Source organism: uncultured Limosilactobacillus sp. (genome assembly GCF_934202705.1).
In the GTDB taxonomy this organism is placed as follows: Bacteria; Bacillota; Bacilli; order Lactobacillales; family Lactobacillaceae; genus Limosilactobacillus.
This window is the reverse complement of the sequence record NZ_CAKPYE010000002.1, coordinates 1-230686: the sequence shown is the minus strand read 5'-3', so window position 1 is coordinate 230686 and position 230686 is coordinate 1. Positions and strand designations below refer to the sequence as shown.

200 protein-coding genes, 4 tRNA genes, 1 pseudogene, 1 riboswitch and 1 other annotated feature (1 of these 207 cut by a window edge) are annotated in these 230686 nt (G+C 41.2%); of the genes and pseudogenes, 101 read left to right on the top strand and 104 right to left on the bottom strand.

The features are described from left to right. The 4 genes from purK to Q0C76_RS02310 form a co-directional block, all read right to left on the bottom strand. On the bottom strand, positions 1-649 hold the 5' portion of the coding sequence (gene purK, locus Q0C76_RS02325) for a 5-(carboxyamino)imidazole ribonucleotide synthase (RefSeq protein ID WP_295729218.1). The gene continues 506 nt to the left of window position 1, outside the view; the window shows 649 of its 1155 coding nt (coding positions 1-649); its start codon is at positions 647-649; the stop codon falls past the left edge of the window. Next, positions 612-1097 (bottom strand): 5-(carboxyamino)imidazole ribonucleotide mutase, encoded by a 486-nt coding sequence (purE, locus tag Q0C76_RS02320; RefSeq protein WP_295729216.1) that lies wholly within the window; start codon positions 1095-1097, stop codon positions 612-614. Before purE ends, purK begins: the two co-directional genes overlap by 38 nt. Before the next feature lie 168 nt (positions 1098-1265). Next, positions 1266-2927 (bottom strand): formate--tetrahydrofolate ligase, encoded by a 1662-nt coding sequence (locus Q0C76_RS02315; RefSeq protein ID WP_295729213.1) that lies wholly within the window; start codon positions 2925-2927, stop codon positions 1266-1268. A 114-nt stretch (positions 2928-3041) separates the two neighbouring features. Next, positions 3042-4079, bottom strand: coding sequence for an AI-2E family transporter (locus Q0C76_RS02310; protein ID WP_295729211.1), 1038 nt, complete (start codon positions 4077-4079; stop codon positions 3042-3044). A 126-nt stretch (positions 4080-4205) separates the two neighbouring features. Here Q0C76_RS02310 and Q0C76_RS02305 point away from each other — a divergent pair, with 126 nt between their 5' ends. Both Q0C76_RS02305 and Q0C76_RS02300 read left to right on the top strand, forming a co-directional pair. After that, positions 4206-5291 (top strand): AI-2E family transporter, encoded by a 1086-nt coding sequence (locus tag Q0C76_RS02305; protein WP_295729209.1) that lies wholly within the window; start codon positions 4206-4208, stop codon positions 5289-5291. 92 nt (positions 5292-5383) lie between these two features. Continuing rightward, positions 5384-6565: a cyclopropane-fatty-acyl-phospholipid synthase family protein gene (locus Q0C76_RS02300; RefSeq protein ID WP_295729207.1), complete on the top strand. Its 1182-nt coding sequence runs from the start codon at positions 5384-5386 to the stop codon at positions 6563-6565. Positions 6566-6610: 45 nt separating this feature from the next. Here Q0C76_RS02300 and Q0C76_RS02295 read toward each other — a convergent pair whose 3' ends face one another. The 17 genes from Q0C76_RS02295 to Q0C76_RS02215 form a co-directional block, all read right to left on the bottom strand. Further along, the gene (locus tag Q0C76_RS02295; RefSeq protein WP_295729204.1) at positions 6611-7156 is read right to left on the bottom strand and encodes an alpha/beta hydrolase; all 546 of its coding nucleotides are present in this window, start codon (positions 7154-7156) and stop codon (positions 6611-6613) included. 52 nt (positions 7157-7208) lie between these two features. Beyond that, complete coding sequence (locus Q0C76_RS02290; RefSeq protein WP_295729203.1) at positions 7209-7628, bottom strand: AzlD domain-containing protein; 420 nt, start codon at positions 7626-7628, stop codon at positions 7209-7211. Next, on the bottom strand, positions 7628-8416 hold the full coding sequence (locus Q0C76_RS02285; protein ID WP_295729273.1) for an AzlC family ABC transporter permease: 789 nt from the start codon (positions 8414-8416) through the stop codon (positions 7628-7630). Before Q0C76_RS02285 ends, Q0C76_RS02290 begins: the two co-directional genes overlap by 1 nt. Before the next feature lie 216 nt (positions 8417-8632). Beyond that, positions 8633-9835 carry a D-alanyl-D-alanine carboxypeptidase family protein gene (locus Q0C76_RS02280; RefSeq protein WP_295729201.1) on the bottom strand — a complete coding sequence of 401 codons (1203 nt, stop codon included), beginning with the start codon at positions 9833-9835 and terminating at the stop codon, positions 8633-8635. Further along, positions 9822-10976: a cell wall metabolism sensor histidine kinase WalK gene (locus Q0C76_RS02275; protein ID WP_295729198.1), complete on the bottom strand. Its 1155-nt coding sequence runs from the start codon at positions 10974-10976 to the stop codon at positions 9822-9824. Before Q0C76_RS02275 ends, Q0C76_RS02280 begins: the two co-directional genes overlap by 14 nt. A gap of 156 nt (positions 10977-11132) precedes the next feature. Continuing rightward, positions 11133-11822 (bottom strand): response regulator transcription factor, encoded by a 690-nt coding sequence (locus Q0C76_RS02270; protein WP_295729196.1) that lies wholly within the window; start codon positions 11820-11822, stop codon positions 11133-11135. A 163-nt stretch (positions 11823-11985) separates the two neighbouring features. Continuing rightward, the gene (locus Q0C76_RS02265; protein WP_295729194.1) at positions 11986-13128 is read right to left on the bottom strand and encodes an IMP dehydrogenase; all 1143 of its coding nucleotides are present in this window, start codon (positions 13126-13128) and stop codon (positions 11986-11988) included. A 79-nt stretch (positions 13129-13207) separates the two neighbouring features. Further along, positions 13208-13987, bottom strand: coding sequence for a DUF1129 domain-containing protein (locus Q0C76_RS02260; protein ID WP_295729270.1), 780 nt, complete (start codon positions 13985-13987; stop codon positions 13208-13210). Positions 13988-14024: 37 nt separating this feature from the next. Continuing rightward, complete coding sequence (gene ychF, locus Q0C76_RS02255; protein ID WP_295729191.1) at positions 14025-15122, bottom strand: redox-regulated ATPase YchF; 1098 nt, start codon at positions 15120-15122, stop codon at positions 14025-14027. Between the two features lie 20 nt (positions 15123-15142). Further along, positions 15143-15340 (bottom strand): DUF951 domain-containing protein, encoded by a 198-nt coding sequence (locus Q0C76_RS02250; protein ID WP_295729189.1) that lies wholly within the window; start codon positions 15338-15340, stop codon positions 15143-15145. Positions 15341-15357: 17 nt separating this feature from the next. Next, the gene (locus tag Q0C76_RS02245) at positions 15358-16251 is read right to left on the bottom strand and encodes a ParB/RepB/Spo0J family partition protein (RefSeq protein WP_295729187.1); all 894 of its coding nucleotides are present in this window, start codon (positions 16249-16251) and stop codon (positions 15358-15360) included. Continuing rightward, positions 16238-17008 (bottom strand): ParA family protein, encoded by a 771-nt coding sequence (locus Q0C76_RS02240; protein WP_295729183.1) that lies wholly within the window; start codon positions 17006-17008, stop codon positions 16238-16240. The genes Q0C76_RS02245 and Q0C76_RS02240 overlap by 14 nt, the downstream gene beginning before the upstream one ends. A gap of 17 nt (positions 17009-17025) precedes the next feature. Continuing rightward, entirely contained in the window at positions 17026-17943 is a 918-nt protein-coding gene (locus tag Q0C76_RS02235) for a nucleoid occlusion protein (RefSeq protein ID WP_295729180.1), read from the bottom strand. A gap of 25 nt (positions 17944-17968) precedes the next feature. After that, positions 17969-18697 (bottom strand): 16S rRNA (guanine(527)-N(7))-methyltransferase RsmG, encoded by a 729-nt coding sequence (rsmG, locus tag Q0C76_RS02230; RefSeq protein WP_295729177.1) that lies wholly within the window; start codon positions 18695-18697, stop codon positions 17969-17971. A 102-nt stretch (positions 18698-18799) separates the two neighbouring features. Further along, entirely contained in the window at positions 18800-19720 is a 921-nt protein-coding gene (gene rihC, locus Q0C76_RS02225) for a ribonucleoside hydrolase RihC (RefSeq protein ID WP_295729174.1), read from the bottom strand. Between the two features lie 77 nt (positions 19721-19797). Then, complete coding sequence (locus tag Q0C76_RS02220; protein WP_295729171.1) at positions 19798-20997, bottom strand: NupC/NupG family nucleoside CNT transporter; 1200 nt, start codon at positions 20995-20997, stop codon at positions 19798-19800. Between the two features lie 502 nt (positions 20998-21499). Then, positions 21500-22864 (bottom strand): amino acid permease, encoded by a 1365-nt coding sequence (locus Q0C76_RS02215; protein WP_295729168.1) that lies wholly within the window; start codon positions 22862-22864, stop codon positions 21500-21502. Between the two features lie 578 nt (positions 22865-23442). On the opposite strand from Q0C76_RS02215, the gene tyrS reads away from it, so the two are divergent. Continuing rightward, positions 23443-24696: a tyrosine--tRNA ligase gene (tyrS, locus tag Q0C76_RS02210; RefSeq protein ID WP_295729165.1), complete on the top strand. Its 1254-nt coding sequence runs from the start codon at positions 23443-23445 to the stop codon at positions 24694-24696. A gap of 268 nt (positions 24697-24964) precedes the next feature. After that, positions 24965-25981, top strand: a complete 1017-nt coding sequence (gene trpS, locus Q0C76_RS02205) for a tryptophan--tRNA ligase (RefSeq protein ID WP_295729162.1) — start codon at positions 24965-24967, stop codon at positions 25979-25981. 153 nt (positions 25982-26134) lie between these two features. Here trpS and gltX read toward each other — a convergent pair whose 3' ends face one another. Both gltX and Q0C76_RS02195 read right to left on the bottom strand, forming a co-directional pair. Further along, positions 26135-27643 (bottom strand): glutamate--tRNA ligase, encoded by a 1509-nt coding sequence (gene gltX, locus Q0C76_RS02200; RefSeq protein ID WP_295729159.1) that lies wholly within the window; start codon positions 27641-27643, stop codon positions 26135-26137. 141 nt (positions 27644-27784) lie between these two features. Next, a complete protein-coding gene (locus Q0C76_RS02195) occupies positions 27785-29155 on the bottom strand; it encodes a glutamate decarboxylase (protein WP_295729156.1) in 1371 nt (456 codons plus the stop codon). A gap of 292 nt (positions 29156-29447) precedes the next feature. On the opposite strand from Q0C76_RS02195, the gene gadC reads away from it, so the two are divergent. Further along, positions 29448-30917, top strand: a complete 1470-nt coding sequence (gadC, locus tag Q0C76_RS02190) for a glutamate:gamma-aminobutyrate antiporter (protein ID WP_295729153.1) — start codon at positions 29448-29450, stop codon at positions 30915-30917. A 261-nt stretch (positions 30918-31178) separates the two neighbouring features. Here gadC and Q0C76_RS02185 read toward each other — a convergent pair whose 3' ends face one another. Continuing rightward, positions 31179-31595, bottom strand: coding sequence for a Spx/MgsR family RNA polymerase-binding regulatory protein (locus tag Q0C76_RS02185; protein WP_295729150.1), 417 nt, complete (start codon positions 31593-31595; stop codon positions 31179-31181). 838 nt (positions 31596-32433) lie between these two features. Here Q0C76_RS02185 and Q0C76_RS08925 point away from each other — a divergent pair. Continuing rightward, entirely contained in the window at positions 32434-32631 is a 198-nt protein-coding gene (locus Q0C76_RS08925; RefSeq protein ID WP_367268460.1) for a transposase, read from the top strand. A 103-nt stretch (positions 32632-32734) separates the two neighbouring features. Here Q0C76_RS08925 and Q0C76_RS02180 read toward each other — a convergent pair whose 3' ends face one another. The 8 genes from Q0C76_RS02180 to Q0C76_RS02145 form a co-directional block, all read right to left on the bottom strand. Next, a complete protein-coding gene (locus tag Q0C76_RS02180) occupies positions 32735-34111 on the bottom strand; it encodes a glutamate decarboxylase (RefSeq protein WP_295729149.1) in 1377 nt (458 codons plus the stop codon). 170 nt (positions 34112-34281) lie between these two features. Continuing rightward, positions 34282-35748 carry an amino acid permease gene (locus tag Q0C76_RS02175; RefSeq protein WP_295729146.1) on the bottom strand — a complete coding sequence of 489 codons (1467 nt, stop codon included), beginning with the start codon at positions 35746-35748 and terminating at the stop codon, positions 34282-34284. 158 nt (positions 35749-35906) lie between these two features. Continuing rightward, entirely contained in the window at positions 35907-36434 is a 528-nt protein-coding gene (locus Q0C76_RS02170; RefSeq protein WP_295729143.1) for a TetR/AcrR family transcriptional regulator C-terminal domain-containing protein, read from the bottom strand. An 88-nt stretch (positions 36435-36522) separates the two neighbouring features. Further along, positions 36523-36595, bottom strand: a tRNA-Glu gene (locus Q0C76_RS02165). Between the two features lie 73 nt (positions 36596-36668). After that, positions 36669-37820: an MFS transporter gene (locus Q0C76_RS02160; protein WP_295729141.1), complete on the bottom strand. Its 1152-nt coding sequence runs from the start codon at positions 37818-37820 to the stop codon at positions 36669-36671. Positions 37821-37932: 112 nt separating this feature from the next. Further along, a complete protein-coding gene (gene serS / locus Q0C76_RS02155; RefSeq protein ID WP_295729138.1) occupies positions 37933-39240 on the bottom strand; it encodes a serine--tRNA ligase in 1308 nt (435 codons plus the stop codon). Positions 39241-39521: 281 nt separating this feature from the next. Next, positions 39522-42638, bottom strand: coding sequence for an SMC family ATPase (locus Q0C76_RS02150; RefSeq protein ID WP_295729135.1), 3117 nt, complete (start codon positions 42636-42638; stop codon positions 39522-39524). Between the two features lie 3 nt (positions 42639-42641). Further along, positions 42642-43763: an exonuclease SbcCD subunit D gene (locus Q0C76_RS02145; RefSeq protein WP_295729132.1), complete on the bottom strand. Its 1122-nt coding sequence runs from the start codon at positions 43761-43763 to the stop codon at positions 42642-42644. A 272-nt stretch (positions 43764-44035) separates the two neighbouring features. On the opposite strand from Q0C76_RS02145, the gene Q0C76_RS02140 reads away from it, so the two are divergent. The 5 genes from Q0C76_RS02140 to dltD are packed head-to-tail and all read left to right on the top strand — an operon-like array spanning position 44036 to position 48510. Further along, complete coding sequence (locus tag Q0C76_RS02140; protein WP_295729129.1) at positions 44036-44176, top strand: teichoic acid D-Ala incorporation-associated protein DltX; 141 nt, start codon at positions 44036-44038, stop codon at positions 44174-44176. Positions 44177-44190: 14 nt separating this feature from the next. After that, positions 44191-45720, top strand: a complete 1530-nt coding sequence (gene dltA, locus Q0C76_RS02135; RefSeq protein WP_295729126.1) for a D-alanine--poly(phosphoribitol) ligase subunit DltA — start codon at positions 44191-44193, stop codon at positions 45718-45720. Continuing rightward, positions 45720-46952: a D-alanyl-lipoteichoic acid biosynthesis protein DltB gene (gene dltB, locus Q0C76_RS02130; protein ID WP_295729123.1), complete on the top strand. Its 1233-nt coding sequence runs from the start codon at positions 45720-45722 to the stop codon at positions 46950-46952. Before dltA ends, dltB begins: the two co-directional genes overlap by 1 nt. Positions 46953-46982: 30 nt before the next feature. Beyond that, positions 46983-47222, top strand: a complete 240-nt coding sequence (dltC, locus tag Q0C76_RS02125; protein ID WP_295729120.1) for a D-alanine--poly(phosphoribitol) ligase subunit DltC — start codon at positions 46983-46985, stop codon at positions 47220-47222. Next, positions 47215-48510, top strand: a complete 1296-nt coding sequence (gene dltD / locus Q0C76_RS02120; RefSeq protein ID WP_295729117.1) for a D-alanyl-lipoteichoic acid biosynthesis protein DltD — start codon at positions 47215-47217, stop codon at positions 48508-48510. The genes dltC and dltD overlap by 8 nt, the downstream gene beginning before the upstream one ends. Positions 48511-48625: 115 nt before the next feature. Here the strand turns inward: dltD and brnQ are convergent, their stop codons facing one another. After that, complete coding sequence (gene brnQ, locus Q0C76_RS02115; RefSeq protein WP_295729114.1) at positions 48626-50002, bottom strand: branched-chain amino acid transport system II carrier protein; 1377 nt, start codon at positions 50000-50002, stop codon at positions 48626-48628. A gap of 504 nt (positions 50003-50506) precedes the next feature. Here brnQ and rlmD point away from each other — a divergent pair. Then, entirely contained in the window at positions 50507-51901 is a 1395-nt protein-coding gene (gene rlmD, locus Q0C76_RS02110) for a 23S rRNA (uracil(1939)-C(5))-methyltransferase RlmD (RefSeq protein WP_295729268.1), read from the top strand. 61 nt (positions 51902-51962) lie between these two features. On the opposite strand, the gene Q0C76_RS02105 is transcribed toward rlmD, so the two are convergent. Genes Q0C76_RS02105 through Q0C76_RS02090 form a run of 4 tightly spaced genes read right to left on the bottom strand, consistent with a single transcriptional unit; the run spans position 51963 to position 55762 of the window. After that, on the bottom strand, positions 51963-53114 hold the full coding sequence (locus tag Q0C76_RS02105; protein ID WP_295729111.1) for an ArgE/DapE family deacylase: 1152 nt from the start codon (positions 53112-53114) through the stop codon (positions 51963-51965). A gap of 17 nt (positions 53115-53131) precedes the next feature. After that, positions 53132-53833, bottom strand: coding sequence for a methionine ABC transporter permease (locus tag Q0C76_RS02100; protein ID WP_295729108.1), 702 nt, complete (start codon positions 53831-53833; stop codon positions 53132-53134). Beyond that, positions 53826-54890 (bottom strand): methionine ABC transporter ATP-binding protein, encoded by a 1065-nt coding sequence (locus Q0C76_RS02095; protein ID WP_295729105.1) that lies wholly within the window; start codon positions 54888-54890, stop codon positions 53826-53828. Before Q0C76_RS02095 ends, Q0C76_RS02100 begins: the two co-directional genes overlap by 8 nt. A 20-nt stretch (positions 54891-54910) precedes the next feature. After that, complete coding sequence (locus Q0C76_RS02090; RefSeq protein WP_295729102.1) at positions 54911-55762, bottom strand: MetQ/NlpA family ABC transporter substrate-binding protein; 852 nt, start codon at positions 55760-55762, stop codon at positions 54911-54913. 86 nt (positions 55763-55848) lie between these two features. Further along, positions 55849-56094, bottom strand: a binding site (T-box leader). 165 nt (positions 56095-56259) lie between these two features. Here Q0C76_RS02090 and Q0C76_RS02085 point away from each other — a divergent pair. Continuing rightward, the gene (locus Q0C76_RS02085; protein ID WP_295729098.1) at positions 56260-56658 is read left to right on the top strand and encodes a hypothetical protein; all 399 of its coding nucleotides are present in this window, start codon (positions 56260-56262) and stop codon (positions 56656-56658) included. Between the two features lie 55 nt (positions 56659-56713). On the opposite strand, the gene pyrE is transcribed toward Q0C76_RS02085, so the two are convergent. The 3 genes from pyrE to pyrR all read right to left on the bottom strand — a co-directional run bounded on the left by pyrE (position 56714) and on the right by pyrR (position 58743). Beyond that, a complete protein-coding gene (gene pyrE, locus Q0C76_RS02080) occupies positions 56714-57358 on the bottom strand; it encodes an orotate phosphoribosyltransferase (RefSeq protein WP_295729096.1) in 645 nt (214 codons plus the stop codon). A gap of 2 nt (positions 57359-57360) precedes the next feature. Beyond that, entirely contained in the window at positions 57361-58089 is a 729-nt protein-coding gene (gene pyrF / locus Q0C76_RS02075) for an orotidine-5'-phosphate decarboxylase (protein WP_295729094.1), read from the bottom strand. A gap of 117 nt (positions 58090-58206) precedes the next feature. Then, entirely contained in the window at positions 58207-58743 is a 537-nt protein-coding gene (gene pyrR, locus Q0C76_RS02070; protein WP_295729092.1) for a bifunctional pyr operon transcriptional regulator/uracil phosphoribosyltransferase PyrR, read from the bottom strand. Between the two features lie 208 nt (positions 58744-58951). Between pyrR and Q0C76_RS02065 the strand changes: the two genes are divergently transcribed. From Q0C76_RS02065 to Q0C76_RS02055, 3 genes are all read left to right on the top strand, one after another. After that, a complete protein-coding gene (locus Q0C76_RS02065) occupies positions 58952-59587 on the top strand; it encodes an HAD family hydrolase (protein ID WP_295729091.1) in 636 nt (211 codons plus the stop codon). 71 nt (positions 59588-59658) lie between these two features. Next, on the top strand, positions 59659-60690 hold the full coding sequence (locus Q0C76_RS02060; RefSeq protein ID WP_295729089.1) for a hypothetical protein: 1032 nt from the start codon (positions 59659-59661) through the stop codon (positions 60688-60690). 139 nt (positions 60691-60829) lie between these two features. Continuing rightward, positions 60830-62200 carry an MFS transporter gene (locus Q0C76_RS02055; RefSeq protein ID WP_295729085.1) on the top strand — a complete coding sequence of 457 codons (1371 nt, stop codon included), beginning with the start codon at positions 60830-60832 and terminating at the stop codon, positions 62198-62200. Between the two features lie 51 nt (positions 62201-62251). On the opposite strand, the gene recQ is transcribed toward Q0C76_RS02055, so the two are convergent. The 3 genes from recQ to Q0C76_RS02040 form a co-directional block, all read right to left on the bottom strand. Next, a complete protein-coding gene (gene recQ, locus Q0C76_RS02050; protein ID WP_295729082.1) occupies positions 62252-64033 on the bottom strand; it encodes a DNA helicase RecQ in 1782 nt (593 codons plus the stop codon). A gap of 130 nt (positions 64034-64163) precedes the next feature. Then, a complete protein-coding gene (locus Q0C76_RS02045) occupies positions 64164-65537 on the bottom strand; it encodes an NAD-dependent succinate-semialdehyde dehydrogenase (RefSeq protein WP_295729079.1) in 1374 nt (457 codons plus the stop codon). Between the two features lie 218 nt (positions 65538-65755). Next, positions 65756-67045 (bottom strand): adenylosuccinate synthase, encoded by a 1290-nt coding sequence (locus Q0C76_RS02040; protein ID WP_295729076.1) that lies wholly within the window; start codon positions 67043-67045, stop codon positions 65756-65758. A 215-nt stretch (positions 67046-67260) separates the two neighbouring features. Here Q0C76_RS02040 and Q0C76_RS02035 point away from each other — a divergent pair, with 215 nt between their 5' ends. The 3 genes from Q0C76_RS02035 (at position 67261) to Q0C76_RS02025 (ending at position 69617) form a co-directional block, all read left to right on the top strand. Beyond that, a complete protein-coding gene (locus Q0C76_RS02035; protein ID WP_295729073.1) occupies positions 67261-68235 on the top strand; it encodes a GMP reductase in 975 nt (324 codons plus the stop codon). 84 nt (positions 68236-68319) lie between these two features. Continuing rightward, entirely contained in the window at positions 68320-68637 is a 318-nt protein-coding gene (locus Q0C76_RS02030; RefSeq protein WP_295729070.1) for a SemiSWEET family transporter, read from the top strand. 68 nt (positions 68638-68705) lie between these two features. Next, on the top strand, positions 68706-69617 hold the full coding sequence (locus Q0C76_RS02025) for a DMT family transporter (RefSeq protein WP_295729067.1): 912 nt from the start codon (positions 68706-68708) through the stop codon (positions 69615-69617). 77 nt (positions 69618-69694) lie between these two features. Here Q0C76_RS02025 and Q0C76_RS02020 read toward each other — a convergent pair whose 3' ends face one another. The 11 genes from Q0C76_RS02020 to rpmH all read right to left on the bottom strand — a co-directional run bounded on the left by Q0C76_RS02020 (position 69695) and on the right by rpmH (position 86463). After that, positions 69695-71377: a glycerophosphodiester phosphodiesterase gene (locus tag Q0C76_RS02020; RefSeq protein WP_295729064.1), complete on the bottom strand. Its 1683-nt coding sequence runs from the start codon at positions 71375-71377 to the stop codon at positions 69695-69697. Further along, positions 71377-72240 carry an aldo/keto reductase gene (locus tag Q0C76_RS02015; protein WP_295729061.1) on the bottom strand — a complete coding sequence of 288 codons (864 nt, stop codon included), beginning with the start codon at positions 72238-72240 and terminating at the stop codon, positions 71377-71379. Before Q0C76_RS02015 ends, Q0C76_RS02020 begins: the two co-directional genes overlap by 1 nt. An 18-nt stretch (positions 72241-72258) precedes the next feature. Then, the gene (addA, locus tag Q0C76_RS02010; protein WP_295729058.1) at positions 72259-76104 is read right to left on the bottom strand and encodes a helicase-exonuclease AddAB subunit AddA; all 3846 of its coding nucleotides are present in this window, start codon (positions 76102-76104) and stop codon (positions 72259-72261) included. Continuing rightward, positions 76097-79867, bottom strand: coding sequence for a PD-(D/E)XK nuclease family protein (locus Q0C76_RS02005; RefSeq protein WP_295729055.1), 3771 nt, complete (start codon positions 79865-79867; stop codon positions 76097-76099). The genes addA and Q0C76_RS02005 overlap by 8 nt, the downstream gene beginning before the upstream one ends. A 128-nt stretch (positions 79868-79995) precedes the next feature. After that, positions 79996-80601 carry a signal peptidase I gene (gene lepB, locus Q0C76_RS02000; RefSeq protein ID WP_295729053.1) on the bottom strand — a complete coding sequence of 202 codons (606 nt, stop codon included), beginning with the start codon at positions 80599-80601 and terminating at the stop codon, positions 79996-79998. An 86-nt stretch (positions 80602-80687) separates the two neighbouring features. Then, positions 80688-82625, bottom strand: coding sequence for a tRNA uridine-5-carboxymethylaminomethyl(34) synthesis enzyme MnmG (mnmG, locus tag Q0C76_RS01995; RefSeq protein ID WP_295729050.1), 1938 nt, complete (start codon positions 82623-82625; stop codon positions 80688-80690). A 14-nt stretch (positions 82626-82639) separates the two neighbouring features. Continuing rightward, positions 82640-84028, bottom strand: coding sequence for a tRNA uridine-5-carboxymethylaminomethyl(34) synthesis GTPase MnmE (gene mnmE / locus Q0C76_RS01990; protein ID WP_295729047.1), 1389 nt, complete (start codon positions 84026-84028; stop codon positions 82640-82642). Between the two features lie 155 nt (positions 84029-84183). Beyond that, on the bottom strand, positions 84184-84957 hold the full coding sequence (jag, locus tag Q0C76_RS01985) for an RNA-binding cell elongation regulator Jag/EloR (RefSeq protein ID WP_295729045.1): 774 nt from the start codon (positions 84955-84957) through the stop codon (positions 84184-84186). A 65-nt stretch (positions 84958-85022) separates the two neighbouring features. Next, positions 85023-85856, bottom strand: coding sequence for a YidC/Oxa1 family membrane protein insertase (locus Q0C76_RS01980; protein WP_295729042.1), 834 nt, complete (start codon positions 85854-85856; stop codon positions 85023-85025). 2 nt (positions 85857-85858) lie between these two features. Beyond that, positions 85859-86203, bottom strand: coding sequence for a ribonuclease P protein component (rnpA, locus tag Q0C76_RS01975; protein ID WP_295729040.1), 345 nt, complete (start codon positions 86201-86203; stop codon positions 85859-85861). A gap of 125 nt (positions 86204-86328) precedes the next feature. Further along, complete coding sequence (rpmH, locus tag Q0C76_RS01970; protein WP_006917488.1) at positions 86329-86463, bottom strand: 50S ribosomal protein L34; 135 nt, start codon at positions 86461-86463, stop codon at positions 86329-86331. Positions 86464-86978: 515 nt separating this feature from the next. On the opposite strand from rpmH, the gene dnaA reads away from it, so the two are divergent. From dnaA to Q0C76_RS01905, 13 genes are all read left to right on the top strand, one after another. Beyond that, positions 86979-88298: a chromosomal replication initiator protein DnaA gene (gene dnaA, locus Q0C76_RS01965; protein ID WP_295729037.1), complete on the top strand. Its 1320-nt coding sequence runs from the start codon at positions 86979-86981 to the stop codon at positions 88296-88298. Between the two features lie 168 nt (positions 88299-88466). Beyond that, complete coding sequence (dnaN, locus tag Q0C76_RS01960) at positions 88467-89603, top strand: DNA polymerase III subunit beta (protein ID WP_295729035.1); 1137 nt, start codon at positions 88467-88469, stop codon at positions 89601-89603. 227 nt (positions 89604-89830) lie between these two features. After that, positions 89831-90058, top strand: a complete 228-nt coding sequence (gene yaaA, locus Q0C76_RS01955) for a S4 domain-containing protein YaaA (protein WP_295729033.1) — start codon at positions 89831-89833, stop codon at positions 90056-90058. A 6-nt stretch (positions 90059-90064) separates the two neighbouring features. After that, complete coding sequence (gene recF, locus Q0C76_RS01950; RefSeq protein ID WP_295729031.1) at positions 90065-91189, top strand: DNA replication/repair protein RecF; 1125 nt, start codon at positions 90065-90067, stop codon at positions 91187-91189. Next, a complete protein-coding gene (gene gyrB, locus Q0C76_RS01945) occupies positions 91186-93156 on the top strand; it encodes a DNA topoisomerase (ATP-hydrolyzing) subunit B (protein ID WP_295729028.1) in 1971 nt (656 codons plus the stop codon). The genes recF and gyrB overlap by 4 nt, the downstream gene beginning before the upstream one ends. Before the next feature lie 20 nt (positions 93157-93176). Beyond that, complete coding sequence (gene gyrA, locus Q0C76_RS01940; RefSeq protein ID WP_295729025.1) at positions 93177-95687, top strand: DNA gyrase subunit A; 2511 nt, start codon at positions 93177-93179, stop codon at positions 95685-95687. A gap of 191 nt (positions 95688-95878) precedes the next feature. Next, positions 95879-96172: a 30S ribosomal protein S6 gene (gene rpsF / locus Q0C76_RS01935; RefSeq protein ID WP_006917481.1), complete on the top strand. Its 294-nt coding sequence runs from the start codon at positions 95879-95881 to the stop codon at positions 96170-96172. A 34-nt stretch (positions 96173-96206) separates the two neighbouring features. Then, on the top strand, positions 96207-96872 hold the full coding sequence (ssb, locus tag Q0C76_RS01930; protein ID WP_295729021.1) for a single-stranded DNA-binding protein: 666 nt from the start codon (positions 96207-96209) through the stop codon (positions 96870-96872). Positions 96873-96896: 24 nt separating this feature from the next. Continuing rightward, positions 96897-97133, top strand: a complete 237-nt coding sequence (gene rpsR / locus Q0C76_RS01925; protein ID WP_003682305.1) for a 30S ribosomal protein S18 — start codon at positions 96897-96899, stop codon at positions 97131-97133. A 112-nt stretch (positions 97134-97245) separates the two neighbouring features. Further along, on the top strand, positions 97246-99264 hold the full coding sequence (locus Q0C76_RS01920; RefSeq protein ID WP_295728987.1) for a DHH family phosphoesterase: 2019 nt from the start codon (positions 97246-97248) through the stop codon (positions 99262-99264). Positions 99265-99269: 5 nt separating this feature from the next. Continuing rightward, positions 99270-99722 (top strand): 50S ribosomal protein L9, encoded by a 453-nt coding sequence (rplI, locus tag Q0C76_RS01915; protein ID WP_295728985.1) that lies wholly within the window; start codon positions 99270-99272, stop codon positions 99720-99722. A 38-nt stretch (positions 99723-99760) separates the two neighbouring features. Next, positions 99761-101161: a replicative DNA helicase gene (gene dnaB, locus Q0C76_RS01910; protein WP_295728982.1), complete on the top strand. Its 1401-nt coding sequence runs from the start codon at positions 99761-99763 to the stop codon at positions 101159-101161. Between the two features lie 53 nt (positions 101162-101214). Then, complete coding sequence (locus Q0C76_RS01905) at positions 101215-102414, top strand: MFS transporter (RefSeq protein WP_295728979.1); 1200 nt, start codon at positions 101215-101217, stop codon at positions 102412-102414. Between the two features lie 63 nt (positions 102415-102477). Here the strand turns inward: Q0C76_RS01905 and Q0C76_RS01900 are convergent. From Q0C76_RS01900 to Q0C76_RS01890, 3 genes are all read right to left on the bottom strand, one after another. Continuing rightward, positions 102478-102550: transfer RNA gene (locus Q0C76_RS01900), tRNA-Lys, on the bottom strand. 146 nt (positions 102551-102696) lie between these two features. Then, positions 102697-103404 carry a MerR family transcriptional regulator gene (locus Q0C76_RS01895; protein WP_295728976.1) on the bottom strand — a complete coding sequence of 236 codons (708 nt, stop codon included), beginning with the start codon at positions 103402-103404 and terminating at the stop codon, positions 102697-102699. Between the two features lie 360 nt (positions 103405-103764). Next, a tRNA-Lys gene (locus Q0C76_RS01890) sits at positions 103765-103837 on the bottom strand. A 182-nt stretch (positions 103838-104019) separates the two neighbouring features. Here Q0C76_RS01890 and yycF point away from each other — a divergent pair. The 8 genes from yycF to Q0C76_RS01850 all read left to right on the top strand — a co-directional run bounded on the left by yycF (position 104020) and on the right by Q0C76_RS01850 (position 113488). Beyond that, positions 104020-104727 carry a response regulator YycF gene (yycF, locus tag Q0C76_RS01885; protein ID WP_295728973.1) on the top strand — a complete coding sequence of 236 codons (708 nt, stop codon included), beginning with the start codon at positions 104020-104022 and terminating at the stop codon, positions 104725-104727. A gap of 13 nt (positions 104728-104740) precedes the next feature. Continuing rightward, positions 104741-106597: a cell wall metabolism sensor histidine kinase WalK gene (gene walK / locus Q0C76_RS01880; RefSeq protein ID WP_295728971.1), complete on the top strand. Its 1857-nt coding sequence runs from the start codon at positions 104741-104743 to the stop codon at positions 106595-106597. After that, on the top strand, positions 106587-107897 hold the full coding sequence (gene yycH / locus Q0C76_RS01875) for a two-component system activity regulator YycH (RefSeq protein ID WP_295728969.1): 1311 nt from the start codon (positions 106587-106589) through the stop codon (positions 107895-107897). The genes walK and yycH overlap by 11 nt, the downstream gene beginning before the upstream one ends. An 11-nt stretch (positions 107898-107908) precedes the next feature. Next, positions 107909-108715 carry a two-component system regulatory protein YycI gene (locus tag Q0C76_RS01870; RefSeq protein WP_295728967.1) on the top strand — a complete coding sequence of 269 codons (807 nt, stop codon included), beginning with the start codon at positions 107909-107911 and terminating at the stop codon, positions 108713-108715. Positions 108716-108729: 14 nt separating this feature from the next. Beyond that, on the top strand, positions 108730-109539 hold the full coding sequence (locus tag Q0C76_RS01865; protein WP_295728964.1) for an MBL fold metallo-hydrolase: 810 nt from the start codon (positions 108730-108732) through the stop codon (positions 109537-109539). Between the two features lie 72 nt (positions 109540-109611). Continuing rightward, positions 109612-110919: a S1C family serine protease gene (locus Q0C76_RS01860; RefSeq protein WP_295728962.1), complete on the top strand. Its 1308-nt coding sequence runs from the start codon at positions 109612-109614 to the stop codon at positions 110917-110919. A 575-nt stretch (positions 110920-111494) separates the two neighbouring features. Further along, the gene (gene rlmH, locus Q0C76_RS01855) at positions 111495-111974 is read left to right on the top strand and encodes a 23S rRNA (pseudouridine(1915)-N(3))-methyltransferase RlmH (RefSeq protein ID WP_295728959.1); all 480 of its coding nucleotides are present in this window, start codon (positions 111495-111497) and stop codon (positions 111972-111974) included. 341 nt (positions 111975-112315) lie between these two features. Further along, entirely contained in the window at positions 112316-113488 is a 1173-nt protein-coding gene (locus Q0C76_RS01850; RefSeq protein ID WP_295728956.1) for an iron-containing alcohol dehydrogenase, read from the top strand. 77 nt (positions 113489-113565) lie between these two features. On the opposite strand, the gene Q0C76_RS01845 is transcribed toward Q0C76_RS01850, so the two are convergent. Genes Q0C76_RS01845 through Q0C76_RS01835 form a run of 3 tightly spaced genes read right to left on the bottom strand, consistent with a single transcriptional unit; the run spans position 113566 to position 116807 of the window. Next, positions 113566-114597, bottom strand: coding sequence for a PTS sugar transporter subunit IIC (locus Q0C76_RS01845; RefSeq protein WP_295728953.1), 1032 nt, complete (start codon positions 114595-114597; stop codon positions 113566-113568). Positions 114598-114616: 19 nt separating this feature from the next. Further along, entirely contained in the window at positions 114617-115612 is a 996-nt protein-coding gene (locus Q0C76_RS01840) for a D-2-hydroxyacid dehydrogenase (protein ID WP_295728951.1), read from the bottom strand. Positions 115613-115625: 13 nt separating this feature from the next. Then, positions 115626-116807, bottom strand: a complete 1182-nt coding sequence (locus Q0C76_RS01835; RefSeq protein ID WP_295728948.1) for an aminotransferase class I/II-fold pyridoxal phosphate-dependent enzyme — start codon at positions 116805-116807, stop codon at positions 115626-115628. 403 nt (positions 116808-117210) lie between these two features. On the opposite strand from Q0C76_RS01835, the gene Q0C76_RS01830 reads away from it, so the two are divergent. From Q0C76_RS01830 to Q0C76_RS01810, 5 genes are all read left to right on the top strand, one after another. Next, a complete protein-coding gene (locus tag Q0C76_RS01830; protein ID WP_295728947.1) occupies positions 117211-117438 on the top strand; it encodes a transcriptional regulator in 228 nt (75 codons plus the stop codon). A gap of 75 nt (positions 117439-117513) precedes the next feature. After that, positions 117514-119688 (top strand): ATP-dependent Clp protease ATP-binding subunit, encoded by a 2175-nt coding sequence (locus Q0C76_RS01825; RefSeq protein ID WP_295728945.1) that lies wholly within the window; start codon positions 117514-117516, stop codon positions 119686-119688. Positions 119689-120149: 461 nt separating this feature from the next. Then, positions 120150-121310 (top strand): hypothetical protein, encoded by a 1161-nt coding sequence (locus Q0C76_RS01820; RefSeq protein ID WP_295728942.1) that lies wholly within the window; start codon positions 120150-120152, stop codon positions 121308-121310. 82 nt (positions 121311-121392) lie between these two features. Beyond that, positions 121393-121485, top strand: a riboswitch (TPP riboswitch). 89 nt (positions 121486-121574) lie between these two features. Further along, entirely contained in the window at positions 121575-122153 is a 579-nt protein-coding gene (locus tag Q0C76_RS01815; RefSeq protein WP_295728939.1) for an ECF transporter S component, read from the top strand. Next, complete coding sequence (locus Q0C76_RS01810; protein ID WP_295728936.1) at positions 122153-122863, top strand: TatD family hydrolase; 711 nt, start codon at positions 122153-122155, stop codon at positions 122861-122863. The genes Q0C76_RS01815 and Q0C76_RS01810 overlap by 1 nt, the downstream gene beginning before the upstream one ends. A gap of 63 nt (positions 122864-122926) precedes the next feature. Here the strand turns inward: Q0C76_RS01810 and Q0C76_RS01805 are convergent, their stop codons facing one another. Continuing rightward, positions 122927-123052, bottom strand: coding sequence for a hypothetical protein (locus Q0C76_RS01805; RefSeq protein ID WP_295728933.1), 126 nt, complete (start codon positions 123050-123052; stop codon positions 122927-122929). 117 nt (positions 123053-123169) lie between these two features. Here Q0C76_RS01805 and cls point away from each other — a divergent pair, with 117 nt between their 5' ends. Next, entirely contained in the window at positions 123170-124636 is a 1467-nt protein-coding gene (cls, locus tag Q0C76_RS01800; RefSeq protein ID WP_295729265.1) for a cardiolipin synthase, read from the top strand. A 97-nt stretch (positions 124637-124733) separates the two neighbouring features. After that, on the top strand, positions 124734-126056 hold the full coding sequence (locus tag Q0C76_RS01795) for a C1 family peptidase (protein WP_295728930.1): 1323 nt from the start codon (positions 124734-124736) through the stop codon (positions 126054-126056). 120 nt (positions 126057-126176) lie between these two features. Here Q0C76_RS01795 and Q0C76_RS01790 read toward each other — a convergent pair whose 3' ends face one another. Genes Q0C76_RS01790 through Q0C76_RS01775 form a run of 4 tightly spaced genes read right to left on the bottom strand, consistent with a single transcriptional unit; the run spans position 126177 to position 132286 of the window. Beyond that, positions 126177-128129: an alpha-rhamnosidase gene (locus Q0C76_RS01790; protein WP_295728927.1), complete on the bottom strand. Its 1953-nt coding sequence runs from the start codon at positions 128127-128129 to the stop codon at positions 126177-126179. Positions 128130-128154: 25 nt separating this feature from the next. Beyond that, entirely contained in the window at positions 128155-129408 is a 1254-nt protein-coding gene (locus Q0C76_RS01785; protein ID WP_295728925.1) for an MFS transporter, read from the bottom strand. A 10-nt stretch (positions 129409-129418) separates the two neighbouring features. Then, a complete protein-coding gene (locus Q0C76_RS01780) occupies positions 129419-130993 on the bottom strand; it encodes an alpha-rhamnosidase (RefSeq protein WP_295728922.1) in 1575 nt (524 codons plus the stop codon). Between the two features lie 6 nt (positions 130994-130999). After that, positions 131000-132286, bottom strand: coding sequence for an MFS transporter (locus Q0C76_RS01775; protein WP_295728919.1), 1287 nt, complete (start codon positions 132284-132286; stop codon positions 131000-131002). 180 nt (positions 132287-132466) lie between these two features. Here Q0C76_RS01775 and Q0C76_RS01770 point away from each other — a divergent pair, with 180 nt between their 5' ends. Then, positions 132467-133438, top strand: coding sequence for an AraC family transcriptional regulator (locus Q0C76_RS01770; RefSeq protein ID WP_295728916.1), 972 nt, complete (start codon positions 132467-132469; stop codon positions 133436-133438). A 46-nt stretch (positions 133439-133484) separates the two neighbouring features. On the opposite strand, the gene Q0C76_RS01765 is transcribed toward Q0C76_RS01770, so the two are convergent. The 6 genes from Q0C76_RS01765 to Q0C76_RS01740 all read right to left on the bottom strand — a co-directional run bounded on the left by Q0C76_RS01765 (position 133485) and on the right by Q0C76_RS01740 (position 137923). Next, positions 133485-134228 (bottom strand): hydrolase, encoded by a 744-nt coding sequence (locus Q0C76_RS01765; RefSeq protein ID WP_295728914.1) that lies wholly within the window; start codon positions 134226-134228, stop codon positions 133485-133487. A 75-nt stretch (positions 134229-134303) separates the two neighbouring features. Then, a tRNA-Ala gene (locus tag Q0C76_RS01760) sits at positions 134304-134376 on the bottom strand. 91 nt (positions 134377-134467) lie between these two features. Further along, on the bottom strand, positions 134468-135136 hold the full coding sequence (locus Q0C76_RS01755; RefSeq protein ID WP_295728912.1) for a hypothetical protein: 669 nt from the start codon (positions 135134-135136) through the stop codon (positions 134468-134470). 1 nt (position 135137) lies between these two features. Then, positions 135138-136001 (bottom strand): ABC transporter ATP-binding protein, encoded by an 864-nt coding sequence (locus Q0C76_RS01750; RefSeq protein WP_295728909.1) that lies wholly within the window; start codon positions 135999-136001, stop codon positions 135138-135140. Further along, positions 135982-136365, bottom strand: a complete 384-nt coding sequence (locus Q0C76_RS01745; protein WP_295728906.1) for a GntR family transcriptional regulator — start codon at positions 136363-136365, stop codon at positions 135982-135984. Before Q0C76_RS01745 ends, Q0C76_RS01750 begins: the two co-directional genes overlap by 20 nt. Positions 136366-136504: 139 nt before the next feature. Further along, on the bottom strand, positions 136505-137923 hold the full coding sequence (locus Q0C76_RS01740; RefSeq protein ID WP_295728903.1) for a C69 family dipeptidase: 1419 nt from the start codon (positions 137921-137923) through the stop codon (positions 136505-136507). Between the two features lie 106 nt (positions 137924-138029). Between Q0C76_RS01740 and Q0C76_RS01735 the strand changes: the two genes are divergently transcribed. Beyond that, positions 138030-138641, top strand: coding sequence for a LysE/ArgO family amino acid transporter (locus Q0C76_RS01735; protein WP_295728901.1), 612 nt, complete (start codon positions 138030-138032; stop codon positions 138639-138641). A gap of 72 nt (positions 138642-138713) precedes the next feature. Here the strand turns inward: Q0C76_RS01735 and thrS are convergent, their stop codons facing one another. From thrS to Q0C76_RS01715, 4 genes are all read right to left on the bottom strand, one after another. After that, a complete protein-coding gene (gene thrS / locus Q0C76_RS01730; RefSeq protein WP_295728898.1) occupies positions 138714-140519 on the bottom strand; it encodes a threonine--tRNA ligase in 1806 nt (601 codons plus the stop codon). Between the two features lie 328 nt (positions 140520-140847). Then, positions 140848-141495: a hypothetical protein gene (locus tag Q0C76_RS01725; protein ID WP_295728895.1), complete on the bottom strand. Its 648-nt coding sequence runs from the start codon at positions 141493-141495 to the stop codon at positions 140848-140850. 163 nt (positions 141496-141658) lie between these two features. Then, positions 141659-142222 (bottom strand): peroxiredoxin, encoded by a 564-nt coding sequence (locus Q0C76_RS01720; RefSeq protein ID WP_295728892.1) that lies wholly within the window; start codon positions 142220-142222, stop codon positions 141659-141661. Between the two features lie 157 nt (positions 142223-142379). After that, positions 142380-143957, bottom strand: a complete 1578-nt coding sequence (locus Q0C76_RS01715; RefSeq protein WP_295728891.1) for an Nramp family divalent metal transporter — start codon at positions 143955-143957, stop codon at positions 142380-142382. Between the two features lie 301 nt (positions 143958-144258). Here Q0C76_RS01715 and Q0C76_RS01710 point away from each other — a divergent pair, with 301 nt between their 5' ends. From Q0C76_RS01710 to Q0C76_RS01680, 7 genes are all read left to right on the top strand, one after another. Continuing rightward, the gene (locus Q0C76_RS01710; protein WP_295728889.1) at positions 144259-145269 is read left to right on the top strand and encodes a zinc-dependent alcohol dehydrogenase family protein; all 1011 of its coding nucleotides are present in this window, start codon (positions 144259-144261) and stop codon (positions 145267-145269) included. A 146-nt stretch (positions 145270-145415) separates the two neighbouring features. Further along, positions 145416-145943: a helix-turn-helix domain-containing protein gene (locus Q0C76_RS01705; RefSeq protein WP_295728886.1), complete on the top strand. Its 528-nt coding sequence runs from the start codon at positions 145416-145418 to the stop codon at positions 145941-145943. Between the two features lies 1 nt (position 145944). Then, entirely contained in the window at positions 145945-147006 is a 1062-nt protein-coding gene (locus Q0C76_RS01700; RefSeq protein WP_295728883.1) for an ABC transporter permease, read from the top strand. A gap of 10 nt (positions 147007-147016) precedes the next feature. Then, complete coding sequence (locus Q0C76_RS01695) at positions 147017-147691, top strand: ABC transporter ATP-binding protein (protein ID WP_295728880.1); 675 nt, start codon at positions 147017-147019, stop codon at positions 147689-147691. A 24-nt stretch (positions 147692-147715) separates the two neighbouring features. After that, positions 147716-149701 carry an ABC transporter ATP-binding protein/permease gene (locus Q0C76_RS01690; protein WP_295728878.1) on the top strand — a complete coding sequence of 662 codons (1986 nt, stop codon included), beginning with the start codon at positions 147716-147718 and terminating at the stop codon, positions 149699-149701. Positions 149702-149853: 152 nt separating this feature from the next. Continuing rightward, complete coding sequence (locus Q0C76_RS01685) at positions 149854-151284, top strand: APC family permease (protein WP_295728876.1); 1431 nt, start codon at positions 149854-149856, stop codon at positions 151282-151284. 114 nt (positions 151285-151398) lie between these two features. Continuing rightward, a complete protein-coding gene (locus Q0C76_RS01680; protein ID WP_295728874.1) occupies positions 151399-151863 on the top strand; it encodes an arginine repressor in 465 nt (154 codons plus the stop codon). 137 nt (positions 151864-152000) lie between these two features. Here the strand turns inward: Q0C76_RS01680 and Q0C76_RS01675 are convergent, their stop codons facing one another. Both Q0C76_RS01675 and Q0C76_RS01670 read right to left on the bottom strand, forming a co-directional pair. Continuing rightward, the gene (locus Q0C76_RS01675; protein WP_295728872.1) at positions 152001-152303 is read right to left on the bottom strand and encodes a metalloregulator ArsR/SmtB family transcription factor; all 303 of its coding nucleotides are present in this window, start codon (positions 152301-152303) and stop codon (positions 152001-152003) included. A 139-nt stretch (positions 152304-152442) separates the two neighbouring features. After that, positions 152443-154314 carry a LysM peptidoglycan-binding domain-containing protein gene (locus Q0C76_RS01670; RefSeq protein WP_295728870.1) on the bottom strand — a complete coding sequence of 624 codons (1872 nt, stop codon included), beginning with the start codon at positions 154312-154314 and terminating at the stop codon, positions 152443-152445. Positions 154315-154673: 359 nt separating this feature from the next. Here Q0C76_RS01670 and Q0C76_RS01665 point away from each other — a divergent pair, with 359 nt between their 5' ends. From Q0C76_RS01665 to Q0C76_RS01650, 4 genes are all read left to right on the top strand, one after another. Then, entirely contained in the window at positions 154674-155897 is a 1224-nt protein-coding gene (locus Q0C76_RS01665; protein WP_295728867.1) for an MFS transporter, read from the top strand. Positions 155898-155916: 19 nt separating this feature from the next. Then, entirely contained in the window at positions 155917-157374 is a 1458-nt protein-coding gene (gene gtfA, locus Q0C76_RS01660) for a sucrose phosphorylase (RefSeq protein WP_295728864.1), read from the top strand. A gap of 185 nt (positions 157375-157559) precedes the next feature. Beyond that, positions 157560-158588: a YeiH family protein gene (locus Q0C76_RS01655; protein ID WP_295728861.1), complete on the top strand. Its 1029-nt coding sequence runs from the start codon at positions 157560-157562 to the stop codon at positions 158586-158588. A 122-nt stretch (positions 158589-158710) separates the two neighbouring features. Continuing rightward, positions 158711-159655, top strand: coding sequence for a LacI family DNA-binding transcriptional regulator (locus tag Q0C76_RS01650; RefSeq protein ID WP_295728858.1), 945 nt, complete (start codon positions 158711-158713; stop codon positions 159653-159655). A gap of 43 nt (positions 159656-159698) precedes the next feature. Here Q0C76_RS01650 and Q0C76_RS01645 read toward each other — a convergent pair whose 3' ends face one another. Beyond that, complete coding sequence (locus Q0C76_RS01645) at positions 159699-159887, bottom strand: LBP_cg2779 family protein (protein ID WP_006917425.1); 189 nt, start codon at positions 159885-159887, stop codon at positions 159699-159701. A 162-nt stretch (positions 159888-160049) separates the two neighbouring features. Here Q0C76_RS01645 and Q0C76_RS01640 point away from each other — a divergent pair, with 162 nt between their 5' ends. From Q0C76_RS01640 to Q0C76_RS01630, 3 genes and pseudogenes are all read left to right on the top strand, one after another. Continuing rightward, on the top strand, positions 160050-160670 hold the full coding sequence (locus Q0C76_RS01640; protein ID WP_295728854.1) for an LVIS_2131 family protein: 621 nt from the start codon (positions 160050-160052) through the stop codon (positions 160668-160670). A gap of 109 nt (positions 160671-160779) precedes the next feature. Next, complete coding sequence (gene efp / locus Q0C76_RS01635) at positions 160780-161337, top strand: elongation factor P (RefSeq protein ID WP_295728852.1); 558 nt, start codon at positions 160780-160782, stop codon at positions 161335-161337. A 173-nt stretch (positions 161338-161510) separates the two neighbouring features. Continuing rightward, positions 161511-162374 (top strand): annotated as a pseudogene (locus Q0C76_RS01630) (NAD(P)-dependent oxidoreductase). A gap of 7 nt (positions 162375-162381) precedes the next feature. On the opposite strand, the gene Q0C76_RS01625 reads toward Q0C76_RS01630, so the two are convergent. Beyond that, entirely contained in the window at positions 162382-163008 is a 627-nt protein-coding gene (locus Q0C76_RS01625; protein ID WP_295728850.1) for an NAD(P)H-hydrate epimerase, read from the bottom strand. Positions 163009-163122: 114 nt separating this feature from the next. Between Q0C76_RS01625 and Q0C76_RS01620 the strand changes: the two genes are divergently transcribed. The 3 genes from Q0C76_RS01620 to murI all read left to right on the top strand — a co-directional run bounded on the left by Q0C76_RS01620 (position 163123) and on the right by murI (position 164749). Then, positions 163123-163497, top strand: a complete 375-nt coding sequence (locus Q0C76_RS01620; RefSeq protein WP_295728847.1) for a hypothetical protein — start codon at positions 163123-163125, stop codon at positions 163495-163497. After that, positions 163494-163826, top strand: a complete 333-nt coding sequence (locus tag Q0C76_RS01615) for a hypothetical protein (protein WP_295728846.1) — start codon at positions 163494-163496, stop codon at positions 163824-163826. The genes Q0C76_RS01620 and Q0C76_RS01615 overlap by 4 nt, the downstream gene beginning before the upstream one ends. Positions 163827-163942: 116 nt before the next feature. Then, on the top strand, positions 163943-164749 hold the full coding sequence (murI, locus tag Q0C76_RS01610) for a glutamate racemase (protein ID WP_295728843.1): 807 nt from the start codon (positions 163943-163945) through the stop codon (positions 164747-164749). Between the two features lie 146 nt (positions 164750-164895). Here the strand turns inward: murI and Q0C76_RS01605 are convergent, their stop codons facing one another. Then, on the bottom strand, positions 164896-165255 hold the full coding sequence (locus Q0C76_RS01605) for a DUF488 domain-containing protein (protein ID WP_295728841.1): 360 nt from the start codon (positions 165253-165255) through the stop codon (positions 164896-164898). 54 nt (positions 165256-165309) lie between these two features. On the opposite strand from Q0C76_RS01605, the gene Q0C76_RS01600 reads away from it, so the two are divergent. The 6 genes from Q0C76_RS01600 to Q0C76_RS01575 are packed head-to-tail and all read left to right on the top strand — an operon-like array spanning position 165310 to position 171062. Beyond that, positions 165310-165939, top strand: coding sequence for a DNA-3-methyladenine glycosylase (locus tag Q0C76_RS01600; protein ID WP_295728838.1), 630 nt, complete (start codon positions 165310-165312; stop codon positions 165937-165939). A gap of 2 nt (positions 165940-165941) precedes the next feature. Continuing rightward, positions 165942-167099 (top strand): AAA family ATPase, encoded by a 1158-nt coding sequence (locus Q0C76_RS01595; RefSeq protein ID WP_295728835.1) that lies wholly within the window; start codon positions 165942-165944, stop codon positions 167097-167099. A gap of 1 nt (position 167100) precedes the next feature. Next, the gene (locus tag Q0C76_RS01590; RefSeq protein ID WP_295728832.1) at positions 167101-168294 is read left to right on the top strand and encodes a DUF2201 family putative metallopeptidase; all 1194 of its coding nucleotides are present in this window, start codon (positions 167101-167103) and stop codon (positions 168292-168294) included. Continuing rightward, a complete protein-coding gene (locus Q0C76_RS01585) occupies positions 168295-168582 on the top strand; it encodes a hypothetical protein (protein WP_295728829.1) in 288 nt (95 codons plus the stop codon). 38 nt (positions 168583-168620) lie between these two features. After that, positions 168621-170519, top strand: coding sequence for a M13 family metallopeptidase (locus tag Q0C76_RS01580; protein WP_295728826.1), 1899 nt, complete (start codon positions 168621-168623; stop codon positions 170517-170519). Positions 170520-170549: 30 nt separating this feature from the next. Beyond that, the gene (locus Q0C76_RS01575; RefSeq protein WP_295728823.1) at positions 170550-171062 is read left to right on the top strand and encodes an O-acetyl-ADP-ribose deacetylase; all 513 of its coding nucleotides are present in this window, start codon (positions 170550-170552) and stop codon (positions 171060-171062) included. Positions 171063-171121: 59 nt separating this feature from the next. Here the strand turns inward: Q0C76_RS01575 and Q0C76_RS01570 are convergent, their stop codons facing one another. From Q0C76_RS01570 to Q0C76_RS01560, 3 genes are all read right to left on the bottom strand, one after another. Continuing rightward, positions 171122-172357, bottom strand: a complete 1236-nt coding sequence (locus Q0C76_RS01570) for an OFA family MFS transporter (RefSeq protein ID WP_295729262.1) — start codon at positions 172355-172357, stop codon at positions 171122-171124. Between the two features lie 160 nt (positions 172358-172517). Beyond that, on the bottom strand, positions 172518-172985 hold the full coding sequence (gene greA / locus Q0C76_RS01565) for a transcription elongation factor GreA (RefSeq protein ID WP_295728820.1): 468 nt from the start codon (positions 172983-172985) through the stop codon (positions 172518-172520). Positions 172986-172997: 12 nt separating this feature from the next. After that, positions 172998-173939 carry a phosphoglycerate dehydrogenase gene (locus tag Q0C76_RS01560; protein WP_295728818.1) on the bottom strand — a complete coding sequence of 314 codons (942 nt, stop codon included), beginning with the start codon at positions 173937-173939 and terminating at the stop codon, positions 172998-173000. 81 nt (positions 173940-174020) lie between these two features. Between Q0C76_RS01560 and Q0C76_RS01555 the strand changes: the two genes are divergently transcribed. The 4 genes from Q0C76_RS01555 to Q0C76_RS01540 all read left to right on the top strand — a co-directional run bounded on the left by Q0C76_RS01555 (position 174021) and on the right by Q0C76_RS01540 (position 176731). Then, positions 174021-174350 (top strand): hypothetical protein, encoded by a 330-nt coding sequence (locus Q0C76_RS01555; protein ID WP_295728815.1) that lies wholly within the window; start codon positions 174021-174023, stop codon positions 174348-174350. Positions 174351-174439: 89 nt separating this feature from the next. After that, positions 174440-175237: a transporter substrate-binding domain-containing protein gene (locus tag Q0C76_RS01550; protein ID WP_295728813.1), complete on the top strand. Its 798-nt coding sequence runs from the start codon at positions 174440-174442 to the stop codon at positions 175235-175237. A 60-nt stretch (positions 175238-175297) separates the two neighbouring features. Next, positions 175298-175993: an amino acid ABC transporter permease gene (locus Q0C76_RS01545; RefSeq protein WP_295728811.1), complete on the top strand. Its 696-nt coding sequence runs from the start codon at positions 175298-175300 to the stop codon at positions 175991-175993. A gap of 3 nt (positions 175994-175996) precedes the next feature. Continuing rightward, a complete protein-coding gene (locus Q0C76_RS01540) occupies positions 175997-176731 on the top strand; it encodes an amino acid ABC transporter ATP-binding protein (RefSeq protein WP_295728808.1) in 735 nt (244 codons plus the stop codon). Positions 176732-176778: 47 nt separating this feature from the next. Here the strand turns inward: Q0C76_RS01540 and Q0C76_RS01535 are convergent, their stop codons facing one another. Genes Q0C76_RS01535 through Q0C76_RS01520 form a run of 4 tightly spaced genes read right to left on the bottom strand, consistent with a single transcriptional unit; the run spans position 176779 to position 179294 of the window. Continuing rightward, entirely contained in the window at positions 176779-177003 is a 225-nt protein-coding gene (locus tag Q0C76_RS01535; RefSeq protein WP_295728806.1) for a hypothetical protein, read from the bottom strand. An 18-nt stretch (positions 177004-177021) separates the two neighbouring features. Next, positions 177022-177525 (bottom strand): YbhB/YbcL family Raf kinase inhibitor-like protein, encoded by a 504-nt coding sequence (locus tag Q0C76_RS01530; protein ID WP_295728803.1) that lies wholly within the window; start codon positions 177523-177525, stop codon positions 177022-177024. Positions 177526-177541: 16 nt separating this feature from the next. Next, on the bottom strand, positions 177542-178330 hold the full coding sequence (locus tag Q0C76_RS01525; protein ID WP_295728800.1) for a tyrosine-protein phosphatase: 789 nt from the start codon (positions 178328-178330) through the stop codon (positions 177542-177544). Positions 178331-178352: 22 nt separating this feature from the next. Beyond that, positions 178353-179294: a GDSL-type esterase/lipase family protein gene (locus tag Q0C76_RS01520; protein WP_295728798.1), complete on the bottom strand. Its 942-nt coding sequence runs from the start codon at positions 179292-179294 to the stop codon at positions 178353-178355. Between the two features lie 164 nt (positions 179295-179458). Between Q0C76_RS01520 and Q0C76_RS01515 the strand changes: the two genes are divergently transcribed. From Q0C76_RS01515 to Q0C76_RS01495, 5 genes are all read left to right on the top strand, one after another. Then, positions 179459-180628, top strand: a complete 1170-nt coding sequence (locus Q0C76_RS01515) for a galactokinase (RefSeq protein ID WP_295728795.1) — start codon at positions 179459-179461, stop codon at positions 180626-180628. 14 nt (positions 180629-180642) lie between these two features. Further along, complete coding sequence (locus Q0C76_RS01510) at positions 180643-182091, top strand: UDP-glucose--hexose-1-phosphate uridylyltransferase (RefSeq protein ID WP_295728793.1); 1449 nt, start codon at positions 180643-180645, stop codon at positions 182089-182091. An 18-nt stretch (positions 182092-182109) separates the two neighbouring features. After that, on the top strand, positions 182110-183108 hold the full coding sequence (locus Q0C76_RS01505; protein WP_295728790.1) for a LacI family DNA-binding transcriptional regulator: 999 nt from the start codon (positions 182110-182112) through the stop codon (positions 183106-183108). 61 nt (positions 183109-183169) lie between these two features. Further along, the gene (locus Q0C76_RS01500; RefSeq protein WP_295728788.1) at positions 183170-185053 is read left to right on the top strand and encodes a glycoside hydrolase family 2 TIM barrel-domain containing protein; all 1884 of its coding nucleotides are present in this window, start codon (positions 183170-183172) and stop codon (positions 185051-185053) included. Beyond that, positions 185037-185999 (top strand): beta-galactosidase small subunit, encoded by a 963-nt coding sequence (locus tag Q0C76_RS01495; protein WP_295728785.1) that lies wholly within the window; start codon positions 185037-185039, stop codon positions 185997-185999. The genes Q0C76_RS01500 and Q0C76_RS01495 overlap by 17 nt, the downstream gene beginning before the upstream one ends. 124 nt (positions 186000-186123) lie before the next feature. Here the strand turns inward: Q0C76_RS01495 and Q0C76_RS01490 are convergent, their stop codons facing one another. Beyond that, positions 186124-186795: a hypothetical protein gene (locus tag Q0C76_RS01490; protein ID WP_295728782.1), complete on the bottom strand. Its 672-nt coding sequence runs from the start codon at positions 186793-186795 to the stop codon at positions 186124-186126. Positions 186796-186919: 124 nt separating this feature from the next. Here Q0C76_RS01490 and Q0C76_RS01485 point away from each other — a divergent pair, with 124 nt between their 5' ends. Together Q0C76_RS01485 and pepF are read left to right on the top strand one after the other, a co-directional pair. Then, positions 186920-188209 (top strand): dicarboxylate/amino acid:cation symporter, encoded by a 1290-nt coding sequence (locus tag Q0C76_RS01485; protein WP_295728780.1) that lies wholly within the window; start codon positions 186920-186922, stop codon positions 188207-188209. Beyond that, entirely contained in the window at positions 188209-190026 is a 1818-nt protein-coding gene (gene pepF / locus Q0C76_RS01480; protein WP_295728778.1) for an oligoendopeptidase F, read from the top strand. The genes Q0C76_RS01485 and pepF overlap by 1 nt, the downstream gene beginning before the upstream one ends. 55 nt (positions 190027-190081) lie before the next feature. Here the strand turns inward: pepF and Q0C76_RS01475 are convergent, their stop codons facing one another. Continuing rightward, entirely contained in the window at positions 190082-190525 is a 444-nt protein-coding gene (locus Q0C76_RS01475) for an Lrp/AsnC family transcriptional regulator (RefSeq protein ID WP_295728776.1), read from the bottom strand. A 203-nt stretch (positions 190526-190728) separates the two neighbouring features. Between Q0C76_RS01475 and Q0C76_RS01470 the strand changes: the two genes are divergently transcribed. Further along, positions 190729-191205 (top strand): universal stress protein, encoded by a 477-nt coding sequence (locus Q0C76_RS01470; RefSeq protein WP_295728774.1) that lies wholly within the window; start codon positions 190729-190731, stop codon positions 191203-191205. Positions 191206-191533: 328 nt separating this feature from the next. On the opposite strand, the gene Q0C76_RS01465 is transcribed toward Q0C76_RS01470, so the two are convergent. The 4 genes from Q0C76_RS01465 to Q0C76_RS01450 all read right to left on the bottom strand — a co-directional run bounded on the left by Q0C76_RS01465 (position 191534) and on the right by Q0C76_RS01450 (position 196787). Then, a complete protein-coding gene (locus Q0C76_RS01465) occupies positions 191534-193102 on the bottom strand; it encodes a glycoside hydrolase family 30 beta sandwich domain-containing protein (RefSeq protein ID WP_295728772.1) in 1569 nt (522 codons plus the stop codon). Positions 193103-193179: 77 nt separating this feature from the next. Next, complete coding sequence (locus tag Q0C76_RS01460) at positions 193180-193851, bottom strand: GntR family transcriptional regulator (RefSeq protein ID WP_295728769.1); 672 nt, start codon at positions 193849-193851, stop codon at positions 193180-193182. 45 nt (positions 193852-193896) lie between these two features. Continuing rightward, on the bottom strand, positions 193897-195258 hold the full coding sequence (locus Q0C76_RS01455; RefSeq protein ID WP_295728766.1) for an MATE family efflux transporter: 1362 nt from the start codon (positions 195256-195258) through the stop codon (positions 193897-193899). A gap of 101 nt (positions 195259-195359) precedes the next feature. Further along, positions 195360-196787, bottom strand: a complete 1428-nt coding sequence (locus Q0C76_RS01450; protein WP_295728763.1) for an MFS transporter — start codon at positions 196785-196787, stop codon at positions 195360-195362. 446 nt (positions 196788-197233) lie between these two features. Between Q0C76_RS01450 and Q0C76_RS01445 the strand changes: the two genes are divergently transcribed. The 6 genes from Q0C76_RS01445 to uidA all read left to right on the top strand — a co-directional run bounded on the left by Q0C76_RS01445 (position 197234) and on the right by uidA (position 206551). Continuing rightward, positions 197234-199741 (top strand): TIM-barrel domain-containing protein, encoded by a 2508-nt coding sequence (locus Q0C76_RS01445; RefSeq protein WP_295728761.1) that lies wholly within the window; start codon positions 197234-197236, stop codon positions 199739-199741. Positions 199742-199758: 17 nt separating this feature from the next. After that, the gene (uxaC, locus tag Q0C76_RS01440) at positions 199759-201198 is read left to right on the top strand and encodes a glucuronate isomerase (RefSeq protein ID WP_295728760.1); all 1440 of its coding nucleotides are present in this window, start codon (positions 199759-199761) and stop codon (positions 201196-201198) included. Positions 201199-201243: 45 nt separating this feature from the next. Beyond that, positions 201244-202128, top strand: coding sequence for an aldose 1-epimerase family protein (locus Q0C76_RS01435; protein ID WP_295728757.1), 885 nt, complete (start codon positions 201244-201246; stop codon positions 202126-202128). 67 nt (positions 202129-202195) lie between these two features. Next, complete coding sequence (locus Q0C76_RS01430) at positions 202196-203413, top strand: glycoside hydrolase family 28 protein (protein ID WP_295728754.1); 1218 nt, start codon at positions 202196-202198, stop codon at positions 203411-203413. 12 nt (positions 203414-203425) lie between these two features. Next, a complete protein-coding gene (locus Q0C76_RS01425; protein WP_295728751.1) occupies positions 203426-204754 on the top strand; it encodes an enolase C-terminal domain-like protein in 1329 nt (442 codons plus the stop codon). An 18-nt stretch (positions 204755-204772) separates the two neighbouring features. After that, positions 204773-206551: a beta-glucuronidase gene (gene uidA, locus Q0C76_RS01420; RefSeq protein ID WP_295728749.1), complete on the top strand. Its 1779-nt coding sequence runs from the start codon at positions 204773-204775 to the stop codon at positions 206549-206551. A gap of 183 nt (positions 206552-206734) precedes the next feature. On the opposite strand, the gene Q0C76_RS01415 is transcribed toward uidA, so the two are convergent. Then, positions 206735-208282 (bottom strand): gluconokinase, encoded by a 1548-nt coding sequence (locus Q0C76_RS01415; RefSeq protein WP_295728746.1) that lies wholly within the window; start codon positions 208280-208282, stop codon positions 206735-206737. Positions 208283-208565: 283 nt separating this feature from the next. Here Q0C76_RS01415 and Q0C76_RS01410 point away from each other — a divergent pair, with 283 nt between their 5' ends. The 3 genes from Q0C76_RS01410 (at position 208566) to Q0C76_RS01400 (ending at position 212513) form a co-directional block, all read left to right on the top strand. Continuing rightward, positions 208566-210212 (top strand): mannitol dehydrogenase family protein, encoded by a 1647-nt coding sequence (locus Q0C76_RS01410; protein WP_295728743.1) that lies wholly within the window; start codon positions 208566-208568, stop codon positions 210210-210212. Between the two features lie 30 nt (positions 210213-210242). Beyond that, on the top strand, positions 210243-211235 hold the full coding sequence (locus Q0C76_RS01405) for a D-isomer specific 2-hydroxyacid dehydrogenase family protein (protein WP_295728740.1): 993 nt from the start codon (positions 210243-210245) through the stop codon (positions 211233-211235). A gap of 84 nt (positions 211236-211319) precedes the next feature. Further along, complete coding sequence (locus Q0C76_RS01400; RefSeq protein ID WP_295728738.1) at positions 211320-212513, top strand: hypothetical protein; 1194 nt, start codon at positions 211320-211322, stop codon at positions 212511-212513. A 102-nt stretch (positions 212514-212615) separates the two neighbouring features. Here Q0C76_RS01400 and Q0C76_RS01395 read toward each other — a convergent pair whose 3' ends face one another. The 3 genes from Q0C76_RS01395 to Q0C76_RS01385 form a co-directional block, all read right to left on the bottom strand. Continuing rightward, entirely contained in the window at positions 212616-213932 is a 1317-nt protein-coding gene (locus Q0C76_RS01395; protein ID WP_295728736.1) for an APC family permease, read from the bottom strand. A 217-nt stretch (positions 213933-214149) separates the two neighbouring features. Next, entirely contained in the window at positions 214150-215631 is a 1482-nt protein-coding gene (gene zwf / locus Q0C76_RS01390) for a glucose-6-phosphate dehydrogenase (protein WP_295728733.1), read from the bottom strand. A 199-nt stretch (positions 215632-215830) separates the two neighbouring features. Further along, the gene (locus tag Q0C76_RS01385) at positions 215831-217009 is read right to left on the bottom strand and encodes an MFS transporter (RefSeq protein WP_295728730.1); all 1179 of its coding nucleotides are present in this window, start codon (positions 217007-217009) and stop codon (positions 215831-215833) included. Positions 217010-217123: 114 nt separating this feature from the next. Here Q0C76_RS01385 and Q0C76_RS01380 point away from each other — a divergent pair, with 114 nt between their 5' ends. Then, entirely contained in the window at positions 217124-217558 is a 435-nt protein-coding gene (locus Q0C76_RS01380) for a VOC family protein (RefSeq protein WP_295728728.1), read from the top strand. A 106-nt stretch (positions 217559-217664) separates the two neighbouring features. On the opposite strand, the gene Q0C76_RS01375 is transcribed toward Q0C76_RS01380, so the two are convergent. From Q0C76_RS01375 to Q0C76_RS01360, 4 genes are all read right to left on the bottom strand, one after another. After that, positions 217665-218096 carry a hypothetical protein gene (locus Q0C76_RS01375; RefSeq protein ID WP_295728726.1) on the bottom strand — a complete coding sequence of 144 codons (432 nt, stop codon included), beginning with the start codon at positions 218094-218096 and terminating at the stop codon, positions 217665-217667. A gap of 31 nt (positions 218097-218127) precedes the next feature. Beyond that, positions 218128-218556 carry a hypothetical protein gene (locus tag Q0C76_RS01370; RefSeq protein WP_295728723.1) on the bottom strand — a complete coding sequence of 143 codons (429 nt, stop codon included), beginning with the start codon at positions 218554-218556 and terminating at the stop codon, positions 218128-218130. A gap of 139 nt (positions 218557-218695) precedes the next feature. Further along, positions 218696-219163 carry a class Ib ribonucleoside-diphosphate reductase assembly flavoprotein NrdI gene (gene nrdI, locus Q0C76_RS01365; protein ID WP_295728720.1) on the bottom strand — a complete coding sequence of 156 codons (468 nt, stop codon included), beginning with the start codon at positions 219161-219163 and terminating at the stop codon, positions 218696-218698. 18 nt (positions 219164-219181) lie between these two features. After that, positions 219182-220543 (bottom strand): hemolysin family protein, encoded by a 1362-nt coding sequence (locus Q0C76_RS01360; RefSeq protein ID WP_295728717.1) that lies wholly within the window; start codon positions 220541-220543, stop codon positions 219182-219184. 159 nt (positions 220544-220702) lie between these two features. Between Q0C76_RS01360 and Q0C76_RS01355 the strand changes: the two genes are divergently transcribed. Together Q0C76_RS01355 and Q0C76_RS01350 are read left to right on the top strand one after the other, a co-directional pair. Continuing rightward, a complete protein-coding gene (locus Q0C76_RS01355; RefSeq protein ID WP_295728714.1) occupies positions 220703-221221 on the top strand; it encodes a saccharopine dehydrogenase related protein in 519 nt (172 codons plus the stop codon). A 60-nt stretch (positions 221222-221281) separates the two neighbouring features. Then, positions 221282-221806 carry a DUF1836 domain-containing protein gene (locus Q0C76_RS01350; RefSeq protein WP_295728712.1) on the top strand — a complete coding sequence of 175 codons (525 nt, stop codon included), beginning with the start codon at positions 221282-221284 and terminating at the stop codon, positions 221804-221806. Here the strand turns inward: Q0C76_RS01350 and Q0C76_RS01345 are convergent, their stop codons facing one another. The 3 genes from Q0C76_RS01345 to Q0C76_RS01335 are packed head-to-tail and all read right to left on the bottom strand — an operon-like array spanning position 221807 to position 224192. Then, entirely contained in the window at positions 221807-222628 is an 822-nt protein-coding gene (locus Q0C76_RS01345; protein ID WP_295728711.1) for a TIM barrel protein, read from the bottom strand. A gap of 32 nt (positions 222629-222660) precedes the next feature. Further along, complete coding sequence (locus Q0C76_RS01340; RefSeq protein ID WP_295728709.1) at positions 222661-223461, bottom strand: Cof-type HAD-IIB family hydrolase; 801 nt, start codon at positions 223459-223461, stop codon at positions 222661-222663. 2 nt (positions 223462-223463) lie between these two features. After that, positions 223464-224192, bottom strand: coding sequence for a GntR family transcriptional regulator (locus Q0C76_RS01335; RefSeq protein WP_295728706.1), 729 nt, complete (start codon positions 224190-224192; stop codon positions 223464-223466). 154 nt (positions 224193-224346) lie between these two features. On the opposite strand from Q0C76_RS01335, the gene ybaK reads away from it, so the two are divergent. The 5 genes from ybaK to Q0C76_RS01310 all read left to right on the top strand — a co-directional run bounded on the left by ybaK (position 224347) and on the right by Q0C76_RS01310 (position 230579). Continuing rightward, positions 224347-224853, top strand: a complete 507-nt coding sequence (gene ybaK / locus Q0C76_RS01330) for a Cys-tRNA(Pro) deacylase (RefSeq protein WP_295728704.1) — start codon at positions 224347-224349, stop codon at positions 224851-224853. After that, positions 224853-225602 (top strand): hypothetical protein, encoded by a 750-nt coding sequence (locus Q0C76_RS01325; protein ID WP_295728702.1) that lies wholly within the window; start codon positions 224853-224855, stop codon positions 225600-225602. The genes ybaK and Q0C76_RS01325 overlap by 1 nt, the downstream gene beginning before the upstream one ends. 80 nt (positions 225603-225682) lie before the next feature. Continuing rightward, complete coding sequence (locus Q0C76_RS01320) at positions 225683-227122, top strand: C69 family dipeptidase (RefSeq protein WP_295728699.1); 1440 nt, start codon at positions 225683-225685, stop codon at positions 227120-227122. Positions 227123-227273: 151 nt separating this feature from the next. Beyond that, complete coding sequence (locus Q0C76_RS01315) at positions 227274-227924, top strand: HAD family hydrolase (RefSeq protein WP_295728697.1); 651 nt, start codon at positions 227274-227276, stop codon at positions 227922-227924. A gap of 255 nt (positions 227925-228179) precedes the next feature. Continuing rightward, the gene (locus tag Q0C76_RS01310; protein WP_295728694.1) at positions 228180-230579 is read left to right on the top strand and encodes a phosphoketolase family protein; all 2400 of its coding nucleotides are present in this window, start codon (positions 228180-228182) and stop codon (positions 230577-230579) included. Positions 230580-230686 lie beyond the last annotated feature (107 nt).

The following is a 230686-nucleotide window of genomic DNA, read 5'->3' as shown; positions in this document are numbered from 1 at the left end:
GAAAAGTCGTAATCTCACCACGTTCATTCCGCGCCACCATCACTGAACACTCCATCTTAAATGGCACCCAGCCTTCTAAAATACAATTGTGGGTTTTTAAAATTTTCGTACACTTTGCTAAATCAGCTGACTGATGTAAAACAACCTGACCATGTCCATCATATCCGCCTTCACAGGTTTTCAAAACACTTGGATAGCCAATTATCTCCACTGCATTAGCTAATTCTTGACGATTATGCACTGCACGGAATGGTGCCGTTTGCAATCCCGCATGGTTCAAAAACATCTTCTCACGGACCCGATCTTTCGTGATATAAAGCAGCTGAGTTCCTTGAGGAATGTACGAACAGTCCGTAACATCTTCTAACGCCTGTAAATCAACATTTTCAAATTCATAAGTTAACACATCCGCCCGTTGTGCTAACTCTTGAATTGCCGAAAGATCTTCATATGGTGCAACAATTTGTTCATCAGCCACCTGACCAGCCGGACAATGCGGCGTTGGATCCAAAATCACAACCTTCATCCCCGTTTGCTTAGCGTCCAAAGCCAGCATTTGACCTAATTGACCACCACCAATAATCCCAATCGTTGATCCTGGTTGAATAAAGTTAGTCAAGATGATTCCCGCTTTCTTTTGCTTCATCATGCATCCGTTGTCGATAATTAATAATTTGTTGTTGAATCTGTGGATTGGTAATCCCCAAAATCTGGAGAGCGAGCAGAGCTGCGTTTTTAGCCCCCGCTTTGCCAATCGCCGTGGTGGCCACTGGAATTCCCGCGGGCATCTGGACAATCGATAACAGTGAGTCCATGCCACCTAACGCTTTCGTTTGACCCGGAATTCCAATTACTGGCAGTGGCGTATTGGCAGCAATCATCCCCGGCAAGTGAGCCGCTCCTCCTGCACAAGCAATGATCACCTTCGTACCATTTTTAACTGTATTTTGTGCAAAGTCGAACATTTCATTAGGCATTCGATGTGCTGAAATAACTTGTTTATCATAGTCAACCCAGAATTGATCCAAGATTAAACATGCTTCTTTAACCGTTGGCCAGTCTGATTTACTACCCATCACAACGCTAACTTTATCCATTGCTCCATTCCTCCTTAAATCCCCCTTAGAGTACCAAACTTTTTTTAATAAAACAAGAACTATTTTATATGATTATTAAATTTTGTTCGTGTATGCTTCAAAAAAACGCGGAATGTTAAAACTAACATTCCGCATTGCTTAATTATTAAACTAGTTAATGACTGCCCATTAAAACAGGCCAGTAATTGTCCCCTGTTCATCAATCGTCATATTCACCGCAGCTGGCGTTTTCGCTAAGCCTGGCATCGTCATCATGTTGCCGGATAGTGCCACAATAAATCCGGCACCTAACTTTGGTACAAGTTCCCGAATGTGGAAAATAAAGTCAGTGGGTGCCCCTAATTGCGTTTGATCATCAGTAAAAGAGTACTGGGTCTTGGCGATGCAGACTGGCAAATCATTCCAACCTAGCTCTGCAAATTGGCGAAGCTGTTTTTGGGCTTTTTTACTAAAGACGACATCCTTCGCCCCATAAACTTTGGTGACAATCGTCCGAATTTTTTCTTCAGGGGTTTGGTCTAGTGTATATAGTTCGTGAAAATCACTTGGTTGCTCCGTGAGTTTAACAACTTCCTTTGCCAGATCAAGTGCACCATCACCGCCCTTAGCCCAAGCATCTGTAACGACCACATTGACACCCAGGGCTCGACAGTTATCTTCAATCGCTTTGATTTCGGCTTCAGTATCAGTCACAAAGTGGTTAATGGCCACGACCAATGGAATTCCAAATCGTTGCATATTCTTAATGTGTCGGTTAAGGTTGACCATCCCCTTCTTTAGTTCAGGGAGATTCTCATCCTTGAGCGCCGCTAATTTGGCGCCACCATTATATTCAAGTGCTCGAACGGTGGCTACAATTACCATTGCATCCGGAGTTTTACCAAGCACCCGTCGCTTAATATCTAAGAACTTTTCTGCTCCCAGATCAGCGCCGAATCCTGACTCCGTAACCGTATAATCTGCCAGATTCATCGCCGCTTGCGTCGCCAGAACCGAATTACAGCCATGGGCAATGTTAGCAAATGGTCCCCCATGAATAATAGTTGGTGTATGAGCTAAAGTTTGCACTAAGTTTGGTTTGAGCGCATCTTTCAATAAAATCGTAATCGCATCTTCAAAGCCAAGTTGACTCACAGTCACTGGTTCCTTGTCCCGCGTATAGCCAACGACGATTCGGCCAACTCGTCGTTTGAGGTCCATTAAGTCAGTCGATAGGCAAAGAATCGCCATTAATTCGGAAGCCGCAGTAATATCGAACCCGGTTTCCCGCGGAATTCCTTGCATAACGCCACCCAGTCCAGTGACCACATTTCTCAATGCCCGATCGTTAACATCTTCGACCCGTTTCCAAATAATCCGTCGTGGATCCAAGTTTAGTTCATTATCACGCATAATATAGTTATCAATCAAAGCGGCTAAAGTGTTATTCGCACTGGTTAAAGCATGGAGGTCACCAGTAAAGTGCAAGTTGATATCTTCCATCGGAATGACCTGACTATATCCACCACCGGTGGCTCCACCCTTAATACCAAAGACGGGACCCATTGATGGTTCACGCATTGCAATAATTGTTTGATGATTGAGCTGATTCATTGCATCGCCCAAACCAACCAGCACCGTTGATTTACCTTCTCCGGCCGGCGTTGGATTGATCGAGGTTACGAGGACCAACCGATGTTTTTTATTGGGCGCTTTTTTTAACGGTAATTGGAGTTTTGCTTTATATTTCCCGTATTGTTCAATGTCATCTTCATCTAAACCGATTTTCGCGGCAATTTTCGTAATCGGTTCCATTTTAGTCCGATCAGCAATTTCAATGTCTGTTAACATTCATTGGCCCTCCTTAAAGTTAAACAGTAAAAACAGGAACTATTATTTTTAAATAGCTTAAATAGTTCGTGAATACATTCATAGGATAATCGTTTCTTATTCAAATGTAAATACTTATTCCTGAATTGATTGTGGTCTGCGCCGATGAACTGATTTGACCCCAAAAACATCGAGTAAGAAGGTAAAGACAGGAACACCAACAATTAGCCCCCATGTTCCCCATAAATGTTCAGCAACTAGCAATACCACAAAGGTATAAAAAATCGGTAGTTCAGTTCGACTCGACATAAATTTCGGGTTTAAAACATATGCCTCCAACGCATGGATCACTAAAATCATGATCACAATATAAACAACATCACGAATGCCGCCAGATTGATAACCAACTAGACAAAGGGGAACTAACGAAATAATTACCCCAGCAACCGGAACTAAACTTAAGACAAACACCATCAGCCCTAAGGCAAAAATCTGTGGCATCTTCATAAAAGATAAGCAAATCATTGTCAGTGCCGTATTACAGATGGCAATAAAAAATTGGGCCTCAAGCACAACACCGAAAGTATTAACAAAGGTCTTGCCAAAATAATAGATATCACCAAAGAGCCAGTTTAAATACTTGGTTTCCAAAAATTGGTGCGAAAATTCATTCATTTGTTTCAGTTCAATCGTATAGAAAAAGCTCAAAATCAAGGACATAAAGAGTGAAATCGTCAACGTGCCAATTTTAGTGAGCGTGTTAACCGCAAACGTCATACCATGCTTGGCTTGTTCAATAATCGTTGACATGCTGACGTACCGATTGACATAGCGCATCAGCCATTTCATATCATCCCCTTGATAAAACTTAATTAGTGAATCGACCATTTTAACAATTTCATTAATAATCATTGGTAAATAATCGGTAATTACATAGTAAATTCCCCAAATTAACAGAACATAGGTGACAATTACGGTTATAATAATCGGGATTTTCGGTAACCAGCGTTGAACCAAACGGACCCAATGGACAATTAAATAAGTAAAAATAAATGTTAGTAAAATTGTGTTCATCATCCCACGCGCTTCATACAAAACCGCAATGAGCAATAATAAAACCACTGTGCGGTGTAAGTGAACATTCGCGGTAAACTTTGTCCACGCATTTTCCATTTTTTCACGACCTTTTTATCAGACTACTATCATTCTACCAAACGATCCCTCGTTGGAGAAACTATTCACATCGTTGCCGAATTCCGTGTAGAATGAAAGTATGAATTATTTGGGGAGGAAATCATTGTGAAAAAAACGTTGGCTGAAAAACGTTACCTTGCGATTTTTATAACTCTATTTGCCCTCTACTTAGCAATCACGTATTGGCCAAACATCGCTAAGTTCATCGGTAACATTGGCCATGCAACCGTACCATTATTAGCCGGCGCCGTATTAGCCTACATCATTAACATCTTACTAAATCAATGGGAACGATTATATACTAAGTTACTTCCCAGTCAGAATGCTCAAAAATTCAAACGAGGTGTCTGTATTACCTTATCTTATATCTCGATTATTGTCATTTTAGCTGCTGTTCTCTGGCTGGTCATCCCGGAAGTCATTGCTTGTATTAAGTTGTTGCTCGCCCACCATAGTCGACTGATTCAACGAACCATTACTTACCTATCTAACCATTCATTTCAATATCTTGACCCGCGTAAAATTAACTGGTCAACATTCTTTAAGCAAGCCTCAGTGGGGGTTGGCGGTACTCTCAAGATCGTTCGCCACACAGCGTCACGAATTATTTCGTTTGGAACAACTACAGTGATTGCCCTCTTCTTCTCTGTCTATCTTTTGATTTTTAAGGAAATGCTCCGTCGCCAGTTTAATAAACTGATGGATCTTTGGCTCCCACGCGCGAAAGAACAGGTCATGTATGTAATTCGCGTTTTTGATACAAGCTTTAGTAGTTATATTAGCGGGCAATGCAAAGATGCCGTGATTCTCGGTATTTGCTGTTTTATTGGCATGACCATCCTTCGACTGCCATATGCCTACATGATGGGGGCTGTCACAACTGTGACCGCATTGATTCCCATTATTGGAGCCATTCTCGGCGCTTCTGTCGGGGTGGTAATTATCTTTGCGGTTTCACCAGTCAAGGCATTAATCTTCTTAATTTTCATTGTTATTTTGCAACAACTAGATAATCGAATTACCTACCCCATTGTTGTTGGAAAAGCCATCGATCTCCCCAGTGTCTGGGTTTTTGTTGCCGTCATGGTTGGTGGAGGTGTTTCTGGAATTATCGGAATGATGTTTACAGTTCCGCTCTTTTCGGCCTTCTATCGGCTGATCCGTGACCAGGCTGATCGTCGTGCGCAGTAATCAGACCATTTAGAATAAGTGATCATTCGCCATTTGATAGTAAGGGTGTATAATAATTATTTGTGTAATATAAGAAAGAAGGAAACCCACATATGTTAGAAAAGACGTTCTACAAGCAATTGTTAAGTCGTTCCTTTACCATCCCAGTGAAAATCGTTTTCTGGGATGGAAAGAGCGTAACTTATGGCAACGGTGAACCACAAGTTACGATTACCTTCAAAGAAAAAATTCCCATTCGTGACATTACCAGGAACGCCTCAATCGCCCTTGGCGAAGCTTACATGGATCACAAAATTGAGATTGATGGCAGCATTCAAAAACTGATTGAATCAGCTTATGAAAGTGCTGATAGTTTCATGCGGAGTTCCAAATTCCGTAAGTTTTTGCCGAAACAAGGTCACAGCGAAAAACAAAGTGAAGACGACGTGCAAAGCCATTATGACGTTGGTAATGATTTCTATCGCCTTTGGTTAGATGAGACTTTGACTTACTCATGTGCTTACTTTACCAATGGTAATCATGATGATCTTAAAGCTGCCCAAATCGCTAAAGTCCATCATATTCTACAAAAGCTAGATCCTAAACCTGGTAAGACTTTACTTGACATTGGTTGCGGTTGGGGAACCCTGATGCTGACTGCTGCTAAGGAATATAGTTTGAAAGTTACTGGGGTCACGTTAAGTGAAGAACAATATCAATTAGTTCAAAAGAAGATTAATGATGAAGGTCTCAGTAACGTCGCTGAAGTCAAGCTCATGGATTACCGTGAACTTGGTGATCGTCAATGGGATTACATTACTTCTGTCGGTATGTTTGAACACGTTGGCAAGGAAAACCTTGGGATTTACTTTAAGGATGTTGCCAAATACTTGGCCAACGACGGTGTGGCTTTAATTCACGGTATTACCCGTCAACAAGGTGGTGCTTATAACGGCTGGATCAACAAGTATATTTTCCCTGGTGGCTACGTTCCTGGTCTTGCCGAAATGATTGATCATATTGAAGAAAACCATCTGCAAATTGCGGATATTGAAATGCTTCGCTGCCATTACCAACGGACCCTCGAAATTTGGGACCAAAGCTTTAATGCCCACCGTGACCAAATCACTCAAATGATGGGTGATCGCTTCACTCGAATGTGGGACCTGTACTTACAAGCTTGTGCAGCATCATTTGAATCGGGCAATATTGATGTTATTCAATACTTAATTACGAAGGGTGCTTCTGGAAAGAATTTACCAATGACTCGTGATTATATGCTAAATAACAAGTAATATTATAAAAAATGAGCTTCTGCTGAAAATGCAGAAGCTCATTTTTTATTCCATCAAATTTATTAATTCCGTTTTAACTAACGGAAACTTTTGAAAACCATCACTGCTCAGAAAATGGCCACCGGTTGGCCGCACAATCAGCTTCGCGTTTAACTGATTAGCAACTGCCACGCTATCTTGATACGGTGCAATTGGATCATTTTGAGCGGTAATCACGACCGCACGACTAACTTTCGCACGAATTTTTTGAAAGTCCAACGCCGGTTCCATAAAATGATTTAATTCTGGATAATGTGGTAATGGTTGGGCGAAGGCACCCACTAATAGTAAGCGAACATCATGTAATGAGTGACGATTAACATAGCGGAGTGCGGCCAAACATCCTAAGCTGTGCGCAACCATCGTCAGTCCAGCATAGGTAGGCTGAATTTGCTCGTCAATGGCTGCATCCCAAGCCTTAACATCTGGGCTAAACGGCTCCGGAAGCCATAATCGTTCCAAGCTAATTGTCGGGACAACGGCTTCTGCGAGCCATGGAAACCAGTCGTCATCACGCGTAGACGTTCCATGAATTAAATAAGCTGTTTTCATTGCAAATCATCCCTTTTTGATAAAAAAACTGAAGGTCTCCCTCCAGCTAGGATTACACACCAATCGTAATGGAAAGTAGCCAGACGACCCCTAAGCCAACAATGACTGATGAAAGCATCGACCGGGTAAAGTAGGCGACTAGCCCTACACAAACAGCCGCCACCAAATAACTTGCTAATCCATAAACGGTCAGGTGATTACCAAATAATTGAACATGATCAATAATGACTCGGTATTTTGAATCTACAAAAATTCCCTTAACTACTAATGCCGTAAATAAACTAACCGGGACATATTTCATCCACTCATTAAACCATTCCGGAATCTTCCGATTGGTAAAAAACCGCATTGGAAAATACCGAGGGATAAAAGCTGCTAATGCTGACAGCAAAATGACGATCAGGTGGTACGTTAAATTATGATGACTTGGCACCAATGAAGCTAATACTAGACTATTGCTTAAACTAACCATTACTTATCTCCATCATGTAATTCCGAATTGAGTTGTTGCTCTTCATTAGGGGAATTCTCCCCCTCCAGATCTTCCACCGTGGTTTTGGTAATCCGTGGTCGCTTGATTTTGCCTAAAATCCAGGTCTTATCTGGATGCTTAGCATATTTACGGACCCGATTTTCAATTGCAAAACCAATTAAGGAAGTGACCACCGTTGACAAAATAATACCAACTGTATGCCGAGTCAGGAGTAAAAAGAAGAACGACGTCACAATCGACAATAGGCAGATTAAAAAGGTAATGTTATTTTGAATTTGCATGATAATCATATAGATAAAAAGCGCCGTTAATGCAAAATCAACGATTGTTAAGTCAATGGAGACCGCACTACCAATTAATCCGCCGATTAAATTCCCGCTCGCCCACGAAATTAAAGAATAATGTTCCACCATTAACGCATCGCGCGTCGTCCAATTTTTGTCGGTCGCAAATTTTAAATAATTAACTGCATAGTTTTCATCATTCATTGATGCCGAAAATAGCAATACCATCCGTTGAGATTCATTACGGAAATATTTTGATAAACTCGATCCCAAAAGGGCATACCGTAATTCAAGGAAAAAGAGTGTCATGAAAATACTTGATACTGGAGCATCCAACACCAATAAGGACGCTAAAATAAATTGAGCACCCCCGGAAAACACCATAACAGAAACCAGTAGGGTCAGCATGAAGTTCATCCCGGCAGCATGCAGTAAAATTCCGCAAGCAACCCCTATTGGTAAATAACTTAAACAAAGCGGCATGGCAATTCCAAGGTTCTCTAGCCATGGTTGCCTTTCTGGATTAATTTGATGGGCTTTTTGTTGCAATGAACAATCCTCCAAAATAATGAAGTCAATATTTTACGTCATAATTGACCATGTACGTTCCACGCACATATTCTATATTAGTTTATCATATTTAAATTTAACTTAATATCAGTGCAACCACTTACATTTAATTAATTATTTAAGAAATTGTTAAAACAGGCTTCCTAGCCAACCAAGCAAACCGCTCCGTTTGACGTCGTTAACTGGATAAACGCCGAATTGAAGTGGCTGATTATTAACAGTCTTCAATTGTGAGTAACGTAATTTTCCAACTCGGGTATCTCGTTTCAATGGTGCTTTGAGCTTTTGACCAGCTTTCTTATGTGCGTCGGCAATAAACTGTGGTTTGATTGTGGCCTGCTGAGGGTGCCAGATTGTCACTCGGTGTTTCGTTGTCACCTGCACGTTTTTTTGCTGTCCATGACTAACCCTTACCGTTTGTACTGACTTGGTTGTTACGGGTCGCCATTTAGTAAAGATCTCTCGATAAAGGGCTTTCGTTTGAACGAAACGATCCTTTGCATGCATCACCACAGTAATAATACGGTGCCCGTGATACGTTCCCGTGGATACCAGGCATTGGCCAGCCTTATCAGATGTCCCCGTTTTCAGACCATCAACTTTTATTTTTTCAGGTGCTTTCGCATTCCCCGGTAATAATTCATTACTATTTTGGTAACTTTTGCCATCCCACATTAACGTTTGCCGCTGGGTAATTTTCAAAACGGCCGGATAATTGCGAATTAAATAACGAGCAACTTTCGCCACATCACGAGCAGTCATTTGGTTTTCGGCAGTTGCCGAAGTGTTTGGCAGTTTAAAGCTGGACATATCCTTATTCTCTAAACCAACCCCGTTATAAAGTCGAAAATTTTTTAAACCAAGGCGGTCCGCCATTATCCCCATTTGTTTAACAAACTGCTGTGTATTTTGCCCTTTGGCCCGTGTTAGTGCAATCGTTGCTGCATCACCAGATTTGATCAATGCCGCTTCCGTTAATTGCTTGACTGAATATTTCTTTCCCGCCTTAAGCGGAACATTTGAATAGCCCTGCGCCGTTGATAATTTAGCTTCAGCTGGGGTAATTTTGACCTTCGTTGACCACTTCAATTGACCAGTACTGATCTCATTCTCAATTACCGCGACCGTAAGTAGCTTACTCATGGAAGCTACCGCTAACCGTTGGTCACCATTATGGTTGTACAATACCTGTCCAGTTTGCGCATCAATGGCAAACGCGGCACTGGCATTAATTGGTGCCGCATGGCCAATCGTCAATCCGCCAAATAAAGTTCCACAAACCGTTACTATCGTAATAAACAGGCTAATTAATCCTCGTTTAATTCGTTTCATGATGAACTGTCCCCGCTTTCTCCTGTTTAGTTGGTAGGGTAACAATAAATGCTGTTTGGTGATCATCAGATTGCACCTCAACATTCCCATGATGCAGGTCAACAACACTTTTAACGATCGCTAAGCCCAACCCAGTTCCACCGGTGGCCTTCGAACGTGACGCTTCGACTCGATAAAAACGCTCGAATAAGTGGTCAAGCGAGTCTACAGGAATCCGTTCGCCGTCGTTGGCAACCGTTACCGTTACTTGATCGTTATGCTGAACAGCATTTAAGCGGATATAGCTGGCACCATGACCGTACTTAATTCCATTGGCCACTAGATTACTGAACACTCGGCCCAGCTTTTCCGGATCCCCATCGATCATTAACGGAGACGGCGTGGTTTGTGAACTCACTTCGATTCCCCGATTTTCACCTTCCAGCTCAAAGCTAGCACAAACTTGTTCTAGTAATTGCCCGAGGTCAACTGCCATGAAATTCACCGGGGCTCCATGCTGCTGAACCTTAGTATACTCGAAAAGGTCTTCAACCATGTTCTTCATTTGTTTAGCTTTTTCATAGGCAATATGAGAATACTTCAGAATGTCTTCTTCAGAGTGATATTGCTTATCCTCAATTAACCGCAGATAGCCAATAATGCTGGTTAATGGTGTTCGTAAATCATGACTGACGTTAGTGATTAATTCATCCTTTGATTTCTCAATTTGTCGTTCGTCATTCATCGATTGAACCGCACTATCAACAAGTGCGTTGACACTCGTCACAACATGCTGGGTTCTCCCCTTCAACCGAAATGGAATTCGGTGATCTAGGTGTCCCTGAGCAATATAATGAAGTTCTTTAATGATATGATTAATTTGGTATTGATGATAACGTCGTAGCAGTCGCCACCAAACAACAAAAATGTCAATCACAATAAATAGACCAATGACAATCCGCTGATACGACCAAATCTGCGCTTGAAACGGACCAATCTTTAATGATTTTTTGATAATAAAAATTCCGCTGGCTACTCCCGGGTTCCCCTGGATCAAATCTTGCAGAATTACGATTAACGCTAAGTTAATCAAAATCAACAGAATTACTGTAATAACTCCTTCAAAGAAGAGTGAACCTTTTTCCCGTGCTGTTAGTTTCAAACTACTTTCCCCGCTTTTTTAAATTCACGCCTTATTATATCATCTTTCCACTCAGCGCCAATGTAACGCGCTTTTTGATTCATCGTAATACACATAAAGAGGCTCCAGTGTTCAATATCGAACTCTGAAGCCTTCATTTTTAAAAATTACAATTGGTTAATGCGCTTCGACTTTGTAGCCGACTCCCCAGACAGTTTCAATCACTTTTTCACCGCCAGTTGCAGCTTCGATCTTGTCCCGCAAGTGACTTACGTGCACCATTACCGTCTTCGCAGACACCACTGATTCTTGTTGCCAAACTCGTTCAAAAATATCATCTGCAGAAAATACCCGATTCGGATGAGATGCCAATAAATATAGAATGCCGAATTCTAATGCCGTTAATTGAATTAAATCCCCATTAATTGTCTTCACCTCATGTGAATCCTTATTAATCTGAAGCGGTCCAACATTTAAAATGTCCGGTTGATCATTGGTCATTTGACCCTCGCTTCGCCGCAACAGGGATCGAACCCGAGCCATCACTTCAAGCGGGTTAAATGGCTTGGTAACATAATCATCGGCTCCGGTAATGAGTCCCTGAATTTTATCCATATCCGCGGTTTTTGCAGATAGTACCAAGATTGGAATGGATGAATCCTTCCGAATGCGCTTGATGACTTCCATACCGTCCATTTCCGGCATCATTAAATCCAGAATTACTAACCCAATATCAGGAGTAGTGTTCAGCTTCGTTAAAGCATCCTTACCGTTATAAGCTGCAACTGGCTCATACCCTTCATTACGGACGTAAATCTCTAGTAATTGGACGATTTCCTTATCATCATCAACAACTAATATTTTCATCGTTTCTCCCCCTTTAGCGAGAATATAACTAGGTTAATTATACACTCTTTAACTCAAGAATTCTCGGGGATAAAAACAGCTTTAAGTATTTATTTAAATTCATTCAGAGAATAAAAAAATGCGATCTTTGACCGATCGCATCAGTTTAAAAATTGAATTTCTCTTATTTGTAATTTGGTGCTGCCTTCGTGATTTGAACATCATGCGGATGGGATTCACGTAATCCAGCATTGGTGATTTGGACAAACTGGGCGTTATCAATCAACGTTTGAATGTCACCTGCACCGCAATAACCCATTCCTGAACGTAACCCGCCGACCATTTGAAAAATAATGTCAGCAACGTCACCCTTGTATTCAACCCGGGCTTCAATTCCTTCAGGAACCAGCTTGTTAGCTTCATTCACGCCGCCTTGGAAGTAACGATCAGAGGAGCCATGTGATTGGGCCATTGCGCCAACTGATCCCATTCCCCGGTAAGCCTTGTACTTCTTACCGTTATCTTCAAAGACTTCACCAGGTGCTTCAGTAGTGCCTGAGAACATCGAGCCAAGCATTACAGCATTCCCACCAGCTGCCAATGCTTTGACAATGTCTCCTGAGTATTTAATCCCACCGTCAGCAATGATGGTCTTTCCATATTCGCGTGCGACTGATGCAGCATCGTAAATGGCGGTAATTTGTGGTACACCAACTCCGGCAACTACCCGTGTAGTACAAATTGAGCCAGGACCAATTCCGACTTTGACAACATCGACACCCGCATCAAACAGTGCTTTAGTCCCCTCGGCAGTCGCCACGTTACCAGCAATTAAGGTTACCTCTGGGAAATGGTCACGAATTTCTGCAATCTTCCGCAATACCCCGGCAGAGTGACCATGAGCAGTATCAATCACAATTGCATCAGCGCCAGCCTTTAGTAATGCTTCTGCCCGTTCAAAGGTATCTGAGGTCACCCCAACGGCAGCAGCTACTAACAGTCGGTTTTGATCATCCGTCGCGGCTTTTTCAAAGTTACCTGCTAAAGAAACACCCTTAACAGTTGCCACTTCACCTGCCTGGGATTGGATCGACATGTTTTTATGAACGACTCCCATCCCACCTTGTAGCGCCATCGCGATGGCCATGGAACTTTCTGTAACGGTATCCATCCCGGCACTAATGAATGGTACATTCAGCTTAATATTCTTGGCTAATTGAACACTCAGGTCAACTTCGTTTGGCAAAACATGACTCTCCGCAGGAATCAAAAGTACATCATCGAACGTTAACCCTTTTTTTGCGAACTTTGTATCCCAATTTGCCATCAATCGACACTCCTTTTGTAAATTTTGTTAGTATTTAACCTACTAGGAAATTCACTCCAGGTCAAGAGATATTTTAACTTTATTTTCGATTACGTGGCTGGCCTGCAAATACGTTATTAACAATGTGGAAACGCGTCCGCAAGTAAAGGTCTGCCCCAAAGACAATAATCCCCAGTAAGATGTATACCCATTTATTGGTTTGCGGATTAATTGAGTTTGGCAAAAAGCCGGCCAGGGTATAAATCCCAATCCAAATCACAAAAGCCAACACAATCATTCCGATTCGTGCCCATAGGCTACGTTGGACCATTTTGCCAGTCTTCGGATCCTTTGATGGTGCCATAATTTTAGCGATGTAGCCAAACAGCAATCCTCCAGCAATGGCAATAATCAAGATGGCGGTTAATCCCGAACTACCATAGTGGCCATTCGGACTTAGTGAACTTGGATTCATAAATGAAATCAAACCAAACATAAAGGAGAAAATGGCGAAAAACATCATTCCATTGTCCAATGCTAACAATCCAAAGTTACTAGTCCCTTGAACTTCAGTTTCCTTCTTTTTCGGGTTGGTTAATTCTTCTGCATACGCAGTTGGTGTCCCAAATAATGTCTTCGCAGTCTTCCCCTGTTTTTGGCCGGCCTGCATCTTAGCAATTGTTTTGTCCAAATAATCGCTCTTCTTGTCAGCAGGAATGCCCTTAGCATCTAATTGTTTGTTGAGTTGATAAATAAACTCTTCATTTTTACGGGTTAAGCCATACTCACTAAACGTTTTGCCCGCTTCTTTGTTATTCTCTTTAATATATTGTTTTTGCCGTTGTCCAGCAGCAGCATTTCGTGGTTGTTCGCTCACAATATAGCCCCTCTCTTATTTTGTTATTAACTCGTCCAGATTAAACATTGAAGCGGAATTCAACAATGTCGCCATCTTGCATGACGTAATCTTTACCTTCCAGACGCAACTTACCTGCTTCCTTAACCTTAGCTGCAGATCCTAATTCGTCTAAATCAGTAAAGCTCATTACTTCAGCCCGAATAAAGCCACGTTCAAAGTCTGAGTGAATAATTCCCGCTGCTTGAGGTGCTTTGGTTCCCTTACGATAAGTCCAGGCACGTGTTTCTGGTCCACCCGCAGTAAAGAACGTTTCCAAGCCGAGTAATTTGTAAGCTGCCCGAATCAACCGATTCAACCCAGGTTCCTTAACGCCTTCCATTTCAAGGAAGTCTGCTTTTTCATCATCGTCCATTTCTGCGATGGATTCTTCGGCAGCCGCAGCTACCCCGATAACTTCACCTTCGCCGGCCACATGCTGCTTAATGGCATCCATATACTTATTACTGTCTGGATCTGCCATATCTTCTTCAGCAATATTTGCTACGTAAAGTACTGGCTTGGTTGTTAACAAGAAAAGTCCCTTAACAATTTTCTGTTCTTCATCTGAAAAATCAATTGTCCGCGCGCTCTTTCCATCTTCAAGCACTGGCTTAATCTTGTTCAAGACCGCTAATTCAGCTAACGCATCTTTATCGCGACCCTTTGCTGCCCGTTGGACTTTACTTAATCGATTGTTAACAGATTCGAGATCAGCCATTATTAATTCAAGGTTAATTGTGTCGATGTCTTCAATTGGGTCAACCTTACCAGTGACACTCGTAATATCATTATCATCAAATGCCCGCACCACATGCACAATGGCATCGGTTTGCCGAATGTTTTCTAGGAACTTGTTACCAAGTCCCTCCCCCTTAGAAGCACCCTTTACAATGCCGGCAATATCCGTAAATTCAAAGGTCGTAGGCACAATCTTTTTAGCCGGGATGAGCTCATTAATCCGATCTAGCCGTGGATCCGGAACCTCAACCATTCCGACATTCGGATCGATAGTTGCAAACGGATAATTGGCCATTTCCGCACCGGCCTTAGTAATAGCGTTAAACAGCGTCGATTTACCAACATTCGGTAATCCAACAATTCCTGCAGTTAATGACATTTTCTTTTCACGTTCCTTTTTTAGTTTTCTTGGTTTGCTTTTTCGAGAACCTTTTTCATTCGTTTATCAAAATTATAACGACTCATCATCACAATGTGACCACAGCCAGTGCATTGAATTTTAATGTCCGCACCAACTCGAATAATCTGCCAACGGTTGGTACCACACGGGTGTTGCTTTTTCATCATGACGATATCGTTAAGTGCGTAATCTGCCATTTTAATCACTCCTAATCTTAATCAAATGATACCCCGAGCAACTCTAAAATCCGGGTCAAATCATCAGCTGAAGTATATGGAATTTCAATTTTTCCAGTATTTTTCTTGGTAGCTGGGGCGACCGCAACTTTTGTACCAAATTTACTTTGTAACTCATTTTCGGCTTCACGTAAGTAAGGCGACTTACGCCGTTGTGACTTTTTGGACTGATTTTTCTGCTGATGATGACCATTCATTGAAGTAACCAAGTCTTCCAGCTGACGCACGGTTAACTTATTAGCAATGGCTTTTTGGGCAACTTGTGCGACCTTTTGTCGATCCCTTAACCCTAACAAGGTTCTAGCCTGTCCCATTGAAAGTTCACCAGCTTGCAGTGACTTTTTGACACTCTCTGGGAGCCCCAACAAACGTAAATAATTAGCAATGTATGGACGACTCTTGCCTAACCTTGTGGCAACTTGCGCTTGCGTCAACGTTAATTTATCCATCAACGTTTGATATGCCTGAGCCTCTTCAAGTGGCGTTAAATCTTCTCGCTGAAGGTTTTCTAAAACCGCAACTTCCATCATCCGTTCATCATCAAAATCACGCACAATTGCTGGGATGGTTGTTTGGTGAGCAATTTTTGAGGCACGATAACGTCGCTCACCAGCAATAATCTCATATCGTTTAATTTGTGGATCAGGTTGTCGCACAATGATCGGTTGGAAAACTCCCGATTCATGAATTGATTTAGCAAGTTCTTTTAATGCCTTTTGATCAAAAATGCGCCGCGGTTGATATGGATTCGGGCGAATCGCCGTTAGTTCAATTTCAACAATGTTTTCGCCTGTCTGGGCCTCTTCTAAATTATTTTCTTCAAAGAGGGCTTCAATCCCACGACCGAGACCCATTTTTTTACTTTTCGCCATGAGCAGCCAACACTTCCTTTGCTAATTCTTGATAGACTTTGGCTCCCGTTGACCGTTTATCATAGTCAATAATCGCCAATCCGTGGCTCGGTGCTTCAGACAAGCGCACATTCCGTGGGATGACAGTCTGATAAACTTGCGAACCAAAGAACTTCTTCACTTCTGCGTTTACTTCTTGCCCCAAGTTAGTCCGTTTATCAAACATCGTTAATAGAACCCCTTCAATGCGCAGATCCTTATTAAAATGTTTTCGAACTAGTTGAATTGTATTCATTAACTGGCTCAATCCTTCCAGCGCGTAGTACTCACTCTGCACCGGAATCAAAATTGAATTGGCAGCAGTAAAGGCATTAATCGTTAAAAGGCCTAGCGAAGGCGGACAATCAATCAGGATATAATCATATTGGTCTTGAACATCCGCAAAGCCATCTTTTAAGCGCGTTTCTCGAGCCATCATTGAGGTCAACTCAACCTCCGCTCCGGATAATTCAATGGTGGTTGGGGCAATGTCCAAACCTTGGTGACTACTTGGTTGGATGACTTCACTGAGTGCCACGTCATTAATTAAAACATCATAAACACTTTGTGTGATTTCTTTCTTATCAATTCCGAGTCCGCTGGTGGCATTACCTTGTGGGTCGAGGTCAATTAGCAGCACCCGTTTGCCCGCATCTGCCAAACAAGCCCCCAAATTGACACTCGTCGTGGTTTTACCAACGCCACCTTTTTGATTTGCCAGTGCTATTACTGTCCCCATCGTGTCAGCCCCTTTCATTATTTTTGCTTTGGAATTTTAATCGTAATCTTATAAGCATTCTTTAAAGTTTGTTCTGATAATTCCGCGTCCAAACCACTGTCATTAATCATTTTTACGGATTCCTTAATTGTATTCATTGCAATCCGTGGATCACTGATCTTAATCTTCGGTGCTGACTCAGCTTTCTTAGTAGACTGATGTTTTCCTCGTTTCTTTGGTCGTTTAATTTTAACGTTTTCTTCGTTCGCCAACCGTTCCTTTTCCTTCTTAGCCTCTACTGCTGATGGTAGTGGCTTTCCTTCTAAACGGGCAACTTCATCTTCAGTTTGCCGAACATTTAATTTTTCGTTCACGATTCGCATTAGCATTTTCCGTTGCTGGTCATCATTAAGGTTCAGCAGTGCTCGTCCGTGACGTTCAGTAATTAAACCGTCAAGAATCGCATTTTGTACTGGAACAATCAGCTTTAAGAGGCGAAGCTTATTCGCAACCGCTGACTGGCTCTTCCCCATCCCCTTAGCTAACTTAGCCTGCGTAAGGTTGTTTAAATCCATCAGTTTTTCGTAAGCTTGAGCTTCTTCAACTGAGCTCAATTCAGAACGCTGGAGATTCTCGATTAATGCCAAGGAAGCCGTTTCGTGATCATTCATTTTTTCCACAATCGCCGGGGCCTTTTCCCAATTCAACAGCTTCATTGCTCGGTAGCGTCGCTCACCAGCAATAATTTCATACTTGGCAGGTTCATACTCACGCAAAATGATTGGTTGAAGTAACCCATGGGCATTAATCGTTTCGGCTAATTCTTGAATGCCTTTTTTATTAAAAACCTGGCGTGGTTGGTAGCGATTAGGTTCAATTTGGTCTAGTGGAATCTCTACAACTTCATTTTTTGTTTCATGATGATTTTTGCCAATGCCAAAAATTGAAAATGCCATACTGAATTCTCCCCCGTTTTAATTATTACAATGGTTTTTTCGCTGGTAACCCCGCACGGCGTGGATACTTTTGCGGAGTGGCCGTCAGTTTATCGATAATTACTAAATTCCGTTCCTCAGGTTCTGGTGCTGTTGGTAACTCTAGCGAATAAACCGTCCGTTCTTGGCCACCTAATTTTTTAATTGCTTGGCTTGCTGCTAATAATTCATCTTCTGCAGCCTGGGCTTTATACGCAAGAAAAATTCCGCCTACTTTAACCGCTGGCAAACAAAGTTCACTTAGGACAGTTAATCGCGCAACTGCACGGGCCGTAACGACATCGTAGGCTTCACGATTGTTACTGCCCCGTTTGCTGAAATCTTCTGCTCTGGAGTGAACTAACTTGACATCGTTCAACCCTAAACGTTCGACTAACTCTGCTAAAAAATTAATCCGCTTGTTAAGTGAATCCACAATGGTTACTTTTAATTGGGGAAACGCAATTTTTAAAGGTAATGATGGAAAACCGGCACCAGCGCCAATATCACATAATCGCAATGGTGCGGTTTGTAATTCGGTAAAAGCAAAACTACCTGTAATAGAGTCATAGAAGTGTTTTAAATAGACTTCCTCCTCATCAGTAATTCGGGTTAAGTTCACGACTCGATTAGTGGCCACTAAATCCTGATAATACTGCGCAAATTGATTCATTTGATGATTAGTCAACTGAATTCCCTGTTTAGCTAACGCTTGACGAAATTCTTCTGGAGTCATTCTACCGTCCTTTCCGTGAAACACAAATTGTTTCACGTTACCTTTTTACTTTACCTTAAAAAAGCCCCCGTTTCAAGCAATCACGGGAGCTAATTCACTACTTTATTTCATCCTTGCCACTTGGTCTAAGAACCACTGGTTGAAGAACTGGGCATCAATATCGACACAAGCCTTGGCATTGGTCTTGCCATGATGGTAAGCACCACGAATATCACCAACCGTAGCACCGATCGCCGATCCACTCGTCTGGACATCAATCCAAAGGTCTTTAGTGGTAAAGGCTTCGGGGTGTAAAAGATAGAAAATCGTATTAACATCATGCATTGGTCGTCCTTGATTACCACCACTAACATCGTTGTAATGACTGATCAAACCAAACAACATTTTTCCAGTTTCGTTCATATTTTTGAGCTTGTTCAAGCTATTATCAGTTAATAGTGCTTTCAGGGTCACGTCAAGGCCAACCATCACAATTGGAATCCCTGAATTGTACATGATTCGTGCAGCATCCGGGTCAGTAAAGACATTAAATTCAGCCACGCTCGTCATGTTACCCCCGGAAAGCGAGCCACCCATTGCCACAATCCGTTTAATATGACTCTTCACTTCGGGATATTCTTTCAAAAGCAAAGCAATATTAGTATAAGAACCGGTCGGCACTAAGGTAATCTCATCTTCAGCCATGATCGTATCTCGTAATGCTTGAACCGCGGACTCAGCAATCGGCTGACCATAGTCATCACCAAAGTCATAGCCTTCCATTCCAGATTCCCCGTGAATCCGAGCTGCATCTTCAAATGGCTTAATTAACGGTTCAGCTGCCCCGGCCGCTACTGGAATTTGATCATTTTTCCCAAAGAAGTGAATAATCTTGAGGGCATTTGCAGTCGTCTTATCAACTTTTACATTACCAGCAACTGCAGTTACCAGTTTTAGATCAATTTCTGGGTTATTAATCGCCATCGTTAATGCGGCAGCATCGTCAATTCCTGGATCCGTATCCATAATAATTTTGTTGGTCATAATCTTCCTCCATTTTTAATTCCAATGTAACAAAAGGAGACTGTCGTTCCCGCCAGCCCCCTGTTTTGAATATTTAATTACCAAACAAATAAACCAACCATCGCTGCCGATAGTAATGATACTAAAATTCCTGAGAGAACTAAGTAACCAATGTTTCGCGCGATATAGTTGTTAGTGTCTTTATCAACTAATCCCTTAAAGGCCCCAATAATCATTCCTAAGGTCCCAAAGTTGGCAAAGGACGTTACAAAAGTCGTCAAAACCGCCTGGAAGTGTGGGTCGAAATGCGCAATTTTATTTGTCATGCTTCCCATAACCACAAATTCGTTAGTGATTAACTTCATTCCCATATTTTGAGAAAGAATCCAAGCATCGTGAATGTTCAATCCCATTAACCATGAGAATGGGAACATAATTACACCAAGGATGCTTTCCAATGACAGTGGTTTCCAGAACAGTCCTAGAATCTTATCAATCAAGGCTGCCAATGCAACAAATGCTACGACGTTAGCAATGATAATTAAGATCAGTTTACCAGCACCCAGAATTGAATCACCTAAGAAGCTAAAGAAAGGTTCCTTCTTGGCATTCGTGTCATTAACCGTCACAATTGTGTCATCAGCTGGTTCAACCTTGACTGGGTTCATCAAACTCGTGGCAATCAATGAATTAATAATGTTGATCGGAATAGCTGTTAGAATATAACGCCCTGGCATCATTTCAACATAAGCACCAACCATGGCGGCCGTGATACAAGACATGGACATCATGGCAATGGTTAAGTTTCGTGCCTTGGACATTTTACGTAATTGAAGTTCGGAAACGGCTAACACTTCAGTATTCCCTAAAAACATCATTTCAACCGCAAAGAATGATTCAAACTTTGGCTGACCCGTAATAAATGATAAGCCCCGACCAATCCATTTAATCACCCATGGTAAGAAGCCAATGTAGGTCAAAATATCAAACATTGGAACAACCATAAGGATTGGCATCAGCGCGGAACAAATAAAGTTCAAGTTCTTGGCATTATACCAAGAACCAAGTGCAAAGGTGGTTCCCTTTGCAGAAGCGTCTACCAACCAGACAAAGCCATCTGCCGCCGCTTGAACACCGCGACGACCAACTGGCGAACCAATTAAGAAGGCCGCAAGAATGATATTAATTACTACCATGATGGTAACGGCTTTCCAGTTGATATTTTTCTTGTCTTTGGAAAAAATGAACCCAATGAACAGGAAAATTAATAGCCCAACGATATTAATCGCAAGATACATTATGCCAACACCTTTCTGTATAGAAATAGAATAATTGCAAACCAAGCCTCATTACATAAATTATGCATTTAGCTATGTAACAAATATACCTGAGGTTTAATGCGGTGTAAAGCGGTTTTCATTACCAACAGAAGATATTCAATATTTATGTATAAATGTCAAAAGTATAACGTTTTACATGAGTGAAAACTAAAAAGAGCCAAGTGTTCTACTTGACTCTCTTAAAGGAAAGACTATCTGCCGTTGCGTAATTGTTTGTTCTAACTTTAAACCATATTTCAATTAAGTAACTTAAATTATTGTTCCGTCAGGTCTCACGATCCTAAATAATTTGACAACTAGTCTTTTGACCTTATTTGTTGATGTGATGTGGGGGTAAGTGTTGTTATTCCTGTTATTGACAGGTTGTTATCAGGCAACGGTGCTGATCTTTCCACACCTTTATTATAATTCTCCACGATCAAAATGGCAACTAAATCCCGCTATGAAGCAAATGAAAACGCTATTTTAAATTTCGGCTGCATCGACGTTCAACAACCGTGTAACCAATGAATAAGCAGATGAAAAACAGTACTGAAACGAACAATGCCGGTCGAGTTGCTGGGATAAACAGTAAAATAATTAAAACTGCCACAAAGAAAATGATCGTTAACCAATCTGTTAATGGGAATCCCGGCATTGTAAACCCTGGAACACCTTTCGGATGCGCTTGGCGATACTTAATGTGACACCACAAAATAAAGAGCCATACAAAAATGAAGTTAATGGTTGAAACTCCAGAAACTAACTCAAAGATTCCTGCTGGCATCACATAGTTTAAAATAACGACCACAAACAAAATTAGTGAGGAGAATTGCAAAGCTTGATTGGGAACGGCCTTGGCACTTAACTTTTGGAAACGGTGCGGTGCATTGCCACCAACTGATAATGAATATAGCGATCGACTGGTTGAGAAAATCGCACTGTTGGTCGCAGACATTGCAGCCGTTAATACCACGAAGTTTAGAATTGCTGCCGCCCCTGTGACCCCAATTCCTGCAAACACCTGAACAAATGGGCTCGAACTAGTTTTAATATCTGTCCACGGATACACCGACATAATCGCTAACATTGAACCAATATAAAAGAGTCCAATCCGTACCGGCAATGTGTTAATCGCCTTTGGAATATCAGTTTGCGGATTTTTGGTTTCCCCGGCAGTGAGCCCTACCATTTCAATCCCCACAAAGGCAAATACGACCATTTGAAAAGACATTAGAAAACCAACCGTCCCTTTCGGGAAGAAGCCACCATGGCTAATTAAGTTCATTAAGCTGGCATGGCCAGTCTTAGTGGGGGTCCTCATAATAACCATCACTAACCCAACAACAATTAAAGCAACAATTGCAAGAACCTTAATTGTCGAGAACCACGTTTCCAGTTCACCGAACAATCCAACATTCACCATATTAACCAGCATTAACAGGATGATAATTACTAGCGGACCAATCCACTGTGGTAAATTAGGGAACCAATACTTGAGATAGATCCCCGTCGCTGTCAAGTCAGCCATTGCTAAGCTTAGCCAGCAGGACCAGTACGTCCAACCAGCAATGAACTCCATCCGGTCCCCAAGATACTCCTTCACAGAGTCAATAAATGAATGCTTACTTGGGTCTGCTAGAAGCAATTCTCCTAACGCCCGCATCATGAAAAAACAAAAAATTCCGACGATCAAGTAGGTTAAAATAATTGAAGGCCCCGCCGCCTTGATGGCACTCCCTGACCCTAAAAATAGTCCGGTCCCAATTGCCCCACCAATTGCTATCATTGTGATATGACGACTCTTTAATGAGCGTGATAATTTTTGTTCTTGCTGTTCATCCATTGCTGTCGCTCCTTTCTGAAATCAAAAACGCCCCCGGTACTTCTCATACCAGGGACGTTGATCAACGCGGTTCCACCCATCTTTATAAGTCAAATTGACTTACCTCTTGGTCCATAATGGAACCACCCATTTCACGCGTGAATTAATGCCATTCACGGCAACTAAGTTTCAGCCCTGCTTAGTCTCTCTGTTAGCCGTTTTGATTAAAAGTTAATGATAATTATAATGAATTCCCATAATCTGTCAACACTTTGCCGAACATTAAATCGGTTTCAAACAAAAAAATTCGATTTTTTATCCTTGACTTTTTATCTAAATCATTGTTTAATGCAATCAACGGTTGATTACAGCCTCAGTAGCGATTTACTCACTGGCACAGAGAGTTAGCGGTGATGTGTAAGCTAGCGCATAGTAAATCGATGAATTACAGCTGATCGATTAATCACCAACTTTTGAATAATGCTAATTAAGGTACGTAACGTACGAAAATGGGTGGTACCACGGTTCACTTCGTCCCAAGACTTGAGTGTCTTGGGACGTTTTTATTTTCCACGTTGCTATTCTGGAGGGATCAAGATATGAATATTGTTGATGAATTAAAATGGCGCGGCGCCGTTAATCAAGTTACTGATGAAGAAGGATTACGTAAATTAACCAGCGAAAAGAAGATTAGTCTGTACTGTGGGACTGACCCGACGGGAGATAGTTTACACATTGGTCATCTAATTCCATTTATGATGTTAAAACGATTCCAACTAGCTGGCCACCACCCAGTCATCATTATTGGCGGCGGTACCGGTGCCATTGGTGATCCATCCGGAAGAAAAACTGAACGGACCTTGCAAACCGAATCCCAATTGGAACACAATAAGCACGCTTTGACCGAACAAATGAAAAAGCTGTTTGGAACCGAAAACTTTACAATCGTTGATAACTACACTTGGCTCTCAAAAATTTCAATGATTGAATTCTTACGTGACTTCGGTAAATTATTCAACGTCAACACAATGTTGAATAAGGAAGTTGTCGCTAGTCGACTTGATAACGGGATTTCATTCACGGAATTTACTTACCAGATTCTCCAAGCAGTGGACTTCCTTCACCTTTACCGAAACAATGATGTCCAACTCCAAATTGGTGGTTCTGATCAATGGGGTAATATCACTTCAGGAATTGACCTAATTCATAAAATTGAAGGTCCAGAAACGAAAGTCTTTGGCCTAACAATTCCATTAATGCTCAAAGCCGACGGTACTAAGTTCGGTAAAACAGCTGGCGGCGCCGTCTGGCTGGATCCAAAAAAGACGTCACCATACGAATTCTACCAGTTCTGGCTGAACCAAGATGATCGTGACGTTGTTAAATACCTCAAGTACTTCACCTTCCTGAATCAAGATCAAATTAATGATCTTGCTGAAAAGGTTAAAAAAGAGCCTTGGAAGCGGGAAGCACAACGGACGTTAGCACGTGAAGTTACTACTTTCGTCCATGGTGAAGCTGCAACCAAACATGCTGAAGAAATTTCCCAATTACTATTCAAGGGTGACATTCAAGACTTAACCACTGAAGATATTGAACAGGCTTTCCAATCTGCTCCTTCTGTTGACATCTCTGCAAGGGCGGATAATATTGTCAACTGGTTGGTCGATACTGAAATCGAACCTTCTAAGCGCCAAGCACGTGAAGATGTTCAAAACGGGGCCATTACGGTTAATGGTAAAAAGGTGACGGACGTTGACGCGCAGATCAACCCTGCTGACCACTTTGATGGTAAATACGTTGTTATTCGACGTGGTAAGAAACATTACACACTCGCTAAGGTCACTAAATAAGGGTTGCAAGATTTTTTAAATCAGTTACAATTTAAGTAATTCAATGACGTGGTAATAGTAGCAAAACCACCAACAGAGATGACTGATATCCGCTGAGAGAAGTCAATGGTAATGCGAAGTGGAGCCGCCAGAAGTTATTTTCATACTGAATGAGTGATGTGCGTAGTTCGCACATAAGATAGGTGGCACCGCGGTCAATCGTCCTATTTTCCAAATGGAAAATGGGGCGATTTTCTTTTACCCGGAAATTTAGAAAGGATTGATCATTATGACAGCAAAAAAGATAATTTTAACTGGTGACCGACCAACTGGTCACTTACACATCGGCCACTACGTTGGCTCCCTTCGCGAACGGGTTAAAATGCAAAACAGCGGTACATACGATCCGTATATCATGATCGCTGACCAACAGGCCTTAACTGATAATGCTCGTGACCCCGAAAAGATTCACAACAGCCTTATCCAGGTTGCGCTTGACTACTTAGCGGTTGGTCTAGATCCTGAAAAATCAACTATTTATGTCCAATCACAAATCCCGGCCTTGTCTGAGTTAAATATGTATTACTTGAACTTGGTAACAGTTTCCCGTTTGGAACGAAACCCCACTGTCAAAGCTGAAATCCAACAAAAAAACTTTAACCACTCAATTCCGGCTGGCTTCTTAACTTACCCCGTTAGTCAGGCGTGTGACATTACCGCCTTTAAAGCGGAACTCGTTCCAGTCGGCGATGATCAGGAACCAATGCTTGAACAAACTCGTGAAATTGTTCGAACCTTTAACTCAATTTATGGTGATGTCCTGGTCGAACCGCAAGGCGTCTTCCCGCCAAAGGGTCAAGGACGAATTCCGGGGTTAGATGGTAATGCAAAGATGAGTAAGTCCTTAGGTAACTGCATTTACCTCTCAGATGATGAAGACACACTACGGAAAAAAGTTATGTCAATGTACACCGACCCGAACCACATCCATGTGGAAGACCCAGGCCAAGTCGAAGGCAATATTGTTTTTACCTACCTTGACATCTTTGATGACGATAAGGAAAAGGTCCAAGAACTTAAGAACCACTACCGCGCTGGTGGCCTGGGCGATGTTAAGATTAAAAAATATCTCTTTGAAGTCCTCAATAAGGAACTGACACCAATTCGTGAACGGCGGTTGGAATTTGCTAAGGATATTCCGGCCGTTTATGACATGCTGAAGCATGGTTCTGAAAAAGCTAACCAAGTTGCTAACCAAACATTGCACGAAGTAAAGGAAGCCATGGGCTTAAACTATTTTGAATAAGGAATTTTGATATAAAAGACCGATCATCCGCGTGGGTGATCGGTCTTTTATATTCTTACTCGTGTTCATCTAATGCTGTAAATCGGTTAGCCAGACCAAACCAAAAAATGAGTTACCACCAAAATGGTAACCCACCTTTTCTTATTTAAGCAATTAGTTCAAAGAAGCAATTGCCTTATCAAGGAGTTTAACAGTAGTAGCTACTGGGTAAACTGCCATGATTTCATTGATTTGCGGAGCTGAACTCTTTCCAGTGAAGGCAATGTTCAATGGGAAGTAGAGCTTTTGTCCCTTGACGTTAACATCCTTACCAACCTTCTTAATGAGGTCGTTGTAGGCATCTGGTGTCGTGTCGTCAGGCAAGTCCTTAACTGCATCTTTAATGCCATTTAAGACAGCTAACGTTTCATCCTTGTCAAAGTTTGCAAAGTCATCGTATGAAAGGTCTTGGTCTAAGATGGTTGCATAGAACCAAGCGTAATTCATAATTTCGATTAACTTGTAAACATCACGTTGGTGAATATGAATAACCTTCTTCAGCAATGCCCGAAGATCATCATCACTCAACTTCAAGTCATTCAACTTATTAGCTTCTTCAGAATCATTTTCGTGAACTAAGGTCATGATCCGATCAGCTAATTCATCAACTGACATCTTCTTGATGTATTCAGCGTTCATCCAATCAAGCTTGTGTTGATCGAAGTAAGCAGGAGAATTGGACATCCGGTTTGGATCGTAAGCCTTAATCAATTCTTCCTTAGAATAAATTTCCTTTTCACCAACTGGTGACCAACCAAGGAAGGCAATGAAGTTGAAGATTGCTTCCTTGAGGTAACCATGACGGTGGTATTGACTAATAAATTGCAAGGTGTTCTTGTCACGCTTACTCAACTTCTTACCAGTAGCTGGGTTGAAGATCAGTGAAATGTGACAGAAGTGTGGGTGATCAACACCCAATGCTTCATAAACTGCAATTTGCTTTGGTGTATTGGCAATGTGGTCAGCACCACGAAGACAGTCGGTAATATCCATCAGCATATCATCAATCACAACGGCGAAGTTGTAAGTTGGCATCCCGTTGTTCTTTTCGATAACGAAGTCACCACCAAGGTTATCAGAATTAAATGAAATGTGACCTAAAGCCCAGTCATCCCATTCAAGGGTGTGATCCTTTGGCAAGTGCAGACGAACACTTGGCTTAATTCCCTTGGCCTTAGCAGCAGCAATTTCTTCATCGCTGGCGTCGTACCAATGGCCGTCGTAACGAGGAGTTTCTCCCTTAGCCTTTTGTTCTTCACGCATCTTTTGTAGTTCTTCTTCAGTGGTGTAATCGTAATAAGCCTTACCTTCATCCAAAAGTTTTTGAATGTACTTGTGGTAAATTCCTTCCTTATTACGTTCAGTTTGATGGTATGGGGCATACTTAGGATTTGGCTTATCTGGACCTTCATCCCAGTCAACACCCAACCAGTGCAAGTTCTCCATCTGGGACTCTTCACCGTGTGGCACGTTCCGTGCAATATCGGTATCTTCAATCCGAAGAACCATTGTTCCATTAAAGTGACGAGCAAACAGATAGTTAAAAAGTGCAGATTGTGCATTACCGATATGCAAGAAGCCTGTTGGACTTGGAGCATAACGTACTCTAACCTTTTTATCCATAGTAATATCCTCTCTCCATCAGAAATTAATCTTACAAAAAAGATGGAATCCTAGTGATTCCATCCCTAAGACTTATGACTATTTTAACATTGTGTAAGAAAAATTAAAAGTCATATTGTCAAGTTTATCTTAAACTGTTCACTATCTGTGATTTAAATAATCAAGCGCTTGTCCTAAATCAGCAATAAAGTCGTTGGCAATTGTCATATCCATTGCTGGTCGAACAACAATTCGTTGAATGATTTCGTCATCACGGTTCTTCGGTAATGGGTACGCAGGTACTTGCCAGCCAAACATCTTTAAGGCATCTTGAACATCATATAATGTCCAGTCTACATCAACGTCTTTCTTAAATTCCCAAGTAATAATTGGTAATTTAGAGCCATCAGTAATGACATTAAAGTATCCTGTATCGCTAATGGCCTGACTTAGTTTTTCCGATACCTTCCGAACATTTTCCATGCATGCACGGTATCCAGCCTTACCAAAGCGGATCAAGTTATAGTATTGACCAACAATATTGGCACCAGAACATGAGAAGTTAATTGCAATTGAATCAACTGTCTTCCCAAGATATTGAACTGAGAAGCGTAATTCCTTTGGCAGATAGTCGTAAGTATTCTTGCGCCATACTACCCAGCCAATCCCAGGATAGACCATTCCATATTTATGTCCTGAAACGTTAATTGAAGCAACATTCTTTAGGCGGAAATCCCATGGCTTGAAACCAGATACCCATGGCGCAAAGAATCCATTATAGGCTGAATCCACGTGAATCCGTAATGGTAAGTCTGGATGACTTTGATTATATTCAGAAACCCGTGCGTCTAAAGCCTGAACATCATCAATTTCTCCAGTATAAGTAATCCCGAAAATGGCAACAATCCCAATGGTGTTTTCATCGACAAGTTTCATTGCTTCATCGATATTGAGATTCAATTCATCGGAACCTTTCTTCAAAGGAACCTGACGCATTTCAACATTCCAATAGGTACAGAACTTTTGCCAAACAACTTGGTATCCTGAACCAATAATCAGGTTTGGACGGTGATGATCCAGATCATTAATGTTAATTCCAGCAGCTTTAGCACGGTGCTTCCAAGTAAACAGCATCCCTAAGCCACCAAGCATACATGCTTCAGATGAGCCCACAGTTGAAGTTCCAATAAAGTCTTTCGGGAACTTTTCATCTTCTGGAATTCCCCACATATGACCGATCATCGCGACACAACGATCGCACATTGCCGCCGTCTTAGGATATTCAGTCTTATCAATGGCGTTAGTGTTCATGGCTTCTTTCATTAATTCATCGGCTTCTGGTTCCATTTGGGTCGTACAGAAAGTCGTCAAATTTTGATCAGCCTTGGCTTCATTCAAACGAAAATGTTGAATCAATTGTTTAGCAACCGTTGGATTCATTGCATGTTCTGGCATGTCTTGTTCTGGTAAATCCTCACCTGCTTCACAACTACCTAACCAGTTTTGTTCTAGTGCTTGATCTTTTTCTGTCATTGATTTGTTCGGAATTGGTAGCTGGCTAATTCCTCAACCTCCCTTCAAAATAATGAAAGGTATACCTTTTTGGTTAAATCATGATTCATCATGAGTTTACCAAGGAGAAAATTAAGAACGCAAATAATAAGTATTCACTGATTATCACGATTTACTCAGTTTGTCTATTAGGAATTAGATTCGAATTAAATCACGTAATCTTTGTAAAATTATTTCGTCCTATTTATAATGTAATTGAATCATTACTTAAACAGTTTTGTAATGATTTAGTACTCTAGAAAGGAGAAGTATTATGAGCGCTCTGCAAAATAAAAGAACTCTGACCATGTGGGGGTTCTTTTCCATCACTGCGGCGATGGTTTTAACCGTTTATGAATATCCAACGTTTGCAACTTCCAAGCTGCACTTGGTATTCTTCCTGGTTCTTGGTGGAATCTTTTGGTTTATTCCTGTAGCTCTTTGTGCGGCTGAAATGGCGACCGTCAAAGGCTGGAACGATAACGGCGGTGGCGAATTTAGTTGGGTCAGCCACACGCTTGGCGAACGATATGGGTTTGCCGCTATTTTCTTCCAATGGTTCCAAATTACTGTTAACTTCTGTACAATGATTTACTTTATTTTGGGGGCCTTATCTTTCGTAGTAAGTTGGCCTGCACTTGCAAGCAACCCATGGGTAAAGTTCTTCGGCGTACTGATTATTTTCTGGCTAGTTACTTTCTCTCAACTTGGTGGGACTAAGTACACCCAGAAGATTGCTAAATTTGGTTTTATGATTGGGATTTTAATTCCATCAGCAATCCTATTTATTTTAGCAATTTGGTACCTTTGCACCGGTGGTAAATTACTCATTACATTTAGTTCACAAGCATTTATTCCAGATTTTACTAAAGTTACCACTTTGGTTGTCTTTGTATCATTTATCTTAGCCTACATGGGTGGTGAAGCTTCTGCTTCATACATCAATGAACTTAAGAATCCAAACCGGAATTACCCACTTGTTATGTTCATCCTAGTTATCTTAGCAATTTGTCTTGATACTTTCGGTGGCTTGACAGTTGCCGCGGTTATTCCAGATAAGGAACTTTCATTGAGTGCCGGAGTTGTCCAAGCATTTAACTACCTATTTGTTAACTTAAGTGGCGGTAAGCTTGGTTGGTTGACCCGGGTCGTTGGCCTGATGCTTGCCTGTGGTGTCATTGCCGAAATTAGTTCATGGGTTACCGGTCCTTCTCGGGCGATCTATGATACCGCTAAAGTCGGCATTATTCCAAAGTACTTCCAAAAAACTAACAAGCACAATATCCCAGTTCGTCTAATTATGGTTCAAGGAATCATTGTTTCAATCTGGGACGCTGTTTTAACCCTCGGCGGCGGTGGCGGTAATGTTTCATTCTTTGCTGCCATGGGCTTAACGGTTGTTATCTACTTAGTTGGTTACTTCTTATTCTTTATCGGTTATTTAGTTCTCGTCTTCAAGAAGCATGACCTTCCACGAACGTATAACGTTCCTGGTGGTAAAGTTGGCAAGACGATCATTGCAATTTGTGGTTTGTTAGTCACATTATTTGCATTTATCATTTCATTCTTCCCAACCACATCCTTACCGGCATCTTCAGCAGGAACCTACATGACCATTTTGATTTCTTGCTTTATTATTGTGGTAATTATTCCATTTGTAATCTTCCACCTAACTCGTAAGAATCATATTGCTCTGTCTGATATGTCGAATGGGCAAAATACTAATTCCACTAACACTAAGTAAATAAATATAAGTACTAATTTATTAAACATCTTTCTCCTACTTAAAAAGGAGCTCAGCGAAAAGCTGAGTTCCTTTTTTCGTTCGCTTAATGTAAATGGTTAACCATCATCTATCCAATTAAAAATCAAAAAATCTAGATTTAGTATAGATAACGATTGTCTCTATACCAACCTAGATACAAAATCTTTTTGATTCCTCATCTAATCTTCCTCATCGTGATGATTAAATAAAAAAGTATAAATAATTTCCGTAAATAACGATCTAATTTAATACTGCACTCACTAAATCTGCCTCTTGCTCCGCACGTAAGCGTTCAGTTTTACGTTCATCATGAGAAATAAAACTACGAATAGAATCGCGATTAAAACCAATTTGAACACTATGACGTGATACAATAATTGGCGTTTTTAGTAATTCAGGAATCCGACAGATTAAATTTAAAAAATCATCAAAATTCAAACTATTAATTTCAATCCCCAAGTTTTTGTAAGCATTGGACCTTGTACAAACTACATCATCTGTACCATTTTCAGTCCGCTCCATAATTTCAGTAAGTTGCTGACGTGTAATTCCCTCAGACGAAACATTATGTTCATTAACACTTATATGATGTTGCTTAAACCAACATCGTGCCTTTCGACACGATGATGAATTAACAGAAGTATATAGTATGATCATTAAGCTCCCTCCTTACACCTTATTTATTAATCATCATATATATTATATGTATATTAAAATTTATTATCAAATAATTAGTTGTTTTAGGTGATAGTCATGGATGCGACAAAAACGCTGTTTTGGCGCAATTTTTCCCATAAAAAAAAAAAAAAAACCGGTCTATCAAACGATAGATAGTTTTTCCGAATGTCTATTATGACCCGTTTTATAAGACTAAATAACTCATCAAGTTAAGAAGGCTATTTTCAGCCATTTTAAGCAATTAACTAACTAATCAGTTAAGTTTACCCTAATAAATCTCTAAACGGCTAATATTAAAGCATAATCGCCTTTAAACCGCCATAGGAGCATAACAATTTAGTTTCTTTAAAAGATAACTCGCTTATATAAAAAGGTTCTATGATATTCAGCTCTGATAGATGTACTTGTTTTTTAGTATTATGATAAAAATAAAAAACAAGTACCCCATCATCGCTAAACCGTGGTAATTGTCTTCCAGAAAGGAATTTAATCCTCATGAGTAATGATATCAGCTTTTAACCGGAATCAAGGATCCTTATCTTAAATTTGATAAACCTGCAACAACGGAACAAGCGGGAGTCAAAGTGATCCATCTTCTACAATCATTCCCCATGCACTGTCCAGTTCGTGGTCAATTAATGAGGCGGAATTGCTAGCTCCGTCGCTGACCAGTTAAGATTCGCATTCTGTCGATTGCCGGTCAACCAACGGTATTGAGTATCATCAAACAACAATATCTTTGTCAGCCTTCAGCTTCCTGTCCCCAAACTGTTACCATCAGTCCAAAAGGCCCAGCAAACCTTACGTTTTCATAGAGATGAAATTATTAATAGTTTTCAATGTAAACTCGATTGAAAGCACCAACAATAAGATTAAAGCCATTAGAAGGACCGCTTATGGATTTCGCAACTTCGCTCATTTTCGAATGCGTATTTTAATAACGCTTAAGCATTCTAACCTCATAGTAAAGCCAAGACCAAAAGAAAAAGCCAGCTCATGCAGCTACGCTGCTTAAACTAACCTTATCCAAATATCTTATCAGTCTGATTGACAAAGAGCCTATAAAAAAGCACTTTTGGAAAAATCCAAAAGTGCTTTTACTAATTAACGGTTATTAATTAGTTAAACTTCTTGTTCAAGTCGTCAATGGCTTGGTTGAGGTCTTCAGCAAAGTCATCAGCAATTGTCATGCTCATTCCTGGACGAACAACGATCCGTTCAACAGTTTCGTCGTCACGATCCTTTGGAAGTGGGTATGCAGGAACTTGCCAGCCGTATGAACGAAGGGCATCTTCCATGTCGTAAAGGTTCCACTTAACATCAACGTCATCACGAAGCTTCCAAGTGTTGATTGGAAGAAGTGAACCATCGGTAATCATTTCGAAGTAGCCAGTAGCCTTCAAAACTTCGCTGATGTGAGTTGATACCTTCCGTACGTTTTCCATAACAGCACGGAAGCCTTCCTTACCAAACCGGATCAAGTTGTAGTATTGACCTACAATGTGGGCACCGGAGTGTGAGAAGTTAATAGCGATGGAGTCAACTGAACCACCAAGGTATGGTACAGAGAACCGCATTTCCTTTGGAAGGTGTTCGTAGTCATTCTTACGCCAAATAGTCCAACCTAATCCAGGGTAAACCATTCCGTACTTGTGACCAGATACGTTGATTGAAGCAACGTTCTTCAGACGGAAGTCCCATGGCTTGAAGCCATCAACCCAAGGTGCAAAGAATCCGTTGTAAGCAGCGTCAACGTGAATCTTGATTGGCATATCCTTGTGAGCTTCGTTGTACTTAGTTACTTCAGCATCAAGAGCTTGTACGTCATCGATTTCACCAGTAAAGGTAATACCAAAGACAGCAACAATCCCAATCGTGTTTTCATCAACTAAGGACATTGCCTTCTTGATGTTCAAGCTGGATTCGTTGGTACCATGTTCCAACTTAACTTGACGCATTTCAACGTTCCAGTAAGTACAGAACTTTTCCCAAACAACTTGGTAACCAGAGCCAATAATCATGTTTGGCTTGTGGTTGTGAAGATCATCAATGTCGATGCCGTTAGCCTTAGCACGGTGCTTCCATGAGAATAACATGGAAAGTCCACCTAACATACATGCTTCGGAAGAACCAACTGTTGAAGTACCGATGAAGTCCTTACGGAACTTTTCATCTTCTGGAATCCCCCACATGTGACCGATCATGGCAGCACAACGGTCTTCCATGGCAGCGGTCTTTGGGTATTCTGACTTGTCAATTGCGTTAGTGTTCATTGCACTTGCCATTAACTTGTCAGCTTGTGGTTCCATTTGAGTTGAACAGAAAGTAGCTAAGTTTTGGTTAGCCTTTGCTTCGTTCAAACGGAAGTGTTGAATTAATTGTTCAGCAACGTTTGGGTTCATTGCCTTTTCAGGCATTTCTTCTTCTGGTAAATGTTCGCCAGATTCAACGCTACCTAACCAGTTTTGCTCTAAAGCTTCATTAATATCAGCCATATTAGTTTTCGGAATTAGCAGCCAACTAATTCCTTCCCCTCCTTTGTGTAAAAACCTACAGCTACAAAATATATGACTACTACTTTACTAAATTAGACAACTACTAACTTCGTTCTCCAATTCCCCCTTTCAGGGCTAATTTTTATAGTCGAAATGTTATTTTGTAAGAATTAATCTTCATCGTAAAGTCCAGCATCCTTAACATCCTTAGTCCACTTGTTGTGGTAACGAAGCATGATGAATGGAACGAAGAAGACAATCACAAACCCGACAATTAAGAGCATCAGGTAAGTGTGTTGTTGTGCTACAGAGTATCCCTTTGGTGGGAAGAACGTAACAACTAAAGCAAATGCAGTCAAAATAAAACCAACAATTGCGTACAAGTTCTTCAAGAACTTGGAACGTGAAGCAACCCAAGTCCGATGTAAGTCATCATGCTTGTTGATCAAACGGAAGTATGCAGCAAACATCATTAAGTACATCAACATGTAAATTGCAACCGTCAAACTCATGGCAGTTTGGAAACTGATATCATTCTTAGAACCACCAGCACCGAAGGTTAACCATGCACCAACAATACATACGATAATTCCTTGAAGAACCATGACATTAGTACCAATACCGTTCTTGTTGGACTTAGCGAACCGTGCTGGAAGGTAACCCTTCTTAGCAGCTTCGTGCATCCCGGCGTTTGGACCAACAACCCAGCTACTGATTTCGGCAAGCACACCAAGTGCTAACAGAATACCAGTAAGACGTTGGATAAATTCACCAGACATGTTGAACATTGAAGCTAATGAACCGTATGCAAAGACGATTCCGTTACTTAATTGAATCTTGTCGTTAGGAATCGTAGCAGCAATGGACATTGAACCAATGATGTCGGAGCAGATCGCAGCGATACATAATGCCAACATAACCTTGGCATAAGCATGTGGGTTCTTTAAGTTCTTAACGTGAGGAGCAGAACCTTCAGCACCACAGAATGCTAAAATAAATGGAACAAAACCAACTAGAACACTACCAGACCATGTTTGTGGGAAAATAGTGTGCCAGTTAATCGTGATCAACATATGGTGACCAGTTAACAGGTAGGCAGCAAACAGGAACAGTAAGAAGAATACAGGAATAATAACACCGAGTGTGAATCCCCATTGCGCAATCTTACCAGTAAACTTAGTACCACGTTGTTGAAGAGCAATTAATCCCCAAATAATGATCAAAATTAAAATGTAACGAACCCAAAGGTTGTCATACATTGCCGGCAAACTCAGACTTGCTGAGAAACAAGCGATGATGAACATCATCATTGTGTTCATACCAACGGTAATGTGGACCCATTGATAGAACAGAGCAGAGAACCCAGAGTTGTCACTGTACATCTTACCAACCCAGGTGAAAACACCACCCTTTGACCAGCCATCAACTGATGCCATTTCACCAGCTGCACGGGTAACAGGCAAGAACCATAAAATACCAGCTAAGAACAGGAAGAAGAACGCCGTAGCGCCTTGCTTAGCAAATGAAGCAAATCCATAGACCGTCATAACCATTGAAGTGGTCATTGAGAAAAGTTGGAAACCAGTAATCTGGTTAACCGCCTTTAGGTCTTTGGCTTCTTGTTTATTTTCAGCCAAAATAATCCATCTCCTACTTTTATTGACTACCATCACGTGAGCGCTATTTGTGATTGGCAGGAATAACTAATTAATCAGGGATCCGTTCTGATTACAAATCCATTGTAAACGTTCTCCCTCAAAGATGAAACATACATTTTATAAAAAGTGTATAATTTTTATATTTCAGAAAATAGCCGGTCTACGCTTTCAGTTGATGATGGTAAAGTCTTAGATAATAAAGTAGATGGATCATCATCCATCCCCTTTTTAATCCATTCGATGATAATGCCGCGAATACCATAAGCAAAGAATTGAGCACCCTTATCAAGCTGTTCGGACACGGCTTTATTTTCGCTTTGTAAAATAAATTGATTTAATGCTGTATCTAAAAAAGCACTCAATAAGGAGTAACCTTGGTCACCATAAGTAATGTGAATAATTGCTTCCTTGTGTTTGCGAACAACGTCTAATAAGTTTAAAAGATGTTGTTGGAGATTAGTGGAACCATCGCGTTCTGCTAATAAGGTTCCCCACTGCTGAAGGTAGAATGTTAAACATTGATATTTATCTGAAAAGTAATAATAAAAAGTCTGACGCTCCACTTGAGCGTGTGAGGCAATATCTTTCACTGAAACAGACTCAAAATATTTTGATTCGCTGAGATCGAAGGCACTGCGGCCTAACAAATTTTTTGTCGATTTCATTTTTGGCTCCTCTGCACTTCTAAAGACTAACGGAAAGTAGTGAATTCATAAAAAAAGGCTACTTGCAATAACAAGTAGCCTTTACTAATGACCCGTGCGAGATTTGAACTCACGTTACCAGCGTGAAAGGCTGGTGTCTTAACCAACTTGACCAACGGGTCAATTCCTCTTGACGTCTATAATAATATCATAGGCTCAAAAAAATACAACCCTTTTCGGTAAATTTTTTTGACTTTATTTTGATCGTGTCAAAAAAACAACGTTCGCTAATGTTATCAACATCATCAAGCTAACCGTAATAAACAGGACCTCATAGTTAAAATGATCAATAATTAGCCCGCCATATAAGGGACCAATTGCCCGACCAATGGACATTGCAATATTTGGTAGTCCTTGATAGTATCCCGTCTCACTCGGGTCAGTAAGTTGGTCAATGTATGCTGGAACAGCAGGAATACCCGTCATTTCACCAATCGTTAAGATTAAAAAATCAACGACAAACATCATAAAACTGCGTGCAAAAATGAGTAAAATAAATGAACTAGCAAAAATTGCAATTCCCCAAATAATTTGCGTCCGCACTTTAATATATCTAGCCAGTTGATTGACAATCGGCTGACCAATAATAATGACCCCGCCATTAATCGTCCAAAGCAAACTATAGGCAAAAAATGGAATGTGCATATTCGTAATCCGTACTGACATGACCGTTTCCCAGAGAACATAACTAAGGTAAACCGTCATCAAACAAGTACAGATCGCGTAAACTACGTGAACGCCAAATTGGTCATGGTGCTTATTAGGAACTAACTGTCGATGGTGAACGGACATTTGCAAAGGAACGTTAAAAAACCTGATTGTAATTAAAAGAAAAATCGCATAAAACACTGCCGTGGTAACAAAGACGAGCACTGGGCTAATCGGCAACAATACACCAACGAGCAACGTCCCAATAACCACTCCAATATTCATTGCCATATAAAGCATGTTAAAGACATAGCGGGTGGATTTCCCTTCAATTTTGGTACCATAAGAATTAATCACAGTAATGCTTGAGCCATCTGCAAAACTAATTAAGCACAACCAGACTGCAAAAAAGGGCCAATTATGCAGAAAAATTAGCATGCACGCGGATACGGTAGCACAAATCACTGGAAGAACTGCCGCTAAATATGGATTCCAGCGGTCATATAGCCGTCCTCCCAAATAGTTCCCCAACATCATACAGAGCGACATTACAAACATCACAACTCCTGCAATTGTCATTGATTCACCCAAGTACTCATGCATGTAGACCGTGGTTAGTGGCCACAGCAAAGCTGCGCCAGTATTATTAAACAGGCTCGCTGCCACAACCCATTTTAATTGCAATCTCTTGACTTGCATTGCTCAGTTACTCCTTAAAAATAAAAATGGCGCCACATCGGCGCCAATTTTCTATTCATTTTCCGACCGATGATTATTCTCAGTGTATCATACTGATCAATCTAAACGGTCTTTACTTATTAATTTTGTTCCGAAATGGCACAGCATTTTCTTTAGTAATCTTTGTTATGCCATGCATGTATGGGACCAACACTTCTGGAATTGTGACTGAACCATCTGCATTTTGGTAATTTTCAAGGATTGCAGCCACTGTCCGACCAACAGCTAATCCCGATCCATTCAAAGTATGAACATAGTGTAATTTGCCATCCGCATCACGGTATTGGGTATGCATTCGCCGTGCTTGGAAGTCTAAACAGTTCGAACAACTGGATACCTCACGATACTTGTTTTGAGCCGGCATCCAAAGCTCTAGATCATGAGTCATCGAAGCCGTAAAGCTCATATCACTTGTCGTTAATGTAATTACATGATATGGCAATCCAATCTTCTTCAAGATATTTTCTGCATTCGCCGTCATCTTCTCTAATTCATCCCAAGAGTCCTCTGGCTTAGTGTACTTAACCATTTCTACCTTATTAAATTGGTGCATCCGAATCAGGCCCCGCGTATCACGACCAGCAGCACCTGCTTCAGAACGGAAACACGGCGTCAATGCTGTCACATAAACCGGTAACTCTTGTTCAGGAATCACATCACCGCGGTAGTAGTTAGTCAACGGGACTTCAGCCGTTGGAATCAACGTCATGTCCTCACCGTTAACTTGGTAAACCCCTTCCTTAAACTTTGGGAATTGGCCAGTACCGTACATTGACTTAGCATTCACAATATATGGCGGCAAGATTTCAGTATAGCCATCTTTCATGTGCTCATCCAACATAAAGTTATAAACGGCCCGTTCTAGTTGTGCTCCCAAACCTAGATAGTAAACAAACCGTGCACCCGATACTTTACGTGCTCGATCAAAGTCTAAAATACCTAAGTTTTCACCAACATCCCAGTGATGCTTTGGCTCAAAGTCAAATTCACGAATCTGACCGACCTTGCGTAATTCAACAGCACCTTCTTCAGTTAAACTAACTGGAACATCATCATGAGGAACGTTTGGTAAGCGCGACATCTTATCGTTGAATACTTCATCATTGGCCTCAACTTTTTCATCCAGTTCCTTAATTTGATCTCCCAATTCCCGAGTTTGCTTTATTGCTTCATCAGCCGATTCACCATTGCGCTTGGCTTCGCCAATCTTCTTGGATGCTTCATTGCGTTGTGCCTTAAGGGCTTCAACCTTTTGCAAAAGGTCCCGGCGCTTTTGATCCAATTTGAGGACTTCATCAATTTCTTCAGCCTTAATCCCGCGAGTGGCCAGCTTTTCCTTAAACCAATCTGGTTGTCGACGAATTTTTTTAATATCTAACATAACGGTTCCTCCAATCAAAAAAGAGCCATTTCATCCTCAAAAATTTTGGGACGAAATGGCTCTAGTTCCGCGGTACCACCCAAGTTTGACAATTAACTGTCACCCTCGAAATGGATAACGGCCATTAACCGTGCGGCATTACCCGCCCACATTTTGTGCACCGGAGTTTCAACCAACAGCTTCCACCAACCGCTGTCTCTCTATCGGTCTACTTGAAATGCACCCGTGTTTATTAATTAGGGTAATCATATTACATTAAAATCAAATTAGCAATCCCTAATTTAAAGATTGCCAATCTCATGACGATATTCAACATGGCTAATCCCGTTCCGTGAGATCACGCGTAGCTGATTTGGAATCTGATTTTCCAATTCAGTCACATGACTGATAATACCAATCATCTTATATCCGTGAATTGTCTGTAAAGCATTCATTGCTTGATTTAACGCTTCCTGGTCTAATGAACCAAAGCCTTCATCGATAAACAGCGTCTCAACTTGAATTCCACCGCTCCGTTCTTGAATCACTTCGCCCAAACCTAAGGCCAACGCTAACGAAGCAATAAAGCTTTCCCCGCCAGATAACGTTCGCACACTCCGCTCTTGTCCCGCATTATCATCATAAACATTAATTTCTAAACCGCTCCACTTCGTACCATTACCCTTGGCTTCCGCATCGCTCAGTTTAAAAGCATACCGGCCATTTGTCAGTTTCACCAATCGCTCATTAGCCACTCGTAATACCTCAGCCAGATAACTTTGCAAGACATAACGCTCCAAGCTTAATTTATTAGCAGTGTTGCCATTCATCACATCACTCACCGTCTGCATGTTCTGAACATGGGTGATTTGTTTGCTTTGCTGCTCATTTAGTTTTCGCACCTGTTGATAAAGCTTCTGGATTGCCGATAATTCGCTAATGACTTTCCCGCTTTGCTGTTGAATTTCTGCAAGTTCGTGCTGAGCTTGTGCAAGACGCTGCTTACTTTTTTCAATCTTCGGTAATGTTTGCTGATCAACTTGGTTATTTAACCGTTGTAATTCTGATTCCAACCGTGTTTGTTCAGCTTGATAACGTTGTACTTGCTGCTGCATTTCTGGTAAAGCATCTATTTGCTCCATTGCCCAATCCCAAAACGACCAATCTAGTGTCGGCGAATATTCGCTTAAGATTGTTTTTAAGGATTGGTGCTGTTCTTTCAACTGACTCGTTTTTTGGGAAAGAGACTGTTCAAGTTCGTTCAAAGATTGTTGAGTTGTTTTTAATCGCTCTTGATTTGTCAGCTGACGTTCCTGACAATCACGTTGCCGTTTCTGAAAATCCGTAATTTGTTCCTGCCAATTTTCCAGCTGACGACGAGCCATTTTTTCATTATCAAACTCTTGTTGTAGACCGCGTAAAGTCGTCTGGTAGCTAGCTTTCAACTCCGCTAATTTCACTTCTTGCTGCTTAAGAGTAGATTGCAGTCGTTCTGCTTTTTTTGCATCAATTGCTTGCTGATCTTGCAATTGACCTTGTTCGCTACTTAGCTGTTGCTCTAACTGTTGCCGCTTAGCTATATGATCTTCATCAAGCACCAGTTCCTTTTTCATATTCGTAATGACTAATTTAATCTCATTTAAATTATCAGTCTTGACATTTAGTTCATCATTCAAACGCGATAATTGTAATTGCTGGTCTGTTTTAATTTGAAGTTCTTGTTCTTGCCACTCCCTCAATCGCGACTGTTGTGCAGTTTGTTCTTGGCGCAGCTGTTCCAAATTTTGCCTTGCTTTCTCAACTACATCATCAGTGATTACTTTTTGCTCAGCTGCCAAAGCCGCCAAGTGAGGATGACTTGTTGAACCACAGACCGGACAAGGAGTTCCGGGTTTTAAATCTTGTGCTAAACGGGCAATTTCACTTCGTGCATGAGCATCTTTCAAACGCTCATATTCTGTTTGCGCTTGTAAGATTGGCTTTTGACCATCATTAATGGTTGCTTGAAGGGTCTTGATTTGATTAGCTAGTCGTTGTTGTTGATCAACATGAAGCTGGACATCATCCATTAAGTTTGTGGCGCTTTCTAATTGATGACCACGCTTGGCAATTACCAATTGCTGTTGAGACAAGTCTCGTGACTTGCCCAATTCAATCGTGATTTCTTGTAATCGTCGCTTTGATTTGTCCATAACTTCTTGCTGCTGTTCGACTGCCGTTTGCTGATCGTTAACTCGCTGGGTTTGCTTATGAATTTCCTGCTTAAATTTCGCAATTTGTGAATATTGTGGAAGTTGTCCTTTAAGACGATTGGCCGCATCTTGAAGCTGTTCAATTTTTGGTTCTTCATTCTGCAAGTGTTGAACAAGGCTTTTTAGACGTTCCTGTGCTTTTTCAAATTCTTGCAACTGTTCCTGGAGTTCAGTTTGCTGATTCTGAAGGTGTTTTACATCCTGTTGAAGAGTTTGGTAATGAAAGTACTTTTCTTGATGTCGCTGATACCAGTTTAACTGATCAACCTGTTCGCGAACTTTTTGAATATCAGTCGCTTGGTGTTGTAAATCATGAAGTTTCTGTTCAACCTGCCGTTGCTCCCGAAATGCATTCAGCAACGTTTGTTCACGATTAACCCGATCATTAATTTTTTCAACATCCTGCTGTTTTGTAGTTATTTCCCGGGAAATTTCTTCAAGATGTGCTTGTCGCTGGTGAATTTTTTCTGCTACTGCCGTCAGCCAAGCAGCTGTACTTAAATTCTCATCAACATCTGTAACTCCACTCTTGATGACTGTTAATTTTGCTAGTGTTTCCTTATAGGTGTCGCGCAAATCTGCAAGCTGATTTTTCAGCAATTGGGCCCACTGCTCATAAAAACGGGTGTTGAATAGGTCACGTAATAAATCTTCTTTATCGCTACTGCTTGATTCTAAAAATTGTCGGAACTTACCTTGGGGCAGGAGCACAATTTGCTTAAATTGTGCTCGCGTCATATTTAATAGTTGCTCAATGAATTGGTTAGCAGGTCCAATTTTATTAATTTCTTTTGGCTCTGCGCTTTCCAAAGGGTAAATCAGGCTGACTTTGGTACCATGCTCAACAATTTTGTTTCCGCGACCTTGCAATTCTTGTTTTGGTTTTCGGGTGATTTCGTATGTCTGCCCCTGATGGCAAAAAGTGAAGATAACGCTTGTTTCTTGATCTACTGGCGCAAAGTCTGAGCGTAATGCACTGGCATCCCGGTCTTGCTCATCGGTTGTTTGCCCAAACAAGGCGTAACACATTGCATCAAAAATCGTTGTTTTCCCACTCCCGGTATTGCCGCTAACTAGAAAGACCGGTGTCCCCGTCAATTTTTGAAAATCAATCAGTTGATCCTGATATGGTCCAAAATATTTGAGATGTAATTTTAAAGGTTGCATCAATCAATTCTCCTTTTGTACTTGCTCCAGCGACTTTTTCACAATTTGTTGCTGTTCAGTATCCAAATCGACGCCCACCGTTTGCCGATAAAAATTTGCAAATAACTTATCTGGAGCGAGCTTTCGATTGAACTGCCGCTTTTTTTGTTGGGGACTGTCAAAACCATATTTTCGTCCCAAACTAATAATGTAAGGATAATACTGGCGTAGCCGATGCATAACATCCGGAATAATTTGTCTGTCAGTTAAACGAATCGCATAGTAGTCATCTTTCGGATATTGATTAGCAAATGCTGTACTAGTTAACGTCTTCATTGACTCTTCAATAACATGAATATCATGAATCGGCGGAATCTTTACCCATTTTATAGAAAACGGATTGGTATCCACAATCCAGACGCCTTTTTCCATATGCGCCTCAGAGACTGAAAATTTCATTGGCGAGCCACTGTATTTGATTCGTTCCTCATTTAATGCATTCTTGTTATGAAGGTGACCAAGCGCAACATAATCAAAGTCACTCAGCAGACTAGTATTCACTGCACTTAGTCCGCCAACCTCAATCATCGTTTCTGAATCCGCTGTCCGTGTGCTACCGGCCGCAAAAAAGTGAGCAACTAATACGTGTTTCTGGGTCGGATCAAATTTTGTTTTCATCCGTTTAACAATTCGCTTCATTGCTGAATTAACGTCCCGAATTCGATCATCACCAAAGTAATTGCGGACCTCCTGCAAGCCAAAAAACGGTAATAAGAAAAATTGGGTGTCTTTCAAACTGACAGGTTGAAAAACTTGCTGAAAGTCAGTATTTAAATAGAAATTTTGGCTGGCAAACCATTGACTGCCAACCCCTAATCGCGTTGCGGAATCATGATTACCGCTGATTGCTAATAATGGCTCACTCGCTTTAATATTCAAGGTAACTAACTCATTCATCAACTCTCGTGTGGCCGCTTCGCTTGGAATGGTTCGATCATAAAGATCACCAGCTATGACTACTGCATCGACTTGTTCTTGTTTGGCAATCTCAACAATTTTTTGAAAAGTGGCGTGCTGATCAGTTAAGAGACTATAACCAGCTAAATTTTTACCAATATGCCAATCTCCGGTATGTAAAAAGCGCATTGTCTACCTCCAAACATTCGTTTGCTTTTACCGTTAATTATAACAAAGGCCTTTTTGATATCAAAGTTCACTCGATTCTCTACCATAACTTACCTTATTAATATCAATTCGTTTACACTACCTTACTTGATGTTGTATAATTTCGTTTGATATTTTAAAAATTAAGTAAATTCAATTTACAATTTATTCTTTAATCTTTGATCGATTATTATAATAATCATACCGATTATCGATAGATGATGTTTTCACTACCCAGAAAGGATGGTAATTTAATGATTAAAGCGCTCAAAGATCATCCTACGTATACGTTTATCTTAAAGACGCTTTTTTATTTCGTTGTTCTGGTTGCGCTGGTCTACCTTTATGGTTACTTTGGCGCTGGACAAGCCCCATTCATCTATAACGAATTTTAATGGAGGAAAAAGCTTTGGTTTTAAATATTGTTCCAGAAATTGATCAAGTTGCCAAGCAGCACCTTGAGAAGGTTTATTTCGATGAAATGGGTACTACCCATACTTATCAAGACTTAGTTAATGCTTCGAATGCATTTGCTGATTGGCTCGATCGTAGTAATATTCCCGCTGGCAGTCCAATCATGTTCTATGGTGATCACCAATTTGAAATGGTAGCCGGCTTTTTAGGCGGACTCAAGTCTGGTCATGCCTATATTCCAGTCGAAACCGGATCAGCTCTGCCAAGGATGCAATCAATCATCGCAACTGCCCAACCTCAACTGGTCGTCGCTGTTGATGATTTTCCGGACCAAGAACTTAACTACGACGGTCAAATTTTAAACTTAACTGAATTAAGGCAAATCATGGAAAACCCAGTTAATTATCAACTGGATCATCCAGTATCAGGCAATGATACTTTTTATATCCTTTTTACGTCTGGTACAACCGGTTCGCCAAAGGGAATTGAAATCAGTGCTAATAACATCACAACCTTTGCTAATTGGATGTTGGGAAAAGACTTCAATTTACCTCACGAAGCAACTTTCCTTGGACAGCCACCGTTTTCATTTGACATCTCTCACTTCTACTGGTTAGTTGGAATGTTATCTGGTGCAACTGTCAAGGCAATTCCAGTGAGTGTCGTCCAGAATTTTGGACAATTATTTAAGGTTTTACCAGATCTTAAAATCAACGTTTTCTTCGGAACCCCTTCATTTGCTGAATTACTACTGCTCAGTCCAGATTTTAATGCGGATAAAATGCCGGACTTACAGAAATTTGTTTTCTGTGGCGAAGAACTTTCTGTTTCAACTGTCAAACGGCTCTTCCAAAAGTTCCCAGATGCCCAAATTTATAATACCTATGGACCAACGGAAGCCACTGTTGCTGTTACCAGTTGTGAAATCACGAAGGAAATGGTTCAAAACGCAAAACGGCTACCAATTGGTTATGATAAGCCCGGGGTTACAACAACGATTTGGGATGGTAATCAGCAAATTACCGAACCTGGTAAACATGGTGAAATCATTATCTCTGGTGATAGTGTCGCTGCTGGTTACTTAAACAATCCAGAAAAAACTGCCCAAAACTTCTTTAAGTTTAATGGTCAACAATCTTACCGGACTGGCGATGCCGGATACATTAGTGCTGATGGTCTTCGCCACATCATCGGCCGCATGGATTTCCAAATCAAGTTACATGGTTTCCGTGTTGAACTTGACGAAGTTCGTTCCAGTCTTGAATTAAGTTCATACATCAAGCAAGCAGTCGCGGTTCCTAAATATGATCAAAATGGCAAAGCTACTCATTTAATTGCCTACGTCATTCCAGAACCAAATCAATTTAATGACGAGGCAGAATTAACCAAGGCAATTCGGACTAGTCTGAAAGATAAAATTATGGACTACATGATGCCGACCCAATTTATTTACGTTGATAGTTATCCAACTTCAGCCAACGGTAAGATTGCGGTTAAAAAACTGATCGCGGAGGCTAATAAATAATGATTAATTGGTTCGCAAGTCTACCGAATTTTTCCGCTTATGGCACTCCGACATACTTTATCTACTTATTAATTGCCCTATTGCCAATGGGCATCGGTCTATACTTTGGTAAGCGATTCGAGTGGTACGAGGCGCTAATCAGCTTTATCTTTATCTTCTTTATGTTTGATGGCCAAAGCTATCAACAAGCCGCCTCACTGATTATCTACATTATTTACCAAACCTGCTTGGTAATGTGGTACTTCCACTATCGGCAAAAACAGAATAACAGCATGGTCTTTTACGTGACTGTTTTCTTGTCACTCTTACCAATTATTATTGTTAAATTCACCCCAGCAATGGTTGGTCATAACTCATTACTGGGCTTCCTGGGAATTTCGTACTTAACTTTCCGGGCTGCGGGAACCATTATTGAAACCCGTGACGGTGCGGTTAAAGATATAAATTGGTGGAAATTTATCCGCTTTATGGCCTTCATGCCAACGATTACTTCTGGACCAATTGACCGTTATCGGCGCTTTTCAAAAGACTATCGAAAAGTCCCGAGTCGTGAAAAATACATCAGTTTGCTACAAAAGGCAGTCTTGTACTTATTCATCGGGTTTGTTTATAAATTTGTAATTGATTACTTTTTTGCTCAGCAATGGTTACCTTACTTCCAACGTCAAGCAATGGCTCACGCACCGCACCTTTCATGGTGGGTCGTTGGTGTTGCCTACTTCTATACTGGTGACCTATACTTTGACTTTGCCGGCTATTCATTATTCGCAGTCGCTATCAGTTACATCATGGGTGTCGAAACGCCAATGAACTTCAATAAACCATTCCTTTCTAAAAATATTAAGGAATTCTGGAATCGTTGGCACATGTCCCTTTCGTTCTGGTTCCGCGATTATATTTTTATGCGTTTTGTCTTTTTAGCAACTAAAAAACGCTGGTTTAAAAACCGGAACGTTTTATCATCTATTGCATACATGTTAAACATGGTGGTAATGGGATTCTGGCATGGGGTAACATGGTATTATATTCTATATGGTTTCTTACACGGCTTAGCCTTAGTAATTAATGATTGGTGGCTTCGTTATAAACGTAAGCACTATAAGAATTTAAAATCTACTAAATTGACTAAGTTTATTGCCGGTTTCATTACTTTTAACTTTGTTGTCTTTGGTTTCTTAATATTCTGCGGTTTCTTGAACACTCTGTGGTTCAGCCCCGCAGCAATGAAATAACCTGTTATCAAATAATTTGGAGGAAATATCATGAAAGAACAAATTCAAGAATTATTAGCACAAGCAACTGGTCGTGACGCAAGTGATTTTTCTGATACCACCGCTGATTTATACGCTAATGGACTCTTAGACTCAATGGCCACTGTTCAATTCCTGCTTTCGCTTCAAGATGAATTTGACATTCAAGTTCCCGTTTCTGAATTTGATCGTAGTGCTTGGAGTTCTGTTGATAAGATTACAGATCGGGTAAAGGAATTACAAAATGACTAACAAGAAAAAGCTGTGGTCAATTTTTGGCCCAGTGATTGTTGCAATCTTACTCGTTTTTATCCTTTTCTGTCTGCCGTGGTCAGGTCACCATTCGGCACAAACGGAGCAACGAGCTGCTGTTTCTTTAAGTCCGACCGTTTTCAAGAACCGATCACTTAAGGTTCAGGCATTAAGCGGTCACCATCCTAAATATGTCCCTTTTTTTGGTTCAAGTGAATTTAACCGAATGGACCGCTACCATCCCGCTGTCATGGCTGCTAAGTACCATTCTTACCGTCCGTTTATGTTTGGTTCTCGTGGGACGCAATCATTGCCACAGCTTTTTAACATGACAATGATGCCGCAACAAATGCGTAACCAAAAGGCCGTTTACGTTATCTCACCACAATGGTTCGTTAAACGTGGCGTCATGCCATCAGCATTTAAGTACTACAATGGTGCCTATGCTAATTTGATGTGGTTACAACAAGCTAATCCGCAGTCAGCTTATGATCGCTACACTGCAAGGCGCCTACTGCAGCTTTTAGGTAATGACGGTTCAGTTGGTAGTTATGCGCGCAAAATTAGTCAGGGTCATTCACTAAGTAAGTGGGATCGTTGGGTAATTAATTCGCAAGTTGCTTTGTTACATCATGAGGATAACCTCTTTTCTGGGTTCTTCATTAAAGATAATTATGATCGACGAATCAAGCCCAAAATGCATCTACTGCCTGAACAATTAAACTACGCAGATTTATCTGCAACTGCTATTCAGCAACACAACAAAGCTTCAAATAACAATCAATTTGGCGTTTTAAACTCCTTCTATAACCGAAGAATGCGTGGTCATATTAAGAGCACTGCTAATTCACAACGTCATTTTGACTATACTAAGTCCCCAGAATATGGTGACTTAGAAGTTGTTCTCAAACAGTTCCAAAAGACCAACACTAACGTAATTTTTATGATTACGCCAGTCAACGCTAAGTGGGAAAAGCACACTGGAATGTCAATGCCAATGTACTACCGCACGGTTCGTAAGATTAAAACTCAACTTCGCTCACAAGGTTTCAATAATATCGTTGACTACTCCCATAAGGGTAATCAAAACGGCTTTATGCAAGATACCATCCACATTGGTTGGGCTGGTTGGGTTGACTTTGATCGACAAGTTTCACCGTTCTTAGAAAAACCTCAACCTGCACCAAAGTATCACATGAATGATGCCTTTCTTTCTAATGAGTGGCTAAATTTGAATCCGACAAAGTCTAATCTTCAACAGTTTAAGGACGATCACCAAATTAAATAATCAAAATTGAAAAAGTTATCACAACAATCCACGTTGTGATAACTTTTTTTAGTTACAATTTAAAAACCCGCGCCTGGATTGGCACGAGCTTTTGGAGAGTTATCTATTGTTAAAGTTAATTTTCGTCAAGCGCGGTTGTATTACTGCGAACCCGGAAGAAATGCAGTGCCAAACCAAGCACTAGGCCAACTAAGGCTGGCACAAGCCAAGAAAGGCCTAAACTGGCAAGCGGTAAATGGCTCCGAACCATGGCTACCGCAGTACCAAAGGCACTCGCACTAACTACTTTCGGGAAGGATACCACCATATCACCTAGGGCTGGAACCACCGTAAACAGCACTACAAAGAGGTACACAACTCCATCACGGTTAAAGAGTGGTGAGAATACCGATAAAAGAATCAATACCAAACATAATGGGTAGAGGAACATCAACATTGGCGTTGACCAAGCAATGATGGTATCCAAGCCAAAGTTAGCAGCGAGAAATGAAGCTAGCGTGGTTAAGGCTAACCATGTATGGTAAGAAACCTTCGGGAAATGTTTATGGAAATCTTGCGCAAAAGCTGCAACTAGCCCCACGGCAGTTGTCAAACAAGTTACTGTGATCAATACTGCTAAGACCGCCTGACCAAAGGCACCGCCGTAGTAGCTCACCACTTGGTTAAATGCAACCCCGCCATCAGCAGAAAGTTTAAAGTGGCCAAGAGACATTGCACCAACCACGATCAACAATACGTAGATAAATGCCACCATACTCATGGAAACTAATCCTGCTTTACCAACGACCTTTGCGACATCCGATTCATGCTTTTGACCCATTTGACGTACCGCATGAACGACTGTCACCCCAAAAGCTAGTCCTGCAGGCGCATCCATCGTGTTGTATCCTTGTAGAAAGCCATTAACGAATGAAGAATGAAGATACGCTGCGGTTGCTGGTGCTGACATTGGATTGCCCATCGGACGTAAAAACGCCACTAAAAACATCAAGAATAATAATGCCAGGAACATTGGGTTTAAAACTTTACCAACGTTTGAAAGGATATCATTTTCACGGTATGAGAACGCAAAAGCCAACGCAAAGAAAACAGCTGAAAAAATCAAAAGTGCAACTTGATGATCAGCTTTGGGAAGGAATGGAGCCACTCCAACTGTAAAGGAAACTGAGGCCGTCCGCGGTGTCCCAAAAAGCGGACCAATCGTTGCGTGGATCAAAACCATGAAAACCAGTGCAAAGCCCACTCCTAATGGCCGACCAACATCGAACACCCCTTCAGCTCGGGTTACTGCAATGGCCATGACTGACAACAGCGGCAACAGAACCCCCGTCAGTAAGAAGCCAACCGTAGCAAGTCCCCAGTGTCCACCTGCTAGTTGTCCTAAATGAAGTGGAAAAATTAAGTTCCCAGCTCCAAAGAATAAACCAAATAGTAGTGAACTAACGACTAGATATTCCTTCGTGGTTAGTTTACGTGACGCTAAATCATTCATAATTCTCCCTCCAATATCATTGCGAATGAGTTAACATCGAGCCCAATAAAAAAGTCCCTTGACTGATCACTGACCAGTCAAGGGACGACATTACGCGGTACCACCCTCGATTTATACTAATATTGCTATTAGTACCTCAATACGTACAGCAAAAAGATGCGATACGTTGACGCTGTAATGGGTGTCATACCACTGTACCTTGGACAGTACAGACTCGAAAGTAATTTTCGCGCTCTCTAGATTCGCTCCCCTCTCACCAAACGGGATTCGCTTTCGATTAGAAATCGCTACTCTTCTTTCTCATTGTGCTCGAATAATTAATTTATGAGTATATTCTAATCAAACTTTAATTTTTCGTCAAGACCTTTTCCTAATTTTTTTAGAATTATGTGATAAGCTATCTTCTTGCTCTTAGCACGGCACTAAATATGCTAGAATAGAGGGACGTTATTATCGTTAAAGCAAGGAGTATTAATCATGGTTGAACCCCACAAGCATAAATTCATGCGGCATTCGTCGCGCCACTCTCATCAACTTGTTAATGTGCAGATTGGTGATCGTTTTCCATTAACAATTAAAAAACTTGGTGTTGAAGGTCAAGGAATTGGCTACTTTAAACATAAAGTCTGCTTCGTGCCTGGAGCTTTGCCCCAAGAAGTGGTCGTTGCTGAAGTTACCAAAATTCACGAAAAATATTTAGAGGCGAAAATTCACCGACTTAAAAAAACTAGTCCGCTACGAGTTGAACCACGCGACCCATATGCAATGACTGCCGGTGGCTTTGAATTAGAAAACCTTGCCTATTCAGCACAGCTTCGCTATAAACGATCGATGGTCTTGGAAAGTCTTGCCAAATTTAAGCCGCTCGGTTATCGCCATTATGAAGTCCGGCCAACAATTGGTTCTGACCGTCAATATGGTTACCGTAATAAAGCTCAGTTTCAATTTCGCCAACAAGGAAACCAAGTGGTTGCCGGTCTGTATCGCCCTGGCACCCACGATGTCATTGATATGGCCGAATGTGCAGTTCAAATGCCCGGCGTCATGAAGGTAATGCGTCGATTGGTCCAAGCAGTTGCGCAACTACAAATCCCCTTATATAACGAACTCAATCATAGTGGAATTCTCAAAACAATCGTGGTTCGCGAATCAGCATCAACTCATGAATTACAAGTCACCTTTATTACTAATAGCCCAAAGCTCCTCAAAAAACATCAACTTCTGACCGTCATTGAACAAGAATTACCTGAAGTCGTTTCCGTTATGCAAAACGTTAACCCAGGAGATACCCCATTGGTGTGGGGCGATGAGACCCGCCATTTAGCTGGATACAAATATATTACGGAAAGTTTAATGGGACTTGATTTCCAATTATCAGCACGATCTTTTCTCCAATTAAATCCTTATCAAACCGAAGTCTTGTATGAGGAAGCAGCAAAAGCCATGGACCTGAATACTAATGACACATTAATTGATGCCTATGCGGGCATTGGCACGATTGGGCTAGCCCTTGCTAGCCGCGTTCATCAAGTTCGGGGAATGGAAATTATCCCTGAAGCCGTAGATGATGCAAACCATAACGCCCAATTGAATCAAATCGATAATGCCAAGTATGAAGTTGGTTCTGCTGAAGAACTATTGCCAAGGTGGCGTGCTGAAGGCCTTCACTTTGATGCTCTAGTGGTCGATCCACCACGGACTGGATTGGATGATAAATTAATTCACCAGATTTTAATTGAAAAGCCTACTAAATTTGCTTACGTCTCTTGCAACATGGCTTCATTAGCACGTAATTTAGCTCATTTAGTCCCGACATATCATGTTGACTATATTCAGCCAGTTGATATGATGCCACAAACACCACGCTGTGAAGCGGTTGTTAAACTAAGTCTCAATTAATAAAAGCCACTCAATGGAAAATTTATTCCATCGAGTGGCTTTTGATATTTCCCGGGAAATATTAATCAAAAAAGTGTTCAATAATTTCTCGATAAGTCTGGATAGTTGCCAAGTAACTTGAGATCGTGGTGTACTCATTAATTTGATGAGCAATTCGCCAATCATCTGCACCAAGGACAATCACTGGGAGATCTGGATTACATTTAACAAACACACTAGCGTCAGTCGCGCCGTTAATCGTTTTAAGAGTTGGTTGATGATGAGCCGGTAGAGAATGATAGGCTTTCTGAGTTGCTCTTAAAGCCCGTTCGACAAATTTGCTATGAGGATCCGAAGCGACTGGTCGAAAATTATGAATTAGCTCAAAGGTTAATTGACCCTGCCCTTTAGCATTTACTTCACGCACTGCTTGCTCAATTTTACTAATTACGTGATCATTATTGAACGACTTTGTCGGTCGAATATTCCCCTTGAGCCATGCTGAATCAGGAATCGTATTAACCTGGTCACCACCGCTTACCACCGTCACACTATGCTTAACTTTACCCAGATAGGGGTCAGTTGGTGCATCATCAAAAAGGTGGCGCTCCTTGACACAATAATCGACTAGCGCATCGATCGCATTCACACCGTTTTCTGGTTGACTAGAATGAACCGCTTTGCCCGTACTAATAATTCGGTAATTTAAGCTTCCAGAATGAGCATAAACAACGTTACCACTGGTTGGCTCTCCTACTAAAAGACCGATTAAATCATCAGCAACACCAGCAGCTTCTAACCGATTGGCCCCTGGAGTACCGTACTCTTCACCTGCAGTGGCAATAAACCGAACATGTCCCTTTGGCAATTGACCGGCATCATGTAATTCAATTAATGCAACTACTTCCGCTGCTAAACCACTTTTCATATCCGCAGCCCCACGGCCATAAAGGCGATCGCCATTACGAGTTGGATTAAACGGGCTGTGCGACCATTTTGCTTCATCACCAACTGCCACCGTGTCCATATGTCCAGTGACCCCAAATACTTGATCACCTTCACCAAATTCAACTATTAAATTCGCTCGACGGTCACCAAACGCATCAATTTTGGCATCGAGGCCATGATCGTTAAATAACTGTTTGAGATAATTAGCGACCTCGATTTCATTACCATTGACCGAATTAATTTTGATCAAATCTTCAAGAACCTGAATTTGTTCATCTTTCTCCATACCTTTGCCTTCTTTACTTAGCGACTTTGGTGATTTAACCGTTGTGCCAGCCAATCACCAACTAATTGAATAATAACCACTAACAGTAATACTAAAATTGTGGCAACAATGGTTACATCATTATTAAACCGGTTATAACCATATGCAATGGCGGTATTACCAAGTCCCCCGGCACCAATTGCTCCAGCCATTGCGGTTAAACCAACTAAACTAATCAGGGTTACAGTTGATACTCGTACTAACTCAGAGCGGGCTTCACGAAGATAAACGTCAAAAATGATATCCCGGTTGGTCGCGCCGAGTGCTTCTGCCGCTTCAATTTTGCCCTCATTAACACTTTCTAAGGCGACTTGAACTTGACGTGCATAGAAGGGAAAGACACCAAGTGATAATGGAACAAGGGCTGCGGTAGTCCCAATTTGAGTTCCAACAATTAATTGGGTAAACGGGGCAATGAAAGCTAATAAGATAATAAATGGCACTGCCCGGAAGAGTGAAACCACTTTATCACACAAGCCAAACCAGAACCGATTTTCCAGAATACCATCTGGTTTGGTAATCACCAGAACCACACCAAAAATTAGTCCTAGAATCCCGCCAAAAATTGCCGGCCAAAAGGTCATGTAAATGGTTTGCCAGATGGAAGTTCCCCAACCAGTATCGCCACCCCAGCCGAGATTAGCAACATTCGGTAAGTATTTTGCCAATAAACTAGTCATTCCAAATCCCCCGATCATCAATCTTCGTTACTTCCACGTCTTTATCTTTCAAAAGGTCAACGACACTATCTAATTCATTTTGATTACCCTTAACCAGAATAAACATTGTGCCAACCGGTTCATCGCCAAGTACTTCAATGTTCCCATAAAGCATTGAGACATCAACTCCTAACTGCTTATACAGATCCAGAATAATTGACTTAGTGACATTAGCTGCACTAAAGACTACTTGGAAGAGCTGTTCGTTTGGCGCGAGGTGACCTAGATCAAAAGACCGTAATGTTTCAATTGCTGCTAGGGAGCCACCAACAAATTGTCGAGTGAGCTCCTTCTTTGGTCGTAAGTAAACATCCCGGAGGTTTCCTTGTTCGACGATCACACCATGTTGCATGACGGCAATCTTATTGGCAACCCGTTTGACAGCATCCATTTCATGAGTAATCAGGACCACTGTTAATCCCAATTTCTTATTGAGTTCTTTTAGTAAATCGAGAATTTGGTTCGTGTTTCGAGGATCTAACGCTGAAGTTGCTTCATCTGAAATTAAAATTTCTGGATCATTTGCTAAAGCTCGTGCAATGGCCACGCGTTGTTGTTCACCACCAGATAATTGAACCGGGTACGCGTTTGCTTTATCTTTCAAACCAACTAAGTCCAATAATTTTAATACTTTTTTCTCCGCGTCATCATCAGAAATGGGTGAATGTTTTAAGGCAAACAACACATTTTCGGCAACCGTGGTTTCATTTAATAAATTAAAGTGTTGGAAAATCATTCCAATATTCCGTCGCTTGGTTTGAAGCTCACGGTTATCAACATGTTGTTGTCCATCTTTAAAAAGGACCGTGCCGGCAACGGTTACAGAACCGGCAGTTGGCTTTTGCAAAAGATTAATTGTCCGCACAAGGGTTGATTTACCAGCACCTGAATATCCAACCACGCCATAAATATCTCCTTTTTCAACCTTTAAATTAACATTTTGCACCGCCTTAACATCACTTCCCTTTTTTTGATGGAAAGTTACGCTGAGACTGTCTAAGTCAATGATGTTCGCCATATTCTACCCCTCCTGGATAACTAATTTAATTTCAAATCCCAAGCGGTCTTTTCAGTATCGCCATAGTACTTTTGGTAAAGTTTCTTAACTTGTGGAGTTTGGAAGGCCTTCACAACGTCCTTGTACGCTTGTTTGTTAGCATCTGACTTCTTGGCCACAATAATGTTAATCCATTGTTCGGAATCCTTATTTAAAGGTTCAACATAAATCGTTTGCTTATTAGTTAAGCCAGCTGGTGTTGCGTAGGTATTGTTAACCACCGCTGCATCAACATCGTTTAATGACCGTGCCGTTTGTTCAGCACCCAACTCCTTAATCTTCAAGTTCTTGGAGTTCTTATCAATATCAGCAACTGTTGCTAACTTTCCAGTACCCTTCTTAAAGGTGATTAATCCTGCGTTCTTCAAGACGTATAATGCCCGGCTTTCATTCGACGCATCATTGGGAACGGCAATTGTTGCTCCATTCGGTAAGTCTTTAAGGTTGTGGTACTTCTTGGAATAAAGTCGGATTGGTGCAATCACTGTTCGTCCAACGGAAACAAGGCTACCATGATTAGCTTTGTTCCAAGCATTTAAGAATGCTGTATGTTGAAAGGCGTTTAAATCAATGTCGCCGTTTTGGACGGCTTTATTTGGCTGGTTGTAATCTGAGAAATTTTTAATTTTGACCGTCACCCCATACTTCTTTTTAGCAGTCTGATTAACTTCGTCCCAAATTTTTTGTTGTTGATTCGTTAATCCAACTACTCCAACCGTCACGGTCTTGGCTTGTTGTTGACGGTGATGAACAACTCCAGCAATTCCACCAATTACAATAATGGCAATTACAATAATGGTCCAAACTAAACCAGTGTGTTTTCTTCTCTTCATAATAAAATCTCCCTTTTTATCATTTTTATTTTTAATCAATTAAGCAAACGCTGGATAAACAAAAATCGTCCTTTATCTATTTCTAGATAAAGGACGATTACTCGCGTTACCACCTTTGGTTCGTTGAATCCTTGCGGCTTCAACCTCAACAGGTTACTAAAGGGACGTCTCCCTAATATAACCTTGCACTAGTAACGTGTGCAGCTCCGTCATCAGCTAACATCACTGATGCCATTCCAAGCCCATTTTCAAAATCGCCGATCACTTCTTTCCACCAACCAGAAGCTCTCTTTCAGATCTTTGATTCCTACTCTGCTTTTCGATATGTTTGCTATTCGATTAATTGATTATGAGTAATTATAATTTAATTCTAATAATTGTCAATACATTTTTTAATTTTTCTTGCACTTTTTAGTATTTCGACCAAATCACCGATGGATCATTAGTCAGTAGAAGTGACTTATGATATGATATGTACCTATAAAGGAGGGTTTGCATTGCAAAATCCATTTGGTAATAATAACGATCCAAATAACATTTTTAATAATCTCCCGATTCCACCAAACTATGCAAAAATTAAAAATGACCAAGGTGATTTGCGAATTGCTAAAGTGGGGATTTCATGGACGACATTTTGGTTTGGACCACTGCCCGCACTTTTCCGTGGCGACTATTACAATTTCTTCTTAGAATTGGTCCTTGCCGCTGATTATGTCCTCGTTGCCCTATTCTTTAAATGGCGTGTCCTATTTACCTTCCCTTGGCCGGCGTTAGTCTTTGCACTGTTTTATAATATGATGTATTTTCGTCACCTTTTTAATAAGGGATATTATCCAGCAGATGCTCATTCTCGCGAACTATTAGTCCAAAACCGCTATTTAAAAGAGAAAAAATAATGACGACTAAGTTGAAAACTTCAACTTGAGTCGTCATTTTTATTTATTACGCTACTTAATTTGCATGTTCTTGTGACCACTTCATGGGATCTTTACGCCAAGCATGAAGTGATGCTAACTGAGCTGCCGAAATCAGTTGGTTTTGTTCAGCCGTTTCAATTAAGGTCGTGTAATTAGTTACTGAGTAGTAAGGTAATCCCGCAGCTTGGAAATTATCATCGAGCGCCTTTAATTGGTAACTAAAGATGGAAACAACACCAATCACTTTGCCACCAGCATTTTGAACTGCCTTGACCGCTTTTAATGCACTCCCACCGGTTGATAGTAAATCATCAATTACGACCACCTTTTGTCCAGCTTTCAGAACACCTTCGATTTGACGACCACGACCATGATCCTTCGGTTTCGACCGCACATAGATTAATGGCTTTTGTAGCCGTTCAGCAACGTAAGCAGCATGCGGAATACCGGCAGTGGCAACTCCGGCAATCACGTCCACGTCATCCAGATGATGTTTAATCAATTCCGTCATCCCAACCGCAATATTGCGACGGACAAATGGGTACGAAATCGTTAACCGATTATCTGTATAAATCGGTGCGTGTAAGCCACTCGCCCAAGTAAATGGTTCATCAGGTTTTAACGTCACAGCACGAATATCCAATAAGTTCTTTGCTACAATTTCTAATTGTCCAACCATAATTACTTTCCCTCCATAAATGCTCGACGAATTGCTTTATAGGCTGCTACTGGATCATCACTTTGCGTAATTGGCCGCCCAACCACAATCCCATTACTTCCAAGATCATGTGCCTGAACAGGAGTTACCACCCGTTTTTGATCATCATGAACGTTTAAGTTGGGGCGAATACCGGGAGTCACACATAAGAAGTCTGGTTGCGTAACCGTACGGATTGCTTCAACCTCTTGAGCTGAACAAATTACCCCGTCCAATCCAGCTTTTTCTGCTACTTGCGCATAATTTTTAACCACATCAATCAATGGTAAATCAACGTGTTGTTCGTTTTTAAGAATCTGTTCATCAATGGAAGTTAATTCCGTAATTGCTAACAATTTAGGCTCTGGTAAACCGACCTCATGGGCGCCTTCTACTAGTCCAGCTTTGGCTGCCTTCAGCATTTCAGTTCCCCCAGCAGCATGAGTTGTCGTAAAACGAACGCCCATTTTACCAATCACGCGCATCGCCCGATGAACTGTATTGGGAATATCATAAGACTTGAGATCAAGGAAAACAGCTAAGCCGCGTTGCTTCGCCTGTTTCACAATTCCTGGCCCAAAGGCATAGTACAACTCCATCCCAATCTTCACAATCGGGGTATGATTCGTATCCGCGGCTAATTGATCAAAAAGTGTTAAAGCTTCATCTTTGGTCGCAACATCAATCGCAACCATAGGTTCAAAACGTTCCATTATCTGATCCTCCTATTAAAAAAAGCAGTCCTGCCAAAGAGGACTGCTTTCGTGAGTTCTTAATATAACTCGCTTTCGCCTTTTTGCCCTCTCTGGAGCGAATTAAATGGTGAAATTCTAATTATCTTCAATTGAAATATCTTCATGACCGTCATATTCTTCAACCGCCACGTGAACCGTTTCGTTTAAAGAAGTTGGAATATTTTTACCAACAAAGTCCGGCCGGATTGGAAGTTCTCGATGTCCCCGATCGACAAGTACAGCTAACGAGATGCGCTTTGGTCGTCCCAGATCCATCAAGGCATCTAAGGCAGCCCGTGCTGTCCGTCCCGTAAACAATACATCGTCAACCAAAATCACGTGCTTATCATTAATATCCACGTCAATATCACTACCATTCACCGTTGGCTGAATCTTATGATCAGCGATATGACGATCGTCACGATAAAGCGTGATGTCTAATGAACCGACCGGGATTTTAACGTCTTCCAATTGTTCCATCCGCTTGGCTAATCGTTGGGCAAGATAAATTCCGCGAGTCTTAATACCGACAAACACCAGATTTTCGACACCTTTATTTTGTTCAATGATTTCGTATGTGATCCGCGTTAGCGCACGTTGCATACTTGAACCATCAACAATCTCATGGGCCACAATGAACACTCCTTTACTATAAAAACGCCTTTACGTTGGAGAACATAAAGGCGCGTTTGCTAATCTTGTTCAGTTCCCCTTTTGACCTCTCTGGGTCCAGTTAAAAAGGCTTTATTTAGGAATAGTCTACCCGTCCAACGCTTGTGTGTCAACCATTTAACAGCGTATAATGGAAAGCATAATTATTTTTTGAAAGGACTGGTTCCGCGTGAATAATTTTATGTTTGATTTTGACGGTACTTTAGCCGACTCCGGTGAGGTCGTCTCAGTTGCCACTCAAAAAGCATTTATTAAAAACAACCTGCCAGCACCAACTAAACAACAAATTTTAGACTATATGGGATTGCCGATTGAGACTTTCTTCCCAATGCTGGCTCCCCAAACATCCGCTAAAGTTTTAGAACAGCTTTACGCTGATTTTCGCTTTTTTTGTACCCAAAATGAGGACCAGGGAACTAAATTTTTTGATGGTGTTATTCCAACTCTGCAGAAATTACATCATACTGGTAAACATCTCTTCATCCTTTCCAGTAATTCATCTGAGACAATTTACCACCATCTTAAGCGGTTTAAAATTGACCAGCTCTTCACTGAAGTAGTTGGTTCTGACATGGTTAAAAACTTCAAACCAAACCCAGAAAGTGTTAACCGGGTTGTCCATGATTTCAACCTTAACCGTGACCACAGTGTGATGATTGGTGACGCTCGTTATGATTTACAAATGGGTAAAAATGCTGCCGTGAAAACATGCGGTGCTACCTGGGGTGCATTTAACGTCGCGTCGTTAAAGCAGGAACGACCAACCTACCTGATCGATCGACCGCAACAATTACTCAAATTCTGAATTAATAATTGTCCGCCAGTAACCTTCGTTGTATATTAAAAAGGTAATCTGATTGGGAAGAATTTTTAAAAATGAAAAATAAATGGATGGCAGTTTTACTTACAAGCGGATTAGCGTTGACATTAGTTGGTTGTGGCCAGCAGAGTTCGCCAACTAATAGTGCGAGTTCATCCAGCCTCCTTGCTAGTAAATCCAGCACTAAAATCAGTGCGGATAATCTAACACCTCAGCAAATGGTAAGCGTTGTTACCACCTATGCTGGTAACAAATTTGGTAATCAATGGGCAACCACAGCAAAGGACGCTAAAAAAGCTGGTCTGTCGGTTGACTTGTACCCGTCAAGCAACTACAAACTTGCTGATGATGGCGAAGGGGTTGCGTATAACGTCAAGGCAGCTGATAAGAGTTCTCAGCTGGTATATACCGTGAAGGGCGATCATGTTACTATCTTCCAAAATGCTAGCAAAACTCACGCTGGTAAGAAGTTAACTACCGTTAGTCGTTCCGCCATGGTCAAATACATTAATGACAATGGTCAAGGCAACTTCGTTAACCAACTTTCACAAAATGCACAGGTCAACGACAAACGATCTGGTAACGCTGATGAATCATCCAGTAATTCGTCTTCCAGTAGAAATGGCAAATATGGTAACGAAGGACCGGTAACCGTGCCTGCTGACATGCGGGGAACTTGGTATACTGAAGATGGTGATGCGTCATCAGTGACCTTCGGGAAGAATACAATTACAATTGATGGTTCATCCACCAAGTTATTCAAACAAGACGTTAATTTCTTAAGCGATGATAGTCAGACTACAAATCAGACGGTCCAAAATGCAACGCAACATTGGGGAAGTGGTGCCTTTGTTACCGTTGATGGTCTTCATTATTTAAACATTCGTGGTTGGACTCAAACTGCTGGTGATGGAGAATCATTTGCGTTAACTACAGAGAATATCAACGGTAAAAATGTTCAAGTACTGGTGTCAGCACATGGCGCTGAATTCTGGGCAGATACGGTTTACTATCGCACTAAAGATTTAGCTCATCAACAAGCAAATCACAAGTATGATGACTTACGTTACCAAGACGACGAACAATAATTACATTACTTATTTCTTGATCACTTTCCAATTTCTGAAAGGAAAGTGATCTTTTTTATTTTTACGACCTTTAATAATTGCAATATTACGCATTTTTTTGATAGTCTAGTTAGGTATCGCTATAGAATGGAGGAATGACATGACAAAATCAAATACAATTAATTTCGATTCCCATACCAGAAATATTATTGCTGCAGTTCTGATTCTGGCGGACTTCATTAGTTTGGCAAGTCAAACCATGATCGTAACCGCCTTGCCAATCATCCAGCAAGATCTGCATGTATCACTAACAACTGCCCAGTGGTTAACAACTGGTTATACCCTCATTCTCGGTCTCACCATTCCCCTCTTTTCAAACATCTACGATAAATACACCGATCGGGGAATTTATCTCAGTACTGTTGGCCTGTTCATTATTGGGACTGCTCTTGGTTGTATTGCAACCAATTTCCCGCTTCTTCTGATAGCACGCTTAACACAAGCGGCTGCTGGTGGCGTCATTATGTCACTCCAAATGACCACCATGATTTCAATTTTTCCAATTGAAAAGCGCGGAACTGTCTTAGGGATGACCAGTTTGATTATTTCCACGGCGCCTGCGGTTGGTCCGACCTTATCTGGATTCTTGCTCGAATACCTGTCATGGCGGTGGTTATTTATTAGTGTATTACCACTGATGATTATTTGCTGGCTAATTGGGTTCTGGAAACTTTCTAACTATTCACCAACTAAAGACGTTCACTTTGATTATCCTTCAATCATCACTTCGCTCGTCGGCACTGGCTTAGCGCTTGGCAGTCTAACCGTCTTTCAAAGCAGCCTTTGGATTGGATTAGCAATGTTGGTCGTCGGTTGCCTATTTATTTGGTGGTTTGTTCATCGTCAACTGCATCTCAAAACACCAATGCTCAAAGTCACCATTTTCAAATATCCATCATTCCGTTTAATGACAATTGTCGGACTACTGGCTTTTATGATTATGCTGGGTACTGAACAAGTTTATCCCATTTTCACTGAAAAAATTCTGCACACCAGTAGTTTAGCCTCCGGATTGATCCTCTTTCCGGGTGCAATTGCCAACGGAATTGTTTCATTCTTTGCCGGGCGATTATATGATCAATACGGCTTAAAATGGCTTACGACTACCGGAAGCATTTTAATTGCCATTGCTAGTATCCCATTACTATTCATTTCTGCCACAACTTCAATCATGGAATTAACCCTGATCTACATCGTCCGCTTAATCGGGAATGCCCTGATCTTTAGTCCGGCACTAACCGAAGCGTTCTCGAACCTGAATTTAGAAGAAAACAGTCACGGTACAGCCTTAAATAATACGATCCGCCAAATTTCTGGTTCCGCATCTGTCACCATGATGGTGGTCATTACTGATGCACCCGGATCAATTATTCAAGGAGCACACTGGGCATTTGCTGCCACCCTTTTCATGGTAATTATCCTCATGATCGTTCTTGGTCACTACCTGATGATTAAAAAAAACGTTAAATAAATCGAGACCCAAAGCTCATCATTACCGAGCCTTGGGTCTCAATTTTATAAGCTATTCAGCTTGAATTACGTTCAGCATTGCTTGACCATACTGGTCCAATTTCCGCTGACCAACTCCAGCAACATCTAACATTTCCGTCAGTGATTGCGGTCGTTTCCTTGCCATATCATGGAGTGTCCGATCGGAAAAAATCATAAATGCGGGAACTCCTTGTTTCTGAGCTAGCTCCCATCGTTTCACCCGCAACTTAGCAAATAATTCGCGGTCTTCTGGCAATTCATCAGTAATTTGGGTTGCTTTGCGGTCGGGTTTTCCTTCCAGTCGGCGTTTTACATGTTCTTGACCATGTAAAACGTTCCAACCACGTTTAGTAATCGCAACTACCGGATACTGATTACCGCGTAACTCAAGATAACCAGTCGCACAAAGATAGTCAATTAAACTCACCGCTTGTTGCTTAGAAAAATCATCCAGTGTATCGTAACTTGATAATTCACTTGCTTGAAGTTGACGCATCCGCTCATTTTGCGAACCAGTCACAACCTGGGCGACCACTCCCTTACCAAACCGACTATGTAATTCGCTCACCGCGGTGATGATCAATTTTGTTTCACGTGTAACATCAATCAATTTTCTGTGATCTAAACAGTTACTACAATGACCGCACGGATCACAATGCTGGCCAAAGTATTCAACAATTGCTTGTTGTAAGCAACGTGGGGTGTTCACATAATCAATCACTGCTTGGAGCTTACGATATTGAACGTTCTGATACTCTTCGTCGGCTTCCGACATCTCAATAAAGCGCCGGTATTGTTGCATATCACTAGCATGAAACAACATAATTGCTTCGCTTGGCAAGCCATCTCGTCCGGCACGACCTGCTTCTTGGTAATATGATTCTAAGTTTGGCGCGCTTGTTGCGTGCACGACAAACCGGACATTGCTCTTATCAATTCCCATACCAAAAGCATTTGTTGCGACAATTACTGGAACACGATCAAATTGAAAGTCATCTTGAATGCGCGCCCGGGTTTCATTATCCATGCCAGCATGGTAAGGTGCTACCTTCAAGCCGCGAGAGCTTAAATATTCGGCGATGGTTTCCACACCTTTACGGGTATTGGCATAGATAATTCCCGCTTCATCTTCATGATTTTTGAGATATTCATACAGATATCGTTTCGTATCAGAGTGTGACTGCATAACTTTAAAGCTGATGTTCGGTCGAGTAAAATTTGTCACAATGAAATTCTTCGGAGCAATCGCTAGTTGTTGACCAATGTCCTGTTGAACTTGTGGTGTTGCTGTGGCAGTCAATGCCAAAGTGACTGGTTTAGACTTCAGGCCGGCAATTGCTAATTGGAGTTGCCGATAAGCCGGACGAAAATCATGTCCCCATTGTGAAATACAGTGAGCTTCGTCGACGGCAACTAAATTAATAGCGAGATAATTCAATTGATAGCGAAAATAATCCATATTGAGGCGTTCAGGAGTCACATAGATTAACTTTAGTTTACCCTCATATGCTTGACGGAGAATCGGATTAACCTCATCACGAGGCGTAATACTGTTGATGGCCGCAGCTTCTACCCCATTTTGATGAAGGGCATCGACTTGGTCCTTCATTAGCGAAATCAAAGGTGAAACAACAATCGTTACCCCAGGATTGAGTAAAGCAGGAATTTGGTAACACAGCGATTTACCACCGCCAGTCGGCATCACAGCCAATGTATTTTGACCATTAAGAACTGCACTGATCACTTCCCGTTGTCCCGGGCGAAATTCATCGAACCCAAAGACCGTCTTTAAAATTGATTGTGCATTGTTCATGGTTTAGCTCCCTTTAATTGGATTCCATGTTTTAAAACATTATTTGAATTATATAACGAAAAATTATGATCAAGCTATTTTTCCAAAAAATCCGCCCACCTGACAGTGAGCGGATTACTTAGCTTAAGTTTTATCCTTCTGGTTCATAAACCAAGTGGTCATTAACGAAGGACTTGAAACCTTGTTCAGCCAGTTCACGACCGTATCCAGAATGCTTAACCCCACCGAACGGCAATTCCGGCAGTGAAGCCCAGCCAGAATTAATCCAGCTCATTCCAGTATCAATCTGAGCAGCAACCTTCCGTGCTTCAGAAACGTTCCTACCAAAGACGGTGTTACCAAGTCCATAACTTGAATCATTGGCTAAATCAATGGCTTCTTGAACATCATGGTACTTGTAAACCGACATTACCGGCCCAAACATTTCTTGATCAAAAATTGGATTATCCCGACTAATATCCGTTAAAATCGTCGGCATGAAGAATTGGCCATCTAGATCAACCGGTTGATTTCCATAGACCACCTTGGCACCATTTTCTACTGCTAAATCAACTTGCTTTTGCAGTTTATTCTTCGCTTTTTCAGAATTCATCGGTGCTAAGGTCGTTGCCGGATCCATTGGATCACCCATCTTGACACTACTGAAGATTTCCTTCGCCCGTTTTAGGAATTCATCATACAGATTATCAGGAACAATAAACCGTTTCGATGATGTACATACCTGTCCAGCATTATAAAGCCGTGCTGCAGGAATAATGGCCGCTAACTTGTCCATATCGGCATCTGGCAAGACGATGAAGGCATCGTTACCGCCTAATTCCATCGTACTCTTCTTTAAGTTCTTCGCGGCTTCCGTTGCTACTGCTTGGCCACCCCGTTCGGAGCCAGTCAGGCACACACCTTGTACCCGCTTATCCGCAATAATGGCACCAACTTGGTCATAGTCAATAAACATGTTCGTTAAGCTACCTTCTGGTGCCCCCGCTTCTTTAACCAAATCTGCAAATGCTTGCGCAGAAGTCGGGCAATTAGAAGCATCTTTCAAAACCATTGGATTACCGGCTAAAAAGTTCGGAATGAAAACCCGCGCGACTTGGTAGAATGGGAAGTTCCAAGGTTCAACCGCCATTAAAACACCGGTTGCTTGATGTAAAACATAGGCATTTCCGGATTCCGTATAAATTGGCGTTGGTGCTAAAAATTGATCCGCTCGTTCGACATAGTAGTCACAGAATGAGGCACAAAGCTCGACTTCTCCTTCTGATTCACTGATTAGCTTTCCCATATCCCGAGTCATGATTTCAGCTAATTCACGTTTTTTACTACGTAAGAGTTCGCCTAATCGCGTAATAATTTGCTTCCGTTCAGCTAATTCGTCACCATTCCGCCATTTTAAATATAAGGCGTGAGCAGCCGTCAATGTTTTTTCAATTTCTTCGTTCGTTGTTTGTGAATATTCATGTTCAACTTCATTGGTATATGGATTTACTGTTTTATAAGCCATTTTTATAATCACCTTTCCTTTTATTCTTATTTCACATTGTAAACGTTTTATAAGATTTCACAAGGCGATTTGCGGCTAGTTAATAAATGCACATATATCAATCGTTACTTGGCGTAATAAAGATTGTGAAAAATATTTTTGCTACTGGATCTTTTCACAAAGTAAAAAAGCCACGACAGATTTTTAATCTCTATCGCGACTTTTATTATTGATTTAACTTATTCTTTCCAAGGATCATGTAAAATCATTGTTTGTTCACGATCTGGACCAACCGAAACGGTCGCTAATGGCGTCGCCGTCAGTTCTTCAATCCGCTTCAAATACTGCTTAGCATTTTCTGGCAGATCTTCAAATTTAGTGACGTGAGTAATATCTTCATCCCATCCAGGAAGTTCATCATAAATTGGCTTACACCGATCTAATTCAGCTAAGCTAGCTGGGTAGTAGTTAATTTCCTGACCATCCAATTCATAAGCTCGAGCAATCTTAATTGTCTTCAAACCGGAAAGAACATCTAGCAAGTTCAAGCTTAAGTAATCAAGACCATCAACCCGGTGTGCGTGTCGGAGTGCCACTGCATCAAACCAGCCAACCCGACGAGGACGACCAGTAACAACCCCATATTCATGACCTGTTTCACGAATATGATCACCAATTTCATCCGTTAATTCTGTTGGGAAAGGACCTTCACCAACTCGGGTAGTATATGCTTTACAGATTCCAACAACTCGATCAATCCGATTTGGCCCAACTCCGGCACCAGTAGCTGCCCCACCAGCAGCTGGGTTTGATGATGTAACGTATGGGTAGGTTCCGTCATCAATATCCAACATCGTTCCTTGGGCACCTTCAAAGAGAACCTTCTTATTAGCATCCATTTCATCGTTGATTAATAAGGAAGTATCAGTAACATACTTCTTTAATTCTTGACCATATTGATAGTATTCATCAAAAATATCATCAAACTTCAGTGGTTCAACACCATAGATTTTGGTGAACATTTCATTCTTAATCTTGAGATTTTCACGCAACTTCTTTTCAAAGGTATCCTTTTCAAGGAGGTCACACATCCGAATTCCAATCCGCGCAACCTTATCCATGTATGTTGGGCCGATTCCCTTTTGAGTGGTCCCAACTTTTTGGTCTCCCTTGGCTTTTTCTTCGCACTTATCTAATAGGAGATGATAAGGCATTGTGACATGCGCCCGATTAGAAATCCGTAAACCAGAAACATCAATATCATTATCTTCTAGATAGTGTAATTCTTCTAGCAAGGCTTTCGGGTTCACAACAACCCCATTACCAATTACGGATAACTTTTTGGAACCAAAGATTCCAGAAGGTACTAACCGTAATGCAAATTTTTTGCCATCAAACACAATTGAGTGGCCCGCATTGTTCCCACCTTGCGAACGTACCACAATATCTGCTTCTTGACTTAGGTAATCGGTCATCTTGCCTTTTCCTTCGTCGCCCCATTGACTACCAACAATTACTACTGATGCCATTAAGTATTCACCTCATTAATTCATTCTTATAACTTATAAGCACACAGTTACTTAATCATACTACATAATCCCCTTTCAAATTTCAAGAGGGTTAGCGAACTATTTCAGGAATCTTTTTCATAAATGTCCGTAAATCATATTGACTATTTTTCAACTTCTGATATATTAGCAAATGGTTCGAAACCGTTTGGCTTTATGAAAGGTGGTTTTCCCAAGTGGAAACTTTTGATTATGATGATATCCAATTGATACCTAATAAATGTATTATTAAGAGTCGTAAAGAGGCCGATACGAGTGTCCAATTTGGACCACGTAAGTTCAAGATCCCCGTGGTTCCAGCCAACATGGCAAGCGTTATTGACGAAGACCTGGCAATTTGGCTTGCTAAAAATGATTATTACTATGTTATGCACCGCTTTGCACCTGAAAAGCGAGCTGATTTTATTCGTCATATGCATGATCGAAAGCTCTTTGCTTCGATTTCTGTCGGCATTAAAGATAGTGAATATGATTTTATCGATCAGTTAAAATCCGAACATTTATCTCCGGAATACATTACGATTGATGTGGCACACGGACATTCTGATTATGTCATTAAAATGATCCAATACATAAAAAAACAGTTACCAGATGCTTTTGTGACTGCTGGGAATGTTGCAACTCCTGAAGCTGTCCGTGACCTAGAAAACGCCGGTGCCGATGCCACTAAAGTTGGGGTTGGTCCAGGTAAAGCCTGCATCACGAAACTCAAGACCGGCTTTGGTACCGGTGGCTGGCAATTAGCTGCGCTTCGTCTTTGTAGCAAAGCAGCACGGAAGCCATTAATTGCTGATGGCGGGATTCGTCATAATGGTGACATTGCTAAATCCGTCCGCTTTGGTGCTTCAATGGTTATGATTGGTTCAATGCTCGCTGGGCATTTAGAATCGCCTGGTCACGTCATTACCATTGATGGTAAGCAATACAAGCAATACTGGGGTTCCGCTTCCGAAGTCCAAAAGGGTGCTTACCGTAACGTAGAAGGCAAACAAATGCTCGTCCCATTCCGTGGTTCGATTAAGGATACCCTTCAGGAAATGCAGGAAGACCTCCAATCATCTATTTCTTATGCTGGTGGTCGCGACCTTGAATCAATTACCAAGGTTGATTATGTCATTGTGAAAAACTCAATTTTAAATGGTGACTATTAATTCACAAAAATATCTTTACATTGAGTATAAATAGGACTATCTTATCAAGAGTGTAATTTTAAAGATGAAAGTGAGGTAGTTCCAATGGATGCCCAAAAAAATAAGCTTGAAAATGTTCGTAAAGAAATGCTCAGTGGTGAAAAACACTCCGCAATCATGATCGGTCGGGTCGCATCGGTCTTTACGATCATGATGTATGTTTCGTATATCCCTGAAATTATGGCAAATCTGCAAGGACATCCCGTGAACATCCTCCAACCGACAGTCGCTGCATTTAATGGCTTTCTGTGGTGTGCTTATGCACTCAATAAGCGCCATCGTGATTGGGCTGTCTTTATTGGTAACTTCCCTGGAATCATTTTCGGGATCATTACTGTGATTACGGCTCTCATGGCACGTTAAAATTTAAGAATAGATCATCGTTTTGGGGCTGGTGTTTATCCAACCCCTTTTTATTGGGGGGATTTTTTTTGAATAAAGAACGACTATGGACATTGTTAGCCATTGCAGCTTGTATGATGTGGGGAATTTCATCACTATTTGCAACCGCACTTTTTAAGCTTAGCCCAAACATCAATGCACTTTGGCTCTCGCAAATTCGTCAGCTCACTGCCGGTCCGATTTTACTAATCATTTCCGGATTAGTGGGTGGCCACCCCATTAAAATCTTTCGAGAGTCACCACATAATCTGATAACGCTAATTTGCTATGGCCTTTTCGGCATGCTACCGGTTCAATTCTGTTATTTCATGGCGGTTCAAGAAGGCAATGCCTCAATCGCAACGGTCCTGCAATTTATTGGCCCGTTCTTTATCATTGTCTACGTTGCTCTCTTTCGTCACCAACGACCACAGCGGATCCAAATTATTGCGGCCCTAATCGCTTTTGTGGGCGTCGTACTTTTAGCCACAAATGGTAAACTCACTAAATTAGCAATTACCCCAACCGTGCTCTTTTGGGGACTTCTATCCGCCATTGGTGTTGCAACGAATACATTAATCCCGCAAAATTTAATTAAACAAGGTTACTCCTCATTAACCATCACTGGCTGGGGAATTTTTGTTTCGGGAATTGCTTTATTCTGCTTCCACCCGGCACAACCTAATTTGCCCCATACTAGTTTGGTGTGGTGGTATGTTGCTGGTGTTGTGATTATTGGAACGCTCATTCCGTTCCAACTGGCTACTAACTCATTAAAATTCATTAGTGCCACTAACTTCAGCCTGACTGATGCATTTGAACCCATTACTGCCACTGTTGGCTCTATGATCTTCTTTAATTTAAATATGACCACGATGGACTGGCTTGGTTCAATCTTAATTGTTGGTGCAGTCTTAGCCTTAAATTTACCTTTGCCGAATTTTTTACAGAAAGAACTCTAACCAAAAAACAATTCAAAACAATAAAACGGTCTTCAGCTCGGGGAATCCGAATTGAAGGCCGTTTTTTATATTGCTCATTAAGTTGGTAAATTAACAATTGGATTCAAATAATTCCAATACCGTTCCGCATCATTTTGATGTCGCATCGTCTGCCGAATTATTTGTTGAAGTTGTGGGAGATCATCCGTCACGATTCCATCAACGTGTTGATTAATAAGCTGTTTCATGGCGCCTCGATTATTAACTGTCCACGCATAGATTGGTTTTCCTTGTCGATGAACTGCATTAATAAACCGCTCATTCAAAGAAGAATATTCATTATTGAAGCCCTTAATTTTCGGTTGCGGATTCGTAAAATTATACGCTTGTAAATATAAAACTTCCATTTGCGGATTTAGCCGTTGCAATTGGGTGACCAGCCCATAATCCAATGAATGGACAAGGTAATGACGTTGAACAATTAATTTCCCGTATTGCCGATTAAATCGCTCCACAACATCTGGTGAATCATCTTGAGTTGTTTTTAATTCCACAATTAATTTCTGATGCAGCTGCTGAGCTGCTCTCAAATACTGATCAAAACTGGATATCTTCGCGGTATGACCGTTTTCACGCATGGTCAAATGCGTCAACTGATGAAGAGTCAATTGGTTGGGACGCAAATTAACGCGTGTTAATTGATGTAGGTTTTCATCATGCATCACGACAAATTGGTGATCCTTCGTTTCGTGAATATCCATTTCAACATAGTCAGGATGATAATTATGGCTCGTCCTTCTTAACGCTTCAATACTATTTTGTACTCCATTATGATTAGCAACCCCACGGTGAGCAATCGTTACTGGTCTCGTTAAGCATTGCGGTTGAAAATAGTGAATGCTGCTCATTCCAGTCTCAATCAAGAGTACCACTAGCATCAGCAAAGTCCAACCGTTCCAAGCATAATTCTGATTACGCCAACCTCCAGATTGACTGCCCATCACGATCTGTACCCAGTGCACAATGACCCAACTAAACACAAGCAGGGAACCAACCTCAGCAATTGTTAAACAAACAATACTCAAGCCGCGTTGGTTACTTCCAATCATTCTTTGGACAATTAGCAAGGCGCCATTTAATAACCAACTAATCGTCCCGGCAATCAACAGTTCTCGCCAGAATTGCCCAAGCGGCACCTGATTACTTCTTAGCTGTGCTTTAGGGATCAACACTAATTTTGTAATGGTCCCGATGAACCGCATCGTTACCACAAAACAACCAGCATAAATCAGTAAGGTCGTGGCCATTAACCAACCGTTACGAGTTCCATAATCCAAAATGACTTCAGGAACCCGCATTCCAATCAATAACGGCGTCCGAAAAGCAATACTAAATAGCGGCAACCAAGTTATCAATTCAGCTAATAAAAGTAGCTGGATTCGCCCATTTAACCGCTTCATTACAGTTAATAGTTGGGCTATCATATTCGTCAAACTAAAAGTCCCTTGGTTAATTTGCACGATGCCAATTAGCATTAACGTGAAGAGTAGCAAAAGAACCCACCAAACTAATAAAAGTTCCGTAAGTAATACTAAAACTACTCCCGGATGTTGATTAATGATCCGCCAAAGATTAGTTAATGAAACCAATGGCACCTCTGCTTCTGGTAATAATTTACTATTAATCAAGCGCAACAGTGGTAATAACCCATTTCGTATGATTAAATCAACGGTTAAAACCACGCCAGTCGATTGCCACCATTTCCTGAAACGTTTTGACATTAGAAATCAACATCATCAGGATTAGCGCATTGCCCCCCAAGATCACGTAATGCACTAATCTGTTTCATTTCATCATTACTTAATTCAAAATCAAAGAAATCCATATTTTGTTGCATCCGCTTAACATGAACCGACTTTGGCAATGGCAGAACGCCTTGTTGGAGTACCCATCGCAAACAAACTTGAGCAACCGTCTTGCCATGGTCTTCAGCAATTTCTTTCAACGTCGGATTCGTCAGCACTGATGAGCCTTGACCACCAAGCGGTGCCCATGCTTCAACTAGCAGATCCATCGACTGCAGTTTTTTAACTTCTTCAGTATGTGGCCACCCTGGATGCACTTCGATTTGATCCACCATCGGCTTAATCTCTGCGGTTTCCATTAGATCGGCAACATGGTGTGGTAAAAAGTTACTTAATCCAATTGCCCGAATTTTGCCTTCGTGGTAAAGCTCTTCCATTGCTCGCCACGTTTCTGCATTCAGTCGTTTAGCATCGTCGCCAAATTGCTTTTCGTTAGCTGGCCAGTGAATCAGGTATAAATCTAAGTAATCGAGTCCTAAACGATCTAAACTATCTTGGAGCGCTTGCTTCGTTGATTCATAACCGCGTTCAGTGTTCCAAAGCTTACTGGTAACAAATAGTTCCTTCCGATTAATCCCAGAATCTTTAATTCCCTTGCCAACTGCCGTTTCATTACCGTAAACTGCCGCAGTATCGATATGGCGATAGCCTAATTCAATTGCATCCGCAACCGCTTGTTCTGCAACTTCCTCAGGAGTACGAAAGGTACCATACCCGACGCAAGGAATCTTTACACCATTATTTAATTGCCGCATTGTATTAATATTCTTAAATTCCATTTTAATAATCTCCCTTCATCACAATTCATATAATGTTCCGATCTTAACAAGGTACAAATACCGATGACGAACTGGTTGACCTGTCATTTGCTGTAAAGCAGCCGCATATAAATTAACCTGTCCTTGATAGCGATCAACAATTTCTGCCAACCGGTGTTCATCATTTGGTTGTAGATAATCCGTCTTATAATCAAAGAGTTCTAGACCATTTTCTTCCTTCAGGTAACCATCAATGATCCCGTGAATTAAAATTTGCCCGTCATCATTGGTTAGATTTTTAAATAATTGGTCACCATCCATCAACATTGAAAATGGCTTTTCACGTGCCAGGTCCATTGGATGGTTTAAAATTCGCTGCCCTAGTTCTGTCTCATAGAACTTAACAATACCCTCAACATCAATCTGCTCTGCCACTCGCCGATTAACAATTAACCGCTCCTGAACTAACTGGTCAATGGTTGCTTGAACCTGCTTTGCAGATACATTACCCTTCGTCAAATCCAACATCTGGAATACTAAGTGGGTTGCTGTTCCAACTTCTGTTGGCAACGGTGCTTGATCACCAGTTTGCATAAATCGTGGTTGATCAAAACTATTTTGCAAATATTGGCCTTCATCCTTCACTTCCGCTCGATTAAAGGTTAACCGGCCCATTTGTGCATCATCCGGATCCTGATTGGCAAAGATGTCCCGAATTGCTGAAACCGATTGATAAGCTGTCGTCTTGGTAGCTGCTTGATAAGCATATTTCATTGTCAACACTCGATGAATAAATTGTCGTTCTTCAACGGTTAACGGCTGGCTTCCATGATCCTCCATCACCGTTGCGCTACGTTCAGAACGGAGTTGCGCTAATTTAGCTTCGACTTGATTAGCAGTCCACAATTGAATTGTGTACTTAGCATTTGGTAATTGGGGCTGACCTGACGCAATCGTGGTTTCCATCTTCAATCCCTGCGGGTCAAATTGTGAGGTTCGCGCTAGACTTAAGCCAATCCAATCCAGCATCGAGCGACTGTCGAGCCGTAATTGTGGCCCTAATACCGTTTGAAAGCCTTGGTAAGCCTTTGACCACTGTTTCCCGAGTGCTTTTAAATTATTTTTAGAATTCTTTTCATTCACAGAACCAGTTAAAATTAACCGTTGTTCGGCCCGTGTTAAAGCGACATACAGTAACCGCATTTCCTCAGCCCGATTTGCTCTAGTAATTGCATCCGCCACTACCGTCCGCTGGGGAAGATCATACGTGACTTTTACTTTGTCTGCAGTTAACGACTGTCCTTCACCTTTCATTGGCGTATCACCAAGATATCGAATGCCCACTCCAAGGTGTGGTTCAACAACTAAATTTCCGGCGACATCATGTGAATTAAAACGATGGTTGAGGTCAATTACAAAGACAATTGGAAACTGAAGCCCCTTACTACCGTGAATCGTCATCACATTAACAGCGTCTGTTGCTAGTTCCACCGGCGCCTCTCCGAGATCTTCATTTCGTTTTTGCATCCGTTCAATGAAGTGAATAAATTGATAAAGACCCTTGAAACTTGACTGTTCATAAGTATTTGCCCGCTCGTATAGTGCATGCAGATTCGCCTGTCGCTGCGTTCCGCCCGGCATTCCGCCAACGTAATCAAGGTAGCCAGTTGTTTGATAAATCTGCCAGATTAAATCCACCAGCGATTCTTGTTGCGCAGTCACCTTAAACTCTTTTAACTGTTCTAAAAACCGCGAAAGTTTCACGTGTAACAATTTCACGTCAACGTCTTCGTTAGTTGGTATCTTATCCGCGTCACGTTGCTCAAAAGCCTGCAGTGCTTCGTAATAATTGCCATAACGATGGTTAATCCGCAGATAAGCCATTTCTGGTTCCGTCAACCCAACAATCGGTGAGCGCAACACTGCTACTAACGGTATGTCTTGATATGGATTGTCAATCACTTTCAATAACGAAACCATTATCCGTACTTCGGTCGCTTTAAAATAATTTTGAACATCCTGAACAACGACTGGAATGTTTAACTGACCAAATTGTTCCACAATTCGATTATTAGGGCTCTTTGTCCGCTCCAAAATCACGATATCTGCTGGCTGAATTGGTCGTTCGTCACCAAGGTCAGGATCAAAAATTGTTTCATGATTATCTAGCATTTGACGGATTCGCATCGCAATCATCCATACCTCACCAGCATACTTATCTGAACCTTCAGGTAATTTGATATAACGCTGTTGATTGGTATCCTGATTCAAAACCGTGTCATTGTCAGCATTCGCATCATAGATCATCAGTTCAGTTGGCACCGGCTGAGTTTTAGCTGGATCATACCATTTTGCAGCAAACTTTAACTGTGCCTGCTCATCATATGGCATTTCACCGACCGTCCGATCCATTAACTGGGTAAAGACAAGATTAGTAAACTCCGTTACATTACTCATTGAGCGGAAATTCTCTGCCAGCACAATTGTTTCGTCAGCGGTATTTGAGTGCTGATAACGCTCATACTTATCTAAAAAGAGGGTTGGATCAGCTTGACGAAACCGATAAATCGATTGCTTAACGTCACCTACCATAAAAAGGTGATTTACTTGCGGATCGTGGAGTTGATTTAATAAATCATCTTGAAGTCGATTGGTATCCTGATACTCATCAACTAAAATCTCTTGATAATGGTGCTGAAGTTCGTTTAGAACTTGTTTACCAGCGTCACTTTGGTTCGTTAAAATCTGGTAAGCATAGTGTTCAAGGTCACTAAAATCCAACATATGGCGATCGAGCTTCGCTTGCTGGTAATCTCGACGAAAGGCTTTGGTGACGTCAACTAATTCTTCAACCATCGTTAATGCCTCTGCAGTCTTCGTCCGTAATTGCTGTTCAGTGTATTGAAAATACTTTCCTTGAATTGTTGTTAAACGTTTTTTTAGTTCGTTGCGACTATTTTTGAGCTCTTCATATTGTGCCTTGCCGTTAGGGTCATCTTTAAAACGGCGGGCCTTCAATCGGCCGAACTTAATTCCCGCAACTTGTGCCTGCAATTTATCCCAGCTCACCGTCGTTAACGCTGATTGAAGATCCTTGATTAAGGTTAAATCTCCATTTAGAACCTCAGCTAGATCGCTAAAATCGCGCATCGCGGCCTCATTGGCTACTCCCTGCCAATCCATTATTAGTTGCTCAAAAAACAGTTCTAAAATCGGCAATAATGTTTTTTGATAAAAGTCCGTCTCCACAATTGGCTGCTTACCAAACTGATAATTTTTGATTGCTTGATCCAACCATTGATCTGGATTTGGCTGGGCGTTGGCTTCTTGATAAAGTTTTTCAACCACTTCTTGAAGTCCCTCACCAACATTGGACTTGGCATCCGCAAAGTTTTCTGCTAATTGACTGAAGTGCCAGTCGCCTGGATCAGCCTTGCTATAATCAGTTTTAAAGCGTTCTTCTTGCAAAGAATTCCAAACTTGCTCTTTTAAAAGTGCCTGTTCAGTCTCATCCGTTACTAAACGATACTGCGGATCTAAACCAATCACATAGTAGTAGCGCTTAATAACCTGTTCACAAAAGGAGTGAATTGTACTGATATTCGCAATGGCTAACCGGTTAATTTGGGCCTTCATATGCTGATCATTACTATCAGCAACTAGCCGTTGCCGTATTCGATCACGCATGTTTTTTGCTGCTTCTTTGGTAAAGGTTACCAATAGCATTTGGTCAATATTCAAATGCCGATTTTCCTTTAACAGTTTAATCACCCGGTCAACCAATACCGCGGTTTTTCCAGAACCAGCAGATGCTGAAACTAAGATATCGCGATCTCGATCATTAATGGCTCGTTGTTGTTCTGGAGTCGGTTGAAATTTACTCATGGTCTTCCCTCTCATCCTTGAGTTGCTTCATCACATCATCGTCAGTAATGGTAATTTCCCGATACTTATTCTGGTCGAGAAGACTGTCAAAATGATAAATATCAAGATAATCACTGTAATCTAAGCCAGTTCTCTGATCACGACGAAATGGTCTTAAATCAACGTTCCCACTGAAGATTTGTTGGGCGGCTTCAATAATTAACTGTTGATTCCGCGCCAATAACTGATCCATTTGTCCTTGGTCAACTAACAGTGTCCCCTTCTTGGCCTTAATTAAGTCCTTCGTCTTAGTATAACTAACTCCTAAGACAAGCGGATCCGGCTTTACAGCCGCTAATCCCTCATCAAGCTGTCGTAATACCTGATCATCATTCAACAAAACACCTTTGAATTCATGTTTTTTCAATTCGGTAATTTCTGGATTCTTCTTGATAATATCTTGGTATTGATAATGGGGATCAAATAAATGTAAATACAGCGCTCCTGCAATCATCGTTGACCGCTCTGGATTAGCAAGATCTAGATTAGCACGTAAGTTATTGAGGTATGTCAGCATCTGCAAATCCAATCCTTCATAAGCGTCAACCAAATCAAATTCCTTATTTGCTGACTTATAATCAACGACGGTCAGGTAATCCCGCTGATCACCACGAATTGCATCAACGCGATCAATTCGTCCCCGTAAGTATACTTTCCGTTTAAGATCTGATTGTGACGACTTTCGATTGTGAATTTTGGTTTCGTAGACTAACGCCCGGTAACTTGGCTGTGAATCTGGTCGATCATCAAGCAACCCAACGTGACCAAATTTTTGCTCGGTTGTGATTGGCTGCGTCGCTGAATACTGGGCTTGATTCCGAAGTACCCGTGCCATTGTTAAAACAATTTGTTCGAGATGATGCTTCTGGTAAGCAATTCGTTCATAATTTTCAGCTAATTCGATCAAACTTGGCTGTCGACTAAACGCCCAATCCATTGCTTTAGCAACGTAAGCTGCAAGTTGGTCATCCGCTAATTTTGCTAATTGAAGCTGGTCCTTGTTCAGTAACCGAATCAACGCCTCCATCGAATCATGATAAAACGTTCCTGAATTAGCGTTAGTAATTTCTAATTCTTCACGCTTTTGTAAATCAAGCCCAAATTTAAGGAAATATTCATATGGATTTCGATAAAACGTCTGTAGCTGTGAAATGGAGGTGGCAAGGGTATTATGGCGCTGATCATCCGTCACGCTTGCCCAGTCAAATGGCTGACCAGTTTTGGTTGCCGCTGCACTTTGTTGTAAAATTTCCGGGTCTAAGTGGCCATATAGTTTCGCTGCCATTTGTGGTGATAATTTCGTCGTCTGATTATGATAAGTTAAGCTTGATTTCAACCAGCCTAACCGTTCATGATTCATTTCCCGGGAAATACTTCGCCAGCCTGCACTGACAGACTGTCCGTTATTAACCGCTTGTCGTTCAACCTGAATATAGTTAGACAATGTTGCCGCTGGCGCACCAATAAATGGTTTGATTTGGTCAAAATTTGCGCGAGCTGCTGGCGCAAATGGTAAATTATCAGATAATTGTTGCTGGTCTTTGTTCCACTTACCGAAGTAGGTTGCTAGTCCCACAAGATATGGTGAGACCGTCAATCTGGCTTCATCGCTCCCCATTTCTGGTGCTGAAATATACAGCTGCTCCCGGGCATTCAGCATTCCTAGATAATTAATCATTATTTCATTATCAACTCGTTGCATCCCCGAAATTGGCAAAAATTGATTAGCGGTTAGTCCCTGACTAAGTAGCTGCTTATCAGGATCACTTAACAGTCCTTCACTAACCTTTACTTCCGGCATCACATCATCAGTTGCCCCAATCATGAAAACGACTTTTCGCTGATTAGTCTGCACAATTCCAGTTTCTGAAACCAAGACTTGATCCATTGTTGACGGAATTTGTGAATAAGTAGCAGTTTCAAAACCAACCTGAATAATGGCTGCAAACTGAGTTAAATCAAAGGTTCCACCATTTCCAAGAATTGTCACGTACTCATCTAGCAAATGACACATTGTATGCCAGACCTGTTGCGGTTGTTGGGCTAAGTCCATTTGTCCACGCTTCGCTGCTTCATTTGCCCATCGCTCAAGCTGTTGTTGAACACCGAGCTGGTCAAGTCCTTGGTAGAGTGCCTGAGCAGCTGATTGCCCATCTGTCGCGTTTTGTAATTGTTTAATGAACGGCGCCACCTTGTTACGCACCACCGTCTTGACCCAGTTAATTTGCTGAGTCTGACGTTGTTCGCGTTTTTGTAACCGCTCATTGGCAGCCAAGACTTGCTTGTCAACATTTGGCGTAAACTGCCAGGCCTGTTGGTCTAGCCAGGCTTGTCCAGTCTTCCCATACTTTAAACACCAGTTTTCGGTTGTATAGACTGCGTCCATAAACCGTTGCACTGGATAATAATTTTTTCCCGTTTGATCTTGCTCTTCCGGAATCACCAATCCCGTCTTCAACAACTGCAAAACATCCGGTAATTGAAAATGGCGCTCTTCAATCTTAAAAATTGCCTCTATCAACGTGACCAGCGGATGATTAGCCATTGAACGATCATTATCATTAAAAATTGGCACTTCATTAGCATCAAAAACTGGTTTAAGTATGGTTGCATAACCATCTAAGTGCCGTGTCAAAACCAAAAAGTCTCGGTAACGATAGTGGTCATTAGCAACCATCTGTCGAATGATTGTGGCAACTCGTTGTAATTCTGCCACTCGGGTCGGTGCGGTAAAAAAGTGAACCCTTGATGAAGAATTCGGCTGCTGCTCAGGAACCATTAATTGTGCTTGTAATTTCATCCACTGTTCAACTTCACATAAATCAGCGCTAACTCGATTAGCAGTAACAAACTGGTCTGCACCAAGTCTAACTTCAGGTTGTTGTTTAGCAAATTCTACTAGTCGATGATATTGCATCCCTGATTGATAAAAGAGATTGTTATCATTTGGGAGCGTCGTTCCACGATATGGTCGGTCTAACACTAAGCCAATCGTTGTGGATGCCGCATTTTTGATCATTGCCTCTACAACTCGTTCTTCAATCGCCGAAAATTGACCATTGTAACGGTTTAGATAAAAATGCGTATGCGAGAAGTCTCCTCGGCGAAGTCGTTCGATTAGTAATTGATAAACCGCATTAGAGTTCAGTCGTCCTGAAAGCCCCTGTTGGAAAGCCTCATAAACCTTAAATAGCACCGTCATTTTATCCAAAAAAGCCGCCGAAACCCGTTCATGATGAGCATTGGCCCATTGTTGAACTCGTTCAATAATTGCCTCGTGATCATTGGGGTTAACGTTAGCGTTTTGTAACTCAATTAGCTGGGCCGTTAAATCCTGCACAAATCCATAACGATGAGCCTCTTTAGCAAACATCTTGAGGTCTGCTTCAGGAAGTTCATGAATGATTTTTGCAACTAACATCGTTAACCCAACGTTAGAAATTCGGGGAATTTGATAGTGCGGATCATTTCGTAATAAAAACCACGCCAGTCGGGTAAAAGATAGTACTTGGACCTGGGTTTGCGCATAGACGTCGGTTGCATCACTCATTGCCCGTAATTGCTTTAAGACATCAATTTCCGTCGAAAACTTAATGTGATTAGGAACAAGAAAAAAGAATTGATCATTCGGGGCGGCTACCATCTGGCGATGGAGTTCTTGAACTAGCGCTTGCTGATGGTCCTTGGACGCTGGGCCGAGAATAAAATTTAAGATGCTCATCATAATTCCTCCGTTTAAAAACTGCTTTTATTCTATCATTTATTCATGGTATTAAATGGCAATCTCCTTGGCATCCATTGAAATTTTCGCTATAAAAAACCTTGACCACTTTTGTAGTCAAGGTTTGTAAGTTAGTTCATAAAGTAATGTTTCCAGAATTGGTTAACATTGTACTTATGGGTTTTATTCTTTGACCAGAAGCCAACTTTAACAACGCCATCAACCTTGTTTCGCGGAACAAATCCCCAATACCGACTATCATTAGAAACGGTTCGGTTGTCACCTAAAACAAAGTATTCACCCTTTGGAACTTTGGTCGCACCAGCATTCCGCACCCAATTATTCTGTTTAGAAATGCTTTTTAGGGTCCAGTTACCGGTGCCGGCTTTCCGTTGATCCATGTTAATGTAACTTTGATTAGCCTGCTTGCCATTCACATATAAATTACCATTTTGTGATTTAACAGTATCACCTGGAACAGCAATTACCCGCTTGACATAGTCAGTCTTGGTCGATACCTGTGGGTCAACACCATTAGCATTAAAGACCACGACACTTCCTCGATGAATCTTAGATTGTTTAAAGCTAAAAACTCGTTCATTATTCACCAAGTTTGGTAGCATTGACGGTCCATCAACCCGAACATTTTGAAAAAGAAATTGTCGAATTAATAAGGCCAAGATCAACCCAATGACCACTGGAACAACCCAGCTTAAAATTTGCCGTAACGTTTTCATTCTTCCATCCCCGAATCACATCAAACTTCATTTTAATAATAGTACATTTTAAATCTAAATATCCACTATTATTATTGGAACTTTGATTATTTTTCGGGATCTGCAGCTGAGTTGATCTTTGCAATGCGACCCTGTTGAATATAAACGCTCAAAATTGCTAAATCAGCTGGGTTAACCCCACTAATTCGTGAAGCCTGGGCTAAAGTTTCAGGGCGGATCTTTTCAAGCTTTTGGCGTCCTTCCGTTGCTAAGCCATCAATTGCTTCATAATCAATGTTTTCTGGAATTTTCTTCGCTTCCATCCGTTTCAAGCGGTTGACTTTAACTTCCTCTTTCTTGATGTAACCAGCATACTTGACTTGGATTTCCACTTGTTCGGCTTCTTGACGATTAAGTGATGTCGTTGGTGCAGGAATAAATTCCAATAATTTCTGATAAGTTACATATGGTCGGCGTAACAATGCCGCCGCGGTTAATGAATCCTTGAGCGGATTGTCACCATTTTCTTGAATGTATTCATCCGCCGCTGTCTTTGGCTTAATCCGCAAACTTTCGAGACGTTTAATTTCGTCTGTAACGTGTTGCTTCTTCATTTCCATCTTAGCAAGCCGCTCATCACTGACCAACCCAATTTCATGACCCTTTTCCATCAACCGGAAATCCGCATTATCATGACGCAAAATCAATCGATATTCGGCCCGACTCGTTAATAGACGATATGGCTCTTTCGTCCCTTTCGTCACTAAATCGTCAATCATGACGCCAATATATGCATCCGACCGTTTTAAAACAAATGGACTTTTGCCCAATGCTCGCCGTCCAGCATTAATTCCAGCAATTAATCCTTGTCCAGCTGCCTCTTCATAACCAGATGTTCCGTTAGTTTGTCCAGCAGTATAGAGGTTCTTAACCTTCTTGGTTTCTAGCGTTGGGTGCAACTGATATGGAGCAACCACATCGTATTCAATAGCATAACCCGGACGCATTAATTGCGCATCTTCTAGTCCCTTAACGGAATGCAGCATTTTTTGTTGAATCTCTTCCGGCATTGAGGTTGATAACCCATCAACATAGTATTCATCAGTGTCCCGGCCTTCGGGTTCAAGGAATAATTGATGACGATCCTTATCAGCGAAGCGAACAATCTTGTCCTCAATCGATGGACAATACCGCGGTCCCACACCTTTAATTACTCCTGAAAACATTGGTGCGCGATCAAGATTGGCCCGAATTAAATCATGGGTATGTAAGTTCGTGTACGTTAACCAACAGGAAATTTGGTCTGACAAGGCCAAATATTGGGTGTCAGGGGTATCAAAACTAAAATGATTTGGCGCTTTATCACCAGGCTGTTCTTCGGTTTCATCGTAGTGAATGGTGTTCCCATTAATACGTGGTGGTGTCCCAGTCTTAAATCGTTCCAAATCAAAGCCGAGGCGCTCTAAGCATTCAGACAATTTTGTTGCACTCTTAGAATTATTAGGACCTGATTCATACTGTAGTTCACCAATGATAATTTTCCCACGGGCAGCCGTGCCAACTGTTAAAACAACTGCTTTTGAGCCATATCGCGCCCCGGTGTTCGTAATGACCCCTTTGCAGACCCCGTCTTCCACAATTAAATCATCAACCGTTCCTTGACGTAACGTTAGGTTAGGTTCTTTTTCAATGGTTAATTTCATCTGTCGGTGGTACGCGTGCTTATCTGCTTGTGCCCGTAATGCGCGCACTGCTGGACCTTTACCAGTATTAAGCATCCGCATTTGAATATACGTTTTATCAATGTTATGCCCCATTTCACCACCAAGGGCATCAATTTCACGAACAACGATCCCTTTGGCCGGACCACCTAAGGATGGATTACATGGCATAAAAGCCACCATTTCTAAACTAATGGTGATTAATAACGTTTTATTTCCCATTCGCGCGGCCGCAAGAGCAGCTTCCGATCCCGCATGACCAGCACCAACAACAATGACATCGTAATTTCCGCCATCATATTGAATTGCTTCTCCAGTTTTCATTTCCAATCTCCTTGCTATTTGCCTAAACAAAATTGACTAAACAATTGGTCTAATAACTCATCTTGATAACTATCACCAGTAATTTCACCAAGTAAATCCCAAGCTCTCGTCATATCAATCTGAACTAAGTCCACTGGCATTCCATCATCCAAACCCTTTAAAACGTCCCCAAGAGCTTCATCTGCTTGGCGAAGTAAACCAATGTGACGAGCATTGGTAACCATCACATTACTTTGATTGCTTTCAATTCCTTGATTAAAGAAGAGGTGACTAATGGCGTCACTTAATTCGTTAATTCCTTCATGTTTCGTCATCGAAGCAGTAATAAGCTGATCACCATTTACGAGCTGTTTCAGTTCGTCTTGGGAAACCTTTGTTGGTAAATCACTCTTATTAAAAATAATGATGCGTGGTTTATTCGCCGTTTGGTGAATAAGCTGCCGATCTTCATCAGTTAACGGCTGTGAACTATCAATCAGTAACAAAATTAAGTCAGCCGTATCAATTGCTTGACGGCTCCGCTCGACACCGATTTTTTCAACTGTATCTTCAGTATGACGAATCCCAGCGGTATCAATTAGTTTTAATGGGACGTCATTTACGTTGACGTATTCTTCAATTACATCACGAGTTGTTCCAGCAACGTTCGTTACGATTGCCTTATCTTCGTGTAACAGTGAGTTCAGTAAACTTGATTTACCAACGTTGGGGCGCCCAATAATCGCCGTTGCTAAGCCATCACGCAAAACTTTCCCTTGCTTAGCAGTTTTGAGCAAGCCTTCAATCCGTTGGCGAATTTCAATTGCCTTCTCCCGAAGTAGCTTACTCGTCATCTCTTCAACGGCATCATATTCTGGATAATCAATGTTGACTTCAACCTGTGCCAAAACATCTAAAATATCTTTTCGCAGGTGTTTAATCAGGTGCGACAAATTACCATCAAGCTGATTTAATGCCACTTTCATTGACTTATCCGTTTTCGCCCGAATAAGGTCCATTACTGCTTCGGCTTGGGAAAGATCTAGTCGACCATTCAACAAGGCGCGTTTAGTAAATTCACCGGGTTCTGCCATCCGTGCCCCAGCACCAATCGTTAACTGCAAAATTCGATTAGTTGCTAGTAGACCACCATGACAGTTAATCTCAACAACATCTTCCTTGGTATAGGTTTTCGGTGCCCGCATTACTGAAACCATCACTTCATCAACTTCTTGATTATTCTGCGGATCAATAATGTGCCCATAATTAATGGTATGGCTGGCAACTTTTGCTAAATCTTTGCCTTTAAAAAGCTTTTTTACTACTGGAATGGCCTCTTCGCCACTAACACGAATAATTGAAATTCCGCCTTCCCCAACTGGTGTTGAGATTGCCGTAATGGTATCAAATTCTGAATTTGCCACGATTTTCATTCCTTTCCGCCTTAATAAAAAAAGTGCCATTCCAGCAACACCGGTTTCCCGTTGATGATGGTCAAAGCACTTTCACTACTCTAACAAGCTCGATTTAATTAACACCGTTATTCTAAATTTACCGCCCCGGATTGTCAATACTTACCCTAGTTTTGTGGTGCAATCACGACACTTCGGAACGGATCACGGCCATGTGAATATGTTCGTACTTGTGGGTGTTGCTGAGCCAATTGATGTAAATATTTACGTTCACGAGCTGGCATTGGATCTAAAAAGACTGCCTGCCCTGTGGCAATTACCTGAGTAATACTCCGCTCCATTACTTTGTCGAGCGTTGCTTGGCGTTTTTCGCGGTATTCTCCCGTATTGAGTACCAGTTCAATCTCCCGAACTCCATGATAATTTAAGTAGGCAACCCCTAACTGCTCAATTGCATTCAGTCGGCGTCCATGATAGCCAACAACTTGTCCCGGATGGTCAGTATGGAGGTCAATTTCACAATGATGGACCTTAACTTCTCGAAGTTGTGGTTCCACCTCAACTCCCAGTTGTTGGTAGATGGCTACCAAATAATTTTGTAATCCTGGAATTGCTTCCTTTAACTTTGCAACATTCCGCTGATGATTTTTTGCCATTTCTTGTTGATAGGTATCAGCCGGTGTTAAGTTAGGTTGCTCTTTTGACTCCTGAGCTTCTTTATGGATCGTCACCGTTTGCTGATCATCCGCTGGTTTTCTTACTGATGATTCCTTAACTATCCGTTTTGTTATTTCTAATTTGGCCGGCCGCTTACCAATCCCCAAAAAGCCACGCCGTGCTGTCTGTAAAATCCTAACTACTAAGCGGTCTTGACTAACCCCAAACTGTTTTTCCGCCTGCTTAATCAACGCTTTTTCGTCATTTCCCGTAAAAACTGTCATTCTTGCACCTCATAAAAAACCACCAACCCGAACCAACAAGTGGTTGCCAGGCTAGTGGCACTTTTTTATTTTCGCTTACTCTTCACTGCATTTTTCTTAGCGTGAGCAATTTTATTTTTCCGTTGTCGTTCAGCTCGCTGTTTAGCTTCCCGTTGCCGCTTAATCTTAAATGGATTTTGTAAAAGGAGCGTTTGAACAACCTGAAAGGCGTTCGTAACCACCCAGTAAAGGGTAATCGCTGATGAGAAGCCCAATGCCATAAAGAAAATCATAATTGGCATGAACCAAGTCATTGCCGTTGACATCGAGTTCTTTTCTGGCATGGAAGCCATTGACAACCAAGAACTAATAAATGTAAACAATGCCGCTAAAATTGGCAAAACATAGTATGGATCGGGATGACCTAATTGTAACCACAAAAATGTTCCGTGTCGCAACGTATTTGTTCGCCAAATTGCTTGATACAGCGCCCACATAACGGGTAGTTGAACAATTAATGGCAACATTGATGCAAATGGATTCACCCCTGCGTCCTTATACAACTTTTGTTGTTCCACTTGCAGTTGTTGCATCGTTTCTCGATCACGAGAAGAATACTTTTGCTGGAGCTTCTTTAATTCTGGTGCTAGTTCTTGCATCCGCATCATTGACTTCGTTTGATAATACATCAACGGTAAAATAATGATTCGGATGATAATGGTGAAGATAATAATCCCCATCCCGTAACCACCAAAGTGATTCGACAACCAGATAATGAACCGTGAACAGTTATAAATAATATAGTGATCCCAAAGTCCGGTACTATGACTGGTAATTGGTTTATTGGAACATGCTGCCAAGAACAGGGTCAAACTTAAAATCCCTAATAAGCTCAGCAGTTTTTTTGAATGTTTTTTCATTTTTAATCCTCAACTAATAAGTGTGCGCGTTTTAAAGCATGAACCAAGTTTTTTTTGGTATCTGCCATCGTCATCCCATCTGCTGCCGGACGGGCAATCACTAGAAAATCAACTTCAGATTTTAACTGAGGTTTTACTTCTAATAATGTTTGCCGGATCCGCCGTTTTAGCCAATTACGATGGACAGCATTTCCAATCTTCTTACCAACGGAAATCCCAACTCGAAAATGAGGTTGTCCTGGTTTTTCCATTTGGTAGATAACAAATTTATGATTAGCAACGGAATTATGTGTTTCGAAAACCCGTTGAAATTCACTCTCTTTTTTTACTCGAAATGATTTTCTCATTGTAGTTTAAACCCCTCAGTAACTAAAAAAGGGAGGAGGAACATACCAACACTACAATATTAGAATTGTAGCAAAGTGTATGGCCCTGCTCCCTACTGAGAAAAAAGCCGCCTAAACGGACTTTTTTATGCAGATAATACTTTACGACCCTTTTGACGACGACGGGCTAATACCTTGCGACCGTTGCTAGTGCTCATCCGAGCGCGGAAGCCGTGAACACGAGCGCGATGGCGCTTCTTTGGTTGAAATGTGCGCTTCATAAGCTTTTGCACCTCCTCGGCATAGTAATAATTGTTGTGGTTTATCGTCCAAAATGGACAAACTCTTCAAACATACTGTCAAAGTATATCATAATTTCCCTATGTGATAAAGGGCGTTTTTAGCGAAAATTTTTTTAGTTATCCACAAGTAATTTAAAATAATCCACAGCGTTACCTTTTTTTCAAAATTGATTTTTCTTAATTCACAGGCTTTTTCACGGTAATGATAGAAATCACATGGTTGTCAACAAAGTTATCCACAGCTCTGTGGATAATACTGTTAATTCCAATGTTAATCACTTTTTCGCTTGTTGATATCCACAATTTTTTGTGGATATCTTTATTTTCCTGTGGATATTTCCACATATTCACACCCCTGTGAATAAATTCCACACAGCGTTGTGTATTTTGTGGATCAAATTTTTCACTGCCTGTGGAAAACTTTTAAAACTAATGATAAAATTATTCTTGGTTTTTTATTTATCCACAATTTTTTACTCTGAGGAGGAATTATTTTGACTGAGCTCGATTCTCTCTGGGAAACGGTCCAAAACGAGTTTAAGCAGTCGATTACCCCACCGACTTACGAAAACGTCGTTGCTCCGGCAAAAGCATACTCTCTTCAAAACCATCAACTAACGGTAGTCTTACCAACTGACTACCATCTTGACTGGTGGAAGAAGAGTTTGAACATTCAATTAAAGCACATTCTGCATGAACAAACTGGCGAAGAGATTGAACCAATTTACGTTCTAACCAAGGATTTAATGAAAAAAAACGAGCCTGATACAGACCAACCAACATATAAAACGCAAACTCCGCTCAATCCTGAATACACTTTTGATAATTTTGTCGAAGGTAGAACTAATCAATTTGCGTACGCATCAGCTTTTGCGGCCTCTGAACAGCCGGGTGGTCTCTATAATCCACTCCTTATTTATGGCGATGTTGGCTTAGGTAAAACTCACTTAATGCAAGCCATTGCCAATAACATGCTCGTTCATAATCCTGATGCCAAAATTAAATATGTTACCAGTGAAAACTTTATGAACGACTATATTAATTCCATCAAAACGGGGACCCAAGAACAGTTTAGACAAGAATATCGGGACCTTGATGCCTTACTAGTTGATGATGTCCAATTCTTTAGTGAAAAAAATGGCACTCAGCTGGAATTTTTCAATACTTTTAACAGTCTGCATGATAATAATAAGCAAATTGTCTTAACTGCTGATCAGAATCCAAAGGAGATTCCAAATTTAACTGACCGTCTTGTTTCACGTTTTGTATGGGGGTTAACAGTTGAAATTACCGCTCCTGACTTAGAAACCCGAATTGCTATCCTAAATCGGAAAGCTGAAGAAGAAAATCTCCAAGGAATCCCCAACGAAGTTTTCAACTTTATTGCTTCAAAAATTAATACCAACGTTCGTGAACTTGAGGGAGCATTAATGCGCGTTCGGGTTTTTGCTGATCTACACAAAACCTCTATTAATGAAGCAGTTGCTCAGGAGGCTTTACAAGGAATTGGTAATGACGCCCCTGCAACCCTTTCAATCGATCTAATTCAAAAAAAGGTGGCTGCTCGTTTTAACATTAACCAAAGCGATATTACTGGTAAAAAACGGGTTAAAAACATCGTTATTCCACGTCAAATTGCAATGTACCTATCACGTGAATTAACGGATAATTCCCTCCCCCGAATTGGTAAAGAATTCGGCGGCAAAGACCATACAACCGTTCTCCACGCAATCGATAAAATTGAAAAGCAAATGACTACCGATGCCGATTTACAAAAAGAAATTAATTCATTAAAGAAAGATTTACGTCCTTAATGGTTGTGGATAATTTTAAAGTTATCCCAAAGTTTTCAACAAGTTTTCCACATATGGAAAACTAAAGAATGGCTTATATTTGAATTATTTTTCCACAGTTTCCACAGGACCTATTACTACTACTAGTTATAATATTAATTAAATATATATATTAAGGGGTGCCAGACAATGAAATTTACAATTAATCGATCAGTTTTCGTTAACCAGCTAAATAATGTCTTAAGAGCTATTTCTTCAAAAACCACCATTCCAATTTTGACTGGTGTAAAAATCGTTGTTGAAGACCAGAAAGTCGTTTTAACTGGAAGCAATGCAGATATTACTATCCAAACAACCCTCTCTGTGGATGACGGTCAAACATCATTAACTATCGAAGAACCAGGTGCCATTGTGTTACCTGCTCGGTTCTTTGGTGAAATCATAAAACGACTCCCCAATCAAGAAGTAACAGTAGAAGTTCGTGATGGCTTTCAAGCAAAAATTTCTTCTGGTTCTGCAGAATTTAAAATTAATGGCCAAGATGCCAATAATTATCCGCATCTTCCAGAAATCGAAAGCGCGTCAACTATTAACGTTTCAGCGGACTTACTCCGCGATGTTGTTGAACAGACTCGAATTGCGGTTTCTAAACAGGAAAGTCGACCAATTTTAACGGGAATTCATATGCGGTTAGCCGATGATCAATTAACTGCGGTAGCGACTGATAGCCATCGTCTTGCTCAGCGAAAAGTCGCAGTGCCAACCAATGGTCAAAGTTATGACGTGGTTATTCCAGGAAGTAGTATGACTGAATTAGCAAGAATGATTGCGGATATCAAAGATGATATCCAAATTCAGATTGCTGAAAATCAGGTTCTTTTCCAATTTGGCAATGCGCTTTTCTACTCACGGTTATTTGAAGGGATGTATCCTGAAACGAGCCGGTTGATTCCTGATACAGCGGATACAACCGTTGAATTAGAAGCAGGTAATTTTTTAGCAGCCATTGATCGAGCATCATTGTTGTCACATCAAGGCCACAATAATGTGGTTAAATTAACACTCGATCCTGAAAACAATTCTGCTAAGATTAGCGGTGATTCTGCAGATGTTGGTAACGTTGAGGAAGATGTAACCTTTGATAAGCTTGATGGTGCTAAGTTAGAAATTTCCTTTAACCCGGATTACATGAGTGATGCATTGAAATCATTCGGTCAAACCAGTGTCTTATTATCATTTACTTCCCCATTGCGACCGTTTACATTAGTCCCAACCGAAGATCAAGAAAACTTTGTTCAGTTGATTACGCCGGTTCGGACATTTTAATAGCCAAGCAGTAATTAAAAAACATGAAGCCTGATTTAGACTTCATGTTTTTTTGTTCGGTTAAAATGCTTAAAGATAAATATAGCGATTCTCGACGAATTTAGGGCAATTTTGATGAAAAACACTCATGACCATTAAATTGGCTAAAATCGCGTGAGAGGTTGTCTAAATTTGTTTTTGACTAAAAAAAAGACTATAATAAAACCTTAGTAAAGCAGGTGAATATGGTGAATAATAGTAAAGTTTTCCAAATTGATCGTGACTTTATTACTCTCGGCCAGCTACTTAAAGAAGAAGGAATCATTCCAACTGGCGGCGCGGCTAAGTGGTTTTTAAAGGAACATCAGGTCAAAATCAATGGCGAACTTGATGATCGACGGGGGAAAAAGCTGTACCCTAATGATCAAGTTGAAATTGTAGGGATTGAATCTGTCAAAATTGAAAGTAAGCAGTGATGGTCGATGATTTTGCAGGAGCTGCAGCTGAAACATTTCCGTAATTATGGTGAATTAGCAGTGAATTTTTCACCAGGGATTAATGTTTTTATTGGTGAAAATGCCCAAGGCAAAACAAATCTACTTGAGGCCATCCATGTTTTAGCATTAACCAAAAGCCACCGTACTTCTAAAGATCGTGAACTGATCCAATGGAAGCAGAAGCAGGCTTTTTTGTCTGGAAAAGTTCAAAAACAAGTGGAACGCGTTCCGCTAGAAATTCAGATAGCCCAGGGGGGCAAACGGGTTAAAGTCAATCATCTATACCAAAATCGTTTATCAGCATACGTTGGTAATTTGAACGTCGTGCTATTTGCTCCAGAGGATTTAGCTTTGGTTAAAGGAGCACCTCAAGTTCGTCGTCAATTTATGAATATGGAATTTGGACAGATGAGCAGTGCTTATTTATACAACGTTAGCCACTACCACTCACTACTTCAGCAACGAAATCAGTACCTTAAACAATTACGATCAGGTGAACAGACAGATCGGGTTTTGCTTGAGGTACTCTCTGATCAGCTTGCTGAAGACGGCGCGGCCATTGTGTTATCCCGTTATAAGCTGTTGAAACAATTAGAAAAATGGGCGCAACAGTTGCATGAGCATATTTCGCTACAGACAGAACGACTCCAGCTTAAATATGTAACGCAGTTAACGATTGATGGGCAAACAACAGCTGATGATTTACAAACACAGCTCCGTAAGCTGTTAAGTAATAATTTAGAACGTGAAATTAGTCTTGGAACAACGCTCGCTGGTCCACAGCGAGATGACATTCATTTCATTGTGAATGGTCAAAATGTGCAGCATTTTGGTTCGCAGGGCCAGCAAAGAACGACGGCCTTGGCAGTAAAATTAGCCGAAATTGACCTAATGAAAGACCAAACCGGAGAATACCCGTTACTGTTGTTGGACGATGTCCTATCTGAATTAGATGATGATCGACAGACCCATTTGCTAACGGCAATTCAGGATAAGGTGCAAACCTTTTTAACAACCACTAGTTTGAGCGGTGTTGCGCGGCAATTAATTAAGCGACCGACAATTTTTAAAATTGATGGTGGGACACTGACGAAGGAGGAAACAACGTGAGCAATAAAGAACGCGAACTACAGGAAGAAAAGGCTGAAAAGAAAGCCGAACTTGGTAGTAAATATGATGCGAGCCAAATTCAAGTTTTAAAGGGCTTGGAAGCAGTTCGAAAACGGCCAGGAATGTACATTGGTTCAACAACTGCACAGGGGTTGCACCACTTAGTTTGGGAAATTGTTGATAACGGAATCGATGAAGCATTAGCTGGATTCGCGGATGAAATTAACGTTGTTGTTGAAGCAGACAATAGTATTACTGTTACTGATAACGGTCGGGGAATCCCGGTCGATATTCAAAAAGAAACTGGGAAGCCAGCGCTTGAAACTGTTTTTACAGTGCTGCATGCTGGTGGGAAGTTTGGTAATGGTGGTTACAAAGTTTCCGGTGGACTTCATGGGGTTGGTGCCTCGGTTGTTAATGCTCTTTCAACGGAACTTGATGTGCGAGTTGCCCGACAAGGCAAAGAATACTATATGGACTTTCAGGGCGGACATGTTAAGACGCCGATGAAGGTAATTAAAGAAGGACTTCCAGAAACCCAACACGGGACAATTGTTCACTTCAAACCAGATCCCGATATTTTCCGTGAAACAACGGTTTATAACATTAAAACGTTAACAGACCGAATTCGTGAACTTGCCTTTCTAAACAAGGGACTCAAGATCACGATTGAGGATAAACGAAATGATGAGGATCATCGTCAAGAGTTTCATTATGAAGGCGGAATTCGTCACTATGTTGAATTTTTAAACCATGGACATGAGTTACTCTTTGATCCGCCAATTTATGTTGAGGGTGAGTACAACGGCATCACTGTCGAAGTTTCGTTACAATACACGAGTGGTTATCGTTGCAATCTATTAACGTTTACCAATAATATCCATACTTATGAAGGTGGAAGTCACGAAACTGGTTTTAAGACTGCGCTCACACGGGTAATTAACGATTACGGGCGGAAGAGTGGTCAGCTCAAGGGTAACAACAATACGTTATCCGGTGATGATGTTCGTGAGGGCCTGACTGCGGTTGTATCAATCAAGCATCCAAACCCACAATTTGAAGGTCAAACCAAGACCAAACTAAGTAACTCCGACGCGCGGACAGCTACAGATCATATCTTTAGCGAAACCATGAACCGGTTTATGATGGAACATCCTGACACCGCAAAGAAGATTGTTGAAAAAGGGATGCTAGCTTCTAAAGCGCGGGTTGCAGCTAAGCGGGCTCGTGAAGTTACCCGGAAAAAGAGCGGGTTAGAAATCAGTAACTTGCCAGGTAAATTAGCGGATAACACGAGTAAAGACCCAAATATCTCTGAGTTATTTATCGTCGAAGGGGATTCCGCTGGTGGCTCTGCTAAGCAAGGTCGTTCACGGTTAACTCAAGCCATTTTGCCAATTCGAGGGAAAATTTTAAATGTTGAAAAGGCAAGTCTTAACCGGGTCTTAGCCAATGATGAAATTCGATCATTATTTACGGCCCTTGGGACTGGATTTGGTGAAGACTTTGATGTTTCAAAGGCTAATTATCACAAGTTAATTATTATGACTGATGCCGATGTTGATGGTGCACACATTCGGACACTGTTATTAACACTCTTCTATCGGTTCATGCGACCAATGATTGAAAAAGGCTATGTCTATATTGCACAACCGCCACTGTATCAAGTGCGCCAAGGCAAGTTCGTTAAATATATTGAAACGGATGAGGAATTAGAACGGGTTGTTAATTCCCTTCAACCGAGTCCAAAACCAGTGATTCAACGTTACAAGGGGCTTGGTGAAATGGATGCTGAACAACTTTGGGAAACAACGATGGATCCGGAGAACCGACATCTTTTGCGGGTTGACCTTGATGACGCTGCAGCAGCAGATAAAATTTTCCCAATGTTAATGGGAACTAAAGTTGGTCCACGGCGTGAATTTATCGAAAAGAATGCGACATTTGTTAAGAACTTAGACCTTTAATTTGAGGAGGAACGAGACGAGTGGCTGAAGAAGAAATGTCAAACCGCATTACTGATGTCAAATTAACTAGTCAGATGCGGAACTCGTTTTTGGATTATGCGATGAGTGTCATCGTGTCACGGGCATTACCTGACGTTCGTGATGGGTTAAAACCAGTTCAAAGACGGATTTTATATGGAATGAATGAACTAGGGGTAACTCCTGATAAACCTTATAAAAAGTCTGCCAGAATTGTTGGAGACGTTATGGGGAAGTTCCACCCTCATGGAGACTCTTCAATTTACGAAGGCTTGGTACGGATGGCGCAAGATTTTAGTTACCGTTACATGTTAGTTGACGGTCATGGTAACTTCGGGTCAGTCGATGGTGATGGTGCCGCTGCCATGCGTTATACAGAAGCCCGAATGAGCAAAATTGCCGTTGAGATGTTACGTGACATTAATAAAGATACGGTTGATTTTCAAGATAACTATGACGGGACGGAAAAGGAACCAACCGTTTTACCAGCACGCTTTCCCAACCTGTTAGTTAATGGAGCATCTGGGATTGCCGTTGGAATGGCAACCAATATTCCAACTCATAATTTGGGTGAAGTTATTAGTGCTATTCACGTGTTAATGGATAATCCAGACGCTACGACTGAAGATTTAATGAAAGTCTTACCTGGTCCGGACTTCCCGACTGGTGGAGTGGTCCTCGGTAAATCTGGAATTCGCAAAGCCTACGAAACAGGTAAGGGAACAATTATTGTTCGTGCTAAGGTTGATATTGAAGAAACCAAGACGGGTCGACAACAAATTATTGTTCACGAAATTCCATACATGGTTAACAAGGCCAAATTAATCGAACGGATTGCGGAGCTAGCACGTGAAAAAGAAATCGACGGGATTACCGATGTTAATGATGAAACTGACCGTGAAGGAATGCGGATTGTCATTGATGTGCGCCGCGACGCTAGTGCAGAAGTCATTTTGAACAATTTATACAAGATGACTTTGATGCAAACGACTTTTAATTTCAACATGTTAGCAATTGTTAAAGGCGCGCCAAAGATTTTAAGTTTAAAAGAAATTCTGACTTACTACCTGGAACACCAAGAAGAAGTTGTTCGACGACGGACAGAATTTGAACTTAAGAAGGCCCAAAGTCGTGCACATATTGTTGAAGGGTTGCGCATTGCCCTTGATCATATTGACGAAATTATTAAAATCATTCGTCAATCACAAACGAGTGAAGTAGCCAAGAGCGAATTGATGAGCAATTATGGCCTATCAGATCGCCAGGCACAAGCTATTCTTGATATGCGGCTGGTTCGGTTAACCGGATTGGAACGGGAGAAGATTGAAGCTGAATACAAGAAGCTGATGGAAGCAATTGCTGATTACAAAGATATTCTTGCTCACCGAGAACGAATTCAACAGATCATCTATGATGAATTGAAGGAAATCCAACGACGGTTTGGTGATGCTCGACGGACTGAGTTACAGGTTGGCGATATTACTAATCTTGAAGATGAAGATCTAATTGAAGAGCAAGATATTGTCGTTACCTTGACCCACAATGGCTACATTAAACGATTACCAGTTGATGAATTTAAGTCACAGAATCGTGGAGGCCGTGGTGTTAAGGGAATGGGCGTTCACAGCGATGACTTTATTGAGCATCTAATTTCTAGCTCAACTCACGATGTGCTGTTATTCTTTACTAATTCAGGAAAGGTCTTCTCGATGAAGGGGTATGAAATTCCTGAATATGGCCGTTCAGCACAAGGAATTCCGATTATTAATCTTCTCGGAATTGATGCTAAGGAAAAGATTAATGCGGTGATTAACGTTTCAAATACTGCTGATGAAGATGCCAATCGAGATCTATTCTTTGTTACTAAGCAAGGAATTGTTAAGCGAACCTCTGTTGAAGAATTTAAGAATATTCGAAGCAATGGGCTGAAGGCGATTAATTTACATGATGGTGATGAATTAATTGCTGTGGAAATTATTGACCATGATCAGAATATGATTATCGGTACTCATGCAGGATATGCGGTCAGCTTTAGTGCCAGTGCAGTTCGGTCAATGGGACGGGCAGCTGCCGGAGTTCGTGGTGTCCGCCTTCGTGAGGGTGACTTTGTCATTGGTGCAGGCCAATTGGATCCTGATAGCAAAGTTCTGGTAATTAGTGAAAAGGGATTTGGTAAACAGACCCCTGCGACAGAATATCCAATTAAGGGTCGTGGCGGTAAAGGTATTAAGACCGTTAATGTGACTGAAAAGAATGGTCCGTTGGCCGGTTTAACAACGGTTAAGGGCGATGAAGATATCATGTTAGTAACGACCGAAGGAGTAATTATCCGGTTTGGTGTTGAAACTGTTTCCGAAACGGGACGGGCCACAATTGGTGTTCACTTAATTAAATTAGCTGATGGTTCAAAGGTGGCAACGATGGCGAGAGTTGCAAAAGAGGACGATTCAGAATCCGAAGAGCAAGAAGAAGTTACTGAAGATGATGAATCAGCATCAAAAACTGAAAATTAATTAATAAAAAAGATCTGAAATTTCGTCTTTAAATAATAGACCGCAATTTCAGATCTTTTTGCTTAATCCTTGTTATTTAAGAAGAATTATGCTATTATTCTAGTCTGTGAGTATACGTTAGAGGACGTCTACTCTCCTTGTTCTTTCTCATGTGGAGAAAGGGCCAGAGTCCATAAGGAGGTGTAACATTCATGGAAACACGCAAATATGAAATTACTTACATCATTCGTCCTGACATTGATGAATCAGCAAAGAGCGCTTTAGTAGAACGCTTTGATAAGGTTCTGTCAGACAATGGTGCAACTGTTGTTGATTCAAAGGATTGGTCAACTCGTCGTTTCGCGTACCCAATTGATAAGTACACAGAAGGTACTTACCACGTTATTAACGTAACGACTGATAACGACCAACCATTAAACGAATTTGATCGTTTATCTAAGTTCAGCGACGACATTTTACGTCACATGATCGTTAAGCGCGGTTAGTCTTAACGAAATAAATTGAGAGGAGTGATGTCTGATGTTAAATCGTGTAGTATTAACTGGACGGTTAACAAGAGATCCGGAATTGCGGTATACCGGTAGCGGAACAGCAGTCTGCAGTTTTTCTGTCGCTGTCGATCGTCAGTTCAGAAATCAGAATGGTGATCGCGACGCAGACTTTATTAACTGCGTTATTTGGCGGAAGTCAGCTGAAAATTTCGCTAATTTCACTCATAAGGGTTCATTAGTGGGCATTGATGGTCGACTTTCTACCCGAAATTACGAAAATAACCAAGGTCAACGTGTTTACGTTACCGAAGTTACCGTTGAAAACTTTGCGTTATTGGAACCACGGTCGAATAACCAAGGAACAAATAACCAAGGTGGTTACAATCGTGGAAATAATGGTGGGTTTAATAATAATCAAAACCTTAACCAAAACAATGCGTTCAATAACAATGGTGGTAATTTTAGCAATAGTAACCCAACTCAACCAGCCGCTAACAATCAACCGGTCTTTAACCAAGATAATCAGGTTGATTTGAGTACGTTGCCATTTAACAATGATGATTCAAATGATTCATCTAATGACAACAACATCAATATTGATGATAATAGTGCAATGGGCACGAACAAAGACAACAACAGTTCATCAGACAAGAACGATGGTGGTGAACCATCGATTGATGATGTACCGTTTTAAATAATTAACGGGGAGGTAAATTTCATGGCACAACAACGTCGTGGTGGCCGTCGTCGCCGTAAGGTAGACTTTATCGCCGCAAACCACATTGAATACATCGATTACAAAGACACTGATTTATTACGCCGGTTCATTTCTGAACGTGGTAAGATTTTACCACGTCGAGTAACTGGGACTAGTGCTAAGAACCAACGTCGCTTAACAATTGCAATTAAGCGTGCACGGATCATGGGTCTTCTTCCATTTGTTGCGGAAGACTAATTATAAAATGAGATATGAACTTTTAGTTCATATCTTATTTTTTTATACTAAATTGATTTTTCGTTTGTGATAAGATAAGAATGTTAAACTATTCTACTGGGAGGTGAGGGAGATGCGATTTTGGTTTGGTCAAAATACAATTGCGAAAGTTTTTAAGAATCGTCGGTTACGTTTAAATACGCTTTTTTTGTTGTTAACCACGACAATTGCAATTGTGATGGCCTTTCTGTACAGCTGGGTTGCGGGAATAATTCTTTTATTATTAGGGATTACTGGTTTAATTTTAAGCCTGTCCCAACTCCAACATCTTGCCGGGGAAACCGAACAGTACTTAAGTGATTTAACTTATGAAGTTCAAAACAGTCAGCAAGAAGCACTTCTCGAAATGCCATTGGGAATTATCATTATGAATGACCGCGGAGTGGTTCGTTGGGCAAATCCGTATATGGTTAAATACTTTGGCAAACAGATTGTTGTTGGCGAAAAGCTAGAGAATAGCATGCCGGAGTTAGCAGAAATTGTTGATCAGCATCAGGATGACCACGCACCAACGGTGATTAGCTGGCAGAATCATCAATTTGAATTCTTTTATCAAAAGCGTTTTAACAACATCTATTTGATGGATATTACGAAATACGAACGAATTAATAAGCGGTATTTAAATGAGCGGCTTTTTCTGGGAAATATCTACTTAGACAACTATGTGGAACTAACCCAAGGGATGAGTGACTCAGACGTTTCTAATCTGCACAATTACGTGACTTCAGAATTAAGTGATTGGGCTGACAAGTTTAATTTATTGCTAAAGGTAATTGATGATGATAATTATCTTCTGATGGGACATGAGATTGATCTTCATAAACTTGAAGAACGGAAGTTTAAAATTCTTGATACCATTCGGGAAAATACCTCGAAGATGAATTCACCAGTCACGTTAAGTGTTGGAATTTCATATGGGCAAACAGATTTTATTAAGTTAGCAGATACTGCACAACGTAATCTTGATTTAGCCCTTGGTCGTGGTGGTGATCAAGTTGTTGTTCGTGCAGATGATGAGCAAGCACGATTCTTCGGTGGAAAAACTAATCCGATGGAAAAACGGACGCGGGTCCGTGCACGAGTCATCAGTCATGCTTTCCAAGAATTGATGAACCAGGCTGATCAAATCTTTGTCGTTGGACATAATAGTCCTGATATGGATTCTATGGGGGCTTGCCTAGGAGTCCGTCGAATTGCAGAAATGAATGGTCAGAAATGCTGGATTGTTCTGGATCAAGAACGACTACACTCAGACATTGCAAGATTGATTTTTCAGTTTCAGGATTATCAGAGCATTAATGACTGCTTAGTGACCCCTGAACAGGCAATGGATAAAGCGACTGACAAGAGTCTCTTGGTAATGGTTGATCATTCGAAGGTTAGTTTATCAATGGCACCAAAACTCTATTCACGTCTTGAAAATCGAACGGTAATTTTTGATCATCACCGCCGGGGTGAAGAATTTCCAGAGAATCCATTACTGGTTTACATTGAACCATATGCTTCCTCAACTTGTGAATTGATTACAGAAATGTTTGAATATCAGCCACGTGAAGGGAAGGCTTTGAATAAGCTAGAGGCAACTGCAATGTTGACCGGGATTGAAGTAGATACAAAGAACTTTACTCAAAATGCCGGGACCAGAACTTTTGATGCAGCTAGCTACCTTCGATCTGCTGGTGCTGATGGATTAATGATCCAATACTTTATGAAGGAAAATGTTGATGATTTTATGGAACGGAACCATTTAATCTCCAATACCGAATTTTTAAATGATAAAATAGCATTGTGTGTTGGTGCGGATGATAAGATTTATGATCCAGTGACAGCTGCACAGGCTGCTGATATGTTGCTCCAGGTCGAGGGCGTTGACGCTTCATTTGTGATTACAAGAAGATCGAATGATGTGGTTGGAATTTCTGCTCGATCAATGGGTGATTACAATGTCCAATTAATTATGGAAAAAATGGGTGGCGGAGGCCACTTAGCTAATGCAGCAACTCAGGTTAAAGACCAATCAATTTCAGATGTTAAACACCAATTAATGGAGATCATCAATTCAAAGGATGATCCTGTGAATGCTGAGGAGTGATTAGAATGAAAGTTATTTTTGTAGAAGATGTTAAAGGACGTGGCAAGCGTGGCGAAGTTAAGAACGTACCAGATGGTTATGCCCAAAACTTTTTAATTCCACGTGGGAAGGCAAAATTAGCAACTAAATCAGCTTTAAGTGAAGTTCAAGGCCAAGAACGTTCCAAAGAAAAACAAGAGGCTGAAGAATTAGCGGAAGCAAAGAAATTAAAACAAATGTTGGAAAGCGATGATATGGTTCTTGAAATGAAAGGGAAAGCTGGAACCGATGGTCGGATGTTTGGTTCCATTTCCAGTAAGCAAATTGCTAAGGCTCTTCAAGACCAATACAATATTAAATTAGATAAGCGGAAGTTAGAATTAGCGGCCCCAATTAAGGCCCTTGGATATGTAACCGTGAAGGTTAAGTTACACCACGATGTTGAAGCGAAGATGCGGGTCCATATTGCGGAAAAATAAATGATTAGCATCAATTATTGAGGTAAGGAGGACGATCCATGGATAACGCGCCAGAGATTAATCGAACACCGCCACGGAATCTTGAAGCTGAACAAGCGGTTCTAGGGGCAGCGTTTTTGGCGAAAGATGCGATTGTAGAAGCCATGGAGTACGTTCAACCTGAAGACTTCTATACTCGTGCTCACCAGATTCTGTTTGCCACGATGATTAAGTTGAATGACCAGGATGTGCCAATTGACGTAGTTTCGTTAAAAAACGAATTAGATCGTGAGAACCAAACTGAAAACGTTGGTGGAGTTGAATATCTAGCAAAATTGGCCGGTGCCGTGCCAACGGCAGCAGACGTTGTATACTATGCTAAGATCGTTAAGGAAAAATCGACTTCGCGTAAGCTGATTGATACGGCAACAAAGATTGTTAGCAAAACGTATGATGATACAGAAGACCTGACTGATTTGTTGGACGATGCTGAGCGTTCAATTTTAGGGGTTGCGGAAAGCAATAATAATACAGATTTACAAAAAATCGGTGATTTATTAAATTCATCAGTTGATAAAATTTTTGAATTATCCCGGCAGAAATCTGATGTGACCGGAATTGCAACCGGATATCCGCAACTAGATAAGATGACGACTGGATTGCACCCAGATGAGCTGGTGATTCTTGCAGCTCGTCCTGCAATGGGGAAAACGGCCTTTGCATTAAATATTGCGCAAAACGTAGCCATTAAGAATAATACGTCAGTCGCGATTTTTAGCCTTGAAATGGGGGCAGAGTCATTAGTTAACCGGATGCTTTGTGCAGAAGGAAGTATCAACGCAAACCATTTACGGACTGGTGAACTGACTCAAGATGAGTGGCAGAGTCTATGGGTTGCTGCTAGCACATTAGATTCTGCTGATATTTATATTGACGATACCCCTGGAATTCGGGTTCCCGAAATTCGGGCGAAGTGTCGGCGGTTAGCTAAACGAACCGGAAACCTTGGGTTAATTGTGATCGATTATTTGCAATTAATTGAAGGTGGAAACTCTGAAAACCGTCAACAAGAAGTTTCAGAAATTTCGCGGCAACTGAAGAAATTAGCAAAGGAATTACAGTGCCCGGTCATTGCCCTTTCTCAGCTTTCGCGGGGAGTTGAGCAACGGCAAGATAAGCGACCGGTATTATCTGATATTCGTGAATCTGGTTCAATTGAACAGGATGCTGATATTGTTAGTTTCTTATATCGTGAGGACTACTATCAGCGTGAAGCGGGCAATGATAATCAGGATAGTAATCAACAGTCTAATCAGCAAGACGCAGACGTTCCAAGTCTGAGTGAAGTTGAAGTGATTATTGATAAGAACCGGAGTGGTCCACGAGGGACAGTTAAATTGTTATTTAATAAAACATATAATAAATTTGCTTCAATTGATTATCAGCATGACGATCAATAAAATCGGCTGGGAAAATCCCAGCCTTTTTAATTATAGAAAGAGAGAAACAGACGATGAATAAAGGAATCAAACTCCATTGGCTGCTGATTGGAGTATTTCTAGTTAACTTTGGAAACAGCTTTGTTTGGCCACTAACGACAGTTTATATTCATGACCAACTTCATCAATCATTAACCATTGCTGGGCTAGTTATTCTTTATTATTCGGGAGCAAATGTGGTTGGCAGTTATATCGCAGGAATCCTATTTGACCGGTATAATCCACGAACCTTAATGATTGAAGGAATCCTGGGAGCGGTAATCACGATGTTTGTCCTGGTTTGGAAAAGTGGCTGGCCGATTTATCCAGTAATGTTAACTCTAGTGGGATTTTTTAACGGGTGGCTGGTAACACTCCATAACTCATATGGCACGATGGTTCATGGGCATGATGGGCGCTTTGTTTTTAATATGATTTACTTTTCCAATAATCTTGGGATGGTATTTGCCACTAGTGTGGTCGGACCACTGTATCAACTAGCGCGTAATCAGGTTGGTCCACTTTTCTTATTAACTGGGATCTTATACCTGTTCTTTACTCTAATCGTGTATAAATATTATCGGGTTAAAATTGATCGAAAGCGGGAAGCAGCTGTCGAAGAACAAGAAATTAAGCATCCCAAAACTACCAAGCTACCAGGGCCCAATTTAATTACAATCTGGACAATGTTTATTGCCATGGTAATTATTTGGATTGCTTACTCGCAATGGTCAAGTAATATGTCTGTATATGTAACGAACCATGGGATTTCAATGACTCTTTACAGTCTTCTCTGGACGATCAATGGTTTAATGGTTGTCTTGTTGCAACCGCTGATGAATATTGTCAACCAGTATGTTAAGAATGACTATCTCAAGATTTATGTTGGTATTTGTGGAATCACGCTTTCATTTATCGTCTTAGTTTTTGCTAAGCAATATTGGTGGTTTGTCATTGGAATGGTAGTTCTAACCTTGGGAGAAATTACAGTGTTCCCAACTGTTCCAGCAGTTGTTGATCAATTATCACCAGCTAACGAAAAGGGTCGCTATCAGGGCTTACTCAATGCACTAATTTCATTTGGTAAAGCAGTTGGTCCGGCAATTGGTGGAATGGTAATTGAAAAATTATCGTATCAACCATTATTTATTGCATGTGCCGGGGCACTGGTCTTAGTAGTAATTATCTCCAGCCTTATTTTGGAGCGCACCAAGAAACGGGTAACAGAATATTAATTATTTCCTGGGAAATTGTTAAAAAAAGGACGACCATCCAAATGATGATCGTCCTTTTTTAGATGGGCAGTCAGGGGATCGAACCCTGGACCCACGGATTAAGAGTCCGTTGCTCTGCCAGCTGAGCTAACTGCCCATATCATTGACAACAGATATTATAATATCAATCTTTATCTGAATTTACAAGGACTTTTTCGAAGAAAACTAATTTTATTTAGAATAGTGGCGAGCAAATTTTGACAGTCGACTAATATTACAACTCTAGCTTAATTCAAAGAAAAGTTAACGGTATTCTTCAATACAAAAGCCTTTTTTATGACAGTGAGGACAAGTCAGCTTTCTTGTGTTTGGTGTGTGTGAAGAAAACAACCATTCCTTGAATTGTGGAACGAACTCGAACTGACAATGAGGACACAGATAGATAGCATGATGGTAATAATAAGAGATGATTTTCCAACAAATTAGGATTGAACCGATCAATCCTAAAACAAAATACCATTGGGAAGCCCCTTGATAAATAACCCAAAATAGAGATCCCCATAGAAGAAAATCAATAATTAATCCCCAAAGAATTATCTTTAAGCGGAGCTGGTAAAGTTGACCAGTTAATGTCATTTTAAATTTAATTTGCTTTTGAAGAGTAGTTGAGAGTCCATTATCTGATTTAAGCTGTTTTTGCAATGCGTTTAATCCTTCAATTTGTGCTTCAGTTAGATGAAGCTGTTGTTGTAACTTTGCTGATTGATTATCGATCATTGATGACAATGCTTGATAGTTTTGCTGATTATCAAGCAGTTTTTGAATATCGTTCAATTGAAAACCAAGATCACGATAGATAATAATTTGCTGAAGTTTAAAAAGATCTTGTGGACGATATTCTCGTCGATTATTTTCAGTTCTGTGAGCGTGTAACAGTCCTTTTCGATCATAATACTGGACGGTTCGAAGAGAGACATGACACTTTTTGGCTAATTGACCACTAGTTAACATTTTCTTACTCCTTTCTGTAATTGTAAACATTCTAAATGATGACGTTGGGTCATCAGCAAGTAATTTTAAAAAAAAAACTAGGAAAATTCCTAGCTTTTAATTTATTTAGATGACATTCGATCAATTTTAGCTAATTCATTGGTAGAAAATTAAAGCCTTGATGGTATCAACCAATTGAGAAGGACGACTAGCGATGGCAAGAACATAGGCAACTTCTGGTTCACGTAGCTTGATACAGGTAATTGACGCTCATTTAAGGTTTGAAACTTGGCTAGTGCATTGATGCCTAGCATTTTAATCATCAAAAATAATATAAAAAAAGAGGATGAAGTTATTACTTCAACCTCTGTAAACCTCTGATGGGCAGTCAGGGGATCGAACCCTGGACCCACGGATTAAGAGTCCGTTGCTCTGCCAGCTGAGCTAACTGCCCATAATTATCAGAACAATAGATATGTTATCAGTTATCGGCAGATTTGACAAGCCTTTTTTGATATTTTTTTTAATTATTATGGAAGTGGTATAATGAGAACGTAATTAAACGGACAAATTAGAAATTAGTAAAGTTTAGATTGATAAAACTTATTAATTTCATGATTAATTGGAGGAATTCAAATGGCCAACAAAGTCTTAGTGGTTGATGATGAAAAACCAATTTCAGATATCATCAAATTTAACTTAGAAAAAGAGGGTTACGAGGTTGTAACTGCTTTTGACGGTGAAGAAGGCCTTGAAAAAGTGGAAAGTGATCAGCCTGATTTGATCATTTTAGACCTGATGTTACCAAAGATTGATGGGTTGGAAGTTGCTAAACGAGTGCGAGCAAAACATAGTACTCCAATTATTATGGTGACTGCTAAGGATTCGGAACTTGATAAAGTTTTAGGTTTGGAGTTAGGTGCAGATGACTATGTCACCAAGCCGTTTTCTAATCGTGAATTAGTTGCGCGGGTCAAAGCTAATTTACGTCGACAAGATGCAGTTAATACTCCAAATTCTGATACGGAAACCAATGATATCAAGATCGGAGATTTAACGATTCATCCAGATGCTTATACTGTTACGAAGCGCGGAGACAATATTAATTTAACCCATCGTGAATTTGAATTATTATATTATCTAGCCCAACATATCGGTCAAGTTATCAAACGTGAACAACTTTTGCAGACGGTTTGGGGTTATGATTACTTTGGGGATGTTCGAACGGTTGATGTTACAGTTCGTCGACTACGTGAAAAAATTGAAGATAATCCTAGTCACCCGCAATGGTTAGTGACGCGACGAGGAGTTGGTTACTATTTGGCTAATCCTAATCAAGAGTAGGGGTAAATAAGTTGTGAACAGCAAACTAAAATTTTATCAATCTATTCATTTTAAAATCGCCCTGGTGTTTGCGTTAATGCTAATGTTAACGCTTGAGATCGTTGGGGCGGTTTTTGTGCGTCAATTAGAGCGACAAAATCTTTCTAATTTTCGTCAACAAATTGAACTGCCTTCCTATATTGATAACTCATTAGCAACACAACTCGGCCGAAAGAATACCAAAAAAGCCAATCGGCAAATTCGCGAAATTCTAACTGAGGTTAACAATAATAATATTTCTGAGATTCGCGTAGTCGACAGTAAAGGGATTATTCGTGGGAGTAGTAACCCTGGCAATCGTAATATGATTGGACAACGAACGACTGATAGTACAGTCAAAAATGTGCTAGCAACTAACCGGTCTCACAACAAGAACGTTTACGATAACGATAATCATAATCGATACTACGTCAACGTCGTCCCATTACTTAGCAGTAATAACGCGAATAATGTTGTTGGTGCCGTGTATATGCGGGCGAGTTTAGAGAGCGTTTATTCAACCATTAATAATATTTCATTAATTTACGTTTTTGCAGCCCTAGTGACCATTATTATTGGCCTGGGCATTACGATTATCATTTCCCGGGAAATAACTCGACCAATTGAAGAAATGCGTAAACAAACATTGCGGATTGCGCGTGGTGATTATTCTGGACGAGTTGAAGTCATGGGAAATGACGAGTTAGGTCAACTGGCCGGTGCTATTAATAACTTGTCTGTTCGCGTTGAGGAAAGCCAGGAAGTTTCCGAAGCTGAACAGCGACGGCTAAATAGTGTTCTATCGCACATGTCAGATGGTGTTCTGGCAACTGATCGTCAAGGAAATATTACGATTATTAATGAAACTGCGCAGCAATTATTAGATGTGCAAAAAGATGACAAAATTATTGGTAAATCGTTATTAGAGATTTTAGGGATCAAAAAAGATTACACAATGCGTGAACTGGTTGATGATGATGTTCAGCAAATTTTAATCGACAATAGTGATACCAGCGGAATGATTCTTTCAGCCTACTTTTCAACGGTTCAAAGAGAATCCGGGTTTGTGAGTGGCTTTGTCTGCGTTCTTCATGACGTTACTAGTCAACAAAAAGAAGATCAAGAGCGGAAACAGTTCGTTTCAAATGTTTCTCATGAGTTACGGACGCCATTAACCAGTGTAAAAAGTTATGTTGAGGCGCTCAGTGATGGGGCGTGGAAAGATGCTGAAATTGCTCCACGATTTTTAAAAGTGGTTCAGGATGAGACGGACCGCATGATCCGGATGATCAATGATCTTTTGAGTCTCTCAAGGATGGACTCCGGGACGGTTAAATTAAATCTAGAATATGTTAATATCAACGAATTATTTAACTATATTCTTGACCGTTTTGATATGATTTTGAAAAAAGAAACTGATCCAAAACAAAAGAAATATACGATTCAAAGGAAGATTACCAAAAAGGATCTTTGGGTTGAAATCGACACAGATAAATTTACTCAAGTAATCGATAACATTATGAATAACGCAGTTAAGTATTCACCAGATGGGGGAGTCATTACCGCGCGGTTAATGGAGACGAAAAATCATGTCATTATGAGTATTGCGGACCAAGGATTGGGAATTCCGCGAAAAGATATTAGCCATATCTTTGATCGTTTCTTTAGAGTTGATAAAGCGCGATCACGGAAACAAGGCGGAACTGGTTTAGGTTTGGCAATTTCCAAAGAAGTGGTTAATTTATTAGGCGGTCAAATTTGGGTTGATAGTATCGAAGGAAAAGGATCAACCTTTTACATTTCCCTACCATATGTGCCATACGATGAAGGAGATGAATGGGATGCTAGCTAAGCTTAAAGATAACTGGTTGGCAATTATTTTAACGATCGTCGTCATAGTAAGTCTCATTCTTTCGGGAATCGTTTGGGTCAATCCATACCGATCAGACCATCGATTTTTTGGTGATACAGCTAGTAATTCAGAACGGCAAGTAACCACTCAGTCAATGCGTGATATTTACTTACCAACCCAAGTTATCAAAACTAATAATGATCAAGGACAGCACCTCTTATATGGTCAACCGCAAAACACAGTTTTAACGGCACGTCAAAGTATTGAAAAGTGGCAGCTTCACCGATTAACGAGGGTTGAATCAGGGCGACAAAATAATTATCTGAATTATCTGCGGTTAAATAATTCAGTGATGTTATCCTACCCATCCAGCGTTCCGATGACGATTTTTAATGATAGTTTTAACCAGAACGTGAATTACAATAGCTTGGGCATGATTAATCATATTGTGATTCCTTTAAATGAAACTAACCAAATTAATCGAATTTATTTACTCAGTGATCATAATTACCGGGTTTTTCGAGTAAAGGTAACAAATGCAAATGTGAAATCGATTCGGCAGTCATTAACTGGCGGGGCATCAATTAGTGTTGATCATAAGATCTATAATGGTCGACCAATGGTTACATATCCGCACGGAGCTAAATTACCTAATTTTGGTTATCAAATTAGTAAAATTAATCCAGATAGTGTTAGTCAGACACTAATGAATAGTTCTTCAAGGAAGTCAACAGTCACTTCGCAACGCGAAAATAGTCATATTATCTATCAGGCTGGGACCAGTCGCAGATTGGTTTATGATCCAACCAAGGGTTCTCTTGACTATGAGAATTACATTGGGCGTGCTGATCACTTCAACTATCAACAAATTTTTGGTCATATTTATAATCAATTAGCGGGGACGAGTGTTCCGCTGGATTCGCTGCGTTACGATTTTTATAATAGTAAAAGCGAGTCAATTACTTACCGTAGTTTTGTCGAAGGTTTTCCGATTTTTAACGGTGATGGTTATGGGACTGTCCAAATTCAAAATAATCATGATGGCGCCGAACGTTATCACTTTTCCATTTATAGTCTGCAGGTGCCAATTGCTGTGAAGAAGAGAAAAACGACATTACCTTCTTCGGCGGTAGTTTTCAATAATTTAAGATCGGTGAATAAGCTTAAAGAGGTGACCGGAATTCGGATTGGTTATCAATGGGATACTAATCAAAATTCTAGGACGGTCACTTTAACCCCTACTTATTACATTCGTTATCGCAATACTTGGGAAAACTATCAAAACTTAGTTAATAATTAGGAGGGACAGAAATGAATTTTAAACGAATTCAGTGGATTTTTATCATTGCCTTTGTCCTTCTTGATATTGGTCTTTGTGTTTCACTACTGATGGGAACGCAATTTCATAGTAGTAAGCGTTCGCAAAGCCAGTCACAAGTAACAATGAAAGAAATGAGAAGTGACATGATTAGTTTTGGTGACCTTTCGAGTCATCGTCGCGACGGTTATTACATGGCTGCCCAGGAGAATAACCAATGGACCAGTGATTCACAGGTGACCTCGCTGAAGAATCAAACTTCGCATTTTAATAACGGAACGGTCACCAGCACATTTCAAAAACCAGTTAAAATCCGTAATCGGGTAGATCCACAACAACAATTAGATCAACTAGTCCACTCAAAACGGATTATTCATGGTGAAGAATATACCTACAGTGCTAAGTTATCAACAGGTCGACAAATTGTTTACGCACAAATGATTCACGGACAACCAGTCTTAGATAATGCGGGACAGTTGCGACTCCGGGTAAATAGTCATCATGAAGTTGTCGGCTACACGCAAAACTATTTAAGTCACCTTACAACACTACGACCACGAACATTAACCGTTTCTCAACAACAGGCAGTGACATGGTTATATCGACATAATCAGATTGCTAATAATTCGCGGATTCGCCATGTGATTTTTGGCTATGACAAGATAAAAAAAGATGATGATCAAGTGGTCTATGTGCCAATTTGGAAAGTGAATGTAAAAAGCAAGGTTGGCGATAACAATCAAAATTTACGAGTGAATGCGTTTAGTGGCACACTTTTTAAAATGAATGGTAATAATTAAGGAAAGGACAAACAGTGGCAGCAACGGATAATTTACACTATAGTATTTTAGCAAGTGGAAGTAAGGGTAATTCCACCTACATTGAAACGGCTCATCACCGCATTTTAATTGATGCAGGATTAAGTGGAAAGCAAATTGAACAGCGGATGGCGCAAATTAATCGTTCACTGAAAGATGTCGAAGCAATCTTTGTAACTCATGAGCATAGTGACCATAGTCATGGGGTCGGTGTTCTGGCTCGACGGTATGGACTAGATATTTATGCTAATCGTGGGACCTGGCACGCAATGGCCAATAAGGTTGGTAAGATCCCATTGGCACAGAAGCATTTAATTGCTCCGGGAGCTGTCAAGGACTTTGGCGATTTGCAGGTCGAAAGTTTCGCTGTTTCCCATGATGCAGCAGAACCACAATTTTATCAGGTCCACCATGATAATAAAGCATTTTGTATTTTGACTGATACTGGGTATGTTTCTGAACGAGTGGCTGGGACAATCCGCGATGCGGATGCCTATCTGATGGAATGTAACCACGATACCGAAATGTTGATTAATGGTACAAAGTATTCCTGGCCGTTGAAGCAACGAATCCTTGGTGATGAAGGACACCTCTCGAATGAGGACGGTGCAGAAGCTTTAACTAGTGTGATCGGTCAGCATACTAAAGAAGTAATGATTGGTCACCGGAGCCAAGAAAATAATACCCGTTCATTAGCTCACTTAACGGTAGCAACCTTCTTGGAACAACGGGATTTTGGCGTTGATCATGATTTTCATTTAGATGATGCCAACCAAGATCAAGCTAGCAAATTAATGACGTTATAAAAAGGCAATAGATATTTCAAAATTATTTCATATTTAGTTTCTATAATAAAAAACTGAATAGGAGGATGCACTATGCAACACAAAAATAACAAATTTTGGGTGAAAGTTGCGCTAGTTGGTTTAATTGCCGGTTTGATCGGTGGTGGACTTTCACTTGGAATTGGCAACCTAGTTAATGGAATTCGTGAACGAATTGCAATGAGAACGCCAGCGGGTTCAAATAAAGCTGGTGGGACATCTGTCACTAAAAACAAAGCCAATCTGAACAACGAATCTACGAAGGCCTATAAATCGGTTAAGGACTCGGTTGTTTCGGTAATTAACCAGCAGAATCGTCAAGGGTCAGGAAGCATCTACAGTCTCTTTGGTCAAAGCGGCAATCAAGGGAACTCTGGTAAACTACAGACGGTTAGTGAAGGTTCAGGGGTTATTTATAAAAAAGATGGCGGATCCGCGTATATTGTAACTAATAACCACGTGGTTTCAGGTTCTAATGCCTTAAAGGTTATCATGAGTAACGGAAAAGAAGTTTCCGCTAAGATTGTTGGAACTGATTCGACTACTGATTTAGCTGTTCTACGGATTAGTTCTGCTAATGTTAAATCAGTTGCTTCATTTGGAAATTCTAATGATATTGCGGCTGGACAAGACGTGTTAGCAATCGGATCACCAATGGGGAGCGAATATGCTAATACGGTTACCAAAGGAATTATTTCAGCGAAGAACCGGACGATCAAGGCAAAATCAGGAGCGGCAGCAACCAGCGTTATCCAAACTGATGCGGCAATTAACTCTGGTAATTCTGGTGGTCCTCTGATTAATATGGCTGGCCAGGTTATCGGAATTAATTCGATGAAGCTAGCTTCTGATACTAACGGTAGCAATGTTGAAGGAATGGGCTTCTCAATTCCAAGTAATGAAGTTGTGCGGGTTATCAACCAACTAGTAAAAAATGGTAAGATTACCCGACCATCGTTAGGGATTGGTTTGATCGATCTCAGCAGTGTTTCACAAGATCAACAATCTTCAGTGCTCAAACTACCAAGTAAGGTGACGAAGGGTGCAGTTGTGATGACCACGACAGATGACGGAGCTGCTAAAGCAGCTGGTATCAAGAAGTATGATGTTATCACCAAGATTGGTAATAAAGCCGTCACAGATGTTAGTTCACTTCGAACAGCATTGTATAAGTATAAGGTCGGCCAGTCTGCAAAAGTGACGTTCTATCGGAACGGTAAAGCGCACACAGTTACCGTCAAGCTGACTGAAAGTGATAGTTCTTCAAGTAATAGCTCTGATTCGGACTCATCTCAGCAAAGTGATAGTCAGGACCAACAAGGTCAACAGGGTCAAGCTGACAATGATGATAATGGATTTTAGTAGAGATTCACAAACGAGCGCGGCAGAAGTCATTAACGACGACTGTCACGCTTTTTTTTATGTTGTTAATAAAGGCTGTCAAGGCAAGAACCTTGACGCGTGCTAATAGAAAATTGTTCGTTATTGAAAGAATCCTTGACATTAAAAAAGCTGATTAATTGTAAAACCAAAATATTTACGAACTATTTTTGATAAATTGGTGGAAACTTGGTAACGGTGGAAAAGTTATCCACATAATTATCCACAGCCTGTTGATAGTTGGTTTAATGGCATTTATGGTTGTGTAAAAAGTTATCCACAGATTTTGTCCACAACTGTTAATAAGTGGATTAAATATTAATGAATGTGGCGAAAACCTATGTTAGATAAGGGATGACGGATGTTATAGCGAACGATTGTTTTTGTTAACAATGTGGATAAATAAGCTTGCTCATAACGCGTAGACCAAAATAAAAAGACCGAACGTCATAAGTTATCCACGTCTACTTGTTGATAACTTGTGGAAAAATTGTTGAAAAGTGGCAGTTATTCACATGATGTTACAATAAAATAAAAAAATGAGGAATTGGTGCAAGATGAATATTAAGATTATCGGTGTTGGTAAGGTCAAGGAAAAGTATTTTAAAGATGGGATTGCAGAATATCAAAAGCGACTAGGTCGATTTTGTAAATTTAAAATTGTTGAAGTCTCAGATAAACCGGCTCCGGAATCTTTGAGCCAAAATGAAATGGATGAAGTCATGGCGAAGGAAGGCGAGCGGATTTTAAACAAAATTAAGGATCGTGAGTATGTTTTTGCATTAGCAATACAAGGAAAAGAGCGAACTTCTGAAGCGTTTGCGAAAGAAATTAATCAACTTGCGACGTATGGCCACAGTGACATTACGTTTGTAATTGGCGGGTCACTTGGTTTAAGTCCAGCGGTTTTACAACGCGCGAATGCTGAAATTTCGTTTGGCAGATTTACGTTACCGCACAAGTTAATGCGACTGGTGCTTACTGAACAGATATACCGTGCTTTTACGATTATTAATGGGCTTCCTTATCATAAATAGGTAGTAATCGGCTGATGACAAGAAAGGTAACGGCATCTTATCGCAAACTAGCAGCGAATCCGCAACAGTAGCTTCGCTGCTGGGACTTGCTGACTTATCATTACTTGGTCTTTGGTTCAAAAAACGAAAAGTAAAGAGCTAGGTTCAGGTTATTATTCTCCCTTAAATCAAAAGTGAACAAACTCTTAGTAAATTCCTCAAATTGATTATGAAGGCAATTTGGGGAGCTTTTTGTCTGGTACAAATTAAGTAAAGTGTTTTATCTTGACTGATTTGTGTTGATTTTCACAAAGTTGGTACTACAATCAATATTGTAATGAATTTATTTGGAGGCAATCAGCATGGAAAGACAATTTGATTTCTTAATGCCAAGTGTTAACTTCTTTGGACCAGGGGTAATAGCTAAAATTGGTGATCGGGCAAAGATGCTTGGAATGCACAAGGTACTAGTGGTTACTGGTGGTCACATTGGCAAGATTGAAAATGGACCAGTAGATCAGACTGTTACTTCCCTTCAAAAGGCGGGCGTTGATTACGTCATCTTTGATGGGGCGGAAGAAAACCCTAAGATTCGTGATATTAAAAAGGGTAAGCAAATTTACCTGGATGAAGGATGTGACAGTATTATCACAGTTGGTGGTGGTTCTGCTCATGATTGTGGTAAGGGGATTGGGATTATCCTAACCAACGGTGATGATATTACAAAACTTGCTGGAATTGAGACGCTCGACAAGCCATTACCACCATTGATGGCTGTTAACACGACTGCGGGAACCGGTTCTGAATTAACCCGGCATGCGGTAATTACTAATGAAGATACTCATCTGAAGTTTGTAGTTGTTTCATGGCGTAATATTCCATTAGTATCATTCAATGATCCAATGCTAATGCTTGATATTCCACAAGCAACCACTGCGGCTACTGGTTTAGATGCATATGTTCAAGCGGTTGAGCCTTTTGTTTCAGTCGATCATAATGACATTACCGATAGTCAATGTGAAAAGGCAATTCAGATCATTCAACAATACTTACCAGAAGCAGTTGCCAATGGTCATAATGTTGAAGCACGGACGAAGATGGTTGAAGGTGAAATGCTTGCCGGAATGGCCTTCAACAACGCTAACTTAGGTTACGTTCATGCAATGGCTCACCAACTTGGTGGTCAATATGATGCTCCGCATGGTGTTTGCTGTGCTTTAATGCTACCAGTAGTTGAAGAATGGAACATCATTGCATGCCCAGACCGCTTTGCAAAGCTTGCAGAAATCATGGGGTATGATACGACTGGAATGACAACAATGGAAGCAGCCCACAAATCTATTGATGGGATGCGTGAATTAGCTAAGTCAATTGGTATTCCTGACTCCATTAAGGCAATTGGCGCCAAACCGGAAGACTTTGAATTAATGGCAAAGAATGCTTTGAAGGACGGCAACGCCTTCTCGAACCCACGGAAGGGAACGGTTGAAGAAGTTGTTAAGCTTTTCCAAAAGGCATATGATGGTATTTACTAAAGACTAAACAAAATTACTTGATAACACAAAAAATGGGATCGCTAAAAGCGGTCCCGTTTTTTGTTTCATGTGAAACATTAAAGATTTAATTTTAGATCAGTTGGATGAACGAATGAAGTTCGTTTCACAAAGATGAAATTCATTAATCCAGCACAAATGACCGGAATTACTACAAAGACGAGGATAATCCTTAAGAGCAGGAATGAACCGCTAGAATGCTGATAAGCGGTCAGGGGGCCAATCAATCCTGAAAAGCCAAAACCTGCAGAGAACGGTGTCCCGTTCATTTTGAAGATGGTTGCAAAAAGTCCAGAGATTCCTGAAGCGATAATGACCGGGATAAAAAGCTTAGGCTTTTCTAACATATTAGCCATTTGAATTTTTGGTGAGCCCAAGAAATGGGCAAGGGTGCCCCCGATTGGGTTGACTGAAGCGCCCATCCAGGCAAGTGTGAATGAGCAGGCAACGATCCCGGCATTGGCCGCTCCTGAACCAACGCCAGAAAGGGAGATTGCCATCGCAATTGCAACGGATGAAATTGGTGAAACGATTAGGACACCAAAAATAATACCGAGAACAGCACCCATTAGTAGTGGTGACATGCTTGTTGCAGCTTGGACGACTTGGCCAATGGCATTTTGAATTACCACCATTATTGGCATGGTGAGTAAACTAATTCCACCAGCGATTAGTAGCACCAATAATGATTCTAAAATCATCTTGAATTGCCCTAGATATTGATCGAGCAGAATAACCACGATTGAGGCAACGAAGGTGGTAAGCATGATATTAAGAATGACTCCAGAACCATTAAGCAAAAAGGCGGCTTTTTGTGGGGTCGCGTTTCCTGCGGCAACGAACGTAGCTAATGCCATTGACCCAACTTGTAATGTTGAGAACTTTAAAATCATTCCAACCGCAAAGGCGGCAATAAATGGAAAAGCAGCCTGGGCGAGGTTAATCATATGAGTGATGCCAGTAGTGACGGAATTAATTGGACAGAACTGAAGTAATTGTGATAAGAGCGCACTCGGAATTAGCGCAATGACGATGGCAATGGCGTTTCCATTTAAGGTTGCCATCGTTAATTCTTTGAGCTTGGCTTTCATTTAAAAACTCTCCTTAAAATTAATTAAATTCGTGTGGTGAAGGTTGACCAGCAAGAATGGTTAAAACATCGGTCAGCGAGATATCAACCATGTTTTTAACGGCGATATTGGTAAAGAAAGCAATGTGGGGAGTTAGGATCACGTTGTCCATCGCATGTAATTGTTTGACGAGTGGTAATGCATCCAGACCATCTTGGCGATGATCCTGATTGAAGAGATGTTCTTCACCTTCAACGGTGTCTAAAGCGGCTGCGGCAATTTCATGATTCTGGAGGGCCGTTACTAAATCAGCCGTGACGACTACTGGCCCGCGACTAGCATTTACTAATCCTGCGGTCGGTTTCATTAATTTAAAGTCATCGCTGGTCATTAATCCTTTAGAACTGTCATTCAGATCAACATGGAGAGAGATCACGTCTGATTGCTTCAATAATTCTTCTTTGGAGACGTATTCGACAATCCCGTTCATTTCTTCTCGGGGGTTGATATCATAGCCAAGCACACGGGCATCAAGTGCCTTTAATAGTTTCGCAAGGGTCCCGCCAATGCGCCCGACACCGATGATCCCAATGGTAGCGGAATGAATTTCCATTGCCTGGAGGCCAGCCCAACGATAGTCATTTTCTGCGACTCGGTGATCAAAAGCATACGATTTACGGAGGAGACGGAAGGTTTGCATTAAAGCATGTTCAGCAACACTTCTTGGAGAATAAGCAGGGACGTTAGTAACCTTCAAACCATGTTGATGAGCCAGTGGTACGTTAATAGTATCCACGCCGGCGGTTCGGGTACTGATTTGCTTCAACCCATTGGCCTGAAGAATGGCGTATGCGTTATCAGGAACGTTCGCGTGCTGCTGGATAACGAGTCCATCGATTCCCTTCGTCATGGCAATTACTTCGTCGTCAATGAAAGGTTTCGCGGTTGTGACTATTTCTACCTGATGTTTTTCAGCAAACTCATTAATTGCTTTTTGTTCGTCTGGACGAACGCTAGTCATTAAGATCTTGGTCATTATTAAAATCCTCCTATTTCTTTAACATTGTTTGAATGCGTTCAACTGCAAGTTGCAAATTGTCCATACTGGTTGCGTAACTCATCCGGAGATAACCAGCGCCGCCAGCACCAAAATATGAACCAGGAATGACAGCGACTTTACCATCTTTTGCTAATTTTGTGGCAAATGCAACGTCATCAGTACCTTGATCAGCAGGCAATTTAGCAAAAACATAAAATGCACCATTTGGTGTTGCCACTGAAAAACCAAGCTTTTTTAAGGCATTTACCAGGAAGTCACGACGCTTTTCATAAGCGTCCTTCATTTTGAGGGTTGCTTGGTAACCTTCATCGCTATCAAAAATTGGTACGGCCGCAGCCATTGCGGGGTCAGAAGGAGAGGTAATCATAATGGAGTGGACCATTCCAAGGCGCTTCATTAGTTCAGCAGGCGCTGCCATAAAACCAATTCGATAGCCGGTCATTGCACCAGATTTAGAAGCCCCATTCAGGACAATTGTTTGGTCAGGGATGAATTGAGCAATTGAGGTATGGTGACCACCGTAGATCAATTCTGAGTAAATCTCATCAGCGATTACCACAAGGTTAGTATCAGCTAAGACATCCGCCAGCGCTTTTAGTTGATCAGCAGAATAAGTGACACCCGTTGGGTTTGACGGATAGTTCAGGACAATGGCTTTGACGTTTTGGTGATGTTGAAGGGCGTCCTTTAAAATGCCTGGGGTAAGAACAAAATTATGATTACTGGTATCAATATTAATAGCTTCACCGCCGAGAAGGTTAACAACTGCTTCATAAAGCGGGAAAGTTGGTGTCGGGATTAACACTTGGTCACCCTGACTAATAATGGCAAAGAGTGATGCGTAAATGGCTTCGGTGGCCCCAATCGTCACGGCAATCTCAGTGTCGGCATCATAATTAAGTCGGTAGTGTTTCTGGAGATAATGAGCAATTGCTTTACGGAGTGCTGGTGTTCCTGATCCAGCAGAATAGTGTGAATCATTATCATTAATACTGTTAATTGCCGCTTGCTTAGCAACTGTCGGGACGTTAAAGTCCGGTTCACCAAGGGTTAATTTAACAATCCCAGGGATCTGACTTGCTTGGTTATCGAAAACGCGGATGGGAGTTGGTTGAACTCGGGTAAGATTAGGATTGAATTGTTTGCTTAAACTAGCTTTCATTTTTGGCATGGAAATGTCCTCCTTTAAATAAAAAACCCGGGGATTGCAGAGGCCTGCAACACCCGGGAGCGCTCGTTTCTTAAATGGTAGTATGCCAAATTAAGGTTGGTCGGCTTCCGGATGAATTAATCCTAGAAGCCATCACAAAAGATTACTGGCTCTAGGAGATGGAGTTCCAAAACCAGTAACTAAAGGCATTATTTGGTTGATATGAAGATAATGCTGACATTTGTGTTACCTCTTTTAATTTGATTAATTATATTCTAATCGAAATTTAATCAATGTCAACGATTATTATAAAGATAAGTGATAATTAATATCAAAATTATTTCACTTTTTTGATATATTACACTTGTGGTATACCACAAATATGGTATAATAGAATTACAAAATGTGAAGGGAGTGAGCAGTAATGCGGATTGATGTTAAGAGCTATCTTAATGAAAATCACCTGACGATTTATCAGGTTGCTAAAGTTTCCGGATACGGCTACACCACTTTGCATAAGTCGTTTAATAAACAACAATCAATGGCAACGTCATTAAACTTACGTGACCTAGATGCGATCGCACAGGCCCGCCATCAACAGATGTGGCAAGTCTTACGCGATTTAGAAGAACACTATTTATTGGACGACTAATTCTGATTAGCTGTATGATGAATTTGATTGAGATGTTAATAAGAAAATAATTAAACCAATAGGGAGGAACGTATTATGGCACAAAATCCAAGAGACCCATTTGACAACGACATGAATGACATTTTTAACCAATTAATGGGAGGGATGAATGGCTTTAATTCAGATAACCGACGTTATTTAATTAACGGTCGTGAAGTCACTCCTGAAGAATTTGCTCAATATCGGCAAACTGGACATTTACCTGGCGGGGCTGCGCCACAGCAACCGGGCCAAACGAATGGTCAACCAAATAATGGCAAAGAAACAGTTCTCCAAAAATTAGGACGGAATTTAACTGAAGAAGCTCGTCAAGGCAAGCTTGACCCAGTGATTGGTCGAAATAAAGAAATCCAAGAAACGGCAGAAATTTTGAGTCGGCGAACGAAGAATAATCCAGTCCTAGTTGGTGATGCCGGTGTTGGTAAGACAGCGGTTGTTGAAGGACTAGCACAAGCAATTGTGTCCGGTGATGTTCCAGCGCCAATTAAGGATAAGGAAATTATCAGTATTGATATTTCTGGATTGGAAGCTGGTACCCAATACCGTGGTAGTTTTGAAGAGAATATTCAGAAGTTAATTGATGAAGTCAAAAAGGCAGGAAATATCATTCTCTTCTTTGACGAAATTCACCAAATTATCGGCGCTGGTTCGACTGGATCCGATAGTGGTTCGAAGGGGATGGCTGATATTATTAAGCCAGCCTTATCACGTGGTGAAATTACGGTGATTGGGGCTACTACTCAAGATGAGTACCGCAATACCATTATGAAAGACGCAGCCTTAGCACGGCGGTTTAACCCAGTAACGGTTAATGCGCCAAGCAAGGCTGATACGTTGGCAATTTTGAAGGGAATTCGGAGTCTTTACGAACGACATCACAATGTCAAATTGCCGGATGATGTTCTGCAAGCGGCAGTTGATTATTCTGTTCAATACATTCCACAACGGTCCTTACCAGATAAGGCAATTGACCTGATTGATATGACAGCGGCGCACTTAGCTGCTAAACACCCGGTAAAGGATGTCAAAGAAATCGAAAAGGAAATTGAACAAGAAGAAAAGAAGCAAAAGGACGCAGCTAAAAAGGAAGATTACAAAGCTGCGCAAGAAGCAAAGGATAAGATCGATGATTTGAAGAAACAAATCAAGGATCATTCCAAGCAAGAAGAAGTTACGGCAACCCCCGAAGATGTTGCTGCCGCTGTTGAACAAATGACAGGCATTCCAGTTTCCAAGATTGGTGCTAGTGACGTTCAACGGTTAAAGGAAATGGACAAGCGACTTGAAGGTAAAGTTATTGGCCAAGATGAAGCGGTTGAAGCAGTTGCGCGGGCCATTCGGCGGAACCGAGCTGGCTTTGACGAAGGCAACCGTCCAATTGGGAGCTTCCTCTTCGTTGGACCAACTGGGGTTGGTAAGACTGAACTGGCTAAGCAATTAGCCCTTGATATGTTTGGTTCGAAGAATGACATTATCCGTTTGGATATGTCGGAATACTCTGACCGGACTGCGGTTTCCAAGCTAATTGGGACCACTGCTGGTTACGTTGGCTACGATGACAACTCGAATACCTTGACTGAAAAAGTTCGTCGTCATCCATATTCCATCATTCTCTTAGATGAAATTGAAAAGGCAAATCCACAAGTGATTACATTGCTTCTCCAAGTCTTAGATGATGGTCGTTTGACTGATGGTCAAGGTAACACCGTTGACTTTAAGAACACAGTGATCATTGCCACATCCAACGCTGGGTACTCCAATGATGCGCCAGTTAAGCTTGGTGACGAAAAAGACGAAGAAGACTTGATCAAGAAGTTGACCACTTACTTCCGTCCAGAATTCCTTAACCGGTTCAATGCGATTGTTGAATTCCATAGCTTAACCAAAGATGATCTGCAAAAGATTGTTGATTTGATGATCAGTGATGTTAACAAGACGTTAGCTAAGAAGGAGATGGATGTAAAAGTCACACCAACGGCTAAGCAATTCTTGATTGACCAAGGCTATGATGAAGCGATGGGTGCACGGCCGTTGCGGCGAGTGATTGAACAGCAAATTCGTGACAAGGTAACTGATTACTACCTTGACCACCTTGATGCTAAGCACTTAGTGGCTGAAATGAAGGATGGTAAATTAGAAATCGTTGACGCGAAGGATGCTGAAAAGGATGATCAGCAAGAATACTCAACGGAGGATGAGAAGAAAGACTAAGCGTTAACAAGCTAAATAAGGTGTTATGGTCGAACGGCGACCATAGCACCTTTTTTACTTCATTAAGGGAATTCAACATTAGTAATGGTTAATAAAAAATTTTTCTTCTTTCTATATCTCACGATTTTATGTCGCAAATTTAAAAACTGAATCTTGACTTTTCAGGAGGGTTCCAGTATTGTTCAAGACAACTTATTGACGAAGGGAGCTTGAATGATGAAAACACGTTTTGAACAACTTAGTTGGCAAGTCTGGTTCGTTATTTGATCGCATCGCGTGTTTTCTCACAGGTACGATCAATTTTGAGGTTTCTCAATGCGTACCTGTGCTGGCTCAAAAGATAAAGACCGCACAGTTTCAGTCACGCTGTGTGGTCTTTTTTGCATTCATTATCTAGACTACACATTTGAAGTTGAGAAACCGGTATACACAAACGGCACAACATGTTTGGAGGTTTTAGAATGTCCGTAGTCTTAGATTTAACAACCATTTTAGTTCTATATGCGGTGAGCGAATTTGTTGCCCGCAAGACTCACGCAGTAGTAGATACAGTCCTCACGATTTCAGTACTGGCCCTGTTCGGGTTCTGGGCAGGAATTTTTCCGCAAAACATGTTTAAGGTCAGCGGAATAGATTCTTTTGGGATGGCAATTGTCGGTCTTATGTTAGTTTCATTGGGAACAACGATTAATTTAGCGGAACTTAAACGGCAGTCTAAAGTGGTGATGATCGCAATTTTATGTGCCGCTGGGGCGAGTTGTTTAATTATTATCGTTGCGATTTTGCTGAACAGACAGAATTATGGAATTGTTGGCGCCCCGATTTACGCAGGAGGTAATGCGGCCACTTTAGTCCTGTTAAATGCTTTAAAGGTTAATCACTTACAGACACTGACCACGTATGCATTAGCGGTCTTAACGTTTCAGAATTTTATTGGGATTCCAATTGCGACATATGCTTTAAAGAAAGAGTCGCAGCGGTTATTAGATGGTGATTTCCCGGTAGAGGTCATCAACGATTCGGCCGAGCAAGCTGTTAAAAAGCCGTTGGCATTAACCCATACGATGAATACCCCGATTATGTGTCTCACGAAACTTGGTTTGGTAGCATCATTGAGCTATGGAATTAGCTTGCTGGTTCATGGCGTAGTTAATTACCTAGTGATTTGCTTTGTTTTAGGAATCCTCTTCTATCAATTAGGGTTTTTAGATCAGGAAATATTAGGGAAAACCGGGTCGAGCGCCCTCATTACCTTTTTAGTGACTGTGGTGATTCTTGATAGTCTGGCTGATACAAGCCCGCACCAGGTGCTGGTAGTATTAGGTCCGCTAATGCTTTGCCTGGTAGTAGGGACAATTGGATCGGTATTGACGGCGACGCTAATAAGTCGGGTTAGTGACATTTCATTACCAATGGCCATTGCCTTAGGGATGACTTGTACATTTGGCTTTCCGACAACAATGATTATGTCACAAGAAATCGCTGCAAGTGCTGGACGGACAATTCAGGAACAGCAAGCCTTGGAAAGATATTTCATGCCGAAAATGTTAACGGCCGGACTAGTAACGGTAACCCTGATCTCGGTCTTTTTTGCCGGATTTGCCATTAATTACTTAAGTTAGTCGCCGGTTATCATTGATTTAAGCAAAGTAACAACTGGTTGCAATTATTCAGCAGTATGCTATGATTGCTTTTGTAAAAAAGTGAACCTGTCTGGGGTGCTATTTATTTAGCTGAGAGATACCCATAGAACCTGATCTAGTTAACACTAGCGGAGGGAGACAGCAATTATTTCGATGTGTAAATAATCCAATAATGGCTTCTCCACTGACGGGGAAGCCTTTTTAATTGATTGGACTGTTGGCAAGAATAGTAAGGAGAAAATAATGTTTAAACGTTATACACATTGGAATTTGACGTCAATTATTCGGGTCGCCTTAGTTGGGATCCTCTTTGGTGCCATCTACATGTTACTGGTTAACACAGTTTATAACTTGGTAAAAATGGCCCTAACCCCACTGGGGATTGGACCATTGGTTGATACGATTCTATCTGGGTTGTGGTATATGGCCGGACCGATTTCAATTTATTTGGTACCGACGATTGGTTCTTCGGTTGTTGGTGAAACCATCGCGTCCACGATTGAAATGTTTTTCGGTGGCCAATGGGGTGCGCTAACCATTGTTGAAGGGTTGATTCAAGGGGCTGGTAATGAACTTGGTTTCTTTCCAAAGCAATCACGGTATGTCCGATGCAGCTGGGGAAGCGTTCTGTTAGGGTCTTTTGGCGCCCACTTGGGAGGTTTTATCCCTTCGTACTTCATTTATGGGTGGAACCACTTCAGCGTGAGTTTACAAATCGCGATGTTTATTAGTGGAGCATTGTCGTCGCTAGTGTTCGACGGGATACTGGTTAAACTGATTATGAATTTACTGGATCGTGCATTGTCCCCTGAGGTACGGTGATGTTAATTGATATTCACTGTCATAATGATGAGAATCAGCAAATTATTCAGGTGCAGCAACGACACCAGATGCGGAGTATGATCAGTTCGACAAGTAACACAGAGTATGAAAGAAATCGTCAAGTTGTTAATGCTCAGCAAAAATTAAGTTATGGTGTTCACCCATGGCAAACAATCCAGGAAACGGTTAACATGAACTTACTAGCACAGGTTTCAGTTGTTGGTGAAATCGGGCTTGATACGACGTGGACAGCAGTGCCATTGGATATTCAACGATCCGTCTTGAAAAAACAATTGGAATTTGCGGCTGCTTATCATAAACCAGTTGTTTTACATGTTAAGGGATGTGAGCGGGAACTTTTAGAGCATATTCAGGAGTTTCCAACAGTGCATAAGTTGGTTCATTGGTACTCCGCAAATTACTGGTTAAAACAATATCTAGCGGTACCCAATATTTGGTTTTCCGTGGGTCCCGATGTGTTTAATAATTTGGCGGTCAAAAATGTTGCTCAGCAGGTTCCTTCTACACAATTGTTTATTGAAAGTGATGGTCTGGAAGGAATCTCGTGGGCACAGCATAAGTCGATTAATGAGATTAATTATTGGCAGACGATGCAGCTCTTATATAAAGAGGTTGCTTGTTTGAGAAGGGGAACCGCAATCGAATTAGAACAACAGATTGAACAAAATTGGCAGCATTTTTTTGCTTAGCAAAAGGGATCATAACAGAAGTCTTTATTGTGACTATCGGTTATAATCCCTTTTATCCTTTTATTAACGATTTTTAAAGTAGAAAGCCAAAGCAATTAAGGCTACCAGAACAATAATTGCTAAAAGTGGATTTTGATTGAATAACATGTGGAAAGCCCGAATTTGGCCAACCGCTAATTCTGGAGTCATTGTTCATCACCTCATTGTATTTTGCATTATTATACCTGATATTAGCGGTTTGGTTCAGGGATTAGAATGCGTTAAAATTAAATTTAGGATTAGATCACGGCGAAGGAGGACAAGATGATGGGCTTAACTTGGAATATTATTCGAACCATCTTAATTATGATTGTCCTCGTGAATGAAATTGCGGCCTTGATAACGGTCTTTCGTGAAAAGCGAGATATTGCCGCAACTTGGGCGTGGTTATTGGTGTTAACCTTAATTCCGGTTATCGGTTTTATTGCGTATGCTTTTTTGGGGCGGAAGCCAACTCGTCATCGGATGGAGAGAATCCAGACGGCAACACAACTAGAATTAACGGAAGCAATTGAAGAGCAAAAGAAACAATTTGCTAATATGATGAAGCCAAAGAAACAAACACGGCGGACGTATTGGCGGACGGTAATGTTATTTCAAAACTTAGATGATGCTTTTTTTACTCGACATAATCAAGTAACGATTTTTAACGATGGTCATCAGCTCTTCGATCAGATGTTATGTGATATTGAAGCAGCGCAGAAGAGTATTAATATCGAATTTTATACAATTTACAACGATCAAATCGGGAACCAGTTACGAACCATTTTAGAGCAAAAAGCTGCTGAAGGAGTCGAAGTCCGTGTGTTGTACGATTCTTGGGGATCGCGTGGGGTGAAGCCAAGCTTCTACAACCACCTTCGTGAGAATGGCGGTGAAGCAGCGCAATTCTTAATGACACGTAGTAACCTTTTTGATTTCCGGATTAACTATCGTGATCACCGTAAAATTGTCACGATTGATGGCCGGATCGGCTATGTTGGTGGGTTTAATGTCGGCGATCAATACCTCAGTCGCTTTCCGAAGTTTGGTTACTGGCGTGATACTCATCTTCGATTAATGGGCGGCAGTGTTTATTCATTACAACAACGGTTCATTCGTGATTGGAACGCCACCATGCAAGGAACAGACAAGCAAATTTTACATTATCGACGGTTTTTTCCACCGATTCAGGCAAAGAATGCAACAACGTCCATGCAAATTGTTTCTAGTGGTCCAGATACCCAGATGGAAACAATTAAACTAGGTTATTTGCGTTTGATCAACGCTGCGCAAGACCATATTTGGATCCAGACGCCATATTTGATCCCGGATGATAGTATGATCGATGCTTTAAAAGTGGCTGCGCACTCGGGAATCGATGTACGAATCATGATTCCGTGTAAACCAGATCACCCATTTGTTTATCGAGCAACCCAGTATTATGCGCGGATGCTTGCTAATGAAGGAATCACAATTTACTACTACGATAATGGATTTTTGCACGCTAAAACCGTCATGATTGATGGCAAGATGTCTTCCGTTGGATCTGCTAACCTTGATTATCGAAGCTTTAAACTTAACTTCGAAATTAATAGTTTTATCTATGATCAGCAGATTACTGATCGACTGGAACAAATTTTTATGGATGATGTTCGTCATAGTCATGTAGTGACACCAGCAATGTTTGCCGCACAACCAAGATGGTTACGCTTTAAGCAGACGGCGTCACGATTATTGTCACCGATTTTATAACTGTAGATGAGACTTATGATCAGTAAGAGCTGGTGATAAGTCTCTTTTGTTAGAGTTGTATAATTGAACTAAGTTAATTAAAGGAGAGGTACAGCAAATGAGTAAAGACACGATCATTACAAATGAAATGGTGAATAAATTTCATGATAATTATGTTTCACGTGGAACAGCTAAAGTGATTGAGCGGGCCGTTCGAAAAAATGGTATTAAAGCCACAAGCGAGGACCCAGAAATTAACCAACGTCTTCATCGGGTTTTTAATCACGAAATTAAAACGGGAAAAGTTAGCAACCAAAAACACAGTGGTCGTTGCTGGTCCTTTGCAACCCTTAATACATTACGGCATCAGTTTGCGTTAGCTAATAACTTTAAAGACTTTGAATTGTCACAAAACTATCTCTTTTTCTGGGACCGAATTGAACGGGCTAATAAATTCTTCACTAATATCTTAGCGACGGCGGATCGTGATTTAACTGATCGGCTAGTTGATTATTACTTAAAATCTGCGGAAAGTGATGGTGGCCAATGGGCCAATGCGGCTTCCATTATTGAAAAATATGGTGTGGTGCCGCACTATGTGATGCCGGACACTTTTAATACCGAAGATACAACTGATATTGCAGAAGTACTGACTTATATGATGAAAAAGGATGCCCTCATTCTCCGCAAATTGGCGCATCAACGGGCCAGTGAAGAAGAAATTCAGGCAACCCGACAACGAATGCTGAGTGATGTTTACCGAGCATGTGCGTATGCCTTTGGTGAACCACCAGTTAAATTTGATTTAGAATTTCGTGATGATGATCAGCAATATCATCGGGCAGCTGCTTTAACACCGTTAGAATTTTATCATCAATATTTCAAGACGGATCTTCATAACTATGTGGTAGTGACGAATGCGCCAGACCATGAGTATTACAAACTGTATTCATTGCCAGCACAAGACAACGTGATTGGAGGCATCCCAATTCAATTTGTGAATGTACCATTTGAAAAGTTGCAAGAGGTAGTAATGAAGCAATTAGATCACAATGAGACCATTTGGGTAGGCAATGATATTCTTCAACAAATGGATCGAAAGCGTGGCCTGATGGATGCACAACTTTATCATCGTGAAGAACTATTGGGCATTGATTTCACTATGAGTAAGAAAGCGCGGCTAGCAACGCATCAAGCAGAAGTTACCCATGCAATGACGCTGACAGGTTATAATCTGGTTGATGGCCAGCCTAATCGATGGAAAATTGAAAATAGTTGGGGTGATAAAAATGGTGATCAAGGGTACTTTGTTATGAGTCAGAATTGGTTTGAACAATATACCTATGAAGCCGTAATTAATAAAAAGTACTTAACGGCTGAAATTAAACAAATTGCTAAACAAACGCCAATTGAATTAACTGCTTGGGATTCATTACAATAAACATTTAAAATCAATCGGGCTCCAGTGTTCAGAATAACCGAACTCTGGAGCCCAATTTACGGACTACGCTAGTTGTTTTTACGCTTGGTAAAAGTATATTTGTCACAGTTTCTTCAATTGTTAATCTCGAGGAATCGTGACGGTGTGATGTGGAGGCAATGTAATTTTTTCTGTTCCAGAAATTACTATTCCGCCAGGGCGGTCAGCTTGCAAATCAATTTTTCCGTTGTAAACATGATAACTAACGGTTCCGCCTTTGATTGGTAATGTACATTTCAGTTCATCAAACATTGATAAATGTGGGTGAATTACAAAAGATGCATACCCCGGAGCAGTAGGACGGAGTCCCATGAAATAACGACCTAATAAATAGACAGGACTGCCACCCCAAGCATGACAGAGACTTTTGCCAAACGGGTCACCATACATAGCGTACCGTGCTTTACCGCTCACTTGTGGATCGTATTCTTCCCAAATTGTAGTGGCGCCTTGTTTAATCATTGAACCCCAGTATTTTTGGATTGTTTGATAAACCTGTGATAATTGGCCAAGTTTACAAAGGGCATCTTGCTCAAAGAATTTAAAGTAAGGGGTTGTCAATTTGGTAATTTGGTTATTCAGCAGGACATTTTTAAAAATTTGGTGTTGCTTGGTTGGGTCAACAACTTCAAAGAGGATTGCTAGAATATTAGCATGACGGGTAACGTGTCTCTTACCAGATTCATATGAATCGATGAAGGCCCCTTTTGAGGAATCCCAAAAGTACTTAATCGTATTTTCTTGCAAAACATGGTAATACTCTTGGTATTTTGCGGATGGTTGCCCCAAGACATTTTTAGTCGTAATAATGGCTTTTAATGATTGTAGCAGGAACATTTGCTCAGCGGCGACAGTCCCTTTTTTATCCATTTCAGACCAATCTACGAAAATCCAATCGCCATCACGACCATAAATAAAACCTAGCGAGTTGGTTTGCGCTAATAGATAGTCCATCATCTTTTCCATTCTGGGCATAATCATTTTAAGAAATTCTTGATCAGCAGTCATTTGATAGTGGTTATAAATGCTGATAATCCAGAGCATTGAATAATCAACGATGGTGTTAATGTGTTGGTGAACTTCATCGTGACCACGCAAGGCAATAATGGTCCGCTTATCAACGTCTTCGTTAAAGAACGAGTATTGATTAATAAAACTATCTTGGTAAGCATCGCCACCCCAGATCCAGCGATCACGCTTGATACCATCGATATAAAATAAATCACTACACAATTTAAAGGTGCGAATTGAGGCATTCCAAATTTGGTTGATCAGTTGGCGATCTGATTTAAAGGTGGCGTGGTTGGTCATTGGTAAGGAAATACAATCAGCACTCACTTGAATTGATTTCTCTGTAAAATTGGGGATGAATAAATAACGAAATGCACGTTTCGGAATCAGGGTTTGTTCGGTAATCCCAGACTGTTGGTAATAGCACATTTCAGTATCTAATGCTTCAGTTGCGGATTCGCCATAGCAGACAGTAATTGGTGTCACTAAATCGTAAAATTTTAGTGAGGCATTGATTTCTTTACCAAAGTCGATTAGTAAGCCACCGTTCTTTGGTTGAAAACTAGCTGGTTGTAATTGATGGTGGGCATAGGGAATCTTTGCGGGGTTATCAGTTTTATGGGTAAATAATTCACTATAACCAACAGGACGTTGAGTAATATAATTATTTGCTAACCAGCTTGGGTCAGAATGAATGACTGCTCCCTCAATCCAGACAGTGGGTAATTCATTTGGGCTAAAAACGTAAATAACAATGTTATACATTCCTTGATCTAAAGTTATCGGTTCATTAATTTGATATTTCACGTCATTAATAGTGATATAGCCTTGTTGGTGGGTATAGACGGTAAAAGTAGTGGGCGCGGTAAGGTGATAACTGTTTTCAAATTTGACATTTTTAAAGCAGTCGTCGATGGCCCAATAGGCTGGCCACCGCATGCCCCGTTCTTCCCTTGTGAAATTTTGTCGCATCCCTTCGTGAATTTCAAAGTCACCAGGGAACCAGATCCAATAGTTTTTCATAATAAAACTCCTTTACAACAAATAATTATTCTAGACCACGCTGATGAAGCATTCTGACAATTAAGACGGCAAAACCTCCTGATAACAATGCACATCCAAAAATGATCCAAAGAAAGTTTTGGACTGACCAAGCCATTAAAGTTGGCGTGAATAATGAGAAAATGGCAGTAAAGAAACGAACAAATCCGTATGAAAAACCGGTGATGGATGCCCGGACGTTCACTGGATAAAAAGTTTGCGTCCAAATTTTATAAATTGGTTCACCACACAAGGTGTTGGTTGCGGAATATAAAACATAGGCAACGGAAAATGCCCACCAGATTGAGCTCCAAATACCAGCACAAAGGAATGCTAATGAACCGATAATAATGGCACCATACATTACTGGATACCGATATTTAGTATCTGAAACTTTAACATACATTGAATTAGAAGCTAAGTTAAACAAGTTTGCAACCAGCGCAATCAACGTTGCATAGGCTTGGGTGCGGTGAGAAACAGTGACTAAGAAGTAGTTAACAAAGGACCCCCATGTATTAGCAGGTAAGTTCCAGAAGAGATAGAAGAGGGTGAGGGCGATTAAGACACTCAAGTACTGCTTGTTTTTTAAAATATCGCTTAATTTAACCTTCTGGTGTTCTCTTTGATCATCAGTATTTTGTACTTCTGCATGCTGGAGCGACTCTTCAATGTGTTTGAATTTAGTAGAGAAAGCGCGAATCCACCAGTTAGAAAAGGCAACGAATGAAATGACACCAAAAATCCACCGAACAGAACCAACGGTCATTCCAGAAGTGAGAAAGCCGATAAATTGGGAAAGCAAGATCCCCACCGTCCAAAAGACCTGGGTAATAGTAATGCTCCGACCGTACATTTTATCAGAAGTCCGTTCAGAAATGACTGCGAGTGAAGTTGGGAGATCGGCACCGGAAGCTAGCCCAGCAATAATGATACCGATTAATAAAATAGCCAGGTTAGGTGCAAAGGCGATTACTAGTGCCCCAATGGCAACAAAGAGAATGTCTAAGTTAAAGACCCGAACCCGACCCAAACGGTCAGAAAGCCAACCACCAGTTACGGACCCAAGGGCCACCATCAGCGTTAAGAGGGTGGAAATAAAGCCCGTCACTAATGGAGTGAGATGCATGAGCTTGGTCCAAATGGGAAGTGCGACCCCGAGACTAACTAATAGACTTGAGTCAAGATAGGAGGCCGTTCCGGCAACCGCAACTAGTGAAAACGTTTTTTTATCCATTTTTGGTTGATTTGAATTATCCATGATTGACTCCTTAATTAACTAAATATTTTTTGATTAAATAGGCGGGAGTACATCCCCAGGCGAGACAATAGCTTGAAACGATTGGACTGCCATATGGTGAATAATTAGGGCTTTCTGGTTCAAAGGCTTCCCAATACGTATCTGCACCAAGTTGAATCATTTTTCCCCAATAACTTTTTAGGAGTTCAATTCCGTCATTATTTAATCCAGCACAGAAGAATGCTTCTGTAATATGGTGATACATGTATGGCGTAGCAATTCCGGTAATGGGGAATAATTTTTGTTTAGCAGTTTGCATAATTGTTGTGGCTTGTGACCCGGTAACGACTTTGGCAAGCACCATCCAAACCTGACTAGCAATGTTAATCTCTTTGTCAGGGCCAGAAATAAAGAGCTGTTTTTGAGAATCAAAAAGATCTTGCATTGCGGATTGAGATAACTGCTTAATAACATTGTTAATATAATCGGCATCTTTCGATTTATTGAGTTGTTGGGCGAGTACTACAAATTGCTTGAAGGTATAAATGATAATTGCTTGGCCTGCTGTGGTCTTGTCGAAGTCGTTTGACCAATCAACAAAAACTGGATAATGGTCATTAAATTGATAAAGCCCATTTTGAATTGATTGGAGAGCAACGTGGACTTGTTGTTTTGCAATTGGATAGAGTTCCTGTAATGTTGAAATATCATGGGTTTTTACCACGTAATCGTGGAGAGTGGAAATGAAAAAGAGTCCATAATCTAGTAAGAATGTGTCGTCAGGTTGTGGTTCACCGTTGGTAAAGACGTTTGCAGGAATTCGCCCATCTTTGGCAGTCATTCCTGCGAAAAGGTACAAGCAGCGCTTAACCAGATCATTATTATTAAAAGTAGCGTAGTTGGCTAATGCTTGAAGACGCAGATCACCTAGCCAAAGCCGACGATCACGTTTAGGGCCATCTTCAAAGACTGTTTGCATACAGTCTTGTAAGGTTTTGACGCTAACGTTATAAATTGACTGTAGTTGAGAATCTACCAATTTTGGCAAAGAAATTGAATGGGCAGAGCTTACAGCAGTTAGTTCTGCCTGATCGAACGAGACAGACCACTTTGGTGAAGTATCAATGATTTTAAGGTCAACGTAACGAAAAGCATACCGGCGCGGTAATTTAAGCTCAGCTGGAAGGTGATCAAGATGAATAGTTTCTTCTTGGATCCATGATTTACTTAACCAACCATCATAATCTGCAGAATTGTAAACTAATTCAGCAGGGACTTCAGCAAATTTAAGCTTTAAAGTTAGCGGGGCATCTTGGGGTGACCCAACATGATGAATGTTGATTTTAAAGTAGCCAACATAATGATTGCCAAAATCGAGGATAACATGATCATCACGTTTCATTAAATGCTTAGGTAGATTTTCAATGTTATCGATTTTTTTGATTCCAGTTGAATTTAATTTATGCTCATCATTAACTGGTTTGACCAGCGCGATTGGCGACACTTTTGTCTGATAGACCGTGGGGGTTAATGCTTTTGCCTTCTTTAAAAGAGTCTGGTTATGATTAAACTCGACTTCATTATTAATTTGAAATGTAAACGCCATTGATATCTAATCCTCTTTCTTAGTGGTTTGAATAATTCCGTATTTCTTTTCCAGAGTGATAACGAAAAGTCCAGCGAAAAAGCCGATGATGATGAGAACAGTAAAACCAAACATGGTATAACGAATTACATTTGGCATGACGAGCGTTGGGGTTACAAATGCGAATAATCCACACGCCAAACGAGAAAAGCCATTCATAAATCCTTGAAGCGCAGCGCGAGTTTCAACCGGAAATGACTCTTGGGTCCAAACTTTATAGATTGCTTCCCCAGCAATATTATTGCCGATGTTGTAACAACCAATGGCGATCACAATTGGCCATAGTGCATGACTGGAAATTGCCAAGCCAAACATGGCAGCTGCCTGAATAATCATCCCGATCACAAAGAAAGTATTTCGCTTGGGACTGGATGCGACGGATGAGAATGCGGTAACGGCAGCAAGCCCAACAAAATTGAGGACAATTCCGGCACCCGTAGCAAACGTTTGTGAGGCGTGAGCTTGAACGAGGGTAAAGGTTTGAAACTGTCCAAAGGTGTTAGCTAAGAGATTCCAAAAAATATAGAAAATAAAGATGCCCAGGAATAATCCTAGATAGCGGTGTCGATTATTGCCATGAAATAAAGTCTTCAGGACTGAAGTATTACTGATGGTCTGGTTAGACTGGTGTTCTTCTTTCAATCGAAATTCCGTTCCTGCTTGATGAAAAGCTTTAAATTTTGTCGAACGAGAACGCCAGAGCCAAGTCACGGTAGCAATCAGGGTTAAAATACCAAAAACGACTCTTGCTCCAGTGGCCCCCGCCATTTTAGAAACAATGAAGGAACAAATATACGAAATAAAGATCCCAATTTGCCAATAAATTTGTGTCGACGAAACGAGACTTGATGAAACCTTTTCATTTGGAGCATCGTGAGAAATAACCGTTAAACTTAGCGGTAAATCAATCCCAGAAGCTAATCCCGTAATAATGACACCTAGTAAGAGAATTAGGTAATTGGGAGTTAAAACGCAGATTAAAGTACCTAGAGCATAAAAGAAGTTCGTCCAGTTGAAGGAACGAATTAAACCAAAGGCTTTGCTAACGGTTCCTGATAAAAAACCACCAATTGCAATGGCGAATGTTAAAGCGGCAGAAATGACCCCGACCTGACCATTGGTTAATGCAAGTCCCTTTTGCCATACTGTGATAGTGGCAGATAAACCGACAATAATTCCTGAGCCCAGGATAGAACCGATCCCGGCCGCTGCCGCAAGGGGCCGATATTTTGCAACTAATTCTTGATTATTCATATGGTTACCTCTCAATTTGAAAAAGATTAAGTATAATTTCAGTATTTAATTTAAGCTTTACTGGTAGCGCTTACAATATTAAAAAGTGAGTGGTTTAGTTGCAAGATCACAGGTTCACAAATTATAATTGTTGATATGGCGACAATTAGCAGATTTTTAAATAAAGAAGTTGAAATTGGTATGGAAAAATTACGTAAGCTTCTGTTGCAAGAAGATCCGATTGAAAAGCAACAGCGGTTAAATCATGGACAGAATATTAATTATATGGGTCTCGGCTATGGACCGGGGATCATTCCGCGAATTCCGCGGAGCAACTTTTTCCAACATTCTTGGGTCGCAGCCACCAAGCAGCATCGTTATTCATACATGCCAGCACATACGCACAGTTTTATTGAATTTAATTACCAATTTTCTGGGCAATCAATTCAACAATTAAATGGTCGAGAATACATTCTTCAAGCTGGTGAGTTATTAGTAATGGATCAATCGTTAATTCAGCGTTATGGTTACATGGGGACGGATGATTTATTAGTGAATGTTTTATTAGATATTGAACAGCTACCGGCTAATTTCATTAGTGATATTCGTCCGGCTAATGGACTAATTCGGTTTTTATATAATTCATTAGATCAGCATGCGGATCATAATGATTACTTAATCTATGACTTAACTGATTATCCAGAAACAATTGCTATTTGGGAAGAACTAATGTATTATGCGTTAAGCAACGTTCGCCCTTATGAAACGCGACAATTATTGATGGAAACGGCGCTAAGCTGCCTTCCCGATCCGCAGGTGACTCACATGAATGTTTCTAATCCGACAGATCGAACCATTAATGATGTTATGAGATATATTAATCAGCATTTTGCGACTGTTTCACTAGCTGAAGTCAGTCAGCATTTTAATTACAATAAGAACTATCTTGGTAATAAACTTAAACAAAACACCGGGATGTCCTTTGGCGAACTTTTGGATCGCAAACGGCTTTTAACGGCCGAAAGTTTATTATTAGATACGGATTGGACAACGGCTAAAATTGCCGAGCAACTCGGCTATCAAAATACATCATCATTATTTCGTCTGTTTCAAAACCAGGTGGGGATGACACCGGCACGTTTTCGGCAAATTCATCGTGGTGAATTGAACTAAATTATAAAACCCGTGAATCAATTTTAGTTTGATTCACGGGTTTTAATTATTTTCGTAAATGTTTTTTTAAATTAGTTTTAATGCGGTGGTGAATTGCAACGCCAATGGGTCGCTTTACAGCTGGTTCACGATAAGTATCCATCATAGAAGAGAACAGTTCAGCGCTGGTTGGTGGCGTATAAACAATGGCGTTAGCGCCAGCTTGAATCGTTTTTTGGATATTTTCTTCGCTCTTTCCACCACTTGCGATAATTGGTAATTCTGGGTAAGAATGACGAATCTTAGCAACAATCTGGGCGGTATTCTTACCACCGGCAACATTAATCATTGCAGCACCGTTACGTATCCGAGCGTCAATATCCGTATCAGGATTGACGACAGTAATCACTGTTGGAATATCGATGTTTTGAGTCACCGTCCGTAAGTTGAGATTAGTAATCGGTGCATTTAAGACAACTGCTAACGCTCCTTGGCTTTCAACATCCTTCGCTAATGAAACAGTTCGGACGCCCTTAGTCGTTCCACCGCCGCAACCACAAAACACTGGTACACTAGATGCTTCAATAATTGCTTTACTGATTGCTTGTTGCGGGGTAAACGGATATACGGCAAAAACTGCATCAGCGTCACAATTTTTGATAATGGCGAGGTCAGTTGAAAAGATTAAACTACGAATTACCCGTCCATAAATGGCAATTCCCGATGCAGCTTGAATTGCTTTTGGCATTTGCAAAATCTGGTGACGTAATTTTGATCCTACTTGGGGAGGATTATTTAGTGAATCGGTCATTACAGTTCAACTCCTTTGACAAAGAAACTAAAGGCCAACGATCCTGATTAATTTAGAAACGTTGGCCTTTTTCAATGGACCATGCGAGATTCGAACTCGCGACCTCCTGCATGCGAAGCAGACATTCTCCCAACTGAACTAATGGCCCGATTCGACTTCTATTTTAGCAGATATTTGGGGAACTGCACTAAAAAACTCGCCTAAATTAGGCGAGTTTAGTTAAGGATATTAAATGTTCCTTAGTCGCGACGTAACTGTTGGTGCATTGTGAATAGGTAGCTGATGCCCAGCATGATTGCTAACCAGAGCAGGCCAAACAGGGCCCACGATCCTTGCCAGTTAAAGATGTTGGCTAAAGTATTGAGGGTGGCGACACTTGGATGCCATAAGTTTGCCATGAGACGGATGACTTGTACCATGATAATCACAAAAATGGTTGGCAAAGCAATTGCGACGATGATTTTCCATTTACGTGGTAGTAATCCAAAGCCGCTACCGATGGCATAAGATGTCGTAATGCCATCTAACATTGCGAGCAGGGTTCCGGTAATGGTTAACCAATCCTGATGTTGGAAGCCAGCATTAAAGAGCCAGATAACGAAGGTAATAATGGTAATTGTGATAATACCGAGCAGATCACTTAACCAAATTTGCCAACGAGTTTGGCCATTCTGAATCCCGAGCTTGAATTCACCATAAGGAACAATGAGGTAGAAAATTCCGTAGAGGCCAAAAGCCACAGCTACAAAGCCGCCGAAGAAACTATCCCAAAAATCCATTAAGCTCATGTGACCTGCAGAAAAGATTAAACCAAGAATTTGAAATCCAAATACGGATGCCAAAGCAACGCCAAAGCCAAGCAAGTAAGCACGCATTGAATCTCGATAGATCATCGGTAATTTTTTCATTTTAGTTTTCCTCCCCATTGGTTAATGCCATAAAGGCTTTTTGTAAGTCAATGTGTTCAATTTTAACGCGATCAGGAATGACCTTGGTTTCGTCAAGCGGTTGAACAACGTAGGCAGTTTTGATGTTACTGATAGTTTGATGGTCCAAAACCGTAAGACCATCTGTAAATTCATCGACCAATTCGGCTGGTCCACTGATAGCATAGGCATTTGCTAATAAGTCGTCGACGCTTTCGTTACGAATCAAGCGATGGTGATCTAGAATCCAAACATGTTCTACTAGCGGTTGGATTTCGCTAATGAGGTGAGTTGAGAGGATGAAGGTCCGTGGTCGTTCTTCATAGGTCTTCATTAGTTCGCGATAGAATAATTCTCGGTGACCTGCGTCCAGACCAAGTGTGGGTTCATCAAGGAAGATAAAGTTCGCATTGACACATAACGCGGTAATGAGCTTTGCAATCGTAGTTAATCCGGTCGAAAGATTACTAAGGCGAGCTTTTTCATTTACTCCAAAATCTTTGGTTAAGCGGTGGGCGAGAGCAAAATTAAATTTACCATAGCCATCATCAGCGAGGCGGAACATATCACATACTCGTGTCCGTTTGGCATACATATTCGTCTCGCTCATCAAGTACATCTGTTGGAGTGCTACTGAATTGTTGTTGATTGAATCGTGGTCGAGCAGAACTTCCCCAGTCGTTGGAAAATTACGGTTGTTGATAATATTGAGTAAGGTACTTTTACCTACACCGTTCCGACCTAATAAACCATAAATTTTATTTTCTTTAATTTGAAAAGTTAAGTTATCGAGAATTGTTTTTCGCCCAAAACGTTTTGTTAGTTGGTTAATCTTGAGTGTGGTCATTTTGATACCCCCGTTGAATCAAATTTAATAAGTGATCTTCAGTAATTCCTAATTTGGTCGCTTCTTGAATTAAACTGGCGACATAGTTTTGATAAAAACCTTCTTTACGTTTTTCCATAATCTTCTCCTGGGCACCGTTAGTGACAAACATTCCACGGCCGCGTCGTTTTTCCAATAGTTGTTGATTTACTAAAATATTCATACCCTTGAGAACCGTTGCTGGATTGATATGGAGTTCTTGCGAGAGTTGGGTAGTTGATGGTACTTGTTCACCTTCAGGGAAGAGTCCGGAAAAGATCATTTCTTCAAGTTGGTCAGCAAGTTGCTGATAAATTGGTGAAGATTGATCAAATTCAAAATGCATTACTGATTCGCCTCCTTGGTTCATTACTTGTGTAATTAACTATATAACTAACTTCGAAAAATTGCAAGAAAAAATCAGTTTGCAATGATAAAAAATAAGATTGCAAACTGAATCAATGATTATAGTTTATTCCATATAACTATAGGTTAGGATCCATTTTGAACGTTAATTTTGATAATTCTGTTCCTTTCGTGAGTAGCTTGAAAATCAGTTCCCGAGTCTTTTGGTTACAGTATTGAGCGATTTCATGGTTCTGTTCGGTTAAGAAGGTAGTTAGTTCAGGACCAGATTTTTGGGTGCTGGACAGGTCGACTTGGTGAATCTTTTCTCGTGTCCAGGAGTGCATTTCTTTAATAAAGGCTAAATCATCTTCAGCAAACTCGGTAAGGTGTGCTTCAACAACTTCTGCTAAGGCTTCATCTAACCAGAAAGCATGTTCAAAGTCCATCGTGGTTGGCACGTCACGATAGCTGGCATCTGTATCATTGGCATTTGCAAAGAATGGGACATAAGCAGAGAAAGTTGGAATGCCAAATGCGATCCACTGAATTGCCTGAGTGCCAGTTGCGTGCGGACGAACCTGCAGAATATGGGATTGTGCAGTTCGTGATAGTGAAATTGACCGGTAGCGACGTTTATCAACAGGGGCACCTTCACCAATTGGATCATATTTTGTTTCATTGAAGTGTGAGCCGAGAACGTGTTCAATGTCTTCAACAGCGATTTTCCGTTCAGCTTTACGGATAAAAGGCATCTCCATGTCTTCGGGTTGTTGATTAGCGGTAGCATTTGGGCTGAGGTAGCGTTGAGCATACCAGAGGCGAGGTGTATTATAATGCCGATCTTTCCGGGTCCGAGTTCCAAAAATATGTCGGAAGTTCCATTGATCAGTGTCCGGATTTAAGTCATGTTCAGTGACAAATTCTCGAATGCCGTTGGACCACAGATAGTTATCTGGATCATTAAAATCAATTTTTTCAATCATCACTTGATTAGGGGCGACCGCGTAACAATCATCGGGGATCCGGACTGCTACCCATTGGTGACCGGTCACGATTTCCATATACCAGACCTCGTTTTGATCAATAAATTGAACGCCGTTTCCTTCAGCAGATCCGTAAGTAGCCACTAATTTACCGAGGTATTCAACTCCCTCACGCGCAGAGTGAATGTAGGGAAGGACCAATGTCGTCATGGAATCTTCGGCAAGACCGTTTTTAATGTAAGGATCGTATGCCAGTACACGACCATTGGCATAGACACTTTCTGTTGCACTTTCACCCACATTTGCTTCGTTAAATCCATCTTCTTCATTGGGACCGGTGGTTTGGTCTAAATGTGGGGTGGAACTATAACGCATGGCGGTTTCCGGTAATGGCACGGTTAATTGGTTATATGGGGATACATAGGTCTCGTGGCGTTCAGAGACTGCTGGACGAATTAAAAATCGTTTGGGTTCGACGGCTTTGACCCGATCCTCGTTTCTGGCAATAAATGTTGATCCATCAATCGAGGCCTTTTTACCAACCATGATGGACGTACATGCTGAATTACGCATAATATCACTCTCCTTAATGACAGTATAGCCTGTTTAGATACGGTTTTGATAAATAAATGCTTAAAAAAGTTAAATATAATAAAATGGAAGGGAAAGGAGCGATACCATGGCCTACTTTCAAGGATTGCTAATTGGATTAGCGTTTGTGGCGCCAATTGGAATGCAAAATATTTACGTATTCAATAATGGCCTATCATATCGGCTCTCGCGGGCATTATTATATACATTTTTGGTCTGGCTATTTGATGCGCTCTTCTGTTTTGCCGCCTTTTATGGAATTGGTGCAATTGTTAATCGCAACCAGATTGTAAAAATTATCATCATGGTCATTGGTGGTGGCCTTACTGTATATATTGGCTGGAATATTATTCGTTCAGCTAATCAGCGAGCACTAACTAGTGACAATCACCACATTACAATTAAGCAAGCAATAATGACGGCGATTGTGGTGAGTTGGGCGAACCCCCAGGCATTAATTGATGGCACGATGATGCTGGGGGCTAGTCGGGGAACACTGACCACTGCGGAAAGTATCTTCTTTATCATTGGTGTGATTACCTCATCATTTGTTTGGGATCTGGGGATGACCAGCGCTTTCAACTTGCTGCGTTATCGAATGCCGGCGAAACTACTCGTTTGGATTAACCTCATTAGTGGCGTGATTGTCCTTGGTTATGGTGGCTTTTTAATCGTTAACGGTATTCAACAAATAATCTAAGAATGTTTCACGTGAAACAAAAACCGGTCTCATCATGAGACCGGTTTTGCTGTTATCAAGTAGTTAATTTAATTATTTTTTCCGAGAATAGGAAGCAATATCAGCCAGAAGTTCGTCCATAAAGGCTTGCTTACTCATGCTGTTTTGATCTTTTTCACCGTATTTACGTACAGAAACGGAGTCATTAGCCATTTCGTCATCACCAACAACCAGCGTGTATGGAACTTTTTGAGTTTGGGCTTCACGAATCTTGTAGCCCATCTTTTCGTTCCGGTGGTCAACATTAACCCGAATTTTAGCTGCGCGTAATTCAGCGCCGAGCTTGTCGGCGTAGTCGCCATGCTTATCATCTGAAACCGGAATAATGTGAACTTGTTCAGGAGCTAACCAGGTAGGGAAGGCACCCTTGTAAATTTCAGTTAGGTAAGCGACAAACCGTTCCATCGTGCCAACAACGCCACGGTGAATCATAACTGGCATATGTTCTTGACCATCTTTACCCACGTATGAAAGACCAAACCGTTCAGGAAGCATGAAGTCTAATTGGATTGTGGACATCGTTTCATCATTGCCCAGGGCCGTCTTAGTTTGGATATCCAACTTTGGACCATAGAAGGCTGCTTCACCTTCGGCTTCATAGTAGTCGAGGTTCAAGTCATCCATTGCTTGTTTTAGCATGGATTGTGATTTTTCCCACATTTCGTCGTTAGCGTAGTATTTCTTAACGTTCTTTGGATCACGAAGGGAAAGCCGGAAGCTGTAATCAGTAATGTCAAAGTCTTTGTAGACACTCATGATTAACTTCAAGATCTTAGCAAATTCAGATCGGATTTGATCTAGGGCAACAAACGTGTGACCATCATTTAACGTCATTTCACGAACCCGTTGTAATCCAGAAAGGGCACCAGATTTTTCGTAACGGTGCATCATTCCGAGTTCGGCAATTCGTAATGGGAGGTCACGGTATGAACGAAGGTGATGCTTGTAAATTTGAATGTGGCTAGGACAATTCATTGGCCGCAATTCCAGCATTTCACCGTCACCCATGTCCATTGGTGGGAACATGTCATCGCGGTAGTGTTCCCAGTGACCAGAGGTCTTGTAGGCATCGAGGTTCATCAGGACTGGAGTATAGACGTGTTCATAACCGTCAGCCACTTCACGATCGATAATGTAACGTTCGATTGTCCGCCGAATCGCAGCACCCTTTGGCATCCAGTAAGGCAAACCAGCACCAACTTTTGGATCAACAAAGAAGAGGTCGAGTTGGTTACCAATAACCCGGTGATCGCGTTCTTTGGCTTCTTGACGCTTCTTGAGATCTTCGGCAAGGTCATCTTTCTTGTAGAAAGCAGTCCCGTAAATCCGTTGAAGCATTGGGTTAGATGACATTCCCTTCCAGTATGCACCGGCAACAGAAAGCAGCTTGAAGTTTTTAACAACGTCGCCATAAACGAGGACTGGTGCTTCAGCAACTGCGTAAGCGTCACCAAGCTTATACATAGCAACCTTACCGTCTTGAGCATGATCATTGATTAATTCAGTGGAGAACTTATCAGCTTTAACTTCATCTAAAGCTTCGCTGAGATCACGTTCAACAAATTCAACTTTGGCATCATTCTTAGCAAGCTTCTTAATATCAGCTTCTAAACCTTCCAACTCATCCGCAGAAACTTGTTGGTTGTCCTTATCAGAGTCAACCCAGAATTGGTCATCTTCAGCAACAGCGTCACCAAGACGGATACCATCATATTTAGCTTTTAAGGCAGCCTTTAGCATTAAAGCAACCATTTGCCGAAGGGCAGCAGCACTTTCTGCTGAGCCCTTATCAATCTTTTTTACTTCACCATTTGGTGACATAACTGCAACTTGTGCCATAAAAATCGCTCCTTTATAAAATAAAAAAAACATCCCTAGGACCGAATAAACGATCCTAGGGACGTTGGTTAACATAATCAGCGTGGTTCCACCCATCTTCAGAATATCACATGATATTCTCTCAAAAGTGTGGTAACGGACACGACCCGCTCCTCCTTGCTTCGGAGGGAAAAACATAAAGGTGGTACCGTTGTTACCTTCGCTAATGATTCTTCCACTATTGAATCACTCTCTGGATAGGGAGGTAATAAGGCTTGTCCTTTAATTAATGCTGATTATATGCGGGACAAATTTTAGTGTCAAGACTAAAATGAAAATTTTCTAATTATTATTGATGCTGGTTTTGCTGATTGGTATTTGGTTGACCACCAGTTGGCTGATTGCCAGTTGGTTGATTATGATTTTGTTGATTGTTTTGTTGTTGATTATTATTTTGTTGAGCATTGTTATCAGTCGTTGAGGATTGGTTTTGCGCAGGATTATTTTGGTGGGTTTGGGTATTACCATTCGTTGTCGTGGTATTGGAGCGGGGAGTTTCAATCTCATAAGTGGCTTGGTTATCATCATCGAATGAAGAAGAACGATGACGACGGTGATGACGTTTATGAGAGGAACTGGAGGACTTGGATGATGAAACCGAAGTATCGTTATCAGTGTTGACTGGATTCTGCTGCTTGATTGCAAAGATCACAATCATAATCGCTAGGATCCCTAACAGCACTCCTAAAATTATCTTATAAAGACGTCCATTCTTTTTTCCGCGTGGCTGCTTTGGCTGTTGACCAGTTTTTATTCCCGAGCGACGGGTACGAGCGGGTTGAGCAGATGAGGATGAATTATTCACCTGTTCGGTAGGACTGGTTTTAGTTTTTCGATTAAATAACGAGCGTTTTGACTTTTTACGGCTCTTTGGCGTGTCATATAATTCGACCCGGCTTAAATGTTTTTCCTGGTCGTGATTGTTATTATTATTCATTCTTTCACCTCAATTTGGATCGGCACTATGGCCATTGCCAAGAATTCTTTCTGACATTATACCATTCTCTACAGGAGCTTACTAAATTAAGGGCAAATCGTTTAATTGGTAAAACAAAAAAGCCGGCCGTCATTAGACGGGCCAGCACTTAAAAAGGTTTGGATTAAAGTTTACCAACTAAATCCAATCCCGGTTTCAACGTATCATCACCTGGGTGCCAGTTAACTGGGCAAACTTGGTCGCCATTTTGACGAACAAATTGAGCCGCTTGAAGGGTCCGGAGAATTTCGTCAGCGTTCCGACCGATTCCCATGTTATTAATGGTGGCCGATTGAACCTTACCATCTGGATCAATAATGAAGACACCACGGTAGGCTTGCCCGCTGTTTTCATCCAAAACATCAAACATCTTAGCTAACTTACCGGCCGGATCAGCTAACATGTGGTATTTGATTTGCGCAATTTTTGGTGAAGCATCTGCCCAAGCTTTGTGCACGAATTCGGTATCTTCAGAAACGGAGTAAATTTCAGCATCAGCTTTTTTAAAGTCATTATAACGAGCTTGTAAGGCTTCCAGTTCAGTTGGACAAACAAATGAGAAGTCTGCTGGATAGAAGAATAGAATGCTCCACTTGCCGAGAAGATCTTGCTTAGTAACTGATTTTAACTCACCAGTTTGATAAGCATTAACTTTAAAATCTTCAATTTCCTGTCCGATTAAATTCATTAATATCCGCTCCTTAAATTAGAATAATTCTTAACTACAACTATAAGTATAATGCTTTTTCTTTAATAATCAACTAATTTAGTTAAGGAAGCGGGGATTATTTTTTTCAGAATGTTTCTAATAAAAAAACACGACTTGGTGTCGTGCTTTTTAATGGCTAATTACTTGATTCAGTTTTTTCCCAAGGGTGTTTCTTATTTTCAGCTGCAAAGTTGCGATCCCCAATAATCATTTCTGTACATGTCCAGATTAACAAGGCCAGAATGATCACAATGGTAATCCAGGCAAGCACGTCAGAGGTTGATTTCTTCCAAAGACCAAACCCTTCATATGTTTGTGGTAGGTTGTACAGGTTTAAGAAAGTTAAAGCTAGCACGGAAATCCAACCGCAAACACGAACCCAACCAGAGTTACGGAATTCGCCCATTTCAGCAGTACTGTTAGTCATTAATAATAATGGCAACATGGAGAATGGGAGCGCAAATGCTAAGAACACTTGAGAGTTTTCCATTAGAAGGTTTAATGCTGCGTGTTGTTGAGTAACACTATCATGACCAGTCATGGCAACACAAATTAAAACTGGAATCACAGAAATTAAACGTGTTACCAACCGACGAGCCCAAAGGGGCATCTTCATATGGATAAAACCTTCCATAATAACTTGACCAGTTAAAGTTCCAGTAATAGTTGAATTTTGACCAGAAGCCAATAGGGCTACCGCAAAAAGAGTTGAAAGAATTCCAGATTTGGCAACGGCAATTAAGATCCCATTGCTTAACATTGAAGTATTATTCAAAGCATCATATAAGCCGAAGAAGGAGCTATCTTGTACTGCGCCGTACTTAAAGACAGCCACACCCATGATCAGCAATAATGAATTAACGAAGAAAGCTAAACTTAATTGAATGTTAGAATCCCACGTTGTAAAGCGCACAGTTTGTCGCATTTCGTCAATGTTAGAGTGATCTAACTTTCGTGTTTGAGAAATAGCAGAGTGAAGATATAGGTTATGAGGCATAACCGTTGCTCCAATAATCCCTAATGTCCCAGTTAATGGTGAAATTCCACCTACCACAGGACCCTTAGCAATTGCTTTTTGAGATGGAATTAATCCCATAAAGACACTGCCCCAAACTGGTTTGGATAAAGCAACTTCGTAAGCGAAGACCAATAAAATGACCAAGATTAAACAAGCAACAATAGCTTCGATTTTACGAAAACCGATCTTCGTTAACAGAAGAAGCACTAAGACATCAAGAACAGTGATGAAAACGGATGGTACTAATGGAATATGAAACAGCAGGTTTAAAGCAATCGCTGCCCCGATAACTTCCGCAATATCAGTGGCCATGATGGCAAATTCTGTCATGATCCATAGAATAATTCCAAGAGCCTTCCCTGTACGAGCCCGAATGGCCTGCGCAAGGTCCATTTGGCTTACGATACCAAGTTTAGCTGCCATGTATTGAAGTAACATCGCAATCAAACTTGAAATCAGGATGGTCGTCATTAATGTATATTGGAAGCTTTGACCACCAGTAATTGAAGTTGACCAATTACCTGGGTCCATGTAACCCACAGCGACTAAAGCGCCAGGTCCAGAGTAAGCGAATAAAGTCCGCCAAAAGCCTTTACCATGGGGAACCTCAACGGTACCGTTGATTTCCTCAAGAGATTTACCGTTCGCATATTCAATCAGCTTATGTTTACGGTGTTGATTTTTTGTGTCTGCCACGCCAAATCCTCCCTTTCTTTCGTATGCTAATAAGGTAATGTTCACATTAAATATTAATCTATTTGAACACCTTTGTTAGGTTAGCATAAAAAATTAGGTAACGCAATGGGAAATATCCATTTTTCAGCGGTTATACAGACTTTTTCGTTTTTTAAATGAGGATTAATAATGAAAGATCTTTTATAATAAATAGAGAGCTATAATCATTGCGAAATTCTTAATGATAATCGTTTGACAATGAGTACAGCTTTTCGTATACTGACGGAGTAAATTAAACTATTCACAAGAGAGGTATCTGCTAATGAAGGCATTAGTTTTAGAAGGCAAAAAAGAACTAAAGGTTGAAGACTACGAAGTTCCTGAAATTAAGCCAGATGAAGTCCTCGTTCACACGGCCTACGCAGGAATTTGCGGAACTGATAAGGCGCTTTATGCTGGTTTGCCAGGATCTGCATCAGCGGTTCCACCAATCGTTTTAGGTCATGAAAATTCAGGAGTAGTTACGAAAGTTGGTTCAGCGGTTACCAATGTTAAACCTGGTGACCGGGTAACTGTTGACCCTAATATCTACTGTGGTCAATGTGAATATTGCCGAACCCAACGTCCTGAATTATGTGAACACTTGGATGCGGTAGGTGTTACCCGTGACGGTGGCTTTGAAGAATACTTCACTGCTCCAGCTAAGGTTGTTTACCCAATTCCTGATGATGTTTCCTTAAAGGCAGCTGCCGTTGTTGAACCAATTTCTTGTGCAATGCACGGTGTTGACTTATTAGAAACACACCCATACCAAAAAGCATTAGTCTTAGGTGATGGTTTTGAAGGGCAACTCTTTGCCCAAATTTTAAAGGCTCGTGGTATTCATGAAGTAACTTTGGCGGGTCGTTCTGATGATAAGTTGGCTAATAACCGTGAACACTTTGGCGTTAAGACAATCAACACTACTAAGGAAGAAATTCCAGCAGATAGTTTTGATATTGTTGTTGAAGCCGTTGGTTTACCAGCAACTCAAGAACAAGCATTGGATGCAGCTGCCAAGGGGGCACAAGTATTGATGTTTGGTGTGGGAAACCCAGATGACAAGTTCTCAGTTAACACATACGATGTTTTCAAGAAGCAATTAACAATTCAAGGGGCATTTATTAATCCTTACACTTTTGAAGATTCAATTGCTTTATTAGCATCTGGTACGGTTGATCCGTTACCGCTCTTCTCTCACGAATTAGACTTAAACGGTGTTGAAGACTTTGTTAGCGGCAAGCTTGGTAAAGTTTCCAAAGCCATTGTTAAGGTCGGCGGCGAAGAAGCATAAGTTAATTCCTTAAATCCCATTAGTAGATAAGATCGAGGTGATAGCTCGGTCTTATTTTTTGTCTTCGATTGACACGGTGTCACTAGATCAATATAATAGTTATAACACCAAGTGACACAATGTCACTTGAAAATGGAGACGAGTTTATGCCATCGAAAACCTTTATCAACCTTTCTGAAAAAAAGCAACTGAACATGCAATCGGCCCTGTTAAAGGAATTTAGTGAGCATCCGCTAGCGACTGCGCAGGTTGCGCGCATCGTTAAAACAGCCGGAGTTGCTCGAGGAACATTTTATAAGTACTTTTCAGACTTGATTGATGCCCATCAGTGGTTGATGAAAGTCACCATTAGTGATTTGGGACTCCATCCCGACGACCTAATGCAGCAACGGAAAACCGCAGGAGAATATGAGAAAGCGATTTGTGAAATGTTGAACCGGGTTCGACAAAGTAGCTATGCTAGTTTTTTAAAGAACTACTATCAAGCGAATGAGGGCTATTTAGCTGCTCGTGGAATTAATCATCATTCTGTTGCGGAAAAAATGGATGCTAAACAGTGGGCGATTGCCACGCTTTGTCATCAAGCAATTAAAGAATGTCTAATGAATCCAGCACTTCAAAAAGAAATTATCAAACGGCTCGGAACGGTCTTAAAGAGGCTAATTGGAGGTTGAAATGTTTTTAGCAATCCGCGAAATCATGCATAATAAACTCCATTACGGTTTGATTATCGGAATAGTCACCTTGATTGGCTATTTGATGATTATCCTCACCGGATTAATGTTAGGGTTGGCGAATGAAAACACTGCCGTAATTCGTGACTGGGATATCAAAACGGTCTATCTAAATCGAGATGCTGACGATAACCTTGGTCAATCATTAATTACTAGCAAACAAGTTGGTAAGCTAAACGCACATGAGGCACTGGTGGGGACAGTTCCTGTTGTAATGAAAAGGGCGCATTCTAACCATGCGAATAAACAATCAATCCAGTTTATGGGGATTGACCGGCAACAGTTTCTTTATCGACATAAGCTTCAAATTACTGAGGGACATCGGCCACAGCAGGTTAATGAAATTGTGCTTGATCGTTCATTACACGAAAAGGGATACCGGATTGGTAATCAGGTTAAATTTGCAGATCAACAGCAAACATATCAGGTCGTTGGCTTTGTAAAGAATGCCAAACTAAATATTGCTCCTCTGGCAATTGGTTCATTAGCTGCCTGGCGACACTTGAAAGGTACTAACGATCAATTTATAGCAAGCGGTGTCTTTTCGGACCAGAATTTAGCCGCCAGTCTTCATTCACAATTAGGTCGGTATACTGCAAAAGAGTTTATTCAAAAGCTTCCTGGCTATGCTGCCCAAAATACAACGTTCTTGTTTATGATTGGCTTTTTGATGGTGATTTCTTTGATTGTGATTGCGGTTTTTCTCTATATTTTGACGATGCAAAAACTCCCAGAATACGCAGTTTTACGGGCTCAGGGAATCCCGGCTGCGACGCTTGTTTGGGCAACCATTTCTGAAGCGATTATCCTAATGACATCAGGAGTGATGGTTAGTTTAATAATCACTTTAGTGACGTCCCTAGTAATGCCAACTAACGTTCCAATGCTGATTAACTGGCCATTAACAATCCTAATTGGAATTAGTTTAATCATTTTAGGAACGGTGGGTGCATTACTTCCAGTACGGATCATTTCCAAAATCGATCCACTTGACGCAATCTAGGAGATTAATTATGGCAACGATTGAATTAAAAAATGTTAACCGAAGTTTCGGAGCTGGAATTGGCGAGGTGCAAGCATTAACTGACATTAATTTTCGTGCATCAGCGGGAGAATTGACTTTGATCTTAGGACCATCGGGTTCTGGAAAGAGTACCTTTTTAACGATCGCTGGGGGATTACGACAGCCGAGCTCTGGGCAGGTTTTGATTGACGGTCAAGATGTACAGCATTTTAATCGACATCAATTAGAGCAGCTACGATTAAATAAAGTTGGCTTTGTTTTACAATCATATAATCTTTTACCGTATTTGACGGTGACAGAACAATTTCAGTTGGTTGATCGTGTCAAGCCACATGGTAACCTCACTCCATCAGAATTAGATCAGTTACTGAAGGAATTAGACATTGCTGATTTACGGCAACAATATCCAGATCAGCTATCTGGTGGTCAAAATCAACGGGTAGCAATTGCACGAGCCCTGTACACCAATCCCGTGTTTATATTAGCGGATGAACCAACTGCGGCGTTAGATAGTCAACGCGGAGCAGTAGTTGGCCAAGAATTTCAAAGATTAGCCCATCAAAAAAATAAGACGGTCATAGTGGTAACGCATGATCTACGACTGCGAGTCTATGCAGACCGGATTTTTGAAATTGATGATGGTAAAATGACACAAACAAAATAAATCAAGAAAGGTAACGGTACTAAGATGGCGTTTTTAGAATTAAACCAGATTTTTAAATCATATTTCCTGGGAAATAATGAATTTCCGGTTTTGAAAGGGATCAATCTTTCCTTTGAAAAAGGCGAGTTTGTTTCGATTCTAGGTGAATCTGGTGGTGGGAAATCAACATTAATGAACATTGTTGGTGGTCTGGACCGTGAATTTAAGGGTCAGGTGAAGATTGATGGTCAACTATTAGACCATCGGAACGAAAAACAATTAGATGAATACCGCCGCTCAACAATTGGTCATATTTACCAATCGTATAATCTGATTCCACATTTAACAGTTCTTGACAATGTCTTAGTGTCGCTTGATATGACAACTCTTTCGGCAACGGCAAAGAAACAGCGAGCAGAAGAGCTGTTAAAGAAAGTGGGACTTGCAGACCAGATTCACAAGTATCCTAAACACTTGTCTGGTGGTCAAAAGCAGCGGGTTGCAATCGCGCGCGCATTAGCTAGTGATCCACAGATTATTATTGCAGATGAACCGACTGGTGCACTAGATTCAAAAAACACACAAGAAGTGCTTGCTTTAATGGATGAAATTGCCAAGGATGGAAAACTAGTCATTGCGGTAACTCACTCGACTGCGGTGGCGAATCATGGAACCCGAGTAGTTCATATGGCAGATGGGCAGATCGATCAAGATCAGCGCTTAAAGCCAGCCTATGAAATTCCGACAGATCCAACGCAAATTCAAACGCAGCAACTTCCAGCACACGCCAGTTATACATTTTCGTTTAAACACCTAATGTATAACTTTTGGCGCAACTCGTTAATTATGATCGGGGTGGCCATTGGTTTATTTGCGGTCATGATTTTTAGTGGTTTGGGTAATGGGGTTAATCATTATATTCAAGACCAGATTAATTCCGTAGCTAATCCGCGGACCATCCAAGTTTTAAAAAATACAACTGGCAAGAAAATGAATCAGCAAGAGTTAATGGAAACCTTCCAGAACATGGCAGGTGATCCACAAGCGGGGATGATTGATTCCAACCAAATTAAGCGGATTAAAAACCTTAATGGTGTTCGGCAATTTGAAAAGGGGTATACGCTACCGACCTATCGATTGGAATTGGCTAAAAATGCAAAGACCCAAAGCGGTACTGCGTTAAGTACTTGGAATTCGAATAATAAAACCGCTTCGATTAAAAACGGTCACGTTCCGCAACGTGGTGAAATTGTTATTGGTAAACAAGAAGCTACCCAAATGATGGGAGCTAAGCATTATCGGCAGATTGTCGGAAAAAAGATGACATTAGCATTTAACTGGGTTGATCGGCACGGGCAGCCAGTAGCAATTAGTATTCCAGTGAAAGTAGTTGGTCTGGTAGATAGTACAACCAGCGGTAGCTCATCTGTGAACTATGCAACAGTTTATCAAGCATTGAAGGATAAGAATGCGGATGTCCGCCCTAACTTTTTAGCAGTCCAAGTTGCTAATTTATCGCAGGTGCAAAAGATTGCTAATCATATCGATAATATGCAATCCGACCATCGACGGGTTTTTGGCACTATCACGGTTGGTTCAATGTTAAAGCGGGTAAATAGTTACGTTAAGCTGGCTTCAAACATTTTAGCGGGGGTAGCAGGGATTTCACTGTTAGTCTCAGCCCTAATGATCATTGTCACGATGTATATGTCAGTCTCAGAGCGAACAAAGGAAATCGGTATTTTACGAGCTCTTGGTGAACGAAAAGTGGATATTCGACGTCTGTTTACCTCAGAGTCCATTTTGATTGGCCTCTTTGCAGCGGTTATAGCTTTGGCCATTACCTTGTTAGCAACCTGGGGAATTAATGCCGCGTTTTACGGTTTGATCAAATACAATATTGTTCAATTGACAATTGACAATGTAATGTTTGCTTTTGTTGCAGCGTTGATTATTTCCTTCTTAGCGGCGTTGCTACCGGCAAGACGGGCAGCAAAACTGAATCCAATTGAAGCACTCGCAGCAGAATAATGAAAAAAGTCTTGAAATGAAGCGATTTCAAGGCTTTTTATAATTGCGGGGCTCATCAAACAATGGTAAAATTATGAGAATTAAATAAGATTTCTATCATAATTACGCTTGGAAGTTAAGGCTTCCGTGAAATATCTAGGGGAGAGATGTGTATGAATATTTGGAAAAGGATGACGATGAAGGAAGATCCGAGCACCTATGAAATTAAGGATGCGCATTTGGCAAGAACATTGCGGGTTCGCGATTTTCTAGGATTAGGTGTCGGAACCATTGTTTCAGCGTCAATTTTCACATTACCTGGTGAAGTGGCTGCTCAACACGCTGGCCCGGCGGTGATCATTTCATTTATTTTAGCAGCGGTAGTCGCTGGATTAGTGGCGTTTGCCTATGCCGAAATGTCTGCAGCGATGCCATTTGCTGGTTCCGCTTACTCATGGATTAACGTTATTTTTGGTGAGTTTTTTGGGTGGATTGCCGGTTGGGCACTCTTAGCGGAATATTTTATTGCATTGGCGTTTGTTGGTTCGGGGTTATCCGCTAACTTTCGCGCATTAATCGCTCAGTTTGGTGTGCGGTTTCCAAATAGTTTATCAAACACGTTTGGTAACAATGGAGGAATTGTTGACCTTGTTTCCGTGATCGTAATCATTGCAGTGGCGCTATTGATTGCTCAAGGGGTTTCAGGAGCTGCCCGCGTGGAAAACCTTTTGGTGATTCTAAAGGTATTTGCAATCCTATTGTTTGTCGTTGTTGGTGCATTTGCAGTTCAAAAGGCCAACTTTGTGCCATTCGTTCCCAAATATCATATGACTGCTAATGGTGCCTTTGGTGGCTGGCAAGGAATTTACGCTGGGGTATCGATGATTTTTCTATCATACATTGGGTTTGACTCGATTGCTGCCAACTCTGCTGAAGCGGTTAATCCACAAAAAACCATGCCTCGTGGGATCCTCGGTTCATTGTTAATTGCGGTGGTGCTCTTTGTGGCCGTCAGTGTTGTTTTAATCGGTGTAATGCCATATACCAAATATGCGAACTCTGCAGAACCGGTTGGGATGGCTTTACGAGCGATTCATCATCCAATGGTCGCGGTGGTAGTCCAAACCATTGCAGTTGTCGGAATGTTTACGGCGTTGATTGGAATGACGTTAGCTGGTTCCCGTTTAATCTATTCTTTTGGTCGAGATGGAATGCTGCCAAAGTGGTTGGGCAAGCTTGACGCGAAGAACCGACCAAACCATGCCTTGTTTGTTCTTACATGTGGGGCAGTGTTAATTGGTGCCTTCTTCCCATTCGCATTCCTTTCACAGTTAATTTCTGCAGGAACATTAATCTCCTTTATGTTTGTATGTTTGGGAATTTATGCACTTCGTCAACGGGAAGGTAAAGACATTAAAGATCCTGACTTTAAGATGCCATTCTACCCAGTTATGCCATTTCTTGGTTTTGTTGCCGCTTTGCTGGTATTTCTTGGTTTAAGTGGTGATGCCAAGATTTATGCTGGATTTTGGTTCCTTGCCGGATTAGTGATTTACTTTGTTTATGGAATGAGCCACTCAACTTTAAGCAAGCAAAAGAAATAGTTATTAACTAATGTCAAAGAAGGGGCTGATCGAATTGATCACCTCTTCTTTTTTTGGATAAAATGCGTTAATATAAAAATAATCTGAATTATTATTCAAAGGAGAACGAATATTATGAACCATCGTGATCGGCGTAAGTTACTACTAGCAATTATTAATAACCACCATGTTAGCACGCAGGAGCAATTACTAACCCTTTTGGAACAAGAAGGGGTAATTGCTACCCAGGCCACCGTTTCACGTGATATTCATGCATTGAACATCGTCAAAGTTAGTGATCAGCATGGTAAAACCTACTATGCTCAATTACATGTTGATACAGAGGATAAACACCAACGCCTCTATGATGCAATTCACGATAGTGTTGAATCATGTACTGCTGTTCAATTTATGAATGTTATTAAGACTACCCCAAACTCTAGTTATGCCACAGTGTTAGCAGGGATGTTAGACGAAAGTGATTTAACAGAAATTGTGGGGACTCTAGCGGGGAATGATACGTTAATTACCATTAGTAAGACTAATGAAAGTGCACTAGCGATTAGTCGATTAGTTCATGATCACATGGCAGAACGATAAACGGGTACAGACACTGGTGACCACCAATGTGTAATGTGTAGTTAACATCTGAAAGTATCAAAAAAGACTGTAGGATTCGGATTTACCGATACCTACAGTCTTTTTTAATTATCGTGTTCTTTTGAATGTGATCTTCTCTATTTAGAAATCATTCCGCCCATTGCATCTGCAATTAATGTTATCACAATTGGATTATCTAGTTTATAGATGATTTGTTTTCCATTCCGTTCATAACTCACACAATTATAACGTTTCAGCAGTTGAAGCTGGTGTGAAACTGCTGATTGTTCCCAACTTAGCGCTGTGCTAATTTCTGAAACCGTCATTGAACGTTGAATTAGTAAATAAAGTAATTGGAGCCGTTTGGGATGACCTAATAATTTAAAAAGTGAACTGGCTCGTTGTAAGTCATCTAGGTTCGAAAGCTGATAATTAATCATTCGTTGCCAACTCCTTTACTAAGTCACCAAACTTGGAATCTATGAATAAATTATAATTCCTCTTTTCTGGAAATTCAAAAGTAATTGCGAAAAATGTCCGAGAAAATAAACTTTCTCGGACATTTTGACTATTAATTAATTATAAGTAAATTTGCTGACCAACATAAATTGTGTAAGGAGCGTGGATCCCGTTCTTGTTAGCAAGACTAGTCCAGCTTATTCCGTGGGCCGCGGCAATTCCAGAAAGGGTATCGCCGCTTTGCACGGTGTAAGTACCACGAGCTGAATTAGTTTGGTAACGATTGTTTGTTACGGAACCATTGAGACGAATCACTTGACCAACGTAAATTGCGTTTGGATTAGCAATATTATTGCGTTGCGCTAGCGCTTCATAAGTCGTGCCAAACCTAGCGGCAATTCCAGAAAGGGTGTCGCCACTCTTAACGGTGTATGAGCTAACAGAGTTCGATGTGGTTGGCGTTGAAACATTTGTATTTCCAGAAACGCGGAGAACCTGACCAACGTAAATCCGATTTGGATTAGTGAGGTTGTTGATTCGCGCTAATGTTTCATAATTGGTACCAAATTGACTGGCGATTGAAGAAAGATTGTCACCACTCTTAACGGTGTACGTTCCGCTATTAGATGATTGATTATTAGTTTGGGTTGAACCGTTACTGGTTGACGAACTGGCTGATAGCCGTAAGACTTGTCCCACATAGATGCGGTTTGGATTAGAAAGATTGTTTAATTGGGCAAGAGCTTGCCAATTAGTCCCAAACTTGGCGGCAATTTCTGAAAGGTTTTCACCACTTTGGACAGTATAGCTTGATGCAACTGCACTATTAGCATTATTAGTAGTAGAAGAACTGGCTGCCGTTGATGGTTGCTTAATTAATAGTCGCTGGCCAACGTAAATTCGATTTGGATTAGCGATGTCATTTAATTGAGCAATGCTTTGCACCGTCGTAGCAAATTGATTTGCAATTCCAGAAAGGGTATCGCCACTTTGTACAGTGTAGTAACCAGAAGCAGCGGATGAATTATTACCGCTATTACCTTTATTAGTAATTACTGGTTGGGCACCAGAAAAGGCGATGGTATCAAGCCGATTTAATCCATACGTTTGCACCATGTTGATGATGGCATAAGCATAGTTAGGATCAGTAGCGTAGCCGTCAGCCTTTAACTTTCGTGCAACGCTGGCGTAGTCACGGTCACCTAACAAGTTGCGGTAACGACTATTGGAATAGAGGAAGTTCCCGTGATCTTCAACAGAGGCGGAATTATTTGGGTAAGCACGGAAGTTGGCGTTAACATAAACGCTCCGTCCACCATAAACTTCACGAGTCTGCATCACAATTGATTGACCATTATATGATCCTTTTATACCAAATAAATTATGTGCTTGGGTTGACAAACCAGAGCGTCCCCAGCCACTTTCGATAACAGCTTGGGCAACCGTTACTGAAGGGAGAACACCGTATTTCCGCCATCCTTCGATTGCACCAGGAGCAACACTTTCGATGAACTGTTGCGATTGGGCATTACTGCTGAAGTGAATAGCGCTAATGTCTGCCTGGTTGTTAGCAGGAGGGGTTTGCACGAGACTAACCACAGCTTGTTGTGCTGCAACTGGGGTAACGTTTTTTTGAACGTTAAATGTTTGAGTAGTTGTCGTCGTGTTTGAGTTATTTTGTGAATTATTAGTAGCGTTGTTTTGACTACTCTTGAAGTTAACGTTAGCAGCCATTGTAGCAGCCTGGTCAGCTTGTTGGTTATTAGTGGTTTGTCCATTAATTGCGACTTGATTAGTTTGTTGTTGATTATTGGCCGCAGAATTCGTGTTTGGGTTCTGGTTGTTACTATCATTCGAGTTGTTGTCAGCATGCACAGTGGTTGCACCAGCTGTCAACATCGTTAATGCAGCAACACTTGCGAACATCCAATTACGACCGCTTTGGTAAATTTTATTGTAGTGTGGCTGTTCCGCACCGTTCCGATTGGTCATAATAAAGTCTCCTTTGAATAATGATGTGATTAATAATTAAGAAATTTAAGAATCTTAATAAATTCGTAAGATTCTAAACAATTAAAATTTAGCATTATCTTAAGAAAGGGTCAAAGAATTTTATCAGCTTTTGGATGAAAATTTGAGATTAAATTAATTACCACAGATTGAACGATTTAAATGTCTAAAAGCTTCAGAAAGTGGCATTTTTATTTATCGGTTGATTCAAGGACGGAAAGCTAATCAAATTTGTAAAAAACATCTTTGATAAACGTTTGACATTTAATGAGAAGCTTGCTATATTCTTATGTGAATTAATGAGCTTTGTCATTAATATTAAGGAGTTATGAGGTTTTAACATGCAGAATAAGAATTCGATGGTGACGAAATTGGCGTTCTTGTCAGTTTCGTTCATGTTGACGAGTGCCTATGCTGTTCAAAGTGCGCTTCCCCAATTGAAAGCTTCTTTGAATGTTACTCAGACTCAATCTGAGTACTTAGCAACGACACCGTCGTTTGCCGTAATGATCTTTGTTGTCTTATCACCACTGTTACAACAATGGTTTAAGATTTCAGACAAGAAAATGATTATGATTGGGGTTACGATTGTCGGAGTGATGGGATTGGTACCATTCTTTAACATTCATAGTTACCCGATTATTCTTGGTTCGCGATTGCTATTGGGAGCAGGATACGGGTTGTATAACTCGCAAGCAATTTCAATGATTTCTGTCTGGTACGACGGTGAGACTCGTTCCCAAATGCTCGGTTGGCGAGCAGCTGCTGAACAAATAGGACAAGCATGTACTCTGTTTTTAGCAGGGCTCTTGTTAACAATGAGCGGCTGGCACGCTTCATTCTTAATCTATGCGTTAGCTTTTGTTGTTTTGATCTTTTTTGGACTACGTGTTCCTGATGATGCGAAAGCTCAGAAGGTTGCAGAAAAAGTTAAAGAAGAAGTTGAAGCAACCGTTGACGATTTTAATGAAGACGATATCGAAAAGACGAGCCCAACAGTCTACCTGTTAGTTTTATTTGCATTCCTATTAGTTGTTGACTATGTTGGAATGGAAAATCGGTTCCCAGGCCTCGCAGTTAACATTAATGGTGCCCACTACACTGGAGCATCCAATTTCTTATCATTAATGTTAATTGGTGCAACGCTTGGTGGATTATTTTACGGTGCAATTCAAAAGCGGCTTGGCTTTGGAACTGTGTATCTCGGGCTTGGACTGATGGCAGTATCGAACTTCTTGTTCTACTTTGCTGGTTCAAATTTCGTTGTTTTGGTGATTGGGCTTCTATTAATTGGGTTCCCATTGCAACTTGTTTCGCCACTAATTTTTAACCTGTTACCAAACCTGGCACCAGCCAAACGGCAACCATTGGTAACGTCGATGGTTTTAATTGGTTTTAACTTTGGGGCATTCTTCTCACCATCAATTGCTGAATGGACCAATCATTTGATGGGTCAACCAACAAGTGGCTATGGCCTTGCAGCACCATTCTTGATTTATGGGATTGGTTTAATCGTGATTGCCCTGATCATTTTCTTTGCTACTCGTCGTCAAGCTACCAAATAATTTTATGGAGGAATAAAAAATGCCAATTCAAAATAAAGCGATGTTAATTACTTACTCTGACTCAATGGGTAAGAACATTAAGGAAACTCATGAAGTATTAAATAAATACATTGGTGATGCCATTGGTGGTGTTCACTTGTTACCATTCTTCCCATCTACTGGTGACCGTGGGTTCGCCCCCTACCGTTATGATGTGGTTGATCCAGCCTTTGGTGACTGGAGTGATGTTGAATCATTAGGTGAAGACTACTACTTAATGTTTGACTTCATGATTAATCACATTTCTAAGAAGTCCGAAATGTACCAAGATTTCAAGAAGAACCATGATGATTCTAAGTACAAGGACTTCTTTATCCGTTGGGAAAAATTCTGGGCTAAGGCAGGACAAAACCGCCCAACGCAAGAAGATATTGATTTGATTTATAAGCGGAAAGATAAGGCCCCTGAACAAGAAATCGATTTTGATGACGGTACTAAGGAACACCTTTGGAACACCTTTGGCGAAGAACAAATCGATATCAACGTCAAGAGTAAGGTGGCTAACGAATTCTTTAAGGAAACCTTGATTGACATGGTTAAGCATGGTGCAGATATGATCCGTTTGGACGCCTTTGCCTATGCTGTCAAGAAGGTTGGTACGAATGATTTCTTTGTTGAACCCGAAATTTGGGATCTTTTGAATGAAGTTCAAGATATTTTGGCACCTTACAAGGCCATTATCTTGCCAGAAATCCACGAACATTACACGATTCCACAAAAGATTTCGGCACATAATTTCTTTATCTATGACTTTACGTTGCCAATGACCACCCTGTACACGTTATACTCTGGTAAGACGAATCGGCTTGCTAAGTGGTTGAAGATGTCACCAATGAAACAATTTACGACCCTTGATACCCATGATGGAATTGGGGTTGTAGATGCTAAGGACATTTTGACTGATGATGAAATTGACTATGCTTCCAATGAATTATATAAGGTTGGGGCTAACGTTAAACGGAAGTACTCCAGTGCTGAATACCATAACCTTGATATTTACCAGATTAACTCAACTTACTATTCAGCACTTGGTGATGACGATAAAGCTTACCTGCTTTCACGGGCATTCCAAATCTTTGCACCAGGGATTCCAATGGTTTACTACGTTGGTTTACTAGCTGGTTCAAACGACCTTGATTTGCTTGAAAAGACTAAGGAAGGACGAAACATTAACCGTCACTATTACACGAAAGAGGAAGTTGCTCAAGAAGTTCAACGTCCAGTCGTTAAGAATCTCTTAGAGTTGCTTTCATGGCGGAACAAATTCGCTGCTTTTGATCTCGACGGTTCAATTGACGTTGAAACACCAACGGAAACTACCATTAAAATTACTCGTCGGGACAAAGATGGTAAAAATGTGGCTGTCCTTGATGCAGATGCAGCTAACAAGACCTTTACTGTAACCGCTAACGGTCAAGAGATTATGAGTCAAAAATAACGCTCAACCTTAAAACATAATATGATGATCTCCTAGTGGGGAACCCTTTCTGTCTTGATGAAGGATTCTAACCACATAGATAAAAGGCCTTCCAGATTGGGAGGCTTTTTCTGTGAATAATCTTGTTAATATGCAAAAATCTGCTAAAGTTAAACAGGATATTATTGAGGAGGATTGATTCAAGAATGACAATTATGAAGACCCGGAGCTTTTGGTTAGCTGCGGCTATGACCCTAGTTTGTGCGGTGGCGGGTGTGCTATTAGCCAAACTTCCCTATGTTAATTTGATTGGTGCACTGGTAATTGCGTTACTTTTAGGAATTGCGATGCAGTTAACGCCACGCCGGATGCAAAGTGATGCGCAAGCTGGCATGGGTTTTATCTCTAACAAATTTCTTCGGTTAGGGATTATCTTACTAGGTTTTCGACTAAATCTAGAAGCCTTAGCGCAAGCTGGAATTAAAACGATTCTGGTTGCCATGGTTGGTGTTGGTGGGACAATTACCCTCACCTACTGGTTAAGTAAAAAATTTGGTGCAGAAGATGAACTAGCAATTTTGTCTGCTTGTGGTTGCGGAATTTGTGGGGCGGCTGCCGTCATGGGTGTTTCTCCACAAATTGAAACTACTGATGAAGAGCGCAAACGAGAAAATGAAGTGTTGGCCGTTGCGGTAGTTTGTGTAATGGGAACGGTGTTTACACTTTTGGAAATTGGGCTAAAGCCAATCTTAGGTCTTACAGCAGCACAGTTTGGGATCGTTGCTGGTGGCTCGTTGCACGAAATTGCCCATGCGGTTGCTGCCGGCGGAGCTTTTGGTGAAGCGAGTTTAGATAATGCTTTAATTATGAAACTTTCTAGAGTTTTGCTATTAGCACCAGTTGCACTGATTGTCGGCTATTGGTACCAGCATCGCTTAGTGCAAGAAAGTCTTGAAGAACATGAGCAGGCACCAAAGAAACTACCCATTCCTTGGTTCTTAGCTGGTTTTATCTTGACTAGTATTTTGGGTACCTTTTTACCGTTTTCTGCTGAAGTGCTTGATGCATTGGTTCAAGCAGCGTATATCTTCTTGGGTATGGCAATGGCAGCTCTTGGAATTTCGGTTAACTTTCGCGTGATTTTCAAACGTGGAGGAGCCGTGTTTGGAGCTGCAGCCATTAGTTCAGTATGTTTATTGATTTTTATGATCATCATGAGCAAACTGTTGTTTTAAAGTGATAAAAGAACCCCGCTAGTGTTAAAAAGAAAATGGAGAGTTAAATTAACTCTCAGTTTCTTTTCTCTTACTAGAAATTTAGGTTATAATAAATTGACAATTTATGGGGAGAAAAAAACATGGTAGCAAAGTTAAAAGATGTCGCAAATCTAGCAGGTGTTTCAGTAACAACTGTTTCACGAGTAATTAATAACTATGGTTCGTTAAGTAAAAAAACCATTGCTAAGGTTCACGCAGCAATGCGTGAATTGAATTACCAGCCCAACGCATTAGCTCGGGCAATGCAAGGGAAACCTTCTAAATTTATTGGCTTAATTTTTCCCAATATTACCAATCCTTTTTTTGCTGAATTAATTAACGATTTGGAATATCGATTATTTGGGCTGGGTTACAAGACAATTATTGCTTCGTCAGCCGAAAATGAGCAGATCGAGCATGATTATTTAGGAATGTTGATGGCCAACCAGGTCGATGGGATAATATCTAGTTCCCATAATTTAGGAATCCGAGAGTATCAACAAATCACTTCGACGGTGGTCTCTTTTGATCGCTATCTAGCTGGCAACATCCCAATTGTGGCTTGTGATAATTATCATGGTGGTGAGTTATCAGCTAAATACATGATTGAACACGGTGCTAAACGAATTGCTGTAATGATTGATGAAGATACTTCGGTTTCCCCCACTTTGAACCGGGTACAAGGGACGGTTGATTATTTAACAGCCCATCATGCTAATTACACGCCATTAGATTTAAAGAAAACGAATTTTGCAAAAACATTTCCCGGGAAATATGATGCAGTAATTGCAACTAATGATCTTCAGGCGCTGGAAATTCGTAACGTTGCAGTGAAGGCTGGCAAAAAGATTAATGATGATTTCTTGGTAACTGGGTATGATGGGTCAAAGATGATTCGCACGATTGAACCATCTTTGCCAACGGTTGTCCAACCAATCGAACAAATTGCGGACGAACTAATTAAAACGTTGATGGCCAAGATCAAAAATCCGCAAGTGGAAGTTCAACCACAGCAATTACCGATCAGTTTTCATGAACCCGAATAATTAAAAATGGCAGAGCAACAATGCTCTGCCATTTTTGGATTATTTATTGATGAGAATCCATGAAGCGACGCAATAGCCCTTCTTCTTCGGGAGTTGCATCACTTGCTTGAGATTTAATATCGTGGACCCGTTCTACTGATAGCTGGCTGCCAAAGGCCATTTCATTATCAGTTAAATCATGATCCTTTTCGTAGTTAATAATGTCCATTGAAAGATTGTTTCCTTCATCCATTACTGGTGATCCTCCTTAATTGCACACGTCATTGTGTATTAATACAATTTATTATACCCGTTATTATGAAAAAAGGCGAAGAAGAAATCGAATGTGGTACAATTAAGGGCATACTAATTAATCATGATTGCTTAAATAGCGAGCAAAGAATGGAGAGAAGCAATGACTTGGAATTGGTTAGGATGGCTACTGTGGCTTGGTGCAGTTGTATTTATATGTTATGTAATCCACGATATTCGGGTCCATCAATTAATGTTAATTGCCAAGACTGGGAAACGCTATGCCGGTAACTTAGTAATTCGCTATGTTGTACTGCTTGCAATTGCGATAGCCTGGCTTTGGGGGATGAGTTACTTATCATTTTTCCGGCCAGTTAATTATCACAATGGACAAGAAGTGACGATTAAGACAAAGTATCAAACTCTTCAGCTTGGTCAAGTCAAAAACGACTATTACTATGTTAAAGTTAACCGCAGTCGTTCTGGCAAGCATCCAGTCGTTTCATATACTTATTGGACAACCGGGAATAAAAACATGACAAACTCGCGGTTTGGTTCCATTGCGGACAGTAATCATTATTTGAGCACAGAAGCCGCTGCCTACCCATGGAATCAGCAGGCACTGGCGAAGGAGGATTCACGAACTAATCACGCCTTTGCAGCGGTAATGACGATTCGTTATAAGAATAATCTTTTGAATGGATTAGGCTGTCGAGTCAATCATGTTGCTGAACAATATACCTTGATTCGCGTTCCGGCGTCGAATCTGATTTACCAAAGATAAACACCATCACGACACTTAAAAACTACAATTAAACTATGTTATAATAGTTTTGTATGTTGTAATCAATGGAATTGATTACAGAAATTTTCGTAACGAAGGAGCATTTATAATGATTCAAACAATTGATTTGAAAAAGGGAATGGTTTTCAAGCGTGGCGACAAGTTATTACGGGTACTAACGATTAACCACCATAAGCCAGGTAAAGGTAATACTTTGATGCAAATGGACATTCAGGATGTTCGTTCAGGATCAATCGTGCACACCACGATGCGTCCTTCTGAAAAGGTTGAACAAGTTAATGTTGATAAGCGGAATACCCAATACCTTTACGAAGAAGGCGACAGTTCCGTATTTATGGATTTGGAAAACTATGAACAATATGAAGTGCCAAATGCCAACATTACAGAAGAAAAGAAGTACTTACAAGAAAACATGGAAGTACAAATGGACTTCGTTAATGGTGAAATTGTTGGGGTTGAATTGCCAGCAACTGTTACTCTCGAAGTTACTGATACACAACCAGAAATCAAGGGTGCAACCATTGATGGTGGTGGTAAGCCAGCCACTCTTAATACTGGGTTAGTAGTCACGGTTCCTGCATTCATTAAGAATGGTGATAAGATCATTGTTAACACCGCCGATGGTGCATACAAATCACGTGCATAAACGTTATAAATACCGAGAGGCTGAGAAGTAACTCAGCCTCTTTATTGTTTTATTAGGATCATAATGAGGTCATGTAGTAGCTGGTTGGCAATTGGAATGCTGATAGGTCAGCATCCATCAATCTACCTAGTTTAGCCTGATGCTTTTTTGTAGTGATGAAATGAGGGTTTCAAATGAAGATTGGATTTATTGGGACCGGGGTTATGGGAACCGGGATTATTAATAACTTATTAAAACATGGCGAAGAGGTCATAGTTTTTAACCGGACAAAAGCCCATGCCAAGTCAGTCCTCGAGAATGGGGCAAAGTGGTCAGATAGTCCAGCTGACTTAACTGAATAAGCTGAAATTGTTATGACGATGGTTGGTTTTCCTCGGGACGTTGAAGCGGTTTATTATGGAGAACATGGCATCATGGAGACGGCACATCGCGGGCAGGTCTTAATTGATTTAACCACCAGTCGTCCGGATCTTGATCAACGAATCGCTAAAGACTGTCTTTCTCGCGACATTGTTGCTTTGGATGCGCCAGTGTCAGGTGGTGATATTGGTGCCAAACAGGGAACGTTAACCGTCATGGTTGGTGGTGATCAGGGAGAGTTGGCAAAATTAAAATCATTGTTTGCAGAATTTAGCAATGAAGTCACGTACTTTGGACTTGCGGGAAGCGGCCAGAATGCTAAAATGGCGAACCAAATCATGATTGCCGGAACAATGACCGGGATGACTGAGGCCCTGGTTTATGCGCAGGCTGCTGGGTTGAATTTGTCAAAGGTTATTCGAACACTCCAGGGTGGAGCGGCCGAGAACTTTAGCTTAGGAAGTTATGGACCACGGATTCTTAGCGATGATTACACGCCGGGCTTTTTTGCCAAACATTTCTTAAAAGATTTGCGAATTGCATTAGATACGGCCACTCAATTACAAATTGACTTACCAGGAACCAAAGAAGCTAAACATTTATACGAGATTTTGGTTGATAAAAAAAGCTTGGGAAACGACGGTACCCAAGCGTTGATCAAGTTATGGTGGCAATAAAAACAGCTTAATAAGTTCCCATATCGTTAGCTACGACAATGCGCCCGGCATTTTCTTTGCCGGCTTTTTTTGTTAGGCCTACCTTATTGTAAGCAAAGGTGACAGTGACCGTTGCCTTGACGGCGGTACCCATTACTTCTCCCGTGTCGGTATTAATGCCAGATGGCATGTCGATTGCAATTACTGGGGCCGCTGAATTGTTAATCGCCTTAATTACATCAGTGTAATGTCCTTGAATGTTACGATCAATGCCAATCCCGAAAATTGCATCAACAATTAGGGAAGCCTTTTCGAGAATTTTTAGATCGCTTGTTTCAGAGATAGCATAATGTTGGCAAATTTTTTCTTGTGTCTGGTGTTCAGCCGAAGCATGGTTCGGATTACCAACATTTAAAATGCTGACGTTACTACCGGCAATTTTAAGCAGACGGGCAACCGCTAAACCATCACCGCCATTATTGCCACTGCCAGCCACGATAACGACATTCGATTGGTTTAAAGGGAATGCTGTAAGAATTTCATCACGAGCGGCAAGGGCAGCTCGTTCCATGAGGACGAGTGACGGAATACCAATTTCGTTAATGGTTCTGGTATCGAGGCGTTTCATTTCTTGAGCAGTTACTAATTTTTCCATTGGTTAAACCTTCTTTGATCAATACTATGTTGATCATAACATGATCTTGAATTAAGCGAGATTATTTCTTCTAGATTGATCTAGACCGGTTATAATAGAGGTGAAGGTGATAGGATGAATTATGCTGAATATTTAACTTATTTTCGTCAAATGATAAGTCAGCGGATTGAATGGCAGGTTGTTGAAGGAACGAAACAACCAGTTTATGATCAACTAATGCGGTCGTTTGCGGACTTTTTTGAACGCTCTTTGGATTATAACCCGCAATATTTGCAAACGTTACGTGCTGCGGAAATTAAACCGCGGATTGATCATGAAACGGTTGGTCAAGTGATGTTGTCAAATGATGATCATTTAGTAAAAGCAATGCTATCAATGATTATTGATGGCGAAAATAAACGGAAGGGAACCTGGGCCAATGCGTTAACGGAAGGTTATTTCTTTCAGTTAGTAAGTGCGTTATGCCCAGCAACGGCAATTGCAGGATGAGCAAGAAAAACCAATATCCAGTGCAAAAATTTTATGGTCTTCCAGTAGAAAATAATGGGTCTGGCGGGTATCAATTTAAGGTCGGTGCCACCGGTAAAATTAAAATCCATACCTGGCGTACTGGGAAGCATACCAAGGGTCAATACCACCATCCAGGACAATTATTATTAACTGAAAACAACTTAATGGTGATGATTGTTGATGCTGAACCAATGGCATTTAAGGATCGCCATCGTGAAGTGCCATGTCAGCGATTTTTATCAGTAGAAGCAACTTCAGAACTTCTTAAAGCGGGACGAAAAATTCTCCAGCAACAATCAGATCGTTAACCACAACTGATTATTTTTCAACCTAGAAACGGAATGCTAAAATAAAGATGAGGCGATGATAAAGGCGATATTTTATTATCGTCTGTGGATCAATGTTGAATGAAGGAGGTTTTAATATGGATCGGAGACCAATCGGTGTTATGGATTCAGGAATTGGTGGACTTTCTGTGGTTCGTGTTATGCGGGAACATCTACCGAATGAATCGATCGTTTTTGTGGGCGATCAAGGACACTTTCCATATGGATTGCGAACGCAAGCTGATGTGTGTCATTTAGCATTAAATATCGGCAAATATTTGTTAACCCATGATATTAAGTTAATGGTAATTGCATGTAATACAGCAACCGCTGCTTCGTTACCAACCTTGCAAAAGGAACTACCAATTCCAGTAATTGGGGTTATTAAGCCAGGAGCAGAGGCAGCGCTCGCTCAACCTCATCATGATCGAATTGGTGTCATTGCGACTGAATCGACAACTAAAGCTGGTGCATATCCGGCTACCATTCATGCTTTGGACCCAGATGTTGAAGTAATTAGTAAAGCTGCTCAACCAATGGTTGCAGTGGTTCAACATAATGAAGTGGGCACACCAAAGGCGCAAAAAGTGGTTGATGAACAATTAGCAATTTTCAAGGAAAAACCAGTTCAGGCTTTAATCCTAGGTTGCACGCATTTTCCATTTCTTTCTAAAGAAATTACTAACTTTTTAGGTGAACAAGTGGTTCTGGTGGACCCGGCACTGGAAACTGTACGAACTGCCAAGAAATTACTAGCAGATCAAGATCTTTTAACTGACTCGAAAGACAAGGGATCATTGACGCTTTATAGTACTGCAGATAATGAAGAATTAATCAAAGGTGCTAATAAGTGGCTGGCTGGTGACCAGTTCACCTGCAACCATGTTGATATTCCTGGAGATTAACCAAAGCTTTCCAATATTATTCATGAAACAAGGCTCCAGAGTTCGGCTGTACCGAACACTGGAGCCTTTTTACAAATTCTTGACGCCGCAGGATCTTATTTATATTGAATAGTACAGTGACAGAACTTTGATCCAATTATAATTCTTTACAGGTCTTTTAATAATTGTTCTTGTAAAATCACTGCTTGATTATGTTCCGGATCCTTTGCACCAAACAACAAAATGACGTCTTGTTGTTTTAATTGCTCACGAACGGTCGTTAATAATTGATCATAAGCAGGATTGGTTTTTAGTTCTTCTAAGTAACGGGATTTAAACTCATCAAACTTTTTGACATCGTGATTAAACCATTTTCGGAGCTCAGTACTTGGTCCGACTTCTTTAATCCATTCATCAAGGCGCGCATTTACTTTTGAAATGCCACGTGGCCATAATCGGTCCACCAAAATTCGATAACCATCTAAATCAACCGGCTTTGTATAAATACGTTCTAGTTTAATTTTCATGTTTAATCCCCCTAAAATCAATGATAGGATACATACAAGAAGGAGTAAAGGCGAATGAATAATTATCAACGATTTTTTACAAATCGACCAACCACGGAAATTGCTAAAGATCTTTTGGGTTATCAAGTGCTTTATGATGGTCCGGCTGGGTTAATTGGCGGATTAATTGTTGAAACGGAAGCTTATCTTGGTGAGCAGGATTCGGCATCCCATGCTTATGGCGGACGTCGAACGAATTATACTGAATCGCTGTATGGAAATCCTGGAGATATCTATATCTATCAAATTCGTTCACATTATTGTTTTGATGTGGTAGTGCAAAACGTGGAAGAGCCTCAAGGAATCTTAATTCGAGCAATAGAGCCAACGATTAATGTTGAACGAATGAGTCGGAACCGGGGGAAACACGGAGTGGACGTCACCAATGGACCAGGAAAATTAGTGCAGGCATTAGGAATCCATGATCGTCAACTGGATGGTCAATCAATGACGAATGCTCCGTTAACGATTTCGTTAAAGACAAAGCGGCAACCGATTAAAGTTGCAAGCGGACCGCGGGTGGGGATTAATCCCTATGGTGCCAATGCGAATGAACAGTTACGGTTTTGGGTAGCCGATAATCCATATGTTTCCAAGATGCGCAAGCGCGATGCTGATTTAGAAAACTATGGTTGGAGGAATTAATCTTGGCACTAAGTTATCAATTAATGAAGCAAGCAGTTAAAGTTGTGTTAGCTGCCGGGAACGTTCCTAATGTTGTCGGTGAAGCAGGAATTGGTAAATCCGCTTTGGTTCGGGAAGTTGCAACCGAATTAAAAGCGAAGTTGTTTACGACGGTCGTTAGTTTGAGCGAAAAGGGAGATTTAGCTATCCCAGTGCCGCCGCTTCATGATGAAGCGTTTATTAAAACTACTCATTATGGAATACTAGCAAATGTTCAGTATGGTTATTCAGAAACGCTCATTCAAATTATTCAACAGGCAGAAAGTCATCCCAATCAGCGAATCATCTGGTTTTTAGATGAATTCAATCGGGGGACGGCTGCAGTTCAAGCAGAATTAATGAATTTAGTTTTACAGCGTCAAGTGAATAGCCTTCGATTGCCGCAACAAGTACAGATTGTAATTGCAGAAAATCCAGATCCAACGATGACTCATTTTACTGGGGATAATTATTCGGTCACGCCTGCGGATGATGCGATTAAAGATCGGACAGTCCGATTAGAAATGAAGGCTTCCTTAGCTGATTGGCTCCAGTGGGCACAACAACAAGATTTAAATGGCCAACCACATATTCATCCACTGGTCCAACAGTATTTACAGGAACACTCAGCTTATCTGAATGGACCGCAAAATGATGATCTCTATCCAACTCCACGTTCATGGACTAGAGTATCAAAGAACTTAGTGAAATTAACTTCCTTGGACCAACGAGATCGATCGGCAATCATAGCAGACCTATTTAGTGGTGATTTGGGAATTGAGGTTGGAACGGCTTTTGCTGATTATGTTCTGCACCAAGAAAGGCGGTTAACAGTTCAAGATTTAGTTTCAGATGATCACCTGGAGGAGTTTAATCAGTTGAGTGAGGCCGATAAGGTCACATTACTGATCAGGATGATTAAAAAGTACCCGTCTCAAATGGTGGATGAAAAGTATCTCCGACGGTTGATGCAATATTTAGTAACGGTTAGTGCGGATGGACAATACGCAGTTATCCGTCAATTTGCCCAGCTCACTCATCAAAACCCGGAAATATTATCACAACTTTATCGACAAGCCAATGCTGGACAAAATGTAGCAAAAAATTTTTATCAATTGTTGCAAAAGGTTGTGGTGAAGTAGCATGAGGGAGTTGAACGCGCAACAACGAATTTCACAAGCAATTACTGAGATTTTGCAGCAAGATCCGCTCATGGGCGAAATCTTAGTTAATATTTCCCGGGAAACAAATGACCAGGAGAATGAACCAATTTCGTTAGTCTGGCATCAAGATGAAATGATCCTCCAAAGCGTTAGTAATAAGGTTATATCATTAAGAATGGATGAGTTAGTTCAGCTACTGAAACATCAAGCACTTCACATTGTGTGGCAGCATCCGGTGCGGTATGCAAATTGTTCAGATCAGGAATTAGTGGGGCTGGCTTGCGATATTGCAGTTAATCAGTATCTGACCAAAGCTCCGGTTGGTACGATGACCTTGGAAGTGATGAGCCAAATTCTCCATCAACGTTTGACTCCTCGGCAAGATTCAGGCTATTACTTAAAAATATTGCGTCATTTACCAATTGCTCAACAAAAGAAGCTTCAAGGAGAGTTACGTCGGCGCCATTTCAAAGATCCGCAAAAAAATCATGGAGGCTGGTTTGTAGCTGGTAACCAGTTAATCCGCGAGGGGCGGTTGAGGCGCCTGCTGCAACAAAGCCGAAACCATTTAACTGCTCACCAGCGGGGATTAATACCACAGGCGATGAATGTCAACCTTAATGAACATGCCAATCAATATCAGTTACCATTTTGCCAGGCATTTTGGCAGTTAGTTCGGCAGGTTCCACGTGGTCAGCAGTCGACAAGAGCACGGTTTAATCGTCGTCAACCACAACGTCTTGAACTAATGGGAACGATTATCCGCTATGTGACTAAGTTAACTGTTTTTATTGATCAGTCTGGCTCAATGAGAGATGAAACGATCAGTCAGATTATTACCACATTAAATGCAATGGCGATTAAAAATAATCTGGAGCTACTGGTTGGTGACTTTGATGCTAAAGTACAAAGCCAACCTCGGCTGGTGAAGCCGGGTTGTTGGCTACCCATGAAACGCCACGGAGGTGGTGGAACACGCTACCAGGCAGTTTTTGACTATTTAGAAAAGCAGCGAGTGAATCGGCAAAATCCAGTTATTATTGTGACTGATGGCTGGGGTGAGACGGTAATTAAGAATTATGGTTATCAAAACGTTTTGTGGTTATTAACTAGTGATTCGCCATTGTCAGTGACCAATGTACCAACAATGGTTAGTTATCTGAAGGAGAAGTAAATGAAATTACTAGCACCAAATTACTTACAATTAGCGATGGAGAATACGTCAGAGTATCAAATGGCAAAGAAATTGCTCTACTTAGATTGGCCTGAAGATCCTAATCAGCTCTTCCACAATCAAGTAACACCGGCGATAGTTAAGTTTGCTCGAGCACTGCAAGAAAGTAAACTCATCCGTGGGCGAATTGATTTGGGAGATTATCAGGCAGTAAGTCAACTGGTGGGAATGCATGATCGGTGGTTTTCACTAGAGGCACGCCATGAATTACTTAAGCGATTTGAATGACGATTCGGTATAATTAAAAAAACTAAAGGAGCAAAAAAATGAGTTCAATTAATAAAGCACAAATAAAAGATGATTTGTATGAAGCTGTTAATGGTGAGTGGCTGAAGACAGCACAAATTCCAGAGGACAAGCCTGCGACCGGTGGCTTTAATGATTTGGTTGATCAAGTCGATAAACAATTAATGGCCGACTTTGATCAGTTTAGTAAGCAAGCACCTCAAGATCAACGCCTTCAAGAGGCAACAAAGCTTTACCAATTAGCGAAGGATTTTGACCGTCGTGAACAAGAAGGGGTTCAACCACTGCTTCATCGACTGGATCAGTTTAATCGTCTGACTGATTATACGGACTATCAAAGCCACTGGGCACAGTTTATCCTAGAAGGATCAGCTTCTCCAGTTTCGTTTGATATTGATGCAGATATGAAGAACGCGACTGTGTATGCACTTTTTGCTGCTGCTCCAGGGTTGATTCTGCCAGAAAAGAACTACTATGCCAAAGATAATCCACAAGGGCCGGTTCTGCTTAAACAGTGGTCAATGATGACGAATAAATTATTACAAAGGCTGGGTTATGAAGAGGAACAGGCTGAAGTTTTAATTGATGAAACAATCCAGTTCGACTCGTTGTTAGTCCCACATGTGAAAAGTGCAGAAGAGAGTGCTGACTACAGCAAGATGTATAACCCACAGAGCTTGGAAGAATTTGCTGCCCATACTGATCAGTTGGACATCCGCAAAGTGGTGACTGAATTACTAGGGACAGCGCCAGCAAAAGTCATTGTCACTGAGCCCAAGTACATGTTAGCGCTCAACCAGATTTTAAAGGACCACTTTACGATTTTTAAGAGCTGGTTGATCGTTAACGAGGTGTTAGGCCAAGCCGGATTGTTGACAGATGAGTTGCGAACGATTAGCGGAGAATATGGTCGAGCATTGTCAGGAAGCAAGAAGCCAGTGAACCACCGTAAATTTGCTTTTTATCTAACTCGTGGTATTTATAGTCAGGTGGTTGGTGATTATTATGGTCGCAAGTATTTTGGTGCGACGGCTAAAGCTGATGTTACCCACATGGTTAAGCAGATGGTTGGCGTATATAAACAACGGCTAGCTAATAACGATTGGCTCGGGGAAGCCACTAAACAAAAGGCAATTACTAAATTAACTAAACTTGGGATCCAGGTGGGATACCCCGACCGAATTCCAGACTTGTATGATCATCTTAAGGTCGATCCCCAAATGAGCTTATTAGACAATGTGATCCAACTTGGTTTAGTTGCTAATCGAGAATTGTTCAGCCGGTGGAATCAGCCGGTTGATCGGATGCGCTGGGAGATGAGTGCGGCTACTGTGAACGCATATTATCATCCATTTAAGAATATTATTGTGTTCCCAGCAGCAATTCTCCAGGCGCCATTCTATAGTCTCGAGCAAACCAGTAGTGAGAATTATGGTGGAATTGGTGCAGTGATTGCCCATGAAATTTCTCACGCATTTGATAATAACGGCGCACTGTTTGATGAATATGGGAACCTTCACAATTGGTGGACGAAGGCGGATACTGAGCATTTTCAACAGCTAGCGCAGAAGATGATCGATGAATTTAATGGCTTACCGTTTGCTGGGCAGACAGTGAATGGCAAACTAACCGTTTCTGAAAACATTGCTGATGGTGGTGGCTTAAGCTGTGCTTTAGCTGCAGCTCAAGAGGAATTAGATTATTCAGGCCGTGAGTTCTTTATTAATTGGGCACGAATTTGGCGGATGAAGGCAACAACTCAATACATGCAATTATTGTTGTCGATTGATGTTCATGCGCCAAACAAACTCCGGGCTAATGTTCAGGCGCAAAACCAAGATGAATTCTTTAAGATTTTTCATATTCATGAAGGTGACCCAATGTGGAAAGCACGGGATGAGCGTGTGAACATCTGGTAATAGCGCCCGCAAGAGTAGAGATGACGGAAAGTGAAAAAGATTCAAGTTATTCAAGGCGACATTACTCAGTTTCATGGTGACGCCATCGTGAACGCGGCTAATACCACATTAATGGGAGGCGGTGGTGTTGATGGTGCCATTCATCGTGCCGCTGGTCCTGCCCTCTATGCGGCTTGTGAGAAATTTCATGGATGTCCGACTGGTGAGGCGCGCCTTACCGGTGGTTTTGAGTTACCGGCAAAGTATATCATTCATACTCCCGGTCCGGTGTGGCATGGGGGCAATGATGGCGAACCACAATTATTAGCAAGCTCATATCACAATAGCTTGGTGTTGGCGGATCGATATGGTTGTCAAACAATCGCTTTTCCTTCCATTAGTACCGGGGTGTATTCATATCCCATTGATCAAGCAGCCAAAATTGCGATTACAACGATTCTTCATTTTTTACCAACCGCGCACCATCTCCAGGTTGTCACAATGATCTGTTTTGATGATCAGACTACTGAAGTTTATAAAAAAGAACTGCATAATAACGGATAGTAAATTAAAAATGCCGTTCAGTGGATTTTCACTGAACGGCATTTTAGATGAAACGTCAATTAGTGCGCTGATTGCACTGAAGATTTCGTTACAAAGTCTTTTTGAATTCGCACGGAAACAATCATTGCTAACAGGTCGATGATAATGAAAGCGATCAATGTAACATAGTAATTGTGGAGGACTTGATGGGTCCAGGAGAGGAGAACGGGTCCTACCATACCAGCGGCTGCCCAAGCCGTTAGCACATACCCATGAATAGCACCGAGTTCTTTAGTACTAAAAACATCGCTGAGGTAAGCGGGTATCACAGAGAATCCAGCACCATAGCATGACATCAGTAGACAAAGGGCGACGGCAAAAATGAAGGGCTGTTTGAAGAAGATTAAAATTACCAACATGATAATATCAAGAATGAAAATTAAGCTGTATGTGATGGGACGACCGATATAATCAGAAAGGGTAGCCCAAGCTAAGCGACCAAAGCCATTAAACAAACCAATGATACCGACCATGACAGCAGCGGCAGCTGCAGTCATCGACGTCATACTCTGGGCCATCGGTGAAGCCGCTGAAACTAAACCAATTCCAGTAGTGATGTTGATGAAGAACATGAACCACAGGCAAGCAAACCAGCGGGTTTTAACTGCTTCGTTAGCAGTCATTGCTTGGTTGGTGAGGCTGATTTGATCAGCATGTTCGGCAATGACTTGAGGTAGTTCATGTGGCCGCGGTTTGCGGATGAATTGTGCCGTGATAATCATTACCACAAAGTAGAACAGTCCTAAAACATAAAAGGTATTAACCAAACCAATTGTCATAATGAGTCGTAATGCAAAGGGCCCCGTTAGTAAAGCGGCAAAGCCAAAGCCCATAATCGCGAGTCCTGTAGCTAGTCCTCGTTTATCAGGGAACCAACGAACGATGGTTGAAACAGGGGTCACATACCCGGAACCGAGGCCCAGACCGCCAATGACACCATATGCTAAATACAATAACCATAATTGATGTATTTGAATGGCAACACCGGTCAGGGCAATTCCTGAACCGTAAAAGAAACTTGAAATAGTACCGACTGTTGATGGACCAAATTTTTCAACTAATCGTCCCATAAATGCGGCTGACATTCCTAAGAAAAAGATGGCTAGACTAAATGCAAATGAAACACTGGCTTCACGCCAACCGGTTTGCTGAACAATTGGTTTTGTGAACACACTCCATGCATAGACTCCGCCAATCATTAGATGAAAAATGACCCCAGCTATGGCAATTCCGTAACGTTTAAATGATTCCACTATGATTTCTCCTTATAAATACGAATAATTAATCTTTAAAGCGAATTATAATTCGTGCTTTTAAGTTAGCATATGCGTTAATAAAGCGCAATGGTAATTTTTAAAGAAAAAAAGAATGTGGCTAATCTAATTGATAAAAGTCACATTCTCTTAAGTAATTTAATTAATTAATGCTAATAATTTTGACATGATAGGTGCAATCGGGTGCTGCCACTTCCACAATCAAATTGGCCTTTTTACCCATCATGGCTTGCCCAAGTGGTGAATCAAAAGCTAGCTTATGATTGGCCAAGTCAGCTTCGTGAGTACCAACAATTTGGTAGTCGATTTGTGAATGATCATCCATGAATTCAATGGTCACAGTACTTCCCAAATCAATAGTACCATCATTTTGATGATGGATAATTTGAGCATAGGTTAACTGCTTGTTGAGGTAACGAAGCCGGCTTTCTAAGTGGCGGAGGTCGCGTTTAGCGGTGCTATATTCGGTATTTTCTGAGAGGTCACCGAGGGCGCGAGCAGCTTTTAAACGGGCAATTTTCGTAGGTCGTTCCTTTTGAAGGGCGGCAATTTGTAATTCGATTTCGTGGTAGCCCGCGGGGGTCATCTTTTGAAAGTAAATTTCTGCCATTTTATGCTTCCTTTACAGTTGGTTCACTGGCCATTGCGGTTTTTGTCCCTGCAGCACCCGGACAACCTCACTAGCGGCGTCATGACAGCCACGGTCCATGGCATCAATAGTCCCACCGCCAATATGCGGAGTTAAAAAGACGTTCTCAAGTTTCGTGAGTTCATCATTGGCTGGTAACGGTTCTTGCTGAAATGCGTCTAAAAATGCACTGTGAATTTCATGGTTTTTTAATGCAGCAACTAAATCGTCATGATTGACTAGCTGGCCACGACCGAAATTAATTAAAGTGGCAGTCTTTTTCATTTTCTGAAAGGCTTGTTGATTCATCATTTCAGTGGTTTCATCGGTAACCGGCGCACTCAGCGAGACGTAGTCAGCAGTGGCGAAAAGTTGATCTAAGGAAACTTCAGTCCCCACTTCAAGCGCCTTGTGGTGAGCACCGTTATTAATAATGATGTTCATACCAAGCGCAGCAGCTTTTTTGGCGAGGGCATGACCAATTCGACCATAGCCAATGATTCCCAATGTTTGACCGCTAATATCATGGCCGACAGTAGCGTGCCCTTCATCCCATTTTCCTGCCAGTAACAGACGTTGCCGTTGATTGGTGTCGCGTGCAGCCATCAAGATCGCACCAAGAATTGCTTCCGCTACAGAATTGTAATTAGCGTGCGGAGTGATAGTCACCCAAACACCATGTTCAGCAGCGCCAGCTGGATCAATATTGTTATAGCCAACGCCAACTCGCGAAAGAACCTTTAGATGGGGAGTTTGACGATAGGTGGTGTTACTAATTTGGTCGAGCATTATCACGGCCCCTTGAACTTGGTCGCCGTATTTGATTAATGCTTCGTTATTAACATTGTCTACGGGAATCGTTTTGATGTTTGCATCTTGAAAAACTTTTCGACCAGCTTGACGAAAATCGCTGGGAATTAAAACAATTTTTTCCATGGTATCAATCTCCTCGTTCGTTTGCTAACACTATTATGATATGATAAATCTAAGATTTCAATTCTAGGAAGGGTGATGGAAATGAGTTTAGATGTTCCGGAAAATATGGAAGAAGTAGCAATGAAAATTGCTCAGGCGAGTGTTCATGGTCAAAAATTAACGAAAGAAGCGGTGATTATGACCGCTGTTCGTGATATTCTCCAAGCCTATCTGGATGAGGCACTTGAGGGACACTATGACGATGTCAAAATGCTCGACAATGGTACGTTGGTTGTTACTGACGTCATGGGGAGTGAAGCTGGTCGAATTAAGCCGCTAAATGGTAGTTGGGTCAATGATTTTGAACAAAACGCGGATGCGCTCGATGAACGTTTTGCAGATGAAGCCCAAAAAATTGTAGGTCACCGTTAAAAAATGTTGCGGACAGTTGACAATCGTCAACGAAATCTGTACACTTTTACTTATTGAAAGTAAGTGTAGTTTTAAAGGAGGAAACGGTAATGAAACAATGGCTTAAAAGAATCAGTGTGATCGGTGCTAGTTTACTTGCAATGGTGGCACTGGCAGCCTGTGGCCGCACCTCTTCGAGTAATCATCCCGAGTTAGTTAAGAAGGGAACATTGACCGTTGGGCTAGAAGGAACTTATGCACCATATTCTTACCGGAAAAATGGTAAGTTAACTGGATTCGAAGTTGATATGGCCCGCGCGTTAGCAAAGAAGATGGGTTACAAAGTTAAATTTGTGCCAACCAAGTGGGATTCATTAATTGCGGGCGTTGGTTCACACAAGTTTGATATGGCAATTAATAATATTGCAATGACGCCTGAACGGCAAAAGGCTTACCTGTTCTCCACACCATATATTTATTCTAAGACTTCATTGATCATGAAGAAGGATAATAACGATATTAAGAACATTAACGACATTAAAGGGAAGAAAATTGCGGCCGCAACTGGAACCGCGAACGCAGATAACGTTAAGAAGTTCGGCGGTGACAATGTTTCATCGCCAGATTTTGCAACTGCGATGGCCCTCATTCGTCAAGGCCGGGTTCAAGCGGCGATGAATTCTAAAGAAGCGTTCCTTTACTATCAACGAACAAATAATGCTGAGGACTTGAAGGAAATGACAGTGCCAACTAGCAAGATTCCTAGTCAAAAAATCGGCATTTTAATGGCCAAGAATAATAAGGGATTAAAGAAGAAGACAGATCGGGCACTCAGTGAATTACGCAAAGATGGAACTTTGAAACGCCTATCTGATAAGTACTTCCAAGAAAATACCACTGAAAAATAAATGAAAGAGGCCAAGATCGCAAATCAAACGAGCTTGGCCTTTTGTAAAGGGAGAATTAAAATGTGGGACATTATCAAATCAACTACGCCGGAGATTTTATGGGCCGGCATTAAATATACAATTCCGATTGCTGTAATTTCATTCATCATTGGTTTGGTGATCGCGGTCGTGACCGCTTTAGTCAAAACCTCCCATCCACGAGGTAATGTGGCAATTAAGGGGCTCTGGCAACTCCTTAAAGCAGTTTTTTCATTCTATGTCTGGTTATTCCGCTCCACACCGTTGATTGTTCAATTATTTATTGTGTTTTATGGGTTACCCAACGTTGGCATCCAGCTGAATGCTTGGACTGCTGGAATCTGGACTTTCTCGCTTAATACGGGGGCCTATGCTTCGGAAACAATTCGGGCGGCGATTAGTTCGATTCCCCAAAGCCAGTGGGAAGCAGCTTATTCGATTGGGATGACCTACCGGCAAGTATTGTTTAAAATCATCTTTCCGCAGGCGTTTCGGGTAGCAATCCCGCCGTTGTCAAATTCCTTTATTGGCTTAGTTAAAGATACCTCATTGGCTAGTACCATTACCATTGCGGACATGTTTTTAGTTAGTCAGCAGATTGCTTCGCATAATTATCAACCGCTTTTGATGTATTCAATTGTGGCGGTGGTCTATGCAGTTTTCTGTTCATTACTCACTATTTTGCAGTACTACATGGAAAAACGGCTGTCACGATACATTACGTCGGAGGGGGAATAATTAATGATAAAACTTAGTCATGTTGATAAGCAGTATCAGGAACATCACGCATTGAATGACGTGAGTGTCGAATTCCCTGACCATCAAACAACGGTTATTTTAGGACCATCTGGAGCCGGCAAGTCCACGCTGTTACGTGCGATCAACCTTTTGGAACGACCGCAATCTGGCACGTTGCAAATTGGGAATTTGAAATTAAATTATGCGGCTGATTTATCGAACCGGGAAATTCTCCGAATGCGTCGACAGACTTCAATGGTATTCCAAAGCTGGAATTTATTCCCGAATTTAACGATTCTGGAAAACATTACCGAGGGACCAATTTATGTTCAAGGATTGAGTCAAAAGGAAGCTGAGCAAAAAGCTCATCAACTACTTCAACAGGTTGGCTTAGATGGGGTTGCTAACCGCTACCCAAATCAGTTGTCGGGTGGGCAACAACAGCGGGTCTCAATTTGCCGAGCCTTAGCGTTAGCCACGTCATTTATTCTCTTTGATGAGCCGACCAGTGCTCTGGATCCAGAGTTAGAAGCGCAGGTCTTACGGGTATTACAGGATTTATCTCAGCAAGGACATTCGATGATTGTGGTCACCCACAACATGGAATTTGCGCGTAAGGTTGCAGATCAGATCGTCTTTGTTGAAAATGGTCAAATTGAATTTTCCGGGACGAGTGATGAATTTTTTAATCACCCAACACCGCGTATTCAAGAATTTTTGGAAGCAATGAAATTTTAATTAATAACGGGGGTCGATATAATCATCGACCCCCGTTATTAATTAATTTACATCCGTTTCTTAATTTCATAAGTTTTGGTGGTTCCATGTGGTTCTTGCTTTGCATCATGGGCGTAGAAAATTGCGTATTCTTCATTATCCTTGTCTTTGGCAATTACTAAGTCATCGACTTTGCGTTCCTTTTTGAAGATTTGGCCTTTCCGGATGGCTTCATTATAGTCATGAATGTTAGCAATTGAATCACCGGGGTTAAAGAAAATTCTTGTTTCCATTAGTTCTCACTTCCTTTGTTAGTTAGCTCTTGATGGTAGTGTAACGGTTGCTTGATCCAGAATGTGGTCCTTAGCAGCAGACAGAAATTCATTTAACCAGTAGCCGTTTTTAAGTGGCAGAATTTGATCTAAAGCGAAGACAGTTAACTGGTAGTCATGGGTTTTGTCAGGTGGTGTGGGACCAATATAACCAGTTTGTGGTTGTCCGTTTACAAACTGACTAGCATTACTATTTTTTCCTTGGATAAAGCGGTCTTTAAATGCCAAACTTGCATTTTCTGGGATGTCCTGCCAATCACCAGGAATATTGGTTGCAATCCAGTGAATCCATGTAAACCCACACACGGGAATCGAATCATGGTCGACTAGCGTGAGCGCGAAAGCTTTTGTTCCTGCCGGTGGATCACTAATGGTAATTGGAAATGAAGTTACTGGTTGACGACCGATTTTATTTTCTGACGGGGCAAACTTACCATACTGATCAGGTAACAGCCCATTGACTAATTGAACATTGATTTCCATTTAAAAATCCCCCTAATTACTGAAGATATTGTTGTCGTAGATCTTTTAAGTCACCATCCGTAAGCTGCAATGCTTGATGTAAATAATTGTTCATTCCACCGTACTGCTCTTCAATGACGTGGCGGGCTGCTGATAAGTAACTCGGATCAGCAGTCCAGAGGGCAGTATAGTTGTCAATTAGGATGGTAGAATGCTGGGCAGCACGGAGCATTGCTTGACGACCGTTCAGAAAGTTTTTTAGTGCGGTATTAGTTAGTAAGTAATCTTTTTTGGCGATTGCCGGGCTTACTTCTAATGCGCGGAGAATCAGGCAAGCACTCATTCCAGTGCGGTCCTTACCAGCAGTGCAGTGGAAGAGGATCCCTTGATCGTTAGGGGCTGAAAGTAAATGCTCAAAAATAACGCGAAAAGCGTTTGCAGCATGAGAACTTCCCATCATGTCATGATAAACTTTCTGCATATGTTTTCGACCAGCTTGTGGAGTTTGCTGAAGTTCCTCATCTAACTTATTTACACTTTTGGAGGAATCAGTAACGTCGCGTTGAAAGACCGGATTGGCCAAGTATTGAATTTGGTGGGGAAGCTGATCTGGTGCGGCAGTGGTTTCTTCTTTTGAACGGAGGTCAATATCAGTGGCAATGTTTAACGTCAATAATTGATTTTGATCTGTGTCGGAAAGCTGACTAAGTTTGTCGGACCGGAAAATTTTACCCCATTTGACTGTTTTGCCATTTGTGGTTGGATAACCACCAAGGTCGCGAAAGTTATGGGTATTCAACAGTGGAATCATTCGTTGATGAGCCACCAGATCACTTCCTTTCTTTCGTCTATTGTACCAGTTGTCGAATTGCCTGTGCAAAATGCTGACCGGCAGCCAGTGAACCAAATGAATCTGGATGAAGACCATCAATTGTTGATGGGCACCAGTGCTTGGTAGTAATGACTGGGATGTTCATTGTTTTGCCAATTTGCGTAATTTCAGAGGAGAAACTTTGCAAAAATGGTATCATCAGTGCCACTGGACACTGATAACGGTTCTGAACGGCACGGACATAATTGAGATATGCTTTGTAAAACCGCTGAGCAGAAAAGCGCCGATCATTAACACCGAGAGCAATTAAAACCCAATCGAAATGTTTTGCTGGAGCAATTAATTTGTGATTCGTGTGGTTTAACCAGCTCAATGCAGCTGGTACGCTACCAGTTCCGGGTCGTAACACACCAGCTGCAGAATAAGCAATTCGGTGAATTTCAATCTTTGGTAACTGGTCTTGGGCAACGGCGAGGTAATTACTTTCTGGACGATAATCAACGCTAGCGTGTTTCCCATTCACCCAACAGCCAGCGGTAATGGAGTCACCAAGTACCAAAATTTGCTGATTTTTAGTTAATGGTTTAATAATTGCCTGATCATTAACGATGATTCCCGTAATTGTGAAACATTGATTTTGCGTCCAGACATTATCGAGATCACAATTGCCACCAGTCATAATCGAAACCTGATGATTAGCAGGGGAAAGTGATAGTTGAAACTTATGGTTAGTGGCTGGCCAGCGTTGCCAGGGTCCGTTATCGACTCGACAGGTAAAAATCTGGCTGGGTGAAAGCGGATTGGCATTGTTGACGGTATGAATCATTAAATTTTGACAATTTTCAATGGTGAAGTTTAGGGATGCCCCTAGTAATGGGGTCATTAATGATTGTTTATGGACGAACCATCGACCAGTGGGCTGAACTGCTGTGAGAATTTCTTGGGGAGATAGTTTCATTCGATCACTCCTTACGAATGCTTTTTATTATTGTACCGCATTGGGAACATGACTGTTTCACGTGAAACCAAAAACGGACGTTGACCAACACTCAAAAAGGGTTTACTATGAATTTAGTAAAATTTTACTAAAGAACTTTACGACGATTACAACGGAGGATGCTCATGGAAAAGCAAGCATTACTGGATGGATTCCAAAAAGTATTTCAGCGCCCAGGACAGGACATTTTTTTCTCACCAGGAAGAATTAATTTAATTGGTGAACATACTGACTATAATGATGGTCTGTCAATGCCATGTGCGATCAGTTTAGGAACTTATGGTGTTTTTGCACCACGGGATGATGAAAAGGTTGAACTGTATTCGGAAAACATTAAGGGAGACATTGTTTCGTTCCCGGTTACTGACCGTTTTCCAATTGTCAAAGACTCAGAGCAGTGGGCGAACTACCCAAAGGGCATGTTGGCATACCTACGCCACGAAGGTTACTTGATTGACAAGGGGTTCAGTCTCTATATTTATGGTAATTTACCATATGGTTCTGGATTATCATCTTCAGCGTCAATTGAAATGCTGATGGGTGAAGTGCTAAAAGATGAGTTTAATTTACCAGTTAGTAACATTGACCTAGCAAAGTTAGGTCAACGAACGGAAAATGACTTTCTTGGCCTCCGTTCGGGAATTATGGACCAGTTTGCTGTTCGGATGGGAAAGAAAGATCATGCTGTTTTACTTAATAGTGCGACATTAAGTTATCAGTATAAGTCCATGGATGACCCGAACTACACGTTAGTAATTATGAGTACTAATAAGAAGCACTCGCTTGCCAACTCAGCGTACAACGAACGGGTTAAACAAAGCCATGAAGCACTACGCTTGCTCCAACAAAAACTCGGGATCACTTCCTTGAGTGACCTCGACTTTAAAACTTTCGAAGCTTATGACTACCTCATTAACGATGCGGTACTACTGCGTCGAGTTCGCCATGTGGTAACCGAAAATGAACGGACCCGTGAAGCAACCAAGGCAATGCAGGTTGGTGATATGGAACGACTTGGTTGCCTAATTAATGCTTCACATGTTTCATTAGCCTATGACTACGAAGTCTCCAGCTTTGAACTAGATACACTAGTAAATACTGCTTGGCAATTGCCAGGGGTTGCAGGAGCCCGAATGATCGGTGGCGGTTTTGCTGGTAGTGCGATTGCCCTAGTTAAAAAAGATCAAGTTGCTAACTTAAAACAGCAAGTTGGTGAAGAATATCGTAGTAAAGTCGGCTATGATGCCAGTTTCTTTGACGTTGAAATTGTTGATGGACCTCGACAATTAGATTAAGGAGCGCGAATCAAATGATGTTATTTGAACAATTTGCTAAACAGGCAGTGGATAGTGGGCGATTTGCCCCGTTGGACCAAATTTATGTTATGAATAAGGTTCGCGCCTTGGTTGGTGATGAAGATGTGACCGCAGATGATCGACCAGTCGTCGATCATCTGGTTGCCTTAGCTGTTCAACGGGGGAAAATTGATGACGGAGTGACAGCTCGCGAAATTTTGAGTGATCAATTGTATGATTTGTTAACCCCAACGCCAGCAGCGGTGAATGCCGCTTTTTGGAATCGGTATGTTGAATCGCCAACGATGGCAACGGATTGGTTTTATCAACTTTGCATCAACAATAATTACGTTAAAGCTTCGGCAATTAAACGAAATATTGAGTTTACCAAGCAGGTGCAAGACGGTAACCAGTTAGAGATTACCATTAATCTTTCTAAACCCGAAAAGGACCCAAAGGCGATTGCGGCGGCTGCACATGCGACCGGAAAAAAGTATCCGCAATGTGCACTTTGTATGGAAAATGAAGGGTACCTTGGTCGACTGGATCACGCAGCACGGAGTAACCACCGCATTATTCGAATGATGATCGGTGGCCATCCATGGGGGTTCCAGTATTCCCCATATGCCTACTTTAATGAACATTGTATTTTTCTCGATGCCAAGCATGAACCAATGCAAATTAATCAACAAACGTTAATTAACTTGATGGAAATTGAAAAACAGCTGCCACATTATTTTGTTGGTAGTAATGCCGATTTGCCGATTGTTGGTGGATCAATGCTGGCTCATGAACATTATCAAGGTGGTAAACACGTCTTTCCAATGATGAAGGCCAAGCTTCGCCAATCGGTTGATTTTGCCGATTATCCAGACGTTAAAGCCGGAATTGTAGACTGGCCAATGAGTGACCTGCGTCTGAGCAGCAGTAATGATCTAGAATTAATTAATCTAGGTACACACATTATTAATAGCTGGGACCATTACAGTGACGAAACATTGCAAATTAAAGCGTTTGACGGTGCAACTCGTCACCATACGGTAACGCCAATTATGCATCGGGAAGGCGATCAGTTTGTCTTAGATCTCGTGTTACGGGACAATAATACAAGTGATCAATATCCGCTAGGAATTTTCCATCCGCACAAAGAGCTCTGGCATATCAAAAAGGAAAACATCGGGTTAATCGAAGTGATGGGACGGGCAATTTTACCGGCCCGTCTCAAGGGTGAATTAGCCGAAGTTAAGAGGTTTTGGTTAGGTCAAGATAATCACATTGCTGACAGTCATTTGCCGTGGGCCAAGGCAGTACAAGCAAAGCGATCAATTAATCCTAATAATGTTAATGAGGTGCTTAAAGAAGAAGTGGCCCAGGTTTTTGCTGATGTATTGGCTGATGCGGGGGTATTTAAGAATGATGCTGTGGGACGTGCCGGCTGGCAACGGTTTATTAATCAACTTTAGCGGAGCAGGAGGGATTTTGTGGCAGTAACATTAAAGGATATTGCAGACCGGGCTGAAGTTTCGCTGGCAACGGTTTCTCGTGTTTTAAACCATGACCCGAAATTATCGGTAAGTGAAAAAACCCGACGCCGTGTTCTAACGATTGCGGATGAACTTTCTTACACTAAAAAACATCATCAGCAGGATGCCCAACAATCTGCACAAATTGGGATTGTTGAATGGTACCCACAAGAAACGGAGCTTCGCGATCTTTATTATCTCAGTAGTCGGCTTAATGTTGAGCGGGCTGCTCGAGCGGTGGGATTGAAAACTGTCACTATCTTTGCGGACCAGCTTGACCAAATTCCAGACACTTTAGCAGGAATTATTGCGATCGGTAAGTTTAGTCAACAGCAGCTCCAACAGTTACGCTCGATCACGTATAATGTTGTCGTTCTTGATCATGACGAGTTGGCAAACGGTTATGATTCGGTAATTCCGGATTTTCATGGTGGCATTCGTCAAGCTGCTGACTATTTAACGACACACTATCAGCATATTGCGATGATTGCTGGTCAAGAAAAAACGCAGGATGGTGAGTTAGTTTTTGACGACCGTCAACAGGTTTTTGAATTAGCGTTACGGAGTCGACAGTGTTATAATAATAAACTTTTCGTGACCGGTGACTATTCAGAACAAAGCGGTTATGAGTTAATGAAGCAACTGCTGACCGCTAAGCCGCAGCCAGACGCGGTCTTCGTCGCTAATGACGCTATGGCGGTGGGGGCCCTCCGTTATCTGCATGAAGCAAACGTTCGTGTCCCTGAAGAATTAGCGATTATGAGTTTTGGTGATACGACACTCACCCACTACACATATCCACCGTTAACCGCCATTCGGGTGTCAATTGATGAAATGGCAACCATGGCCGTTCAACAAGTCAAAATGCGACGGGGAAGTCAAGACTTTACGCCGACGCGGGTCGTAGTTGGAACCAAGTTAGTAGAACGCGCGTCCACAAAAAAATCGGCTGAGTAAGACCCCAGCCCTTTTATTTAATAGTAAAATGAAAGCGATAACATAGTAAGGAGGAATTTAGATGCAAGCAACAATCGCATGGTTAGATGATCCACGAGTTTTTCGGGTTAACCAAATAGCGGCGCACAGTGATCATCAATGGTACCAAGATTACCGTCAATTAACGCTGCACCAAAGTGGGTTTGATCAATCGTTAAATGGCCAATGGCGGTTTCAATTTGCTAAAACGCCAGAAGACCGTCCACAAGATTTCATGCAACCAGACTTTGATGACCATAATTGGGATCAAATTACGGTACCCAGTATGATTGAACTAAATGGTTATGCACAAAACCAGTACATCAACACTTTATATCCGTGGGAAGGGCATCATTTCCGGCGGCCCGCTTTTACAAATGGGCAAGGATTGGTTCCGGGACAGTTCTCCGCGGCTACTGATAACACGGTTGGCTGCTATCGCACGCATTTCACCTTACAGCCTGGCTTACGTGGCCATCATGTCCGGATTCAATTCGCTGGAGTTGAGCGAGCAATGTATGTTTGGCTAAATGGTCAATTTGTTGGATACGCGGAAGATAGCTTTACCCCGAGTGAATTCGATTTAACACCATATTTGCGTGAAGCTGATAATATCTTGGCGGTAGAAGTTTTTAAACATAGCACAGCGTCCTACTTAGAAGATCAGGACATGTTCCGCTTTTCTGGGATTTTTCGTGATGTGACCTTACAGGCGATACCAGAAACGCATGTTGAAGATTTATTGATCTTACCGACAGTTAATGATGATTATGCATCAGGTAAACTCGCGGTGCATTTAAAACTGGTTGGCAGCTTGACTGGATCGGTTACGATCACTGCTAAAGATCAAGCGGGGGGAACCATTTTACGGACAGATCACGATGTTGCACCTGATCTAATCGTAGAGTCTGGTGAGATTGCACCGATTCACTTATGGGATTATCAAAATCCATATCTATATCAACTTGAAGTAACGGTGTTTGATCGCCATGGACAACTGCTCGAAGTGGTTCCATATCAATTTGGCTTCCGGCGGGTCGAAATTAATGGAGATCAGGTTTTACAGCTGAACGGTCACCGCCTGATTATCAATGGTGTTAATCGTCATGAATGGAACTGTCGTACCGGCCGGTGTATTACGTTGACAGATATGAAACGAGACCTCGCCATCTTCCACGAAAATAATATTAATGCGGTCCGGACCTGCCACTATTCTGATCAAATTCCGTGGTATTATCTCTGCGATCAGAATGGTATTTATATGATGGCGGAGAATAATTTGGAATCGCATGGGACGTGGCAAAAAATGGGGGCAGTGGAACCTTCAGATAATGTTCCGGGTTCTGTGCCAGAATGGTGTGATGTAGTGCTGGATCGGGCCAGAACTAATTATGAGACCTTTAAAAATCATCCAAGTATCCTTTTCTGGTCGCTCGGTAACGAGTCATATGCCGGCGATAACATTGCAGCAATGCAAAAGTTTTACAAGGAACATGATCAGACCCGCTTGGTTCATTACGAGGGAGTTTGTCAAGCACCACAGTATCGGGATCAAATTTCTGATTTTGAAAGTCGAATGTACTTACCGCCAGAAGATGTTGAAGAATATTTGAAAAATCACCCAGATAAGCCGTTTATGGAATGCGAGTACATGCATTCAATGGGTAATTCGGTTGGTGGAATGAAGACATACGTTGATTTAATCAAAAAGTATCCAACTTACTGTGGCGGCTTTATTTGGGACTTTATCGACCAGGCGATTCAAGTTCGAGACCCATTAACCGGCCAATTGGTGATGCGGTATGGTGGTGATTTTGATGATCGTCATACCGATGCTGATTTCTCTGGTGATGGACTGATGTTTGCCAACCGGGTACCAAAACCCGCAATGCAGGAGGTGAAGTATTACTATGGTCAACTCAAATAGAATGCACGTTGTTTATGGTGATGGGGTGCTCGGATTGCATCACGACCATTTTGAATACCTGTTTAGTTATGAACGTGGTAGTTTGGAATCGATGAAAATTGATGGACGAGAGTGGTTATACCGACCAATTTATCCCACTTATTGGCGAGCAAGCACGAGCAATGATCTCGGTAATGGTTTCTCATATCAGAGTGCTCAGTGGATGGGTGCGGATGTTTTTCCAAAATGTACAGGGATTGATTTAACCGTTGATGGTCGACACTTTGCTGATTTGCCAATCGCCCCAATGAATAATCAATTTTCTGACAATGAACAGGCTCAACGGGTCGTCGTTTGCTTCACTTACACTACTGCCACCAGACCAGCAACTCAGGTTACGGTGAAATATGTGGTGGAAGCCAATGGAGAAATCATGGTGACTGCCCATTATCATGGTTGTGAAGGATTGCCTAGCTTACCAATTTTTGGCTTGCGCATGGTCATGCCGACAGCAGCTACCAGATATCAGTACACGGGCTTGTCAAATGAAACTTATCCCGATCGATTAGCTGGTGGACAACAGGGAACCTATAACATTGCTGGGATGCCGTTAACGCCATATTTAGTTCCTCAAGAAATGGGAATGCATATGAAAACGGAACAATTAATTGTTACACGTGAAACAACCCTTAATAATGCAGACCAGACGAAAAGTCCATTTCAACTTAGAATTGACCAACAAGGACAGCCGTTTAATTTTAGTCTCCTTCCATATACCGCCCAAGAGCTGGAAGCGGCTACCCATTTGGAAGAATTACCGGTGGTGCGCCGTGCGGTATTAGTGCTGGCTGGTGCAGTACGCGGAGTTGGTGGAATTGACAGCTGGGGAGCAAATGTTGAACCAAAATACACAGTTCCTGCAAACCAAGATTATCAGTTTAGTATTCGATTAAATAAGCAAAGTTAATTTGGTTGTGGATGTTAAATTAATTGAAAAATTAGTTAGGATAATGATCAGTTAAAAAAGGATTCCAGTTCGGCTTAACCGAAAATGGAATCCTTTTTTCCTATTTATACATAGCATCTACAAATTAGTTTTTAAATTCTAAATGGTGATGGAGAATTGGCAGGAAGTGGCGGTCAGACCACCCAATTAAATAGCCTTGCGTTAAGATATTATAGATTGTCCCAAAGCCGAACGAGTACCAATGCCCCTTAATGACAAATACCAAGATCACAATGATCAATGGGGGCACGTTACTCATCCACTGTGAATATACAGGTGAGCCGTGCATGAAGCGGAAACGTAAAATATAAGGGAAGTCGTCGTTAGGATGCATGATAATATTGGCCCGTTGGTAAAGAGAAACGGCAGCTGCTACACCAAAGAGGCCACCAATATCTAAGATAATGCGCCAACTCAGACTGAAATCCGGGACGCCGAGTTTAACAAACATTGTTTCAAAACCCGCTAATAAGTAACTAAATGGCGTAATGAAGAGTAAGTTACGGACGAGCCGAAACCAATCAAAGCGACCGAGAAGGGCAAGATTAGTAAAAGCAACAATTACTCCTTCTAAAAAAAGGATGTTTCCCAACGAGATCTGGGTCCAGTGACTGAGACTTACTGCTGAAGCAGTCCAAATGGCACTACCCATTTGAGTTGAAACGGTGAGTGCGTTAAAAAAGGAATTAATAATAATTGAAATGATTAAAAAACCAATCCGTCCATTAATACTATTTGCCGTCGTTTTAGAAATCATGTGCCCCTCCTAAAGTCAAAATCTAATTGCCATGATACTATAATTTTCGTGTTGTGGGGAACTAATCCCAAAGTGAAACTATGATAAAATAATGTTTTAGTAATTTTGATCGGAGGGGTAGTTTATGAAACACTACCGAATCAGCCGCCTCAGTTTAGGCTGGCAAATTTTCATTGGTTTAATTGCCGGAGTCATTTGTGGGGTTATTTTTTATCAGAATCGTTCCGCAATTGTTGTGATGCAGAGTTTAGGAACAATTTTTTTACGCCTAATTCAAATGATTGTGATGCCGATTGTGATTTCTTGTTTAACGGTTGGCATTGCCAATATTGGAGATTTTCACAAACTGGGCCGAATTGGTGGCAAAACCATTATCTACTTTGAAGTTTTGACGACGATTGCAATTATCGTCGGTCTGGTAGTGGCTAATTTAGCCCATCCAGGTTCATTGATTGACATTCAGAGTCTCCATGCAACCGATATTTCTAAGTACATGGCGACTGCGAAAGCTGCCAAAGGGCACACTGGTTTCTGGGATCAGATTTTAGCCATTATTCCGACTAACATTTTTAAGTCAATTAGTGATGGCGACATGATGCCCGTAATCTTTTTCAGTGTTTTCTTCGGACTAGGCTTAGCAGCGATCGGTGAACAGGGGAAAATCGTAGTTGATTTCTTAAACAGCGTTTCAGAAGTGATGTTTAAGGTTACTAACTGGGTAATGAAGTATGCACCAATTGGGGTGTTTGGCTTAATCGGGATGACAATTGCCGAAATGGGGCTGAAGGCCCTCGTTCCCCTTGGCTACTTTGTGTTACTTGCCTACTTAACCATGATTTTCTTCTGTGTTGTGGTCTTGGGGCTAGTTGCAAAAATTTTCCATCTGCACTATTGGAAAACCATGCGGGCAATTTGGGAAGAAATTGTCCTGGCCTTTTCAACGGCTAGTTCAGAAGTTACATTACCACGCTTAATTGAAAAGTCCCAGAAAATGGGTGTAGAAAAGGGAATTGCATCGTTTGTTATTCCAACTGGGTATACCTTTAATCTTGATGGTTCGGCGATCTACCAGTCGTTAGCGGCAATCTTTTTAGCACAGGCTTATGGCATTCATCTAACGTGGGAACATCAATTTACTCTTTTGATTGTTTTGATGATTACCTCGAAGGGGATGGCTGGGGTTCCTGGCGCGTCGTTCGTGGTTTTGCTGGCCTCGGTTTCGACGATTGGCGTTCCAGTCGCTGGTTTAACCTTCATTGCAGGAATTGATCGCTTCGTTGACATGGGCCGGACGGTTGTCAATGTGGTTGGTAACTCGATTGCCACATTAGTGATTGGCGAATCAGAAAAGGAACTAGATCGCAACAAATATGTAGAATACTTAGATTCATTTGATAAAAAGAAGGTATTGTAATGAATGAACAGCACCAATTACCGACACGGGATCAGGTTCCAAGTGAATTGAAGTGGGATTTGACCCTTTTGTACCCGAATGATCAAACCATGCAAGCACAGTTAAGTGCGACTGTGAAGCGTGCTCAAACTGTCCATGAGCTAGCAGGAGCACTAGCCAGGAATAATGGTCAGACTTTGCTTAAGGCTCTCCAAATGATTAAACAAATTAATGAAGAGTTGGAGCGTGAGTACGTTTATGCTTTCTTACGCCGCGACAGTGATACGACGAATGCTCAAGCAACCGAATTATACGGTGAGGCAGCAACTGCGGCCACTAAGATTGAGACCGCTTTGTCATTCATGGATCCAGAAATTGTCGCGATTCCAAAGGAAAAACTGGATCGATGGTTAACCAAAATTCCTCAATTAGCAGAATTTAAGTTTGCTTTGCAACAAATCCGGCTCCAAAAAGGTCATGTTCTTACCGCCAACGAGGAACAGCTGGTTAGTCAACTGAGTCGTTCACTGGACAGTGCCGAAACGATTTACAACACTTTAAATGATGCTGATTTGCACTTTGGCAAGATTAAAGATGAGCATGGCAACTGGGTGGAACTAACGCATGGCAACCGGAGTCAATTTACGGAGTCCTTAGACCGTGAAGTGCGGAAAGCAGCGACGATGGCATACCAAAAGCCATACCATGAATTACGTAATACGTTTGCGGCAACACTGAATAATTTTATTGATAGTCGTAATTCACTTGCGGAGCTGCGGCACTATCAAAGTGCCCGGCAGGCTGCTTTATCTGTTAACCAGATTGATGAGCAGGTTTATGACACGTTAGTTAACAAAGTTAATCAGCATCTAGATCTAGCGCATCGGTGGTACTCAATTAAGAAACGCGCCCTTCATTTAGATCCCTTCTATCAATACGATATTGGAGTGCCATTAGCAGGTCGTGATCGATTGCGGACTACCTTCCAACAAGGTAAGCAGATGGTTCTGCAGGCAATGCAAATAATGGGCCCGGATTACTTAAAGGGGCTCCACGAAGAGTTTGATCACCGATGGATTGATGCTGCAGAAAATCGTGGTAAACGGTCTGGTGGTTATCAAGTGAGTGTTTATCAAGCTAATCCGTTTATATTATTAAATTGGACTGATAAACTATATAGCACCTTTGTTTTGGCACATGAATCTGGTCATGCAATGCATAGTTGGTTTAGCCAGCATGTTCAACCATCGGAATATGCGGATGCACCAATCTTTTTAGCAGAAGTGGCCTCTACGTTTAACGAAAACATTTTGACTGAGTATTTACTAGATAAGTATCAGGATGATCGGCAACTTCAAATATTCATTTTGGAGCAATCAATCAACGGGTTTATTGGTTCCATTTATCGCCAAACGCAATTTGCTGAATTTGAAAACACCGCTTATCGTGAACAGCAGGCTGGACGGACGTTAACTGCAGATTACTTAGATCAGATGAATCGCCAACTAGTTGAAAAATATTATGGTCCAGCGGTTAAGCTAGTGGGGACTGATACTCAAGCCTGGGCATATGTTCCGCATTTCTACATGAATTATTACGTTTACCAATATGCAACATCGTGGGCGATTGCAACGACCTTATCGGAACAAGTTTGGACGAAGCAATCGGGAGCGTTAGAGCGTTATTTAGCCTTCTTAAAGGCCGGTGGTTCGGCCGATCCAATCACGATTTTAAAGAACGCTGGTGTAGATGTTACTAATGGACAGTACCTTGAAGATGCCCTTCATGTTTTTGCCCAACGTCTTGATCAGATTGAAGCATTGTTAAGTGATGAATAAAACAGTGCTTGTTAGCCGACCATTTTCAAATGGCAGGTTAGCAAGCACTGTTTAATTAATGATCATCTAATTTGACGCCCCGGTGCTCCACACTGGTGGAAAACACAATTTGCGTACTGGTTTTTCCAAAGCGCTTTTGAATCTCATTGATGAAGTCATCTAAATCTTTGGTTGATGGGAAGACGACTTCCATCACTTCTGAGTAATCACCGGTAATGCAATTGCATTCGATCACGTTAGGGATTGATTGAATATAGGGATAAAATTCATCCTTTTGATTGGGCTCTAATTGAACCATGATGAAGGCTTTGACATGGTAGTTAAGCTGTTCGCGGTCGATACTGGTGTGGTACCCAGTGATAATACCGGATTCTTCCATTTTAGTAATACGTGCGGCGATCGCCGGTGATGAAATAAAACAGGCCTTAGAAAGCTCCTTTAGTGAAACACGTGCGTTTGCCTGGAGCATGTTGAGAATTTTTTTATCGATTTGATCCATTAAGTAGTCCTCACAATAAAGAAAGTGTTAGCCGACGCAAACTTAATATAATTAAGTTCTTAATTAGTATTGATTGTATGCTACTTTATAAGTGAAGTCAATTTTCGTTTGCGATGCGTTAATCCGCCAGGTTATTAATACATTGAAATAAAATAAATGTGGTAAAATAGTAGCAATAGTTGATTGATTGGAGGCAGTTGATTATGGATCAAGGATACGAGAATATTTTGGTGCCGGTAGATGGCTCTAAGCAAGCAGAAGAAGCGTTAGCAAAGGCAGTTATTTCCGCTAAGCGTAATGATGCCCATATTGACGTGCTGAATGTTGTTGATACACGTGCGATGGCGTATAATTTTGCCGGAATGTCAGATGGTAGTATTGCTTACCAGTTGGTAGATAAGGCCACTGATTATCTAAAGGATTTGCTTAAAAAGGTTAAGCAAAATAATGATTTCGATAACATTGATATTCACATTCGGCTTGGCAATCCGAAAACGGTGATTGCGTTTGATTTTCCAAAAGACCACAAAAATGATTTATTGATCATGGGGGCCAGTGGAATGTCACGTTTACAACGCGCAATGGTTGGTTCTGTGACCTCATTTGTGAAACGAAATGCACCTTGTGATGTACTGGTAGTTCGGACAGCGACTGACAACAAGCAATTAGATGTCAAATAATTACCATTTGAAGAAGGGGGGTTCTTGCGTAGCGAGGCCTCTTTTTTGGAGAAAAATGGCAATAATTAAGTTACATGGTGGCCAATTGCCCGGGAAGCAACTTGACACGATATTGACGACCATTCCAGTGGAATTTGATTTCATCGCTGAACAAGATGTTGTTCGTTGGTCATCGATCAACCGGTTAATATCGCTTTTTTTATGCACTTTAGAGTGATGATCATCGTGTTGAGGCAACAGAGTCGAGGTTCGCTTTGGCGAAATCTGCGATAATTATCGGGACATGAAAAAGGGGTTGAGCAATAAAATGCTCAACCTCTTTTTATAACTATACTAAATTATTTTTCTTGGCGTTAATGCCCTTACCAGGAGCCTTATCATCAGAAAGGCCCAGCTTGGTTGGGTTTAATTCAAATTCTTCATCTGGCCGAGGGTTACTTTCGTTCATTGACCCGTTAGATTTATGAACAGTAACGGTTCCCCAAGCTGGGACCATTACGTTTTGCCACTTGGTTGAATGGCCGTTAATGTATAAACTTGCCGGTAATTCTTGACCAGTTGGGTTATAAAGCTGCACTGCAATTGATCCGTCATCGCTTAAGAAGGCAGTGGAGGAAATGCCACCGGTGTAACCATCTGGTGAGTAGCTAGATGAACCGATCCGCACTGCGCCAACCGGAATGTCTTGTGATAAGTTGCGCAGCATATAGTATTCGAGATTCCGTTGTACTTTACCAGTTGTATGATCAATTGTGATGACCCCACGCCGACCAGTGGAACCGGCGGCGTTCGGTAACCCGCGTTCATCTAACGCAAGATTCCAGAGGGTAATAAAGTTCAAGCCATTGCGAACTAACCAGTTACCGATTAAACCAAACATGATGTGTGAAGCATCTTCAACGGTATCGGAGTACAGGCAACGCCGTTCAGTCATTGCTAGCTTCCAGTTTGGATATTCGCGGCTCACTTTGAAGAGACTAGTGTAGGGACCGTCGTAAGTATGGAAAGCAAATCCATCAAAGGCACTCGCTTCCTGTGGTGTAATGTATTCAGACAGTGGTTTGTCAAGGACGTTGAGTGAACCATCCCAGTAGTAAAGTTTAACGTCAGGATGGGTCTCATCTAAGAGCGGTCGCAGGTACTTGTAACCAAATTCAGCTAATTGCTTAAATGTCCAAATCATGGCCGGCCATTTAGCAGCATTTGAGGGCTCATTTTGAATGGTTAAGCCGTAAATTGGAATACCATAGCTAGCATAAGCATCAATATACTTCACAAAGTAATTAGCATAGACTGCTTCAAAGTGATCTTTATGAGCAAATCCATTACCAGTGTATTCACCGAAGCGTAGCCGACCACCTTGGCTTAAGTGACCGGTATTTTTTAACCAAGCTGGTCCAGACCAAGGTGAACTAATGATTTTAATGGCTGGATTGATTTTCACAATTTCTTGAAGAACTGGCACGATGTACTTAAGATCCTTAGTCGCGTCTGGTGCACCAGGGGTTCCCGTACCAATTGAGAAGTGCGCTAAGTCATGATCATGTTCACCAAATGGGACATCATCGTAGGAATAGTATTTATCTTGGCTTTGGAAGTCACATGAGGCCATAGGTACGCGAATCATGGAGAACGCCCCTTGCTCTGGATCGAATAGTTCATGAAGCAACTGGTTTCGTTGCTCAGTGCTTTGGTTCCAGATCAACTTAGCGGTGGAGTCGGTAATTGCAGCTCCCGCGCCTAACCAATCTTGAAATTTCTGCGAAGGGTCGACAACAATTTTTGCGGCATCGTCAGTCGGGTGGTCAGTAGTTTGTGGTGCGTTCAATGGTGTGCGCTTTTTTGAAAGATCACCGGCAGTGACAGTCCAATATTCATTTTTAAATTCGTTTGACATAATGTTCTCCTTTTATTGATTAAATTCAATGGGGACGATTACAATTTTTCTGAAAAGGATTATAATTACCACCTTCTTTAATGATGTTCAATCCCAAAATAAGCCGGGAATTGGTTGGTTACTAAAGCCTTCTCTTCGAGCATCAAGTGTAAATGTGCATGAATCAAATAATCCAAATTATCTACGTTTTGTTCCTGGACGGCTTTTAATAGTTGTTGATGTTGGTCAACTAACTTGCGCCAATTTAAGTCTGTTGCTTTTAAACGCAGGCGACGAAAACGATTTAATTGGGTATTGTTTAATTGGAGCCAATCCCAAACATCGTTCTTGCTAGCAATTTTATAGAATTCATGATGGAAATCCTGGTCGAGATCAAAAAAGTGATCGGGCTCTTCTGCTTGGGCAGCCTCACGCTCTTTTTGCATATTGACCAAGAAGTGCATTAAACCCTTTTGGTTAAGTTTGGTCATGGCTTCTAGCATGATTTTTGGTTCGATGCATTCGCGAACGAAACGGCCATTTTCTGCAGTGGCAAGGTTAATGATCGTCACGTAAGTCCCGCTTTGGGGAATGACTTCAATTAACCCTTCACGCTCGATCCGAATAAGGGCTTCGCGGACTGGCGTTCGTCCCAGATTTAGTGATTCTGAAATCATTTTTTCAGATATTTTTTGCCCAGGGAGGTAGTGAAAATGGATGATTTTATATTTAATTTGATCATAGGCATCTCTGCGAATATTAGTGTCCATGCTGAATGCTTCCTTTGATTATTATAAAAATTATTTATTTGAATTTTACCCTAGATCTGTCTGCCTTGTAAAAGGAAAAGAAATTTTTTTCAGTTGGTGATAAACCATCCAGCAACAATAGCCGCCAGCCAATCCCCAAGCTACTGGGTTAATAAAACAGACAGCAATAAAGCTATTTAGGCTGATTGCAATGATACTAACCACGGAACGGCCGATAAGTTCGTTAACGCCCGCCCAAATTGCTTGCAAGCTAAAGCCGAGTCCCTGTAATGTGTAACGGTAAATCATTAATGTACCATGTAAGAAAAATGTGCAACTCATTAGTCGCAAATAAAGGCTGGATAGATAGATTAATTCTGGGTGATTACCGATAACTAACCTGGAAAGCTGGTTAGCAAAGAGCATAATGATCACCAAACAGCAACCATAGTAGACGATCTGAATTTTCATCCCGTCCTTAAGTCCTTGACGAATCCGTTTCATACTATGGGCACCAAAATTTTGGCCAATGAATGTTGACATCCCCATCCCAACGCTTTCAATTGGTAAGGTAAACATTTGACGAATTTTTTCACCAGCAGTTTGCGAGACTACATAGATTGTGCCAAGGCTATTGATTGCAAATTGCATGATGATGGCGCCAATCGCTGAAATTGAATATTCAATGCCCATTGGAAAGGCAATGTAAGCGAGTCGACAAGTGTGTTTAACGGAAAATTTAAGTTGCGGATGAGTAAAATTAATAATGCTAGAAGTCTTGACTAACCAAATCACATTCATCAGGCCACTAATGGTTTGTGCAACGATGGTAGCAACCGCCGCACCAATTACTCCCCAATGGAACTCACCGATGAGCAATATATCAATCACAATGTTTAAAAGACTAGCTAAGACTAATGTATAAAAAGGCGTTTTTGAATCGCCCAGTGAACGAAGTACACTAGCGGAAAAATTGTATAAGACGGTTACCCAGATAAATAAAAACTGTGGTTTGATAAACACTACGGCATCGTGTAGTAATGGCTGTGGTGTTTTCATCATTGTTAGCATTGGTTGTGTAAAGATAGTCATCAATACGCTAAAGAAAATACTAATCAGAATGCTAAGGTAGAATCCGTTCCAAAAATAATTTTGTAAATCCCGTTTTTGATGGGCACCGAAACTTTGTGCAATTGGAATTCCTAATCCAACACAAAAACTTTGAACAAAGCCGATGATTAAGAAATTTAATGAGTAAGTAGCACCAACCGCGCCAAGCGCATTGGCACTAATAAAATGGCCGACAATAATTGAATCAACAAAACTATACAGTTGTTGGAAGAGAGTTCCAAAAATTAGCGGAGTTGAAAATTGCAAAATTCTAATCAACGGTTTGCCGGTTGTAAGGTCTAGCGTATCATTATTCATTATTTGTGAACCTCACTCCTCAAGTAGTTGGTTAAAAAAACGACTGGGTTGTATCCCAGTCGCTAACGGATTAACCATCCATCAATTGAGTGGATAGCAACTTATTTAGTTGATGTCTCTTCCGCTGCATCAGCACCGTGCCGTTCCGCAAGAATGCGACCATTTTCGTGAACTTTATCCCGAGTAAGTGGGTAAACGAAGAATAGTAGGAGAATTGCTAGTAAGGAACAAACAACCGGAACTAATGTTGCCACACTGTATAAACCGTTGATGGTGTGCATCGTTTGATCAGCCCCACCGGAAGTTGATGACTTGTAGCCGATGTAACTCAGGATAAATCCACCGAAACCACCACCGATGGCTTGAGCAACTTTACGAGCAAAGGAGTTCACACCATAAACAATTCCGTCTTCACGGTCACCAGTTCGTACTTCAATGTTATCAATAACATCAGTGATAAATGCCCAAACTTGTAGGTTGAATACGGCAAAACCAAGTGAACCAACAAAGATAAATGCTAAGTAAACATAAGCATTGTGGGTCCGAACAATAAATAATACTAAGTAAACTACGAAACTAACGATTAGACCAACAATTGAAGAATTCCGCCGACCAAATCGGGTGGCAATGTAATGACTAAATGGTGAAAGTAGGATGACCGTTGCGGTGTTAACAACTAATGCCAAGCCCATAACTGCGGTGTTCTTAAAGTAGTCATTGTAAACATAGGTGATCATGGTTCCGGCTAAGTTTTGGTTAACAACCAAGACAAGGTCTGTTAATACCAAGCCAAGTAAAGCCCGGTCTTCAAGCATTGACTTCATAATGCGTGAAAGAGCAATCTTAGCAGATTTGTGAGTTTGAACACGTTCAGTCGTCATGTGAATGGTTAATTCATAACAAATCCAACCGAGGATGGCACAAACAATTACAACTTGGAAGAAACGAATTCCAGAAATCTTCTTGGTTGCTCCAATGTAGATGAACAGTGGGATAACGTAAGAAGTAATTGAACCACCTAAAGCAGAACCAATTGAACGCCAAGTGGAAAGGGAAGTCTTGTCATCTGGGTTGTTACTAATGGCAGAAGCAAGTGAACCATAAGGAATGTTAACTGTTGAGTAAAGAACACCCCATGCAATATAAGTAACCCATACCCAAGCCATCTTAGCTGCCATTGGCCAATCTTTAACCATTGGAACGAAGAGCAATACTAAGGCAATTAACAATGGATATTGCATCCGTTGCATCCATGGGATGAACCGGCCACGTTTATGTAGCTTACTGTTATCAACAAGTCGTCCAACAACAACGTCAGAAATCGCGTCAACGATTCGAGCAAGCAGGAACACAATCGCAGTTTGTGAACCAGTTAAACCGTAAACGTTGGTGTAGAAGATCATTAAGAATGAGTTAACAACGTTAAATGAGAAGTTATTTCCGATATCACCAAACATGTACCCAATCTTATCGCGCCAGTCGAATGGATGGGCTTTGATGGTAACGGTGCGTTGACCATTATTATCCATAGTAATAAAACCTCCAAAAAGAAATAAGAGAAATAGAATATCAAGGTTTTATAGAAAGTTTGAAAATAATTGCAAAACTATATTACTCACAAAACTGACATATCAGATTATGTGAAAATCTATAATCCCTTTTGACACCTTGAACTCTAACACAAAAAGATAGCGCTTTCAATACTATTTTTAGAAATTAATTTTAATCTAACGAATTATTATGTTCATAAAATCACCCCATAGAATAGTAGAAATCAATTCTATAGGGTAAATATATGAAAGTAATGGAGCTTGACAGATAACAAATGAAAGCGTATTCTTCAACTGAAGCTATCGGTAAACTATGTGTCAAATACTAATTTATATCAGCTTTCAATCTGATGTATTAGTTTTACTTAGAACCATCATGGCATATGGTTGGAGGGCTTTAACTTTCATTATTTAGGGGGCTAAAAATGAAAAATAGTACTAAGTTACTTGCAGTAGATAATCATCACGATTATTTGGATCTTGAAACAAATGGTGCGAACTTTCGGATTTACTTACTTGATGAAAATATTATTCGAATTCGCGCAACTTTTGATGATGAATTTAGTCCTGAAGAATCATATGCATTGATTAAGACGGCCTGGCCAGACCGGACCGACGAATTTATGAAGGATGAACGGCAACGGGTGCAGCCGATTTCAATCGACTTGCAGACGGCGGATGATGGTCACTACACAGTGACGAATGGTAAATACACTCTTCATATTTATGATGATCCATTCTACTTAGAAATCGTGGATCAAGATGGCCATGTAGTTCATAAGGATTTACCAAAACGCCCGTATGTAGAAGACGACAATGGTCGACGAATTCACTATTCGCAAATGGGTGATCACGAAAAGTTCTATGGCTTTGGTGAAAAGTCAGGGGTTTTAAATAAATATAAACGGCGGATGCGGATGCACAATACTGACTCGCTTGGCTGGGATGCTAAACGATCAGATCCGTTGTACAAGATGATTCCGTTCTATATTGATTTCAATACTGATGATCAGATTGCAAGCGGCATGTTCTACAACAATTCTAACGATTCAGTTTTTGATATGGACTGTGAACACAGCAATTACTGGTTACGGTACAGCTATTTTGAAACTGATGGTGGTGAATTAGATGCCTTCTTCATCGGTGGGCCAACAATTAAGGACGTCGTTGAACATTACACGGACTTAACCGGGAAGAGTGCAATGATGCCAATGTCGTCGCTTGGTTACATGGGTTCCACAATGTTTTATTCGGAACTTGAAGAGGGCGATGATCAAGCCATTCTGGATTTTGTTGATACTTGTCAGCAAAATCAAATTCCTTGCGATGGTTTCTTCCTATCGTCCGGATACGTGGTGGATGAAGAAACCCAAAAGCGGTTCTTCTTCCGCTGGAATAAACGACGGTTCCCTAATCCGCAAGGGTTTGTTGATGATTTGAAGGAGCGCGGTGCGTTGTTGGCACCAAACGTTAAGCCCGGAATCCTGCAGAAACATCCCGATAATGAAGATTTCTCTAAGCGGGACGCATTTATCAAAGATCATGATGGACAAAAGGATCAGGTTAATCAATATTGGGGCGGTCCAGCCAACTTTATTGACTTTACTAATCCAGCGGGTCGAAAAGCCTGGACTTATTACTTAACCAAGTCGTTATTAAAATATGGGATTACTTCGATTTGGAATGATAATAATGAATACGAAACGGTCGATGGCAATGCTCAAATCAATATGGAAGGCCATCAGGACCATAAAATGGATGATGTCCGACCTTTAATGTCAACAATCATGGCAAAGGTGGCCCAAAATGCTGTTCATGAATATGATGCGAATGCGCGGCCGTATGTGATTAACCGAGCTGGCTTTGCTGGCATTCAACGGTATGCACAAACGTGGGCCGGCGATAACAACACGAGTTGGGATAGCTTGAAGTACAATATTCCAACGATCCTGGGGATGGGCTTATCTGGTGTTGCCAACCAAGGTTGTGATATTGGTGGATTCTTTGGCCCGCTACCTGAACCTGAATTGCTGGTCCGGTGGGTTCAAAATGGAATTTTCCAACCACGGTTCTCAATCCATTCCGCTAATACTGATAATACGGTTACTGAGCCATACATGTATCCAAATTATACAAAGTACATTGCTCAGGCAATCCAGTTGCGGTACCAATTAGTACCTTATTTCTATTCACTGCTTTATGAAGCCCATACTACAGGAGCACCAATTATGCGACCGCTGGTATATGAATTCCAGGATGATCCAAACGTCAGTGAAGAGAGTTTCGAATTTATGCTTGGTAGCTCTTTGCTAGTGGCGAACGTGGTTGAAAAGGGTCAAACCGAGAAATCAGTTTACCTTCCACAAGGTGCTTACTGGATTGATTTGCACACTAATCAACGGTATGCCGGTGGACAAACGATTACAATTCCTGTTGATATGGGATCCATCCCAATGTTTATGCGGAGTGGCGCGGTTATTCCGCGGGCGTTGGGACTAACCAATATTCACAAACAAGCCATTACAGATTTAGACGTGTTGATTGAACCAACACAGGATGCTAGTTTCACCATCTATGAAGATGATGGCGAGACAATGGACTACCAGCGTGGTAAACGGTTGCTGACGCATATTATGGCACAGGCTCATCAAGATGGTGTTAACATCACTTTCCATCGTGAGGGCGATTACCAAACAAAGGTTAAAACGATGAACCTTTCAGTCTACTGTCCGCAAATGGCGCCGATTAATGTCACGGTTGATGGGACCCAACTTCACCGGTTCTTGAAGAAAGATGATTATGAAGCAGCTGATGAAGGCTGGTGGTTTGATGGTGAAACTCGTCAAGCAAAGGTTCATTATCGGAATCCTCAGCATGCGGATTATCACGTTAACTTAGAATTTACGATGAAAGATTTGATTTCGATTCAATAATAATGGAGGCAATAATCATGGGATTAATTGATGATAACTTTTTATTAACAAATGACTGGGCTAAAAAACTATTTAACGACAGCAAAGACATGCCGATTATTGACTACCACTGTCATTTAAGCCCACAAGAAATGTATGAAAATAAGAACTACAAGAACTTAGCTCGGGTTTGGATTAACGAAGGGAATGCTGGTGACCACTACAAGTGGCGTTTAATGCGGGCCAATGGGGTTCCAGAAAGCTTGATTACTGGTGACGGCGATGACTTCGAAAAAGTTAAGGCATACTGCAAGACGATGGAAAAAGCAGTTGGTAACCCATTATATGAATGGTCTGCGTTGGAACTTCGCCGTTACTTTGGCATTACTGATACGATTAATGAAAAGAATGCCAAGGACATTTGGGACAAAGCTAATGAACAATTAGCTAAACCTGAATTCCGTCCACGGCAATTGTTGCAACGGATGAACGTTAAGGTTGTTTGCACCACTGATGACCCAGCTTCTGACTTGAAGTACCATAAGCTATTGAAGAAGGAAGAAAAGGACAACGGTTTTAAAGTCTTACCAGCAATGCGTCCTGACAAAGCCTTTAATATTAAGGACAATGGCTATGGTGACTATATCAAAGAATTAGGTAATGTTGCCGGGGTTAACATTAGCGATTTTGCTGACTTAGCAAAGGCCTTTGACCAACGGTATGAATACTTCAGCTCATTAGGTGGTAAGCTGTCTGACCACGGAATTAACACGTTCCACTTTGTTCCTGCTTCAGCTAGTGAAGTCAACGCGGTCTTCCAAAAGGGTCTTAACAATGACGCCTTAACTGATCATGAAGTTGATGTTTACTTAACCGCTCTTATCCAAGAATTGATGCGGTTGAACAAGAAGTATGACTGGACGATGCAGTTCCACGGTAACGTTGTCCGAAACGGTAACTCTAAGTTATTCTCTAAGATTGGCGCTGACTGTGGAGGTGACTCCATGGGGACGCAAGCTGACTTTGCCCAAGAAATCATGAAGTTGCTGGAAAACATGCAAGAAGAAGACAACATTCCAAAGCTGATTCTCTACTCTTTGAATCCAAATGACTGGATGCAATTAGCCTCCGGAATGGGTGACTTCTACGGTAACGGCGTTGATGCAGATGCAACTAAGCAAAAGCTGCAATTGGGTTGTGCTTGGTGGTTTAACGACACTCGTCGTGGAATGGACTTGCAACTGCACATGATGGCGGAAAACAGTCTGTTAGGTAACTTTGTTGGTATGTTGACCGACTCACGAAGCTTCCTTTCATACTCTCGTCACGAATACTTCCGTCGGGTATTGTGCAACTACCTTGGCGGTCTAATTGAAAATGGTGAAGCTCCTGCGGATGAAGAATTCATGGGACAAATGGCCAAGGACATTGCTTACAACAATGCTCATGATTACTTCCAATTCGGCGACATTCAGTAATTAATTTCGTTTCTCCCCAGTAAGTTAAAGAAAGCGGATTTTAACATGCAAGTAATTGAAAACGATAAATTTAAAGTTGCTGTTGATGAGCATGGTGCCCAATTAACGCACTTATATAACAAGACCGATGATTTTGACTATATTTGGAACAATGATCCGGTGTGGCCTAAGCATTGTCCTGTCCTCTTTCCGGCGATTGGCCGTTCGGAAAAGGATAAGTATTTCTATAACGGTCAAGAATATGAAATGCCTCAACATGGGTTTGCGGCTGATCAAGACTTCAATGTCGATGTTAATGACGGGACCAAGTTAGTTTTGAGCTTAACGGACAATGAACAAACTCGACAATATTACCCATTTAGCTTTAAGCTTACTATTACTTGGACGTTGACGGAAAATGGTTTAACCTTCCACTTTGATGTTCAAAATACAGGTGACAAGACAATGAGTTTTGCCCTTGGTTCCCACCCAGCCTTCAATATTCCAATTAATGGCGAAGGTAAGTTTGATGATTATCAATTAGACTTTGAACCAGCGGGTCTGGATTTGAAACAATATGAAATTGTGAAGACGCCGAATCCATACCGCGACGGCAAGATTATTAAGTTAGCCGCAGCTAATGGTAGTCATATCGACTTGAATCATGATATGTATGAAGATGGACTGATCATTATTGAAAATGACGGGATCGAAGGGGTTACGTTAAGTTCACCGCAGACGAAGCATTCCATCCACTTGAATCTGGATGACTTCCGTTACTTCTGTACGTGGACGAAGGAAGGCGCCAACGCACCGTTCGTCTGCCTTGAACCATTTGCTGGCCTACCAGATATTGCCGGTCATGAAGTTGACATTATGGATAAAGAAGGCAACTTAAAATTGGCAGCTGGCGAAACGAAACCATTCGAATACACGATTACTTTGAAGTAAAGTGGATGAAAAAATGGAGGGTAGCACAATTACTACTCTCCATTTTTGGACTAAGGAGTCAGGAGATATGCAAATTAATGTTTTAGAAAATAATCCAGGCCTCTCCACGACAACGAATGCTACTAGCGTAATTCAAGCGGCAATTGATCAATGTAGCCAGCATGGCGGTGGCCAAGTCGTCATTCCTGCAGGATGTTATGTAATTGATAGCTTACTTTTAAAGAGTAACGTTGATCTGCATTTAGCCGCGGGTGCTAAATTACTCGGCAGCGGGAATGAAGAGCATTATCATCACCGACCAGGGCCATTTGAACTCTTGAAAAATGAGACGCCGATTAGCGGTTTGATTTATGCTGATGGACAAGAAAACATTGCAATTACTGGGCAGGGAACGATTGATGGTAATTACCAACAATTTATTCTGCCGAACCAGGAAGATGAAGTGCACTTAAAATTTTATAAGTATCCACGTCCAATGATGATTTATTTTGAAAATTGTCGTGATGTTCTGATTCAAGGAATTACAATCCAGAATTCGCCGTTCTGGACGGTTCATTTAGTTGGCGATTTGAACACGGAAATTGATCATGTGACGATTGAAAATGAAGTGCGGATGCCAAATACGGATGGTGTTGATGTCGACCGGAGTAAGAACACTTATATCCATGATTGTCAAATTCATACCGGTGACGATGCCATTTGTCCGAAATGTACTGAAGAAACTAGTCAATATGGCGATGTTGAGAATTTAACTGTTATCAACTGCCGGATTATCACGCAAAGCTCAGCGGTAAAATTTGGTAGTTCCAGCTTTGGCAATTTTAGTAATTGTGTTTTTCGTCACCTGGTCGTTCGGGATACGAATCGTGGACTCGCCTTTCAGTTACGTGATCCCGGCAGTGCTCGTAACATTATTTTTGAAGATATTGACATTGCCACTAAACATTACAGTAAAGAATGGTGGGGATCTGGGGAGCCGATTTACATTACGCTGTTACCGCGTGAGCCGAAGACTCAACTAGCCGGATCGACAATTAGCAATGTTACCTTTAAAAATGTTAAGTGTCGAGCAGAAAATGGGATCTTGCTTGCTGGTTACCAAGCTGGTGTGATTAGGGATATTCGTTTTGAACAAGTCACATTAGCATTACAACGGCCGCTTGGTGAAATGGTGGAGTATGACTTACGACCAGATGACCATAACGGCAAAATCATGCGGCCACTCAAGGTAATTAATGATCTTTCGGCTAGTCAATATTCGATAAATAACTGTCGTTTTGATTAGGAGATGAAGTAAATGGCAGTACCAGTGATTGAAGCAATGGAAGTCTATCCCGTTGCCGGTTATGATAGTATGTTACTGAATTTAAGCGGCGCGCATGGACCATTCTTTACACGAAACGTGGTGATTATGCACGCTTCAAACGGTGATATTGGGGTAAGTGAAGTCCCTGGCGGAGAAAAGATTACTCGCGTGCTTGAAGCTAGTCGCCAGTTAGTGGTGGGCACTAAGATTGGTGATTACAAGCGCGTTCTTCAGAAAATTGGTCACCAATACGGTAATTTAGATCAGGGTGGTCGCGGAAATCAGACGTTTGATCTACGAACGACTATCCATGCCCAAACAGCTGTGGAGACTGCTTTCTTGGATTTGCTAGGTAAGTATCTACATGAACCAGTTGCGGCATTGCTTGGTAATGGTCAACAACGAGAAGATGTCCCAGTCTTGGGTTACCTTTTCTTTATTGGTGACCGTCATCAAACCGATTTACCATATGTTGGTGATGATCACCAACATGGTGAATGGGGAAGGGTTCGCCGAGAGCCAGCACTAACTCCGGAGCAAATTGTACATGAAGCTCAAGCTGCTTATGATCGTTACGGGTTTACCACTTTCAAATTGAAAGGCGGCGTACTAGCTGGGGAGAAGGAAGTTCAAGTGATGAAGGCTCTGCATCGGGCCTTTCCCGCGGCCAAACTCGATATTGATCCGAATGGTGCTTGGTCATTAGCTGAGGCGGTCCATTATGCAACCGAAATGAAGGGCTTGCTTCATTACATTGAAGACCCATGTGGTGCAGAAAATGGCTTTTCAGGGCGCGAAATTTTAGCTGAATTTCAGCGACGAACGCATATTCCAACCGCAACTAACATGGTAGATACTGACTGGCGCCAAATGGCTAGTTCGCTAATTCTTAATGCGGTTTCCATTCCATTAGCTGATCCACACTTTTGGACGATGCAAGGATCCGTTGAAGTTGCTAAGGTTTGTCAAGCCTTTGGATTGAATTGGGGAATTCACTCGAATAATCACTTTGATATTTCACTAGCCATGGCAGTTAATGCTGCCGCTGCCGCCCCAGGTCATATCAATGCAATTGATACGCACTGGATTTGGCAAGATGGGCAGGCGCTGACTAAGCAGCCATATCAAATTCATGATGGACAAGTTCATGTTGATGCTCATAATGAAGGGCTCGGGGTCGAAGTTGACTTGTCAGCCGTTCAAGCGGCGCACCAGTTGTATGTTGACCAACACTTGGGTGCTCGTGATGATGCCAAAGCGATGCAGTATTTAATCCCCCACTGGCAGTATGATCCGAAAAAACCAGCACTAGTTAGATAGTAAAGAGGAGGAAATCAGATGTTATATCCAGAACAAACCGCTACCCGAACCGTCGAAGATTTATCAGGCATGTGGAAATTTAAGGCGGAAACCACGTCAATTGACCCGCAAGTACCATTAAAAGATACGGTTTGGATGTCCGTCCCAGCGTCATTTAACGACCAGACGATGGATAAACAGCTACGTAACCATCTAGGTTATTTTTGGTATGAAACGACGTTTAATGTTCCGCAAGATCAATTGAAAAAGCGAAATGTTTTGCGCTTTGGGGCGGTGAGTCAAAGCTGTGAAGTTTACGTGAATGGAGCACAAGTGACGACTCATGTCGGTGGCTTTACCCCCTTTGAGATTGATGTCACTCGTCATCTCAAAGCGGGTGCCAATGATTTGAAAGTTCGGGTTTCTAATCTATTGGATAATTCGACGATTCCAACGGCCGACCTTAAACAAAAAGATGATGGTAGTTACAAAATGCAAACGCGGTTTGATTTTTATAACTATTGTGGTATTCATCGGCGGGTCAAACTCTACACGACCAATAAGACGCATCTCGAACACATTGAGGTGAACTATGATACTGAAGGTGCTAAGACAATGGTTCACCCAGTGATTAACGTTAGTGGTAACTATGACCACGCCATGATTGCAATTGTCGATGAAGATCACCAAATTGTCGCTAAGAGTTCGTCACTAACGGGTGCGCTAGAAATTAGTCATACGCACCGGTGGAAGCCACTCAATGCATATCTGTACCAATTGGTCATTAGCCTTTACAATCAAGCTGATGAGTTATTAGACACTTATACGCAAGAATTTGGAGTGCGGACCATTGAAGTAAAGGATGATCACTTTCTGATTAATGGTGAGCCATTTTACTTTAAGGGCTTTGGTCGTCATGAAGATTCCCTCGCCCATGGGAAAGGCGAAAATATGCCGTTGGTAAATATGGACTACCAAATTATGAAGTGGATGGGTGCGAACTCATTTCGAACTTCCCATTATCCATATTCTGAAGAAGCGATGCGCCAGGCAGATCGTGAAGGCTTTGTCGTGATTGATGAATGCCCAGCAGTTGGCATCTATGAAACTTTTAAAGTTTCGTTAGGTGGCAGTGATGAATTCCCGCCAGGGAACACGTGGGATCATCTGAATACGATGGATAATCATAAGCGCGCTTTTCGTGAAATGGTTGAACGGGATCATGATCATCCATCCGTGGTAATGTGGTCGGTGGCCAATGAGCCAGCGAGTCATGAACAAGGTGCTCACGAATACTTTAAGAAAATTATTGATTACACGAGAAAATTAGATCCGCAAAAACGACCGATTACGATGGTAAATATCGGCGTAGCTAACGCTGATAAGGATTTAGTTGGTGATTTACTAGATGTTATTTGTCTTAATCGTTACTATGGTTGGTACCTTAATTTAGATGATCTAATAGGTGCCAAACATGACCTCGAAGCTGAATTAGTTAAGTGGCACGAAAAATTTCCCCAAAAGCCAATCTTGTTTACTGAATTTGGGGCTGATACGGTGGCTGGACTACATTCACTATTGCACGCGCCATATTCAGAAGAATATCAAATTGATTATTACAAAGCTAATTTTGCAATTTTTGATAAATTTGATTTTGTGCAGGGCGAGCAGTTATGGAACTTTGCGGACTTCACGACTGATTCTGGAATGATTCGGATTGGTGCGGAGAATATGAAGGGAGTCTTCACCCGTGATCGGCGACCAAAGGAGATTGTTGGCTACTTGCGTGACCGGTGGCTAAACTTTAAGAAAGACTAACTGTAGTAAAAGAAAAAGCGACGTTTAGTTATTTTACCAAGTGCAAATATCAACGCCGTGGTACGTAAATAGGGCTCCAGTGTCCGGTATAACCGAACTCTGAAGCCCTATTTGTGCTCTCGGAGATTCAAGACAGAAGTCAGTGACGTCTTCTGTTTCACTCTCTTGCAGCTTGTGGCGATCTTATTTATTGTATAGTTTCGGAAATTCGCGTTGGAATTCGGCAATGTCGTCATATTCACTCGCTAATTCCCGACTTAGCCGAATGTAGATTGGAATGAGCTTTCGGTAGATTGGGTAATTGTGTTCGTCTGGCTGGTACTTCTTTTCTTTACCGATGTACTTGGTAATTCCTTGCAGATCACTTTCAAGCCCGAGACTCATTTTTGCAAGGTACATAGCAGCCAAACAACCACTTTCGTATGAATCAGGGATGGTGATTTCGTGTTCATAGATATCAGCCATGATTTGGCGACCAAGTGAAGAACGAACAAATCCACCAGCAACGAGGATGTCTTTAGGATCACCGGTGACTTCAGTCAATGCCAAGGTGGTCATGTAAAGATTGAAAACAATTCCTTCCAGAACGGCTCTAATCATGTGAGCCCGAGTGTGGTTCCGATTCAGACCAAAGAATGATGCGCGGGCATTGGCGTCCCATAATGGAGCCCGTTCACCGCCAAGGTAAGGGTGGAATAACAAACCAGCGGAACCAGCCGGCACAGTTTCCGCAATCTTTGTGAGAATGTCGTATGAATCTTGCTGAAGAAGTTTGGCAGTTTCTTGTTCACCGCCGAAGAGCGCATCATGCGCCCAGTTAAAGACAATTCCACCATTGTTAATTGGACCCCCAACTAAGTACTTACCTTCCATAATTGGGTAACAATATAGCCGCGCCTTGGGATCAATTAATGGTTTGTCCATAAAGGAACGAACCGCAGCCGAAGTCCCAATATTAATTGCGAGGGTACCAGTTTCCAAGGCACCTACACCAATGGTTGATAATGCACCATCGGTTGCCCCCATCACAATATGGACATCATCGGGTACGCCCATGACTTTGGCATATTCAGAACGGATTCCAACAATGGAATGAGTAGTCGGGACGAGCGTTGGTAATTGGGTTTTCTTGACGTTTACCATCTTCAGGATTTCGTCATCCCATTCAAGGGTTTTCATGTTTAACAGTCCAGTTGCGGCTGCCATCGAAGTTTCCTCGGCGAGGACGTTAGTGTAGCGCCAAATGACGTACTCCTTAATCCCAACCCAGAACGCAGTTCGCGTGCAAAGTTCAGGATGGTCATTCTTTAACCAGAGCAGTTTATAAAATGGTCCCATTGGATGAATTGGTAAACCGGTGCGCTTATAAACTTCTAATCCTTTGCCGTTTTCTTTATATTCACGAGCGTATTTTTCAGCCCGGTTATCTGCCCACGTAATGGTTCTGGTCAATGGTTTATAGTTTTCATCCAGGGCAATGAGACTATGCTGTTGTGCTGACCAGGAAATGGCAACGACTTGTCCATCAGTTAATTGCGCTTTAGTTACGACCTCTTGAATGGCTTGTAACGTTGCATTGAAAATGTCGTCCGGGTCTTCTTCAGCCATATCAGGCTTATTTTGATATAGGGTATAGCCCTTGTTCGCCTTTGCTAAGATTTTACCGTTAATGTCATAGAGTAAGGCTTTAGTACTGGTTGTCCCAATATCAATACCAACGATGTAATTCATTTTAATACCTTCCTTAATATATAGATGTGAATTGGTTGTTATGAAAAGTGATATATCAGATAATCCATAGTTACAGTGTAAAATGTTTTTTTGACACCGTCAACATTCATGCGAATATTTATGTATCAATAAATAAAACGCTTTCTTAAATTAAAATTTAAACTTCAAAAAATTGATGAAAAATGGAAAATAAATTGACAATAAGTTCCCTCATGATATAATGAAAGCGTGTTCAGGTAATACTAATATATCAGTTATCCATTATCATTTATGGAGGGATCTTATGGTTAAAATTACGGATGACTACAAGCAGGATCAACAGGCCTTTGCGAAGGCTGGCATCAAGGTTCCAACTTATAGCCAAACAGAAATTACTGAAAAAACGTTAAAGGCTCCTCGTTGGGTCCACTTCGGTGGCGGTAATCTTTTCCGCGCATTCCACGCTGCCATTGCGAGTCATTTAATTGATGCCGGCAAGTTAGATTCAGGCATTATTGTAGTTGATACCCACGATGACAGTATTATTAAAAATGTTTATCAGAAGTTCAACAATCGGATGCTGCGGGTAATTACCAAAGCTGATGGTTCACAAGAACGCGAATTATTTGCTCCGGTGGCGGATGCAATTTACGCTGGTCCGGCAACCGAAGACGATTCAAGCTTGACAAAACTCAAGAAGATTTTTAATCAAGACAGCTTACAATTAGCCACTTTTTCCATTACTGAAAAGGGTTATGCTTTAAAGGATGCAGAGGGCAACTTCTTTGCACCGGTTGCTCGTGATATTCAGAATGGCCCAGCTAAGCCAGAAAATAACATGTCATTAATGGCTACGCTGTTGTTGTCACGGTTTAAGAACGGTGCTGCACCAATCGCGCTTTTGAGTACGGATAATTTCTCCGAAAATGGGGATAAATTAAAGGATAGTGTCTTAACGATTGCAAAGGCATGGCAAGATAATGGCTTCGTTGATCAAGAATTCATTGATTATCTGTCAGATGATACTAAGGTCTCATTCCCGTTATCAATGATTGATCGGATCACACCAAATCCTTCTGCCACAGTTTCTGAAACTTTGAAGAAGGATGGCTTTGAAGACGCTGACCTTATTCACACTGAATCACACACCACAATTGCTTCATTTACTAACACTGAAGAAGCCCATTACCTGGTTGTTGAAGATAAGTTTCCAAACGGTCGTCCGGCCTTTGAAGATGATGGTGTCATTATGACTGATCGTGACACGGTTAACTTAGCCGATCAAATGAAAGTTACGGCTTGCTTAAACCCCTTGCACACTGCTTTAGCCATTTATGGAACAATTTTAGACTTCAAGTCCATTTCATCCGAAGTACAAGATCCTGATATGAAGCGGTTGATTCTTCAAATTGGTTATGGTGAAGACTTACCAGTTGTAAAGGATCCAAAAGTACTGAGCCCACGTGACTTTATCGATGAACTAGTTAACAAGCGGTTGCCAAATCCCTACATTCCAGATACACCACAACGAATTGCTGCTGATACTTCACAAAAGGTGGGAATTCGTTATGGAGTCACAATTCAACACTATGTTGATGATCCAAACCGCCAACCAGCTGATCTAAACTTCATCCCATTAGTCATTGCAACTTGGTTACGTTACCTGATGGGAATTAATGATGAAGGCGAGAAGTTCCAGCCAAGTCCGGATCCGCTGTGGGATGACTTACACGGTCAAGTTGCCGGTATTAAATTTGGTGACCCTGACCAAGACGTTCATGATGCGGTTAAGGGGATCCTTTCCAACAAGGCCATTTTCGGTAATGACCTTTACGAAGTTGGATTAGGTGATAAGATTGAAAGTGACTTCAAGGATATGTTGGCTGGTAAAGGGACGATTCGTGCCACTTTACAAAAGCATTTAGCTGAAGAAAGTAAAGATTTTGACTAACCAAATCAAAAAGAGAGGAATAATTTGATTATGACTGAATATAAGATTGCTGTTGTTAACTCAAGTAGTTTCGGACAAATTTTTAAAGAACACTGGGCAGAACTTGAAAAGATTGGTCAAGTTGATCGGTTTATGGTTGACCCAGACATCTCTGGTAAGGATTTGGCTGCTAAGTTAAATGGTTACAATATTATTATTGCCAGTGTCACCCCTAACTTTACCGAAGAATTCTTTGACAACATGGATGGCCTGCAATTGATTTCCCGTCACGGAATTGGCTTCAACAGTGTAGACATTGCAGCAGCCAAGAAGCATGGGGTTAAGGTTACCATTGTGCCACCGTTAGTTGAACGGAATGCCGTCGCTGAAGCTGCCTTAACTAACTTGATGGCATTAGCTCGTCAAGCACCAGCGGCTGCAGAACGGGAACGTGAAGGTCACTATGCTGATCGTGCCCACTTTATGGGAAATGAATTTACTGGTAAACAATTTGGGGTCATTGGCTGTGGTAACATTGGTAGTCGGGTCGCTGAATTATTCCACTTCTTCGGCGGTGACGTCTTGATTACTGATCCACATCCAGCAACTTCAGATGAATGGTGGGCTAAGAACACCTGGGCAAAGCGGGTTCCTTTGGATGAACTACTTGCTAAGTGTGATTACATTTCACTGAATGCTTCATTGGATGATGACGATTACCACATGATCAATGCTGATGCGCTGAAGAAGACGAAGAAAGGCGTTTACTTCGTTAACCATGCCCGTGGTGCGCTGATTGATGAACAAGCAATGATGGACGCTGTTAAGGCTGGTCAAGTGGCTGGGTATGCTGCCGACGCTATGGAAGTTGAACCGGTTCCAGGTGATCATCCATTCTTGCATGATGATCATTTCTTGATTACGCCACACACTTCTGCTTACACTTACGAATGTCTTCACGGGATGGGTGAAAAGTGTGTTTCTGATGTCAAGAACCTTGTTTCTGGTAAACCATTGGTTCGTGAATTAACTAGTCAACTTTAAAATGTTGAATGAAATTTAAGATTAGGAGACTGGGTTATGCAGACCCAGTCTCTTTTTTGAGCAAAATAAAGTGAAGGTGAAGAGATGGCAGATCCATTAAACATTTTACATACAATCGGTTTTGATCATCTTTATCCGATCGTGCGCGCTGAAATTGAGATTAGCGCCCCATTAGATCATGACCGACTAATTAACGCGGTTGATCGGGTGCATCACATTATTCCAGAATTAATGCAGAAGTATAACTTGTCTAATAACCAGTTTCTGGGCGGTAACTTTGTGTTGAATGATGTTCTTCATTTTGAAAACACTCACCAAGAGAAAGCGGCAGCAAAACTTGATTGGGAACGACAGCCACAATGGGCAATTTATGTGACACCAAAGAAACTAGTGATCTACGGTAGCCACATTTTATTTGATGGGGCTGGTTTTAAAGAGTTGCTCTATCTTCTTTGCCAGGAATATAACAGCACTGACGAAATCAAGATTGTTAATCATCAGGATATTAATGGGATTCAACAGTTAATTCAATGTGTAAGGCCGAGTGCTTCGAATAATGATCACCCTGCTCAGGCGTTATTTATGCCAGAATTAGCTAACCAGCAAAAGAGTCAAATACAATATCGCGTTGTTAAGCAAAAATTGACAACGCAAGAATTAACAAGGCTTCATAGCAAAACGAAACAGGCAGGGGTCACACTAAACGATGTTTTGATGGCAGCTTTTGGCAAAACGATCCAACAGTATTGTGGCGTGGACGAAATCAACTTAGCATGTCCCACTGATATGCGCCAGTATTTACCGATTGAAGAGCAACGTCAACTCCGGGTTCAAAATTTAACGGGCCGGTATAATATTAGTGTTTCAGCACCATTGAATGAGAGCTTGTTTGAGACAACCAAAAAGGTCCATCAAGCGATGAGCCGTGAAAAAGAGCATTATTCATTCTTAGAATCATTTCGTCCCATGCTGAAAAATTTAGCAAATGGGGCAACAGTGCAACAATTGCAGGCGGATGTTGAGCAAAATTACCATGTTAGGGAAATTGCCTACACCAATCTGGCAGTTGTTGATGATCGTCGATTGCATTTTGCTGGGACAACGACGCAGGGTGTGGTCTTATCTGGCGGTTTTCGGCAACTACCGCATTACCAGATTTGCGTCAGTACTTTCCAATCACAGTTATCCTTAGTGGCGAATGTCATTGGGGCGTCGTCGGAAATTAAACTTGTGGCATCAGCGATGACGATGATGCGACTGTATTTGTTGAATTACTAAAGTCAACAAAGGCGAACCCGAGCCTGTTCAGTGACTAAGCTAAAATTGGCAAAAAAAATCCTCCAGACTCTGGAGGATTTTTGATTTTTATTAAAATGTCAACTATTTTCCCTGTTCCTTCATTGCCTTATCACGCTTGTTTTGACCGGTGATAAAGTAGAACGGCAGGATAATTACTAATGCACCGAAACCAGCAATGAGTTGGAATGGTTTGGCATGAGCTAATAGCCAAACAGATACAATTACCGCTAAGATTGGGATAATCCAACCACCAGGAATGGTGAATGAAGACTTCTTATCGTGCATCGTCTTTCTAAAGACGAGGACTGCGATACAGGTTGGAATGTATTGAGCAAATCGTGATACTACTGAAATGTTAACTAGTGTTAGATATGAGCCTGACCAGGCAATCGCCATGGCAAGAAGGGTATGAATAACAATGGCAACGTATGGTGCCCCTTTACTATTTTCTGCACCGAGCTTCTTTGGCATTTGATGATTATCAGCTAAGGAAGCGGCTAACCGTGGTGAAATGAACGAGGAGTTCAGTGCTAAACCACCCATTGATAGGAACGTCCCGACAATGATGACTGCTTCTCCGGCTCGTCCAGCGACGGCTTGAGCTGCATCTTGGAGGGGAACTGAGCTTTTAGCAAGTCCGCTCCCTAAGATTCCGACACAGGAAACAACTACTAAGATGTAGATTAAAGCGACCACAATAATTACCAGCAGTAACGCCCGTGGAAGGTTTTTCGAAGCATCCTTCATATTTCCGGCAGTAATTACTAATGATTCAATCCCAGTGAAGACCATGAACAAGGTAATGGTGGCATTCGCAAAGCCATTTGCCGAACTTCCAGGGAGGAAGAATGGGGTAAAGTTAGTCGGATGTAAGAAGAATAATCCAACAATTGCAACTAAAAGAATTGGGACTAACTTAGCCACCGTGACCACGTTATTAAAGATCGCTGAAGTCTTAACACCGGTCATGTTAATACAAATTAAAATAATACCAATGATTGTTACAATGATGTTTTTGGCCGTGGTTGTCGCCCATGGCTTATAAACACCACCGATCGCAGTGGCAATCGCCACATACAAGGTTCCTTCAGCAATAATCCGGATGGCCCATGTAACGACCCCGACTTCGTAACCAATGAACGGTCCAAATGCCCTTTTGGCGTACAAATAAGCACCACCGGTTTCTTTAAACCGCCCGGCACATTCCGCAAAACAAAGTCCAATCATGAAGACTAATACGGCATCAGCCAGTAACGCGAGAATACTTGCTGGCCCAAACAAGTTATATCCTTGCCCAGGGAGTAAGAAGATTCCTGATCCCAGGATCCCGTTGACCCCAAAGAGTACGATACTCCAAAAGCCCATTTGTCTTTCGACAGAGCTACTTTTTACACTCATATTATGTCACCTCTCAAAATTTGGAGAATCTAACTACAATCTTATTATCACATTTTATCCGAACAACCGCAAATTAGGACTGAAATTATATTCATTAATAAGGCAAACGTCTTAAATTGCCTTAAAATTTCTTGTGATCGCAATTATGTAATTGTTTTCATCAAAGCAAAAGGACCAAGCAAATTAATGCTTGGTCCCGTAAATTTTGTAAATTTGATTATTTATTCAAACGGTAAACCCATTGCCGGCCATCGCGTTCTAGTAATTCATCGGCAGCAACAGGACCCATGGATCCAGGAACGTAGTTCGGGAATTGTGGTTCTTCAATGTCCCAAAGCTTCCGTGCAACATCCACGAACTTCCATGCGTAAGCAATTTCAGACCATGAAGCAAAGTTGGTGTGGTTGCCTTCTAGAGCGTCATGGAAAAGTCGTTCATATGGTTCTGGTGATTCGGCCTTTGTTGAATCATCTTGCATGAACTTCAAGTCGACTGGTTCAGTGTTGAACCCTTGACCAGCACTCTTGGCGTTCACACGGAGTGAGAACCCAGCATCTGGTTCGACGAAAATCGTCAAGACATTGCTCTTGAGTGATTGTTCGGACTTCATCCGGGGGTTAGCGAAAATATCAATCAATGGCTTCTTGAAGACCACATCGATCCGGGTAAACTTATCAGCTAACTTCTTACCTGTCCGGACATAGAATGGAACTCCTGACCAACGATAGTTGTCAAACAATAACTTAGCGGCAACGAATGTTTCGGTGTTAGAGTGCGGATCAACCCCGTCTTCATTCCGGTAGGCATCCGTGTCTTGACCAGCATCATATTGACCACGAACAAAGTTGGATGCAGCTTCAGCAGGGGTGTAAACGCGAAGTGACCGTAATGCCTTGATCTTTTCAACCCGAACATCACTGTCAGTAAATGAAACAGGTTGTTCCATTGCTAATTGTGCAACGACTTGCATGATGTGGTTTTGCATCATGTCACGCAGAGCACCAGATTTGTCATAGTAACCGGCCCGTTCTTCGACACCAAGTTTTTCACTTAATGTTACTTGAATGTTGTCAATGTAACGGTTGTTCCAAAGTGATTCGATGATGGTGTTACCAAAGCGCAGGGCTTCGATATTTTGAATCATTTCCTTACCGAGATAGTGATCAATTCGGAAAATTTGGTTTTCGTTAAATGTTTCAGAAAGTTCATCATTGAGTTTCTTTGCAGAATCAAAGTCACGACCGAATGGCTTTTCAATGACGAGTCGGTTGTAGCCATCGTCAGAAAGCAAGCCTTGCTTCTTAAGGTTTAGCGCAATGGTCCCAAAGAATTGTGGTGCCATGGACATGTAGAAGAGGCGGTTACCATCAGTTTCGAACTTTTGATCCAGCTCAATGATTCGTTCTTTTAACGCAACGTAGTGTTCCGGTTTGGTGACGTCGTGTGATTGGAAGAAGAAGTGCTTAACAAAGTTTTTAGCTTGGTCCTTAGTTGTTTCCTGCAGACCGCTAATTGATTTAGCAACCATTTCTTGGAATTCTTCGTCGCTCTTTTGCCGACGTGAAGTTCCTAAGAGGGCAAAATGTTCACCAATGTAACCCTTTTGATATAACTTGAATAGTGACGGATAGAGCTTGCGCTGTGCTAAATCACCGGCAGCTCCAAATAATGTGATAACAGCTTTATTTTCCTTAGCCAAAATATTCACTCCTCTTGAATACTCGTTATATTCGCTCATCGAGTATGATTATATACTTTCAAACAACCGATTGCATTAAAAAAGGGAGCGTTTTCTTGACTTGTTAAAATTGTAACAAAATGGCTTAAAGGACTGATTAATCGTCACTGAGGGATTTGTCAAACGTTTAGCAAAAATTGGTCTAGCTCAAAATTTTTTGTTAAATTTCAATTAGTGCTTCTTTTTCTGATAACAGGCCAAAGATGGTGCAAATAATCACGACTAAAGCCGAAACGATTAAACTCCAATCCCAGTTATCGGTGGCTGCTTTTAACCAACCGGTGGTCACCGGTCCGGCGGCAGCGATGATGTAGCCGAGTGATTGAACCATTCCAGATAGGTCACGAGTAGTGTTGGCATTAGTAGTCTTTAACCCAAAGAGCGTCATAATCAATGAATAACTCGCGGCGGTTCCTAATCCTAAGCAAAGGGTGATAATTGTGAAATAGGCAAAATTGGCGGTCGGAATCAATAACCCGAGGAAGCCGATGACAGTTAGCAATGACGAGCCAATAATCAATGATTGACGATGGGCTAGACGACTGGCCCAAAGTGGAATAATAAAGGCTGCCGGCATGGAAAATAGCTGGAGAAAGCCAGCGATAATCCCAGTGGCGTTACTAGCCATACCGTAATTTCGTGCGATCGTTGGTAACCAAGTCACCGTAATGTAAAACGACATTGAAGAGCCGGCCATGTAGAACAGCAAACACCAGGCTTGCCAGCTTTGCCAAATGGATTTGTGGTGACGGTGAGTATTAGTTGGGCGAACACCGCCGCGTTTTATTTTGGTATTTGGCAACCAGATGCCAAAAGTCACGACTGCTAAGCTGGAAATGAGCATTACGGCAATCCGCCAATTCCAAAGCAGGGTTAATGGGATAATTATATATGCAAATAAGGCACTGAACATGTCCAAGGAAACACCGTAGAGACTAGTCATTAAACCAACCTGGTTGGGGAGCTGTTCTGTAATGATTGCTGGCAACAGAACATTGATGAAAGTAATGGCTAACCCACACAATAATGTTCCGGCTAAAAGGGTTTGATAGGTAATTACCCGTAAGTAAGCACCGATAATTAAGACAATGAGTGCTAGTAGAATTGCAATTTCATTGCCTAGCCGACGACAAATGATGGGAACAACTGACGAGAAAATACCAAAGCACAGTAACGGAATGGTTGTCAAAATACCAAGGTTAGTTACTGGCACGTGAAAGCTGGCACTAATTTCGGTAATGACCGATGGTAATGCAGTAAAGGGCGCTCGCATACAAGCACCAAGCAGGATAATGCCAGTAATCAGCAGTGCTTTGGAAGATGATCTTGATTGTTGCATGACTTTTCTCCAATCTTGAATAACTATCCTTATAGTAGCATATTAATGGAAGCTGATTTGACTAAGAAGAATGAAAAAACTATACTATAAGAAGATTTTTTACGGAGGAAAACGATGGCGGCAGACATATATCCCTTTTTAACTTTCGAAAATAGTAAGGAAGCCATGGATTATTACGTTCATGAATTTGGTGCTGAAATTATCGAAAGAACGCCTTTTACAGAAGAACAAGTTCAAACGCTAGGGTTAAATGTAGCGGATTTATCTACGACAACAGCACGCGGGCAATTTGAAGTAGCTGGTCATCGGATTCTTTGTGGTGACGCCACAATGACAATGCCACAGGCTTCATCACTTGTTTCATTATTTCTTGACTTTGGTGGTGATGTTGCAGCGGCAAAAGAGCTTTTTGATCGGTTAGCGGCCTCTGACCAACAACGGGTGACGTTACCGTTTGCGGACCATTTAGTGGGTCGCCAATTGGGCCAAATTGTTGATAAATATGGAGTCACTTGGTACATTTCCGGTGGTGACAAAAATCCGGTTTAATTAATACTCAGCAGAATTTAAACAATAAAAAAGCAGCTTTGAGAGCGGTGTTGCCGGTTTCAAAGCTGTCTTTTATTTTCTCATTATTTCATTTTGGATTAGCGATTCAAGATGCTGGTGCATATTTACGTGATGCATTTGCTTTATTAATTACCAACTTGGCCATTGTGAGTTTTGGCGAATGATGTTTTGAGTTGGAAACTTTAGTAGCGGGAAGTTTTGCAAAGTCCTGACATAGTTTAGTTAAAGCATTTTCTAAATGAGTGAGTTTGGCTTGAGTTTGATTTAGATAGATTTTGGTTTTTAGATTATCATGGTTAGCTAAGCAAGTCCCTTCGGCGATGCGCTCTTCATCTTTAATAATTGTCCGTACGCCGCGCCGAATCCCATTGATATTTTTATTGATCTGTCTTTGAGTTGCGTGATCTTGCTGAGCTTTAATTTCAGTTTCTAATTTAGCGATACAGCCTTCAATATTGGCGACCTTATTGAGGACATTATTGAGGTCCTTTAACTCACGTTTCGGATAGTTAGTCATAACCAACACCTCCACATTTAAATGTTGCTAGCTATTCTGCATATTTACCGGCTTTTTGTAAAATATATTTAGCCTTTTCAAGGTAGTTGTGTTCAGCGCGAAAGGCTTTAATTTTACCGCCTTCATTATCAGGTAGTTCATCAAGGTTCTTTTCTAGTTCTTCATAGTGCTTAACAAGATCCTTAATAACCGGTTCTTCGTCTTCAACGTAAATGTAGTGGTTGCGGGTAGAGTCTTTGTGACCTTCACCAGAGTGTTCGATGATTTTTTCTTCATCTTTGCTGACCTTGCGTGAGTGCTTCAAGATAGACTTAATATCCTTGATGACTTCATGTTGAGCTGTTCGGTGCTTTTTGTTATCAATACTGTCTTCAATTTTGGTTAGGTGACCTTCAGCATCAGCAATTTTCTTTGCGATCCGATCCAATGCTTTCAATTGACGTTTTGCATAATCAACCATAATTATTACCTCCTAAGATTGTTTTCACTTTTATTCTATGGTGGGCGGATGGTAACTACAAATAAAACGTTTTCTTAAATTAAAAAAGTCAGCAGTGAGAGTGAACTCACTACTGACTTAATAATATTAATTGATCAATTTAGTTTTTAACCGCTTTCCAACGTTTTTGCAAGATAGCGTAAATATTATCGATATCTTCATCCGTTCCCCGCAGTTCATAATCAGCTAAAAATGGGGTTTTGAACATGTCACTGTACTGGCGCGCAGTTAAGCAATACTGTTCATTGAAGTTCTTATTACCACTGCCGACAATTCCAATGCACTTTTCAGCGTTATGATTAGCAGCAATGTACTCACCGAGCGCGTTGGTCATTAATTCATGAAAGCCAGAGTCAAAACCATTGCCACCATCAAGATAAGTTGGAACGAATGCAAAAAAGTCTGCTGGTTCTGCTTCAGGGATCGTTTGGTCAGAAATTTCCTTAAGATTAATTTCCAAATTTTGACTATTAATATTGTGCTGCTGTTTGGCAAATGCCTGCAGACGTTTTAGAAATGAACGTGTATTACCTTCAATTGAAATATATAAGATGTTCATTTTTTCCATGTTTCAATTTCTCCAATCCTAAAAATTATTTTGAGTGCTGGGGGTCGGATTAGCGGAAGTCAATTTGCGGACTTCAAACCAATCAATATATGAATTTTCATAATCACGAATGGTTAATTGTAAATTACCAATGGTGACTGTTGTATTTGATTTGACGTGGGGAAAATTATCAATAACGTATCCAGACAGGGTGACGGCATCATCAGTATCGAATTCTTTGATGTCTTCATGGAAGAAACGTTCAAAGTCATAGGTGGTCGTTTTACCATCAACTTTAAAATTCCCGTTAGGTAATTTGCTAATCATGTTATCAGCTACGTTATCGATTTCGTCGCGGACAGTTCCAAACAGTTCTTCATAGATATCTTTATCCGTGATAATGCCTGATGTTCCACCATATTCATCAACGACAACGACCATTGGGACCCGTGTCCGAATCATTTGACCGAGGACTTCGGTAATGGCCGTATTTTCAGAAGTCGTTGGTAAGTGTCGTAAGACCTTAGAAACTGCTAAGTCACCATTAACCCGTGACTGCTTAATTAAATCGTAATTAAATACATAACCGACAATTTTATCCTTGTCGTTATCTGCAACCACCGGTAAGCGACTATATTTGGTTTGAATATACTCGGTTAAAGCCTCATTCACGGTTTTACGAATATCAATCACAGTTAATTGAGTTCGGTCGATCATGATATCCTTAGCGACTTTGTCGTTAAATTCGAAGGCGCGTTCCATATAAAGCAGGTCGCCGCGTTCAAGTTCGCCGCCCTTCACGGAATTACGGGTTAAACTAATAATTTCGCCCTGTGAAAGCACTTCATCATTCTCGTCAGCAGGTTTCATTCCTAATAATCGAACAATTCCATTGGCGGATGAATTTAGTAACCACACAAACGGATAGAAAATGATGTGGAAATAGTGAAGTGGCGTGACGGTTGCCATCATCATTTTAACGGGAATGTCGATGGCGATGTTTTTCGGAACAATTTCGGTCAATACCACTTCTAGATAAGTTAGTAATAATACCCCAACGACAGCACTAATAACATGCACGAGGCTTGAATTCAGTGACCAGTGCGGGAGTTGAAGGGCATCTGTGAGCAATTCTTCGAGTGTTTGTTCACCAATCCAACCAAGAATGATTCCACACACTGAAGTACCAACTTGGGTCGTAGAAAGATATTCGGTCAGGTTGGAAACCATCTTAATTGCTCGTTTAATCTTAATCGATGGTTTTTGGCGAGCAGCTTGTTTTTCTTGCAGTGCAGTTATTCGAACCTGAACTAGGGCAAACTCAGCTGCGACAAAAAAGGCAGCGAAGATAAAGGTGACGATGATGATCAAAATATTGATCATTATCTGACTCTGATCCAAAGTTAAAGACTCCTCATTTTAAAGTATTTAAGACGTGTTACAAAGTAATAATTAAGTTAATATTGCACAACGGCTATTATTATACCATGGTACACTAAGGACGAAATAGGTAAAACGTTGGTAATAACAAAAAATAAGCCGCTTACAGGAGACGAAAAAATGGGACCAATAATAATCATTAATCAGGGACAAGATGGCCTTTGCCAGGCACTCAGCCAGCAGCTTGATCATTGTAAGGTGTTAGAGGAGTTTCCCGATTCAATTGATAACTTAGCCACGCTTTGCTGGCTGCCGGCCGATCATTCACGAGTGGATTTATCAGTAGAGCAGCTAGTTCATTTACTGGATCAGAGTCCTGTGACGCCCGCTAAAATTGTGATGAAATCGATTGTGGGCACCGCTGACGATGCCACTGATGAACAGGTGAAACGCTGGTATGGCGAAAAGGCGCAAACGTTAGTGCTTGATCATCTCTACGCGATTAAAATGATTGATGAACTGGAATATCCGTATACAATTGTCCGGACTTTACCGTTGACGGAACATCAAATCAATCGTTCAATCATTCCAGAAGGACAACCGTTTAGCGGTGATCAAAGTAATCTTGATGCGGTCAGCCGCGTTATTTTCCAAGCAATTGTGACGGATGATTATCGAAACCAGTCCATTGGAATCTAGTTTTTAATACCAAGTTATAGTATATTAATTACTAGATGCTTCGACAGAGGAGGAAACAAAATGGGTGATGAAACATTTCAAACCTGGCGGCGAAGTTTACAAAAAATTCATTTAGCAAGCTGGGATGAGCTGCCAGAAATGAATTTATACGTGGATCAAGTAGTATCGTATGTGAATGATCATTTGATCGGTTTGCATATTGAACCGCTGACGAAGTCGATGGTGAACAACTACGTAAAAAAGGGTGCCATTATGGCACCCGTCAAGAAAAAATATTCTGCATATCAAATTGCTTCATTATTTGCCATTGCACTCCTCAAAAACATCTACTCGCTTGATCAGATTAAAGCGGGCATTGATCAGTTAACGATTAATAATTATCCAAAAGTCATTTATAACCGTTTTGTGGAGTTATTTAATCATCATTTGCAGGATACGGTCATTCCAGATAATCATGTCTTAACCGCTACCAACGAAAAAATGTTGCAACTGGTTGTTAACACAGCGTTTCAACGTATTTTAACGGTTCAGCTATTGCAAGAAATGAAACAAATGGCGACTCCCGTGACACCACGGAAAAAATAATTAATGATTCAGTGAAACCAGGTAACGGTGGCTGGCAAGTTGTTCTTGACAGTCATCGTTATTTTTTAAGTTGATTTCATAAATACTAGTAGCATTCTGGTTGAGAAGTGGTAGGACACCACGCCAGTCAATTTTTCCTTTACCAAGTGGTAAACTGTCATGCGTCTTACCCAGTGAGTCAACCAGATGATAGTGCACAATGGATGTGGCCAGGTGGTGCAAGGATGCTTGCAGTTGTTGATTGCTGCCGTGGCTGAAAATGAAACAATGGGAGGTATCAAAAGCCAGTCGGTAGTGGTGACTAAGGATTTCATCTTCTAGGGTTGGATCTCCATAACTAAAAATCGGTGAGATGGAATTTTCAAACATAATTTGGCAACCACCCATTATTTTAAAACGATCTAAGCGCTTAAACACTGCTTGTTGAGCAGCTTTCAGGGATGGATACTCCTGAATAAATAGTGGGGTTTCTTTGGCGTAGGCGCCGTGGACTAAGCATTGGACATGTTGATCAGTGGCCAGGCGAATTAATTGTTCAGTTGACGTTTCGATAAATCGATATAATTGCGGAAATTTGCTTTCTGGGGCAACGAGGTCAGTATGCAAATTGTCAAAAACCATCGGATGATGAATCACAATATTTTGGACCCCGCGGCTTTGAACGTATTGAACAGCATCGATTAATCGCCGGTAGCCGTCGTCAGTGAAGTCATTTTGATCGGTATAAAATTCGTACGTCGTTGGCTGATACTGGAGGCGATCGTTAATTTGTCGCAGATCAGAACTACCCTTTAACCCTAGTTGCGGAAGCATTACAATCATCCTTTCTAAAAAAAGACTGAGAGTGCCCAGTCTTAAGCTAATTGTTGTAAGTAATTTTCAATTGTGACGAGAACGCCATTTTGGTCGTTAGTAGGGGCAGTGTGTTTAGCGAGCTGAATCACTCGCGGATCACCGTTTTGCATGGCATAACTTTCGCCGGCTAGTTGGAGCATTGTCATATCGTTTTGCCCATCGCCGAAAGCCATGATTTCTTGATTCTGCCAACCGTGACGTTTCATTAACGCTTTCAACCCAGTTGCTTTATCAAGCCCGCTGACAATTAAATCCAGGTTGCCATAACCACTGGAGACAGCAGTTAATTGGCTGGCAAAGTCATGGTTAATCTGGTCCTGCATTTGTTGCGTCATTTCACCAGGGACATCCATTTGCAGTTTAACGATTTGATCATCAATGTTAGTTAAAGAATCAATCATTACCATGCGTGGGTAATGGTGGCGAATCCGTTGGATGAAGTCTGGGTTTTCATCTTTAAATACGAATGCGTGGTGGAGCCCTGAAAGGAGAAAGGTACTGCCAGGAATACTGAGATGTAATTGGAGAATTCCCTGAATGGCCTCCGAGGTAATTTCACCGCAGTATACTAATTGGTTGTGGTCAAAACATTCTACACCATTTTCGGCAACAAAGCAGAGGTCATTAACGTAGTCTGGGAAGGCCATTTTTAGTTGATAGATCGGATTGCCACTGGCAACGATAAACTGAATGTGGTGAGCTTGTAATTGCTGAAAAACTTTGGCAAATCTTTCGTGATCGTATGTACTTTGTGAATTTAAAAAGGTGCCATCCATATCAACGGCGATTGCTTTAATCATGATTAGTCCTTTCCTAAACTGACAAAGGTGTTGAAACGCATGTATTGATGGTGGATCCGCATATTCGAAACTTCAAAGGGGGTTCCGTCATCCAAAAAGAAGACCCCTTCCATAATTCCGACTGGCTCGGTCGCTGTAAGCTTCAGGAGTTTTTGATCGACGGCGCTAGACGGGGATACCGTTAATGTCAAATATGAACGGGTAACGGTTTTACCTTTCTCTGTTTCAAGATAATTAAAAATGGAGTTTTCTAAAATCTCTGGTGAGAGTGTAGGTAAAATTTTAATTGGAATATATCCCGTTTCAATCATAAATGGCTGGTCATCAATTAGACGCAGCCTTTCGATTTTGTAGACATACTCATTGCCCTTTAGAAACAAATCCTGTTGAATTTCTTCTGGAGCAGGGATTGCGCGGTAGTTTAATAACTTGATGCTTTGTTTTTTACCATCAAACTTGAAACTATCAGTGATGCCTAGATTACTACCTTCATAGCGAAACATTGCGCGGTTTTTCAGGTATAGGGGGTTGATAAAGGTTCCAGAACCGCGCTTTTTGAAGATAATACCCTGTTGAACAAGTACATCCAGGGCTCGCTTGATCGAACTTCGACTAACCTGGTACATTTCACTAAGGCTTCGTTCATCGGGAAGCTTCATTCCTGGATATTCATTTTCTAGAATTTTCCCTTTTATATCTCTCATTACTGAGCGGTATACTAAATCTGACATAATTAATTGCTCCAAACTCCCAAGGTTGGGAAAGTTAATTGTGTTTGTTATGATCTATAATTAGTATACCAAACTTTTATGAAGTGGTAATCACTTTTCCAAAATTGGACCGTTCCATAAACGGTATTTTTTCAAAAAAGGAGCCCAATTCTTTATGAGTAAAAAGAAGAAAAAGGGTCAGTTGAAGAAGACCCAAGTTGAACAAATTTTAGATAAAAATAAAGTTGCATATCGGCAATTGGAATTTCCAACTCACCAGGATGGTGATGTGCGATCAATGAGCGTGGACCATCTGGGAATTAATGAACACCGGATCTATAAAACGTTAGTATTAGAGGGGCCAACAACGGGACCGTTAGTTGGTGTAGTACCAATTGATGCGCATTTAGACGAAAAAGCGTTGGCCCGTGTGTCTGGCAATAAAAAAGTAGCGATGGTTCCGCTGAAAAAATTAGTCAAGACGACTGGTTATGTTCATGGTGCCAATACTCCGGTGGGAATTTATGAGAAGAATCATTTTCCGATATTTATTGACTCCGATGCTAAAAAGGAGACAACGATTTACGTTTCTTCTGGCCAGATTGGACGTTCAGTCGAAGTGAATGCCAACGATTTAGCAAAGCTTGTGCACGCCGAATTTGCCGATTTACAACAAAAATAATGTGGAATCAGTTTATTCATATTCTAGGAATGATCATTGGCTGGACAATGATTATCCCGATGGTTAGTGGCAGTGTTGTGGTGGTAATTAGTCGCGCTAACAAACGCTTATCAATTTCACTGGGTGGCTTCTATGGTCAGATTATCTTGGGTGGCTTAGGAATCATTATTCATGAATTAAGCCACTTAATCACAGCGTTGCTGTTTGGTCATCGGATCAAACGGGTAAGCCTATTACATATTCCGAATGCTAATGTTTCGAACGATCGCGGACTGGGCTACGTCAGTCATGTTTGGAATGATAAAAGCTACTATCAGAAAATTGGTAACTTTTTTATTGGAATTGCCCCGGTGATTGGTTGCGCGTTTGTGATGCTTCTGAGCACACGTTGGCTAGTGCCATCAATTTACTGTCATTTATTTGGTCCAATTAATGGTGGCCAGTTAACGGATTTTTCGGTATCATGGTGGCGATTTTTGTTATGGATCATCCTAATGACCAACATTAGCATCGGTGGCTTTGACCTCAGTACCGCTGATTTGCAGAATAGTCGGCAAGGATTGGTAACACTGGTTGTTTTCTTGGTAATTATTTCATTGGGCTTAAGTTTAGTTGAAACCCCGCAAAGGTTGGGTGATCAATTAGTTCGTTTTGTCCATCCACTAATGGGAGCGTTGGGATTTTCAATTGTGGTCAACATCACTCTTTGGTTGGTATTGCGACTAATTGTTAACTTAAAACGTCATTAATGAATAATTGACCGTTTTCTTGTTCAGGACTAAAATTAAAATAACAAGTCGCTAGTTTTTTAAAAAGAAGGGATTTATCCATGAGAAAAAAACTTACTGCATGTACAACAATTTTAGTTGGTAAGAATGCGACGGTTGATGGTTCAACGTTGGCTGGTCGTAACGACGATACACCGGCTGCGATCACGCCACAACGTTTTGTTGTTTATCCTGCTTATCATAACAATCCGAACCAAGTTCATGCCTACTTGAATAAATTTGTTGGCGATCGGCCAGCAGATGGTTATCGCTACCAAGGGGTGCCAAACGTTGATTTGAAGAAGGAAGGAACTTTCGACGAAAATGGCTTCAATGAAAAGAACATTGCAATGTCAGCAACGGAAAGCTTCTACGCCAATGAACGTGTTTTAGCGGCTGACCCAATGAACACCGAAACCGGGATTAATGAAGATGCAATGATGGCAATGGTTTTGCCATTCATTAATAGTGCTCGTGAAGGAGTTGAATACCTTGGCAAGTTAGTTGCTAAGTATGGTTCTGCTGAAGGCAATGGTGTGATTTTCTCTGACAAAGATGATATTTGGTACATGGAAATCGCTACCGGTCACCACTGGGTTGCCCAACGGATTCCAGATGACTGTTATGCTGTTACTGGAAACCGGGCAGCCATTCAGGATGTTGACTTTAATGATCCAGATAACTTCATGTGGTCAGAAGGTATTCAAGACTTTGTTGAAAAGAACCATCTGAACCCTGATATTGACGAATGGAATTTCCGTCATATTTTTGGGACCGCGGATGTCTTTGACCTTCATTACAATACGCCACGGCAATGGTATGGTCACTTCTTATTCAGCCCAGACAAGAAGATGGATCCAGAAGACTTTGATTTACCATTCGTAATGAAGGCAGAACACAAGTTTACGGTTGAGGACCTTGAAAAGTATTTGAGCTCTCACTATGACAATACCCCATACGACCCAATGGGTCACTTGGGGACACCGCAACAAAAGCTGCTTTACCGGCCAATTTCATTGAACCGTACGCAAAACTCACACATCATGCAAATTCGGCCGAACGTGCCTGAATCCGCATCAGCAATTATGTGGATGACGTTCGGTGGGATTCCATCATTCTCACCATACATGCCATTCTTCGCCCAAGTGGACGATAATGACGAACGGCTTCGGAACACGCCGATGAAGATGGATCTAGATTCCAACAGTACTTACTGGCTCTTCCGTCAACTTTCAATGATTGTTGAATCACACATGTCAGAATTTGCAAAGCCAGATCTAGATTATTTGAAGAATATTCGGCAATACTTCCACAGCTGGGTTGCTGAAAACACAGCCAAGCTTGATGGATTGTCAGATAAGGATGCGACTGCATACCTGAATGATCGTTCAAAGGAAATGCTTGACGAAGTTCACAAGCGGACGAAGACTCTAATGGCTGAATTGATGACTAAGGGTGTTGAAATGTCCAAGCTAACTTTTGATATGGATCCAAACCTATAAATTAAATAGAAATCAAATTTGATGATTAACGGGACCGCGAGAGTGGCCTCGTTTTTTTAATGTAGCATTCTGAAGTTTTAGATTAAGCATGCTAAAATAAAGAAGCAAAAAAGAGTTTTGACTGAGACTGGCGTTAAAAAAGGAGAAATAGATGTTATTAAATTACTTTTTTGACTTTGATAAGACACTAGCCAGTTCTGGGGACGCGTCTGTTAAGGCGACAAAACAGGCATTCCAGGACAACGGCTTAACAGTGCCGCCAACTGATGCGATTCTTGATGCAATGGGGATTCCAGCAGAAGTTTCCTTTCCCCAAATGGCGAATGAGAAACTAACGGCACAACAAGCTACGCGATTGGTGACCCGATTTCGGGAAGTTTATAGTGACTATGAGCTTGCTTCCACTAAACTTTATCCAGGAATTCAAGAAATGCTGGATCAATTAACTCAGCAGCATCAAAACCTATTTATTGTGTCGAGCAAACGGACGGATGCAGTTGAACGTAATTTGAAAAATCTAAAAATTATAGATTACTTTAAAGATGTTGTTGGTTGTGACCAAGTAGAGCACTATAAGCCAGCACCCGATGGAATCCTGCTATTGCTGGATAGGTACCAATTACAAAAGGATGATAGCTTGATGATTGGCGATGCCCGTTATGATTTACAGATGGGAAAAGCAGCCGGCGTTCATACATGTGGAGTTACATGGGATGCTTTTGACGTTGCAAGCCTAAAACGTGAACAACCAACGTATTTAATTGCTACACCGGCAGAATTAGTTTCACTAGGCCAAAATTAATTAAATCAGGGCATGGAAAAGATTAAAATTCCGTGTCCTTTTTGTATTAAATTGATATTTAAATGTTAAAGAAGTCGTTAAAAGACTGATATAACAGTCTTTTTGATCTTGAATAATTGGACCGTATCAATTTTCAAAAAGGTTGACTTTTTACTAAAATGCTTTATCATTATAGTCGTAAATTGAATAGATTTACGATGCGTTACTTTAGTTGAATACGTAGTTATTTCTTTATAGAAGGAGTGTTATATTACAATGACAGTAGATTACGATTCCAAGCAATACTTGGAAAATGTTGATGCTTACTGGCGTGCTGCTAACTACCTTTCAGTTGGTACACTGTTCTTAATGCACAACCCACTGTTACGTCGAGAATTAGAGGCTAAGGATGTAAAGCCAAAGCCAATTGGTCACTGGGGTACGATTGTTCCTCAAAACTTCATTTATGCACACTTAAACCGTGTCATTAATAAGTACGACCTGAACATGTTCTACATCGAAGGTTCCGGTCACGGTGGCCAAGTAATGGTTAACAACTCATACTTGGATGGTTCATACACTGAAATTTACCCTGACTTTACTCAGGATGTTAAGGGTATGGCTAAGCTATTCAAGCACTTCTCATTCCCAGGTGGTACTGCTTCACACGCTGCCCCTGAAACTCCAGGTTCAATCCACGAAGGTGGGGAATTAGGTTACTCCCTTTCCCACGGTGTTGGTGCGATCTTAGATAACCCAGACGTGATCGCCGCTGTTGAAATTGGTGATGGGGAAGCTGAAACTGGCCCATTGGCTGCTTCATGGTTCTCAGACAAGTTCATCAACCCAATCAAAGATGGTGCGGTATTACCAATCCTTCAAATCAACGGTTTTAAGATTTCTAACCCAACGATTGTTTCGCGGATGTCCAATGAAGAACTTACTAAGTACTTCGAAGGAATGGGCTGGAAGCCATACTTCGTATCAGCATACACTAATGGCGAATTTGACGGTTTAAAGCCACATATGGAAGTTCACGAAGAAATGGCTAAGGTTATGGACAAGGCCGTTGAAGAAATCAAGGCTATCCAAAAGAACGCTCGTGAAAACAACGATGACTCAATGCCACAATGGCCAATGATCATCTTCCGTGTTCCTAAGGGTTGGACTGGTCCTAAGAAGGATCTTGATGGTAACCCAATCGAAAACTCATTCCGTGCTCACCAAATTCCTATTCCGGTATCTCAAGATGATATGGAACACAAGGACATGCTTGTTGACTGGATGAAGTCTTACAAGCCTGAAGAATTATTTGATGAAAATGGTCATCCAGTAGAAGCAGTTACAATGACTACTCCTAAGGGTGACAAGCGGATGGCAATGAACCCAATCACTAACGGTGGAATTGATCCTAAGCCATTGGTTCTTCCAGATTACCGTGACTTTGCCGTTGACGTTAAGACTCCAGGTTCCGTTGTTAAGCAAGACATGATTGAATGGGGTAAGTACCTGAACAAGGTTGCTGAACTGAACCCTAACAGTTTCCGTGGCTTTGGTCCTGATGAATCTAAGTCTAACCGTCTTTACGCAATCCTTGACGGACAAAAGCGTCAATGGATGGAAGACATCCATGAACCAAACGATGAAGACATGAACCACTCAGGTCGGATGATCGATTCACAACTTTCTGAACACCAAGCAGAAGGTTGGCTTGAAGGATACACTCTGACTGGACGTCATGGATTCTTCGCTACTTACGAATCATTTGGTCGGGTTGTTGACTCAATGTTGACTCAACACATGAAGTGGTTACGTAAGGCTAAGGAAATGTACTGGCGTCATGATTACCCAGCATTGAACTTTGTTGATACGTCTACTGTATTCCAACAAGACCATAACGGTTACACTCACCAAGATCCAGGTCTGTTAACTCACATGTACGAAAAGGAACGTCCTGACTTAGTTAAGGAATACCTTCCTGCAGATACTAACGAATTAATGGCTGTATCTGACATTGCATTCCGTAACCGTGAATGCATCAACATTTTTGTAACTTCCAAGCACCCACGTGCACAATGGTTCTCCATTGATGAAGCTACTGAAATTGCTAAGAATGGTCTTGGCTATGTTGACTGGGCTTCAACTGACCAAGGTGCTGATCCTGATGTTGTCTTTGCTTCTGCTGGTACTGAACCAACTGAAGAAGCATTGGCTGCTATCAGCATTCTTCATGATAACTTCCCAGAATTGAAGATTCGTTACATCAACATTGTTGACATTATGAAGTTAATGCCAATTGAAAAGAACCCTGAAGGTTTGACTGATGAAGAATTCGATCGTTACTTCACCACTGATGCTCCTGTAATCTTTGCATGGCACGGTTTCGAAGACATGATTCAATCACTCTTCTTCCCACGTCACAACCACAACGTTCACATTCACTGCTACCGTGAAAATGGTGACATTACGACACCATTTGACATGCGTGTCTTGAACGAACTTGATCGTTACCACTTAGCTAAGGATGCTGTTCTTAATGTTAAGGGTTACGAACAAAAGGGTGCTGCCTTCGCTCAAAAGATGGATGACATGGTTGCAAAGCACAACCAATACATCCGTGACGAAGGTAAGGATCTTCCAGAAGTTGAAAACTGGGTATGGAAGTCTTTGAAGTAATAACTACTAAACATTACGCGTTTTAAATCTAAAGGGGCTGTGACATAAGTCCTTTATAATAAATGAACCGTTCGGAATTCTCAAAATTCCGAACGGTTCTTCTTTTT

Bases quoted from the DNA above. Each gene is read 5' to 3' on its own strand.
- Q0C76_RS01340 (WP_295728709.1), bottom strand. From the start codon at position 223,461: ATGATTAAAGCAATCGCCGTTGATATGGATGGCACCTTTTTAAATTCA.
- Q0C76_RS02100 (WP_295729108.1), bottom strand. From the start codon at position 53,833: ATGACTAGTTTATTGGCAAAATACTTACCGAATGTTGCTAATCTCGGC.
- Q0C76_RS02245 (WP_295729187.1), bottom strand. From the start codon at position 16,251: ATGGCGAAAAGTAAAAAAATGGGTCTCGGTCGTGGGATTGAAGCCCTC.
- Q0C76_RS01695 (WP_295728880.1), top strand. From the start codon at position 147,017: ATGGCAACGATTGAATTAAAAAATGTTAACCGAAGTTTCGGAGCTGGA.
- Q0C76_RS01725 (WP_295728895.1), bottom strand. From the start codon at position 141,495: ATGAATAATAATAACAATCACGACCAGGAAAAACATTTAAGCCGGGTC.
- Q0C76_RS01675 (WP_295728872.1), bottom strand. From the start codon at position 152,303: ATGATTAATTATCAGCTTTCGAACCTAGATGACTTACAACGAGCCAGT.
- Q0C76_RS01580 (WP_295728826.1), top strand. From the start codon at position 168,621: ATGAGTTCAATTAATAAAGCACAAATAAAAGATGATTTGTATGAAGCT.
- jag (WP_295729045.1), bottom strand. From the start codon at position 84,957: ATGACAGTTTTTACGGGAAATGACGAAAAAGCGTTGATTAAGCAGGCG.
- thrS (WP_295728898.1), bottom strand. From the start codon at position 140,519: ATGGCACAAGTTGCAGTTATGTCACCAAATGGTGAAGTAAAAAAGATT.
- serS (WP_295729138.1), bottom strand. From the start codon at position 39,240: ATGTTAGATATTAAAAAAATTCGTCGACAACCAGATTGGTTTAAGGAA.
- Q0C76_RS01550 (WP_295728813.1), top strand. From the start codon at position 174,440: ATGAAACAATGGCTTAAAAGAATCAGTGTGATCGGTGCTAGTTTACTT.
- rlmH (WP_295728959.1), top strand. From the start codon at position 111,495: ATGAATATTAAGATTATCGGTGTTGGTAAGGTCAAGGAAAAGTATTTT.
- Q0C76_RS01555 (WP_295728815.1), top strand. From the start codon at position 174,021: ATGAGTTTAGATGTTCCGGAAAATATGGAAGAAGTAGCAATGAAAATT.
- rpsF (WP_006917481.1), top strand. From the start codon at position 95,879: ATGGAAACACGCAAATATGAAATTACTTACATCATTCGTCCTGACATT.
- Q0C76_RS01775 (WP_295728919.1), bottom strand. From the start codon at position 132,286: ATGAATAATCAAGAATTAGTTGCAAAATATCGGCCCCTTGCGGCAGCG.
- Q0C76_RS01640 (WP_295728854.1), top strand. From the start codon at position 160,050: ATGACTTGGAATTGGTTAGGATGGCTACTGTGGCTTGGTGCAGTTGTA.
- Q0C76_RS01430 (WP_295728754.1), top strand. From the start codon at position 202,196: ATGCAAATTAATGTTTTAGAAAATAATCCAGGCCTCTCCACGACAACG.
- uidA (WP_295728749.1), top strand. From the start codon at position 204,773: ATGTTATATCCAGAACAAACCGCTACCCGAACCGTCGAAGATTTATCA.
- Q0C76_RS08925 (WP_367268460.1), top strand. From the start codon at position 32,434: ATGAAATTATTAATAGTTTTCAATGTAAACTCGATTGAAAGCACCAAC.
- Q0C76_RS01375 (WP_295728726.1), bottom strand. From the start codon at position 218,096: ATGACTAACTATCCGAAACGTGAGTTAAAGGACCTCAATAATGTCCTC.
- recQ (WP_295729082.1), bottom strand. From the start codon at position 64,033: ATGAACAATGCACAATCAATTTTAAAGACGGTCTTTGGGTTCGATGAA.
- Q0C76_RS01345 (WP_295728711.1), bottom strand. From the start codon at position 222,628: ATGATTGTAATGCTTCCGCAACTAGGGTTAAAGGGTAGTTCTGATCTG.
- dnaB (WP_295728982.1), top strand. From the start codon at position 99,761: ATGGATAACGCGCCAGAGATTAATCGAACACCGCCACGGAATCTTGAA.
- Q0C76_RS01400 (WP_295728738.1), top strand. From the start codon at position 211,320: ATGGCAGATCCATTAAACATTTTACATACAATCGGTTTTGATCATCTT.
- yycF (WP_295728973.1), top strand. From the start codon at position 104,020: ATGGCCAACAAAGTCTTAGTGGTTGATGATGAAAAACCAATTTCAGAT.
- gadC (WP_295729153.1), top strand. From the start codon at position 29,448: ATGAGCGCTCTGCAAAATAAAAGAACTCTGACCATGTGGGGGTTCTTT.
- ssb (WP_295729021.1), top strand. From the start codon at position 96,207: ATGTTAAATCGTGTAGTATTAACTGGACGGTTAACAAGAGATCCGGAA.
- Q0C76_RS02250 (WP_295729189.1), bottom strand. From the start codon at position 15,340: ATGGCAGATTACGCACTTAACGATATCGTCATGATGAAAAAGCAACAC.
- Q0C76_RS02140 (WP_295729129.1), top strand. From the start codon at position 44,036: ATGATTAAAGCGCTCAAAGATCATCCTACGTATACGTTTATCTTAAAG.
- Q0C76_RS01665 (WP_295728867.1), top strand. From the start codon at position 154,674: ATGCAGAATAAGAATTCGATGGTGACGAAATTGGCGTTCTTGTCAGTT.
- Q0C76_RS01920 (WP_295728987.1), top strand. From the start codon at position 97,246: ATGCGATTTTGGTTTGGTCAAAATACAATTGCGAAAGTTTTTAAGAAT.
- Q0C76_RS01655 (WP_295728861.1), top strand. From the start codon at position 157,560: ATGACAATTATGAAGACCCGGAGCTTTTGGTTAGCTGCGGCTATGACC.
- Q0C76_RS01485 (WP_295728780.1), top strand. From the start codon at position 186,920: ATGAAACACTACCGAATCAGCCGCCTCAGTTTAGGCTGGCAAATTTTC.
- murI (WP_295728843.1), top strand. From the start codon at position 163,943: ATGGATCGGAGACCAATCGGTGTTATGGATTCAGGAATTGGTGGACTT.
- pyrE (WP_295729096.1), bottom strand. From the start codon at position 57,358: ATGGTTGGACAATTAGAAATTGTAGCAAAGAACTTATTGGATATTCGT.
- Q0C76_RS01470 (WP_295728774.1), top strand. From the start codon at position 190,729: ATGGATCAAGGATACGAGAATATTTTGGTGCCGGTAGATGGCTCTAAG.
- Q0C76_RS01805 (WP_295728933.1), bottom strand. From the start codon at position 123,052: ATGACTCCAGAATTAGCGGTTGGCCAAATTCGGGCTTTCCACATGTTA.
- Q0C76_RS01765 (WP_295728914.1), bottom strand. From the start codon at position 134,228: ATGACCGATTCACTAAATAATCCTCCCCAAGTAGGATCAAAATTACGT.
- Q0C76_RS01335 (WP_295728706.1), bottom strand. From the start codon at position 224,192: ATGTCAGATTTAGTATACCGCTCAGTAATGAGAGATATAAAAGGGAAA.
- rsmG (WP_295729177.1), bottom strand. From the start codon at position 18,697: ATGACTCCAGAAGAATTTCGTCAAGCGTTAGCTAAACAGGGAATTCAG.
- Q0C76_RS01670 (WP_295728870.1), bottom strand. From the start codon at position 154,314: ATGACCAATCGGAACGGTGCGGAACAGCCACACTACAATAAAATTTAC.
- pepF (WP_295728778.1), top strand. From the start codon at position 188,209: ATGAATGAACAGCACCAATTACCGACACGGGATCAGGTTCCAAGTGAA.
- Q0C76_RS01385 (WP_295728730.1), bottom strand. From the start codon at position 217,009: ATGCAACAATCAAGATCATCTTCCAAAGCACTGCTGATTACTGGCATT.
- Q0C76_RS01435 (WP_295728757.1), top strand. From the start codon at position 201,244: ATGCAAGTAATTGAAAACGATAAATTTAAAGTTGCTGTTGATGAGCAT.
- Q0C76_RS02160 (WP_295729141.1), bottom strand. From the start codon at position 37,820: ATGCAAGTCAAGAGATTGCAATTAAAATGGGTTGTGGCAGCGAGCCTG.
- Q0C76_RS02020 (WP_295729064.1), bottom strand. From the start codon at position 71,377: ATGTCAAAACGTTTCAGGAAATGGTGGCAATCGACTGGCGTGGTTTTA.
- Q0C76_RS02295 (WP_295729204.1), bottom strand. From the start codon at position 7,156: ATGAAAACAGCTTATTTAATTCATGGAACGTCTACGCGTGATGACGAC.
- Q0C76_RS02195 (WP_295729156.1), bottom strand. From the start codon at position 29,155: ATGACAGAAAAAGATCAAGCACTAGAACAAAACTGGTTAGGTAGTTGT.
- Q0C76_RS02045 (WP_295729079.1), bottom strand. From the start codon at position 65,537: ATGGCTTATAAAACAGTAAATCCATATACCAATGAAGTTGAACATGAA.
- Q0C76_RS01560 (WP_295728818.1), bottom strand. From the start codon at position 173,939: ATGGAAAAAATTGTTTTAATTCCCAGCGATTTTCGTCAAGCTGGTCGA.
- Q0C76_RS01395 (WP_295728736.1), bottom strand. From the start codon at position 213,932: ATGAGTGTAAAAAGTAGCTCTGTCGAAAGACAAATGGGCTTTTGGAGT.
- Q0C76_RS02150 (WP_295729135.1), bottom strand. From the start codon at position 42,638: ATGCAACCTTTAAAATTACATCTCAAATATTTTGGACCATATCAGGAT.
- Q0C76_RS01455 (WP_295728766.1), bottom strand. From the start codon at position 195,258: ATGAATAATGATACGCTAGACCTTACAACCGGCAAACCGTTGATTAGA.
- brnQ (WP_295729114.1), bottom strand. From the start codon at position 50,002: ATGAATGATTTAGCGTCACGTAAACTAACCACGAAGGAATATCTAGTC.
- pyrF (WP_295729094.1), bottom strand. From the start codon at position 58,089: ATGGAACGTTTTGAACCTATGGTTGCGATTGATGTTGCGACCAAAGAT.
- mnmG (WP_295729050.1), bottom strand. From the start codon at position 82,625: ATGAAAACTGGAGAAGCAATTCAATATGATGGCGGAAATTACGATGTC.
- Q0C76_RS01590 (WP_295728832.1), top strand. From the start codon at position 167,101: ATGAGGGAGTTGAACGCGCAACAACGAATTTCACAAGCAATTACTGAG.
- tyrS (WP_295729165.1), top strand. From the start codon at position 23,443: ATGAATATTGTTGATGAATTAAAATGGCGCGGCGCCGTTAATCAAGTT.
- Q0C76_RS02105 (WP_295729111.1), bottom strand. From the start codon at position 53,114: ATGGAGAAAGATGAACAAATTCAGGTTCTTGAAGATTTGATCAAAATT.
- Q0C76_RS01415 (WP_295728746.1), bottom strand. From the start codon at position 208,282: ATGAATTACATCGTTGGTATTGATATTGGGACAACCAGTACTAAAGCC.
- Q0C76_RS01980 (WP_295729042.1), bottom strand. From the start codon at position 85,856: ATGAAAAAACATTCAAAAAAACTGCTGAGCTTATTAGGGATTTTAAGT.
- Q0C76_RS01755 (WP_295728912.1), bottom strand. From the start codon at position 135,136: ATGAAAAAATTACCGATGATCTATCGAGATTCAATGCGTGCTTACTTG.
- Q0C76_RS01850 (WP_295728956.1), top strand. From the start codon at position 112,316: ATGGAAAGACAATTTGATTTCTTAATGCCAAGTGTTAACTTCTTTGGA.
- Q0C76_RS01460 (WP_295728769.1), bottom strand. From the start codon at position 193,851: ATGGACACTAATATTCGCAGAGATGCCTATGATCAAATTAAATATAAA.
- Q0C76_RS02185 (WP_295729150.1), bottom strand. From the start codon at position 31,595: ATGATCATACTATATACTTCTGTTAATTCATCATCGTGTCGAAAGGCA.
- lepB (WP_295729053.1), bottom strand. From the start codon at position 80,601: ATGAAAACGTTACGGCAAATTTTAAGCTGGGTTGTTCCAGTGGTCATT.
- Q0C76_RS01325 (WP_295728702.1), top strand. From the start codon at position 224,853: ATGTGGAATCAGTTTATTCATATTCTAGGAATGATCATTGGCTGGACA.
- Q0C76_RS01790 (WP_295728927.1), bottom strand. From the start codon at position 128,129: ATGAAAAACTATTGGATCTGGTTCCCTGGTGACTTTGAAATTCACGAA.
- Q0C76_RS01705 (WP_295728886.1), top strand. From the start codon at position 145,416: ATGCCATCGAAAACCTTTATCAACCTTTCTGAAAAAAAGCAACTGAAC.
- Q0C76_RS01815 (WP_295728939.1), top strand. From the start codon at position 121,575: ATGTTTAAACGTTATACACATTGGAATTTGACGTCAATTATTCGGGTC.
- Q0C76_RS01380 (WP_295728728.1), top strand. From the start codon at position 217,124: ATGGCGGCAGACATATATCCCTTTTTAACTTTCGAAAATAGTAAGGAA.
- Q0C76_RS01535 (WP_295728806.1), bottom strand. From the start codon at position 177,003: ATGGAAACAAGAATTTTCTTTAACCCCGGTGATTCAATTGCTAACATT.
- Q0C76_RS02030 (WP_295729070.1), top strand. From the start codon at position 68,320: ATGGATGCCCAAAAAAATAAGCTTGAAAATGTTCGTAAAGAAATGCTC.
- Q0C76_RS02055 (WP_295729085.1), top strand. From the start codon at position 60,830: ATGACAAAATCAAATACAATTAATTTCGATTCCCATACCAGAAATATT.
- Q0C76_RS01870 (WP_295728967.1), top strand. From the start codon at position 107,909: ATGAATTTTAAACGAATTCAGTGGATTTTTATCATTGCCTTTGTCCTT.
- Q0C76_RS01780 (WP_295728922.1), bottom strand. From the start codon at position 130,993: ATGGCGTTTACATTTCAAATTAATAATGAAGTCGAGTTTAATCATAAC.
- uxaC (WP_295728760.1), top strand. From the start codon at position 199,759: ATGGGATTAATTGATGATAACTTTTTATTAACAAATGACTGGGCTAAA.
- Q0C76_RS02015 (WP_295729061.1), bottom strand. From the start codon at position 72,240: ATGGAATTTAAGAATATTAATACAATGCGGCAATTAAATAATGGTGTA.
- Q0C76_RS01710 (WP_295728889.1), top strand. From the start codon at position 144,259: ATGAAGGCATTAGTTTTAGAAGGCAAAAAAGAACTAAAGGTTGAAGAC.
- Q0C76_RS01795 (WP_295728930.1), top strand. From the start codon at position 124,734: ATGAGTAAAGACACGATCATTACAAATGAAATGGTGAATAAATTTCAT.
- Q0C76_RS02300 (WP_295729207.1), top strand. From the start codon at position 5,384: ATGTTAGAAAAGACGTTCTACAAGCAATTGTTAAGTCGTTCCTTTACC.
- Q0C76_RS02005 (WP_295729055.1), bottom strand. From the start codon at position 79,867: ATGATGAGCATCTTAAATTTTATTCTCGGCCCAGCGTCCAAGGACCAT.
- Q0C76_RS02290 (WP_295729203.1), bottom strand. From the start codon at position 7,628: ATGGTTAGTTTAAGCAATAGTCTAGTATTAGCTTCATTGGTGCCAAGT.
- Q0C76_RS01895 (WP_295728976.1), bottom strand. From the start codon at position 103,404: ATGTTAACTAGTGGTCAATTAGCCAAAAAGTGTCATGTCTCTCTTCGA.
- Q0C76_RS01690 (WP_295728878.1), top strand. From the start codon at position 147,716: ATGGCGTTTTTAGAATTAAACCAGATTTTTAAATCATATTTCCTGGGA.
- Q0C76_RS02235 (WP_295729180.1), bottom strand. From the start codon at position 17,943: ATGGCATTTTCAATTTTTGGCATTGGCAAAAATCATCATGAAACAAAA.
- Q0C76_RS01830 (WP_295728947.1), top strand. From the start codon at position 117,211: ATGCGGATTGATGTTAAGAGCTATCTTAATGAAAATCACCTGACGATT.
- Q0C76_RS02240 (WP_295729183.1), bottom strand. From the start codon at position 17,008: ATGGGGACAGTAATAGCACTGGCAAATCAAAAAGGTGGCGTTGGTAAA.
- Q0C76_RS02180 (WP_295729149.1), bottom strand. From the start codon at position 34,111: ATGGCTGATATTAATGAAGCTTTAGAGCAAAACTGGTTAGGTAGCGTT.
- trpS (WP_295729162.1), top strand. From the start codon at position 24,965: ATGACAGCAAAAAAGATAATTTTAACTGGTGACCGACCAACTGGTCAC.
- Q0C76_RS01465 (WP_295728772.1), bottom strand. From the start codon at position 193,102: ATGTCAAACGAATTTAAAAATGAATATTGGACTGTCACTGCCGGTGAT.
- Q0C76_RS01515 (WP_295728795.1), top strand. From the start codon at position 179,459: ATGGAAAAGCAAGCATTACTGGATGGATTCCAAAAAGTATTTCAGCGC.
- Q0C76_RS01585 (WP_295728829.1), top strand. From the start codon at position 168,295: ATGAAATTACTAGCACCAAATTACTTACAATTAGCGATGGAGAATACG.
- Q0C76_RS01520 (WP_295728798.1), bottom strand. From the start codon at position 179,294: ATGAAACTATCTCCCCAAGAAATTCTCACAGCAGTTCAGCCCACTGGT.
- Q0C76_RS01680 (WP_295728874.1), top strand. From the start codon at position 151,399: ATGAACCATCGTGATCGGCGTAAGTTACTACTAGCAATTATTAATAAC.
- nrdI (WP_295728720.1), bottom strand. From the start codon at position 219,163: ATGGAAAAAATGAACATCTTATATATTTCAATTGAAGGTAATACACGT.
- rplI (WP_295728985.1), top strand. From the start codon at position 99,270: ATGAAAGTTATTTTTGTAGAAGATGTTAAAGGACGTGGCAAGCGTGGC.
- Q0C76_RS01310 (WP_295728694.1), top strand. From the start codon at position 228,180: ATGACAGTAGATTACGATTCCAAGCAATACTTGGAAAATGTTGATGCT.
- ybaK (WP_295728704.1), top strand. From the start codon at position 224,347: ATGAGTAAAAAGAAGAAAAAGGGTCAGTTGAAGAAGACCCAAGTTGAA.
- rlmD (WP_295729268.1), top strand. From the start codon at position 50,507: ATGCGGCATTCGTCGCGCCACTCTCATCAACTTGTTAATGTGCAGATT.
- Q0C76_RS01370 (WP_295728723.1), bottom strand. From the start codon at position 218,556: ATGGTTGATTATGCAAAACGTCAATTGAAAGCATTGGATCGGATCGCA.
- Q0C76_RS01605 (WP_295728841.1), bottom strand. From the start codon at position 165,255: ATGAAAATTAAACTAGAACGTATTTATACAAAGCCGGTTGATTTAGAT.
- Q0C76_RS01500 (WP_295728788.1), top strand. From the start codon at position 183,170: ATGCAAGCAACAATCGCATGGTTAGATGATCCACGAGTTTTTCGGGTT.
- Q0C76_RS01720 (WP_295728892.1), bottom strand. From the start codon at position 142,222: ATGAATTTAATCGGACAGGAAATTGAAGATTTTAAAGTTAATGCTTAT.
- Q0C76_RS01785 (WP_295728925.1), bottom strand. From the start codon at position 129,408: ATGGATAATTCAAATCAACCAAAAATGGATAAAAAAACGTTTTCACTA.
- Q0C76_RS02060 (WP_295729089.1), top strand. From the start codon at position 59,659: ATGAAAAATAAATGGATGGCAGTTTTACTTACAAGCGGATTAGCGTTG.
- Q0C76_RS01905 (WP_295728979.1), top strand. From the start codon at position 101,215: ATGAATAAAGGAATCAAACTCCATTGGCTGCTGATTGGAGTATTTCTA.
- Q0C76_RS01740 (WP_295728903.1), bottom strand. From the start codon at position 137,923: ATGCGTAATTCAGCATGTACGTCCATCATGGTTGGTAAAAAGGCCTCG.
- Q0C76_RS02270 (WP_295729196.1), bottom strand. From the start codon at position 11,822: ATGAAAATATTAGTTGTTGATGATGATAAGGAAATCGTCCAATTACTA.
- Q0C76_RS01615 (WP_295728846.1), top strand. From the start codon at position 163,494: ATGAGCAAGAAAAACCAATATCCAGTGCAAAAATTTTATGGTCTTCCA.
- Q0C76_RS01320 (WP_295728699.1), top strand. From the start codon at position 225,683: ATGAGAAAAAAACTTACTGCATGTACAACAATTTTAGTTGGTAAGAAT.
- Q0C76_RS01645 (WP_006917425.1), bottom strand. From the start codon at position 159,887: ATGGATGAAGGAAACAATCTTTCAATGGACATTATTAACTACGAAAAG.
- Q0C76_RS01735 (WP_295728901.1), top strand. From the start codon at position 138,030: ATGGCCTACTTTCAAGGATTGCTAATTGGATTAGCGTTTGTGGCGCCA.
- dnaN (WP_295729035.1), top strand. From the start codon at position 88,467: ATGAAATTTACAATTAATCGATCAGTTTTCGTTAACCAGCTAAATAAT.
- Q0C76_RS01410 (WP_295728743.1), top strand. From the start codon at position 208,566: ATGGTTAAAATTACGGATGACTACAAGCAGGATCAACAGGCCTTTGCG.
- Q0C76_RS01350 (WP_295728712.1), top strand. From the start codon at position 221,282: ATGGGTGATGAAACATTTCAAACCTGGCGGCGAAGTTTACAAAAAATT.
- yycH (WP_295728969.1), top strand. From the start codon at position 106,587: ATGCTAGCTAAGCTTAAAGATAACTGGTTGGCAATTATTTTAACGATC.
- Q0C76_RS01620 (WP_295728847.1), top strand. From the start codon at position 163,123: ATGAATTATGCTGAATATTTAACTTATTTTCGTCAAATGATAAGTCAG.
- greA (WP_295728820.1), bottom strand. From the start codon at position 172,985: ATGGCAGAAATTTACTTTCAAAAGATGACCCCCGCGGGCTACCACGAA.
- Q0C76_RS01650 (WP_295728858.1), top strand. From the start codon at position 158,711: ATGGTAGCAAAGTTAAAAGATGTCGCAAATCTAGCAGGTGTTTCAGTA.
- addA (WP_295729058.1), bottom strand. From the start codon at position 76,104: ATGAGTAAATTTCAACCGACTCCAGAACAACAACGAGCCATTAATGAT.
- Q0C76_RS01510 (WP_295728793.1), top strand. From the start codon at position 180,643: ATGATGTTATTTGAACAATTTGCTAAACAGGCAGTGGATAGTGGGCGA.
- recF (WP_295729031.1), top strand. From the start codon at position 90,065: ATGATTTTGCAGGAGCTGCAGCTGAAACATTTCCGTAATTATGGTGAA.
- rihC (WP_295729174.1), bottom strand. From the start codon at position 19,720: ATGACCAACAAAATTATTATGGATACGGATCCAGGAATTGACGATGCT.
- dltB (WP_295729123.1), top strand. From the start codon at position 45,720: ATGATTAATTGGTTCGCAAGTCTACCGAATTTTTCCGCTTATGGCACT.
- Q0C76_RS02220 (WP_295729171.1), bottom strand. From the start codon at position 20,997: ATGTATCTTGCGATTAATATCGTTGGGCTATTAATTTTCCTGTTCATT.
- Q0C76_RS01810 (WP_295728936.1), top strand. From the start codon at position 122,153: ATGTTAATTGATATTCACTGTCATAATGATGAGAATCAGCAAATTATT.
- Q0C76_RS01770 (WP_295728916.1), top strand. From the start codon at position 132,467: ATGGAAAAATTACGTAAGCTTCTGTTGCAAGAAGATCCGATTGAAAAG.
- cls (WP_295729265.1), top strand. From the start codon at position 123,170: ATGGGCTTAACTTGGAATATTATTCGAACCATCTTAATTATGATTGTC.
- Q0C76_RS02280 (WP_295729201.1), bottom strand. From the start codon at position 9,835: ATGAAACGAATTAAACGAGGATTAATTAGCCTGTTTATTACGATAGTA.
- Q0C76_RS01835 (WP_295728948.1), bottom strand. From the start codon at position 116,807: ATGCCAAAAATGAAAGCTAGTTTAAGCAAACAATTCAATCCTAATCTT.
- rnpA (WP_295729040.1), bottom strand. From the start codon at position 86,203: ATGAGAAAATCATTTCGAGTAAAAAAAGAGAGTGAATTTCAACGGGTT.
- Q0C76_RS01475 (WP_295728776.1), bottom strand. From the start codon at position 190,525: ATGGATCAAATCGATAAAAAAATTCTCAACATGCTCCAGGCAAACGCA.
- Q0C76_RS01540 (WP_295728808.1), top strand. From the start codon at position 175,997: ATGATAAAACTTAGTCATGTTGATAAGCAGTATCAGGAACATCACGCA.
- Q0C76_RS01600 (WP_295728838.1), top strand. From the start codon at position 165,310: ATGAATAATTATCAACGATTTTTTACAAATCGACCAACCACGGAAATT.
- Q0C76_RS01860 (WP_295728962.1), top strand. From the start codon at position 109,612: ATGCAACACAAAAATAACAAATTTTGGGTGAAAGTTGCGCTAGTTGGT.
- Q0C76_RS01820 (WP_295728942.1), top strand. From the start codon at position 120,150: ATGTCCGTAGTCTTAGATTTAACAACCATTTTAGTTCTATATGCGGTG.
- rpmH (WP_006917488.1), bottom strand. From the start codon at position 86,463: ATGAAGCGCACATTTCAACCAAAGAAGCGCCATCGCGCTCGTGTTCAC.
- gtfA (WP_295728864.1), top strand. From the start codon at position 155,917: ATGCCAATTCAAAATAAAGCGATGTTAATTACTTACTCTGACTCAATG.
- Q0C76_RS01750 (WP_295728909.1), bottom strand. From the start codon at position 136,001: ATGACCACACTCAAGATTAACCAACTAACAAAACGTTTTGGGCGAAAA.
- Q0C76_RS01315 (WP_295728697.1), top strand. From the start codon at position 227,274: ATGTTATTAAATTACTTTTTTGACTTTGATAAGACACTAGCCAGTTCT.
- Q0C76_RS02090 (WP_295729102.1), bottom strand. From the start codon at position 55,762: ATGAAGAGAAGAAAACACACTGGTTTAGTTTGGACCATTATTGTAATT.
- Q0C76_RS01745 (WP_295728906.1), bottom strand. From the start codon at position 136,365: ATGCATTTTGAATTTGATCAATCTTCACCAATTTATCAGCAACTTGCT.
- dltC (WP_295729120.1), top strand. From the start codon at position 46,983: ATGAAAGAACAAATTCAAGAATTATTAGCACAAGCAACTGGTCGTGAC.
- Q0C76_RS02095 (WP_295729105.1), bottom strand. From the start codon at position 54,890: ATGGCGAACATCATTGACTTAGACAGTCTCAGCGTAACTTTCCATCAA.
- Q0C76_RS01845 (WP_295728953.1), bottom strand. From the start codon at position 114,597: ATGAAAGCCAAGCTCAAAGAATTAACGATGGCAACCTTAAATGGAAAC.
- ychF (WP_295729191.1), bottom strand. From the start codon at position 15,122: ATGTCATTAACTGCAGGAATTGTTGGATTACCGAATGTTGGTAAATCG.
- Q0C76_RS01545 (WP_295728811.1), top strand. From the start codon at position 175,298: ATGTGGGACATTATCAAATCAACTACGCCGGAGATTTTATGGGCCGGC.
- Q0C76_RS02285 (WP_295729273.1), bottom strand. From the start codon at position 8,416: ATGCCGCTTTGTTTAAGTTATTTACCAATAGGGGTTGCTTGCGGAATT.
- Q0C76_RS02315 (WP_295729213.1), bottom strand. From the start codon at position 2,927: ATGTTAACAGACATTGAAATTGCTGATCGGACTAAAATGGAACCGATT.
- Q0C76_RS01445 (WP_295728761.1), top strand. From the start codon at position 197,234: ATGAAAAATAGTACTAAGTTACTTGCAGTAGATAATCATCACGATTAT.
- Q0C76_RS01405 (WP_295728740.1), top strand. From the start codon at position 210,243: ATGACTGAATATAAGATTGCTGTTGTTAACTCAAGTAGTTTCGGACAA.
- dltD (WP_295729117.1), top strand. From the start codon at position 47,215: ATGACTAACAAGAAAAAGCTGTGGTCAATTTTTGGCCCAGTGATTGTT.
- Q0C76_RS02145 (WP_295729132.1), bottom strand. From the start codon at position 43,763: ATGCGCTTTTTACATACCGGAGATTGGCATATTGGTAAAAATTTAGCT.
- Q0C76_RS02310 (WP_295729211.1), bottom strand. From the start codon at position 4,079: ATGGAAAATGCGTGGACAAAGTTTACCGCGAATGTTCACTTACACCGC.
- gltX (WP_295729159.1), bottom strand. From the start codon at position 27,643: ATGGATAAAAAGGTTAGAGTACGTTATGCTCCAAGTCCAACAGGCTTC.
- purE (WP_295729216.1), bottom strand. From the start codon at position 1,097: ATGGATAAAGTTAGCGTTGTGATGGGTAGTAAATCAGACTGGCCAACG.
- Q0C76_RS01685 (WP_295728876.1), top strand. From the start codon at position 149,854: ATGAATATTTGGAAAAGGATGACGATGAAGGAAGATCCGAGCACCTAT.
- Q0C76_RS01530 (WP_295728803.1), bottom strand. From the start codon at position 177,525: ATGGAAATCAATGTTCAATTAGTCAATGGGCTGTTACCTGATCAGTAT.
- Q0C76_RS02215 (WP_295729168.1), bottom strand. From the start codon at position 22,864: ATGGATGAACAGCAAGAACAAAAATTATCACGCTCATTAAAGAGTCGT.
- efp (WP_295728852.1), top strand. From the start codon at position 160,780: ATGATTCAAACAATTGATTTGAAAAAGGGAATGGTTTTCAAGCGTGGC.
- Q0C76_RS01700 (WP_295728883.1), top strand. From the start codon at position 145,945: ATGTTTTTAGCAATCCGCGAAATCATGCATAATAAACTCCATTACGGT.
- Q0C76_RS01495 (WP_295728785.1), top strand. From the start codon at position 185,037: ATGGTCAACTCAAATAGAATGCACGTTGTTTATGGTGATGGGGTGCTC.
- Q0C76_RS02170 (WP_295729143.1), bottom strand. From the start codon at position 36,434: ATGAAATCGACAAAAAATTTGTTAGGCCGCAGTGCCTTCGATCTCAGC.
- Q0C76_RS01840 (WP_295728951.1), bottom strand. From the start codon at position 115,612: ATGACCAAGATCTTAATGACTAGCGTTCGTCCAGACGAACAAAAAGCA.
- Q0C76_RS01425 (WP_295728751.1), top strand. From the start codon at position 203,426: ATGGCAGTACCAGTGATTGAAGCAATGGAAGTCTATCCCGTTGCCGGT.
- Q0C76_RS01625 (WP_295728850.1), bottom strand. From the start codon at position 163,008: ATGGAAAAATTAGTAACTGCTCAAGAAATGAAACGCCTCGATACCAGA.
- Q0C76_RS01355 (WP_295728714.1), top strand. From the start codon at position 220,703: ATGGGACCAATAATAATCATTAATCAGGGACAAGATGGCCTTTGCCAG.
- Q0C76_RS01490 (WP_295728782.1), bottom strand. From the start codon at position 186,795: ATGATTTCTAAAACGACGGCAAATAGTATTAATGGACGGATTGGTTTT.
- Q0C76_RS01825 (WP_295728945.1), top strand. From the start codon at position 117,514: ATGGCACAAAATCCAAGAGACCCATTTGACAACGACATGAATGACATT.
- Q0C76_RS02265 (WP_295729194.1), bottom strand. From the start codon at position 13,128: ATGGCAAATTGGGATACAAAGTTCGCAAAAAAAGGGTTAACGTTCGAT.
- Q0C76_RS02040 (WP_295729076.1), bottom strand. From the start codon at position 67,045: ATGGCATCAGTAGTAATTGTTGGTAGTCAATGGGGCGACGAAGGAAAA.
- Q0C76_RS01450 (WP_295728763.1), bottom strand. From the start codon at position 196,787: ATGGATAATAATGGTCAACGCACCGTTACCATCAAAGCCCATCCATTC.
- rpsR (WP_003682305.1), top strand. From the start codon at position 96,897: ATGGCACAACAACGTCGTGGTGGCCGTCGTCGCCGTAAGGTAGACTTT.